191 protein-coding genes and 22 pseudogenes (1 of these 213 cut by a window edge) are annotated in these 230686 nt (G+C 70.1%); 114 read left to right on the top strand and 99 right to left on the bottom strand.

The window, feature by feature from the left end; translation table 11 throughout:
* Positions 1-27: 27 nt before the first annotated feature.
* The 4 genes from O1G22_RS41840 (at position 28) to O1G22_RS41825 (ending at position 4788) form a co-directional block, all read left to right on the top strand.
* Complete coding sequence (locus tag O1G22_RS41840) at positions 28-891, top strand: hypothetical protein (RefSeq protein ID WP_270086093.1); 864 nt, start codon at positions 28-30, stop codon at positions 889-891.
* A gap of 456 nt (positions 892-1347) precedes the next feature.
* Entirely contained in the window at positions 1348-2637 is a 1290-nt protein-coding gene (locus tag O1G22_RS41835) for an FAD-dependent monooxygenase (RefSeq protein WP_270086092.1), read from the top strand.
* Positions 2638-3422: 785 nt separating this feature from the next.
* Entirely contained in the window at positions 3423-4340 is a 918-nt protein-coding gene (locus tag O1G22_RS41830) for an NADP-dependent oxidoreductase (protein ID WP_270086091.1), read from the top strand.
* Between the two features lie 223 nt (positions 4341-4563).
* Positions 4564-4788, top strand: coding sequence for a hypothetical protein (locus tag O1G22_RS41825; RefSeq protein ID WP_270086090.1), 225 nt, complete (start codon positions 4564-4566; stop codon positions 4786-4788).
* 223 nt (positions 4789-5011) lie between these two features.
* On the opposite strand, the gene O1G22_RS41820 is transcribed toward O1G22_RS41825, so the two are convergent.
* From O1G22_RS41820 to O1G22_RS41810, 3 genes are all read right to left on the bottom strand, one after another.
* The gene (locus O1G22_RS41820; RefSeq protein ID WP_270086089.1) at positions 5012-5215 is read right to left on the bottom strand and encodes a hypothetical protein; all 204 of its coding nucleotides are present in this window, start codon (positions 5213-5215) and stop codon (positions 5012-5014) included.
* Between the two features lie 35 nt (positions 5216-5250).
* Positions 5251-6513 carry a MobF family relaxase gene (gene mobF, locus O1G22_RS41815; protein WP_270086088.1) on the bottom strand — a complete coding sequence of 421 codons (1263 nt, stop codon included), beginning with the start codon at positions 6511-6513 and terminating at the stop codon, positions 5251-5253.
* A gap of 515 nt (positions 6514-7028) precedes the next feature.
* Complete coding sequence (locus tag O1G22_RS41810; RefSeq protein ID WP_270086087.1) at positions 7029-7727, bottom strand: hypothetical protein; 699 nt, start codon at positions 7725-7727, stop codon at positions 7029-7031.
* A gap of 158 nt (positions 7728-7885) precedes the next feature.
* On the opposite strand from O1G22_RS41810, the pseudogene O1G22_RS41805 reads away from it, so the two are divergent.
* A pseudogene (locus O1G22_RS41805) lies at positions 7886-9167 on the top strand (IS701 family transposase).
* A gap of 64 nt (positions 9168-9231) precedes the next feature.
* On the opposite strand, the gene O1G22_RS41800 reads toward O1G22_RS41805, so the two are convergent.
* The 3 genes from O1G22_RS41800 to O1G22_RS41790 all read right to left on the bottom strand — a co-directional run bounded on the left by O1G22_RS41800 (position 9232) and on the right by O1G22_RS41790 (position 10805).
* Positions 9232-9405, bottom strand: a complete 174-nt coding sequence (locus O1G22_RS41800) for a hypothetical protein (RefSeq protein WP_270086717.1) — start codon at positions 9403-9405, stop codon at positions 9232-9234.
* Positions 9406-9497: 92 nt separating this feature from the next.
* A complete protein-coding gene (locus O1G22_RS41795) occupies positions 9498-10280 on the bottom strand; it encodes a cell envelope integrity TolA family protein (protein WP_270086086.1) in 783 nt (260 codons plus the stop codon).
* Between the two features lie 36 nt (positions 10281-10316).
* Positions 10317-10805: a hypothetical protein gene (locus tag O1G22_RS41790; RefSeq protein WP_270086085.1), complete on the bottom strand. Its 489-nt coding sequence runs from the start codon at positions 10803-10805 to the stop codon at positions 10317-10319.
* A 705-nt stretch (positions 10806-11510) separates the two neighbouring features.
* Here O1G22_RS41790 and O1G22_RS41785 point away from each other — a divergent pair.
* Positions 11511-11984 carry a hypothetical protein gene (locus O1G22_RS41785; protein ID WP_270086084.1) on the top strand — a complete coding sequence of 158 codons (474 nt, stop codon included), beginning with the start codon at positions 11511-11513 and terminating at the stop codon, positions 11982-11984.
* Positions 11985-12060: 76 nt separating this feature from the next.
* Complete coding sequence (locus O1G22_RS41780; protein ID WP_270086083.1) at positions 12061-12615, top strand: GNAT family N-acetyltransferase; 555 nt, start codon at positions 12061-12063, stop codon at positions 12613-12615.
* A gap of 77 nt (positions 12616-12692) precedes the next feature.
* Here O1G22_RS41780 and O1G22_RS41775 read toward each other — a convergent pair.
* Positions 12693-12779 (bottom strand): annotated as a pseudogene (locus O1G22_RS41775) (M24 family metallopeptidase); the annotation flags it as partial.
* A 204-nt stretch (positions 12780-12983) separates the two neighbouring features.
* On the opposite strand from O1G22_RS41775, the gene O1G22_RS41770 reads away from it, so the two are divergent.
* The 5 genes from O1G22_RS41770 to O1G22_RS41750 all read left to right on the top strand — a co-directional run bounded on the left by O1G22_RS41770 (position 12984) and on the right by O1G22_RS41750 (position 17985).
* Positions 12984-15146 (top strand): MMPL family transporter, encoded by a 2163-nt coding sequence (locus O1G22_RS41770; protein ID WP_270086082.1) that lies wholly within the window; start codon positions 12984-12986, stop codon positions 15144-15146.
* A 3-nt stretch (positions 15147-15149) separates the two neighbouring features.
* Complete coding sequence (locus tag O1G22_RS41765) at positions 15150-15827, top strand: response regulator transcription factor (RefSeq protein WP_270086081.1); 678 nt, start codon at positions 15150-15152, stop codon at positions 15825-15827.
* Positions 15824-17206 carry a sensor histidine kinase gene (locus O1G22_RS41760; protein WP_270086080.1) on the top strand — a complete coding sequence of 461 codons (1383 nt, stop codon included), beginning with the start codon at positions 15824-15826 and terminating at the stop codon, positions 17204-17206. Before O1G22_RS41765 ends, O1G22_RS41760 begins: the two co-directional genes overlap by 4 nt.
* Positions 17207-17299: 93 nt before the next feature.
* Positions 17300-17488 carry a hypothetical protein gene (locus O1G22_RS41755; RefSeq protein WP_270086079.1) on the top strand — a complete coding sequence of 63 codons (189 nt, stop codon included), beginning with the start codon at positions 17300-17302 and terminating at the stop codon, positions 17486-17488.
* An 86-nt stretch (positions 17489-17574) separates the two neighbouring features.
* Positions 17575-17985 (top strand): hypothetical protein, encoded by a 411-nt coding sequence (locus O1G22_RS41750; protein WP_270086078.1) that lies wholly within the window; start codon positions 17575-17577, stop codon positions 17983-17985.
* Positions 17986-18007: 22 nt separating this feature from the next.
* Here the strand turns inward: O1G22_RS41750 and O1G22_RS41745 are convergent.
* A pseudogene (locus O1G22_RS41745) lies at positions 18008-18391 on the bottom strand (hypothetical protein); the annotation flags it as partial.
* Between the two features lie 235 nt (positions 18392-18626).
* Here O1G22_RS41745 and O1G22_RS41740 point away from each other — a divergent pair.
* Both O1G22_RS41740 and O1G22_RS41735 read left to right on the top strand, forming a co-directional pair.
* Complete coding sequence (locus O1G22_RS41740) at positions 18627-19118, top strand: hypothetical protein (protein WP_270086716.1); 492 nt, start codon at positions 18627-18629, stop codon at positions 19116-19118.
* Positions 19115-19708, top strand: coding sequence for a hypothetical protein (locus O1G22_RS41735; RefSeq protein ID WP_270086077.1), 594 nt, complete (start codon positions 19115-19117; stop codon positions 19706-19708). Before O1G22_RS41740 ends, O1G22_RS41735 begins: the two co-directional genes overlap by 4 nt.
* A 290-nt stretch (positions 19709-19998) precedes the next feature.
* On the opposite strand, the gene O1G22_RS41730 is transcribed toward O1G22_RS41735, so the two are convergent.
* The 3 genes and pseudogenes from O1G22_RS41730 to tpg all read right to left on the bottom strand — a co-directional run.
* Positions 19999-20343 (bottom strand): hypothetical protein, encoded by a 345-nt coding sequence (locus O1G22_RS41730; protein ID WP_270086076.1) that lies wholly within the window; start codon positions 20341-20343, stop codon positions 19999-20001.
* Between the two features lie 201 nt (positions 20344-20544).
* A protein-coding gene (locus O1G22_RS41725; RefSeq protein ID WP_270079538.1) for an IS5 family transposase occupies positions 20545-21362 on the bottom strand; the annotation gives its coding sequence in 2 pieces (ribosomal slippage) (positions 20545-21011 and positions 21011-21362; 819 coding nt in all).
* 57 nt (positions 21363-21419) lie between these two features.
* Positions 21420-21810: pseudogene (gene tpg, locus O1G22_RS41720) on the bottom strand (telomere-protecting terminal protein Tpg); the annotation flags it as partial.
* A 406-nt stretch (positions 21811-22216) separates the two neighbouring features.
* Here tpg and O1G22_RS41715 point away from each other — a divergent pair.
* From O1G22_RS41715 to O1G22_RS41675, 9 genes and pseudogenes are all read left to right on the top strand, one after another.
* Positions 22217-23119, top strand: a complete 903-nt coding sequence (locus tag O1G22_RS41715) for a poly-gamma-glutamate hydrolase family protein (RefSeq protein WP_270086075.1) — start codon at positions 22217-22219, stop codon at positions 23117-23119.
* A gap of 600 nt (positions 23120-23719) precedes the next feature.
* A complete protein-coding gene (locus tag O1G22_RS41710) occupies positions 23720-24340 on the top strand; it encodes a hypothetical protein (protein ID WP_270086074.1) in 621 nt (206 codons plus the stop codon).
* A gap of 630 nt (positions 24341-24970) precedes the next feature.
* A complete protein-coding gene (locus tag O1G22_RS41705; protein ID WP_270086073.1) occupies positions 24971-25189 on the top strand; it encodes a hypothetical protein in 219 nt (72 codons plus the stop codon).
* A 231-nt stretch (positions 25190-25420) separates the two neighbouring features.
* Positions 25421-26057 (top strand): annotated as a pseudogene (locus O1G22_RS41700) (ISL3 family transposase); the annotation flags it as partial.
* Positions 26058-26195: 138 nt separating this feature from the next.
* Positions 26196-27038: a transposase gene (locus O1G22_RS41695; protein ID WP_333492493.1), complete on the top strand. Its 843-nt coding sequence runs from the start codon at positions 26196-26198 to the stop codon at positions 27036-27038.
* 51 nt (positions 27039-27089) lie between these two features.
* Positions 27090-27347, top strand: coding sequence for a DUF6221 family protein (locus O1G22_RS41690; protein WP_270086072.1), 258 nt, complete (start codon positions 27090-27092; stop codon positions 27345-27347).
* Between the two features lie 59 nt (positions 27348-27406).
* Positions 27407-28231 (top strand): annotated as a pseudogene (locus O1G22_RS41685) (ATP-binding protein); the annotation flags it as partial.
* A gap of 58 nt (positions 28232-28289) precedes the next feature.
* A pseudogene (locus tag O1G22_RS41680) lies at positions 28290-28518 on the top strand (transposase); the annotation flags it as partial.
* 54 nt (positions 28519-28572) lie between these two features.
* The gene (locus tag O1G22_RS41675; protein ID WP_270079545.1) at positions 28573-29448 is read left to right on the top strand and encodes an IS5 family transposase; all 876 of its coding nucleotides are present in this window, start codon (positions 28573-28575) and stop codon (positions 29446-29448) included.
* A gap of 21 nt (positions 29449-29469) precedes the next feature.
* Here O1G22_RS41675 and O1G22_RS41670 read toward each other — a convergent pair whose 3' ends face one another.
* The 3 genes from O1G22_RS41670 to O1G22_RS41660 all read right to left on the bottom strand — a co-directional run bounded on the left by O1G22_RS41670 (position 29470) and on the right by O1G22_RS41660 (position 32300).
* Positions 29470-29925, bottom strand: coding sequence for a VOC family protein (locus tag O1G22_RS41670; RefSeq protein ID WP_270079546.1), 456 nt, complete (start codon positions 29923-29925; stop codon positions 29470-29472).
* Between the two features lie 101 nt (positions 29926-30026).
* Positions 30027-30767 (bottom strand): class I SAM-dependent methyltransferase, encoded by a 741-nt coding sequence (locus tag O1G22_RS41665; RefSeq protein ID WP_270086071.1) that lies wholly within the window; start codon positions 30765-30767, stop codon positions 30027-30029.
* A 1209-nt stretch (positions 30768-31976) separates the two neighbouring features.
* Positions 31977-32300 (bottom strand): hypothetical protein, encoded by a 324-nt coding sequence (locus tag O1G22_RS41660; protein ID WP_270086070.1) that lies wholly within the window; start codon positions 32298-32300, stop codon positions 31977-31979.
* A gap of 401 nt (positions 32301-32701) precedes the next feature.
* Between O1G22_RS41660 and O1G22_RS41655 the strand changes: the two genes are divergently transcribed.
* Positions 32702-33172, top strand: coding sequence for a hypothetical protein (locus O1G22_RS41655; protein WP_270086069.1), 471 nt, complete (start codon positions 32702-32704; stop codon positions 33170-33172).
* Here O1G22_RS41655 and O1G22_RS41650 read toward each other — a convergent pair.
* Positions 33144-34085: an IS5 family transposase gene (locus tag O1G22_RS41650; RefSeq protein WP_270086068.1), complete on the bottom strand. Its 942-nt coding sequence runs from the start codon at positions 34083-34085 to the stop codon at positions 33144-33146. The two genes, O1G22_RS41655 and O1G22_RS41650, sit on opposite strands and share 29 nt — an antisense overlap.
* A gap of 301 nt (positions 34086-34386) precedes the next feature.
* Between O1G22_RS41650 and O1G22_RS41645 the strand changes: the two genes are divergently transcribed.
* The 3 genes from O1G22_RS41645 (at position 34387) to O1G22_RS41635 (ending at position 36554) form a co-directional block, all read left to right on the top strand.
* Complete coding sequence (locus O1G22_RS41645) at positions 34387-34815, top strand: protein kinase family protein (RefSeq protein ID WP_270086067.1); 429 nt, start codon at positions 34387-34389, stop codon at positions 34813-34815.
* Positions 34816-34881: 66 nt separating this feature from the next.
* On the top strand, positions 34882-36120 hold the full coding sequence (locus tag O1G22_RS41640; RefSeq protein WP_270079380.1) for an IS256 family transposase: 1239 nt from the start codon (positions 34882-34884) through the stop codon (positions 36118-36120).
* Positions 36121-36170: 50 nt separating this feature from the next.
* A complete protein-coding gene (locus O1G22_RS41635; protein ID WP_270086066.1) occupies positions 36171-36554 on the top strand; it encodes a hypothetical protein in 384 nt (127 codons plus the stop codon).
* 96 nt (positions 36555-36650) lie between these two features.
* On the opposite strand, the gene O1G22_RS41630 is transcribed toward O1G22_RS41635, so the two are convergent.
* From O1G22_RS41630 to O1G22_RS41615, 5 genes and pseudogenes are all read right to left on the bottom strand, one after another.
* Entirely contained in the window at positions 36651-37160 is a 510-nt protein-coding gene (locus O1G22_RS41630; RefSeq protein WP_270086065.1) for a hypothetical protein, read from the bottom strand.
* 418 nt (positions 37161-37578) lie between these two features.
* Positions 37579-39394: pseudogene (gene mobF, locus O1G22_RS41625) on the bottom strand (MobF family relaxase).
* Positions 39395-39485: 91 nt separating this feature from the next.
* A complete protein-coding gene (locus tag O1G22_RS45135; protein WP_487416695.1) occupies positions 39486-39743 on the bottom strand; it encodes a DUF6417 family protein in 258 nt (85 codons plus the stop codon).
* A gap of 239 nt (positions 39744-39982) precedes the next feature.
* The gene (locus O1G22_RS41620) at positions 39983-40936 is read right to left on the bottom strand and encodes an IS481 family transposase (RefSeq protein WP_270086064.1); all 954 of its coding nucleotides are present in this window, start codon (positions 40934-40936) and stop codon (positions 39983-39985) included.
* Positions 40937-41127: 191 nt separating this feature from the next.
* Positions 41128-41616 carry a MarR family winged helix-turn-helix transcriptional regulator gene (locus O1G22_RS41615; protein ID WP_270086063.1) on the bottom strand — a complete coding sequence of 163 codons (489 nt, stop codon included), beginning with the start codon at positions 41614-41616 and terminating at the stop codon, positions 41128-41130.
* Positions 41617-41703: 87 nt separating this feature from the next.
* Here O1G22_RS41615 and O1G22_RS41610 point away from each other — a divergent pair, with 87 nt between their 5' ends.
* Together O1G22_RS41610 and O1G22_RS41605 are read left to right on the top strand one after the other, a co-directional pair.
* Entirely contained in the window at positions 41704-42291 is a 588-nt protein-coding gene (locus O1G22_RS41610) for an NADPH-dependent FMN reductase (protein WP_270086062.1), read from the top strand.
* A gap of 22 nt (positions 42292-42313) precedes the next feature.
* Positions 42314-43276 (top strand): annotated as a pseudogene (locus tag O1G22_RS41605) (IS5 family transposase).
* Here O1G22_RS41605 and O1G22_RS41600 read toward each other — a convergent pair.
* The 3 genes from O1G22_RS41600 to O1G22_RS41590 form a co-directional block, all read right to left on the bottom strand.
* Positions 43245-44407, bottom strand: a protein-coding gene (locus O1G22_RS41600; RefSeq protein ID WP_270084189.1) for an IS3 family transposase whose coding sequence is annotated in 2 segments (ribosomal slippage) — positions 43245-44120 and positions 44123-44407 — 1161 coding nt in all. Because the reading frame shifts where the segments join, the coding sequence is not laid out codon by codon here. The pseudogene O1G22_RS41605 and the gene O1G22_RS41600 overlap by 32 nt on opposite strands.
* Positions 44408-44468: 61 nt before the next feature.
* Positions 44469-45026, bottom strand: coding sequence for a GNAT family N-acetyltransferase (locus O1G22_RS41595; protein WP_270086061.1), 558 nt, complete (start codon positions 45024-45026; stop codon positions 44469-44471).
* 433 nt (positions 45027-45459) lie between these two features.
* A complete protein-coding gene (locus O1G22_RS41590; protein ID WP_270086060.1) occupies positions 45460-46716 on the bottom strand; it encodes an alpha/beta hydrolase in 1257 nt (418 codons plus the stop codon).
* A 130-nt stretch (positions 46717-46846) separates the two neighbouring features.
* Between O1G22_RS41590 and O1G22_RS41585 the strand changes: the two genes are divergently transcribed.
* Positions 46847-47293 carry a MarR family winged helix-turn-helix transcriptional regulator gene (locus O1G22_RS41585; protein ID WP_270086059.1) on the top strand — a complete coding sequence of 149 codons (447 nt, stop codon included), beginning with the start codon at positions 46847-46849 and terminating at the stop codon, positions 47291-47293.
* A gap of 97 nt (positions 47294-47390) precedes the next feature.
* On the opposite strand, the pseudogene O1G22_RS41580 reads toward O1G22_RS41585, so the two are convergent.
* The 4 genes and pseudogenes from O1G22_RS41580 to O1G22_RS41565 form a co-directional block, all read right to left on the bottom strand.
* Positions 47391-48244 (bottom strand): annotated as a pseudogene (locus O1G22_RS41580) (IS5 family transposase).
* 148 nt (positions 48245-48392) lie between these two features.
* Positions 48393-49031, bottom strand: a complete 639-nt coding sequence (locus tag O1G22_RS41575; RefSeq protein ID WP_270086678.1) for an ankyrin repeat domain-containing protein — start codon at positions 49029-49031, stop codon at positions 48393-48395.
* Positions 49032-49260: 229 nt separating this feature from the next.
* Positions 49261-50103 (bottom strand): annotated as a pseudogene (locus O1G22_RS41570) (IS5 family transposase); the annotation flags it as partial.
* Positions 50104-50965: 862 nt separating this feature from the next.
* Positions 50966-51136, bottom strand: a complete 171-nt coding sequence (locus O1G22_RS41565) for a hypothetical protein (RefSeq protein ID WP_270086058.1) — start codon at positions 51134-51136, stop codon at positions 50966-50968.
* 611 nt (positions 51137-51747) lie between these two features.
* Here O1G22_RS41565 and O1G22_RS41560 point away from each other — a divergent pair.
* Both O1G22_RS41560 and O1G22_RS41555 read left to right on the top strand, forming a co-directional pair.
* On the top strand, positions 51748-52443 hold the full coding sequence (locus tag O1G22_RS41560; protein WP_270086057.1) for a hypothetical protein: 696 nt from the start codon (positions 51748-51750) through the stop codon (positions 52441-52443).
* A gap of 674 nt (positions 52444-53117) precedes the next feature.
* Entirely contained in the window at positions 53118-53927 is an 810-nt protein-coding gene (locus tag O1G22_RS41555) for a methyltransferase domain-containing protein (protein WP_270086056.1), read from the top strand.
* Between the two features lie 216 nt (positions 53928-54143).
* Here O1G22_RS41555 and O1G22_RS41550 read toward each other — a convergent pair.
* Positions 54144-54660, bottom strand: a pseudogene (locus O1G22_RS41550) (IS110 family transposase); the annotation flags it as partial.
* Between the two features lie 269 nt (positions 54661-54929).
* Between O1G22_RS41550 and O1G22_RS41545 the strand changes: the two are divergent.
* On the top strand, positions 54930-55250 hold the full coding sequence (locus O1G22_RS41545; RefSeq protein ID WP_270086055.1) for a DUF6191 domain-containing protein: 321 nt from the start codon (positions 54930-54932) through the stop codon (positions 55248-55250).
* Between the two features lie 85 nt (positions 55251-55335).
* Positions 55336-55659, top strand: a complete 324-nt coding sequence (locus O1G22_RS41540) for a DUF6233 domain-containing protein (RefSeq protein WP_270086677.1) — start codon at positions 55336-55338, stop codon at positions 55657-55659.
* On the opposite strand, the gene O1G22_RS41535 is transcribed toward O1G22_RS41540, so the two are convergent.
* Together O1G22_RS41535 and O1G22_RS41530 are read right to left on the bottom strand one after the other, a co-directional pair.
* Positions 55656-56617 (bottom strand): IS5 family transposase gene (locus O1G22_RS41535; protein WP_270086054.1). Its coding sequence is split into 2 segments (ribosomal slippage): positions 55656-56224 and positions 56224-56617, totalling 963 coding nucleotides; the frame shifts between segments, so codons are not numbered across the junction. The two genes, O1G22_RS41540 and O1G22_RS41535, sit on opposite strands and share 4 nt — an antisense overlap.
* 64 nt (positions 56618-56681) lie before the next feature.
* A pseudogene (locus O1G22_RS41530) lies at positions 56682-57086 on the bottom strand (helix-turn-helix domain-containing protein); the annotation flags it as partial.
* Between the two features lie 149 nt (positions 57087-57235).
* Between O1G22_RS41530 and O1G22_RS41525 the strand changes: the two are divergent.
* A pseudogene (locus tag O1G22_RS41525) lies at positions 57236-57762 on the top strand (transcriptional regulator); the annotation flags it as partial.
* A 327-nt stretch (positions 57763-58089) separates the two neighbouring features.
* On the opposite strand, the gene O1G22_RS41520 reads toward O1G22_RS41525, so the two are convergent.
* Positions 58090-58566, bottom strand: a complete 477-nt coding sequence (locus O1G22_RS41520; RefSeq protein ID WP_270086053.1) for a MarR family winged helix-turn-helix transcriptional regulator — start codon at positions 58564-58566, stop codon at positions 58090-58092.
* Between the two features lie 43 nt (positions 58567-58609).
* Here O1G22_RS41520 and O1G22_RS41515 point away from each other — a divergent pair, with 43 nt between their 5' ends.
* Together O1G22_RS41515 and O1G22_RS41510 are read left to right on the top strand one after the other, a co-directional pair.
* The gene (locus tag O1G22_RS41515) at positions 58610-59533 is read left to right on the top strand and encodes an alpha/beta hydrolase (protein WP_270086052.1); all 924 of its coding nucleotides are present in this window, start codon (positions 58610-58612) and stop codon (positions 59531-59533) included.
* An 825-nt stretch (positions 59534-60358) separates the two neighbouring features.
* Positions 60359-60883 (top strand): hypothetical protein, encoded by a 525-nt coding sequence (locus tag O1G22_RS41510; RefSeq protein WP_270086051.1) that lies wholly within the window; start codon positions 60359-60361, stop codon positions 60881-60883.
* A 75-nt stretch (positions 60884-60958) separates the two neighbouring features.
* Here the strand turns inward: O1G22_RS41510 and O1G22_RS41505 are convergent, their stop codons facing one another.
* Positions 60959-61483: a hypothetical protein gene (locus O1G22_RS41505; RefSeq protein WP_270086050.1), complete on the bottom strand. Its 525-nt coding sequence runs from the start codon at positions 61481-61483 to the stop codon at positions 60959-60961.
* Positions 61484-61584: 101 nt separating this feature from the next.
* On the opposite strand from O1G22_RS41505, the gene O1G22_RS41500 reads away from it, so the two are divergent.
* Complete coding sequence (locus O1G22_RS41500; RefSeq protein WP_270086049.1) at positions 61585-61797, top strand: hypothetical protein; 213 nt, start codon at positions 61585-61587, stop codon at positions 61795-61797.
* Between the two features lie 171 nt (positions 61798-61968).
* Here the strand turns inward: O1G22_RS41500 and O1G22_RS41495 are convergent, their stop codons facing one another.
* Positions 61969-62103: a hypothetical protein gene (locus O1G22_RS41495; protein ID WP_270086048.1), complete on the bottom strand. Its 135-nt coding sequence runs from the start codon at positions 62101-62103 to the stop codon at positions 61969-61971.
* Positions 62104-62271: 168 nt separating this feature from the next.
* Between O1G22_RS41495 and O1G22_RS41490 the strand changes: the two genes are divergently transcribed.
* Together O1G22_RS41490 and O1G22_RS41485 are read left to right on the top strand one after the other, a co-directional pair.
* Positions 62272-63006: a rhomboid family intramembrane serine protease gene (locus O1G22_RS41490; RefSeq protein ID WP_270086047.1), complete on the top strand. Its 735-nt coding sequence runs from the start codon at positions 62272-62274 to the stop codon at positions 63004-63006.
* Positions 63007-63051: 45 nt separating this feature from the next.
* A complete protein-coding gene (locus O1G22_RS41485; protein ID WP_270086046.1) occupies positions 63052-63927 on the top strand; it encodes an IS5 family transposase in 876 nt (291 codons plus the stop codon).
* Between the two features lie 20 nt (positions 63928-63947).
* On the opposite strand, the gene O1G22_RS41480 is transcribed toward O1G22_RS41485, so the two are convergent.
* Complete coding sequence (locus O1G22_RS41480) at positions 63948-64913, bottom strand: NAD(P)-dependent alcohol dehydrogenase (protein WP_270086045.1); 966 nt, start codon at positions 64911-64913, stop codon at positions 63948-63950.
* A gap of 101 nt (positions 64914-65014) precedes the next feature.
* On the opposite strand from O1G22_RS41480, the gene O1G22_RS41475 reads away from it, so the two are divergent.
* Positions 65015-65695 (top strand): TetR/AcrR family transcriptional regulator, encoded by a 681-nt coding sequence (locus O1G22_RS41475; protein WP_270086044.1) that lies wholly within the window; start codon positions 65015-65017, stop codon positions 65693-65695.
* A 591-nt stretch (positions 65696-66286) separates the two neighbouring features.
* Positions 66287-66796: a DinB family protein gene (locus O1G22_RS41470; protein ID WP_270086043.1), complete on the top strand. Its 510-nt coding sequence runs from the start codon at positions 66287-66289 to the stop codon at positions 66794-66796.
* A 48-nt stretch (positions 66797-66844) separates the two neighbouring features.
* Here the strand turns inward: O1G22_RS41470 and O1G22_RS41465 are convergent.
* Together O1G22_RS41465 and O1G22_RS41460 are read right to left on the bottom strand one after the other, a co-directional pair.
* Positions 66845-67946: pseudogene (locus O1G22_RS41465) on the bottom strand (IS630 family transposase); the annotation flags it as partial.
* Between the two features lie 82 nt (positions 67947-68028).
* A complete protein-coding gene (locus O1G22_RS41460) occupies positions 68029-68646 on the bottom strand; it encodes a TetR/AcrR family transcriptional regulator (RefSeq protein ID WP_270086042.1) in 618 nt (205 codons plus the stop codon).
* 66 nt (positions 68647-68712) lie between these two features.
* Here O1G22_RS41460 and O1G22_RS41455 point away from each other — a divergent pair, with 66 nt between their 5' ends.
* Positions 68713-69975, top strand: a complete 1263-nt coding sequence (locus O1G22_RS41455; protein ID WP_270086041.1) for a beta-ketoacyl-[acyl-carrier-protein] synthase family protein — start codon at positions 68713-68715, stop codon at positions 69973-69975.
* A pseudogene (locus O1G22_RS41450) lies at positions 69972-70168 on the top strand (helix-turn-helix domain-containing protein); the annotation flags it as partial. The gene O1G22_RS41455 and the pseudogene O1G22_RS41450, both read left to right, overlap by 4 nt.
* On the opposite strand, the gene O1G22_RS41445 reads toward O1G22_RS41450, so the two are convergent.
* From O1G22_RS41445 to O1G22_RS41435, 3 genes and pseudogenes are all read right to left on the bottom strand, one after another.
* Positions 70162-70665, bottom strand: a complete 504-nt coding sequence (locus O1G22_RS41445; protein ID WP_270086715.1) for a hypothetical protein — start codon at positions 70663-70665, stop codon at positions 70162-70164. The pseudogene O1G22_RS41450 and the gene O1G22_RS41445 overlap by 7 nt on opposite strands.
* A 21-nt stretch (positions 70666-70686) precedes the next feature.
* Complete coding sequence (locus O1G22_RS41440) at positions 70687-71274, bottom strand: hypothetical protein (RefSeq protein ID WP_270086040.1); 588 nt, start codon at positions 71272-71274, stop codon at positions 70687-70689.
* A 311-nt stretch (positions 71275-71585) separates the two neighbouring features.
* A pseudogene (locus tag O1G22_RS41435) lies at positions 71586-72371 on the bottom strand (ABC transporter permease).
* A 164-nt stretch (positions 72372-72535) separates the two neighbouring features.
* On the opposite strand from O1G22_RS41435, the gene O1G22_RS45050 reads away from it, so the two are divergent.
* On the top strand, positions 72536-73219 hold the full coding sequence (locus O1G22_RS45050; protein ID WP_428986459.1) for an FAD-dependent monooxygenase: 684 nt from the start codon (positions 72536-72538) through the stop codon (positions 73217-73219).
* Positions 73220-73266: 47 nt separating this feature from the next.
* On the opposite strand, the gene O1G22_RS41430 is transcribed toward O1G22_RS45050, so the two are convergent.
* Positions 73267-74103, bottom strand: a complete 837-nt coding sequence (locus tag O1G22_RS41430) for an alpha/beta fold hydrolase (protein WP_270086039.1) — start codon at positions 74101-74103, stop codon at positions 73267-73269.
* Positions 74104-74437: 334 nt separating this feature from the next.
* Here O1G22_RS41430 and O1G22_RS41425 point away from each other — a divergent pair, with 334 nt between their 5' ends.
* Positions 74438-75163 (top strand): alpha/beta fold hydrolase, encoded by a 726-nt coding sequence (locus tag O1G22_RS41425; protein WP_270086038.1) that lies wholly within the window; start codon positions 74438-74440, stop codon positions 75161-75163.
* Between the two features lie 56 nt (positions 75164-75219).
* Here the strand turns inward: O1G22_RS41425 and O1G22_RS41420 are convergent, their stop codons facing one another.
* Positions 75220-75432, bottom strand: a complete 213-nt coding sequence (locus O1G22_RS41420) for a carboxymuconolactone decarboxylase family protein (RefSeq protein WP_428986536.1) — start codon at positions 75430-75432, stop codon at positions 75220-75222.
* 55 nt (positions 75433-75487) lie between these two features.
* Here O1G22_RS41420 and O1G22_RS41415 point away from each other — a divergent pair, with 55 nt between their 5' ends.
* The 3 genes from O1G22_RS41415 to O1G22_RS41405 all read left to right on the top strand — a co-directional run bounded on the left by O1G22_RS41415 (position 75488) and on the right by O1G22_RS41405 (position 78265).
* Entirely contained in the window at positions 75488-76468 is a 981-nt protein-coding gene (locus O1G22_RS41415) for a pirin family protein (RefSeq protein ID WP_270086037.1), read from the top strand.
* A gap of 10 nt (positions 76469-76478) precedes the next feature.
* Entirely contained in the window at positions 76479-76820 is a 342-nt protein-coding gene (locus tag O1G22_RS41410; RefSeq protein ID WP_270086036.1) for a GNAT family N-acetyltransferase, read from the top strand.
* A 263-nt stretch (positions 76821-77083) separates the two neighbouring features.
* Positions 77084-78265 carry an MFS transporter gene (locus O1G22_RS41405; protein WP_428986535.1) on the top strand — a complete coding sequence of 394 codons (1182 nt, stop codon included), beginning with the start codon at positions 77084-77086 and terminating at the stop codon, positions 78263-78265.
* A 23-nt stretch (positions 78266-78288) separates the two neighbouring features.
* Here the strand turns inward: O1G22_RS41405 and O1G22_RS41400 are convergent, their stop codons facing one another.
* Positions 78289-79785 carry a LuxR family transcriptional regulator gene (locus O1G22_RS41400; RefSeq protein ID WP_270086034.1) on the bottom strand — a complete coding sequence of 499 codons (1497 nt, stop codon included), beginning with the start codon at positions 79783-79785 and terminating at the stop codon, positions 78289-78291.
* A gap of 21 nt (positions 79786-79806) precedes the next feature.
* Here O1G22_RS41400 and O1G22_RS41395 point away from each other — a divergent pair, with 21 nt between their 5' ends.
* From O1G22_RS41395 to O1G22_RS41360, 8 genes are all read left to right on the top strand, one after another.
* Entirely contained in the window at positions 79807-81081 is a 1275-nt protein-coding gene (locus tag O1G22_RS41395; protein WP_270086033.1) for a helix-turn-helix domain-containing protein, read from the top strand.
* Positions 81082-83829: a helix-turn-helix transcriptional regulator gene (locus tag O1G22_RS41390; RefSeq protein ID WP_270086032.1), complete on the top strand. Its 2748-nt coding sequence runs from the start codon at positions 81082-81084 to the stop codon at positions 83827-83829.
* Positions 83830-83958: 129 nt separating this feature from the next.
* Positions 83959-84687: an alpha/beta hydrolase gene (locus O1G22_RS41385; RefSeq protein WP_270086031.1), complete on the top strand. Its 729-nt coding sequence runs from the start codon at positions 83959-83961 to the stop codon at positions 84685-84687.
* A gap of 189 nt (positions 84688-84876) precedes the next feature.
* Entirely contained in the window at positions 84877-86073 is a 1197-nt protein-coding gene (locus O1G22_RS41380; protein WP_270086030.1) for a sugar ABC transporter substrate-binding protein, read from the top strand.
* Positions 86045-86974 carry a carbohydrate ABC transporter permease gene (locus tag O1G22_RS41375; protein ID WP_270086029.1) on the top strand — a complete coding sequence of 310 codons (930 nt, stop codon included), beginning with the start codon at positions 86045-86047 and terminating at the stop codon, positions 86972-86974. The genes O1G22_RS41380 and O1G22_RS41375 overlap by 29 nt, the downstream gene beginning before the upstream one ends.
* Positions 86971-87786, top strand: a complete 816-nt coding sequence (locus tag O1G22_RS41370) for a carbohydrate ABC transporter permease (RefSeq protein WP_270086028.1) — start codon at positions 86971-86973, stop codon at positions 87784-87786. Before O1G22_RS41375 ends, O1G22_RS41370 begins: the two co-directional genes overlap by 4 nt.
* 161 nt (positions 87787-87947) lie before the next feature.
* Positions 87948-88922, top strand: a complete 975-nt coding sequence (locus O1G22_RS41365; protein ID WP_270086027.1) for an AraC-like ligand-binding domain-containing protein — start codon at positions 87948-87950, stop codon at positions 88920-88922.
* A 672-nt stretch (positions 88923-89594) separates the two neighbouring features.
* On the top strand, positions 89595-89990 hold the full coding sequence (locus O1G22_RS41360) for an SsgA family sporulation/cell division regulator (RefSeq protein ID WP_270086026.1): 396 nt from the start codon (positions 89595-89597) through the stop codon (positions 89988-89990).
* Between the two features lie 266 nt (positions 89991-90256).
* Here the strand turns inward: O1G22_RS41360 and O1G22_RS41355 are convergent, their stop codons facing one another.
* On the bottom strand, positions 90257-91918 hold the full coding sequence (locus O1G22_RS41355; RefSeq protein ID WP_270086025.1) for an MFS transporter: 1662 nt from the start codon (positions 91916-91918) through the stop codon (positions 90257-90259).
* A gap of 202 nt (positions 91919-92120) precedes the next feature.
* On the opposite strand from O1G22_RS41355, the gene O1G22_RS41350 reads away from it, so the two are divergent.
* Genes O1G22_RS41350 through O1G22_RS41335 form a run of 4 tightly spaced genes read left to right on the top strand, consistent with a single transcriptional unit; the run spans position 92121 to position 98188 of the window.
* Positions 92121-93485, top strand: a complete 1365-nt coding sequence (locus O1G22_RS41350; protein WP_270086024.1) for a cytochrome ubiquinol oxidase subunit I — start codon at positions 92121-92123, stop codon at positions 93483-93485.
* Positions 93478-94755, top strand: coding sequence for a cytochrome d ubiquinol oxidase subunit II (locus O1G22_RS41345; protein WP_270086023.1), 1278 nt, complete (start codon positions 93478-93480; stop codon positions 94753-94755). The genes O1G22_RS41350 and O1G22_RS41345 overlap by 8 nt, the downstream gene beginning before the upstream one ends.
* Entirely contained in the window at positions 94752-96527 is a 1776-nt protein-coding gene (locus O1G22_RS41340; protein WP_270086022.1) for an ABC transporter ATP-binding protein/permease, read from the top strand. The genes O1G22_RS41345 and O1G22_RS41340 overlap by 4 nt, the downstream gene beginning before the upstream one ends.
* Positions 96524-98188: an ATP-binding cassette domain-containing protein gene (locus tag O1G22_RS41335; protein ID WP_270086021.1), complete on the top strand. Its 1665-nt coding sequence runs from the start codon at positions 96524-96526 to the stop codon at positions 98186-98188. Before O1G22_RS41340 ends, O1G22_RS41335 begins: the two co-directional genes overlap by 4 nt.
* A 112-nt stretch (positions 98189-98300) precedes the next feature.
* On the opposite strand, the gene O1G22_RS41330 is transcribed toward O1G22_RS41335, so the two are convergent.
* The gene (locus O1G22_RS41330; protein ID WP_270086020.1) at positions 98301-99236 is read right to left on the bottom strand and encodes a glyoxalase; all 936 of its coding nucleotides are present in this window, start codon (positions 99234-99236) and stop codon (positions 98301-98303) included.
* A 465-nt stretch (positions 99237-99701) separates the two neighbouring features.
* Between O1G22_RS41330 and O1G22_RS41325 the strand changes: the two genes are divergently transcribed.
* The 5 genes and pseudogenes from O1G22_RS41325 to O1G22_RS41305 all read left to right on the top strand — a co-directional run bounded on the left by O1G22_RS41325 (position 99702) and on the right by O1G22_RS41305 (position 104814).
* Positions 99702-99980: an aquaporin gene (locus tag O1G22_RS41325; RefSeq protein ID WP_270086019.1), complete on the top strand. Its 279-nt coding sequence runs from the start codon at positions 99702-99704 to the stop codon at positions 99978-99980.
* A 379-nt stretch (positions 99981-100359) separates the two neighbouring features.
* A pseudogene (locus O1G22_RS41320) lies at positions 100360-101100 on the top strand (xanthine dehydrogenase family protein molybdopterin-binding subunit); the annotation flags it as partial.
* A 28-nt stretch (positions 101101-101128) separates the two neighbouring features.
* The gene (locus O1G22_RS41315) at positions 101129-101734 is read left to right on the top strand and encodes an amidohydrolase family protein (protein WP_270086018.1); all 606 of its coding nucleotides are present in this window, start codon (positions 101129-101131) and stop codon (positions 101732-101734) included.
* Between the two features lie 77 nt (positions 101735-101811).
* On the top strand, positions 101812-102945 hold the full coding sequence (locus tag O1G22_RS41310; RefSeq protein WP_270086017.1) for an XdhC family protein: 1134 nt from the start codon (positions 101812-101814) through the stop codon (positions 102943-102945).
* A gap of 126 nt (positions 102946-103071) precedes the next feature.
* Entirely contained in the window at positions 103072-104814 is a 1743-nt protein-coding gene (locus O1G22_RS41305) for a pyruvate dehydrogenase (RefSeq protein WP_270086016.1), read from the top strand.
* 86 nt (positions 104815-104900) lie between these two features.
* Here the strand turns inward: O1G22_RS41305 and O1G22_RS41300 are convergent, their stop codons facing one another.
* From O1G22_RS41300 to O1G22_RS41285, 4 genes are all read right to left on the bottom strand, one after another.
* Entirely contained in the window at positions 104901-105638 is a 738-nt protein-coding gene (locus O1G22_RS41300; RefSeq protein WP_270086015.1) for a YoaK family protein, read from the bottom strand.
* On the bottom strand, positions 105619-106143 hold the full coding sequence (locus O1G22_RS41295; protein ID WP_270086014.1) for a DoxX family protein: 525 nt from the start codon (positions 106141-106143) through the stop codon (positions 105619-105621). Before O1G22_RS41295 ends, O1G22_RS41300 begins: the two co-directional genes overlap by 20 nt.
* Positions 106144-106199: 56 nt before the next feature.
* Positions 106200-106862, bottom strand: a complete 663-nt coding sequence (locus O1G22_RS41290; protein ID WP_270086013.1) for a hydrolase — start codon at positions 106860-106862, stop codon at positions 106200-106202.
* 150 nt (positions 106863-107012) lie between these two features.
* Positions 107013-108890: an amidohydrolase gene (locus tag O1G22_RS41285; protein WP_270086012.1), complete on the bottom strand. Its 1878-nt coding sequence runs from the start codon at positions 108888-108890 to the stop codon at positions 107013-107015.
* Between the two features lie 435 nt (positions 108891-109325).
* Here O1G22_RS41285 and O1G22_RS41280 point away from each other — a divergent pair, with 435 nt between their 5' ends.
* Positions 109326-110297: an alpha/beta hydrolase gene (locus O1G22_RS41280; protein WP_270086011.1), complete on the top strand. Its 972-nt coding sequence runs from the start codon at positions 109326-109328 to the stop codon at positions 110295-110297.
* A gap of 15 nt (positions 110298-110312) precedes the next feature.
* Here the strand turns inward: O1G22_RS41280 and O1G22_RS41275 are convergent, their stop codons facing one another.
* Entirely contained in the window at positions 110313-111545 is a 1233-nt protein-coding gene (locus O1G22_RS41275; RefSeq protein WP_270086010.1) for a low temperature requirement protein A, read from the bottom strand.
* Between the two features lie 50 nt (positions 111546-111595).
* Positions 111596-112639, bottom strand: coding sequence for an FAD-dependent oxidoreductase (locus O1G22_RS41270; RefSeq protein WP_270086009.1), 1044 nt, complete (start codon positions 112637-112639; stop codon positions 111596-111598).
* 238 nt (positions 112640-112877) lie between these two features.
* On the opposite strand from O1G22_RS41270, the gene O1G22_RS41265 reads away from it, so the two are divergent.
* From O1G22_RS41265 to O1G22_RS41250, 4 genes are all read left to right on the top strand, one after another.
* Positions 112878-113456: a Dps family protein gene (locus tag O1G22_RS41265; RefSeq protein WP_270086008.1), complete on the top strand. Its 579-nt coding sequence runs from the start codon at positions 112878-112880 to the stop codon at positions 113454-113456.
* 170 nt (positions 113457-113626) lie between these two features.
* Positions 113627-114496, top strand: a complete 870-nt coding sequence (locus O1G22_RS41260; protein ID WP_270086007.1) for a LysR family transcriptional regulator — start codon at positions 113627-113629, stop codon at positions 114494-114496.
* Between the two features lie 244 nt (positions 114497-114740).
* Positions 114741-115856: an LLM class flavin-dependent oxidoreductase gene (locus tag O1G22_RS41255; protein ID WP_270086006.1), complete on the top strand. Its 1116-nt coding sequence runs from the start codon at positions 114741-114743 to the stop codon at positions 115854-115856.
* Positions 115853-116467: an FMN reductase gene (locus O1G22_RS41250; protein ID WP_270086005.1), complete on the top strand. Its 615-nt coding sequence runs from the start codon at positions 115853-115855 to the stop codon at positions 116465-116467. The genes O1G22_RS41255 and O1G22_RS41250 overlap by 4 nt, the downstream gene beginning before the upstream one ends.
* A 439-nt stretch (positions 116468-116906) precedes the next feature.
* On the opposite strand, the gene O1G22_RS41245 is transcribed toward O1G22_RS41250, so the two are convergent.
* From O1G22_RS41245 to O1G22_RS41235, 4 genes and pseudogenes are all read right to left on the bottom strand, one after another.
* Positions 116907-117266, bottom strand: coding sequence for a hypothetical protein (locus tag O1G22_RS41245; protein WP_270086004.1), 360 nt, complete (start codon positions 117264-117266; stop codon positions 116907-116909).
* A 378-nt stretch (positions 117267-117644) separates the two neighbouring features.
* A complete protein-coding gene (locus O1G22_RS45045) occupies positions 117645-118325 on the bottom strand; it encodes a LysR substrate-binding domain-containing protein (protein ID WP_428986534.1) in 681 nt (226 codons plus the stop codon).
* 253 nt (positions 118326-118578) lie between these two features.
* Positions 118579-118728, bottom strand: a pseudogene (locus O1G22_RS45040) (helix-turn-helix domain-containing protein); the annotation flags it as partial.
* A 12-nt stretch (positions 118729-118740) separates the two neighbouring features.
* On the bottom strand, positions 118741-119673 hold the full coding sequence (locus tag O1G22_RS41235; RefSeq protein WP_270086676.1) for an LLM class flavin-dependent oxidoreductase: 933 nt from the start codon (positions 119671-119673) through the stop codon (positions 118741-118743).
* 109 nt (positions 119674-119782) lie between these two features.
* Between O1G22_RS41235 and O1G22_RS41230 the strand changes: the two genes are divergently transcribed.
* Positions 119783-120250 carry a MarR family winged helix-turn-helix transcriptional regulator gene (locus tag O1G22_RS41230; protein WP_270086002.1) on the top strand — a complete coding sequence of 156 codons (468 nt, stop codon included), beginning with the start codon at positions 119783-119785 and terminating at the stop codon, positions 120248-120250.
* Between the two features lie 388 nt (positions 120251-120638).
* Positions 120639-121206, top strand: a pseudogene (locus O1G22_RS41225) (transposase family protein); the annotation flags it as partial.
* A gap of 33 nt (positions 121207-121239) precedes the next feature.
* Here the strand turns inward: O1G22_RS41225 and O1G22_RS41220 are convergent.
* The 4 genes from O1G22_RS41220 to O1G22_RS41205 all read right to left on the bottom strand — a co-directional run bounded on the left by O1G22_RS41220 (position 121240) and on the right by O1G22_RS41205 (position 126003).
* Positions 121240-121821, bottom strand: coding sequence for an SMI1/KNR4 family protein (locus O1G22_RS41220; RefSeq protein WP_270086001.1), 582 nt, complete (start codon positions 121819-121821; stop codon positions 121240-121242).
* 408 nt (positions 121822-122229) lie between these two features.
* On the bottom strand, positions 122230-123465 hold the full coding sequence (locus O1G22_RS41215; protein ID WP_270086000.1) for a GNAT family N-acetyltransferase: 1236 nt from the start codon (positions 123463-123465) through the stop codon (positions 122230-122232).
* Between the two features lie 413 nt (positions 123466-123878).
* Complete coding sequence (locus tag O1G22_RS41210) at positions 123879-124166, bottom strand: hypothetical protein (protein WP_270085999.1); 288 nt, start codon at positions 124164-124166, stop codon at positions 123879-123881.
* Positions 124167-125259: 1093 nt separating this feature from the next.
* Positions 125260-126003: a class I SAM-dependent methyltransferase gene (locus O1G22_RS41205; protein WP_270085998.1), complete on the bottom strand. Its 744-nt coding sequence runs from the start codon at positions 126001-126003 to the stop codon at positions 125260-125262.
* Positions 126004-126276: 273 nt separating this feature from the next.
* Here O1G22_RS41205 and O1G22_RS41200 point away from each other — a divergent pair, with 273 nt between their 5' ends.
* Positions 126277-127263, top strand: a complete 987-nt coding sequence (locus O1G22_RS41200; protein ID WP_270085997.1) for an aldo/keto reductase — start codon at positions 126277-126279, stop codon at positions 127261-127263.
* A 653-nt stretch (positions 127264-127916) separates the two neighbouring features.
* Here the strand turns inward: O1G22_RS41200 and glpK are convergent.
* Together glpK and O1G22_RS41190 are read right to left on the bottom strand one after the other, a co-directional pair.
* A complete protein-coding gene (gene glpK, locus O1G22_RS41195) occupies positions 127917-129446 on the bottom strand; it encodes a glycerol kinase GlpK (protein ID WP_270085996.1) in 1530 nt (509 codons plus the stop codon).
* Positions 129447-129491: 45 nt separating this feature from the next.
* Positions 129492-130259: an IclR family transcriptional regulator gene (locus O1G22_RS41190; protein WP_270085995.1), complete on the bottom strand. Its 768-nt coding sequence runs from the start codon at positions 130257-130259 to the stop codon at positions 129492-129494.
* Positions 130260-130453: 194 nt separating this feature from the next.
* On the opposite strand from O1G22_RS41190, the gene O1G22_RS41185 reads away from it, so the two are divergent.
* Together O1G22_RS41185 and O1G22_RS41180 are read left to right on the top strand one after the other, a co-directional pair.
* On the top strand, positions 130454-130870 hold the full coding sequence (locus tag O1G22_RS41185; RefSeq protein WP_270085994.1) for an ATP-binding protein: 417 nt from the start codon (positions 130454-130456) through the stop codon (positions 130868-130870).
* 158 nt (positions 130871-131028) lie between these two features.
* A pseudogene (locus tag O1G22_RS41180) lies at positions 131029-132032 on the top strand (IS5 family transposase).
* A gap of 19 nt (positions 132033-132051) precedes the next feature.
* Here the strand turns inward: O1G22_RS41180 and O1G22_RS41175 are convergent.
* The 3 genes from O1G22_RS41175 to O1G22_RS41165 all read right to left on the bottom strand — a co-directional run bounded on the left by O1G22_RS41175 (position 132052) and on the right by O1G22_RS41165 (position 134716).
* Complete coding sequence (locus O1G22_RS41175) at positions 132052-133221, bottom strand: PP2C family protein-serine/threonine phosphatase (RefSeq protein WP_428986458.1); 1170 nt, start codon at positions 133219-133221, stop codon at positions 132052-132054.
* Between the two features lie 98 nt (positions 133222-133319).
* Positions 133320-134078: an IclR family transcriptional regulator gene (locus O1G22_RS41170; RefSeq protein ID WP_270085993.1), complete on the bottom strand. Its 759-nt coding sequence runs from the start codon at positions 134076-134078 to the stop codon at positions 133320-133322.
* 89 nt (positions 134079-134167) lie between these two features.
* A complete protein-coding gene (locus tag O1G22_RS41165) occupies positions 134168-134716 on the bottom strand; it encodes an RBBP9/YdeN family alpha/beta hydrolase (RefSeq protein WP_270085992.1) in 549 nt (182 codons plus the stop codon).
* 122 nt (positions 134717-134838) lie between these two features.
* On the opposite strand from O1G22_RS41165, the gene O1G22_RS41160 reads away from it, so the two are divergent.
* The gene (locus tag O1G22_RS41160; RefSeq protein WP_270085991.1) at positions 134839-135282 is read left to right on the top strand and encodes an Lrp/AsnC family transcriptional regulator; all 444 of its coding nucleotides are present in this window, start codon (positions 134839-134841) and stop codon (positions 135280-135282) included.
* Here the strand turns inward: O1G22_RS41160 and O1G22_RS41155 are convergent.
* A complete protein-coding gene (locus tag O1G22_RS41155; RefSeq protein WP_270085990.1) occupies positions 135255-135860 on the bottom strand; it encodes an alpha/beta fold hydrolase in 606 nt (201 codons plus the stop codon). The genes O1G22_RS41160 and O1G22_RS41155 overlap by 28 nt on opposite strands.
* A complete protein-coding gene (locus O1G22_RS41150; RefSeq protein ID WP_270085989.1) occupies positions 135812-136132 on the bottom strand; it encodes an alpha/beta fold hydrolase in 321 nt (106 codons plus the stop codon). The genes O1G22_RS41155 and O1G22_RS41150 overlap by 49 nt, the downstream gene beginning before the upstream one ends.
* A 124-nt stretch (positions 136133-136256) precedes the next feature.
* Here O1G22_RS41150 and O1G22_RS41145 point away from each other — a divergent pair, with 124 nt between their 5' ends.
* On the top strand, positions 136257-137057 hold the full coding sequence (locus tag O1G22_RS41145) for an MmyB family transcriptional regulator (protein ID WP_270085988.1): 801 nt from the start codon (positions 136257-136259) through the stop codon (positions 137055-137057).
* 74 nt (positions 137058-137131) lie between these two features.
* Here the strand turns inward: O1G22_RS41145 and O1G22_RS41140 are convergent, their stop codons facing one another.
* Both O1G22_RS41140 and O1G22_RS41135 read right to left on the bottom strand, forming a co-directional pair.
* Positions 137132-137677 carry a DUF6882 domain-containing protein gene (locus O1G22_RS41140; RefSeq protein ID WP_270085987.1) on the bottom strand — a complete coding sequence of 182 codons (546 nt, stop codon included), beginning with the start codon at positions 137675-137677 and terminating at the stop codon, positions 137132-137134.
* A 74-nt stretch (positions 137678-137751) separates the two neighbouring features.
* Positions 137752-137991 carry a hypothetical protein gene (locus O1G22_RS41135; RefSeq protein WP_270085986.1) on the bottom strand — a complete coding sequence of 80 codons (240 nt, stop codon included), beginning with the start codon at positions 137989-137991 and terminating at the stop codon, positions 137752-137754.
* Between the two features lie 127 nt (positions 137992-138118).
* On the opposite strand from O1G22_RS41135, the gene O1G22_RS41130 reads away from it, so the two are divergent.
* Both O1G22_RS41130 and O1G22_RS41125 read left to right on the top strand, forming a co-directional pair.
* The gene (locus O1G22_RS41130; protein ID WP_270085985.1) at positions 138119-138526 is read left to right on the top strand and encodes a hypothetical protein; all 408 of its coding nucleotides are present in this window, start codon (positions 138119-138121) and stop codon (positions 138524-138526) included.
* 397 nt (positions 138527-138923) lie between these two features.
* Complete coding sequence (locus O1G22_RS41125) at positions 138924-139313, top strand: hypothetical protein (RefSeq protein ID WP_270085984.1); 390 nt, start codon at positions 138924-138926, stop codon at positions 139311-139313.
* Between the two features lie 140 nt (positions 139314-139453).
* Here the strand turns inward: O1G22_RS41125 and O1G22_RS41120 are convergent, their stop codons facing one another.
* The 11 genes from O1G22_RS41120 to O1G22_RS41070 form a co-directional block, all read right to left on the bottom strand.
* Positions 139454-140911, bottom strand: coding sequence for a GntT/GntP/DsdX family permease (locus O1G22_RS41120; protein WP_270085983.1), 1458 nt, complete (start codon positions 140909-140911; stop codon positions 139454-139456).
* Complete coding sequence (locus O1G22_RS41115; protein ID WP_270085982.1) at positions 140908-141825, bottom strand: NAD(P)-dependent oxidoreductase; 918 nt, start codon at positions 141823-141825, stop codon at positions 140908-140910. The genes O1G22_RS41120 and O1G22_RS41115 overlap by 4 nt, the downstream gene beginning before the upstream one ends.
* 236 nt (positions 141826-142061) lie before the next feature.
* The gene (locus O1G22_RS41110) at positions 142062-142925 is read right to left on the bottom strand and encodes a class II fructose-bisphosphate aldolase (RefSeq protein ID WP_270085981.1); all 864 of its coding nucleotides are present in this window, start codon (positions 142923-142925) and stop codon (positions 142062-142064) included.
* Positions 142925-144373 (bottom strand): four-carbon acid sugar kinase family protein, encoded by a 1449-nt coding sequence (locus O1G22_RS41105; RefSeq protein ID WP_270085980.1) that lies wholly within the window; start codon positions 144371-144373, stop codon positions 142925-142927. Before O1G22_RS41105 ends, O1G22_RS41110 begins: the two co-directional genes overlap by 1 nt.
* Before the next feature lie 42 nt (positions 144374-144415).
* On the bottom strand, positions 144416-145114 hold the full coding sequence (locus tag O1G22_RS41100) for a FadR/GntR family transcriptional regulator (protein WP_270085979.1): 699 nt from the start codon (positions 145112-145114) through the stop codon (positions 144416-144418).
* Positions 145115-145241: 127 nt separating this feature from the next.
* The gene (locus O1G22_RS41095; RefSeq protein WP_270085978.1) at positions 145242-147116 is read right to left on the bottom strand and encodes a DUF2264 domain-containing protein; all 1875 of its coding nucleotides are present in this window, start codon (positions 147114-147116) and stop codon (positions 145242-145244) included.
* Positions 147113-148093: a hydroxyacid dehydrogenase gene (locus tag O1G22_RS41090; RefSeq protein WP_270086674.1), complete on the bottom strand. Its 981-nt coding sequence runs from the start codon at positions 148091-148093 to the stop codon at positions 147113-147115. Before O1G22_RS41090 ends, O1G22_RS41095 begins: the two co-directional genes overlap by 4 nt.
* Positions 148094-148116: 23 nt before the next feature.
* A complete protein-coding gene (locus O1G22_RS41085) occupies positions 148117-148980 on the bottom strand; it encodes a carbohydrate ABC transporter permease (protein WP_270085977.1) in 864 nt (287 codons plus the stop codon).
* Positions 148977-149960 (bottom strand): carbohydrate ABC transporter permease, encoded by a 984-nt coding sequence (locus tag O1G22_RS41080; RefSeq protein ID WP_270085976.1) that lies wholly within the window; start codon positions 149958-149960, stop codon positions 148977-148979. Before O1G22_RS41080 ends, O1G22_RS41085 begins: the two co-directional genes overlap by 4 nt.
* A 29-nt stretch (positions 149961-149989) precedes the next feature.
* The gene (locus tag O1G22_RS41075; RefSeq protein WP_270085975.1) at positions 149990-151342 is read right to left on the bottom strand and encodes an ABC transporter substrate-binding protein; all 1353 of its coding nucleotides are present in this window, start codon (positions 151340-151342) and stop codon (positions 149990-149992) included.
* Between the two features lie 112 nt (positions 151343-151454).
* Positions 151455-152594 carry a substrate-binding domain-containing protein gene (locus O1G22_RS41070; RefSeq protein WP_270085974.1) on the bottom strand — a complete coding sequence of 380 codons (1140 nt, stop codon included), beginning with the start codon at positions 152592-152594 and terminating at the stop codon, positions 151455-151457.
* Positions 152595-152748: 154 nt separating this feature from the next.
* On the opposite strand from O1G22_RS41070, the gene O1G22_RS41065 reads away from it, so the two are divergent.
* Entirely contained in the window at positions 152749-153759 is a 1011-nt protein-coding gene (locus O1G22_RS41065) for a LacI family DNA-binding transcriptional regulator (protein WP_270085973.1), read from the top strand.
* Between the two features lie 82 nt (positions 153760-153841).
* Here the strand turns inward: O1G22_RS41065 and O1G22_RS41060 are convergent, their stop codons facing one another.
* The 4 genes from O1G22_RS41060 to O1G22_RS41045 are packed head-to-tail and all read right to left on the bottom strand — an operon-like array spanning position 153842 to position 158096.
* Positions 153842-154690 (bottom strand): carbohydrate ABC transporter permease, encoded by an 849-nt coding sequence (locus O1G22_RS41060; RefSeq protein WP_270085972.1) that lies wholly within the window; start codon positions 154688-154690, stop codon positions 153842-153844.
* Positions 154680-155642, bottom strand: coding sequence for a carbohydrate ABC transporter permease (locus O1G22_RS41055; RefSeq protein WP_270085971.1), 963 nt, complete (start codon positions 155640-155642; stop codon positions 154680-154682). The genes O1G22_RS41060 and O1G22_RS41055 overlap by 11 nt, the downstream gene beginning before the upstream one ends.
* Positions 155639-157006: an ABC transporter substrate-binding protein gene (locus O1G22_RS41050; RefSeq protein ID WP_270085970.1), complete on the bottom strand. Its 1368-nt coding sequence runs from the start codon at positions 157004-157006 to the stop codon at positions 155639-155641. Before O1G22_RS41050 ends, O1G22_RS41055 begins: the two co-directional genes overlap by 4 nt.
* A 43-nt stretch (positions 157007-157049) precedes the next feature.
* Positions 157050-158096, bottom strand: coding sequence for a glycoside hydrolase family 172 protein (locus tag O1G22_RS41045; RefSeq protein WP_270085969.1), 1047 nt, complete (start codon positions 158094-158096; stop codon positions 157050-157052).
* Positions 158097-158381: 285 nt separating this feature from the next.
* Between O1G22_RS41045 and O1G22_RS41040 the strand changes: the two genes are divergently transcribed.
* The 3 genes from O1G22_RS41040 to O1G22_RS41030 all read left to right on the top strand — a co-directional run bounded on the left by O1G22_RS41040 (position 158382) and on the right by O1G22_RS41030 (position 164025).
* Positions 158382-159860 (top strand): FGGY-family carbohydrate kinase, encoded by a 1479-nt coding sequence (locus O1G22_RS41040; protein ID WP_270085968.1) that lies wholly within the window; start codon positions 158382-158384, stop codon positions 159858-159860.
* Positions 159861-160004: 144 nt separating this feature from the next.
* Entirely contained in the window at positions 160005-161639 is a 1635-nt protein-coding gene (locus O1G22_RS41035) for a fucose isomerase (protein ID WP_270085967.1), read from the top strand.
* A 772-nt stretch (positions 161640-162411) separates the two neighbouring features.
* Positions 162412-164025: a glycosyltransferase family 2 protein gene (locus tag O1G22_RS41030; protein WP_270085966.1), complete on the top strand. Its 1614-nt coding sequence runs from the start codon at positions 162412-162414 to the stop codon at positions 164023-164025.
* A 12-nt stretch (positions 164026-164037) separates the two neighbouring features.
* Here the strand turns inward: O1G22_RS41030 and O1G22_RS41025 are convergent, their stop codons facing one another.
* From O1G22_RS41025 to O1G22_RS41010, 4 genes are all read right to left on the bottom strand, one after another.
* Positions 164038-166263, bottom strand: coding sequence for a bifunctional glycosyltransferase/CDP-glycerol:glycerophosphate glycerophosphotransferase (locus tag O1G22_RS41025; RefSeq protein ID WP_270085965.1), 2226 nt, complete (start codon positions 166261-166263; stop codon positions 164038-164040).
* A gap of 555 nt (positions 166264-166818) precedes the next feature.
* Positions 166819-167316, bottom strand: a complete 498-nt coding sequence (locus O1G22_RS41020) for a transposase (RefSeq protein WP_270085964.1) — start codon at positions 167314-167316, stop codon at positions 166819-166821.
* Positions 167317-167533: 217 nt separating this feature from the next.
* On the bottom strand, positions 167534-170692 hold the full coding sequence (locus O1G22_RS41015; protein WP_270085963.1) for a DUF1349 domain-containing protein: 3159 nt from the start codon (positions 170690-170692) through the stop codon (positions 167534-167536).
* A gap of 223 nt (positions 170693-170915) precedes the next feature.
* Positions 170916-171680: a FadR/GntR family transcriptional regulator gene (locus tag O1G22_RS41010; protein WP_270085962.1), complete on the bottom strand. Its 765-nt coding sequence runs from the start codon at positions 171678-171680 to the stop codon at positions 170916-170918.
* Between the two features lie 127 nt (positions 171681-171807).
* On the opposite strand from O1G22_RS41010, the gene O1G22_RS41005 reads away from it, so the two are divergent.
* The 12 genes from O1G22_RS41005 to O1G22_RS40950 all read left to right on the top strand — a co-directional run bounded on the left by O1G22_RS41005 (position 171808) and on the right by O1G22_RS40950 (position 183072).
* Positions 171808-172923, top strand: a complete 1116-nt coding sequence (locus O1G22_RS41005) for an enolase C-terminal domain-like protein (protein ID WP_270085961.1) — start codon at positions 171808-171810, stop codon at positions 172921-172923.
* A 142-nt stretch (positions 172924-173065) separates the two neighbouring features.
* Positions 173066-174433, top strand: a complete 1368-nt coding sequence (locus O1G22_RS41000; RefSeq protein WP_270085960.1) for an ABC transporter substrate-binding protein — start codon at positions 173066-173068, stop codon at positions 174431-174433.
* A gap of 12 nt (positions 174434-174445) precedes the next feature.
* Positions 174446-175366 carry a carbohydrate ABC transporter permease gene (locus O1G22_RS40995; RefSeq protein ID WP_270085959.1) on the top strand — a complete coding sequence of 307 codons (921 nt, stop codon included), beginning with the start codon at positions 174446-174448 and terminating at the stop codon, positions 175364-175366.
* A 77-nt stretch (positions 175367-175443) separates the two neighbouring features.
* Positions 175444-176328, top strand: coding sequence for a carbohydrate ABC transporter permease (locus O1G22_RS40990; RefSeq protein WP_270086673.1), 885 nt, complete (start codon positions 175444-175446; stop codon positions 176326-176328).
* 7 nt (positions 176329-176335) lie between these two features.
* Complete coding sequence (locus O1G22_RS40985; RefSeq protein WP_270085958.1) at positions 176336-176680, top strand: L-rhamnose mutarotase; 345 nt, start codon at positions 176336-176338, stop codon at positions 176678-176680.
* A complete protein-coding gene (locus O1G22_RS40980) occupies positions 176677-177528 on the top strand; it encodes a fumarylacetoacetate hydrolase family protein (RefSeq protein ID WP_270085957.1) in 852 nt (283 codons plus the stop codon). Before O1G22_RS40985 ends, O1G22_RS40980 begins: the two co-directional genes overlap by 4 nt.
* A gap of 29 nt (positions 177529-177557) precedes the next feature.
* Complete coding sequence (locus O1G22_RS40975) at positions 177558-178316, top strand: SDR family NAD(P)-dependent oxidoreductase (protein WP_270085956.1); 759 nt, start codon at positions 177558-177560, stop codon at positions 178314-178316.
* Positions 178313-179320, top strand: coding sequence for an aldo/keto reductase (locus O1G22_RS40970; RefSeq protein ID WP_270085955.1), 1008 nt, complete (start codon positions 178313-178315; stop codon positions 179318-179320). The genes O1G22_RS40975 and O1G22_RS40970 overlap by 4 nt, the downstream gene beginning before the upstream one ends.
* Before the next feature lie 5 nt (positions 179321-179325).
* Positions 179326-180228, top strand: a complete 903-nt coding sequence (locus O1G22_RS40965; protein WP_270085954.1) for an amidohydrolase family protein — start codon at positions 179326-179328, stop codon at positions 180226-180228.
* On the top strand, positions 180219-180959 hold the full coding sequence (locus tag O1G22_RS40960) for a (Fe-S)-binding protein (protein WP_270085953.1): 741 nt from the start codon (positions 180219-180221) through the stop codon (positions 180957-180959). The genes O1G22_RS40965 and O1G22_RS40960 overlap by 10 nt, the downstream gene beginning before the upstream one ends.
* On the top strand, positions 180956-182440 hold the full coding sequence (locus tag O1G22_RS40955) for a LutB/LldF family L-lactate oxidation iron-sulfur protein (protein WP_270085952.1): 1485 nt from the start codon (positions 180956-180958) through the stop codon (positions 182438-182440). The genes O1G22_RS40960 and O1G22_RS40955 overlap by 4 nt, the downstream gene beginning before the upstream one ends.
* Positions 182437-183072, top strand: coding sequence for a LutC/YkgG family protein (locus tag O1G22_RS40950; protein WP_270085951.1), 636 nt, complete (start codon positions 182437-182439; stop codon positions 183070-183072). Before O1G22_RS40955 ends, O1G22_RS40950 begins: the two co-directional genes overlap by 4 nt.
* 352 nt (positions 183073-183424) lie before the next feature.
* Here O1G22_RS40950 and O1G22_RS40945 read toward each other — a convergent pair whose 3' ends face one another.
* A complete protein-coding gene (locus tag O1G22_RS40945; protein ID WP_428986457.1) occupies positions 183425-184120 on the bottom strand; it encodes a hypothetical protein in 696 nt (231 codons plus the stop codon).
* Between the two features lie 539 nt (positions 184121-184659).
* Between O1G22_RS40945 and O1G22_RS40940 the strand changes: the two genes are divergently transcribed.
* Positions 184660-185202 (top strand): hypothetical protein, encoded by a 543-nt coding sequence (locus tag O1G22_RS40940; RefSeq protein WP_270085950.1) that lies wholly within the window; start codon positions 184660-184662, stop codon positions 185200-185202.
* Between the two features lie 267 nt (positions 185203-185469).
* On the opposite strand, the gene O1G22_RS40935 is transcribed toward O1G22_RS40940, so the two are convergent.
* Positions 185470-187056, bottom strand: coding sequence for a Na+/H+ antiporter (locus O1G22_RS40935; RefSeq protein ID WP_270085949.1), 1587 nt, complete (start codon positions 187054-187056; stop codon positions 185470-185472).
* 141 nt (positions 187057-187197) lie between these two features.
* Positions 187198-187626, bottom strand: a complete 429-nt coding sequence (locus tag O1G22_RS40930) for a helix-turn-helix domain-containing protein (RefSeq protein WP_270085948.1) — start codon at positions 187624-187626, stop codon at positions 187198-187200.
* Positions 187627-187794: 168 nt separating this feature from the next.
* Here O1G22_RS40930 and O1G22_RS40925 point away from each other — a divergent pair, with 168 nt between their 5' ends.
* A complete protein-coding gene (locus tag O1G22_RS40925) occupies positions 187795-189330 on the top strand; it encodes a hypothetical protein (RefSeq protein WP_270085947.1) in 1536 nt (511 codons plus the stop codon).
* Between the two features lie 234 nt (positions 189331-189564).
* Here O1G22_RS40925 and O1G22_RS44610 read toward each other — a convergent pair whose 3' ends face one another.
* From O1G22_RS44610 to O1G22_RS40910, 3 genes are all read right to left on the bottom strand, one after another.
* Positions 189565-190164 carry a hypothetical protein gene (locus O1G22_RS44610; protein WP_333492463.1) on the bottom strand — a complete coding sequence of 200 codons (600 nt, stop codon included), beginning with the start codon at positions 190162-190164 and terminating at the stop codon, positions 189565-189567.
* A gap of 475 nt (positions 190165-190639) precedes the next feature.
* Complete coding sequence (locus O1G22_RS40915) at positions 190640-190891, bottom strand: DUF6009 family protein (RefSeq protein ID WP_270085946.1); 252 nt, start codon at positions 190889-190891, stop codon at positions 190640-190642.
* Entirely contained in the window at positions 190843-191415 is a 573-nt protein-coding gene (locus tag O1G22_RS40910) for a hypothetical protein (RefSeq protein ID WP_270085945.1), read from the bottom strand. The genes O1G22_RS40915 and O1G22_RS40910 overlap by 49 nt, the downstream gene beginning before the upstream one ends.
* Positions 191416-191657: 242 nt before the next feature.
* Here O1G22_RS40910 and O1G22_RS44605 point away from each other — a divergent pair, with 242 nt between their 5' ends.
* Positions 191658-192098: a hypothetical protein gene (locus O1G22_RS44605; protein WP_333492462.1), complete on the top strand. Its 441-nt coding sequence runs from the start codon at positions 191658-191660 to the stop codon at positions 192096-192098.
* A gap of 79 nt (positions 192099-192177) precedes the next feature.
* Positions 192178-192750, top strand: coding sequence for a transposase family protein (locus O1G22_RS40900; RefSeq protein ID WP_270085944.1), 573 nt, complete (start codon positions 192178-192180; stop codon positions 192748-192750).
* A 415-nt stretch (positions 192751-193165) separates the two neighbouring features.
* Here O1G22_RS40900 and O1G22_RS40895 read toward each other — a convergent pair whose 3' ends face one another.
* Entirely contained in the window at positions 193166-193675 is a 510-nt protein-coding gene (locus tag O1G22_RS40895) for a hypothetical protein (RefSeq protein ID WP_270085943.1), read from the bottom strand.
* Between the two features lie 361 nt (positions 193676-194036).
* On the opposite strand from O1G22_RS40895, the gene O1G22_RS40890 reads away from it, so the two are divergent.
* The 13 genes from O1G22_RS40890 (at position 194037) to O1G22_RS40830 (ending at position 223083) form a co-directional block, all read left to right on the top strand.
* Complete coding sequence (locus tag O1G22_RS40890; protein WP_270085942.1) at positions 194037-194186, top strand: hypothetical protein; 150 nt, start codon at positions 194037-194039, stop codon at positions 194184-194186.
* Positions 194187-194247: 61 nt separating this feature from the next.
* Complete coding sequence (locus O1G22_RS40885; RefSeq protein WP_270085941.1) at positions 194248-194505, top strand: acyl carrier protein; 258 nt, start codon at positions 194248-194250, stop codon at positions 194503-194505.
* 60 nt (positions 194506-194565) lie between these two features.
* Positions 194566-194766 (top strand): MbtH family protein, encoded by a 201-nt coding sequence (locus O1G22_RS40880; protein ID WP_225101370.1) that lies wholly within the window; start codon positions 194566-194568, stop codon positions 194764-194766.
* Positions 194763-206756 carry a non-ribosomal peptide synthetase gene (locus O1G22_RS40875; protein ID WP_270085940.1) on the top strand — a complete coding sequence of 3998 codons (11994 nt, stop codon included), beginning with the start codon at positions 194763-194765 and terminating at the stop codon, positions 206754-206756. The genes O1G22_RS40880 and O1G22_RS40875 overlap by 4 nt, the downstream gene beginning before the upstream one ends.
* Entirely contained in the window at positions 206750-208318 is a 1569-nt protein-coding gene (locus O1G22_RS40870; protein WP_270085939.1) for an amino acid adenylation domain-containing protein, read from the top strand. The genes O1G22_RS40875 and O1G22_RS40870 overlap by 7 nt, the downstream gene beginning before the upstream one ends.
* A gap of 6 nt (positions 208319-208324) precedes the next feature.
* The gene (locus O1G22_RS40865) at positions 208325-211570 is read left to right on the top strand and encodes a non-ribosomal peptide synthetase (RefSeq protein WP_270085938.1); all 3246 of its coding nucleotides are present in this window, start codon (positions 208325-208327) and stop codon (positions 211568-211570) included.
* A complete protein-coding gene (locus O1G22_RS40860) occupies positions 211567-216003 on the top strand; it encodes an amino acid adenylation domain-containing protein (RefSeq protein WP_270085937.1) in 4437 nt (1478 codons plus the stop codon). Before O1G22_RS40865 ends, O1G22_RS40860 begins: the two co-directional genes overlap by 4 nt.
* A 41-nt stretch (positions 216004-216044) precedes the next feature.
* Positions 216045-216974, top strand: coding sequence for a GHMP family kinase ATP-binding protein (locus O1G22_RS40855; RefSeq protein ID WP_270085936.1), 930 nt, complete (start codon positions 216045-216047; stop codon positions 216972-216974).
* Positions 216975-216985: 11 nt separating this feature from the next.
* A complete protein-coding gene (locus O1G22_RS40850; RefSeq protein WP_270085935.1) occupies positions 216986-218053 on the top strand; it encodes a cysteine synthase family protein in 1068 nt (355 codons plus the stop codon).
* Complete coding sequence (locus O1G22_RS40845; protein WP_270085934.1) at positions 218050-219282, top strand: ATP-grasp domain-containing protein; 1233 nt, start codon at positions 218050-218052, stop codon at positions 219280-219282. Before O1G22_RS40850 ends, O1G22_RS40845 begins: the two co-directional genes overlap by 4 nt.
* Positions 219279-220754: an argininosuccinate lyase gene (gene argH / locus O1G22_RS40840; protein ID WP_270085933.1), complete on the top strand. Its 1476-nt coding sequence runs from the start codon at positions 219279-219281 to the stop codon at positions 220752-220754. The genes O1G22_RS40845 and argH overlap by 4 nt, the downstream gene beginning before the upstream one ends.
* Positions 220751-221821 carry a low-specificity L-threonine aldolase gene (gene ltaE / locus O1G22_RS40835; protein ID WP_270085932.1) on the top strand — a complete coding sequence of 357 codons (1071 nt, stop codon included), beginning with the start codon at positions 220751-220753 and terminating at the stop codon, positions 221819-221821. The genes argH and ltaE overlap by 4 nt, the downstream gene beginning before the upstream one ends.
* Before the next feature lie 2 nt (positions 221822-221823).
* Positions 221824-223083 carry an MFS transporter gene (locus tag O1G22_RS40830; protein WP_270085931.1) on the top strand — a complete coding sequence of 420 codons (1260 nt, stop codon included), beginning with the start codon at positions 221824-221826 and terminating at the stop codon, positions 223081-223083.
* A gap of 5 nt (positions 223084-223088) precedes the next feature.
* Here the strand turns inward: O1G22_RS40830 and O1G22_RS40825 are convergent, their stop codons facing one another.
* The gene (locus O1G22_RS40825) at positions 223089-224162 is read right to left on the bottom strand and encodes a helix-turn-helix transcriptional regulator (RefSeq protein ID WP_270085930.1); all 1074 of its coding nucleotides are present in this window, start codon (positions 224160-224162) and stop codon (positions 223089-223091) included.
* Between the two features lie 463 nt (positions 224163-224625).
* Between O1G22_RS40825 and O1G22_RS40820 the strand changes: the two are divergent.
* Positions 224626-225690 (top strand): annotated as a pseudogene (locus O1G22_RS40820) (arabinofuranosidase catalytic domain-containing protein); the annotation flags it as partial.
* Positions 225691-225766: 76 nt separating this feature from the next.
* Here the strand turns inward: O1G22_RS40820 and O1G22_RS40815 are convergent.
* The 5 genes in view from O1G22_RS40815 to O1G22_RS40795 are tightly spaced (at most 23 nt apart) and all read right to left on the bottom strand, a layout consistent with a single transcriptional unit that may run on beyond the window.
* The gene (locus tag O1G22_RS40815) at positions 225767-226978 is read right to left on the bottom strand and encodes a cytochrome P450 (RefSeq protein ID WP_270085929.1); all 1212 of its coding nucleotides are present in this window, start codon (positions 226976-226978) and stop codon (positions 225767-225769) included.
* Positions 226979-227001: 23 nt separating this feature from the next.
* Complete coding sequence (locus O1G22_RS40810; protein ID WP_270085928.1) at positions 227002-228378, bottom strand: alkaline phosphatase family protein; 1377 nt, start codon at positions 228376-228378, stop codon at positions 227002-227004.
* A complete protein-coding gene (gene eboE, locus O1G22_RS40805; protein WP_270085927.1) occupies positions 228375-229565 on the bottom strand; it encodes a metabolite traffic protein EboE in 1191 nt (396 codons plus the stop codon). Before eboE ends, O1G22_RS40810 begins: the two co-directional genes overlap by 4 nt.
* A gap of 7 nt (positions 229566-229572) precedes the next feature.
* A complete protein-coding gene (locus tag O1G22_RS40800; protein WP_270086672.1) occupies positions 229573-230427 on the bottom strand; it encodes a TatD family hydrolase in 855 nt (284 codons plus the stop codon).
* Positions 230427-230686, bottom strand: partial view of an EboA domain-containing protein gene (locus tag O1G22_RS40795; protein ID WP_270085926.1) — the 3' portion only. 472 nt of this gene lie beyond the right edge of the window; 260 of the gene's 732 nt are visible here — the last part of the coding sequence; its start codon lies off the right edge, out of view; it ends in the stop codon at positions 230427-230429. Before O1G22_RS40795 ends, O1G22_RS40800 begins: the two co-directional genes overlap by 1 nt.

The raw sequence follows: 230686 nt of genomic DNA, 5'->3' as shown, positions 1-230686 counted from the left end.
GTCATACAGGCAGGACACAATCGGCGCATGTCTGAGACCTTGGTCGACCTGGGAACTGTCAATGTGCCGTCTGGTGTGCTGGTGCTTGGCATGGCCGGGGGGATCGACCAGTGGCGAGACCTGGGTCAGCCCCTGTCCGAGCGCGCAAGGACGGCCGCGACAAACGGAGGGGGCCACCTTCGTGAGTGGTTGTGCGAGGCGGTTGCGGTCCCGGCAGCGGCCGACCGGCCTTTGAGAGTGCGGGCGAGCACCTCACCGTCTCCGTTCGACGGGGAACCGACGATCGCGACCTTGGAGATCAGTCTCGGTCTTCTCTGGCCCGAGACCACGGACCGGTCGGTACCGGTGTGGCTCGGGGACCTGCCCGTCGACCGGTGCGGCATGGTTGTCGGCGACGCCGCAGTACTGGACGCGTGGACGGGAATGGACGACGAGCCGGCCGACGGGCTCGCCGATGTCTTCTACTGGGGCTTGTACGCGGCCGACGCGCATGCGCAGTTCGGTGGTGAGCGGATCGCGCAGTACTGCCTCGACGGGCCACACGGGTGGCTGGACCTCCCGGTGGCTGAGGCGGCCGCACGTGCGGCCGAACTCACAGCCTGGCGCGACCGCCTCCATGGCAAGGGCCTCATGGTCTCGGTCGACAAGCACACCGATTTCCACCGCTTCCGGCGAGCCGGGTGGCACCATCCCCTCCATGTTGGCGCGATCGACGTCAGCGGCTGCCAGGTGCTCGGCATCGAATGGGACCAGGGCGACCACTCGATCAGGCACCGCGGCGAGCGGGACGCTGGCCAGGTCTATCCGGTCACGCTCGAAGCCGACGAGGCGGGCGAGATGGTGATGCGATGGACCATCCCGCCCCACGACTTCAACGACGAAGACGAATGACGAGCCCAGCCCTGGGATCCGCCACCGTCGTGAGACGGATCAATCCCCGACACGTGTTGAGACAGGGTTGAAAGCCACAGGTCACAGCGGCGGCATGTGACACGAGCCGCGAGACCCTACAACCAGCTGTTGGAACTCAGATTCCGTGGCCGAATCTCACGAACGATGGCCAAGCGGCGGCCGCTCGTGTCCGTTCTCACTGGCCCTTTCAGAGTCTCATTGTGTTACGCGCAGATCTGGCGAGGTCTCAGGCGGCGGCCTAGCTGACAGGATGGTTCGCCTGATTTACACCAGTCTGGGTTGATGTGAGTCTCATCGGAGTTGGCGTTTCTCATCAATGCCTGCCGTGACCGATGAGTTTTGTGCGGATCCGTGGTCGATACGGCTGGATACACCGACAGCGGTGGGCCTGTGCTGGGGACGTTCCAGCGCGGGAGGAAGCGCACGGAGGCTGTGATGAGTGTCGACGACTCCGACCAGGGGCACGCGATCCGGACGGGCGGGCAGGGGACGCGGGTGAGCGGTCCCAGGGTGTTGGTGGCGGGGGCGAGCATCGCGGGACCCGCGCTGGCCCACTGGCTGCGCCGGCGGGGGGCCGAGGTGACCGTGGTGGAGCGGGCTCCCGAGCTGCGTCCCGGCGGGCAGGCGGTGGACGCGCGCGGGGTCGCCAGGGAGGTCATCGAGCGCATGGGGTTGGACCCGGCGGTGCGCGCGGCGTGCACCGACACCGCCGGCGCCCACACCGTGGACGCGGACGGGCAGGTGCTGGAGACCTTCCGTGCCGACGACGACGGTGGCGACGGGTTCATCGCGGACATCGAGATCCTGCGCGGGGACCTGTCCCAGGTGCTCTACGACGACACCCGGGACGGCGTCGAGTACGTCTTCGGCGACCGAATCTCCGAGCTCGCCCAGGACGCGGACGGGGTCGACGTGGTCTTCGCGGGCGGCAACCGGCGGCGCTTCGACTTGGTGGTCGGGGCCGACGGGCTGCACTCGGAGCTGCGAGCGATGGTCTTCGGGCCGCATGAGCGGTTCCTCCGCCACCTCGGGCTCGCGCTGGCCTTCTACAGTGTGCCCAACGAGTTCGGGCTGGACCGCTGGCTGCTGGAGTATCAGGATCAGGAGTCCGGGCGCTCCGCCCTCCTGCGGCCCATCCAGGACGCTACCCGGGCGATGGCCATGTTCTACTTCTCCTCGGCTGACTTCGACGTCGACCACCGTGACGTCGCGGCCCAGAAGGTCCTGCTGCGGGAGCGGATGGCGGGCCTGGGCTGGTTGACCCCGGACATCCTCGCGCACCTGGACGACACTCCGGACTTCTACCTCGACCAGGTCGCCCAGGTGGTGATGGACCGCTGGTCGAGTGGACGCGTGGGGTTGCTCGGGGACGCGGCGTTCAGCTCGTCGCCGATGTCCGGGCAGGGCACCGGGCTGGCACTGGTCGGTGCCTACCTGCTGGCCGGAGAGCTGGCCGCTGCCGGATGGGACCCCGACGCCGGATTCGCCCGCTACGAGGCACGGATGCGCTCGTTCGTCGAGGCCAACCAGGAGATCGGCCGGTTGAACGCCCGCAGCCGCGACCTCCCCGGGCCAGACGCCGAGCCACGCCCCGATTTCGCCAGCGAACGGTTCACGGAACTGGTCGGGCGCGCGATCAACGGCGTCGAGCTGCCCGACTACGCGGGGATGCCGGACTCCGCAGCCCCGGACGGATCGCCGATCACCTCGTCGGCCAAGCCGTAGGTGTCACATAACGTGTCGAGAGGGACCACGCTTCGGTAGGACACCGCCGGACGACCTCCGCTCATGCCGCATGGTGCGCGTTGGAGCGCCCGTTCGGCGGCCGTGCCACGTTCCGATGAGGCGGTGTTGGCTCGGAAAACTGACAAGATCAATGAGAATCCACCGCGTGGGGTCTCTGTGGTTCTGCCACTTGCCTGGTCGGCGCTCACCGGAGCTGACAGGACCAATGAGACATCAACCCCGTGACGTCCAAGCCCATTGACCCCAGCCGGATCGCTCGCCCGTCTTGTCTCAAGGCAGTTGTCAGTGCGCAGCTCGCCGACATGGCTCCCTGACACGATGGACGAGAACGGGCAGCTCGCAAGACTCCGCAGGTCGGAGTCTTGCCCATCCGTGGCCGCCCCGAGGATTCGGACACGGCCGTGAGACTGGACGGCTGGCCAAGCCGTGAGACTGCGCGACAACAAGCAGGTCACAGCGTCGCCGTTGGCCATGGGCGGCGAGACCCTACACATCAGCTGTTGGGTCTTACGGCTGATGTCGTAATCGCACGAGCCGTGTCGTACCGATGTCGTATACGACATCGCCGTGAGACTAGCGCATGGGTGGGTGTTGCTGCCCTGGGTGTGTGGTGCTCGTCGAGCTCCGGTTGGACTCGACGCGTTTCAGCGGTCCATCCGTCTGTGGTGACGGATCTTGTTGCCGTTCCTCTGTGGGCCAATCAGCCCAGTCCATGGCTTGAGCGGCGCACAGAGCCGGCGAGCACGAGATATACGGAGGTACCAGTGAAGGCAATCGTCGCGACGGATCCGGCCGCGGAAGCAGCCGGGATCACACTCGCGGAGCGGCCTGAGCCGACGCCGGCGATCAACGACGTCGTCGTTGAAGTCCATGCGTCGGGCTTCGTCCCCGCGGAGTGGGAGTGGCCCTCGACGTGGGTCGATCGCGCCGGTCGCGATCGAGCCCAGGCGATCATCGGCCACGAGTTCGCCGGAGTGGTCACCTCCCTCGGCTACGGCACGACGGGGCTCTCGCTGGGACAGCGGGTGTTCGGGATCACGGACTGGCACCGCGATGGAACCCTGGCCGAGTACGCGGCCGTGGAGGCACGCAATCTGGCGCCGCTGCCGGGGAACGTCGACTTCACGGTGGGTGCGAGCCTGCCGATCTCCGGCCTGACCGCGTGGCAAGGTCTGTTCCAGCACGGCCGTCTTCAGGCGGGACAGAGCGTCCTCGCACACGGCGCCGCCGGCGCAGTCGGGTCTGTGGTTACGCAGCTCGCCCGGGAGTTCGGCGCCTACGTCATCGGTACCGGGCGGGCGGCGGACCGCCAGGCGGCGCTCGACTTCGGCGCGAACGAGTTCCTCGACCTTGCCACCGAGGATCTCGACGACATCGGCGGGGTCGACGTGGTCTTCGATGTCATCGGCGCTGACATCCAAAGGCGCTCGGCGAGAATCATCCGGCCTGGCGGGACGCTGGTGTCGGTGGTCGGGCCTGTTGAGGCTCGCCCTGTCGACGGCTTGGCGGTCGACTTCGTCGTCGAGTCCGTTCCGAGTCAGCTGGTGGAGATCGTCGACCGGGTGCGGGACGGGCGCCTTCGCACGCACATCGCAACCGTCGCGACCCTCGACGACGCCGTCCCTGCGCTCAACCCGACCGAGCGGCGCAAGGGCAAGACCGTCATTCGCGTGCGCCCCTGAGCGCCCTGGATTGGGCCAACAGCGGTGGTGGGGTGGACGACCGCTGACCTGCCCGGTGTCGGACGAGGAAATGCCATGGACTTGAGACTGATCATGGTGACACGGCCGTGAGACAACCAAGAAAAGCCCAGGTCGCGGACGCGGCGAGACCCTACACCATCAGCCTACGGACGGCTCCGGCGTCCCGCATGCGTGCTCCCGGCGCACGCCGCACCCTGAAGAGGTGACCGAGACGCCACAGGTCGTTATCTACCCGCCCGCCGATGACGGCGGCAGACGGGTCCGCGTCGGCGGCCGGTTCGTGGGCATGGCGTACACGCTCCTCGACGTCGTCGAGTTCCTGCGCCGAGCCGGATCCGAAGCTGTCGAACCCGAGGACGTGGCAAGCGCGGCCTGCGTGGAGTGGCGAGGCACCGGGCCGGACGTGTGGGCGCCGCCCGGCACGTGACGCCCTCACGCACCACCACGAGCAGCCTGGCTCCTGACGAGCGCCGCTCTGCCGGCACCCCTGCGCGGCGGCCGCGCCGACGCGCGGCTCCGGCGGGCGCGCCCCGATCCCTCGCTGTGCCCGCGCCGCCTCTCCCGTCACTTCCTCATCCTCAACTCCAGCCAGGACATGGAGGGGAAACGCAGCGGGCGCGCATCGTGTGGATGCGCGGCATCGGATGCACTCAGTGGCCGGCCTCCCGGCCACGATGCGGGCCGGGCTGCTGCGGGCGGTGCGCCTGTTCGTCGTCGTCGCGCACCGGGTGCGGTCCCTCGGCATCATCTCGTTGCGCGTACTGGTCCACGGTGGCGTGGGCCCGGTCGGCCGCCGCGGTGAAGGCGTCCCTGAGGTGGAGCAGCCGCTTGGCCGTGAGATCGAGGGCTTCCACGTCCGTGCGGGACTCCCGCAGAGCCCGTAGCGCCGTCAGGTCGACCGCCTCCCGGGCCAGCGTCTGGCTCCTGGTCGCCGTGCCCGGGGGCGGCGGCCGGGGGCGCGAGCAGTTGCTCTGGCATCGCCGCCTGCTGGTGCGCGAAGACGTCGTCCGCCCGGCCCCGCAATCCGCCGGCGTAGGTGGTGGCGCGCAGCTTCTCCCGCACCACCGCGCCGGCGAGGACAGCCCGGTCGTGGCTCAGCGGGAGGCGGGGTATCTCCCACTCCCCCGCTGTCTGGTCCGGGGTCCGGGGCGCAGCCGGCGCGCTGGGATCGGCCGGGGGGATGCCGGTCCGGGTCGGGTGCGGGGGTTGGTGGGCGGCGCCGGGCAGGGAGGTCGGACAGCGCCCACCATGCGGTGTAGAGGCGGTAGCCGGCCTCCAGGCCGCGCACGGTCTTCGGCTCGCTGATGTCCAGGCAGTGGGTGGAGATGGCGGCGGCCACGATCTGGTCGTCCAGGCCGGGGTCGCGGCGTCGGCCGCGCAGCACAAGGGCGAGGTGGCGGCGGGCTTCGGCGAGCAGGTGCCGGCGGTGGAATCGGCCGCCGTCGTTCATCACGAACACCGTCGCGATGACGTCGACGGCCGCCAGGGCGTCGTCGACCACGGCGGCGACCCGGGATCGGATCGCCGCAGCCGCGGCACGGGCGTACTCGATGAGGCAGTTGATGACGTCGACGGCCACCCCGGAGGTGAGGATCGCGCTCGCCTTCCACTCCTTGCGCAGCTGGGCGAGGGGCTGGGCCTTCTGCTTCGGCGGGCGCGTCATCTTCGCGGCGATCTGGTTCAGCTTGGCGCGGGCCCGCTCGGAGACCACGGGCAGGAACTTCGGCTCGCCGTCGTCGTCGACGGCGGTGACGTACTCATGCTCCAGCTCTGCCAGGCAGGCGGCGATCTGGTCGCTGCGCCGGGAAGTCCAGCGGATCAGCTCGTGCGGCACCCCGGCAATCTCCATGACCGGTCGGCGCCCCGGGGTGACGGTGCGCGGCTCGGTCGCCAGCCCCAGCACCTCGCAGACCTCAGCGGCCACGATCTCGTTGTAGAGCGCGGAGGCGGCGACGGTGTTCTCGTGCAGCGCCGTGGTGTGGATCGAGCCCCACTTCCCGTCCAGGCACTGCCCCTTCACGGACACAAGCACATGGTCATGGAGCAAGGGCATCCCCGACCGTGCCTCGTAGTGGCGGAAGCGGGCGGCGACCAGACCGCCGGGCGGCCGCACCCGGTAGATGCCGTCCTTGCCGTACCGGATCACCGCCACCTCGTCCTCGATTTCCGGCCCTGGAAGGCCACTTGGCTCGAAGAACCAGCAAACCGCCACCCGCTACGACGTGGGCAAGACCGTGAAACGACCCGAGAGCATCACCGAACGAAACCGACTCAGACCATAAAGAACAAGCTCAGTGATCACCACCGGTGCTTCCCGGTGGTGAGGGGCTGAAGCCTCGACCGTCGACCGTTCGCCGCGGTGACTTCCCAGATCGCTTCGGGCAGCTCGAATCGTCCGACGGCGTCGGCGAGCCGGTCGTCGCGGGTGAAGACCACCACCTGGCGGGTGGCGGCGACCTCGTCGAGGAGGCGGGCCAGACCGTCCGCCCGTCCTCGGCGGCGTCAACGCCGAGGACGGGCGGACGGCCTTCGGCCAGCCTGGACACCGCTGCACCCGCGACGAAAGATTCGGGTTAATACTCCAGTCCATTTTCGTGATGTAGATCGTTTGTCGGTGGTGCAGCGCGACTCCGCCGCTGGCGGCGCGGATGGCACGCTGGAAGAAGGTCAGTCCCCCGGCGATTCCCCGTAAGGCGCCGTACCAGTGATCGGGTCCAGGGGTTCGAACGGCGGCGTCCGGGCCACGAGCACCACTCCAGAAGCCTGGGTCTGCGACCCGATCTGCCGGGGATCTAGGCTCGACTCTGCGGCGACCGTCGGTGCGTCGCAGTCGCCCCAAGTAGCCGCCCAACTGCTAGCTCGGTCGTCTTCGGGATCAAGATCTTCGGGCTTGCCGGGGATGCCGAAGGCGTCCAGGAGGTGCCGTTCGACGCCGAATGGCTCGCCAAGGGCCAGTTCGGGATATTCGGCGACCCACCGCCTGATGACGTCTCCGTCTTCGGCGATCAGCCAGGCTTCGCCGTCGTTCTGCTCGCTGTGGAAGTAGGCCTGGGCTCTTCCGTACTTCGAGCTGAGCTGCTGGCACAGGTTCGTGACGAGAGCGGTGCGCGTCAGGTAGGGCAGTCCGCACCACGCTCCGATGACCAACGTCCATCCGTCGATCGCCGGGGTGATCACGACTGTTGAGAACCGCTCATCGCCTGCATGTGCAACCTCGTCAATGAGGTCCACACCGTGCGCCCAGGTGGTCTTCCGCACGTTGGTGAAGCCAAGTTGTGCGACAAGTTCCGCTTGGTCGGCGCTGTGGACCGCGATCCATGAGAGCCAGCATGCGCGTATCGCCAACGGCGAATCGGAGGTCTGCACGACCGCCACCATAGTCGCGGGCGAATCGTGGCCCGGGACGGTGGACAGTGCGACGGCTGACCTGTGCGGCCAACGCGAGATCATCAAGGTTTGTGTGGACTCCTGAAGAGCGTGCGGTGGCCGCGGGCCATAGCGTAGACCCTGCCCGTTGGCGGGCGATGTTCGACCAGGTCATGGCTCGGATTGCGGGCCGCTTCCGAAGGGTTGAACCCCGGGCTGCGGCCCGCGCCTATCTCCTCGGACTGCTCTCCAGCGTCGAGCGCAAGAACTGCTGGCGCCTCGCCGAACACGTCGGCCACGCTCGCCCCGGACCGATGCAACGACTGCTGCGAAGCGCCCGCTGGGACAGCGACGCACTCCGCGACGACGTTCGCGCCTACGTCATGGAACACCTCGGCGCCGACGATGGCGTCTTGATTGTCGACGAGACGGGGTTCTTGAAGAAGGGCCGATCCTCTGCCGGGGTGCAGCGGCAGTACACCGGCACGGCGGGCAGGATAGAAAACAGCCAGGTCGGGGTCTTCCTCGCCTATGCCTCCAGGCGCGGGCGTGCCCTGATCGACCGTCGTCTCTACCTGCCTGAGCACACCTGGTGCGACGACCAAGAGCGCCGGGCCCGGGCCGGAGTCCCCGACGAGCTGGAGTTCGCGACGAAGCCCCGGCTGGCCAAGCGCATGATCGCCGCGGCACTGGACGCCGGGGTCGCCGCGTCCTGGGTCACCGGCGACGAAGCCTACGGCCAGGACCCGCACCTGCGCGCGGGCCTGAAGGCCCGCCGGATCGGGTACGTTCTCGCGGTTGCCTGCACCACGAGGATGCGGATCAACCACGGCCGCACCCCGGTCCCGGCGCAGGTCGTTGTGGACCGGTTGCCCGCCTCGGCCTGGCACCGGCAAAGCGCCGGAGCAGGCGCGAAGGGCCCGCGCTACTACGACTGGGCCTGGGTTTACATCGGTGACGACGATCACCGCCACCTGCTCGTCCGCCGCAATCCCAGCACCTGTAAGCTGGCCTTCTACCTGTGCTGGTCACCCGCACCGGTGGCCCTGTCCGAGCTGGTTCGTGTCGCCGGCGTCCGCTGGAGCATCGAGGAGTGCTTCCAGGCCGCCAAAGGCCAGACCGGCCTGGACCACTACCAGGTCAGGCAATGGAACTCCTGGCACCGGCACATCACCCTGGCCATGCTCGCTCTCGCGTTCCTGGCCGTCGTCGCAGCCAGCGCGGCTCCTGACTGCCCAGCCGAGGCCAACAACCATGCCCGCAGCGGCGATCCGATCGCACTGACTGTCCCGGAGATCCGCCACCTGCTCGGAACTCAAGCCCTCGACCGTGTCGCCAGCGAGGCTGCTGCACTGGTCAGCCTGGCGCAGACAGCATCAAGCAACCGCCCGCCGCAGCCACTACCGACGACGCCTCGCCACAACACCCTTCAGCACATAGATCACGAAGTCGCACTGGAGCACTAGGCCCGGGCGCCTGGGAGGGTTCCTCCCCCGCCGTGTCTTCACCCGACCGAGTGGCGCACCGTCAGGGGCTGTCGCCGCCCCAGTCCCAGCGGGCCGGATCGCCGGAGCGCGGGTCGTACCAGTTCGGGGTAGCGCCGGCCCGGTACCGGGCCCGGGTGTTCGTGGTCGGCGCCGTAGACCCGGCCCCGCAGCAACTCCTCATCCCTGTCCATGGCCTCCAGCCTCGCAGGCTCCACCGACAACGCGGGCTTGCCCAAGGGCATCATGGGGCAAGCCCGCGCCGTCGGCGGGAGGCTTGCCCGGGTCAGGTACGGAAGCGCGACAGCCAGCCGCCGTCCTTCTGCTTGGGCACCGCCTGGTCCGTGTGCTCTCGCTCGGCTTGTTGCTCCGCCTCGACAGCCCGCTCCTTGCACTGGTCGCACAGCGTGGGGTGCCACCGCCCCACCTGTTTCGGGTAGTTCTCCGCGGCTTTCCACCGTTCGTCGGTGAACTTCGTGCCGCAGTCGGCACACGCGGGACGGCGCGCTTCCCCCTCGGCCTTCTGCTGTTCGGCCGCGCGGCGCAGCTTCTCCTCGTGCTGCTGATGGCGGGCCTCCTGCTGGGCCTGCCGGCGCGCGTCGGCCGCTTCGCGGCGCGGGTTGCCGATGGCCTCCCGCAGGGGCTGCATGTGGTCGCGGCCGAAGCGGAGGAAGACCGGGCCGGTCGGGCCGTGCTCGCGCAGGTTGCGCAGCCCGCTCGCGATGACCGGGATCTTCCTGTCGTAGTGGTGGTGGTCGGCGAACCTCTCCCCCTGCCACAGGTGCCGGGTGAGGTCGATCAGGCGTGGGATCGTGCGGTTGGGGTTGCGCTCGCCGGTGTGGTTGAACACCAGCAGCACGGGAGGATGCGCCCTATCGCCGGACCAGGTGTCCGGAGCCGTCCAACGGGTGCGCCACATCGGGCGCTCCTGGCCGTCGGTGTCTTTCATCTTGCGCCGGAAGAAGCGGGCGTACTTCTCCAGCTTGTCGGCGATCTCCTCTGCGGTCTCGTGGCAGTTGTCGACTTCGATGAACAGCAGCGGCACGTTGTCCTGCGGGGCGGTGAGCACGATGTCGGCCTGGGCGCCGCCCTTGCCGGGCGCGTTTCAGGTGCCGGTGGCGGGTAGCGGGACCTCGGTCCAGTACGAGGCGATGGTGCCGATGCCGTCGGGGGTGTCGATGGCGGCCTGGGCGGCTGCGCGGGCCTCGGCCGGGTCCTCGGTCATCCGGGCGAGGTCGGGCTTGGGGCGCAGCATCGCGATGACGGTCTCGTTGACGGCCATGGGGTGTGAGGCGCCGCTGGAGCCCGCGCCGCGCGCGGTGGAGCCCATCTCCGTCACCGGGCGCCGCAGTTCCCAGGAGGCGGCTTGAAGGCCCTTGGTGGTCAGGTTCCGCAGGGTCTCCCCCGTGCCGGTGGAGCCGCCGTTCTCGGCGAGGCCGTGCCTGCGTATGTCGGAGAGCGCGCCGGTGTGGGAGGCGGTGCGGACCTGCTTCTGCTTCGACGGCGTCTCCTTGTCGGTGTGCCGGAAGCTCAGGTGCGGCGCGCCGATCCGCTGGATCTGGTCGGCCGTGGCCACCTTCAGCACCCCGAGCACGCGCAGCACATCGCCGCGGAAGCTGTTCGTCGACCCCGCCGGGTTCGTCTTCCGCTTGCCCGCCGTCAGCCCCGACCCTTCCTCGTTGCCCGCGCACGGCCACCGGCCGGGCGCCGCCGGCCCGGCCCGGCCGCAGAGGGCACCCGGCCCCCGGACCCGATGATCTCCTCCTCCACTGACATCACTAGCAAGTTAAAGAGGAGAGAAGAGGGTTGTGACGACGCCGCACACGGCCGTATCTGCGGTGTGACCTGGGGGTATTCCGTCCTGCCTGGTGTCGGGCACCAAAGGGGGTTCCCAAGGATCCTCCGAAGGGGCTGCCGCAGGAACGCACCGCGGCTTGCCCGGCGCTGGTCAGGCTCATGGTCGGGGCAGGCGCGCCGGGCGCCTGCCGGTGGCCGGTGCGTAGCATTCTCACCAGCCCCACTGACAACGCCCGTCCTCATTCTTCCCCTTACTCAACCCGCACCTCCTGGCGAAGGCCCAGGTCCGTGGACACACTCAGCGGTCGCGTCTGCGGGCCCGTCGATAGCAGGCCCCGATGCCGAGGAACGCGCCATGGGCTGCGCTCGATGGCTCCCTACTGATATGGACGCAGTTGTCGCGCGTGGAAGGTCGGCAGCCAGACGGGCAGACCCGTGCTCGTTCTGCCGCTGCAGCACCTCTCCCACGAGCATTGTCACACCGGGCCGATAACTTGCCGATATGGCTGACATCTACGAACTCTCCATCGCCCTGAATCTACGCGACGGGCTCTCTGACGAAGAGGTTGCAGCGCTACGCTGGCATCTCGGGCTGGGCCCTGAGCCGGAGAGTCTGCGCATCGTCTCCGCATTCCCGACAGTCGTCGAGGAAGAGACCGGCGAACCTGTCGTGGTGGACGAGCCCGTGCCTCTTCTCGCCCAGCAGGGCCAGGCATGGAAGGTGGACGGAGCGCTCGTCTCGGTACTGCTGAGCCCTCAAGACACCTGTTACGGGACATGGGCCCTGACCGTTCGGCAGGAGATCCACCCCGACGAATTCGACAGCACGGGCGAACTGCTCACCTGGCTGGCCTCGAAAGCAGATGACCGGCACCGCACGTCCACCGGCGAGATCCGCCTGGGCTGGACCAGATTCTGTGACTCGGACTGCTTCGAGCCCTTGGCAGTTCGAAATGGCGAGGTCACCTGGCCCTGAGACACTGCTCCATGGGTTTTGTCCGTGAGTTGTATGAGCGCGTATCGCCCGGCGGGTGTGCGATAGGTTGCCCGCCATGACCGAGCTTGGAGGCTGGACCGTCACCTGGCCGCCTGCCCCGATCAGGACCGAACGACTCGTGCTCCGCGAGTCCGAGGCCCGGGACCGTACGGCGTTCATCGAGCTGTTCGCCTCGCCAGAGGTGGGCAGCTACATCGGTGGCCCGCGACCGCGTGATGAGCTTCAGCGCGCAGTGCCTGAGGTGCCCGGGCGGCGCCCTGGCCTTTTCGTGATCGACCTCGACGGAGCGATGATCAGCATGATCACGCTCGATCGGCGCAACGCAGAGCGTCCGGGGCACGTCCGTCCCGATGCCGGAGAGGCCGAGCTCGGCTACATGTTCCTGCCACAGGCGTGGGGACGCGGGTACGCCGCCGAAGCGTGCGCAGCGGCACTCGACTGGTTCGCCGCCGTACTCCCCAGCGAACCGGTGGTGCTCTGCACCCAGACCGCCAACGACCGCGCGATGCGCCTCGCGGCGAAGCTGGGGTTCACCGAGGTGGAGCGGTTCGAGGAATACGGCGCCGAGCAGTGGTTCGGCGTGCGGTCCTCGCTCACCCCGTCCGGCTGAGCTCGTCGTCGATCAGCTCCCGCAACCGCGGCACATCCATCCGCTCCCTCGGCGCATATCTCATGACGCACCGCGGCTGCTCCGCAGTCGATGCTGACCAGGTCGCCGTCGCGCAGGCGGTGGTCGTCGGGGATGCCGTGCGCGACGGCGTCGTGCACAAAGGCGCCGAAGGCGGCGAGCAGGACATGTCGGCGTGACCGTGAGGCGCGCGCCGTCGGGCCGGGAACCGGACGTTCCTGACGCGGCACCGCACGAGCGTGTGCCGGTCCGTGCCGGGCGCTGAAAGCGTCCGGTAAGGAAGCTCTCCCTACCTTCCGTCAGTGAGGTGAGCAGCGGCTGCCGCCGCTGCCGGTCACTGGGAGGGAATCGTGGAGAAGCTGAGCGGATGGGTGATCCGCCATCGGCTGGTGGTGGGTCTCAGCTGGCTGGTGATCACGGTGGTGGGCATGCTGGTGGCGCCGTCGCTCTCGGGCCGGCTGCAACCGGGCACCCATGTCACCGGCCCCGGCTACACCGCCAACGTGCAGATCGCCCGGAGCTACGGAGGCGCGACCCAGGACCCCGCTGTCGTGGTCCTGGACCTCCCGACCGGACAGACCGTCAATTCGCCGCAGGCGCAGGCGAAACTGCGGGCGGTGGACAGGGGCATCGCCACGGCGGCGCCGAGCCTGCGCCTGGTCTCCTACGCCTCGACCGGCAGCCGGACGCTGGTCGGGAACGGTGGCACGAGCACGATCGTCCTGGCCTATCCGCCGAAGCCCGGTGACGACATGGCCACCGATCAGATCGACGCCCTCACCAGGGCTGTCACAGCCGCAGCGCCCGGTCTGACCGTGCACGGCACCAGTCTGCGGGCCCTGGAGGCCGGCAACACCACCGGCGGCGGCAACTCCAGCGTCACCGGTGAGCTGATCATCGGAGCGATCGGCGCGCTGGTGGTCCTGGCCTGGGTGTTCGGGTCGCTGTTGGCGCTGTTGCCGCTGGTCATGGCCCTGATCTCGGTGCTGACGATGCAACTGCTCGTCTACGGGCTGACGTTCCTGATGCCGTCGTCCTCGCCGATCCACCCGGCCGTGCAGTACATCGTGGCGCTGCTGGGCCTGGGCCTGTCGATCGACTACTCGCTGCTGGTGGTCACCCGCTGGCGCGAGGAGCGCGCGGCCGGCAAGAGCAACGACGAAGCGGTGCGCGCGGCCGTGCAGCGGGCCGGGCACAGCGTCTGGTTCAGCGGCATGGTGGCCTCGCTCGGCCTGTTCGCGCTGACCGTCATCCCCAACTCGATGGTCCGCGGCATCGGTGTGTCCGGGCTGTTCATCCCCTCCACCGCGACCCTGGTCGCGCTGACGCTGCTCCCCGCGGTGCTGTCCAAGATCGGTCCGCGGATGGACTGGCCGCGGCGGGCATCGCGACGGCAGGCGGACAGCCGGTTCTGGACCGGCTGGTCGAAGTTCGTGATCAAGCACCGCGTGGCTTCGGCGGTCGCGGGCCTGGGCATCCTGGCCGCGCTGACCGCCACCGCCGCGACCATCGATATCAGCACGCCGAGCAGCCACGCACTGGCCACCGCCGGCGCCTACACCGACGGCCTGCACACCCTGGAAACCGACGGATTCCCGTCCGGGACGTTGACCGCGGTGCCTGTGTACGTCCCGAAGGCCGTCGACGCGGGGAACACCGTGAACGCCCTGGACACCGTTTCCAGCCTGCGCGGCGCCGCAGCCCCGGCAGGACCGGCCTGGCACACCGGGGGCAGCGCGATGGTCATCGCGATCCCGTACCACGAGGTCGGCAGCGCCGACGGCGGCACCTCACTGGCCGACATCCGCCGCAGCGTCCCACCCGGTGTGCTGGCCGGTGGCGAGGGCGCACAGAAGATCGACGAGACCAGCGCCACCTACGGCTCGTTCCCGCTGCTGTTCGCTCTGGTCGCAGTGGTCACCTTCCTGCTGCTGACCCGCGGGATGCGGTCGGTCCTGCTACCTGCCAAGGCCGTGCTGCTCAACATGCTGTCCGTGGCGGCCTCCTACGGTCTGTTGGTGATCGTCTTCCAGCACGGCATCGGCATGAAGGAGCTGTGGGGCGCGTCCACCTACGGCGCGATCGACACCCTTGCCCCGGTGCTGATCTTCGGGTTTCTGTTCGGCGTGTCCATGGACTATGAGGTGTTCATCCTGGCCAGGGTCCGCGAGGGATACGACCGCACCGGATCCACGCGGGAGGGCATCATCGAGGGTGTGTCGCGCACCGGCCGCCTGGTGACGTCCGCCGCGTTGATCCTGTTCTTCGCGCTCGCCTCGCTGGCCACGGCGAACGACGTCACCGTGCGCGAGATCGCCATGGGCCTGGCGTTCGGGGTGGTGCTGGACGCTATGGTGGTCCGGATGCTGCTGCTGCCCGCACTGGTCTCGCTGTTCGGCGACTGGAACTGGTGGCTGCCGGACCGGGCCGCGCGACTGCTCCGGCTCCCGGTGGCGCGGTCAGCCGACGAGGCCCGTCCGGAGCTGGTTCCGCAGCGGATCGGGGAGGCATAGGCCGTGCGGGTGCTGGTGGTCGAGGACGAGCCGGACGTCGCCGAGGCCCTGGTCTGGGGTCTGCAGGCCGAGGGATACGTCGTCGACGCGACGGACAACGGCACGGATGGGCTGTGGATGGCGACGGAGAACGCCTACGACGTCATCGTGCTGGACGTCATGCTGCCCGGCCTGGACGGGTACCAGGTGGCCAAGCGCCTGCGCGAGCGCGAGCGCTGGACGCCAATCCTGATGCTCACCGCCATGGACGACGACCTCGACCACGCCGAGGGGCTGGACTCCGGTGCGGACGACTACCTCTCCAAGCCGTTCTCCTACCCGGTCCTCCTCGCACACCTGCGCTCCCTGACCCGACGCACCCTCGGTGCCAGGCCGGCGGTGCTCATCGCCGCCGGCCTGGCACTGGACCCCGCCGGGCGCACCGTCACCCGTGACGGCGCGCCCCTGGAGGTGACCGGCCGGGAGGCCGCCGTGCTGGAGTACCTGCTGCGACGCAAGGGCTCCGTCATCTCCAAGGCCGAACTGCTGGAACACTGCTGGGACGCCCACTCCACCGGCGACCCGGCGATCGTCGAGGTCCTCGTGCACCGGCTGCGGCGCAAGATCGAGAGGCCGGGCGGGCCGACCGTCATCGAGACCGTGCGCGGCCAGGGATACGTCATCAGAAGCGAGAAACCATGACCGGGCTTGCGCGCGCCTGGCGCCGTCTGGCACACGGCGCGCGCCCTCGCACCGTGCGGACCCGCGTCACGGTCATCGCCGGTCTCGCGCTCACCGCGGCCGTCATAATCGGGCTCCTCGTGATGTACCTGCTGCAGGTCGGCCAGGCCAAGCGCACCATCGCCGGGCAACTGCGCACCTACGCAGTCCAGATCGAGCAGTCGGCTACCGGCGGGGCGTTCCCGCAGCCACTGCCGCCGTCGGTGCTCGACGCGCAGGCCCAGTCCCAGGTCCTCGCGCCGGACGGGACCGTCATCGCCTCGACACGCAATCTGGCCGGCAGGCCGGCTGTGTTCGCGCTTGCGGCGGATGCCACGACCCCGGTTCGGCAGAAGGCCGCCGACGGCGTCCTTCCCGGCGAGCTCTCCGTCCTCGGCGAGCACACCAAGGTCGGCGGCCGACCGGTCACCGTCATCACCCTGACTGCCACCAACCAACGCGACCAGGTCGACGAGACCTTCGCCCGGCTGCTCGTCATCGGCGTGCCGGGCACGCTCCTGGTGGCGTGCGGCACCGTGTGGTGGGTGGTCGGCCGCGCGCTGCGGCCGGTGGAGCAGATCCGGCGCACCGCCACCGCCATCACCGCCGCCGAGTTGTCCCAGCGCGTCCCCGAGCCCGGCACCGACGACGAGATCGGCCACCTGGCCCGCACCATGAACGACATGCTCGCCCGGCTGGACGACTCCGCCGCACGGCAACGCCGCTTCGTCGCCGACGCCAGCCACGAACTCCGCAGCCCCCTGACGGCCATCCGCACCGGCCTTGAGGTCGGACTCGCACACCCCGACCGCGCACCCTGGCCCGACATCGCCTCACGGGCCGCCCGGCAGACCGAACGCCTCGAAGCGCTGATCTCCCAACTCCTCGCCCTGGCCAGGGCCGACGCCGGAAAGCTGGCCGCGCGCCGGCAAACCGTCGACCTGTCCGCGTTGCTCGCCGAGATCCGGGCGACAACCACGGCGCCGCACCTTCAGATCGAGCTCGCGGTCCCGGCGCACACCACGGTGACCGGCAACCCGGAGGACCTGTCTCGGCTGTTCCGCAACCTCATCGACAACGCCGCCCGATACGCGCGGATGAGAGTGTCCGTCACAGCCGTGGTCGAACCGGACAGCATCCGGATCGAGATCGGCGATGACGGACCGGGAATCCCGGCCGAGGAACGCGAGCGGGTCTTCGACCGCTTCGTCCGCCTCGACACCGACCGGGGACACGGCACCCGCTCCACCGGGCTCGGGCTGCCCATCGCCCGGGAGATCGCCACGGCGCACGGCGGCACGATCACCCTCACCGAGACCGGCAGCGGCGGAACGCACGCCGTGGTGGCCCTGCCGCGCTGAGCCCTGAACGCCGAGGACACCCTCAAGGCCGCCCACGGCGAGATCCTCGCCCAGCGCACCCGCATCGGCGAACTCCTCGGCCAGATCAGAGACTTGCAGGCCGAATGGACCGAGGAGACCATCCAGCGGATCACCACCGAGAACACCACCCTCAAGCAGTGGGTCCGCCAGCTCACCGCCGACAACCACACCCTCGACGAGCGGCTCAAGGCCGCCCGCTCCAACCTCCGCTTCCACGACCGTCGCGTCGCCGACCTCGAAGCCCAGATCGCGGGCACCTGACAACCCCGGGCATACCGCCCAGTCCGGCCCGGTGACCAGGGGAAACCCGTGGTCACCGGGCCGTTCCGTATGCCAGGCTCCGGCATATGGAGCCCCACAACGAGCAGGCCGCAGGCGAAGTCCTGCATCAACGCGGCTGGCGCAAGGCATTCACCGTCCAAGAGATGGTCGGCAAGTGGGCCTGGCTCGTGGGCAAAGTCGAGGACGGTTACAGCGACCTGGTGGACGAATACACCAACGACCTCTACAGCCGGAACTGGCTGCACGAGGCGTGGCCGATCCTCACTGAGCGCGTGATCGTCCTGTGGACCCCGCAGATCAAAGCCCTCGACGACCGTTTCCGGGCTGCCACCGTGTTCGACGACGGCATCTCCTTGTCACAGTTCCACCGGATCAGCGGATTCGACCCCATCGACATGTGGTGGTGGCGGCGCCACCCTCGTCTACTTGTCGGCGATCTCGGCCGCTCGCTCCGCTCGGCGGGCGCCACCAACTGATCCTCGCTGCCGTCGGCCGCAATCACCTGACCAGCGGCTCAGTCAAGAGGACGACTCGATCGGCCTCGATATCGAAGCCGAGCACCGGATGGCCATAATCGCACTCCGGCTCCATCAGCACCGGCTTGCCCAAGCGTCGGCCGATCTCCCGCAAGAAGTCGCAGAACACATCGAGTCGCTCCTGGCCCTGCAACTCCCGCAGGTCAACGTCGAAGTCGATTTCATCGTCGTCACGGAAACGGAAGATCGCCAGAACATCGACACTCGGCCAGACCTGCAGGTTTGGGCACTCAGCGTCCGCCGGGCGGGATAGCACGGTCTCCGCCCGAGGCACCGGCAGCACCGTCTCGCCTTCGGAGTACCGGCACTGCCAACCTCTGGCCTCGACAAGATCGAGGACCGCAGGACCAGCTCGACGCGCGCACTGCGGCGGAGGAGCATCGCCGGGAGGTGACCGGCGCGGACGGGACGATGCGCACCCGCGCCGAGCGCGGGCACCGGCGCCTGCTGGCCACCACGGTGGGTCGCGTCGAGGTGACCCGGATCGCCTACCGGGCGCCGAAAGCGGCGAACCTGCATGTCGCGGACGCCGAATTGTCGCTGCCCGCCCACTTGTACTCCCGGCCGCTGCAGCGCGCGCGGTGGCGCACGAGGTGGCCGCCGGGTCCTTGCGCGCCGCCGCCCAGGGCCTGGAGCGCGCCACCGGACAGCGGATCGGCACCCGGCAGTTGATGGAGATCTGCGTGCGGGCCGCCGCCGACATCGACGCGTTCTACGCTGCCGCGCGCGAGGCGGCCGGGCCCTGTGTCGGCGCCGGTGAGCTGCTGGTGCTCAGCTGCGACGCCACCGGCGTGAACATGATCCCGGCGAGGTTGCAGGAGGCTACCCGCGCCACGGCCGAAGCCCAGGTGTCCACCGGCCCCCTGCCGCCCTCGGCTCAGCTGGCGGACAGGGAACGCTCGGGGCGGCGGCGGATGGCGACCGTCACCGCCGTCTACGACGCCGCGCCGGTGGCACGCACTGCGGCCGATATCCTGCCGCGCACCGCCGCCGAGCGGGCCACACGCCGACGTCAGGCCCCGCGCGCAAGGCGGCGGGAGGTCCCTCGCTGGAGCACACCAACGCCGAGATGATCGCCGCAATGTTCGACCAGGCCCAGCAACGGGATCCCGACCAGCGCCGCCGCTGGATCGTGCTGGTCGACGGCAACAACCACCAGCTCGAACGCATCCAGCACGAAGCCGGCCGGCGGGGCGTGCACGTCGACATCGTCATCGACTTCGTTCATGTCCTCGAATACCTGTGGAAGGCGGCTGAGGACTTGCACCCCACCCAGCCTTCCCGCCAGACCCACGTCGCCGAGATGGCCCGCACCATCCTGGACGGCCACAGCAGCCGCGTCGTCGCCAACCTGCGCGCCCACGCCCGGACCCGAGGCATCGATGATGAGAGTGGAAACACGCAACTGCCGGGCCTGCGACGGGCCATCGCCTACCTGAGCGCCAAGCAGCCCTACCTCGGCTACGACCTCGCCCTCGCGTTGGGCCGGCCGATCGCCACCGGCGCCATCGAGGGCTGCTGCCGCTATCTGATCAAAGACCGGCTCGATATCACCGGCGCGCGATGGAGCCTGACGGGCGCCGAGGCCCTTGCTCCTCCGCGCCATCATCGACAACGGCGACTTCGATGCCTACTGGGCCTATCACGGCCAGCGTTCGCATGACCGGCAGCACACCACCCGCTACCAGCACGATTTCGCCGTCGCTGCCTGATCACGACATTGAAGGTCACTCAAGAAGCAACGCGCCCCGTGCCACCACACCCACAACAAACCCAAAACCAATCCCACACACCAACAAAACCCCAGACCAACACCCCGCACAACCAAACCGAACACCCCCACCACCACACCCCAAGAACAGCAAGACACCCCCCTCCCCCACCCCCAAATCCCAACCAGAAAAACAAAACACCAGACCACAACAACTCAACCACCACAGACCCAACACACCGTCACACCGGGTGGGCGCGGTAATCGAGCAGCACCAGCTCACCCGGACGGCGGGCAGCAGTGCGGACGGCGAAGGTCTCGCCGACCCCGGCCTCGCCCAGCACGCACCCGAAGCCCAGCACGCACACGAACCGGCCCTGAGCGCAGACATCGGCGAACGCATCGCCGACGGCGAACACGCCCGCGGTGAGCAGGGAACGTACGCCCGGGGTGCCGAGGAAGCGCAGGCCGGACAGGGGCAGCGTCTTGAACGACGGCGAACAGCTCCTGAGCGCCAGCCGCGCCCCGGACGGCCGTCTACGGGAACGGGAGCGCGGTGGCCGGCACCGCTTCACAGCCCAGTCCACGATGCGGTCGAACGACCCTGCCCGCCCTGAAGTGCCCAACGTCAGGGAGCCTCGGGTCGGCTGAGACGTCAGTACTCCTGTTCCAGTTGCTGGATGTCCGTGAACTCCACCAGCAGACCCCGGGCCCGAGTGCCCGCCCCGCGGAAGTACATGTAGGCCAACGCCTCGCCCAGGATCGCCTGCAGTTCGGCCTTAGAGGTCCTAACAAATGCGTTGGACGTGTCGGTAGGTGATGAGACATGTAGCGAGCCCGAGGAAGGCTTCATGGATGTCGTCCCGGCGCTCCCACCGGATGCGCAGGAGTCGGAAGCCGTGCAGCCAGGCGATCGTCCGCTCGACGACATACCGGAAGATGCCCAGGCCGGAGCCGTGTGGCTGGCCTCGCCTCGCGATCACGGGACGGATGCCGCGCTGCCACAGCAGGCGCCGGTACTTGTCGTGGTCGTAGCCGCGGTCGGCGAGCAGTGCGTCGGGTCGGCGGCGGGGCCGGCCGACAACCCCGGCGACAGGGGGGATCTTGTCGAGCAGGGGCAGAAGCTGGGTGACGTCGTTGCGGTTGCCGCCGGTCAGCGACACCGCGAGCGGGATGCCCTGGCCGTCGGTGACGACGTGGTGCTTGCTGCCCGGCCGTGCGCGGTCGACCGGGCTGGGACCGCTTTTGGGCCCCTGCGGGCCGCCCGCACATGGGAGGAGTCGATCACCGCCCGCGACCAGTCCAGCTTCTTCGCCGACCGCAGCTTCTTCAACAGCAGCACATGCAGCTGGTCCCACACCCCGGCCTCGTTCCACGCGGCCAGCCGCCGCCAGCAGGTCATGCCCGAACCGAAGCCCAGCTCCTGTGGCAGGTACTCCCACTGAATGCCGGTGTGCAGCACGAACAGGATCCCGCACAATGCCCGCCGGTCCGGCACCCTCGGCCGTCCCTCGACCAGCTTCGGCCCCGGCTTGGGCAGCAACGGCTCGACCAGGGCCCACAGTTCATCCGACACGATCCACGGCCGCGACTGACGATTCCCCACGAACAGACCAACGAGCGGATAGACCAACAGTCACATGATCAACCACTTCTGTTAGGACCTCTTAGTGGCGCCCGCCTCATGGGCCGAGAAGAGACGGGCCGCGTCATCGGGCGGCAGGGCCAGGTCGATGTCACGGACGCGGGGGTCGTCCGTTGTGCCTGCGGCTGCTTCGAAGCCGAAGCGGGCACGGGTCGAGGTGAAGATGCCACCGGCGCGTCGCCGCCTCGCGGCGGGCACGGGCGCGGACACCTGGCTGCCAGCGGTGGCGGACCTCCTTGTACAGGCGGTCCGCCAGAGCGCGTCTCGGCTTCTTCAGCTGACCTTTCACGTAGTGCTCCACCGTGCGCTGCGAGATGCCCGGCAGTTCCGCCACCTGCTTCGTGCTCTTCAACTGCCGTACCAGATAACGCATCGGGGCCTGCGCCGGCTTCGGTACCGGACGGGTGAAGTGGCGGGGGGTGCACCTCGTCCAGGCTGTCCCCTACGTCCGCCACCGCTCCCCCGGTCCTTTCTCCTGCTCCCTCACCGTTCATCCACTCGATCAAGAAACGGGGTGAGGAGGTACTTACGTCACGGGCGGTGGCGTGAAGGGCGCGTGCGCCGACCGGGCCGGTCGAGGGCCCGGTGAAGTCGCTCTGCCCTGGGAAGACGCGCCGTGGCCATGAAGCCGGCAGAAGACAGGAGCAGGAGTACCCGGCCGCGGTGCTGCATCCGTACGCTGTGAAGCCGCAGGCGGGGCGCCAGTGCCCCGGGCCTGGCTCTGCGCGTCGACCACTGCATGACGCCGCAGCCGGCCTTGTCATGCTCAGGGGGCTGCCGGAGGGGGCCGTTGGCCCGTGATGCAAGATCGTCTTGTGAACCACAACAGCAGCAGACGCACCGTTCTTGCTTCCGTCGCCGCCATCGCCGCCGGCCTGCCCACCCTCAATGCCGTAATGGGCAGCACGCCGGCCGCGGCAGCCGACCAGTACGGGTCGAACACCGAGCTGTACACCCACACGGCGGCCAAGGAGGGCACGGACTGGGTGCGCCGGTTCCGCATCGGTGCACCGGTGCAGGTCACGGACAATGCCCGCGGCACGAGCAGCCCCGTCAGCAGTACGGCGGTGATCGCACCGCACGGCGGCGGGATCGAGGCGGGTACGAGCGAGCTGTGCATGGCCATCGCCGGCTACACACCCTTCGAGGCCGACACCGATCCGGCGAGCGCGGCGGTGCCGGGAGAGCCGCAGCGGGACTACTGGATGTTCGAAGCCCTGGCCAACTCCGCCGCACAGCACGTCACCTCCACCCACTGCGACGACCCGGCCGCCCTCGCCGTGTGCACCGGCAACCTGTACGCCGTCTCCCTGCACGGCTTCGACGACACGGCCGTGAAGAAGATCGTCATCGGCGGCCGGGACGAACGCCTCAAGCGCAACCTGCTGGCGGCCTTCACGAAGTACGCTCTGACCTCCCCCGCGACCAACGCCGACTGGAACGTGACCGTGGCCTTCGCGGGCGCCACCGACCCCATCAACGGCGATGACCCGGCCAACATCGTCAACCGCACCCGCACCGGTGCCGGCGCCCAGATGGAACTGTCCACCGCGCTGCGCAAGGCGATGTTCGGTGACTTCTCCGGCGCGGCCAGGCGCAGGACGACAGCCGGCGTGCCGAGCCCGGACAGCCCCTACGCCGACCACTTCTGGAACGGCTTCGTGAACGCCGTCCGCGAGGCGATCAAGAACCACGAACTCGGCCTCGATTCCCTCTAGTTGTACGTCATCAGGTTCCGGCCCGGCCCGCCCCCGGCCCGCCAGCCGGCCAGCCGGCCAGCCGGCCAGGGGCGGATCCCCTGCACGGGCGGTCCGCCACCGCCTTGCGGGGATTTTTGAGGCCATGGCCACATGCTCCGCCGCGGTGGCCGTCCGCCCTGCGCACCGGCTCCACGTGCGAGTGGTCCTCGGCGTGCGTGCCCGGGCCAGGACCCGAATCACTGCACAGACTCACCGCCGCACCCCCCGGCGGGGACGGCTGACACACCGCCACCCCGCGGTCTCCTGCCGGCCCGCCTCCGGCACCTCCGGCACAGCCGATCCTTTAACACGGATCAGTTCATGGATTTCGCAGCGACACACGGTCGGCAAGGGGTGAAGGGGCGTCAGCAGATCATCCGGAAGGACCAACAGGCATTCAATAGGCCTTTTTTCTCGGCCACTTCATGTCCCGGTCGAAGGGGAGACGGGGCCCTATATACCCCGATCGGCTCCATGCCGCTCATCTTCCGATATGACTGATATGACAGCTGTGAGTAGGTTTGGTCGCAGTCGGCTGACGAGCCGACATCTCCGAGATATCCAGACAGGAGAAGCGACATGAAGCTCGCTCGTTCCACCATGGTGACCGCAGGTGTCTCGGCCGCCGCGGCGCTCGCCGTGACCGGCATCACCTACGCCTCGGCGGCCCCCGCCCAGGCACCCCAGGCGGTCCCGGCCGCTGCCGCCCCGGCCGCCGCCCCGGCAGCCCCCCTCAGCAACGACCCCGGACAGGGCAAGAACAACAACAACGGCAACAACAACGAAGGGCAGGGCAAGGGCAACGAAGGCAAGGGCAACGAAGGCCGGCGCGAGGAAGGCAGGCGCCACGAGGAGGGCCGGATCGAGGTCAACGAGCGGTCCTACTCCGCCCACCCCGGTGACTGCATCACCGTCGTCAGCGGCCTGGGCGCCAAGACCCTGAACATCCGCAACGAAAGCCACAAGCGGGTGGAGGTCTTCCGCGGCGCGGTCTGCGACAACGGCGCCCCCATCGCCACCGTCGGCCCCCACAGCTCCAGCTTCGGCGTCGACGACCTCCACACCAAGGCCGTCCACGTCAAGGAAGGCGTCGTCGCCAGCTTCCGCGTCGTCTGCGACGAACGCGGCGAGCGCGGCGAGCGTGGCGAGGGCGGCGAGCGCGGCGAGGGCGGCTGGGGCGGCGAGGGCGGCTGGGACTGACCCGAAACCCACAGCACCACACGGGGCCCCGGCCCGCCGGAATCGGGCCGGGGACACCCCAACCCCATTGTCTGACAACCCACGCGCCATGCACGCACCACCGGCCCGGACACCAGAGGTCACACCCCTGGCGCCCGGGCCGGCGTCCTTCCTCCCATTGGCCGACCCACCTGGGGATATCCGCCCCGAACGCCTCCCGCGGGCACATCTCCCCACACCCACACCACCCGCACCCCTCCCGGCGATTCCCCACCCCCGAACGGGTGAGACAAGACATCGGACACGCACCAGGAGACCGACCAGGATCCAGCGCACGTGCATCCACCCCGGTGAGCCCCCGACCGCCGACCGCCCCGGCCCTGCCGGCCACGTCCGCAAAGACGCCGGGTATCCGAGGGTGCCGCCCGATCCACAGCCGCACCGCAGACCTGAGCAGACAGCGACCGGGGCATGGGCAGCACACCTCCACGTCTCAGCCGTCGTGCCACGCGTTGAAAGACGGCGCCGGCAACTGCACCCGCGTGACGTACGGCCGAAGGCAGCCGGCTGTACCCGATCGGCCGGTAGCCCCGAGAGCAAGCCGGCTGGGTCCACAATCCAGAATCCGCCCGTGACAGAGGGCCCGATGACTTGATCACGCTGGAACGATCCGCCGAAGCAGAGCGCCCGAAGCTCGCGGGCCTGGCTGGCGACGACTACGACGCGCAGTGGATGCGCTGGCACAAGGCGGCCGAGGCCACGCAGGCAGCCGTCACCGCGCACGCCGAGGCGTCCGGGGAAAGCCGCTACGAGCTGGAGCAGGCCGTGAAGAAGGCAGCCCTGCATGCCACGGATGATCCCGCCGAGTAGCCGAACAACGGCTGAGTCGGCGCGCTCCCGACGGCCAGAGCGCCGACCGGTTCCTTCAGCACGGCCAGGTCCACAACGTCGCCTCAGGGTCAGCCGCAGCGATCAGGCTGTGGACGTTCACGTAATTCGGCTCTGTGGGAGATCTTGTGATGTACCCGGTCTGAACTGGGCATCTACCGAGTGCGCAGTTCAGGGGGTTTGGGGCAGTTGCTGCCGCATTTAGCCGGTGTGATGGTCGAGTCGATCGAGCGTGCGGCCGGAACGGTCACGTTCTGCGCGCATTCCATGGCGCCATCGGCACGGTGCCCAAGATGCGGGGTGGTGTCGTGGCGTGTGCACGGCCGATACGCGCGCCGGCTCGCTGACGCGCCCGTCGGCGGAGCCCCTGCGTTGATCGAACTCGTGGTGCGCCGGTTCAAGTGCCTCAATCCGCAGTGTCCGGCGGTGACGTTCGCTGAGCAGGTCGAGGGGCTGACCAGCCCGCATGCCCGGTACACGCCACTGCTGAGCACGTTGCTCACCTCGATCGCCGCATGTCTGGCGGGCCGACCGGGTGCGCGGCTCGCGGCCGCGCTGAGCATCCGCGTCGCCAAGGACAAACTCCTGGACCTCCTCCGACGGTTACCGGAGTTGCCACAGGCCAGCGTGCGCGTCCTCGGGGTCGACGACTTCGCGCTGCGCAAGGGTGACTCTTACGCCACGATCCTGGTGGACCTGGAAGAGCGGCGCCCGGTCGATGTGCTGCCGGGCCGGGACGCCGAGCCGCTGGCCACCTGGCTGCGCAATCACCCGCAGCGTCGAAGTGATCTGCCGGGACCGGGCCGGTGCCTACGCCGAAGGCGCCCGCAGAGGGGCTCCGCAGGCCCAGCAGATAGCGGACGCCTGGCACCTGCTGCGCAACCTCGCCGAGGCGGTGGAGAAGACGGTCGGGGCCCATCACCTGTGCATTCGCACGGTGTTCGCCACGGCCCCGGTCGTCACGGAGCCCGCCACCGCGTCCACGGGGATGGCGAAGCCGCCCGCGGAAGAGACGCCGTTCGTCCCGCCGGACGGCACCCGGGACGTCCTCGGGCGCCCGAGGCGGCTGGTGACCCGCACCACCGAGCGGTACACGGCGGTTCAGCAACTGCTGTCCGAGGGGCAATCTCTGGCAGCGATCGGCCGCCAGCTGCGGCTGGACCACTCGACCGTACGGCGCTTCGCCCGCGCCCAAAGTCTCGACGAACTGTTGGTCAGGGCAACCAACCGGACCTCGATCCTGGACGAACACAAGCCCTACCTGCACGAACGCTGGCGCGAGGGCTGCCACGATATCCCACAGCTGCACCACGAACTGCGCGCACGCGGCTTCACCGGCAGCATCCAGTGCCTCCGCCGCTACTTCCAGCCCTTCAAGAAGCCGCACAGCCCCAAGCCGAAGATCCCGCCCGCGCCTGCTCCCCAGCCGCGGCCCGCCCCGAAACCCCGGCGCGTCGTCCGCTGGATCATGACCAACCCCGGACGCCTCACCGAGACCGACGCCGCCGAGCTCAAGGAGATCCGGGCCGCGTGCCCGCACCTCGACGCCACCGCAAGCCACGTCCGCGACTTCGCAGCCATGATGCGCGACCTGCGCGGCAACGACCTGCCCGCATGGATGGACCGCGTCCTCGCCGACGACCTGCCCGCCCTGCACTCCCTGGTCAACGGCATGAAGCGAGATCTGGACGCCGTCACCTCCGGCCTGTCCACGCCATGGAGCCCAGGCCAGGTCGAAGGCCATGTGACCAGAGCCAAGCTCCTCAAACGCATGGGCTTCGGTCGCGCCAACCTCGACCTCCTCTGCAGACGCATCCTCCTCCGGACTTGAGGCGGGCAAGAACCTCCGTCAACGCCGCTGGAGATCACCGAGAATCCTCTCGTGGACGAGCTTCTGAGGTTTCTTCACGCCCGTTATGAGGCGGACAACCATGCCTATGCCGAGGTGGCCTACCGCTTCGGGGGTGACGCAGTCCTTGACAGTCACCTGCCGATGCTCGACTTGGTCGACATGCTGGCTCGGGAGTACGAGGCGATGGATCCCTCCGACACTCGCTTGGCTGGTCTTCGCTATGCCCTCCGCGTGCTCGCGCAGTCGTACGCCGAGCACCCCGATTACCGGGCAGAGTGGCGACCCTAGAACCTGTTCCAAAGAGGAAGCCATGGAGTGTCACAAGATCCCCGACAGGGCCGAATTACATGACGCTCAAACCGCTCAACCTGGGGAAAGAAAAACTTGATCGTCGACACCAACGGAACATCACCGAACAGGCCGCCGACGCCGCCATCGACACCGCCTGCCGTCTCCTGCGGCTGCCGACGATCCCGGCCGAGTTCCCCGACACCGCAACCTCGGCGGCCAACGACCAGATCACCTACCGCGGCTTCCTCGCCGAGCTGCTCATGGCCCAGTGCGACGACCGGGTCCGACGCCGCTCGCAACGGAGGATCAAGGCAGCCGGCTCCCCCCGGAAGAAAACGCTGCGATCCTTCGACTTCGACACCAATCCAAACATCGACCCGGCCGCCATCCACACCCTCGCCAGCCACGAGTGGATCAAGAAGAGCCAGCCCCCATGCCTGATCGGCGACTGCGGCACTGGCAAGTCCCACATCCTCATCGCCCTGGGCACCGAAGCCGCCATGAAGGGCTACCACGTCCGCTACACACTCGCCACGAAGCCGGTCAACGAACTGGTCGAGGCCGCAGACGAGAAGCACCTGAACAAGACCATCGCCCGCTACGAACGCGTCGACCTGCACTGCATCAACAAACTCAGCTACACGGAACTCGACCGCCACCGAGCCGAACCCCTCTTCCAGGACCTGACCGAACACGAGGAGAACAACAGCGTCGCCATCGCCTCCAACGAGTCCTTCGACGGCCGGACCAAGACCTTCACCCACCCCCACCTCTGCGCAGCCACCGCCGACCGCCTCACCTTCAACAGCACCATCATCGAAACCGGCACCGACTCCTACCAACTCGCCACCACACGAGCCCGAACCGAAGCCGAAGCCAGCCAGGGCCTGTCCGACAGATCTTGTGACCGAGCGTGGGAGGCGTGCCGTTGCCACAGTCATGGAACGGGGAAACCTCACCAATGAGGAGCCGGTCCCGCTGAAACCCCACCTACCGAACGCTGCAGCTGCGCGGCGGCCGGTGGGCCAGTCATCGCAAGATCATCAACGGGATCCTGTACCGGCAGCGCACGGGTGTGCCCTGGCGGGATCTGCCTGCGCGTTTCGGTCCGTGGAAGACCGTGTATGAGCGGCACCAGCGCCGGTCGGCGGATGGCACGCGGGACAGGACCTTCTAGGCCGTGTATCGAAAGTGGATCTTGGACCGTGAATGATCACGGTTCATGGGTCGGGGAGATCTCACGGACGAGCAGTGGGCGGTGCTGGAGCCGTTGTTGCCGAAGAGCAGGAAGGCGGGTCGGCCGCCCGTCTGGCCTCGGAGGCAGTTGATCGACGGCATACGGTTCCGGGTCCGAACCGGTGTTCCGTGGCGGGATGTCCCCGCCGTGTATGGACCGTGGGGCCGGGTCTATGACCTGTTCCGCCGATGGCAGCGGAACGGCACTTGGCAGCGGCTCCTCACCCGGCTCCAGTCCCTGGCCGACGCGAAGGGTGCGATCACATGGGACCTGAGCGTCGACTCCACGGTCTGCCGCGCCCATCAGCATGCGGCCGGGGCCCGCAAGCAGGGCGACCTGCAGAAGGAACCACCGGGCGGCATCTTCACCGAGCCCCGTGATCATGGGCTGGGAAGGTCGCGCGGCGGGTTCACCACCAAGCTCCACCTGGCAGTTGAGCAGGGTCAGAAGCCCATGTCGATCGTGGTGACGGCAGGGCAGCGTGGAGACTCGCCGCAGTTCGAACCCGTGCTGGAGAAGGTCCGTGTGCCCCGCATCGGGCCGGGCCGGCCACGCATCCGCCCCGATCGGGTGCGTGCTGACAAGGCGTATGCCTCCCGCAAAAACCGCGCCTACCTGCGCCGCCGCGGGATCCGCTGCACCATCCCGGACAAGGCCGACCAGGCGCGCAACCGCCAGAAGCGCGGCTCCCGCGGCGGCCGGCCACCGCTTTTCGACCCGGCCGACTACCGCGAGCGCCATGCGGTCGAGTGCGGGATCAACCGACTTAAAAGGCACAGGGCAGTGGCCACGAGGTACGACAAGCTCTCCGTCCGCTACGAGGCGACTGTGCTGGTCGCAGCCGTGAACGAGTGGCTGTGACCAGCACCGTCGCAACGGCCCTCAGACGACGTCGAATTCGTTGCCCTCAGGGTCCTGCATGGCGGCGGCGTAGAGCCCCATGTCCTGCTCATCCTTGATCCGCAGCACGGTGGCACCGGCTTTGACCAGCCGTTCCACCGTAGCCCTGACTCGCTGTGTGCGGACGTCCAGTGGGACGTCACGGCCCCCACCGACCTTCAGGTCGAAGTGCCACCGGTTCTTGGCGACCTTCGGCTCCGGAACCTGCTGGAACCACACCCTCGGTCCACGTCCCGCGGGATCGATGATCGACTCCGGAATATCCCCGGCACCGGCCGGCAACTCTGCCTCGGGCACCCCTACCGCCGCCCAGTAAGCACGCCACGTGGCGTGCCCGCCCGGCGGAGGCTCAGGCACGTAGCCCAGGGCCTCGGCCCAGAAAGTCACCATTCTCTGCGGATCGGAGCAGTCGATCGTCAGCTGCACTGTCATCTCCATGCTCGGAGCATCCCAGGCAGGACTGACAGACGATCCACTTTCGATACACGGCCTAGGGCCAACCGGGGAAGGGATACCTTCACGTCTCGGTGCGGCGGTGCTTACGGTTTGTGGGTTACCCAGATCATTTCTGCCGGCCAGCGGTATGCCCAGTCAGGCGGGTCGGTTTGGTTGTAGCCGTTGGCTGTTCCGGGTTCGGGCCGCGGCTCGATGAGGTCGTCGATGACGAGACCTGCGCCGCGCAGGACCTTGATCCAGTCGCCGTAGGTGAGCTGATAGCTGACCGCGCCCTGGTCTTCGGCGATGGTGTCCAGCCCGAAGTAGTCCTGGTGCAGCGTCGTGGTTACGCGGCCGGCGGCTTCGTCGTAGCAGGCTTCGAACCATGGGCTGGCGACGTTGAACACCAGGCGTCCACCGCGGCGCAGGATGCGTGCGGCCTGCGGGACGGCCAGGTGCGGCGGCGCCCAGCTAAGCCCGCCGTAGTCACAGAACACCAGGTCGAAGCTGTCGGCGGCGAACGGGAGGTGTTCGGCGGCGCCTTGCACCAGCGGGTAGCGGGCCGCTCCCATCGCGCGAGCTGCCGCGGCGAGCTGGGCTTCGGACAGATCGAGCCCGACCACGGTGGCGCCCTCAGCGGCGAGCGCCCTGGACCACTGGCCGGCACCGCAGCCGAGTTCGAGGACGCGCTTGCCGGTGACGTCGCCCAGGGCGTGCAGGTGCGCGTCGGGGATGGCGTACGTGCCCCACAGCCGGGGCGCTGCGCCGATCTGCGGGTCGTGCTCGTGCTGGTAGGCGCTGCTGATCTGGTTCCAGAACCGCCGGTTGGCAGAAATGCTGTCCACGCGCCGACTCAAGCACTGCCTGCCGGGGGCGGTCAACACGATTGTGCTGCGACCGGGAAGGTTCACCGGCGACGCCGATCGCCCCGCCCGTCCAGGCGACACAGCACTGCCGTCACTTCTCGTGAAATCCCCGACAGGCGGACGCTCAACTGCTGCTGAAACTCATCGACAAACGCCGTCGCTGAAAGCGAACGAAACCACCAGGAATGATCCCGGCAAATTCGAGGACTGCATCCGCTGCCGGAGGCGTCGTACCGTCGGCCAGCGGACCCCAGACGGCCCTGTGTGTCCGTCCTGCTACCGGCTGCCCGTCCCCGTCTGCTCCCTGTGCGGACGCGCGCGTCCCTGCTTCGATGCCAGCACCGCGACCCTCTCTGCGCGAACTGCTCCAGGGCGAAACATACCTGCCGCAACTGCGGGAAAGCCGTCAGAGCCCGGGTCCAGACGCCGGACGGCTACGTCTGCCAGAATTGCTTGGGCAAGGACCCGATCACCCATCGCCCCTGCTCTGGCTGCGAACAGATCGGACCCATAGGGCATCACGGCCTCTGCCCACGCTGCGCCTGCCAGCATCGCGTGAGAGAACTCGTGACGGGATCCGACGGTGCTGTCCGCCCCCGTCTGGAAGCCGTGGTCCACGGACGTGCCGCCGCCAGCGAGCCCTCTGCCGTGCTGAGGCGGCTGCGGCCCCGCACGAAAGCCGCCGCGGTGCCGGCCCAACTCGGCACGAAAGGCTGCCCGGTTGACAACGACAACACAGGACCAGTACCGCGCGGACAGAGCCGTACGCTATCTGCACGGCGTGCTCGTCACGGCTGGTGCCCTGCCACAGCGGGACGAACGCATGGTCGCCCTTGAGCGATCCCACGAAGGGATCGTCCAGAACATCGCGGACCCTCACCACCGAAAGCTGCTCCAGGAGTACGCCCGGTGGGATCGCATTGCACGGCTGCGGCGCCGTCTTCGGAGGCACCCGGCCACCCATTCACAGACCGACAGCGTGCGCATGCAGCTGAAAGAGGCCGTACGGCTCCTACAGTGGCTCCGCGAGCGGAGCACCACCCTGAGCCGGTCCAGCCAGCGTGACATCGACCTCTGGCCTTTCGGACGGCACATCCGTCACCCAGCACACACGACCGTCCATGAAGCGGGCCGTCGACCACCATCTGCCGGCGGTCTCAACATCCCGCCGCCGGTTGGCGCAGAGCGTCAGCACCTCTGGACAACGACAAGCGCATCGCCAACGCGAAGACACTGCTCAGCGACACGACGCTCGCCCTCGACCATCGCGTCGCCGGCCTTTTGACAGTGCTCATCGCCCAGCCGGTAGCCACCATCACGAAGATCCGAATCGATCAAGTCATCCGCAACCGGACAGGACTTCACCTGCTCCTGGGACGCGAGTCGCTCCACCTTCCCGAACGGCTCGGCGAGCTGGTCGAGCAGCTCGCCGCGTCCGGTCGGCCACACTCCAACGTCGGAGATGGAGGCTCCAGCCACTGACTGTTCCCCGGCCGGCATCCTGAGCAGCACCTCAGCGCCTCGCCCCTCAGCAACCGACTGCAGAAGGCGGGCATCCCTGGGCAGGCCACGCAGCACTCGGCCCTGCGCGGCCTCAGCCTAGCCCTGCCCGAGACTGCGATCAGCCGGCTACTCGGCATTAGCGTCGTCTCCGTCGACCGCTGGAAGGCTGGCGGCCCATGGGCGAGCTACGCGGCCATGGTGGCCCAACGCCTATAGCCCATCCTCGATCTCCACCTAACGTGTGGCCTTCCGCCGCCATAGCCACACTCGCCCAGCCCAGGCACGTCTCTCAGACGCCATCCGCTTTCCGAACGTGATCGTTTGGTTCGGGCTGGGTGGGCATGAACTCCGGTTTGTAGAGGGAGAGATGGGCGTGGTTCGTCTGTTCGTCTCGCTTGTGGAGGTGGCTGGTGCCGTCGGTGCTCGGTCTGCTGGAGACCCGGGAGAAGAAGGTCCGGGAAGAGGTGGCACGGCTGCGGGAGGAGGCCGAGCGGGTGGAAGCTGCCCTCGGTGAGGCGGAACGGGCACTTCAGCGGCCGGCGGATGCCCGTGTGACGGTGGCCGAGGTGCTGGCCGAGCCGCCCGTCGCGGTCGCGGAGCCGGTGGTGAGTGTGGTGGCGGGGTCGGTGGTGCCCAGACGGACCGAGGGCATGACAGCGACGGTCCTGCCTCCGGACTACCAGCGGATCATGTCCGTGCTGGAGTCGGATGCGGCCCGGGAGGGTATGCGGTGCCAGCAACCGGCCGTGGCCCTGGGCCTTCAGGCGGTTCCAGCGAAGGTCGAGGGGCCGCGGTCGAAGGCGAAGCGCCTGGTAGAACGGGGGTGGGCGCTCCAGGTGCGGCCGGGGGTGTTCACCCCGCTCGGGGCGTCGGACGGCTGAAGGCGCCTGGCCGGCGCCCGGCCAGGCGGCTGCTCATGAGCCTGGTCATGGACCACAGCACCATGGCCTCGTGCATGGCGGGCAGTGTCTCGTAGTCGCGCACCAGGCGGCGCGATCGCATCAGCCAGCTCAGCGTCCTTTCCACCACCGACCTGCGCGGCAGCACCACGAACCCGCTGGTGTCGTCGGTGCGTTTGACGATCTCAAGGGTGAGCTGGAGCTTGTCGGCCGACCAGCCGACGAGCCGACCCGCATAACCGCCGTCTGCCCAGACGAGGCGGACGGAGAAGTACATGGTGCGCAGCTTCTCCAGCAGGGGCAGTGCGGCGTCGCGGTCCTGCACGCTCGCCGCACTCACCGCGACGGCCAGGACCAGGCCCAGGCAGTCCACCACCAGGTGCCGTTTGCGGCCGCCCACCTTCTTCCCGCCGTCCCACCCGGACGTCGAGCGCGGAATGTTCGTCGCCGCCCGCAGTGACTGCGAGTCCACGATGGCAGCCGTCGGGTCCGGCGAGCGGCCCTCCTTCTGGCGGACCTTGTCGCGCAGCCGGTCGTGGAGCTCGGTGAGCAGGCCCGTAACCTGCCAGCGTCGGGCGAACGCGTGCACTCGCCGGTACGGCGGGAAGTCACAGGGCAGGTTGACCCACTTGACGCCGTTGTCGACGACATAGCGGACCGCATCCAGCATGACGCGGTGGCAATAGCCCTCCGGCCGGCCGCCCCGCCCCTGAAGCCACGCGGGGACCGGCAACAGCGGCCGGATGACCTGCCATTCGGCCTCCGTCAGGTCGGAGCCGTAACACGGGACGGGGTCCAGCCCGTCCGCCGCGTTGCCGAACCTGTGCGCGAGACAGTCACACGCCGGAGATGCCGCGTTGGACTCCACGGACGCAAGCGCAACAGACTGCGACACAGGGCCTCCTGGTGCTGCTCGGTTGGGATCGCAACCCCGAGCTAGCAGGAGGCCCTGCCGTTATGCCCCGACCACCGAGAGATCACCCGGACAGGAACCGTGTTCGACTGATCAAGCCTGCCCAGCGGTAAGCGGATGGCGTCTCAGGTCAAAGGGCTGGTGTGTTCGTCTGTCGCGGTGCTCGCGCTGGTCGTGGGCGGCAGTCTGCGGAGTAGATCATCTGGCGGAGTTGTCCTGGGGGCGGATCAAGCGTCGGGACAAGTCATGAGCGTCAGAGGTAGCGATCAGGCAAGGTGGAAGGATGCCTGAGTCGTCCTTGCCTGGAGGTTTCGTCAATGCGGTCGTTCGTGTCGGGGACACAGTACGCCGTCCAGCCTCGGCGAAGTTCGTGGGTGATCTGCTGAGGTTGCTTGAAGCCAGTGGATGGGGCGGTGCTCCGCGGTATCTCGGTGTGGACGAAGAGGGCCGTGAAGTCCTCAGTTACCTCGATGGCCACGTGGCATGGGAGCCGCGGCAACCTGCTGCTGTGTCATCGGACGAGAGTCTGGTGAGGGTCGCCCGGCTCGTGCGTGAGTTCCATGACCTGACGGCCGGCACCCCGCTGGCCGGTGATCAAGAGGTCGTGTGTCACAACGACCTGTCACCCAAGAACACGGTCTATCAGGTTGCGTCCTGGGAAGTGGTGTACGGGTTCGACCTGATCCGGGGGTTTGCTCCCGCGTCGGGGTGACGCCCGCATAGATGAACGGCCACCGGCTGATCTTCGAGATGTCGAGTCACGAAGGAGATCAGCACGATGACCGCACCCGACAGTCTGCCCCTGCACGCCCTCGCGGAGGACAACCTCGCAGCGGCGAGTCCCGATCTGCTGCGCGCGATGGTCAAGACGTTCGCGGACGCGCTCATGTCCGCCGAGGCCGATGCCCTCTGCAATGCTGAATACGGGCAGGTCAGCGACGAGCGAGTCAACCATCGCAACGGGTATCGCCTTCGCGAGTGGGACACCCGCGCGGGCACCGTCGAACTCGCCGTTCCCAAGCTGCGTCAGGGCAGTTACTTCCCGCACTGGCTGCTGGAGCGTCGCCGCCGGGCTGAGCAGGCCCTCATCAGCGTGGTCGCCACCGCCTATCTGCTCGGCGTCTCCACCCGCCGAGTGGAGAAGCTCGCCGAGAGCCTGGGCGTCACCCAGCTGTCGAAGTCCCAGGTCAGCGCCATGGCCAAGCATCTCGACGAACAGGTCGCCGCGTTCCGCAACCGGCCCCTGGACGCCGGCCCCTACGCGTTCGTCTGGGTGGACGCGCTCACGCAGAAGGTTCGCGAGGGCGGCCGCATCATCAACGTCCACGCGCTGATCGCGGTCGGCGTCAACGCCGATGGGCACCGTGAGATTCTCGGCCTGGACGTGGCCACTGCCGAGGACGGCGCCGGCTGGCTGGCCTTCCTGCGCTCCCTGATCGCCCGCGGCCTATCGGGCGTCCAACTGGTCATCTCAGACGCGCACATGGGCCTGGTCAACGCGATCGGGGCCACCCTGCCCGGCGCGAGCTGGCAGCGATGTCGTACTCACTACGCCCGCGCGTTGCTGAGCCAGGTGCCCAAGTCGGCCCAGCCGTGGGTGGCCACGCTGCTGCGGACCGTCTTCGAACAACCCGACATCGATGCAGTCCAGTCCCAGATGCGGCACGTCCTGGACGCATTGGAGGCCAAGTTCCCCAAGGCGGCAGCCCACTTGGACGCCGCTCAGGGCGATGTGCTGGCGTTCACCGCGTTCCCGCGCGAGATCTGGCGGCAGATCTGGTCGAACAATCCGCAGGAACGGCTCAACAAGGAGATCCGCCGCCGCACCGACGTGGTCGGCATCTTCCCCGACCGCACCGCCCTGATCCGCCTGGTCGGCGCGGTGCTGGCCGAGCAGAACGACGAGTGGACCGAAGCCCGCCGCTACATGGGACTCGACCTGCTGGCCAAGGCCCGCCTCCACCCGATCGAGTCAGAAACCGACGACACAGTCATCCCGACGGAACTCACCGCATAGCCTCAAAGAAGAGATCACCGAGTGGCCGTCGATACACCACTCCCGCGGACGTGACCGTCTATCAGCTGTGCAGTGGCGAGCTTCGGCCGGTGGCATTCATCGACTGGGACCTTGCGGCACCAGGCGCGCGGATCCACGACATCGCTCATGTCTGCTGGCAGTACCTAGATCTGGGCCCCGCGGTCACCGACATCGAGAAGGCAGCCCGACGCATGAGGCTGATCGTTGACAGCTACGAGTTGTCCGACCGGCAACGTCTCGTGGCCACGATCTTGTGGTGGCAGGACCGGTGCTGGCGGGGCATCGAGACCCAGGCCGATGCGGGTGACGTCGCCATGACCCGGCTCCGTGTCGCAGGGGCGGTGAGGCAAGTTCAGTCGGCCTATCAGTGGGTTTCCGATCACCAGGACGTATTGGAACGCTCAGTGCAGTAAGCGCGTGGGCAACGGCCGCAGTCGGTTCGCCGGTTCCGTCCGGTGGCGGTCGGATCGTAGGAGGCGGCCGAACCGCAGCGAGCAAGAACCGGGCGGTCAACTCCCCGCTTCTGCTGCCGGCCTCCTGCTCAGGAACTGCTTCGCCGCCTCGATTGCTTCCCCCTTGAGCTCCTCAACGCAGCCTCCCCAGCTCTCCTCCCATTCGTCCAGGTTGAGAGCGCACGAGACGAGAGACTGCAGCTCTTCGGGGTAGCCGAGGTCGTAGGCGATGTCTGCCCAGATGAGGTGGGTGCCAGTGGCGGGATCCAGGGTTCCGTCTGCTATCTGACAGGCGATCCATTGGGCCATCGCCCACTTTGCGGCCCGAGGGTCGGCGGGCGGGTGGAAGAGCAGTCCCAGCTCCTCCAGTACCTGGTCGAAGAGCGCTGGCGCTTCGCATTCCTCGCTCCGGAGAAGGCCGGCCAACATGGCGAGGGAGGGACTCTCGACCTCGGCAATGAGTGCGTCAAGCCCTACTTGGATGAGCCGGTCGGACCCGACGTGCCCACCAAATGCCCGCTCGCGCGCGATGTGGCCGAGCTGCCTGAGGGCGTCATCGCGGGTCATCAGACTCTTCTCGGTCGGCGTCTGGGAGAAGAAGGCTCGCACATCCGCCGACGCTGCTGCATCGCGTTTCTCTTCGCCCCAACCGTGCTGACAGACGATCTTCTCCGTGGACTCCCGCCCACGACCAGCACGAGTACCCCCGAGAACCAATCACACCAGCCTTTGACCCGGGACTTCAAGTTGGCGGCAACTCACTCCCAGCCGGTGGACTCCACTCGGTGGAGTGGATGCCGGGCATCGCCGGTACGTACCGCAGCATCGGGTGCCCGGCATCGGGTGCACGCAGTGGCCGGCCTCCCGGCCGCGGTGCGGTCCGGGCTCCTGCGGGCGGTGCGTCTACTGGTCGTCCTGGCGCGCCGGGTGCGTTGCGTCGGCATCGTCCTGTTCGGCGTAGCGGTCCTTGCGGGCGCGGGAGTCGTCAGTCGCCTTGGTGAACGCGTCCTGGAAGTGGCGCAGCCGCTCGGCCCTGAGACCGAGGGCTTCCACGTCCGTGCGTGACTCCCGCAAGGCCCGCAGCGCCGTCAGGTCGATCGCCCCCGGCGGCCGGCCCCGGCTCCTGGTCGCCATGCTCGGGGCCGACGGCCGGGGGCGCGAGCAGCTGCTCAGGAATCGCTGCCTGCTGGTGCGCGATGACGTCGTACGCCCGGCCCCGCGCAACGGTGACGGTGGTGCGCAGCTTCTCTCGGATCACCGCGCCGGCGAGGACGGCCCCGCTCGTACTGCAGCCAGACGCGGGGTATCTCCCGCTCCCCCGGCTCCAGGTCCGAGGGCCGGGGCGCGGCCGGTGTGCCCGGTTCGGCCGGGGGCTGCCGATCTGGGTCCGGGGCGGTGGTCGGCGGCAGGCGGCAGTCGGGTTCGAGGTCGGCCAGCTACCAGCGGGCGGTGTAGAGGCGTAGGCGGGCATCAGGCCGCGCAGCGTCTTCGGCTCGCTGATGTCCAGGCAGTACGTGGCGAGTGCGGCGTCCACGATTCTCTCGTCCAGGCCCGGCTCGCGGTGACGGCCGCGCAGGACGAGAGCGAGGTGGCGGCGGGCTTCGACGAGCAGGTGCCGGCGGTGGAACCGGCCGCCGCCGTTCGTCACGAACACCGTCGCGGTGACGTCGACGGCCGCCAGTGCGACGTCGACCACGGCGACGGCCCTGACCCGGATCGCCGCCGCTGCGGCGCGGACATATTCGATGAGGGAGTTGATGACGTCGGCGGCCACCCCGGAGGCGCGGATCGCGCTCTCCTTCCGCTCCTTGCGCAGCTTGGCGAGGGGCCGGGCCTTCTGCTTCGGCGGGCGCGTCATCTTCGCGGCAATCCGGTTCAGCTTGGCGCGGGCCCGCTCGGAGACCACGGGCAGGAACCGCGGCTCGCTGTCGCCCTCAACGGCGGTGACGTACTCGTGCTCCAGGTCCTGAAGGCAGGCGGCGATCTGCTCGCTACGCCGGGAGGTCCAGCGGATCAGCCCGCGCGGCACCCCGGCGACGTCCATGACCGGGCGGCGTCCGGCGGTGACGGTGCGCAGCGCGGAGGCCAGCCCCAGCGCCTCACACGCCTCAGCCGTCACGATCTCGTTGTAGAGCGTCGATGCGGCCACCGCGTTCTCGTACAGGACCTCGGAGTGCACCGAGCCCCACTTGCCGTCGGGGCGCTGGGCTTTGACGGACACAAGGAGATGGTCATGCAGGAGCGGCATCCGGGAGCGCGCCTCGTAGTGGCGGAACCGCGCGGCGACCAGACCGTGCACCGGGCGGACCTGGTAGACGCCCTGCGCCCCGACGCGGATGATCGCAGCCTCGTCCTCGATCCGGGCGAGCACGGCGGCAATCGCCCGCTCGTGCGCGGCCTCGATCACCGTCTCCTCGTCCCCGAGCGCCCACAGCAGGGTGAGGGTCGGCTGCGGGCGGAAGACCAGATCGAACCCGGTGACCTTCACCCGGCGGCCGAGCGCCCCGGCCCAGCGCGCGGCTGCGGGCTTCATCCCCAGTGAGTTGGTCGACCTCGATCCGGTCGGCGTGCGGGTGCCGGCCCTTGCCGAAAAGGTTGCGCAGCTGCGCCTCGGTGACGACGTCACCCGCCGCCAGGCCGAGGACCGTAAGGCCCCGGCCCATCCATCGCCCTGCCGGGACACCCGCCTCCTCCTGGCCCTGGGCGAGCGGCGTGCGGGCCAGGCGGCGGCCATCGCCGACGACGACATGGCGCAGGTAGTAGCGGTACACCTGACCAGCGATGATCTTCGCGATATCCATCATGGAGACCACGCCACACCGCCCCGACCTGCGGTAACAGGCCGATCGGCCACACGTCCCGCCAGGCAGGAGCAGCGGCCGAACTCTTTTCTCAGGTGCCCGTCAGGCGGGAAGCGGATCCGGCCAGCGAGCCAGTGTCATCGCTCTCCGGCGGCACCCAGCAGCACCCCGACAACCAGCCGAACAACACCAACGAGCACCGTAGAACACGCACCACCGACTCCATCTGCTCCCCCGTCAGACACAGCGACCAACGGCTGGCCCGACCGCCGAACGACGCCGTACGCACCCGCTCCACCAACCCATCCGCCGGCCGCACCCGCAGCCGCTCCACGGCACCCACATACACCCGCAGCGGCGTCCATCTCCGCAGGCCGCAGCTCCACCAGCCGCTCACCAGCCGCCGGCTCCGCACGCTGCCGAGCGGGAACGGGGCTGGCCTCGGCGTAGACGCCTCACGGGCCCAACCCGTCAAGAGGGACGCTGGGAGGCTTGTGCAGCTTTGCGGGTTGTTCGGACACGGAGGGACGGACTCAAGACCGCTGCCCGAGGCGCATCACCCCGGAGTAGGGCCGGGGAGATCAGGCTCTAGGTGTACTGACCCGTGAGGTTGGGGACGCGGCTGGCGGGTGGTTGCCCTTTCAGCGCGGTGTGGCCGCGGTGGTGATTGTAGGTGTGCAGCCAGCCGGGGAACGCCTCGCGTCGTTCGGTCCCCGAGTGGTAGGGGCGGGCGTAGGCCCACTCCTCGAGCAGGGTGCGGTTGAAGCGTTCCACCTTGCCGTTCGTCTGGGGCCGGTAGGGCCGGGTTCGCTTGTGGGCGATCCCGGCCGCTGCCAGCACGTCGCGCCAGTCCCGGGAGCGGTAGCACGCTCCGTTGTCGGTCAGGACCCGTTCGACGGTGACCCCGGCCTGGGCGAAGAACGTTTGGGCGCGGGTCCAGAACGCGGTGGCGGTCTCCTTCTTCTCGTCGGTGTGGATCTCGCTGTAGGCGAGGCGGGAGTGGTCGTCGACGGCGGTGTGGAGGTAGCTGTAGCCGCTTGCGGAACGGGTTTTGCGGCCGGCCTGCCGGCCCAGCACCTTGTGTCCGCCGCCGTCGGGGATGTTGCCGAGCTTCTTGATGTCCACGTGCACCAGTTCGCCGGGCCGTTGGCGCTCGTAGCGGCGTATGACACGGCCCGTTGCCCGGTCCAGATGCGTCAGGCGGGCCAGTCGGTAGCGGGTCAGCACGCGGTGCACCGTCGAGGGCACCAGTCGGAGCAGGTGCGCGATGCGGGCCGGCCCCCAGCGGCGCAGGAGGCGGACCTTGATGATGCGCCGTTCGGTACGGGTCGGGGTCTGGCGGGGGCTGGTGCGCGGGCGGCTGGAACGGTCGGCCATGCCTGCCTCGCCGAACGCCCGGTAGCGGTCGGCCCAGCGTTGGGCGGTGGTCGGGGAGACCTGGAAACGTTCGGCAGCCCGGCGCAGGGTCCAGCCGTCCTCGACGACGCAGCGGGCCGGACGCAGGCGACCGGTCTCGGTCAGGGGTGCATTACGGTGAGGCAAGAGGGCCTTCTCGGTGCTCGGTGCAGATGTCGCAATCCACACCGAACCCGGAAGGCCCTCACCCGTTCAAGATCCCTCAGCCGAGACCTGGCTCACCCGTCCACAACCTCCCCGGACAGAACACCTAGGGCCTATCTGACAATGCCAAGGGCCGTATCGGCGGCGTCTATGAGGGCGGTGTGGGACGCGGTCTAGGACGCGCCGTCGCTGGCAGCCTCGCTGCGGTGCGGCTCCAGGCGATCGACCGCTTGCTCGCTCCATGCCCGGATGACTGATGCCTGCTCGGGGGTCAGTGAGTCGAGGAAGTGGCGGCGGATGTTGCCGCCGTGCACGAGGATGGCATTCTGGGCGGCGCGGCGCCCCTCAGTGGTCAGCCCGACCCCCGCGCGGCGACCATCGGCCCCGTACTGGGTGCGCTTGACGAAGCCGCGTTTTTCCATGCGCGTCAGCTGATGTGAGACGCGGCTCTTGTCCCAGTCGAGCGACTCGGAGAGCTCGCCGACACGCATCTCGCGGCCGGCGGCCTGCCACAGCGTCACCAGCACGCTGAACTCGGCCTTCGAGATGTCGCAGTCATGCTGTAGACCACGCTCCAGCTCCCTGGTGAGCAGGCGCTGCGCGCGCATCCAGGTATCCCAGAACTCCCACTCCTCGGGTTCCAGCGATCGAGTCTCCGTCATGTCGCTGAGGATACCGCGACCAGCAGAGTTGTCACTTCAACTCCTCTCAATCTAGAGTTGACGCGACAACTCTCCCGGAAGGAAGCCATGCCACTCCGCATCGCAGTCATCCTCGGAAGCACACGCCCCGGACGCCGCGGCGACCAGATCGCCGCCTGGGCACTGGAGGTCGCCCGTGCCCACGGTGGAGCCGACTACGAACTCGTCGACCTCGCCGACCACGACCTCGGCAACCTCGACGAGCCCGGCAACCCGAACTTCCAGCAATATCAGCACGACCACACCCGCGCCTGGGGCGCACTCATCGACAGCTTCGACGGCTACGTCTTCCTCGTCCCCGAGTACAACCACTCCTACCCCGGAGCCCTGAAGAACGCCCTGGACTACGTCTACCGGGAGTGGAACGACAAAGCCGCCGGGATCATCAGCTACGGCGGCTGGGTCGCCGGGGCCCGGGCCGCCGAGGCGCTGCGGCTCGTCCTCGCCGAACTCCAGGTGGCCACGGTCCGCGCCCAGCCCACCATCTCGACACACCCCTCGTTCCACACCGGCACCTTCGTCCCCCAGGAGGGCCTCGACACCGCCGTAGGCGACATGCTCGACCAGGTGATCGCCTGGTCCGGCGCCCTGCGCAGGGTGCGCCAGGCCAAGACGCAGACGCCCACGGCTGCATGAGGCCCAGTTCGTGACCGATCACGTGACAGGACGCGGCGAGCTGACGGACGCAGCATGGGAGGCGCTGAAGCCCCTGCTGCCGGCTACCGATGGACCAGGCCGTCCGTCCGTGGCGCGACCACCGGCAGGCAATCAACGGCGTGTTATGGCGGTTGCGAACAGGTGCTCCCTGGCGTGACCTGCCGGAACGCTACGGGCCGTGGCAGACGGTTTATGAGCGGTTCGCCCATTGGGAGCGGGACGGGACCTGGGCCCGCCTCCTGAAGCAGATTCAGGCGCGGGACGACTCCGTCGGAGCGGTGGAATGGACGGTGTCGGTGGACTCCAGCATCAACCGCTCCCACCAGCACGCGGCCGGCGCCCGGAAAAGGGGGCGGGCGCGAAGGGCGGGCTGGAAGGTTCGGCACGCTCGGCGGCCGACCAGGCGCTGGGCCGCTCCCGCGGCGGGCTGACCACCAAAGTCCATCTCGCCTGCGACGGCCGGGGCCTGCCCCTGGCTGTCGTCCTCACCCCCGGAAACGTCAACGACTGCACCGTGTTCAAAGCGGTGCTGGAATCTGTGCGGGTGCCTCGGACAGGAGCCGGGCGGCCGCGGCAAAGACCCGACACGGTCATCGCGGACCAGGCGTACTCATCACGGGAGGTCCGACAGGACCTGCGGCGCCGGGGCATCCGCGCACTCATCCCGGAGCGGACCGGCCAAAGGGCCAATCGCCAGCACCGTGGCAGAGCCGGTTGCAGACCACCGGCCTTCGACCCCAAGCTCTACAAAGCCCTCAACGTGGTCGAGCGCTGCTTCAGCCGCCTCAAGCAATTCCGAGCCATCGCAACGCGCTTCGACAAGCTGGCAACCCGCTACCGGGCTGGACTCCACATCGCCTCACTCGTCCTTTGGCTCCGCCACCCCGCTCACGAACGATTGGGTCTGATGCAGGTTTGGGTGACAGGTTCGGTTACGCAGCCTGGAGGGCCGGTGTGGTCATGACGGTTTCGTATTCGACAGGTGTCAGCCAGCCGAGCGAGGCCTGTCGGCGGCGTCGGTGGTAGGTCCTCTCGATCCAGGTCACGATCGCGATCCGCAACTCCTCGCGGGTGGTCCAGCTCCGGCGGTCGAGGACGTTCTTCTGCAGCAGACTGAAGAAGGACTCCATGGCCGCGTTGTCGCCGGCCGCCCCGACTCTCCCTATCGATCCGACCATCCGGTGGCGATCGAGGGCCCGGACGAACTTCCGGGACCGGAACTGCGAGCCGCGATCGCTGTGCAGGATGCACCCGTCGACGTGTTCCCGTCGGGCCACGGCGTTGTCCAGGGCGGTCACGGCCAGGCGGGACTTCATCCGCGCGTCGATGGAGTAGCCCACGATCCTGTTGCTGAAGACATCCTTGATCGCGCAGAGGTACAACTTGCCTTCGGCGGTGGCGTGTTCGGTGATGTCGGCGAGCCACAGCCGGTTCGGGCCGGTCGCGGTGAAGCTGCGGCTCACGAGATCGTCGTGCACCGGCGGGCCGGCCTTCCTGCCCCGGCCACGCTTCTTGCCGAACACGCTCCACCAGTTGTTGTCCCGGCAGATCCGCCACGCGGTCCGGTCCGCCATCCGAGCCCCGGCACTACGCGCTTCATCGGCCAGGAAGCGGTAGCCGAATTCCGGGTCCTCGCGGTGAGCGTCGAACAGTGCGTTCGCGCGGTACGCCTCCTCCAGTACGGCGTCGGCCATCGGCTTGTCGAGCCAGCGGTAGTAGGGCTGTCTGGCGAGCTTCAGCACCCGGCACGTCACCGTGACGGGCACCCCGTCCACGGCCAGCTCTTTTACGAGCGGGTAGATCCTTTTCCCGGCAGATGCGCCTGCGAGAGATATGCCGCGGCCCGGCGCAGGACCTCGTTCTCCTGCTCCAGCAGCTTGATCCGCCGACGCGCTTCCCGCAGTTCCGCGCTCTCGTGGCTGGTCACCCCGGGCTTGGGCCCGTCATCGATGTCCGCCCGGCGCATCCACTTCCACAACGTCATCGGGTGGACCCCGAAATCGGTGGCCACCTGCTCGACCGTGACACCCGGGCCGCGGTTCCTCGCGACTCGCACGACGTCTTGGCGGAACTCTTCCGGATAGGGCTTGGGCACAGCGACATCCTTCCCACCCGCCCTGCAGGGCAAGCCAGTTCAGATGTCACCCGATCGTGCATCAGACCCACCCGGCGACCGCTGGTCGGGTGGGAACCCAGAAACGGAGGACGCCGGCGCGTTCGTCTTCCAGGACACCGCCGTTGGACTCGATGACACGGCGGGAGGCGATGTTGCCGGCATCGCAGGTCAGCAGCGCGGCCTCGACACCCAGCGAGGATGCGAACTGCAGGGCCGCGGCAAGCAACGCGGTGGCGTGGTCGCGACGTCGAGCACTGGGACGGATCACATAGCCAATATGGCCGCCTCGCTCGCGCAGTGCGGGGGTCAGCGAGTGCCGCACGGAGGCGAAGCCAAGGAACTCATCGCCCTCCGTCCACCAAAGGGTGCGACCCGTGACCGGGGCCTCGGAGTCAGTTTGCTGTGCGTGCGTCCGTAGGCGGGCGACATAGGCGGTGAAGACTGCCGGGTCCTGCCAGCTGTCGTCGGCGTACTGACGCAAGTCGTTGTCGAGCATGGCCTGCATGCCCGGACCACCTCGGCCTTCCGCACGGAACTCGGCCATCGCCGCCAGGAAGGAAGCCTGCAGTCTGGGCTGCGGACGCGTCAATCGGGGCATGTAGCGAGGTTATTGGGATGGAGAGCGACCTGCATGTGGTTAGTGTGCGCGGGGAGGTACAAGCTGGCACACCGGTCCGCTGTCCAGTACCAAGCCGGTGTCGGCCAGGTCAACGTGGCACGATGCCCGGGCTTAGAGGTTGCACATATAGGCAGGGAGGGGCGCTCTGGCAGGAAGGCAGGCAACAGGTCTCGCGATCACGGAGTTGTGACACTCCGTGACTGCCAGGGAGACCTGTAGCTATCCTGCCATTGCGGCTGACCGAACCGTTCTGGGAGCTATTCGCAGCCCTGCCGTTCGAAGGTCCGGCCTGTGATCCGGATCACCCTGTGCTGTTCGGCGATTCGTCGCTTCAGTTCAACGTAGAGAAGCGCGCGGCCGCTGATTGTCGGCCCCCTCTCCTGCCGATGAACGTTTCATCGATGTCCTGGCGTCATGCCTGGCTGGCGGCGGTGATCTGGGTGGGGGTGGTGCCGAGCCACCAGGTGGGGTTGGCGGTGCCGTCGGCGGTGCGGCCGTCGCTGTGGACGTAGTGGCGCACATCGCGGCCGGGCTCGGCGAACTCGCCGTTCAGGGCGCGTTCGACCCACTCGGCGCCGAAGCGGAAGACCTCGGCGGCGGTGCCGCCCAGCGGGTGGAACTCGTTCTCGTAGACGCGTATCTCCTTGGGTGCGCGCACGCGCTCGTAGTTGGCCAGGGCCTGCTCCAGCACGGTGAGTTCGTCGAACTCGCCGATGCCGTAGAGGACCGGGCAGGTGATCTTCTGGACCAGGTCGCCCAGCGGCATGCGGGCGACCAGCTCGGTGTCGAAGGCGTCCTCGTCGGTGTAGCCGGCCATGAACATGTAGTTGTTCTTGAAGGTGGGCTGGGCGCGCTCGAAGATGGTGGTGAAGTCGCCGGTGACGGCCTCGAAGGCGGCCAGCGCGGCCAGGCGCGGGTCGGTGGCGGCGGCGCGCGAGCCCCAGTAGCCGCTCATGGAGATGCCGAACATGGCGATCCGGGCCGCGTCGACCTCCGGGAGCGAGGCCAGGTGGTCGATGTAGCGGCTGATGGCGCGCTCGTAGTTGGTGAGGTCGACGGTCAGCCCGTTGGCCCGGCTCTCGCCCTGACCCGGGCCCTCGATGGACAGGGCCACGATGCCGCGCGAGGTGTAGTACCGCTCGGCCGCGTAGATGTAGTCCTCCTTGATCATGTCCATCCCGGGGCCGAGGATCACCGCGGGGGCGTTGCGGACCTCGCCGGCGGGCAGGTGGAGGAGGGCGAAGATCTGCTTGCCCTCGAAGTCGAGGACGACGCGGCGCACCCGGTTGTCGCGCAGTGCGCCCAGGCGCTCGACGCAGTGGTTGGCGTGCTCGCGGAAGGCGAGCTTGCGCGGGTCGGTGGCGTCGAAGATCGAGTACTGCGCGCGGCCCCACATCACCGAGGCGCGCACGTAGAGGTCGGCGGCGGTCTGGGCGAAGCCGCCGCGCTCGTGGTGGGCGGCGCGCTCCTCGGCCTGCCCGGCGATGGTGGCCCAGGCCTTGGGCAGCATCACGCCGCTCTGGACCAGGTCGAAGACCTTGTCGAAGTCGGTGTGGTCGTGGCCCAGCTGCTCCAGGGTGCCCTTGGCCTGGGGGTGCAGGGCGTCGAAGCCGCCCTGGGCGAGGGCGATGTCCAGGGCCCAGCTCTGGCCGGTCGAACGAACAGTCATGACAGGTGTCCTCAGGTGAAGGGGAGTGGTAGACGCCCCGCTCGGGCGACGCCTAAGTACTTATTCATTAAGTACTTAGGCTAGGATGGTTGTCAACCCGCCCACCGATCAGCGACACGGAGACCCACTGATGTCCGACACCACCCGCGATGCGGCCCTCGACCAACTCGCCCGCGCCGCCTACAGCCTCAGCGCCGCCGACTCCCGCCTGCGTGGACGCGCCACCCGCACCCCCGGCGCACTCTCCCTCACCCATGCCCGCGCCCTGCGAGTGCTGGCCGAGGTGGGCCCGCTGCCGATCGGCCGGCTCGCCGCCGCCACCGAAACCACCGGCGCCGCCACCACCCAACTGGTCAACGGCCTCGCCGCCGCCGGCTACGTCACCCGCGAACGCCCCGCCGACGACAAAAGATCGGTGCTGGTCGCTCTCACCGACGCAGGCCGAAGCCGCCACCACGAACGCCAGGCCGCCCTGACCCAGGCACTCGACGCCGCACTCGCAGACCACGACACCACTGCCCTGGGCACCGCGACCGACGTCCTACGGCAGCTCGCCGCCATCTACGACCAGCTCTGAAGCCCGCCCGGAGCCAGCCGTCGATCCGGACCAGGCACCGGCCGACAAGCCCGCTCCCGCCAGACGGGTTGCAGGCCGCGCACGCGCAGGCGTGCGGTCATGGTCGGCGGTTGGGGCGTCGTCCCATCGGTGGGTTGTCCCAGGCGCGTCGGATCAGGCAGCGGACGGTGATGACTGTGTCGGCGAGGTCGAAAAAGGCATCGATCACTGTGGTGCGGCGTTCGTAGCAGCGGCCGAGTCGCTGGAACGCATGCTGCCAGGCGTGGGCGCGTTGGACCTGCCACCGTCGGTTCGCTTCGATGGGCGCCTTCCCTCCCTTGTGCGCGATGCGGCCGTGCAGTCCGCGCTCGTCCAGCAGGGCGCGGGTCGGGGCGCAGTCGTAGCCGGCGTCCAGGTTCACGGTGATGTGCTCGGGCAGTGGCCCCAGGTCGGCCAGGCGATCCAGGGTCGGGGCGAGCAGCGGCGAGTCGTGTCGGTTCGCCCCGGCCAGGACCCGGCCCGGACCCGGCCCAGGGGGATTCCGTAACCGTCCGTCATACCTGAGCGTTTCAATCCTCGCTTGCCGCGGTCGGCCGGGGAGCGTCCGGCGACCTCGCCGCCGCCGGGGGCCTCGGTGATCGAGCCGTCGACGGCGATCTCGTCCAGGGCCAGGCCGACGATCCGGTCGTAGGACTCCAGCGCGATCTGCTTGAACCGGGCGAAGACTCCGACTCGGATCCACTCGTCGCGGCGATTTCGGATCGTGGTGGCCGAGCAGGTCGTGTCGGCGATCGCCTGGTAGGAGCAGCCGAATCGCAGCAGTTGCAGCAGCTTGTCGAAGACGATCCGGTCGCTGATGCGGCGGCGGTGGCAGCCCAGCGGATGGGCAGGATCGACCGTCGGGTGCTCGGGCAGCAGCGCCGCGACTTGGTCCCAGAGTGGGTCGGTCAGCCATGATGGCAGGACGGGCACAGGTCCCCCAGTGGTCACAGAGCGTCGTAACTTCATGATCACCGGACCTGTGCCCGCCTTGCTGCCGCGTCCCCTGCACCGTCCATCTGCGCGAGCTCTTATCCGAGACAGGACATGTACGTTCCTTCGGGCCACTCGCACGGGTGAATCAGACACGCGTATTGTCGATCTTGGAACATCCTTGAGGCGTCACCCGGTAGTGCTCTCCGCCGCCGTAGTCCATCCGCGAGCTGGCGTTCACATGCACGTAGTCGTGTTCGAGGTGATAGAAGAAGCCGCCCATCATGCCGATCACCTGAAAGAAGATCTTCACGGACGGCCCCTCCGTGAGGGGGGACAGCGGCGGCAGCAGGTGCTCGATCTCCTCGAAACAGCGGCCGGTCGTCTCCCGCAGCAGCGAGTGGAAGTGGTGCTCCAGTGCGTCCGAAGGAGCGGGAAGCTGCCGCACTACGGCTGGTTCCAGCAGCTCCACCAGATGCGTGTGCCCTCGCCTCCGCGCGACGTCGACGGCGCGCCGTCCGTCCCGCGTGCGCTGCGTCCGCCAGGCACCGTGCGCGATCAGCCTGGAGGCGACGGAGAAGTCCGCGCCGTGCCAGGCCGCCTGATGCAGCGCGGTGAAGCCGCTGCGGTTGCCGGGCCGGGGAAGGTTGACCCACCCCGGATTCTTGCCCAGCACCCGGAAGAGACCGTTCCAATCGGCGTCCCGGGCCATGTCCGCGAACTGGTCCCGCTCGTCCAGGTACCAGTCGTTGAATCGCTCGCGGTCGGTGATGCCGTCCCAATTCATGGTGATCACGTCTGCACGCTAACCCTCCCCCGCTTGGTCCTCCTCGGCGACCCCAGGGCTTCCGGAAGACCACACTGCGGCCGTTGGTGGCTGAGCAACTGGGGCTGCCCCGCCAGACGTCGTCAGCGATGGCGGCGGGATCGGGGCCGGAACACACGAGCCTCGTCACGATGCTCGGTCTCGATGAAAGAGCGTTTTGTCCCAGCGAGGTTGTTTGGTTCGAGGTTCGGGTGTCGCGCCGGTTCGGGGTGGATTCGCTGGTCAGTCGTCGGCTTATGAGGTCGGTCATCGTGACGTGGATTATGGCTTCGGAGCGGTGGGGGTGGGTCTCGTAGTCGCGTGCGAGACGGCGGTGGTGCATCAGCCGGCCGAAGGTGCGCTCGACAACCCGACGTCGGGGAATCACCTTGAACCCTTTGACGCCGGGGTCGCGTTGGACGACCTCGACCTCGACGTCGATGCTGAGGCGGGCGCCGTGTTCGATGGCTTTGGTGCGATAGCCGGTGTCGGCCCACGCTTCGGTCACGCGAGGGGTTGCGTCGGAAATCCGGGAGAGCAGGTGGATGCCGCCGGTGTTGTCGGAGACACTCGCCGCGGTTACCCGGACGGCCGGCAGCAGGCCGAGGGTGTCGACACCGATATGGCGCTTGCGGCCTGCGATTTTCTTGCCTGCGTCGATGCCCTGGCCGGCCGCGGGCACGTTGGCAGAGGTCTTGGTGCTCTGCGCGTCCAGCACGCAGGCGCTCGGCTCGGCATCCCGGCCTTCGGCTTCGCGCACCAGGCGCCGCAGCATGCCGTTGAGCTGGGCGAAGATCCCCTCTTTCTGCCAGGCGGCGAAGTAGCCGTAGACCGTCTCCCAGGGTGCGAAGTCGTGCGGCAGGTAGCGCCAGGGGATCGGCGTGAGGTCGACGTAGAGGATGGCGTCCATGATGCGGCGCAGGTCGTGCTCGGGCGGGCGTCCGATGTCCAGGCCGTTGCCTCTGCGCTCGGCCCGCCAGGCGGTGAGCGTGGGACCGGTCAACTCCCAGCGGGCGTCGGTGAGGTCACTGGGATACGGGCGGTGTCGCGTCATGTTTCGGTAGTACCGTCGGGCACGACGCACCCCCAGGGCGCAAACAGCGTCAACCGGCGCTTCGGGATCAGACAGGAGCGACTCGACTCAAACGGGCAGAGGTATGCAGTCACCTGTCACACAGCCCGCATTGACCACTCTTGCCTCAGAAGTCGCAGACCACTCGTCCCCCGAAGCGCCACCAAACAACCTCGCTAGACTCATGCCGTCGGCGAAGGCGACGGCGGTGTTCTGTTCGTCTGCATGCCGGTCGCGGCACTGGCTGCAGATGCGGCGGACGCGGGCGAGGACCGAGGCGGTGAAGACTGGCGTGACGTCCAGCTGCCCGCAGTGCGGGGGCGGCCTGGACGGTCGGGTCGAACGTCCCGCCTCGGCAACGTACTGCTCTCCCGCCCGCCGCAAACGGGCCTGGCACAAGCAGCGCACTGGGCAGGGCGGAGCGGCCACGTGTGGCGTAGGGGCCACGGTAAGTGCCGTCCGAGTCGATCGTGCCGGTACGCGCCAGGGCGGCACCCGCGGTCTGGTCCACCAAGATCGCGAGCCACCAGGCCTGCGCGTCGCGCACGATGCGAACCTCGGACCCGTCCGGCACGATACGAACATCGCCGGCCCAGCCCAGGAGCGCGACGACCCGCTCCGCGACATCCTGAGCCGACGTCACCACTGCTCCCCCACAGCCGCGGTCGAGGTTGTCGAACAGCTGCTCGCGGCGGCGGCCGCCATCACGGGTGCGCGGTCGCTGATGGCCAGGTGCGAGCAGCCGCGGTCAGCGGCGTCCTGGACATGATGCTCAACAACCGTCTACAGCGGCCCTCTGTACGGCGGGCCTTGCCTTTTCAGGCGCCGCCCAGGTCGCCGCCTGTCAGGTGCACCGTGTACTCGACCCCCACTGCTCGCTCTGGCGTGCCATGGCGGCGGCGTACTCGGTGCGGGCCTGGCGGCCCTGGCCGCTTGACGGGCGGACCATGACGTGGAACTGGCGGCGCCAGGTGGTAATGGCACCGCCCTGGCTGTTGTTCTCCTGCTTGTTCACCTAGGTGATAGCGCTCTCAAATTCAACTTGTACCCCCTGTGTTGAACGCAGCCGACAGGGGGGGGCCGGCAGTCAACTCCGCGCTCCCCCCCCGGTCGCATTGGCGGCATAAAGCACGCTCAGCACACCAACCGCACCCCGTTTTGATCGGATTCGACCACGGACCGATCGCGCGATCGCGATCCCGTCCAGTTCAACCTGCACCCCCCGGCCAGGACGCACATCACCGCACAGATTCGCCGGCCGCCGGCATCTGCACCCCGGGGAGGGCGGACTCACCACTCTGCGACCTCGTACCGGGCGGTACGACGAGCAGGTTTTGACGCTGCCGCTCCCCTAACACGGATCAGTCATCGCTTTCGTAGCGACACGCAGCAGGCAAGGAGTGAGGAGGTGTCAGCAGATCATCCGGGAGGGCTAATGGCCATTCAATACCCCTGGTCTTCGGGCCGCTTCACGTTCTGACAGGGCGGCAGGCGGGGCCGTATATACCCCGGTCGGCCCCCTGCCCCGAATCTCTCGATATGCACCGATATGACAGCCGTGAGTACGTTTGATCGCAGTCGGCTGACGAGCCGACATCTCCGAGATATCCAGACAGGAGAAGCGACATGAAGCTCGCTCGTTCCACCATGGTGACCGCAGGTGTCTCGGCCGCCGCGGCGCTCGCCGTGACCGGCATCACCTACGCCTCGGCGGCCCCCGCCCAGGCACCCCAGGCCGCCCCGGCCGCCGCCTCGGCAGCCCCCTCGACAGCCCCCTCGGCAGCGCCCTTCGGACAGAACAAGACCAACAACAACGAAGGACAGGGCAAGGGCAACGAAGGCCGGCGCGAGGAAGGCAGGCGCCACGAGGAGCGCAGAGAGGAGGGCCGGATCGAGGTCAACGAACGGTCCTACTCGGCCCACCCCGGCGACTGCATCACCGTCGTCAGCGGCCTCGGCGCCAAGACCCTCAACATCCGCAACGAAAGCCACAAGCGCGTGGAGGTCTTCCGCGGCGCCGTCTGCGACAACGGCGCCCCCATCGCCACCGTCGGCCCCCACAGCTCCTCCAACGGCGTCTGCCCGACGATCAAGGACAAGGACGAGGACGAGAACGAGAACTGTGAGAAGCGCGAGCACGACGAGAAGGGCGAGCACGACGAGAAGGGCGAGCACCACGAGAAGGGCGAGCACCACGAGAAGATGGAGGACGGCGTGAAGGTCAAGGACGGCGTCGTCGCCAGCTTCCGCGTGGTCTGCGACAACGACGAGCGCGGTGACCGCGGCGAGGGCGGCTGGGGCGGCGAGGGCGGCTGGGACTGACCCGAAGCCCACAGCACCACACGGGGCCCCGGCCCGCCGGAATCGGGCCGGGGACACCCCAACCCCATTGTCTGACAACCCACGCGCCATGCACGCACCACCGGCCCGGACACCAGGCGTCGCATCCTGGTGCCCGGGCTGGCGCCCCTTCTCCCGTCGGCCGATCCACCTGGGGATATCCGCCCCGAACGCCTGCCGCGGGTACATCCGACCGTGCCCTCGTCATCCGTTTCCCTCCCGGCGTTTCCACCGCCCCCGAACGGGTGAGAAAAGACGGAACCCGCTCGGCAGGAGGCCGGCCCGGGATCCAGGACACGGGCAGCCACCCCGGTGAGCCCGCCGACCGCCGACCGCCCCGGCCTGCCGGCCACGTCCGCAAACACGCCAGGTATCCCCGAGGGCGCCACCGGATCCACGGCCCCACCGCTGAGCTGACGGCGGCCGAGGCACGGCCAGGCACACCTCCACGTCTCAGCCGCCGTGCCACGCGCTGAGTGCTGTCAGCGGCAGGCAAGCCACGCACGTACAGCTGCCTTGCTCCATGAGCCGTGAGACACGGGCTCCAGGGGCACCTGCCGCACTCGGGTACCGCTGACAACCGAGGCCGCAGGCCGGGAGGGCCAGTTCTGTCTGGAAGGGCTCACCGGCTTGGTTGGCACGTCTAGCGTGCTCCCATGAACGATCAAGGTGTTGCTCACGGATTCACGTCGGTGGATACGCAGCCCCGGCCCGCCGCCTGGGTTCAGGTCCTGGACCGGTTGAATGCGGAGCCGTTCTACGCCGCTTACAAGCAGCGATTGCAAGAGTTCCTGCATGCCGAGCCTGGCGGACTGTTCCTTGAGGTCGGAGCGGGTACCGGGGATGCAGCCGTGGCCCTGCGCTCGCGCTGTGGGGCCGAGGTCGTGGCGGTCGACAGCTCCTTGACGATGATCACGCAGGCACGGGATCGAGGACTGCCACGTGCCGCTGTCGCAGACGGGCACCGGCTGCCGTTCGCGGCGGGTCGGTTCGACGGCGCCTGGGCTGACCGGGTCCTGCAGCATGTCGCCGAACCCGCCTGGGTGCTGGACGAATTGCTGCGGGTGGTCCGCCCCGGCGGCCGGGTCGCCTTGGCAGACCCGGACTATGACACCCAGGTACTCGACATTGACGACCAGGAGCTCGCCCGCCGGGTGCTGCGCTTCAGGACCGACGTGGGTCTGCGCAACGGCTCGCTGGCCCACCGGCACGCCGGACTGCTCGCGGCCCGCGGCATCCACGACATCACGGTGGAAGCCCGGACTCTGGTCGTGCGTGACCCGTCAACGGTCGACAACGTCATGGGCCTGCGCACCTGGGCGCACACTGCCGCAGCCCGGGGCCACCTCGACCCCATGGACGCGGACCGGTTCGTGGTCCAGTTCGACGACGCCGCGCGCGCAGGTCGCTTTACCTACGCCGTCACGTTCTTCCTCACCGCGGGTACTCTGCCCTTGTCAGACTGACGGCCAGCGGGTGAGAGCGGCATGCGCTCTGTGAAAATGGCTCTGGCCGCAGTTCGGTGATCCGGCTTGATCGTCAGGAGCTGAACGGCGGCACCGGCCATGGATGCCCATCTGGTGAGCTGTCTGGTGGCCGTCCGGCTATCACGTAGTCGTGATACTCGTCCTGGACCACACCGGCGTTCGAGATCGGCGACCTGCTGGTTGAGGGCCGTCACTTCCTTTGTGCGTGAGGTCCAGCATGCGTTCCAGGCCGGGGAAGATACCGGTGAGCTGGGCGTGGAGCCGGATGACGGTGCGGGTTCGGTCGGCGACCAGATCCATACGGCGGCCGGTGAGAATCTTGAGGTCGATGACGGTCTCGTCGTCGGTGCGTATGGGGTGCAGGTCCCGTCGGACGCGGACCTGGTCGGCGATGACCGCGGCGTCCTTGGCGTCGGTTTCGCCTTCACCGCGGTAACTCTCGGAGGCGCGGTGGATGGTTCGGCCGGAGATGTAGTGCACCGCCTGGTCGTGGGTGAGCAGGATCGCAATGGCCAGGGCGGCTCCGCCATCGGCCAGGTCGATGCCCAAGGTCACCTCGTCGCCCAGGGTCAGGACGTCGGCAAGAAGTTCGAGCAGTTCCGGCTCGTCGGCTGCCGACGCGTCGCGACAGTAGCCGACGACCGGCCTCGTCGACCGCGACGCAGTGGTGGTGGGTCTTTCCTGCGTCGATGCCGGCCCAGATCGCGGCCATGGTGCCTCCGTGCGGTGGGGTGTGTTGGTGCCTCCCGACGGACGACCTCGCTGTCGATTCCCTACGGAGCGATCATTCGCAATTCCTAATTGGCAGCCGAGTCGTCGTGGGGCGTCGGGCGGCCAATCGATGGAAGCCACAAGCGGCAGAAGATTGAAAGCCACACCCGACGCCCCTGGGTGGGCCAACCATACGAAGGGCTCGCCCGGTCCCGAAGACAACGTAGGGAAGTCTGAGCGCCGGGAGACTGTGGCCCGGATACTCAGGGCATGGAATTTGTCTTCTTCATGACCCTTCCCGGGCTCGTCATCGTGCTGACCTTGCTGGCCTTTGTTGACCAGCTGCTGTTGCGCGCGGGACGGGCCGGGATGCTGCCATGGCGGAACAGCGCACGTCAGGGCCAGATATCAGCGACCGGGTTCGAGCAGCTGCACGCGAGTCTCTCGCCGGGCAAGCAGAACGAGCTGAAGGAGCGGCAGTCGGCACTGGTCCTGCCGGACAACGAGGATGACGGCGCTCCGCCGAACAAGACAACGATCGATCTGAACGGAGGGACCGCGGTCGTCCGGATGCCTCGCTCCAGCCAGTAGCAGGCTCACTCAACCTCCGATGGCACAAACTCAAGGTTCGCTGTCACAGGACAGCGGGCAGGTGAACCAGCCGTCGCGTCTGGACATGCTGCGGTTCGCCCGCCGCGTCGTTGAGCAGCAGACCGCTCGGCAGCTGGCCCTGATCGACCAGTGGATCGCCGACGAAGAACGACGCGAGCGCGAGCGGCGGCAGGGCGAGGAACGCCAGCCGCCGGAACCGGAGTGGCTGATCCAGTACGGGCTTAACCGCAGCAACATCGACGCCGTACACGTAGGGGGCTGCTGGGCAGCCGCCAAGAGCGGACGGTGGCGCCCGGCGACCCGGCAGCAGGCACTCGACGCGCTGCGCGGTCAGGTGTCGGCATGCCCCCACTGCCGGCCGGACACCGCCCTCGGCATCCTGGACTAGGCCGTTTCTGATGGCTCTTGGACGATGTCGCGGAGCCAGATGACGATTGCTGCGACGGCCAGGGTGCCGTTGAAGATGTAGTCGCGCTTGTCGTACCGGCTGGCCACCGCCCGGTACTGCTTCCACTTGCTGACGCACCGTTCGACGGCACTGCGGCGGCGGTACTGGCCCTTGTCGAAGGCAGGTGGGCGCCCGCCTGCCTGGCCCTTGCGCTTGCGGCTGGCTCGCTGGTCATCGGGCTGGGAGATGGTCGCCTTGATGCCCCGTCGTCGCAGATAGCTGCGGTTGTCGCGGCTGGAGTACGCCTTGTCGCCGCGGACGCGATCGGGACGGCTGCGTGGCCGTCCCGGTCCGCGCCGTCGGATCCGTAAGCCCTCCAGGACAGGTACGAACATGGGGCTGTCGCCCCGTTGACCCGGCGTGGTCAGCCAGGTCAGCGGGCGGGCCCGATCATCTGACAGCAGGTGGATTCTGCTGGTCAGTCCGCCCCGTGAGCGTCCCAGTGCCTCCCGCCCATCGGCTTCCACACGCGCACCGCCCCCTTTTGCGGGTAGTCGCGTGGCGGCCGGCGCCGGGCCACGGCCGCATGCTGATGTGCCCGGCAGGAGGTGGAGTCGATGTTCACGGCCCATTCGCGCCTGCGTTGCGCGCTCTGCGCTTCTACCGCCTTGGCCAGTGCCCCGTCGGGATCGGCGGCGTCGACCTCGATCTGTAACTCGGCCAGGATCTGCCGCCATGTTCCATCCGCCGACCAGCGGCGATGCCGTTCATAGATGGTCTGCCAGGGGCCGTACCGCTCAGGCAGGTCCGGCCAGGGCACCCCCGTACGGGCCCGGAACAGCACTCCGTTGATCACTTTGCGGTGATCGGACCACTGCCCGCCAGGCTTGCCGTTCGCGGGCAGTAACGGCTCGATCTTCTGCCACTGCGCGTCCGTGAGCTCATGCCGCCGCACCATGACACGCACCTGCCCAGCCCAAGAGCTGATCCACCCAGCCCAGCAAGAGCCATCAGAAACGGCCTAGCTGCCACAGCTGCATCGGGGCGTCGCGCTGCCAGCGACGGTAGACACGACGATGGTTTTGCTCTTGGTGGTTGATCAGTCCGTGATGGGTCAGGATCCGGTGCACCGTGGACCGGCCGGGCACCGGCACCAGCCCGCGCCGGCCCAGCTCGTGGACGATCCGTCGGGCGCGCCAGCGGGGGTAGGAACGGCGCAGTTCGCAGACCAGGGCCTCGACCTCGGCGGACACCTGGTGCGGCGAGACGTGCGGTCGGCGCGACTTATCCACCAGAGCGTCCAGCCCGCCGGCGTGGTACCGCTCGACCCAGGTGTACACCGACTGCCTCGACGCACCGAACTGGCGGGCCACCTGCGCGATCGGCGCCCCGTCCAGCACCTGGAGCACAGCCCGGTACCGGTGCTCGGCTGTGCGTTCACCGGCTGCCCGCTCAGCGGCAGCCCAGCTTCGCCGCTCTTTTCGTGTGCCCCACCGGCTCGGAGCCTCCGCGAAGTAGGCGGACCCCAGCAAGACCAATCTCGTCGGGATTTCCTGCACCCCAACTATCACGTCCGATGAAGCCGCTGCCGATGCAGCTGTACCGGCTGCTGTACGCCGCGGGCGCCGCGACCGCCTCTCAGCTCGTCGAGCATGTCGACGAGACGCCCGCGCTGGTCAGCTGCCACTTGCGCAAGCCGGCCGAGCACGGCTTCGTGACGCAGGCGAGCGGCCGGGGCATCGACGGCCGCAATCGCTGGTGGCAGGTGGCATCCGAAGAGAGCTGGGCTTCCACGACTCGGACTTCGCGGACACGCCCGAGGGCACTGCCGCGGTGGGCGCCATGCCCCGCGGCATCCTCGACACCCCCTCGCCCAGTACCGCACGTATCTCGACCAGAAGTCCGCCTGGGGCAAGGCGTGGACCGCGGCCTTCAGCTCCGAGTGGCTGCTCGAACTCACACCGGCCGAACCGCCGAGATGAGCGACGAAATTGAGCAGCCGGCCCGACGCCGGCGGGAGCGCGGCAAGCCCGCCAAGGGGCCGAGGGCTCCGAGGACCGCGAGCGCGTGTCCGTGCACCTCTACGGTTTTCGCTGCCGCCCGTGCCATCTGCGAACTCGGTCTCACCGGAATCCTCAACGTCGGTATGGTGCTCCTGAACGCCGAACGCGGCTGGGGTCCTTCCGGCTACGCGGTGCGGCACGCCCAACTGCCCCGGCAGCGACCAAGCGTGACCACCTGAGCAACCCAACCGCAACCCAGGAACCAGCCCTCAACAAGGGCAGGTCGGCGTCTCCCGATGAGTGGCGATCACTCGCCGTCTACGACATCCGGCCCACGCAGACAGCCCGCGCACCCGACCCGTTGAGCCGTTCGTTGTGCCGGTGCAGGCCGGGTGCCGCCGCACGCCCGGGACCGGGGCGATGTCCGTCAGCCTGCGGGCGTGCCGATCTGGTTGCGTTCGAGCGCGGAGCGCAGCTTCGAGATGGCGCGGACGGCGGCCGTGGCCGAGGAATCGTTGAGCGTGTCTCCGATCAGCGCGGCGAGTCCATCGACGAATGTCTTCTCCGCCGCTTCGACGAGCTGCGAGCCGTCGTCGGTCAGGGCCAGCAGTGAGGACCGGCGATCGGATGGATTCGGCTGCCGGACGACCCATCCCTGTTTCTCCAGGCGGTCGACGCCCTTGCTGGTCGCCCCGACGCCGACGGCGAACTCGGCGGCGAGGTCCGCCACGCGAGCCCCGGGGCGGTCGCGCAGAAAGCGCAGGAACTCGAACTGCGAGGTGACGATCCCGTGCCGCTCACGGAGACGGTCATTGAGGGCGTTGTACAGGCGCGTCTCGCATCGGACCAGATCGGCGAAGAAGCCCGGTAGGTCGACCACGCCACCGCTTGATTTAGCTGCCACGGCATATAGTGTAATGGAATCTACTTACGGCAGGAGCACACCCTTGAGCAAGGAACAGCGCGCCCGGATCGACGCGATGATGCGACAGCCGCGGCCCGAGAGCCCCCCGTCGGTCGAAGCGCTCCGCACCGGATTCAAGGCGCTCATGGCCCAGATGATCGTGCCCGGCAACATCCGCACCACGCAGACGACGCTCGGCGGCCGACCCGCGCTGCGTGTCGAGCCGGACGACGGCCCTCGCGCCGGGACGATCCTGTACTTCCACGGCGGCGGCTTCGTTTTCGGCTCCCCCGAGACCGCCCTGTCGCTGACCGGACATCTCGTGGCCAAGACCGGCTTCACGGCGCACTCGCTGGACTACCGGCTTGCCCCCGAGCACCCGTACCCGGCCGCGATCGAAGACACCCTGAGCGCCTACCGCGCCCTCCTCGACAGCGGCATAGACCCGTCGACCATCGCGTTCGCCGGCGACTCCGCCGGCGGCGGCCTCACCGTCACCACCTGCCTCGCCGCCCGTGACGCGGGCCTCCCGCTGCCCGCCGCCTTGGTGGCGTTCTCCCCGGGCCTCGACGCCACACGCACGGGCGAGAGCATGGTCACCAAGGAAGGCATCGACCCGATCTTCACCCGAAAGGCCGTCGAGCACACCGGGGCCATGTACCTCGCCGGAGCCGACCCCCACCAGCCGCTGCTCAGCCCGGCCGTCCTCGCCGACCTGACCGGCTTCCCCCCAATACTGATCCAGGTGGGCACGAACGAGATCCTGCTGGACGACTCCACGCGCCTTGCCGCGCATGCGAGGGCAGTCGGAGTGGACGTCATTCTGGACATCACCGCCGACGTGCCGCACGTGTTCCAGTCGTTCGCAGGCGTTCTGGACGAGGCAGACGAGGCACTGGACCGCGCGGCTCTTTTCCTCACCCAGCGCCTTCGCGCGGGGCGCACGGCGCACACGTCAGCGGAGTAGGGTCGCCGCGGCCGCCACCTTGGCTGGGGCCTCGCCCTCGGGCCTTGCTTGCCGTTATCCGGCACCCGGGCGCTGCCCGGGCCGCGCAGCGCCGCGTCCTGGAGCTGCTTGGCGGCCCCGCCGGGCCACAGAGGGCCGCCGCTCCGCACGGTCGGACCAGGTCGGTCCGTGCCCGTGGCTCTCGTTGCTCTCATATAGCTACGGCAAACGGACATGTGGCGCTACGTAACTGCTCTGGTCGTCGTTTCCCCTCGCCCGGGCGTCCCGTTGGGCCCAACGACTGATCTCGGGCGGTGTGGAGGAGTACGGGTGCGGCACGACTGGGAGCGGGAGGACCTGATCGAGGTCTCGACGCTACTCGAAGACGACATGAAGCGGGTGCGGAACAAGTCCGGGGCGGCCCGGCTCGGGTTCGCGCTGTTGCACGCGGCCGCCGGGCAGCAGCCCGCGGCGGCGGAGGACCCGGGCGCGGTCGCGGCAGCGGGTGCTGCAGAACTTTCGGGGCCGGCCGGTGAATTCGGGCAGGGGCCGGATGCAGGACGGGCAGCAGCCAGGCCCGGCGACCGGGCCAGGCGCTGCAGCAGCTGCCGGACACGTTCGGTCTCGTCTTCGGTGCCGAAGTACCGGGTGTCGGCCTGGCCCGGCAGCCGGAACCGCGCGAGGGTGCCCGGGAGGGCGCCTCGCATCTGCTGCTGACCGTCGACGGCGAACGCGTGGGCGCCCAGCTGGAGACACCGACCCGGTGGAGGCGCCGTCCGCCGAGCTGGTCGTCCACCTCGCGCGTGGGTGCACTACCCAGATGCGGTCACTGCCCTGGAGGTGCCGGTGAACGAGGCCGTGTTGCACGAGGCGTTCGCCGTGCCATACGAGAACCTTGGATACGTTCTGCATGCGTGCGCGCTGATGCGTGTCATCGCTCCCGACGGCGTCCAGGCCGAAGCCGAGGTCCAGGCCGCGCTGCAGCACGCTCAAGCCGAACCGGTCGTCGTAGTCGGCACCGCCCCCGGTGCCCTTCCCGCCCTCCTCGCCTCGCTGTACGACCAGCTCGTCCCCACAGTGCCCCGTCCCCGCCAAGCGGCAAGGCCGCAGGACACGATCGAGGAAGCACTCGCAAGACGCCGCCGGGCGGCAGTCATCGTCCACAACGCCCACCTGCTGCGCACCGACGCCCTCTACTGCCTCTACCGGCTATGGAACGTGTTCCAGGAGCACGAGCCACGCCTCCCAGTCCGGCGCGGGCTGGAACAAAGCCTGGTCCGTCCAGGTGAGCGAGGAGCCGTGATTCTGGCGTCGAATGGCCTGGCACCTCTGGCGTGCGGCCGTACAGAGGCGCAGCCGACCACCGCGTGACGGCGGGGGCCACAGCATCGTTACCGCAGGCTGATCACCGTGAACGGATCCTGCCGCCTGGCACCATGACGCGGCTCAGCCCTCGAATAGAGGCTCATAGGGCTCGCCTTCCGGCGTGAAGATGAGGACGAAGTCCTTGCCTGTACCTAGCGCTACGTCCCGCAGGCGGGTCAAAGCGTCCCCTTCAGCAGGGAGGGCAAGGCCGAGGGTCGCGGCGGCATGGTCTCGTCGGGCGACGAGGTCTGGCATGTGCTCCATGTACTCGGCCGCGAGCTTGCGGCTTTCCTCCACGGTGAATGTTTGGCAGTCACGCCACCACGGGGCGACCAGCAAAAGCTGCAGGAGTTCGGGCAAGCCCACCGCGATCAGTGCCGCACGCCCTTCGGAGTCCGCGTACAGAACGGGCCGATCCTCGCCACCTTCACCACAGAAGAAGAAGGTGCCACCGGCTCCGTCACCGGCGAATCCCTCCAGCGCGGCGCCCGAGGCGAGATGGACTTCTTCGCCGTGGTTGCCTCGGTCCAGGTCGAAATCGCCCGGCCACGCCAGGAAACGGGCTGCCTCGTCCTGGTCACGCACGGCAGTGATCAACGACTTCATGCGCGAAACCCTACGGCCCATCGGTTGACAAGCTGTGAGGCTCGGAAATTCATCGTTGCAGGCGAGGGCGGCAATGCGGCGTCGGATGGCACCATCTCTGCGTGTTCGTTTCGCTGGTCTGCAAGATGACCCGGAAGCTGCTGTTCGTCCCGGCGGTGCTGCTGCGCCGCGACACCTCAAGGGACGCCGAGTTGCTCGTGCAACGGCACGAGAACGCGATGCTGCACCGGCAGTCGAAGGGGCCGGTCCGCCACGAGCCCACGGACCCGTTCCGGTTCGCGGCGTTGTCCGCGCTGATACCCCGGCGGCTTTGACACACAGTCCTCCCGGTCACCCCCGGCACGCCGCTGGCCTGGCACCACCGGCTCACCCAGGCCCCGCTCCGCCTCGCACGGCGCCGGGCCGATGTCCTCTTCGCCATGCTCCGCGACGGAACCCTTTACGAACCCCAGCCTGCCAAAGGGGTCTGACCTGCAGAAACAGCTCTACGAGGCGGGCCGTTTCCCGAGATGCGCCGCGACATCCGAACCGATACGCCAGTCGGCAAGACGCCGCGGGCTCACACCGTGAAGGTTGTCCCTGTCCGGATCGGCTCCGGCATCGACCAGCAGCGCCAGCACCGCGCCATCACCTCGATACGTGAATACCACCTGTCGACGCGACCCGGTCGGCATAGGCCGAGGCAGTGGAAGCCCAGCACCGACGTCGCCCGCAGCGACCGTCCCGACAGAACGTAGAGTGTGCTGTGTTGCGGTGCGGAGCAGATCCGCCGGGGGAGGAAGTGTGCCATGGGTGCGTCGTACAGAGACCAGGCCGACGCCTCGCCTGTCAGCGCGGAGCAGGTCATCGCGGAGGCGCGAAAGGCGTTCTTCGTGATGTTCGGGGGCCTCGCGCTCGTCTGGGTTCTGCAGCTCGTCAACTACGCCGACCACTACGCCCTTTCCAGGGACTATGGAGTCAGGTCCGGCGACGTCGGCACGCTGCCCGACATCCTCGTCGCGCCTTTGCTGCATTGGAGCTGGGCACACATCGAGAGCAACTCCGGGCCACTGTTCGTCTTCGGTTTCCTCGCCGCCTACCGAGGTGTGGCCCGCTTTCTCGGTCTGAGCCTGCTGGTCGGCGTGACCAGCGGGCTCGCGGTGTGGTTCTTCGAACGAGGCGACGTGGATACGGTCGGTGCCAGCGGCCTGATCTTCGGATACTTCAGCTACGTTGTCGTGCGTGGACTGTTCGACCGCCACCTGATCGACACGCTGATCGGTGTGGTCATGGCGGCCTCCTTCGCCTACCTGCTCACCGTGGCCGTCCCCGGGACGCCGGGAGTGAGCTGGCTGGGACACTTGGGAGGGCTCATCGGCGGCCTGGCGGGAGCCTGGGTCTTCCGGGACCGGCGCTCGCGGGCCGACACAGGCGCAGGCTCTCGCCAGGGGCCGGGGCCGACCACGCCCGGCAACGTCCAAGTACGCTCCGACCACCCGCGCGCGGACCTCCACAAGGAACTCGGCGACCTCGGTCTGCTCTAGGCCGTGTATCGAAAGTGGATCTCGGGCTGTGAATGATCACCGTTCATGGGGCGGGGAGATCTCACGGACGAGCAGTGGGCGGTGCTGGAGCCGTTGTTGCCGAAGGGTGCCAGGACGGGGCGGCCACCCGTCTGGCCTCGGCGGCAGCTGATCGACGGCATACGGTTTCGTGTCCGGACCGGAGTTCCCTGGCGGGACGTCGCCGTCGAATACGGGCCATGGAACCGGGTCTACGACCTGTTCCGCCGATGGCAGCGGAACGGCACCTGGCACCGGGTACTCACCCAGCTCCAGTCCCTGGCCGACGCGAAAGGCGCGATCTCGTGGGACCTGAGCGTCGACTCCACGGTATGCCGTGCCCATCAGCACGGGGCCGGGGCCCGCAAGCAGGGTGACTCACAGAAGGAACCACCAGGCGGCATCTTCACCGAGCCTGGTGATCACGGGCTGGGACGCTCGCGCGGCGGGTTCACCACCAAACTGCACCTGGCCGTCGAGCAGGGCCAAAAGCCCATGTCGATCGTGGTGACCGCTGGGCAGCGCGGGGACTCGCCGCAGTTCGAACCCGTCTTGGAGAAGATCCGCGTGCCCCGCATCGAGCCGGGGCGGCCACGTGTCCGTCCCCATCGGGTCCGCGCTGACAAGGCATACGCCTCCCGCAGAAACCGCGCCTACCTGCGCCGCCGCGGAATCCGCTGCACCATCCCCGACAAAGCCGACCAGGCACACAACCGCCTCAAGCGTGGATCGCATGGCGGACGGCCGCCGAAGTTCGACAAGGACGAGTACAAACAGCGGCACGCGGTCGAGTGCGGGATCAACCGCCTCAAGAGGCACCGCGCTGTCGCCACGCGATACGACAAGCTGGCGGTCCGCTACGAGGCGACCGTCCTCATCGCTGCCATCAACGAGTGGCTGTGATCAGCACCTCCACAGACGTCCTACGCGACCCTGACCACGTACTTGCCCTGGACGCCGCCCGCCTCCAGCGCCCGGTGTGCCGCTGCTGTCTCCTCCAGGGGGAAGACCGTGTCCACCGCAGGGCTCAGCTTGCCCTCGACCACATGCCGGGCCAGGTCGTCGAAGTCCGCCCGCGTGGGGTTGCCGCTGAAGAAGCGCACCCGGCCGTGTCCGTGGATCGTGCTGGCCGCGAGGTACCCGAGCGACGCAGCGGGCCGTTTCAGGTCGAAGGCGATGGTGACCATGCGCCCGCCGGGATTCAGTAGGCGCCGGAAGGCCCGCAGGTCGGTCCCCGCGGTGTCCAGGACCACGTCGAAGCGGCCCAGTTCCGCCGGCCGCACGGCCCGGTGGTCGACGGCCTTGTGCGCGCCGAGCCCGCGGACGAAGTCGAGGTTGGCTGCGCGGGCCAGGGCCGTGACCTCTGCGCCGTACGCCTGTCCGAGCTGGACGGCGGCGTTGCCGACACCGCCCGCCGCGCCCCGGACGAGGAGTCGTTCGCCGGGGCGCAGCCCGGCTTTGTCCCGCAGCGCGGTGATGGCCGTGGTGGCCACCGGCAGCGCGGCGGCGTCCACCAGGTCAAGGCCGTCGGGGAGCCGGCCGACCCGCTCGACGGGCACGGTCACGTACTCGGCGGCGCTGCCGAACCCGGAGGCGCGGCCCAAGACCCCCCATACGCGGTCGCCGGCCGCGAACCGTGTGACTCCGGCCCCCAGTGCGGCGACCTCGCCGGTGAAGTCCAAGCCGACGCGCTTGGGGAATTTCCGGCCGCTCAGGAGGCGGAGACGGCCGGCACGGGCTGCCAGTTCGCCGCCGTTGACGCTGAACGCACGCACCTTCACCAGGACCTCGCCGGGGGCCGGCTCGGGGCGTGGCACGCGACCCGTGTAGAGCACATCGGGGCCGCCGTAGCGGTCGTAGAGCACTGCCTTCATCATGCGGTCGTTCATCGTTCTGCCTTTGCCGCCGGGGGCCGTACAGGGATCTGACATCGACCGTAAACTCTTAAGTGGACGCAATCGTCCGTTTGGACCAGAAGCGAGAGACAGTGATGGCGGAATCCTCTCGGATCACAGCCCGGGACGGGGTGCGGGCGGACGCCCGGCGCAACCGGGAGCGCGTCCTCGTCGCCGCCCGTGCGGTCTTTGCGGAGCACGGGATCGACGCCCCGATGGCGACCGTGGCCCGACGGGCCGGGGTCGGCGTGGCGACGCTGTACCGGCATTTCCCGACCCGGGACGCCCTGGTGAGAGGCGCGTTCGCGCAGCAGATGGAGACCTGCGCGCGGGCGCTCACCGAGGCTCTGGCCGCCCCTGACCCGTGGCAAGGCTTCCAGCAGCTGGTCGAGACGGTCTGCGCTCTGCAACGGGAGGAACGCGGGTTCCCGGCCGCGTTCGTCGCGGCCTTCCCGGAAAGTACGTCGGAACACGCGCAGTCCCGGCAACGAGCCGAGCGGGACTTCACGACCCTGGTACGCAGGGCCCAGGCGTCGGGCGCGCTGCGGGCCGATTTTCACCCTTCCGACCTCGCCGTGGTCCTGTTGGCACACTGCGGTCTGGTGACCGCCCTACCGGATGATGGTGCAGCGTCCCGGCGCCTGGTGGCCTATCTGCTCCAGTCGTTCCGCACCGACCCGGCCAACAAGCCGCTGCCCCCGCCGACTGCGCTGACACTGCGCAGCCTCCCGATTGCAACTGACAGTCCCCAGGGGCAGCGGCCCCCCAGAGCCTGACATGAAACGGTACCTGCCGCAGGGCACGTCCAGTCCGACAACTCCACTTTCGCAACAGGCGCTAGGTGGCCCACGTGATCCTGGACAACACCTGGATCGAGTGCAACAGCGTCACCGGGGCCGCGAGAACGGCAATGACCTGTGTGGTTCAGCCAAAAACACAAAGCGTTCAACGGGAACTTGCAGTGCTCCTCGGCCCCGACGGCACCCCGCGGCCAGAAGCTGACCAGCGGGCGTAACCGGCGCGGCTGGTGTGCGTTGCGCCCTGCATGGACGAACCACTTTATCCCGCATTGGGTATGCCGGAGTTGTACGCTCCTGCCGCTCTTCACGCTGACGGAGGCGCACCACCTGCTCGACGCCCTCCAGCACATCGACACGCAGGACCACGACCGGGGCGCCCAGGCCCATCACTTCGCCGCCGGCCCGTTCGACTGAGCTAGTGCTCTGACCGGGAAGGTTTGCCGGGTTGGCGGGTGCCGGACGACGTGGCGCTGATCGGCTTCAAGGACAGGTGGACAGCGGGCGCGCCTGGTGGCAGACGCAGATGGCGAGCACTCTTGAACGCCTCGCCGCACTGTGCGCCGCCCGGTGAACGCCGAACTCGGCGTCCTCAAAGGCGCCCTGGACCGCCAGCGCGAGCACGTCCTCGGGATCCTCGAAGGGCTCTCGGAGGAGGATCTGCGGCAGCCGGTGCTGCCCAGCGGCTGGAGCTGCCTGGCGTTGCTGCGCCACCTCACCCTGGATGTCGAACGCTTCTGGTTCTGCGGGGTGATCGCGGGTGAGCCGGACGTGGCCGGACAGCTCACGGCAGGCGCGGAGGCGCACTGGTACGTACCCGAAGGGATGAGCGCCGAGAGGGTCTTCGCCGACTACCGGGCGGCCATCGCGCGCGCGGACGCCGTGCTCGCTGCCGCCGCGCCCGAACAGGAGCCCGCCGCATGGCCCGTGGAGATCTGGCCGACCTGGCGGCTGCCTGACGTGCGGCACATCCTGATTCACGTGCTCACCGAAGTCGCCTGCCACAGCGGCCACTTGGACGCCGTCCGCGAACTGATCGACGGCACCACCTGGCTAGGCGGTAACCCCTACGCCGGCTAGTACGGTGACCGGATGAGGTGCGCCGGGTTCTTCAGGCCACGGTGGCGAGGGAGCGTCCGCCCAGCGGATGCCTTTCTCGCTGCGGATGCGGGCGCGTTCCTTGCGTTCGGCGGCCAGGACGTCGCGGTGGCGGGCGTTGGCGTTGCGCGCCAGCGCAGGTAGGCATGCAGAGCGCGGGTCCGCACGGTGTGGTGGCGGTGGTTGGAGTTGGCGACGGTGAACTGCCGCACCGACCCGAAGTGCCCCTCGATCGGGTTGGCCCAGGACGGCAGGTCGGAGTGAAGCACGGCTCGACCCGGCTCTTCTTCGCCCAGCGCCTGATGGTGTCGCCCTTGTGGGCGGACAGGTTGTCCAGGATCACGTAGATCGGGGCGCCGTCCGGGCGGGCCGCGCGGATCGACGTCAGCTCGGCCGGGGTGTTCGCGGCGCCTTCTTCCTGCAGCTGACTCCCCACAGGGTGTCGTCAACGACCGAGTAGCAGCCGTGGAAGTAACGCACCCCGTGGGTGCGGTGACAGGTCGCGGGATGCCGCCGGGGCCGGCCCTGCTCGGCCCAGCACGACCCGGCGGTGGGCCGGATCCCGAGCGACCCGAACTCCTCGAACGCGAACACCCGGTCCGGGAAGTGCCCCAGCACCTCCTCGATCCGGTCCAGCTTGGCGTCGCGCTCCGGGTCGGGCGACTCCTTCCATGTCTTGGTCCGCTGGAAGGTGACCCCTGCGGCGGGCGAGCAGACACCGTAATGCCTCGCGTCCGATCCTGATCACGCGGCCATGCACTTTCCGCAGGGAGGCGGCGAGTTTGCGGATGGACCACGGGTGAAGGGCTGACCGAGTTTGGCCGGGCGGGTGGTGGCCGTCGCCACGACGAAATCCTCGTCGTCAGGGCTGAACAGGCGGGGACGGCCTCCCGCCCACCGAGGGTCCAGGCAGGCCAGGCCGATCTCGTTGAGCCCATGGAACATATCGCGGACGGTCCTCGTCGGCCTGCACCAGCTTCGCGATCACCGACACCGCGTTCCCGTCGGCCGAAGCGGGCAGCATCATCGCGCGCCGGTACCGTACCGAGCTGGTGCTGCCCCGGCGCACGATCTGCTGCAGCTTCTGCCCTTCCTGCTCGGTCAACCTGCGCACACGAACAGGTTCAGCCACCACACCCCAGCAGCCGGATCAGACCACACGCCATATCCAACCGCTCCGACCACCAACCCGGTGAACTCTCCTGGTCACAGCACTAGCCTGGCTCGGGTTCGTCGTGGATGGTCAATGCTCCGGCGAGGTCGAGGTCGGCGACAGTGCCGTGTGCCCCGGCGCGGACGAGCAGCACTGCGCCGAGCGCGGTGCTCCAGAAGGTCCTGGCCTCCACGTCGAGCGGTCGACGGGCCCTCCAGCCGCGACCGTCGATGAGCCGGCTCACGAAGCGCTCGGATTGCCGGAACAGCAACTGGAGGTGCCGGTCGACCACGGGGGCGAGTTCCGGCTTGGAGATCCCGGCGGCAAGTGCTCGCGCGACCGACGGGAGCGAGGGCATGGCCAGTACGGCGCGGGCGATGTTGCGCCGAAATGTCGCCGCATCTGGGGCTTGGCGACCGATGCGCTCAATCCGTCGGGCGTCGTGCAGCAAGCCGAGAAAGGCGGCGTGCACGAGCAGCGAGTCCTTGGAGCCGAAGTAGTAGGTGACCTGATTGGGGAAGACGCCTGCCGCGTTCGCGATCTCCGCGACGCTCACCTCAGCGCCAGGCCGCTCCTTGCACAGCCGTGCAGTTGCCTCAATCAGTCGGCGCCTCGTCGCGCGACCACGGTCACGCGACCGAGCCGACGTTGATCGAGCTTCGGTTCGCTTCTTCTCCACACTCAAATTGTATGTGATACAACAAGGATCGTTCGCTTGTATCGCATACAAGAAAGGTGGAAGGGCATGCACCGGACCGAAGTCGTCGTGACCGGACTCGGCGCGATCACGCCACTCGGTGGAGACGTGGTGTCTACGTGGGGCGCCCTGCTTGCCGGCGAGTCCGGCATCCGCGGCGGCGTCCTGCGCGGCCACGAGGACGTCGGCCTTCCCGACACCGTCGCGGGGACGATGGCGATCGACCCCGCCGAGTTGCTGCTGCCGGTGCAGGCCAGGCGGCTCGACCGCTCGCAGCAGGCGGCCTTCGCCGCGGCGGCCGAAGCCTGGGCCGATGCCGGTGCCCCGCAGGTGGACCCGGACCGGCTCGCATCAGCGATCGGCACGGGCATCGGGGGCGTACGGACGCTGTTGAAGGAAGACGACGTACTGGAGGCGGCCGGAACTCGGCGCGTCTCTCCACGCACGGTCCCGATGCTCATGCCCAATGCGGCGGCGGCGCTGATCAGTATCGAATACGGTGCACGGGCCGGGGTCTATACGCCCGTCTCGGCGTGCTCTTCCGGTGCCGAGGCGATCGCGCTGGGGGCCAGGCTCATCCGTGCCGGCGAGGCGGACGTGGTCATCGCGGGCGGGACCGAGGCCGCGATCACCCCGATCACCGTCGCCGGCTTCGCCCAGGCACAAGCACTGTCGCGGCATACCGATGAACCCGCGTCGGCGTCCCGGCCGTTCGCCGCGGACCGCAACGGATTCGTGCTCAGTGAAGGCGCCGCTGTCGTGGTGCTCGAAAGCGCCGAGCACGCCGGCGCCCGAGGCGCGCGCGTCCACGCGGTACTCGCGGGCGCCGGCATCGCCGCCGACGCTCACCACATCACGGCACCCGCTCCCGACGGCTCCGGTCAGATCTCGGCCATGCGGAAGGCCCTTGCGCAAGCCGGTTTGGCTCCCGAGCAGATCAGCCACATCAACGCCCACGCCACCGGAACTCCGGTCGGTGACGTCGCCGAGGCACACGCGATCGGGGAAGTATTCGGCCGCGCCACCGTGACAGCCCCCAAGGCGGCACTCGGGCATCTCTTCGGCGCGGCTGGTGCGATCGAAGCGCTCATCGCCGTCCTCAGTGTGGAGCACGGCGTCATCCCGCCGACCCGCAACCTCACCGCGGCCGGTGTCGATCCCGACATCGATCTCGATGTCGTCGCAGAGCGACGAAACGTCCCCCAGGATGTCGTGCTCAGCAACTCCTTCGGCTTCGGTGGGCAGAACGTCTCACTCATCGTCACCGCCGCACGGCACCACGCGTCCCGTACGGCCTCGACGACACCATGACCCACGCGAACGCCCGTTGCCCGCGGAGGGTCGCCGCCGATTGATCGAGCGTTGCAAGACCCGTCCGATCGCGCATGTCGCCGCAGAGATGGGGATTTCCCGAGCAACGGCGTCGAAGTGGGTGAACGGGCACCGGCGGCGGCACGGCGAACTCGGGTTGATCGACCGAAGCTCGACGCCACATCATCAGCCGACTGCGCCGCCAACGTGGTCACACGCATCGAGGAGATGCGGCGTGCCCACACGTGGTCGGCCACTCGCACCGCCCACGAGCTCGCCTCCGACGGGATGGTGATCTCGCGCCGCACGGTCACCCGCCACCTGGCCGCCCTCTGCTCCGGGCTCGCCTACACCGAGAGCTCCCTGACGAGAAGGCGGCCACTGCCCCTGCTGGGGACTGCCCGGGGTGTGCAGGGTGCCGTCGGGCCGGGTGAACTGCGACGTGTACCAGAGGGCGATCGTCTCCCGGGCGACTCTTGCCAAGGCTGGATCGACGTCGAGCCTTTCGGGCAGTGCGGCGGCCGGGTCGGTCTGGCCGGTGGCGGCACGGCAGGCGTCGATGAGACCGGTGAGGTCCGCTGGGTAGGCGGCCTTGAGGCGTTGCTGGTAGGCGTCGGAAAGCTGAGCGCCGAGTGGGCACTCGCCGGTGAGAAGTTCGGAGACGGCGCGGAAGTCGTCGGCGGTGGTCATGGGCCGCTGCCTTCTTCTTTGTCATCCTTCATCGAAGACAAGGTCTCCGGCGGGGTGTGTCATCCGGATGGTGTGACCGTTGGTGATCTTGACGATGTAGTCCACCCTGGTGGTGGAGTGGCCGGTGGACAGGATGAAGAAGCGGTCCTGCTTCTGGGCCAGGAAGGCGGGGAACCCGGCCAGCGAAGTGTCGCCGAGGCGCAGGTAGTCAACGAGGCGGCGGAAAAGCCTGGGCAGGATCACCACCTGGTCAGTGATCGACGTCATGCCAGTCACCTTCGCGCCCTTCGTGGTCACATCTTGCGGCCACAGACCCTTCTTTTCCTCCTGTGCCTTGTGGACCACGTCGGTCAGTTCTTTCCGTAGGTCGGGGAAGAGGTTGTGGTAGTAGGTCGGGTATGCCAGACCGGTAGCCAGCACGTGATGGTGGGCCGTTTTCCGCAGCAGCGCCACGTCGACGTTGATCCACGACCCGCTGGCCTTGGGGGCCTTGCCCTTGCCGACCAGGGCGATACAGCGGCCGTAGAGGTCGGCGCCCCTGGTGAGGATGAAGCCGGGGACCTGGTCGGGTGTCGCGGCGGTGACGGTCTCGTCCTGGTCGCGCTGCACGTTCTTGAACCCGAGCCACTTGAGCAGTTCTGTGGACGCTGCGTGCGCGAACTCCAGGGGCTGGTGAACCCGCGGCGCGGTGCCGTAGTGGGTCTCCAGGGCGTCGCATGGCGTTACACGAGGCTCATAACGGTGCAAAAGTACGCATAGCGTGCGACTGTGGCAATTTCTGACACTTCGCGAGTCAGGGAAATGGTGCAGTCAGCGGGACGTCGCGATGACGGCGCCCTCAGGAAGGTGAGGTGGGCCAGGAGGCTGCCGGCCAGCATGAATTCGCCGTCGGCCGGCCTTCGGCCCAGTCTGATCGGTGGTTACAGCTGCGCTTTGCCGGTGTCGGTAGTCAGTGGGCGTAGACAGTGGGTGTCGTCGAAGAGGGAGCCTTCGGCGAGGCGGGTGACAGTCAGGGCGGCGAGGGCGGCCGCTGCGAGGAGCATGTACATCACGACGATCTGGTGGCGGATCGCGGTGAGGGGGTCGACTCCGGCGAGGATGTGGCCGGTCATGGCGCCGGGCAGGCTGATGATCCCGACCGTATTGGTGGAGTCGATGACGGGGACGAGCGCGGGGTCCACGATGGTGCCCTGGTGCGGGGCGAAGGCGTCGGTAGCGGTGAGACCGAGGCTGAGGCGGGCCTCGATGGCGGGGCGTGCGGAACGGACCTCGTCGGTGAGGCGGGTCGGGGTGAGGCCGGTGGCCTGCATGGCGCCGGAGACGACCATGCCGCCTACGGGGATGACCACGCGGGCCTGGGTGGCGATCACGCCGAGGGCGAGCAGTGTGCCGAGGGTGGCGGCGGCGCCTCCGGCGATGGCTGTGGTGGCGGTGAGTAGGGCTCATTGCAGACCGGGGGCGCGGCGGGGCGACGCGGCCGCCGATGAGCACGATGAGTGCCACTCGGTGGCTCCCGCGAGTCCGGTGTGGCGGAAGACGAGCAGCAGGATGGCACCGACGGCGGCCAGTTGTACGCCGGCGCGTATGGCGGCGACCGTGATCTCGCGGGCCAGGCGAAGACGGCCGTGCCAGACCACGGCGATGGCGAGGAGGACCAGGGCTGCGGAGGCGGCGACTCCCGCCCAGGTGGCGACGGCAGGGTTCACGCGGGCTCCTTGAGGTGGTCGACGCGGAGACCCAGTTCCTCATGGTCCTGGCCGGCGACTGATCCGCCCGGTGGCTGCGACCGGATCCGCCCGGTCGTTGCCGCAGTGCCGGTCACTTGCTGTGGGCGCCCGGAGCGTGGTTCTTCCAGGGGGCTCCGGCGTCGATGGCGATGCGGGTGGTGCTCTTGTCGTGGTGGCCGAGCGCCTGGGCGATGACGGGCCGGGATCTGGAGAACGAGCCGGCGGATGGCGGAGGTGCGGCCTTTCTCGGCGGGGATGCCGAGTTCCCGCAGTGCGCTGCGCAGGGTGCCGGAGTTCGTGGGCCGGCTCGCGCGGCGGCCGGGGAAGCAGTACCGACAGGGCGTATCACGAGCACCACCGGACCGAAACCGCCCACGTGGTCAGCCGCCCCGGGCGGTGGCCCACACGATCGAGAACGGAGGGCAGGCATGAGCGCCGACGTCATCGTCTCGGGCGCGGGACCCGTCGGGCTGCTGACGGCCGCGCTGCTGGACTCGGCCGGGGTGAAGGTGGAGGTCATCGAGCGGCTCACCGAGCGCAGCAAGAACTCCCGTGCCGCCGTACTGCCTCTCCGCGGCCTGGAGGTCCTGACGACGGTGCGGGTCGAGGACGTGCTGAATCACCCACCAGCCGAACTTCCAAGGCCGGCACGTCCCGAGCCCATTCGCTCACCACCTCGTAAGTGTCGGGCCTCGGGACTTCCTCCTCCCCCTTCCCGTGCCGGTAGCCGCAGATGCCCGGCTCCTCTCGAAACGGCCGGCGCCTCTCGCAGCAGCAGTAGCCGACCGCACGAGCGCCGTCGGGATCCCCGTCCCCGGCGATCCTGACGGCAACGTTGATCCGCAGGCCCGCCGGGCGGGCCTGCGGCGGGAGGTCACTTACTCAGGAAGGTGAGGAGTGCTGCGTTGACCTCCTGCGCGTGGGTCCACAGCAGGCCGTGTGGCGCGCCTTCGATCTCGACATAGTCGGCGGACGGGAGCGACTTGTGGAAGGGGCGCGCGGTCCCCGCGACGGGCAGGATCCGGTCGCCCGTACCGTGCAGGATCAGGGCCGGCACGTCGATGGCCGGGATGTCGGCGCGGAAGTCGGTGTACCAGGTGGACGGCGCGGCGGCCGCCGCGAAGAAGCCGCCACCCGCCGCGACGTTCCAGCTGTTGCGCACGGCCTCCTCGCTGATCCTGGTGCCGAGGTTCTCGTCGAGGTTGTAGAAGTCCTTGTAGAAGTCGGTGTAGTACGCGTAGCGGTCCGCCTTGACGGCCGCGACGACGCCGTCGAAGAACTCCTTCGGTGCCACCCCGTCGGGGTTGTCGTCGGTCTTGAGCAGGCACGGCTCCAGGGAGGCCAGGAAGGCGACCTTGGCCACCCGGGCGGAGCCGTAGGTGGATACGTATCGGGCGACCTCTCCGGTGCCCATGGAGAAGCCGACCAGGACGGCGTCTCGCAGGTCGAGGGTCTCCAGCACGGTGTTCAGATCGGCCGCGAAAGTGTCGTAGTCGTACCCGGTCGTCGGCTGGCTGGACTGTCCGAAGCCGCGGCGGTCGTAGGTGATCACGCGGTAACCCGCGTCGAGCAGTACGGCGCTCTGCCGCTCCCAGGAATGGCCGTCGAGCGGGAAGCCGTGAATGAGGACGACCGGCTGCCCGGTGCCGTGGTCCTCGTAGTAGAGGTCGATGGTGGTGGAGTTCTCCTGGCCCACGGTGATGTACGGCAAAGTGTCGTTCCTTCTTCTGGAGTGACTGGTGCGTTCGCGGCATGCGCGGCGCGGGATGGCTTCACGCTAGGGCGGACGTCTCGCCGCCTGTTGTCCTTCAGCGCATCGCTGCTTGCCTGGAAGTGCCAGGAAGAGCAGGAAGGGGACGAGTGCCGGAGCACTGCCATGCAGGCCTTCGAAGGTGTCCCTCGCCCGCACTCCTCACCGGCACGGATGGACCACAGACGGTGCACCGACAGACAAGTCACCCTCGCCGGCGGCCCCTAGTGTGCTGTCCAAGCCTGCGGCCCGCACCAGCCGAGCACCACGACCGACATCCACAGGGAGTTGTGCCTTGTCCCCTTCCGACAGCCCGACCGTCGTCCTGGTCCACGGCGCCTTCGCCGACGCGTCCAGCTTCGCTCGTGTCATCCCCGAACTGATCGCCCGCTGCCTGGACGTGGTGGCCCCGGCTGTGCCCAACCGCAGTCTGCTCGGCGACTCCGCCTACATCGCCTCGATCGTCCGTGAGATACCCGGACCGGTCGTCCTGGTCGGGCACTCCTACGGCGGCGCCGTCATCACCGTCGCCGGTACGGAGGACAACGTCACAGCGCTGGTCTACCTGGCCGGCTACGCCCTGGAGGAGGGCGAGAGCCTGGGCGAGCTGCAGGGCGGCTTCCCGGATTCCGACCTGGCCACCGCGCTCGTCCACACGCCGTTCCCGATCGAGGGCTCCACCACTCCCGGCACCGACGTGTCGGTCGAGATCGACAAGTTCCCGTCCGTCTTCGCCGCCGATGTCGACCCCCACCTCGCGGCCGTGCTCGCCGTCTCCCAGCGTCCCCTGGCCGCACAGGCCTTCGCCGAGAAGGCTCCGAAGGCGGCCTGGAAGACCAAGCCTTCCTGGGGCCTGGTCGCCACGGCCGACCACACCATCAACCCCGAGGTGGAGCGTTACGGCTACCAGCGTGCCGGCATGACCACTGTCGAGGTCGATTCCTCGCACCTGGTGATGCTCGCCCACCCGGAGCGCGTCATCGAGTTGATCGAGGAGGCCGTCCGGGCCACCGCCCACTGAGCCGATTCCGATCTCGGGAACCGGCTGTCAGGGGACCTTACGGACGCGGTGCTTGCTCAGGGCGGAGATCCGGTTGCACGCGTTGATGGTGATCGCCACCCAGACTCGCGCCAGGCAGCCGGCACGCCCAGGCGCTGAGCGGTCTCGCGGGCGTGCAAAGCGGCCCTGGTGTGCGCGTTCAGGCAGTAGGCGCAGCCGTTGATCTGTGACACACGGAGGTTGATCAGCTCTACCAGGCCACGGTCTCCCCGCCTCGGCAGCGACCGCACGAACCAGGCATGATTGTTGAATATGAAATCATATTCGGATGCGAGAGGGCCCTCGATGAGCAACGTCGAAACGGATCCCGTCGCGCTGCGCTGCGGTGCCGCCGACCACCGTGAGCCCGCGCCGCAGGTCGACGTGCTGTCCGCGCGCGACGTCCCCTTGGGCGGCCCACGGGCCATGACGGTGCGGCGCACGCTGCCACAGCGGGCGCGGACGCTGATCGGTGCCTGGTGTTTCATCGACCACTACGGCCCCGACGACGTCGCCGACACCGGCGGCATGGACGTCGCTCCCCATCCGCACACTGGTCTGCAGACCGTGAGCTGGCTGTTCAGCGGGGAGATCGAGCACCGCGACAGCCTGGGCAGCCACGCGTTCGTACGGCCCGGTGAGCTGAACCTCATGACCAGCGGGTACGGTATCAGCCACTCGGAAGTCTCCACCGCCGCCACCACGATCCTGCACGGCGTCCAGCTGTGGGTGGCTCTGCCGGAACAACACCGGAACACCTGCCGGGACTTCCGGCACTACGCGCCGAAACCGGTCCGGGTGGGCGGGGCGGAAATCAGAGTCTTCCTGGGATCCCTCGCGGGTGACACCTCTCCGGTGCGGACGTTCACTCCCCTGCTCGGCGCCGAACTCGTCCTCGACCCGCGCTCGACGACCACACTCCCCGTAGCGGCCGCCTTCGAGTACGGCCTGCTCGTCGACCAAGGGGTTGTCCGCATGGCCGGAACACTCCTGCACCCGGCGGAACTGGGCTACCTCGGCACGGGAAACGACACCTTGACGCTGACGAACGAGTCGGACACCCCCGCTCGGGCGGTGCTGCTCGGCGGCACGCCGTTCGAGGAGCAGATCGTCATGTGGTGGAACTTCATCGGCCGTAGCCACGAGGACATCGTCGACGCCAGGAAAGCCTGGGAGAACGCGTCCGACCGCTTCGGCAGCGTCGAAGGTTACGACGGCCACCGCCTTCCCGCGCCCGCCCTTCCGAATGCCACCATCGCGCCACGCAAGAACCCGACGCGTCACTGAAAGGCCCCTGATGACACAGCCCGCCGCCGCTCCGACTGTCGAGCGAGTGAACACCAAGCACCGGTACGAAATCCTGGTCGACGGCAAGACCGCAGGCCTCACCGCGTATCGCGACCACGATGACCAGCGCGTTTTCTACCACACCGAAATCGACGACGCCTTCGCCGGTCAGGGCCTGGCTTCGATCCTCGTCCAGCAGGCCCTGACCGATGTACGTGCCGTGGGGAAACGCATCGTGCCGGTCTGCCCTTACGTGGCCAAGTTCCTGAAGAAGCACGCCGAGTTCGCCGACATAGCCGACCCCGTGACCCCAGAAGTCCTGCGATGGCTTGAGACCGAGCTGGAGCACTGACCCAGAGCACCGGCGGTACGGGCTCTGCAGGCTCATCTCTGATGGAGATGACTGACATTCCGAACCATCGCCTCAGACGGGGAAGCACCCAGAGCGGACCGACGCTTACGACTGCGTGACGGCATCGAAGAAGCTGCCGGCCACGCCATGGCACTACCGCCCGCGCCGGTCTCCCGGCTCGCCCCGCCAAGAAGGTGCACATGTCCGCATCATCCGAACTCAGGACCTCGCGTCGGCCCGCGACCGCAACGGCCCCGCACGGCGTGCCGGGGTGGCTGGTCGCACTCCTGGCCGTCGCCTCCGGCATGACGGTCGCCAACCTCTACTACGCCCAGCCCCTGTTGTCCTCCCTGAGCGGTGTCTTCCACACCAGCACGGCCACCGCCGGGGCACTGATCACGCTGACCCAGGTCGGCTACGTGATCGGCATGCTCTTCCTGGTCCCGCTCGGCGACCGGCTGGAGAAGCGCAACCTGGTCACCGTCCTGCTGGCGGTCACGGCCCTCGCCCTCGTGGCGGCGGGACTCGCCACCAGCTTCCCCATGCTGCTGATCGCCTCGCTGGTCAGCGGGGCCACCTCGGTCGTCGCCCAGATCCTCGTGCCGTTCGCCGCCGGCCTCGCTCCTGACCACGCCCGCGGCCGCATCGTCGGCCGGGTGATGAGCGGCCTGCTCACCGGCATCCTGCTCTCCCGCACGCTGAGCAGTCTGGTCTCGGACCTCGCCGGCTGGCGTGTCGTCTTCCTCGGCTCCGCCGCCCTGATGGCCCTGCTCGCCGTAGCCCTGCGCACGGCCCTGCCGCAGCACGCGCCGACCACGACCATGCCGTACCACCACGTACTGCGCTCCACCGTCCGGCTGGTGCGCACGCACCCGGCACTCCTGCGCCGTGGTCTCTACCAGGCGGCGATGTTCGGCGCCTTCAGTGCCTTCTGGACCACGGTCTCCTTCGTCCTGACCGGCCCCCGCTTCCACTACTCCCCCGTCGGGGTCGGCGTGTTCGCCCTCGTCGGCGCGGCCGGAGCGGCCATCGCCCCGTTCGCCGGGCACTGGGCCGACCGTGGGCTCGTGCGCCCCATGACCGGCATCGCCTTCGTGGTCGCCGCCCTGGCGTTCGCGCTCGCCGGGTTCGGCGGACACAGCGTCGTGCTGGTCGCCCTGGCCGCGATCCTCGTCGACATGGCCGTGCAGACCACCCTGATCCTCGGCCAGCACACCGTCTACCAGCTCGACCCCGCCGCCCGCGCCCGCCTCAACAGCGCCTTCATCGCCATGTTCTTCGTGGGCGGCGCGGTCGGATCGCAGCTCGGATCCGTCGTCTACCACGCCGGAGGCTGGACCGGCCTCACCGCACTCGGTGCTGCCCTCCCCCTCGTCGCCCTCCTCTACTGGACCACCGAACGCCGGAAGGGGACGGCAGCGAAGCCGAGCCCGGCAGGCCGGTAAGCCTGGGTCCGCGCAGGTCGGGCTCAGTTCGCGGTCAGCTTGTCCCTCAGCTGGCCGCGCGAGGTGATCCCGAGCTTCGGGAAGATGCGGTACAGGTGCGCGCCGATCGTTCGCGGTGACAGATACAGCTGCTGGCCTATCTCCTTGTTGGAGAGGCCTTCCGCTACGAGCTGGGCGATCTGCAGCTCCTGAGGTGTGAGCAGGTCCCAGTCGGTACGGCTGTGACGCTTGCCGCCCTCGCCCGCCGCACGGAGTTCCTGGCGTGCCCGTTCGCACCATGGCTCCACGCCAAGGGCCGCGAAGGACTCCCGGGCGATCCGGAGCGGAGCGCGGGCTTCCATCACGCGGCGACGCCGTCGGAGCCAGGCCCCGTGGGCGAGCATCAGCCGGGCGCGGGCAAAGGGCGTATGGGACATGTCCAGATCGAGCGCCGACCGGAAGTACTCTTCCGCATCCTCGTCGTCGGCGAGCAGCGCATGGGCGAATCCCAGGTTTATCCGGATCAGTTGGGCCTCGCTCGATCCGGCGGACGCGTCGAGCCGGTGCAACGCGGCTCTCGCCATGGCTCGTTGGTCATCGCCCGTCGCGGCCTCGGCCAACTCCGCGATGGCGATGGTCTGCAGGAACGGGTGGTAAGCCGGGTCGGCCGGGTCGAACACCCGCCAGACACAGTGGAACGCCTCTACGTGGTTGCCGGCGGCGAGGCCGATGAGGCCACGGGTGATCTGGATGAACGCGAGATTGGAGGGGTTGGCCACGGACAGCCCTTGCCGCTCCGCCTCGCCGATGACGGCGAGCGCCGTGTCGAGATCCCCGTGCAATGCGGCGAACTGCGCCTTCGCGATCCGCGCACCGGTCAGCCAGCGCGGCTGGGCGTTCTCCTCGGCCAGCCGCATCGCCTCGGCCACGGCCGGGAGTCCGCTCTCCCAGTCGACGGTGTGCACGGTGCTGAACGCGAGGGACACCAGAGTCTGAGCCAGCAGCCCCAGACGGCCCTGGCCACGCAGGCCGGCCGTGGCGTGCCGGAGAAACCCGGAGGCGTGGTCGTATGCGTTCGCCATCGTGGCCGCAGTGCCCAGGGTGGCGGCGGCCAGAGCGTCGTAGCCGCCCTGTCGTTCGAGGCGCTCCAGGCGTTCGAGGACCGTGGCCGCCCTTTCCACCGGGGTGGCTGCTGCCAGTGTGTACACCAGGTCCGGGTGGAGCTCCGAAACGGGTAGCCGCTCGGCCGCAGCCACCACGCGCTCCCGCAGTTCCCGCCCCGGATCCGACCACCAGCACCGTCGCGCGGCCATGCGCAACAGACGCAGGGCCAGTTCGGGATCGCCGGCTTCACAGGCCCGCTCCGCTGTGGTGATCAGCAGATGGAGCCGGGGCGTGCTCGTCGCGACATCCACTTCGAGCCCCTCGCGCAGCAGGAGCAGCCGTGCCCGCTCCAGCACGCCGAGTTCCAGCTGTTCGGCCTGCTGCTGGACGCTGTGCCAAGCCGACTGCCTGTGCGGTGGCGGGCCGGGTTCCGGCACGCGATCGACTGAGGGGCGCCCATGACACCTGTGATCGACACGGCCGGATTCCCGGACGGCGGGAACAGCGTCCGCCGCTGGAGCCGGGCTGTCTCCAAGGCCACGGTGCCGGTGACGGTCGCTTCGTACGGGGCGCCGACCATGGAAGGCCGGATGACGACCCACCCGCTGGGGCACTTGCTCTTCGTCACGACAGACGCGGATCCGCAGTGCTTCACTCGCAGCCGACGACGGATCGCCCGTGATGCCGGCCAGACCGAGGCCTTCGTGGTGATCGCCGTCGTGGGGGACTGCGGAGCTGTGCTGCAGCAAGGCGGGAGGACGGCCGAGCTCACCGCCGGAACGCTTGCCCTGTGGGACACGGAGCGCCCGCATGTGGTCGACTTCCCGCGCGGTGTGCACATAAAGGCCTGCCTCGTCCCCCGCCGCGCCATCGGCGTACGGGACGACGAGCTGGAACGGGTCACGGCCACCGTGATCGACGCGGATGGTCCGGTGGCTGCCCTGGTCGCTCCGCTTCTCGTGACCCTGGCCGAGACCGCCGTGGACTGCCCTGAGCATGTGGCCGACCGGCTGGCCCGCAACTTCACTGACCTGGTCACCACCCTCATCGCCGAGCGGGCCACCGGTGACGTGGCGGACACGGTCGGTTTCCGACATGCCCAGGCCTGGGAAGTCCGCGCCTACGTGGACCGGCACCTCGGGGATCCGGAGCTCGGACCGGAGACCATCGCGGCTGCGCACAGCATGTCCGTCCGGTCCCTCCACAAGCTCTTCGAGGGGGAGAGAACCACGGTCAGCCGCCTGATCCAGCGCCGTCGGCTGGAGGAGTGTGCCAGGGATCTCGCCAGGAGCGACAGCGGTGACAGGACGATCTCCGGCGTGGCCCGCCGTTGGGGCTTCAACAGTCCGGCCCACTTCAGCCGACTCTTCCACGCCGCGTACGGCATGCCTCCGAGCGGGTGGCGCGACACGCGCGGCGGCGCTGCGCCGTCCGACCCGTCAGCCGTGGTGGACGGGCCTCTCCCGGCTCCGGCGGAGAACGATCGCGTGACGCCGGGTGATCCCCGTCATGCTCCCCGTCGTCGTGAGAAGCGCAACCGAGGACCCTCAGTGGCGAAGCGCTCGAAGACAGTGGACTTGACCTGCGGCGAGGCGGCCACGCACGGTGGACTCGTGGGGAGCCGCGACCTGCGGGACTCCCCACACGGCCTCATGTGTTTCCACGCCGCCGGAGAACGTGGGCAAGGGCCGATCCCGGCTTCGGCGGGCGAGTGCGGACAGGAAGGGGCATAAGTGGCGGGGTCGAACGACTCACTGTCCCGCAGCGGTCTGCGCGGCCGAGAGGTCGAGCTCGAAGAACTTCAGACACTGATCGCCTCGGTGGCTCGCACCGGAAGCGGCGCCTTGGCCCTGCTCCAGGGGGAACCCGGCATCGGCAAGACCACGCTGCTCACCGAGGCCGTCTCCCGGGCCAGGGCGGCAGGATTCTCGGTCGGCCTCGGCAAGGCCGACGAGTTGCATCACATCGTGCCGCTGTCGTCGTTGGCGGCCAGCGTCCTGCATGGCGATCAGCCACTGTTGTCCGGCGACGCCTTCGCCGATCTCGCGCGGAATCAGGATCAGCGGATCTGGCTGGTGGAGCGCCTCGCGGAGGCGATCGAAGCCAGAGCCGGCCGTGTGCCGGTGCTGATCGCCCTGGACGACGTGCAGTGGGCCGACCCGCTGAGCCGGTTCGCCCTGAAGCAGCTTCCGGCACGCCTGCGCACCTCGCCGGTCCTGTGGATGCTGGCCGGGCGACCGGATCCCGCTGGGCCGGCGGAAGAGATCGTCACGGCCGCGGCCGGCGAACTCCCGACGGTCACTGTGCCCTTGGGGCCGCTGTCCGGCGCGGCCATCAGCCAACTGGCCGACGACGCCCTGGGGGCAGCCGTCGACGAGCGGGTACGGGACCTGCTCGACGGGGCCGGAGGGAACCCGTTTCTCGCGGTCGAGATGCTCACGGGACTGGGTACCGCCGAGGCCTCGGGTGATCTGGTGCCCTCCACACTCGTGGTGGGTGTGCGCGGCAGACTCAGATCCCTGGAGCCCAGCACCCTGCGCTTCCTTCAGATGGGAGCTGTGCTGGGGCGCAGGTTCGGCTTCCATGACGCAGCCGCGCTGTGCGGCCGACCGCCCGCCACGCTGATCCCCGCGCTTGAGGAGGCAATGCGCGCCGGGCTCCTGGACGACGACGGCGACGATCTGGTCTTCCGGCACGATCTGCTGCGCCAGGCCGTCTACGTCGACATCCCGCCGTCCGCCCGGAAGGCCCTGCACCGGGAGGCCGCCGGCCACCTCGTCTCCGCGGGCCGCCGGCCGATCGACGCGGTGCCGCACATCCTCAGGGGCGCCCTGCCCGGAGACGAGGAGTGCGTGGCGCTGCTGCGGCGAGCCGGCGAGGACGTGCTGCCGGTCACGCCCGGCCTCGCGGCCGACCTCATGACGCGCGCCCTGGAACTGGTGCCGTCCGCACGGCCGCTGACGTTCGACGTGGGTGAGCAGGCGATCCTCTTTCTGACCCGGGCCGGCAGGAGTCAAGAAGCTCTGTCGACAGGCGACCGGCTGCTGGCCTCCCGACCGCCACTGACCGTGTTCAGCCGGTTGCAGGCCGCTCTCGGCGGGGCGCTGTGGAACCTGGATCTCACCGAGGAACTGCGCCGCCGGACCGAATCGGCCCTCGGGCTCGGGGGTGCCGCCCCGGAGGTCACGGCAAGGCTGTCCGCCCTGCGGGCCCTGGCTCTGTCCCGGGGCCATGATCTTGTCACGGCGCGCGAGGCCGGTGAGACCGCGCTGCGTGCCGCCACCGCGACCGGTGACCGGGAGGCGCACGTCCTGGCTCTGTCCGGGCTCGGCGAGATCGCGCAGAACGCGGGTGACAACGCGGTCGCGCTGGAGCGCTTCGCCGCGCTCAGCGCCATCGATTCCGCTTTCCTTCCGGAAGAGATCGTCGCGCACTTGCACGTGGACGACTTCGCGTCCGGTGAACGACTGCTCCTACGGGCGGCGGACAATACCAGGTCGATGCGTCAGGCGATGATGCTGTGGGCACAGGGCCAGTACGATCTGGGGCTCGGCCGGCTCGATGACGCCGACGCCGACTTCGCGACCATGGAACGCCTGGAAGACGAAGTACAGGCATCCGTCCAGCAGGTGAACGGTCGCGTGATCCGCTCCCGGATCGCCCTGCTGCGCGGCGACCGGGAAGCGGCGCGGGAGCACCTGGTCGCAGCGCGGGAAAGACTGGTGGTCAAACCGAACCCGGGCAACACGGCCGCGGTGCGCTTCCTGGAGGCGGTCCACGCAGAGGCCGACGGGGACATCGGGCTTGCAGTCGACAAGATCCGACAGGTACAGCAGCAAGGTTTCTTCATGCGCTGGCGGCTGTTGCGCGACTGGGTCGACTTCGCGATACGCATGGCCCTGCGCGGCGCGGAGCACGAGCTCGCCGAGGACCTGGCAGCACAGGCCGAGGCCCACGCCGCGCGCAACCCTGCCGTGCCGACCGCCACGGGTATCGCGGCACAAGCCCTCGGGCTCGTGAAAAACGACCTCGCCATGCTCGAACACTCCGTGGAGCTCCTCAAGGCAAGCCCGCGCCCGCTGGTCCGGGCCGCCGCCTACGCCGATCTCGGACAGGCACTCCTGGCGGCGGGCCGCAGACCTCAGGCGGTGGCCGCCCTGGCTCAGGCCCATGGCACGTTCGCCGAGTCAGGCGCCCACGCCGCGGCGGCGCGCCTACAGCGCGATCTGGACGGTGCGGGGGCCGGCAACCGCAGGGCTGCGACCACACAGCGCCCCGTCCAGGGATGGGGGGCCCTCACAGCCTCGGAGAAGAAGGTCGCGCGCCTGATCGCCGAAGGCCACACCAACCGGTCGGCCGCCGACGCCCTGGTCGTCTCTCCGCACACGGTGAACACTCACCTGACCTCCGTCTTCCGCAAGCTGTCGGTGAACTCACGGGTTCAGCTCGCCAACCTGGTCATGGCCTTGCCCGACGACTGAGAGGACCTGTGGGTGATTGGTACGTTCGCGCGATGCCCCGTCGTGACTGAATCCACTTTGCTGGGAATCCGAACTCGATCGGAGGGCACCGCCATGCCATCTGTCCCCCCACCGCCCACCATCGTGCTCGTGCACGGGGCGTTCACCGATGCCTCATCCTGGGCGGCGGTCACCGGCCTCCTTCACACCGCCGGACTGACCGTGCGCGCCCCGGCGAACCCACTGCGCGGCCTGGCGCAGGACGCCGCCTACATCAGAAGCGTGGTGCGCGACATCGATGTCCCCGTCGTGCTGGTCGGCCACGACTACGGCGGCGCGGTCATCACCCACGCCGCCACCGACGCCGACAACGTCGTGTCGCTGTGCTACGTCGCCGGGTTCGGCCTCGACGCCGGCGAGTGCGTCCTGGACATCACGCACCGCTTCGCCCCCGCGCCGGGGGCCGACGCGACCATCACCGCCGCCCTCCCCACTCAGGTTCCCGGCGGCCCGGACCGCGAGCTCTACATTCGTAAGGAACGGTTCCCGCAGGTGTACGCCGCCGATCTGCCGCCACGTGTGAAGGATGCGATGTCCGTGGCGCAACGCCCGATCGCCCAGCGCGCGCTGACCTCCAGATCTGGCACGCCGGCATGGGCCTCCAAGCCGTCCTGGTACGCCATCGCGACCGCCGACCGGATGCTCAACCCCACCGCTCAGCGCTTCATGGCGCAGCGCATGGCTGCCACCGAATACGTGCTGGACGGCTCGCACGCAGTGGTGCTGTCCCAGCCCGCCGCCGTCGTGGCGATGATTCGGGAAGCCGCCGAGCGGGGCAATGGTCGCGGCGACGGTGACGTGCTTCGACAGGCCCTCTGAGCAGGTGAAACCGTGAAGCCCTATAACATGCGTTCGAACGGAAGGTGCCGGCATGGACCACCTTGACGGCACCTCTGGAGTTCGCCCACCCTCGCGATACCGACCCCGCCCACGGACGTCACGTCATTCGGTAAAGGCACCAGCATGATCTCACCGGCCAGACCGCCTGCGCGTCGGATCGCCGCCCTCTTGACCGGAACCATTGCCCTGGTACTCGCCGCCACCGGGTGCGGCGGCGGCTCCGCCCCAGACAAGGTCACCTCCATCACCGCGCTCGACTACTACACCGATGAACCCGAACACTCCCAATGGGGCGAGATACTCACCTCCTGCGGCAAGAGCGCCGGTGTGAGGGTCGAGCAGACGAGCGTGCCGGGGGCGTCGCTCATCCCCAAGGTCCTTCAGCAGGCGTCGTCGCGGACCCTTCCCGACCTGCTGATGCTGGACAACCCCGACCTCCAGCAGATCGCCCAGACCGGCGCGCTGACCCCGCTGGACCAGTACGGCATCGACTCCAGCGGCTTCGCCAAGGGCATCCTGTCGGCGGGCACCTACGACGGGAAGGTGTACGGACTGGCGCCCTACGTCAGTACGATCGCCCTCTTCTACAACAAGGACATGCTCGCCAAGGCCGGTGTCTCCGTGCCGAGGACATGGGACGAGCTGAAGACGGCGGCGGCCAGGCTGACCCGTCCCGGACGCTACGGCATGGCGGTCGACGCGAACGCCACCTTCGAGGGCACCTGGCAGTTCCTGCCCTTCCTGTGGTCCAACGGCGGCGACGAGAAGCGGCTGGACACCCCGCAGGCAGCGCGGGCACTCCAGCTGTGGGTCGACCTGGTGAAGAGCGGATCCATGTCGAAGTCGGTGCTGAACTGGACACAGGCCGACGTCCACGATCAATTCGTCGCCGGCAGGACAGCCATGATGATCAACGGCCCCTGGCGGATCCCCGCCCTGGACACGGACAAGAACCTGCACTGGGGAGTGGCCCCCATCCCCGTCCCCCGGACGGGGCAGACCCCTGTCACACCGCTCGGCGGTGAGGTGTGGACGGTCCCGCAGAACGCTTCCAAGGCCCGGCAGCAGAAGGCCGCCCAGGTCCTCGCCTGCCTGAACAACTCCTCGACCATGCTCGCCCTGGCCAAGCAGCACTTCACCGTGCCCTCCCGCACCACAGTGGCCGCCCGGTACGCCGAGCAGGTCCCGTCGATGGCCGCCTTCGCCAAGAGCGTGGAAGCGGCGCGGGCCCGTACCAGCGAACTCGGCGTCAAGTGGCCCAAGGCAGCGACCGGCATATACACCGCGATCCAGTCCGCGCTGACGGGCGAGCAGACACCGGAGGAAGCCCTCAGACATGCGCAGCAGATCGCGACGAGTAACTGACCCATGCTCCAGGGAGCGGCTGGCCCAGTGGATGTTCCTCGCGCCGGCCGGGGCATACCTGCTGCTGTTCTTCGGCTACCCGATCGTCAAGAACGTCGTGATGAGCTTCCAGCAGTACACGACCACGACGTTCTACACGGGTGACGCGCCGTTCGTGGGGCTGAAGAACTACGCGATGATCCTGACCTCTGACCTGTTCCCCAAGGCCCTGGTGACGACGCTCCTGTTCACCGCCGGCTCCCTGTGCGGGCAATTCGTCATGGGACTGGCCTTCGCCCTGTTCTTCCAGCGCCGCTTCCCACTCGGCGGAGTTCTGCGCTCACTCCTGCTGCTGCCGTGGCTGCTGCCGCTGGTCGTCTCCGGAGCGACATGGAGGTGGATGCTCGACCCCGACACAGGAGTCGTCAACGCAGCGCTGCGCCACCTCCACCTCTCGCCGTCCGGGGTCCCCTGGCTCACGGGCACCTCACAGGCGCTGGTGTCGGTGATCCTCATCAACATCTGGATCGGGATCCCCTTCAACACCGCGATCCTGTACGGCGGTCTCCAGGACATCCCCACGCACCTGTACGAGGCGGCGAAGCTGGACGGCGCCGGTCCCCTGGCGTCGTTCCGCCATGTCACCTGGCCACTGCTGCGGCCCGTGGTGAGCGTCGCGCTGGTGCTGGGCGTGGTCTACACGGTCAAGGTGCTGGACATCATCCTCGTGGTGACGGGCGGAGGACCGGCGAACGCCACGGAGACCCTCGCCACCCAGTCCTACGAACTGTCCTTCCAGCAGTTCGAGTTCGGGCGCGGTGCCGCGATGAGCAACGTACTCATCGTCATCTCGCTCGCCTTCGCCCTCGTCTACCTGCGCGCCGGCCGTCGCGCCCGGAACGTCGACGAGGCGATCTCGTGAAGCGCGCACCGGCCCGTGGCTGGCCGTCCACCATCGTCGGGATCGCCCTGCTCGCGTTGATGCTGTTTCCCGTCTACTGGATGGTGAACGCCTCCCTCCAGCCGGCGGGCAACACACTGCAGGGAGGCTGGTTCCCCTCCCATCCGGACCTCGGCGGATACGTCACCGCACTGCGCGATCAGGGACGCAACCTCGTCACCAGCCTCGTCGTGGCCCTCGGCAGCGTCGCCCTCAGCCTCGGGCTCGCCGCGCCCGCCGCCTACGCACTGGCCCAGTTCCGCATCCGCGGAACCAACCTCGTGCTCATCGGCATCCTGATCACGCAGATGGTGCCGGGAATCGTCGTGGCCAACGCGCTCTACAGCGCCTACAACGATCTGGGACTCCTGAACTCCTACCTCGGACTGATCCTCGCCGACTCCACCGCGGGAGTCCCCTTCGCGATCATCATTCTGCGTGCGTTCATGCGGAACATTCCCAGGGACATCATCGAGGCCGCGCACCTCGACGGCGCCGGCAGGCTGCGCGTCTTCCGCTCCGTGGTGCTCCCGGTGAGCAGGAACGCGTTGATCACCGCGGCCGTCTTCACCTTCCTCTTCACCTGGAGCGACTTCCTCTTCGCCCTCACCCTGACCACCACGCAGACCGTCCGGCCGATCACCCTGGGCATCTACCAGTACATCGGTGCCCACACGAACCAGTGGAACGCCGTCATGGCCACCACGGTCATGGCGTCCGTCCCCGCCGCCGTCCTGCTTGTCGTCGCTCAGCGCTACGTCGTCGCCGGTGCCACCGGCGGAGCCATCAAGTGAGGGGCATCTCGGTCCGGCACTCCTGATCTAGCGGATTCACGCGATGTGCCGGCCCAGGCCGGCTGGCACGGTGTTCTGGAAGGCATACCGCCTTTTCGGTGACCGGGCTGTCCGGTGACCGGATCCGAACCGCCTGTCGATCAGGATGTCAAGGGGGCCAGATGTCCGTCGTCCTTTCCACCGCGGAGCTGTCGGCAGCCGACCGGAGAGAGCGCTGGCATGAAGCGGTGTCCCAGGCGTTCGTACCGCTCGATGTCAATATCCTGGAGGAAGATCCGTCGCCGGGAAGAATCGTCACCCACCAATTGGGTGTCACACAGGTGTCGGATGTCCAGGCCGGGTCTCAAGAGGTGACACGTAGCAAACGCCTGATAGCCCGGGACGGGAAGGAATTCCTTATCCTCACGCTTCAGCGCAGAGGCAGCGCCGTCAAGGAGCAGGACGGGAGAGAGTGCCTGATAGAGCCGGGAGATTTCTCCATCTCTGATTCGTCTCGCGTGTTCAGAAAGAAAGTGGAGCGCGAGGCCTGCTTCATCTCCTTTCAGTTCCCTCGAAAGGAGCTTCGCGTGCGGGACGAGGACCTGCAGGCGTTGACTGCGACAGCGTTCTCGGGTCGTGGCGGAAGTGCCGCACTGGTGGCGACCTACTTCACGCGCTTGGCGCGCGAAACAGCGGGCTTCGACGACTTCGTCGGCCGTCAGTTCGTCGCCACCGGGCTCGACCTGCTGGCACTGTTCATCAATGAGCGGCGCGGCCGCTTCACGCCTCAGGCTCCCGAAACTGCCGCGGCCATGATGGTGCGAGTGAAGGACCACATCTTGCAAAACCTCTCCGACCCGGACCTGTCACCCACCACGATCGCCGCCGCCCACTTCATTTCGGTGCGCTACCTGCACAAGTTGTTCCAGCTGGAGGGAAGCACCGTCGGTGAGTGGATCCGGATGCAGCGACTGGAGCGGTGCCGTCGGGATCTTCTGCGGTCCCCAGCTCTGGGACTCGGGGTGGCGGCCGTCGCCCGGCGCTGGGGTTTCGTGAGCCCCAGCCATTTCAGCCGTGTTTTCCGTGCCGCTTATGGCATAGCGCCTCGCGACTGGCAGCTTCACGGCCTGTCCGGTGAACAGCACACGGCTGAGTGACGTTTTCTCGGCAGAACGATTCACGCGGTGCGGCTCCTGGAGAGCCGTGCCGGTACGAGTCGGGGTAGCGGCGGACCCGCGCTGGTCCAGGCCGCACGCGTTCTTCACTTCCACACCACCGATGCGCTGCCCGTCGACCGCAGACGGACGTAGTGGCGCCAAGCTCTGTCCCGGACGTTCAGCGTCGTGGACATGACCGTCCCTGCGAAGACGAGTGCGTGGTCGTCAAACTGATGAGCAGAGGTGTCGCCCGGCTGGAGCAGGACGGCCGAGAAGCACTCCTTGGGCCGGGGACATCTTCGTCTACGACATGGCGCACCCCGTCCGGTTGAGTCCTCCCCAGTCCCTCCGGAGGAAGTCCCTTGTCCTGCCGAGAGACGTTGTGGGCCTGGGCGAGTTCGGTGCGGCTCACATCACAGCCTCCCCACGGACCCAGGCCACGATCGCCACAGTGGCGCACCAATGGGGGTTTCACCAGTGCCGCGCATTTCAGCCGGGTGCTTTGGGCCGCCTACGGAATGAAACCTCTGCCCGGTTCTTTCTCGTGCCACGTTCCGTGCATTCCGAGACAAGATGCTCCGACCCCGGGATTTAGAATTATTCAAAGGAAATCCGCTTTTGCAGCCCTTGTTGGGGAATGAAATGATCCAGCCTCCAGCCTCATTCATGTACATGGTGACCGTGCTCGTCAGTGTCCATGACGAGCTGCCGGCCCCGCTGCCTGCGGAGCTGCACTACGACATGTCCGACCCCTACGCCGTCCGACTCTCCCTCGGCGCACCCGCGGCCAGACCCGTGCACTGGGTGTTCGCCCGCTCACTGTTCACGGAGGGCCTGCGCCGGCCTACCGGTACCGGGGACGTGCTGGTGATTCCCCGTCACCGTTGCCACCCGAACTCCGTGCGTGTCGTCCTGCGGTCCGCCGGCGGCGCAGCCCTGATCGACATCGCGGAGTCAGCGGTCACCGCGTTCGTGCAGCGGACGGTCTCGCTCGTGCCCCCGGGCACGGAGAGCCTTCACATCGACATCGACCGTGCCCTCGCCGAGCTCACCGGCAGGCGGGACTGAACCGGCCTGGGCCGAGGACGCCGGCGACGACGATGCCAAGGACGAGTGGACGTGGTCCGCATCCCGCCTCGCTCCCGGGATCGCCGCAGTGCCTGGCATCAACGCGTTCGCCTTGACCACAGAAGCACGGGTGCGCGCGACACCGGCGTGCTGCCCTCACTCCGCCCCACCAGTGTTGGGGGCCGTTCCCTTCACCCTGCGGCATCAGTTGACTTGGCGTCGTCCGGCGCGGTCGTACCCGTCCAGGCCCGGTCATCCAGCCGGCGTCACCCCGACGTGTCCATCGCATCGGCCGTCTCCTCCGTCTCCGGCACCACAGGACCCGCGGCGGCGTCGAATGCGTGGGTCACCTCCGGGGCGGTGTCCGTCACCAGCAGGCGGCGGGCCCGCTCCTCGTAACGGCGGTCGGTGGCCGTGAGCCGGCCGTGGTGCTGGGCGAGATGCTCCGACCACGAGGCGACCAGGTAGTTCTCGATGAACCGCTCCCGGTCGTTGCCGTCCTGGTAGAGCCCCCAGGTGAGGGCTCCCGTGCGCCGCCGTGAACGGGCCACGTGATCCATGCAGTCGGTGAAGGCGGCCCGGTTGGCGGGGGCGACCCGGTAGGTCACGGAGACCAGCACGGGGCCGTCGGCCGGGCCAGGCTCGAACACCAGCGGCGGAACGGGCCAGTGGTCGGACGGCGTCGGGTCGATGGCGTCCGCGTCATGCAGGGGCCAGCGGCGCACGCTCACCGCACCGGCCAGGAGCAGCCCGCCGCCGCCCAGCAGGGAGACGGTCAGCCCGAGTCCGTCGGCCAGAGCTCCCCAGACAGGTGCCGCCAGGGCCTGCCCGCCCTGGAAGACCAGGAGATAGACGGCGAGTCCACGGGCTCTGACCCAGCCGGGCAGCCTCGTCTGGAGGGCTGTGTTGAGGGTGGACAGCACGCCGATCCAGGCCAATCCAGCGGGCAGCAGCACGACCGCCGCGAGCCAGGGGATCCGAGTCGTCGCCAGTACGGCCAGTACTCCGGCGAAGACGACGGCGCCCGCGGCGAGCGTGCCGTTGGCGCCGAGCGCGCGGCGGACCAGGGGCAGCACGAAGGCCCCGCCGACGGCACCGACACCGACCGCGCCGAGCAGCAGCCCGTACCCTCCCGAACCCAGGCCCAGCGAACGGCTCGCGACCAGAGGAAGCAGCGACCACAGCGCGCCGCCGCCGGGTATGAACAGCACCGTACGCAACAGGACTCGACGGACTCCGGGCGCATACCACACATAGCGGCGGCCCGCGTGCAGGGCCGTCAGGAGCTTCTCGCTCTGGCCTGCGGGCGCCTGGGGCGACGGTCGCCTCCAGAGCGTGAGAACGCCGGCGATCCCGAGGTAGGACGCGGCGTTGAAGGCGAAGACCCAGCCCGCGCCCGCTGCCGCGACCACCGCTCCGCCGAGGGCGGGGCCGAGGGCGCGGGCCAGGTTCATGTTCACGGCACCGAGCGCGGCCGCCTGTCCCAACTGGCTGCGCTCCACGAGTTCCGGCTGGATCGCCTGCCAGGCGGGCCCCATCAGAGCGGTGCCGCATCCCAGCAGGAAGGTGAGGCCGAGCAGAAGCCCTGGGCTGAGGTCATCCGCGAACGCGAGCACCGTCAGCCCGGTGGAGACGCCGAGCATGGCGAACTGCGCGGCCAGCAGCACCCTGCGACGGTCGTACCGGTCGGCCAGGACGCCCGAGGGCAGGGCCAGCAGTACGACGGGGAGGCTGGAGGCGGTCTGAACGAGCGTCACGAGCGCGGCGTTGTGCCCGACCAGCAGCCACTGTGCGCCCACGGTCTGCATCCAGCTGCCGATGTTGGAGACGAGCTGCGCGATCCACAGCGCGCGGAAGACACGCGCCGCGAACGGGGCCCAGGCCGAATCGGGCCGTGGGCGGTCTTTCGGTGACGGTGCAGCGCTCATGCTGGTCCTTGCCGGAGCCGTGCGGGCATAAACGAGGGCAACCATAGGAGCGATCGGTGAAATCCGGTTGACCGAGAGCGCACCGCCTGTGGCCTCTGAGCGCGTTGCGCTGCGGGAACACGTGCCATGCGCCGAGAGACAAAGGACGCTCGCCAACCAGCCCTACGGTGCCCTCAGGACTCGTTCGACCAAGGGAATCACCATGGCATCGCCCGCAGTGGTGGAGATCTCACGATGGCAGTTCGCCATCACCGCCGTCTTTCACATGAGCTTTCCCGCACTGACCGTCGGGCTCTCCGTCTTCCTGGCCGTGATGTACACGGTCCACCTCAGGACCGGGAATCCGCTGTACCTCCAGATATTCCGTTTCTGGAAGAAGATATTCGCGGTCGGATTCGGTCTCGGCGTGGTCGCCGGCACCGTCATGACGTTCGAGTTCGGCCTCAACTGGGGAAGATACGCCCACGCGGTCGGCCCGATCCTCGGTGTCACGATCGGAATGGAGGTCATCACGGCCTTCTTCCTGGAGGCCGGGTTCATCGGCATCATGCTGTACGGCGACGGCCGGGTACGTCCCCGGACCATGGCGTTCGCCTGCTGGATGCTCGTCGTCGGCACCCTGCTGTCCACGACCTGGATCCTGTCCGCCAACAGCTGGATGCAGGACCCCGCCGGCTTCACCGAGGTCGACGGCCAGTTCCGGGCGAGCAACTGGTGGCACGTGCTGTTCAACCCGGCGTTCGCCTACCGGTATCCGCACATCCTGCTCGCGGTGCTGATCAGCGCCAGTTGGTTCATCGGCGGGATCGCCGCCTGGTACCTGGTCAAGCAGCGAGCGCTGCCCTTCGCACGCCGCACCCTGTCCGTCGCCCTGGGAGTACTGGCGATCCTGATGCCCGTACAGCTGTACGTGGGCGACGCCACCGCCGCGTTCATGGGTGTCCACCAGCCCGCGAAACTGGAGGCCTTCGAAGGCAACTGGAAGACCGACAACAACGGCTACAACCTGCTCGTCGTGCCCGACACGGACAAGGGCGAGAACAGGTTCCACGTCGAGATACCGCACCTGGGCGCCGTCATCGGCAAGGACCTCTCCGGAGAGGCACACGTTCCAGGACTGCTGCAAACACCCACGAACGACCGCCCCAACATGTGGTCCGCCTTCTACGGCTTCCGGGCGATGTACTTCACCGCCCTGGCGATGTTCGGTATGGCCTTCGCAGGAGTGGTCTTGCGGCTGCGCGGAAGGCTGTACACCGCCCGAAGGTTCCATCGGCTGATGGTCTGGATGGCTCCCGCCGGTGTCGTGGCCATCAGCGGTGGCTGGATCACCGCGGAGACCGGCCGGCAGCCCTGGGTCGTCTACGGCCTGATCCGCACCAGCGACGCCGTCTCCCACCTCTCCCTCGGCGCGGCGATCGCCGGCCTCACCGGCTTCGTCGCCGTCTACGCGCTGCTGCTCGGGCTGTGGATCCGCTACATCGTCCGCACGGTGCGGACCGGCCCCGAACACCTGACGGCCGACGCCGGCGCCGGCGTCCATCCCTCGGAGATCAGCCATGCTTGAGTACGCGTCATACGCCCTGGTCCTGCTCGCGCTCGGCGCCTACGTCCTGCTCGACGGCTACGACCTCGGTATCGGCATCCTGAGCCTGCTCGACCGCAGCGACCAGCGGCGCAAGGAGTACAGCGAGCTGATCGCGACCGCCTGGGACGCCAACGAGAGCTGGATCATCCTGGCGGGTGTCGTGCTGTGGGCGGGTCTGCCCGGTGTCTACGCCACCGTGCTGCCCGGCGTCTACCTGCCGCTCATCGTCATGCTGCTCGCCATCGTGCTGCGCGGCACGGCCATCGAGCTACAGAGCGCCGCCTCCGGTTACCGGCATGGCTGGGGCCTTGTCTTCGGGCTCGCATCACTGGTGGCCACGTTGTGCCAGGGCCTTGTGATCGGGGCCGTACTGTCCGGACTGCCTCACCGCGGCGGGGTGTTCACCGGGGGCACCTGGGATTGGCTGACGCCCTACAGCGTGCTGTGCGCCCTGGGCCTTGTGACGGTCTATCTGCTGGCGGGTGCCGCATGGCTGCAGGACAAGACCACAGGGACCGCCCACGCGCGGGCGGGCCGACTCGGCCGACCGCTGATCCTGGCGGTCGCGGTGGCCGGCCTCGTCCTGGGATCCGGGCTCCGGCTCGCCGATCCGCAGCACCTGCGCTTCGACCAGCCGCTCCGTGCAACCCTGTTCGGCCTCGCGGTGGCGGTGGCCGTGGTGTGCGCGGCGATCGCCTGGTACGGCTTCGGCCGCCGGCCCGACTGGCGTCCGTTCGCCGCCGTGGCCGGTACGGAGGCAGCGGGCCTGCTCGCGCTCGTCGCCGCCACCGCGCCCGTCGTCGTCCCACCCGACCTGACCGTGCGCGCGGCCGCCAGTCCGCACGGGTCGCAGCTGTTCCTGCTCATCGGGGTGGGCGGGTGCATGCCGGTCGTCCTGACCTACAACATCTACGCGTGGTGGGTCTTCCGCGGGAAGTTCGCCCAGCCACCGGCCACCCCCGTCGCGGCCGGCCCGTCCCGTCCCCCGGCTGCCACAGAGCGGCCCGCGGCTGTGGTCCCGGTCGCGGGCGACGGTCCGTGGGCGGTCGTTGTCGCCCGGCGCGTGCTCCTGACCCTTCTGGCCGTCACGGTGGCCGCCGTCTCGCAGGACGTCTTCGGTGGCGTGCGGGTGTGGATCGGCCCGGTCGGTGTCGTTGTGTTCGCGGTGACTGCGCTGGCCGTGTGGATACGGTCCGACCGCCACTCGGCGGCCGTCGGCGAGTTCGACCTCCAGGCAGCCGAACAGTGACAGTGACCGACATCGCCGACCACCTCGACCGGCTCGGCCGGGACGACGAAGGGCAGCAGCGGGCGGCCGGACTGCTCACTCGATGGGCGGCGGTCGGCGAACCCGCGTTCCGGCGTGCCGGTGCCCTGCGCGGGCTGGCGGCCGCGGGTCATGTGCTGTGGGCGGCGGGGCTGGGCCGGACGGCTCAGGCCGCGCTGCAGCCCCCGCACGGGGGTGTGGCCCTGGCTCAGGTGCTCTCCGGTGCGGCTCTGGTCGCCGTCGGGCTGCTGTTGCGCGCGGTTCTGCTCGCGGCGGCCGACCGGGTCGCCGAGGACGGGGCGGGCGCCGTTCAGGATCACCTGCGCGCTCGCCTTCTCCTGGCCGCACTCCCGTCCACGGGCACGCCCGCCGAGGAGGTGTCCGACGCCGCTCTCGGCGAGGCGCTGGACAGCGAGGTGGGCCGCCTGAGCCCATGGCTGACGACGTACGTCCCGGCCCGGCGGGCGATGCTGCTGGGCAGCGGCATCATCCTGACCGCTGTCCTGGCCGGCAACTGGGCCGTCGCACTGATCCTGGTGCTGGCGACCCCGCTGCTGCCGTTCAATCTCAAGGTGATCGGCATGGGCACCCGTGCCGCCGTGCACGCCCAGCTCACCGCGACCCGGAAGCTGAGCACCCATCTGCTGGACCAGCTGCGCGGACTGCCCACGCTCGTCGGCCTCGGGGCCGGTGCGGAAGCGGTACGCGCGACCGAGGCAGCCGACAGGGAACTGGCCAGGCGTACCAACGCCGTACTACGGGTCGCCTTCCTCTCGACCGCCTGGATCGAGCTCCTCATCACCGTGGCCATGGCTGTCGTCGCCACGTACTGCGGGCTCGCCCTGCTCGGCTACCTCGACCTGCCGGTGGTCCCCTCCACCATGAGCCTGGGCACCGCGCTGTTCGTCCTCGTCCTGACCCCGGCGTACTTCGCGCCCGCCCGGGAACTCGCCCGCGGCTACCACGCCCGCGCAGAGGCCTCCGCGGCGGCCGAGCTGATCGCGGGGATCATCGACCGGGCTCCGGTCGCACCGGTCGGCGGACGCGCGGCCCGCGTGCCCGCCGTGCGCCGTCCGAGTCTGCCGAGCCCGGCCGGTGTGCTCCTGGAGGAGGTGACGGTCCGGTACCCGGGTCGCGACGACGTCGCCCTGGACGACGTCACGCTGGCCCTGCGGCCGGGTTCCATCGTGGCCATCAGCGGGCCCAGCGGCGCAGGAAAGACCACCCTGCTCTCCGTGGCGGCAGGTCTGCGCGAACCGGACCGCGGGCGGTGCCTGCACACCGTCGGTTCCACGCCCCTGCCCGCCTCACCGACCATGACGGCATGGGCCGGACAGCCCTCCTACCTCCTCCCGGGCACACTGCGCGACAACCTGCTGCTGGCCCGGCGCGACGCCGACGACGAGCAACTGACCGCGGCGATCGCGGCACTGGGCTTCGAGGACCTGCTGGCCGCACTCCCCCAGGGACTGGCGACCCCCGTCGGCGAGCGCGGCTGGGGGCTGTCCTCCGGGCAGACGCAGCAACTGGTCCTGGTCCGGGCGCTGCTCCACGACACTCCCCTGCTGTGTCTGGACGAACCCAGCGCCCATCTGGACCCGGACGGCGAGGCGCGTGTCATCGGCGCCGTCCGGACGCTCGCGCGCACCCGCACCGTGCTGCTGACGACGCACAGCCCGGCACTCCTCGAAATCGCCGACGACATCGTGCAGTTGAGCCAGGGACGGGCGTCCCGGACCAGGGAGACACGGTGACTGCGTTCAGGCTGCTGTGGACGGCGGCGGACCACCGGGCACGCCGCGACCTGCTGTTCGCAGCGGTGCTCGCCGGGAGCGCCGAACTGTGTTCCGCCGGCCTGTTGGGGGTGTCGGGTTGGTTCCTGACCTCCTGCGCGGTGGTCACCGCACAGGCGAACACCACCTGGTCGTGGATGTATCCCTCGGGGACGGTCCGCGCTCTCGCCCTGGGCCGCACCGGTCTGCGCTACTCGGAGCGTCTGGTCAGCCATGGCGCTCTGCTCGGTGCGACCGTCTCGCTGCGTTCACGGCTGGTCCGCGCGGCGGCCACTGTGCCGGCACGCGAACTGCGCACCCACCGTGACGGCGTCCTGATGGGCCGGCTCACCAACGACGTCGGCGCGGTGGGCGGGATGGCCGGTCAGGTCGTCCCGCCGCTGGCCGGGATCGGCCTGACCGCCGCCGTCGTCGTCGCTCTGCTGATGACGGCCAGTTGGCCGTCGGGTGCGGCCGAACTGCTGCTGCTCGCGTTCTCCGCAGCCACGGCAGTGACCGGAGAGCGGCGGACCCGTGGCCATCAGCAAACGGCCGCAGAAGCGTGGGCCACTGCCCGCACCGCGCTGCTCAGCGCGCGCTCGGCTCTTCCGGAACTGCGCTGCCTGGAAGCGGTCGACCTGGTCCGCGATCAGGTCGCGCACGCTGTCCGCCGGGCCCGGCGGGCCGAGACCGCGGCCGAGTCGCTGATGCGCAGGTCCAAGCTGCTGCTGCGACTGCTGGCCGTGGCCGGCCAGACAGCGGTCCTGGTCCTGGCGCTGGCCGGTCCTGCCTTCACGCAGCCGGCTGCCGACGCCATCGGAGAGGTGCTGCTGGTCGCGGCCGCGTACGAGCTGATGGAGACGCTCCCTCACGTGCTCCGTGACCACGGCCTGGCCACCGACGCCGCTCTGCGGCTGACGGCCCTGGCGAAACGCGCCCTCCCGGACGAGCCGTCGAACGTGTCGCCGCGGAGGTCGCCGCTCGCGGGCGCGGCAGGGGCGGCCCTGGTGGCCCGCCACGTGCCCGTGGGTGTCGGCGACGACCGCAGCCGGTGGTCCGCGGTGATCGAGCCCGGCGGCGTCGTCCTGGTCACCGGACCCAACGGCAGCGGCAAAAGCACCCTGCTGGAGACTCTGGCGGGGCTCATCTCCCCCGCCGCTCCCCGGTCGGTGCTGCTCGACGGGGTCCCCGTCGAGTCCCTGTCCGCCCATGCGATCGCCGATTCGCTCACCCTCGTCGAGGCAGAGGACTGGATCGCCGACGCGACCATCGCCGACAACCTCCGGCAGGCCGCGCCGGACGCGGACGACGACACACTTCGGGCCGCGCTGGCGGCCGCGGCCCTGGAACAGTTGCCTCTCGACACCCCGACGGGCCCGCTGGGCCATGCGCTCTCGCAGGGCCAGCGACGCCGCCTGGTGATCGCGAGAGCGGTCCTGCGGACACCGACGGTCCTCCTGCTCGACGAACCGACGGCCGGCCTCGACGCGCCTACGGCGGTACGGATGCTGACGGGCGTGCGTCGCGCCCTGCCGGACAGCGCCCTGGTGATCGCCCTACCGGACCGGCACGACGACCTGGTCCCCTTCGCCGCCACCCACACCCTGCGGTTGAGCGCTGCGACCTTGAGCAGCCGTGGGTAGGCAGCGCTGGGCTGCCAGGAAAGCCGTCGCCCCGGGCGAGGACGGCCACGTCCATGCCCAGGGCGACGGCCCTTGCGTGCACGGCATGCGGTGCGGCGGTTGCTGTCGAGGATCAGCGGTCGTCGCCCTGGTGGAGTTCGGCCACGTAGCCGCCGGGGAACTGCACCATCGCGCTGGTGCGGCCCCGCGAGGTGTAGGGGCCCCAGAGCACCTTCGCGCCGGCGGCCTCGGCCTTGCGCAGGGTCGAGGTGAGGTCCTTGACCGCGTAGCCTGTGGTCTCCCGCCCGAACGGGTACGGCAGGTGCCCATCGGTCACGCTGACCACCGTGTTGCCGAAGGGGGAGCTGATGGTGATGCGGCGGTACGCCTCGCCGGGCATACCGATCCGCCCACCGTCGGCGGCCCCGTCGTCCGAGACGATCCGGCCACCGGTGAACCGCAGGTACGACCTGAGGAACGCGCTCGCCGAGTCTCCTGTCAGGTAGACGCGGTTGTCCGGCACGGTCTTCAGCGGCGCGTAGGACGGAGCCTTGATGTGCCAGTACAGCTGGGCGTTGACGCCGCCCGGGAACTGGACGACCGTGTCCCGTCCGATGGGGTCCTTGAAGGGCGCGACGACGACGTCCGCTCCGCTCGCCCGGGCCAGCCGCACGCCCTTGCCGAAGTCGCTCATGAGCCAGCCGGTGCGCTCGGCGCCGAACGGGTAGGGGACCGGCGTCCGGAAGTCGAAGACGGACAGGGTGCCGACAGGCGAGAGAACGAGTTCCGACGCGGTCTTGCTGGGCGTCGGTGTGACATCCGTGATCACCTTGGCTGTGTTTGTTCCGCCGAAGGTCGCCTCCCAGCTGGTGACGAACGCGTCCATCGCGCCGGGGGTGACATAGACGTGTGTGGTGTCGTACTGCGGACCGACCGCCGTGGTCGTCGCGTCCGGAAGCACGGCGGCGGCATTCCGGCTCTGGGCCGACGGCGGAGCCGCGAATCCCCCAACGGCCACGACCAGCAGTAACGTCGGCAGCAACCGCACCATCGCCTTGGGCTTCTTCATCTGCGCTTCCCTTTCATCGGGTTCATCGGGCATGAACCGAAGGGAAGGTAGGCGACGAGCGCGGCGTCGGGTGTTCCCGCAGCGCTCCGGGGCTTGACTGTCCGGGCACGCCCCATCGTTTCCGCGCCCGCAGGTCGTGCGGCCACTTCCGGGCAGCAGCAGGTGCGCTGGAGGACAACGGCCGGTCGAAGGTGCGCCCTACCGTGCTGATCCGTTCCGTGTCGCTCACAGGGAACGCTCGGGTGCGTCGTTTCTCCCGTACATCACCGCTCAGCTCGTCGTGTCCGTACTCGGGGTCCTCACCGCCCGCGCGCTGTGGGGACCGGCGGTCGGCAGGCCGCCGGTGGTGGACGCCGCGTTGCAGCCCGGCGTCGGCTGGTCCGCCGGCGGGCTGTACCCGGCCGAGGCCGCCGGCATGGGGGCATCATCTACCTCGTCGGGCTCTTCCTTCAGTCCCCGAACCTGGTGCCGCTGGTTCCCTGGCCGGCCGGCTTCCTGATCTGCGCGGCGATCGCCCTGCAGGGCGCCACCACCGGAGGATCGGAAAGCCCGGCACGCCAGTTCGGGCCGACTGTGGTCTCCGGACAGTTCGGTTTCCTGTGGGTCTACCCACAGGCCCCCGTGGTGGACTCCGCGATCGCGGCCGCCGTCCTGAACAGGGCGCACCGCCGTCACGCCGTCCTCACCCACCGGCTCTGCGGCACCCACGCCGACGGCTCCGCCGCTTTCCACGAGCAGGCGTGAGGCCTTCCCGAATTCAGCCTCAAGGGACGGACGGTGCACTGAGAGACATCCCTTGGTGCAGCGGACAGCAAGCACCGCTTTCAGACATCGCTACCTTACGGATAGGGCCGCGAAATGAACGACGAAGGGGAACATCGAGCGGAGGTTTTCGTGAAGGTCCGGACCAAACCCATTCTTGACATATGGAAGTGGCAAGCCGACGCCGCGTGCCGCGGCATGGACAGCTCCGTTTGGCGTATGGGGCGGTTATACGGAGGCGGAACGCCAGAGTCACCACGCGCCCGAACCGCCGAACTCAACGGAATCAAGCGGCACTGCGGCATAGATCTCGACAATGACTCCATGACTGGTTCCCGCAAGGACTCGCACGAGGTCTGTTATGACGCAATGGGCGAGGCGCGAGGATGAGCGGCTGCTCACCGGGAAAGGACGGTACGTCGCCGATATCGACGTACCAGGGTGTCTCGATGCCGCATTCGTGAGAAGCAAGGTCGCTCATGGCCTGCTGCGGGCCGTGAACTGTACGGCGTCCCGTGACGCGCCCGGTGTCGTGGGCGCCTGGTCGGCCGCGGATCTGCCGGGCCTCCCTGCGGTTCCGTACACCCTGCTGGCCAGGCTCTCCGCGGAGGAAGCCGTCGCGGGCCGGGAGTGGCCGGCGCTCGTGAAGGGCCGGGTGCGCTGTCCGGGAGAGGCGCTGGCGGTCGTCCTCGGGGAGGACCGGTACCGGACCGAGGACGGGGTCGCCGAGGTCACCGCGACCATCGATCCGCTGCCCGCGGTGGTGACTCCGTCCGCGGCGCTGGACGACTCGGTCCGGCTGTTCGACGGGCTGAGCAACATCGCGTTGCGGGGCGAGGCCGGAGAGCCCATCGATCCGTCGGTCTGGCAGGACGCCGCAGCCGTCGTCGAGGCCACGGACCGCCAGAACCTGTTGATGCCGAGCCCCATGGAATGCCGCACGATCCTCGCCGTACCCGACGGGGACCGGCTGACGGTGTGGTCGGGGCACCAGATGCCGCACCGGCTTCGCCGTGAACTGGCCGCGCTGCTCGGCTGGTCCACCGACCGGATCCGCGTCGTCGTCCCGGACACCGGAGGCGCCTTCGGGTCGAAGAGCGCGGTGTTCCCGGAGTTCGTGGTCGGACGACGTGGTCGCCGCCCGGCGGGAGCTGACCCGGCTCGCCGCCGCGGAAGGCATCGCAGGCGTCGCCGTCCCACCCGTGGTCGACAGCCGGTCCTACGACCGTGGCGTGCCACGGGAGGTCCTCGGCGTCGCCGCCGAACTGGGCCTGTCCGTCCTGGTCCACCCGATGCAACTGCCGCGCCCCGAACGGGACCACCACTACCTGGTCAACCTCATCGGCAATCCGGTGGAGACCACGACCGCCGTGGCCGCCGTCATCCTGGGCGGCGTCCTCGAAGAACTCCCGGACCTGCGGATCTGCTTCGGCCACGGCGGAGGCGGTGCACCCTCCCTGCTGGGACGGTGGGGCCACGGCTGGCGCTCCCGCGACGACGTTCACCGGGGAACCGCCCGTCCCCCCGCGGAGTCCTTCACCCTCCTCCACTTCGACACGATCACCCACGATCCGGAGGTCCTGAGGCTACTGCGCATCCACGCCTCGCCCGACCGGATCGTCTGCGGCAGTACTACCCCTTCGACATGGCGCAGCCCGACCCGGTCGGATTCCCGCTCGGCCATGGGATCGACGCCGCGACGCCGGAGGCGAACGGCCGCCGGTTCCTCGGGCTGAAACCCGCCGACGTGTCGCGCTGACCCGCTTGTTCGGCCGCCGGCCGGACCACACCCGACAGCAGATCGGAGACCCTCATGCGACACCTGGCGCCCCACCTGCTGGAGTGGCAGGCCGCCGGAGCCCCCTACGCCATCGCCGGCGTCGTCGCCGTCCGGGGCAACGCGCCGCTGAAACCCGGGGCGGCGCTGTGCGTCCGAGCCGACGGCACAGCCCTCGGCAGTGTGCCAGGAAGCTGCGTCGAAGGCGCCGTGTACGACCTGGCCCGTGAGGTGCTGGCCTCGAAACAGCCTCGGTTCGTGTCCTTCGGATACTCCGACGACGACGCGTTGACGGCTGGCCTGACGTGCGGAGGCGAGATCGACGTCTTCGTCCAGGGCGTGGACGAAGACCTGGCGCGGGTCCTCGCCGCCGCCCATCTGGCCGCGGCGGCGAGGCGTCCGGTCGTCGTGGCGCGGGTGATGTCGGGACTCGACGGACAGCCCGGCGGTGCCGTCGCCGTCTGGAAGGAGGGGCACCTGGGCAGCACCGGCAGCGCCGATCTGGACCTCGCCGTCCTCGCCGATGCCCGCCTGATGCTCAGCGAGGACGTCACCGCCGTACGGGCCTACGACATCGGCGCGCACGGCGAGCCCCAGGTTCTGTTCGAGGCCTGGTCCCCGCAGCCGCGGCTGCTGATATTTGGGGCCGACGCCCACGCCGCCGCCGTGAGCCAGATCGGCGCGTTCCTCGGGTACCACGTCACGGTGTGCGACGCCCGCGCCACCTTCACCACGCCCGAACGCTTCCCGCACGCCCACGAGGTCGTGGTCGACTGGCCCCACAGGTACCTGGCAGGTGTGGCGACCGATCGCAGGACCGTGGTGTGCGTGATGACGCACGACCCGAAGTTCGACATCCCGGTTCTCACCGAGGCGCTCGGCCGTCCGCTGGCCTATGTGGGTGCTCTCGGGTCCCGGCGCACCCAGGCACGAAGGATCCGCGATCTCGCGGAGGCCGGTGTGTCCCCCGAGGCCATGGCGCGGTTGCACGCGCCCGTCGGCCTCGACCTGGGCGCGTCGACGCCGCAGGAGACGGCCGTGGCCTTCGCGGCGGAACTCATCGCGGTGCGCAGTGGCCGTTCGCTCTCCTTGCTGGACGGGCCCATTCACCCGACAGCGGGTGCGGATCGCGTCGGCCACACCATGGCCAGGGATCGGTGCACTGCCTGAACGGACGGTGTGCACGGACGGACAAGTGCGGCCCTGCCGTCTCACTAACGTGATCCGGGTGTGAAGCGGGCCCGCTGAGCCCTGGCACGGCGGCGCCCGCGGCAAAGCCGGAATCCGAGGAGCGCCATGGCCAAGCAGACCATTGCCGAACAGTACGTCGACCTCATGGCCCGTGCCGGTGTGCGCCGCATGTACGGCGTGGTCGGGGACAGCCTGAACCCGGTCGTCGACGCGGTCAGACGGCACGACGGGGTGGAGTGGGTCCAGGTCCGCCACGAGGAGGTCGCCGCGTTCGCCGCCGGTGCGGAGGCCCAGCTCACCGGGCGGCTGGCCGCCTGCGCGGGCTCCTGCGGGCCGGGCAACCTGCATCTGATCAACGGCCTGTACGACGCCCACCGCTCGATGGCGCCCGTGCTCGCGCTGGCCGCCCACATACCCAGCGGTGAGATCGGCACCGGCTACTTCCAGGAGACCCACCCCGACCGGCTGTTCGCCGAGTGCAGCCACTACTCGGAGCTGATCTCCTCCCCGCGTCAGATGCCGCGCGTGGTGCAGACGGCGATCCAGCACGCCGTCGGCCGACGCGGCGTCTCGGTCGTGGCACTCTCCGGCGACACGGCTGCCGAGGACTCACCGGACTCGGCGCCCGAACTCGCCATGCCCCTGGACCTGCCCGCCATCCGCCCGAGCGACCACGAGATCGCCCGGCTCACGGAACTTGTGAACAGCGCCGAGCGCGTCATGGTGTTCTGCGGCCGGGGCGTCGCCGGCGCCCACACCGAGGTGATGTCCTTCGCCGAGAAGGTCAAGGCGCCGGTCGGACACGCGCTGCGCGGCAAGGAGCACATCCAGTACGACAACCCGTACGACGTCGGCATGTCCGGTCTGCTCGGCTACGGTGCCGCGTACGAGGCCATGCACGAGTGCGACCTGCTGCTGCTCCTCGGCACGGACTTCCCGTACACCGATTTTCTGCCCCGCCATGTACGGACCGTCCAGGTCGACGTACAGCCCGAGCGGCTGGGGCGGCGCACCCAGCTCGACTTCGCCGTCTGGGGAGACGTACGCGAGACCCTGCGGTGCCTGACCCCAGCGGTGCGGGAGAAGACCTCGCGCCGCTTCCTCGACCGCGTGCTGGAGCGGCACGCGCACGCCCTCGAAGGCGCCGTGAACGCCTACACCCGCAACGTCGGGAAGCACACCCCGATCCACCCCGAGTACGTGGCCGCGGTCCTCGATGAAGAGGCCGCCGACGACGCGGTGTTCACCGTGGACACGGGCATGTGCTGTGTGTGGGCGGCGCGTTATCTGACACCGAACGGCCGCCGCCGCATCCTCGGTTCGTTCGTGCACGGGTCGATGGCCAACGCGCTGCCCCAGGCCATCGGCGCCCAGTTCCTCGACCGCGGCCGGCAGGTCGTCTCCCTCTCCGGCGACGGCGGGTTCTCCATGCTGATGGGCGACTTCCTGACCCTCGTCCAGTACGGCCTGCCGGTGAAGGTGGTCGTCTTCAACAACTCCTCCCTGGGCATGGTCGACCTGGAGATGATGGTCGACGGCCTGCCGCCGCACGCCACGACCTACCCGCACACCGACTACGCCGCCATCGCCACGGCGGCCGGGGCGCGCGGTATCCGGGTGGAGAAGCCCGGCGAGGTGCGCGACGCCCTGCGCGAGGCCTTCACCCATGAGGGGCCCGCGCTGGTCGACGTCGTCACCGATCCCGCCGCGCTGGCCGTTCCCCCGAAGATCACCACCGAGCAGATCAGCGGCTTCGCGCTGTCGGCGAGCCGGACGGTCCTGACCGGAGGCGTCGGCCGCATGGTGCACCTGGCCCGGGCCAACGTGCGCAACATTCCGCGTCCCTGAGCGCGGATATGGCGGATGCGTCGGAGCCCCCTGGTCCAGGGGGCTCCGACGCATCAGGCGCCCTCGTGGGGCGGGCCGTCCCGGTCTCAGGACGGTGACCGGGTCCAGTCCGGGGCGGCGGCCGAGAGGCGGTGGGTGGTCGCGGAGGTTGCGGCGAGGAGCAGCAGGGCCAGGCTCAGGGTGAGCACGAGATGGCCGTGGAGAACCAGTTGGGCTCCGACGAAGGCGCCGAGGAGCATCGCCAGCACGGACAGGATCCGGCGGCCGGGCCGCGGCGCCGCGCCGCCGGCGGGGGTGGAGTCCGCGGCCAGCCCGGTCAGGGTCAGGGTGAGTACCGTCGTGGTGAGGTCCGGGACGCCGAGGCGCCGGGCGACCGCGTTCTGCAAGCCCATGCCGAGCCCGAGGAACACGATCAGGGTGTACTGGACACCGGTGGTGACCCGTCCGTCGGTGACCGCGGCGGCGGCCACGGTGACGGCGACCAGCACCGTCTGCAGGGCGGTGGCCGTCTTCAGCAGGTTTCCGCGGTGCGTCGCGAACCGGGTGCCGAGTCTGCCCCCGGCGAGCGCGCCGACGAGAAACGCCGCCAGCGCGACGACCGAGGCGAGCGCCGACAGGTTCGCGGCGCCCACCAGCGCGAATCCGAGAAACACCACATTGCCGGTCATGTTGGCGACGAAGACGTGCCCGAGCGCCAGATAGCTCACCGCGTCGACCAGACCGGTGACCACCGTCAGCGTCAGCATCAGGGGAGGCAACGGGCCGTGGCGGTCCCCTCTGGGCGGTACAAGTGTGCGTACCGCGTCATTCAGCAGCCTGCGCATACCGCTTCCTTTCCGTTGCGGCGGGCGGACGGTGCAGCACGACGCGGGTGAGCAGTCCGCTCACCGGGCCGACCACAATCGCGGGGAGTACCACCCACAGCGGCCAGGGCGTGACGCCCAGCGCCTGGTCGAGCGACCAGCGGCCGGGCCCGGTGAGCGCCAGCGCCGCGGAGACGGCGACGAGGACCAGCGGGTACTCGTAGCCGTCGTTCTGCACCCACAGGCCCTTGGGCCGTTTGACGGTGCCCGCGACCGTCATCACCCCCATGGCCGCCATCGCGGCCAGAGGCGTGAGCAGTCCGGCCGCCAGGAACAGGCCGGCACCGATCTGGCTGCCTCCCGCGACGATCGCCGTCAGCCGACCGCCGCGGAACCCGTCGTGGCGGAACTCCTCGGTCCCGCCCGCCAAGCCGTGGCCTCCTAGCCGGAAGCTCACCTTCTGAACTCCGTGACCGGCGATGAGGAGTCCCGTCACCAGCCGGAGGACCAGCAGTCCAGCGTTCATCTTCTCCTGCCTGTTCCTGACACTCTGCCCCTGACTGCTCTGCGAAGGTGCGGGGATCAGCCGGCGGCGTGGGCCCCGATGACGGCCTGCGCGTAGACCACGCCGAGGCCGTAGGCGCCGGCGTGCTCCTTCACCACGTCCATGACCGACATGTAGGTCTCACCGCGGGCCCAGTCACGCTGGAGCTCCAGCAGCACCTGCACCCAGGTCACCGGCACCGCGCCGCCCTGGACCATGCGCTGGATGGCGTGCTCGTGGGCCTGCGGGCTGACGCCGCCGGACGCGTCGGTGACCACGTAGACCTCGTAGCCCTGCGCGAGGGCGGAGAGCACGGGCAGGACGACACAGACCTCGGTCCACAGGCCGGCGATGACCAGCTTCTTACGGCCGGTGGCCTTGACCGCCTCGACGAAGTTGACGTCCTCCCAGGCGTTCATCGTGGTGCGGTCGATGATCTTCTGGTCCGGGAAGACCTCGGGCAGCTGCGGCATGATCGGGCCGGAGAAGGACTCGGCGGCCACGGTGCTCAGCACGACCGGCACGTCGAACGCCTTGGCGGCCTTCGCCAGGCCCACGGTCGAGTTGATGATCGCGGTGCGGTCACCGCTGCCGGTGCCGAAGAACATCTGCGGCTGGTGGTCGATGAACAGCACCGCGCAGTTGTCCGGGGTGAGCAGGTCGGGGCTGGGGGCCGCGGTGACCTCGGAGACGTTGACCATGACAGTGTCCTTTCCATGGGTGTGGTGATCGCGGACGGGCGTCCGCTGTCGAGCGCAACCGCGCGGTGGACGGCGCGAGTTGGGGTGGCGTCCCGGGAGGGGCGGCTCGTGACCGGGCCCCTCCCGGGAGATCAGAGGGAGAACTGCGGATCAGAGGGAGAAGCAGGGGTCGAAGAACGTGCTCGCGGACTCGGGGGTGAGGCCGCGGCGGGCACGCCACTGGCGGTGCTGCTCCGACTCGGCGACGGCCTGGCCGAGCAGCTCGGCCTGGCGGGCGCCCGACAGGCCCGTTCTGGGCGTGGCCTGGTAACCGCCGAAGTGCGCCACCGGGCTCCACTCGGGGCTGACCGGCGGCAGTTCTTCGTCCAAGCCCTCGTACTGGCCGGCGGCGTAGACGATCCGGCCGCCGACCACCGTCAACAGCGACTCGATGTGCGCGATCTCCGGCTCCGGCACAGTGAAGTAGTCCTCGGACAGGACCGCCAGGTCACCGAGGAAGCCCGGGCGCAGGACGCCCTTGAGGCCCTCCTCCCCGGTCAGCGCGGCACCTGCCTCGGTGAACATCGCCAGCGCGGTGCGGCGGTCGACCCGATTGTGCGGCGGGCGGACGACCAGGTCCCCCACGGTGCGGCCGGTGATCAGCCAGTGCAGGGCGACCCACGGGTTGTAGGTGGAGACCCGGGTTGCGTCGGTGCCTGCGCCGACGGTCAGGCCGCGCTCCAGCATGGCCCGGATCGGCGGGGCGTCCGCGGCGGCTCCGGGACCGTAGCGGCGTACGAAAGCCTCGCCCTGGAAGGACAGCCGGTTCTGCACGGACATGGCGCCACCGAGGGCGGCGATGCGGTCCAGGCTGTCCGAGGAGACGGTCTCCGCATGGTCGAACAGCCATCGGTTGCCGGCCGGGAAGAGGCCTTCCGCGGCGAGCTTCTCGAACACCGCCAGGTCCCGGCGGATGGTCTCGTCATAGGTGGCGTGCAGCCTAAAACCCCAGCCGTTCTCCATGAGCAGACGTACGGCCTTCTCGAATTCCGCTTCATAGTCGGCGAGGTGCGGCCGTGGCTCGGCGAAGTTCTCGAAATCCGCCGCCGCCCAGGTCAGATTCTCGCCCGCCCCGTTGAGACGCAGCCATTCGTCCCCGTCCTCGGGGCGGGCCATTTCGATCCAGCGGGTGAGATCGTCGATTTCCTGGCCGGCGGTCTGCGGGAAGAGGTGATAGGCGATGCGCAGCGACAGCTGTCCGGCCTTCGCCAGTTCGGTGACCGTGCTGTAGTTGTCGGGGAAATTCTGGAATCCTCCGGCCGCGTCGATCGCCGACGTGAGACCGAACCTGTTCAGTTCCCGCAGGAAGTGACGGGTGGAGGTCTTCCTGTCCTCTCCTTCCAGCACCGGGGCCTTGGCCAGGGTCGAGTAGAGGATGAGGGCGCTGGGGGCGGCCAGCAGCATGCCCGTGGGCTCGCCGTCCCGCCCCCGCACAATCTGGCCGCCCTTGGGATCGGGCGTGTCCCGGGTGAATCCGGCGGCCTTGAGCGCGGCCCGGTTGAGCACCGCCGAATGGTAGAGGTGCAGGACGAACACCGGGGTGTCCGGTGCGGCGGCGTTCAGTTCGGCGACGGTCGGCAGCCGCCGCTCGGCGAACTGCTCGGCCGACCATCCGCCCACCACCCGTACCCACTGGCCCTTGGGCGTACGGGCTGCCTGCTCACGCAGCATCGTCAGGCCCTGGCGCAGCGTGGGGACACCGTCCCAGCGCAGTTCCAGTACGTAGTTGAGCCCGCCTCGGATGACGTGCAGATGCGCGTCGTTGAGGCCCGGGACCATCCGGCGGCCGCAGGCGTCGACCACCCTCGTGTCCGGGCCGACATGGGGGGCGATGTCGTTGTCGTCGCCGACGACCGTGATGACACCGTCGCGGATGGCGATCGCCTCGGCCTGCGGGCGGACCGGGTCCGAGGTGTGGATCTTCGCGTTGCGGACGACCAGGTCCGCGGCGTTGTCGGTGGCGCGGGGAACCAGCCCACCGACCGGCATCGTGGACACCTTTCGACAACCTCCTGCGGGATGAACGACGTCGAATGCAGCGCATCGACTTCCATGTGCGTGGCAGTCGCAGGCGGGAATGAACCGGGGCATGCGCGATCACTTCGCCCGAGCTGAACCGATCCGCATTCCAGGGCGGGTTACCGTGCGATGCACAGGCTCGGACCCGACGCCCCTCGACTGCTGTCCGCCAGGCTATTTCGAGCCAAAGCATCCGTTTATCCCGGCAGTGCACTGGATGCGTTCCGACAGTGCACTGCCCGTTCGTGCGCTCCGAGGACAACTCCGGTGCACTCGTGGACAATCGCCGTCACCTGAGCGGCCTAGCGTGGCGAACGACGACTCGTCAGATCTCCGGGTCTGATGCGAAAGTCGTCTCACCGCGCCTGCGAGCCCGGCGCGCCACATGAATCTGGGGAGATATACATGTCCGACGCCGTAGAGCCGGTCCAGCCGGTCCTGGAGCCGGCCGCAGCCGCGTTCGCCGAGGCCACGGCCAACCCGCCCTACCTCTTCGACCTGCCCCCGGCGGAGGGCCGCAAGGCGGTCGACGAGGTGCAGTCCGGCGAGATCACCAAGCCGCAGATCGACGAGGAGTGGATCACGGTCTCCGGCGGTCCGACGGGCAGTGTCCGGGCCCGCATCGTCAAGCCGGCCGGCGCCGAGGGGACCCTGCCGGTGATCCTCTACATCCACGGCGCGGGCTGGGTGTTCGGCAACGCCCACACCCACGACCGCCTGGTGCGCGAACTCGCCGTCGGCGCGAACGCCGCCGTGGTGTTCCCCGAGTACGACCTGTCCCCCGAAGTCCGCTACCCGGTCGCCATCGAGCAGAACTACACGGTCGCGCGGTGGGTTGTCGAGCAGGGCGCTTCCAAGGGCCTCGACGGCTCCCGGCTGGCGGTGGCCGGCGACTCCGTCGGCGGCAACATGACCGCTGCGCTGACCCTGATGGCCAAGGAACGCGGCGGCCTCCCGCTCGTCCAGCAGGTGCTGTTCTACCCGGTGACCGACGCGAACTTCGACACCGGCTCCTACCACCAGTTCGCCACCGGCTACTTCCTGCGCCGCGACGGCATGCAGTGGTTCTGGGACCAGTACACGACCGACGAGGCCGATCGCGCCCAGATCACCGCCTCCCCCCTGCGCGCCACCACCGAGCAGCTCACCGGGCTGCCTCCGGCCCTGGTGATCACCGGTGAGGCCGACGTGCTCCGCGACGAGGGCGAGGCCTACGCCAACAAGCTGCGCGAGGCCGGCGTCCCGGTCACCGCGGTGCGCTTCCAGGGCATCATCCACGACTTCGTGATGCTCAACGCCCTGCGCGAGACCCACGCCGCCGAGGCGGCCATCACGCTGGCCACCGGCACCCTGCGCAGCGCGCTGCACGCCGGCTGACAGCGCGGTCCGCGCTCACACCGAGGGGCGCGACGCGGGGCCGCGCGGACGGACTCCCTTTCCGGCGTCCGTCCGCGCGGCCCTTTCGTCATGCGTCAGGGCCGGGCGCCCAGCCCCGGTCACCGGCGCGGCACCGTGACCACCGCGACCAGGCTCGTCAGCACCACACCGGCGACGAGCGCGGGTGCCGGCGACCAGGCGGCCGCCAGGACACCGGCCGCGGCGAGGGGAAACAGAATGCGCTCGGCCACGCTCCGTTGGTGTGGCCGCAGGTGCACCATCCAGACCGTGATCAGGAAAACGGCCGCCGGAACGGTGACCGCGGCGCCGGCGGAAGCCGGTGAGGTCCCGGTACGACGCGTGACGTGATCGGCGTACGCGGCCAGACCGGCGCCCTCGGCGGTCGCCCGATGCGAAGATCAGGTAGCGGCCGTAGGCCCAGGGGAATCTCCTGCGATGGGATCGGTGCGTCGTGGCGAGCAGCGTGTGTGCGGGTCGGGCGAAGTACAGCCACCACATGGCGTAGGCCATGAGCAGGCCGCCGGCCGCCAGCACATACAGCGAACCGGTGTCGTGACGCCGGTCGAAGGCGCTGCGGACGGCGACGGTGGCAGCCGCGACGGACTCGCCGAGGACGATGAGGGTGAACAGTTCGTAGCGCTCGGCGATGTGGTGCGGATGCCAAGGCGTCATCCCGGCGGACTGCGCGCACACGGGAACGGCCACCTCGGCCAGGATCATCACCACGATGCCGGGCAGCCGCGCCGGCACAGGGACGAGGAGCAACCCCACCCAGCCGAGCTGGCAGACCGATACCCCGACGGCGAAGCGCAGCGTGGTGCTCCGCCGGGCGGGATCGGACAGCGCGGCACGCAACCACAGCGCGGCCAGCGCCGTCCGCAGCACGACGTACCCGAGCGTGATGACGTACAGATCACCGTCCTCGAACGCGCGGCGCACGCCGGCGGCGAGGACGAGCGATCCAGTGATCTGCACCAGCACCGTCAGCCGGTACGGGACATCGTCCGGGTCGTAGGCGGAGGCGAACCAGGTGAAGTTCATCCAGGCCCACCAGATGGTGAAGAAGACCAGCGCGAAGCGCAGCCCACCGCCTGTGTAGTCCCCTTCCGTCAGAGCCTCGCGCAGGCTCGTGGAGGCCTGCGCCACCGCGACCACGAAGCACAGGTCGAAGAGCAGCTCCAGCGAGGTGGCGGACCGGTGCGGCTCGCCGGGGTTGCGGCCCATCATGGTGCGCCGCAGCTTGGCGCCCGGGTCCGCCCGCAGGGTCGGGGTGCGGTTCAGCGGAGGGCTCCCAGGGCCGCCTCGATCGTCCGGTGGAAGGCGGGACAGGTGTAGATCATGTGCTGAAGCCGGGCGACGGGTACCTCCGCATGGACGGCCACGTTCAGCCCGTACAACACCTCCCCGCCCGCCGGCCCCGCCGAGGTCGCCCCGACCAGCACGCCCCGGTCGGCGTCCGCGACCAGCTTGATGAACCCCTCGTTGCCCGGCCCGTGGATCCAGCCGCGTGTGGAGGAAGCGACGGTCACCACGCTGGTGCGCACGCACAGTCCCTGCGCTCGCGCCTGTCGCTCGGTCAGTCCCACGGCCCCGATCTCCGGATCGGTGAACGTGACGCGGGGCAGCGCCCGGTAGTCGGCGTCGGGACCGGGCTGCCCGAGGATGTCCCGGACGGCGATCTCCAGCAGCCGTTCGGCACTCAGCAGCCGGTCCTGCCCCTCGATCACCGTGACCGCGCACGTGAAGCGGGCGAAGACCTGGGCGAGTTCGACGCCTATGGCACCCCCGCCGAGTACGACCATGGATGCGGGCAGTTCCTTGGCCGCCATGGCGTCCCGGTTGGTCCAGTACGGCGTTCCCGCCAGACCCGGCGCCGATGGGATCCGGGGCCGGGTACCGGTGACGAGCACGACGCCGCGCCGGGCCTCGAACGTGCGGTCGCCGACCATCACCCGGCGCGGTCCCGCGAGGCGGCCGGTCCCTCGTACGAGCCGACCGCCCTTGGCCTCGAAGCGGTCCGCGGCCACCTTGTCGTTCCAGTTGTCGGTGGCTGCGTCGCGGATGCGCCCGGTGACCCTGGCCCGGTCCGGAGTCACAGCCGCCACACCGGCGAAGGCGGAAACCCGGCCTGCCTCGGCGAGCAGGTTCCCGGCCCGGATCATCATCTTGCCGGACACGCATGCCCAGCACGGACACTCGCCTCCGACGAGTTCCGCCTCCCCCCACCACGCCAGTCCCGCTTCGGCCGGCGTGCCGGCGACGTACTCGCCGCCAGGCCCCAGCCCGACGACCACCACGTCCGCCTGCTCGTTCGTACTCATGCCTCTCCTCGTTCCACCAGCACTCCGGGCATGGGCTGTCCCGCCGACGCTAGAGCTGCCGAAGAACCGCCCGAGTCCGCCGGCGCTCGGAGGCTTGTCCGAGAGTGAACGCCCGGCACGAGCACCGGGCCCAGTGCGCTGGCGGGCACCACCACATGCACTGCGGGTCAAGCCATGCCTCGGCCAGGCACCTAGCGTCACCGGAGTACGAACAACACGGCACCGCAGGAGGCGGACCATGACCACCAACCCCCCATCCGCCCACGGCAGCCAGCCCTGGCTGCACCAGAAGGGCGAGGTGATCCAGGAGTTCGGGACCGTCAAGCAGTTCCCGGTCGCCCTGTCCTACGAGGCGCGGATGTACTCCTGCCAGCGCCTGAACAAGGTCCTCGCGAACACGCAGATCCTCTACGGCCTCTACAAGAAGCACCACTGGCTGATGCGCGGCGCCACCTTCTACCAGTTGCACCTGGTCCTGGACAAGCACGCCGGCGAACAGCTGGAGATCATCGACACCATCGCCGAACGCGTCCAGTCGCTGGGCGGCGTGGCGGTGGGAGATCCGCGGCACGTCGCCGAGATCACGTCGATCCCGCGGCCCCCGGACGGGGTGGAGGAGGTGCCGGCCATGCTGTCCCGGCTGCTGGAGGCCCACGAGACCATACTCATCGACGCCCACGACGCCACCGCACGGACCGCCGAGTGCGGTGACGACGGCACCATCGACCTGCTGGTCTCCCAAGTGATCCGGACCGGGGAACGGCAGGCGTGGTTCCTGGCCGAGCATCTGGTCGACACACCGCTGGTGCGTGCCTGAACAACACCTCCGACCGCTGCCCTCCCTGGGTGAGCAGGTGCCTGGAGCGGCATGAGCCGACAGTACCGGCGGGGCACGCCGCCGTCCGCATACGATGCAGCGAAGATCGAAGACCGTCGCCTTCGCGCCAGACGGAGTCGGACGACGCGCTGCTTGCCCGGGAGCGGATGATGGATCTGCGGCAGATGGAGGTCGTCGTCGCGGTGGCCGACGCAGGCGGTTTCACGGCGGCGGCCCGGCGGCTGCACGTGGTCCAGTCCGCCGTGTCCAGCACGGTCCGCGCCCTCGAACGCGAACTGGGCACCCCCTTGTTCGACCGCACCACACACCGCGTCGCCCTCACCCCGGCCGGCGAGGCGTTCGTCCCCGCCGCACGCGCGACGCTCCGGGCCGCCGCGCTGGCACGGGAGGCCGTCGATGCCGTACGGGGACAGCTGCGCGGGCGGGTGACGGTCGGCACGATGCAGGGGGTGTGGGCCGGACTCCACCACGCCCTGGCCGCGCTGCGGGCGGAGCATCCGGGCGTGGTCGTGCACCTGCGGCAGGCAGCCGTCGCAGACATCCGGCAGGCACTGCGGGAGGGCACGGTGGACCTGGCCGTGGTGGCGCTGGACCGCCAGCAGCAGCGCGGGCTCGCGACCCGGCTGCTGTCCCGCGAGGACATGGTGCTGCTGGCGGCGCCCCGGCGGGTGCTCGCCGGGGCCACACCGAACGGCGAGGTCCGACTCGCCGACATCGCCCAGTTGCCCCTGGTGGACTTCACACCCGGCTGGGCCATCCGCTACGCGGTCGACCGGGCCTTCCGGGCCGCGGGCGTCGACCGCAGCACGACGTTCGAGGTGAACGACATCGGCGCGGCGGCCGAACTGGTCCGGGGCGACCTGGGTGTCTGCATCATGCCCAAGTCGATCGCGGACCGCTTCCCCGATCTGCCCCAGTACCGGTTCGACCGGCACGCGCCGAACTGGAAGATCATGGTGGTACGGCCGCCCGGCGAGGCACCCCCGGCGGTCGCCGCGCTGCTGCGGCACATCACCTGACGGCGACGGGAACGCCTCTCGGTCTCCCCCGCTGTCCCGCCGTCACTGCGAGCATCATGCCGGACGGCATGCCTGCTCCTGCCCGCGAACGCACGGCCCGGGACCCAGCACCTCCGGTCCGATGACCAGGGCACCCCGAAAAGAACGCTGTGGGACCACGTCCCGTGCACGCGCGGTCATCCCGGCCACGCGGTGGGCTCCTACCGTTCGAGAATCACTCAATCACCTGATAACTGGAGGAATCTTGCAGTTCGGGATATTCAGCGTCGGCGATGTCACACCGGACCCCACCACGGTACGGACCCCGACCGAGGCGGAGCGCATCAAGGCCATGGTCGCCATCGCGCTGAAGGCCGAGGAGGTCGGCCTGGACGTCTTCGCGACCGGCGAGCACCACAACCCGCCGTTCGTGCCGTCCTCGCCGACCACGATGCTCGGCTACATCGCGGCGAAGACGGACAAGCTGGTCCTCTCCACCGCCACCACCCTGATCACCACCAACGACCCGGTGAAGATCGCGGAGGACTTCGCGATGCTCCAGCACCTGGCCGACGGCCGGGTGGACCTGATGATGGGCCGCGGCAACACCGGGCCGGTCTATCCCTGGTTCGGGCAGGACATCCGGAAGGGCATCGACCTCGCCATCGAGAACTACGCCCTGCTGCGCCGGCTGTGGCGCGAGGACGTCGTGGACTGGGAGGGGAAGTTCCGCACCCCGCTGCAGGGCTTCACCGCCACGCCACGGCCGCTGGACGGCGTACCGCCGTTCGTCTGGCACGGCTCGATCCGCTCACCGGAGATCGCCGAGCTGGCCGCCTTCTACGGCGACGGCTTCTTCCACAACAACATCTTCTGGCCCGCCGACCACACCAAGCGCATGGTCGAGCTGTACCGGACCCGGTACGCCCACTACGGCCACGGCACGCCCGAGCAGGCGATCGTCGGGCTGGGCGGCCAGGTGTTCATGCGGAGGAACTCGCAGGACGCGGTGCGCGAGTTCCGGCCGTACTTCGACAATGCGCCGGTCTACGGGCACGGGCCGTCCCTGGAGGACTTCACCGACCAGACCCCGCTGACGGTCGGGTCCCCGCAGCAGGTGATCGAGAAGACGCTCACCTTCCGCGAGTACGCCGGCGACTATCAGCGCCAGCTGTTCCTCATGGACCACGCGGGGGTGCCGCTGAAGACCGTGCTGGAGCAGCTCGACCTGCTCGGCGAGGAGGTCGTACCCGTGCTGCGCAAGGAGTTCGCCGTCGGCCGGCCGACGGATGTGCCCGAGGCGCCGACCCACCAGTCCCTGCTCGCAGCGACTGCGGAAGCCACTCCGGAAGCCTCTTCGGAAGGGATGACCGCCGCATGAAGCTCGTCGCCGTATCCGCGGGTCTGAGCACCCCCTCGTCCACACGCCTGCTGGCGGACCGTCTCACCGACACCGTCCGCGACGAGCTCGCCGATCAAGGCCACAAGGCGGACGTGGATGTCATCGAGTTGCGTGCCCTTGCTGTGGCCATCGCCAACAACCTCGTCACCGGTTTTCCTCCGCCGCAGCTGGCCGCCGCGATCGAAGCGGTGACGAGCGCCGACGGCCTGGTCACCGTGACACCGGTGTTCAGCGCCTCGTACAGCGGACTGTTCAAGTCATTCTTCGATCTGATCGATCCGGGCGCCCTCACGGGCAAGACAGTCCTCATCGGAGCGACGGGAGGCACTCCCCGCCACTCTCTCGTCCTGGAACACGCGCTGCGCCCGCTCTTCACCTACCTGCGGACCGTGGTCCTCCCGACCGGCGTGTACGCGGCATCGGAGGACTGGGGTTCAGGCAGCGACGCGCACACGGAGGGCCTGCCCGCGCGCATACGCCGGGCAGGCCGGGAGATGGCCTCGATCCTGGTCGCCAGAGCAACCGATCCCCTGCCCGAGGACGACCTCGCCCTGTCCAAGAAGAAGCTCTCCGATCTGCGCTTCGACTGAGCGCGCGCTATGGCATCCCTGTCGGTCAATGGCGCACGAGGGTCAACGTCCTCCCAGGCTTCGCGGGCTACGGCATCCGGCCGATCAGCACTGGGCGTCCCGGCAGCTCACCTGCGGCCTGCGCTCAGCCGCTCTCCTCGTCGACCTTCGCGGCGACGTCCTGGTATAGAGGCCACGCCAGTTGCGCCGCCCCACAGGGTCGGGAGCTGCACCCCCGGTGCGGCGCCTTCTTCGTGCGCGCGATCAAGCCGGTAGCACGAGTCAAAACCGGGTTGTTCTGGAGGAGTAGAACCAACGATGGGCGTGGCCAGGGCCCGCCGCCGACCGCGAGAGCGACAGCCGGTAGCGCCAGCAGCACGACCATAAGCGGCACCAGCGACCTGTGGCGGCGAACGTTGATGATGTGACACGGAAGTTTGACTGGCGGGTACGGCTGTAGTCAGTGGCCGCCTCTCGGGGGCTCGCAGCCGGTGCCGTCGGGGTAGCCGCCGAAGGCATCCGCCTTGGTGGAGTCACTGCTCATCGTGCCCTCCACACACCAGGGAGAGGCGCCGATGTCGATGAGGAAGCCGACCCCGGTGGGGCCGTCCTGGTACACCTGCACCTTCCCGGCGGAATAGCCGAGGCCGGTGAGCGCGCTGCGGACGCCGGCCGGAGCGAAGTCGCCGCGCCGGCGCAGCGGTTCGAGTGCGCTCTTGACGCGTCCGACGGCCGTGAGTCCGTCGCAGCGGCTCCGGCCGTGAAGCGGGAAGGGAACTCTGAAGCCGTGGTTTTCGGCATAGTGATCGGTGGGCGGCACGGTTGAGCTGGGGGTAGTGGCGGCCGTGGGCGCCTTCGGCTTGCCGCTCTCGCCGGGGCAGGGGAAGTCTGCTGGTGTACTCGGCGTCGATATACCGGTGGGCGTTGAATGCGAACGCCGGTACCCCTCGGCGGCATCCCCTGCCCGCTGCGTTCCGCACCCCGCCGCCAGCAGGACCATCACCGCCAACGGCAGCATCCCGAGCCGGGCCCTCGTCTTCCTTGACGTCGTCATCCCCCGATCCTCCCCCGCAGCTCGGTGGGCGTCATGAGTTCTTTTACTCATCCGGCCACAACATCCCGGTCAGCCTTCGCCGGCAAACAACCAAGCTTCGGCTTCACAGGTAGGCCGTCGCCGAAGGCCCGCGCCTCACAGCTCTCAGCCTCCCAGCGTGTTCCGTCTACCTGGGGACACGGGCTGTGGCCTCACAGATGTCTCACACCCTGTCGGGAAGTCTCGATCCGTGCGGTCAGGGCTCGATGAACGGCAGTGCGACGGCGTGCAGTTTGGTCTGGAGGTTGATGTCGCTGGTGGCGACGCACCACCCGGAGCCGGGTGCCGGGACTGCAGGAGCAGGGTCCAGGCGATGAACCGGTCGCCCGGGACGTCCAGGTCGGGCCAGTCGGGCAGCGCGTCGGACTCGGGCTCGATGTACTCGAAGTACGCAGCTGCGAGCGTCCTCACCTGCCTGTCCAGGAGGTGTCGATGTCCCGCACGACGTCGCGGATCAGGGCGAGAAACAGGGCGACGAACGGAGCGGGCGTGGTGTCGGCGAGGGTGATCGCGTGGAACGAGCGGTGCAGGGGCGGTCTGGAAGCGGATCCTGGGGGTGAAGCCCGACTGTGCGCAGGCGTGGTCGAACTGTTCGCGCGCGGCGTGGCCGGCCAGGATCGTGACCCAGGCGTCGTCGGCGAGGTCCGCGAGGCACAGCGGATGATCGGCGGGGCGGGTGGCGAGGGGGTGGTCGTCGGGCATGACGACCACCATGGGGTCGTGCAGCAGCGGATGCAGTACGACGCCGGACGGTGCGGGTGCGGGCGTGGGGAAGAAGGCGGTCACGGCGAGGTCGATGCGCCCGGCGGCGACCTCCTCCAAGCTGTTTTCGGAGGGGACACCACGGAGATGTCCGCGTCGGGGTGGCGGTGGCGCAGGCCGTGAGCGCTGGAGGAATCAGGTGGATGGCGGCCGCCTGGAAGGCTCCGATGCGTAGGCGCAGCGAAAGGTGGTGGCGAAGTGCCGGCAGGGCGGTGGCCGCTGCCTCGACCTGTTCGTCGACGATCCTTCCTGGACCGGCCAGCAAGCGTCCGGCGGCGGTCAGCTGCGCGCCGCGCGGTCCGCGGGTGACCAGGGCCGTTTCGCACGCCCGCTCGGCTCGGGCGAGCTGCTGGGTGACGGCCGCCGGTGTCAGACCGAGCGCGTGCGCGGCGCCGGTGAGGGAGCCGTGCCGGTGGATGAGTGCCAGCAGGCGCCGTCATCAGCATTCTCCGGTTGCACTGCGGACGGGCGTGATGATCTTGTCGGCGAGCCATCGCGCGGCCTGTGAGGGATAGGGGCTCCGCAGGCTGAGCACGATGTGCGTCACGCCTGCCGCGATGAGCTCCGTGATGGCCTTGCGGTCGGTGGCAGGGTCGTCGTAGGACACGATGTACTGCACAGAGCGGGTGATCGTCCGCGGATCACGGCCGATGACGGCGCAATGGTCGTCCAGAACGGCACTGCGCTCGGTGATGTAGTCCAGCGTGTTGTGCGGCGGTCCGGGGATGTTCCAGATGTCGGCGTGCTCGGCGACCAGGCGGAGCGTCCTGTTTCCCCAGCCGCCGATCAGCAGGGGCGGCCCTGGCCGCTGAACAGGTTTCGGCTCGTTGCGGTTGCCGGTCAGAGTGTAGTAACGGCCGTGGAAGTCGAAGACGTCCCGCGTCCACATGCCGCGGAGGATGGTGATGGTCTCCTCCAGGCGGGCGATGCCTTCGGCGGGCGGGACGAGCGTGAGGCCGTAGGCTGCGTACTCCGCGACGGCCGGGTTCTCGCCGGGTACGCCGCCCGCGTCGGGTGGCTGCACGGTGCCGCCCACGCCGAGGCCCATGATCAGACGGCCCCCGGAGATCACGTCGACTGTTGTGGCGATTTTGCCGAGGACGGCGGGCGGCCGGATCCGATTGCTCGTCACGAGCAGGCCGAGGCGCAGCCGCTGGGTCCTGGCGGCCAGGGCGCTCAGCAGTGTCCACCCTTCGAGGATCTGCCCGTCCTTCGGGCCGGCGATCGGCATGAGGTGGTCCCACAGCCAGGCGTCCGCGATTTCGGGCAGGTCGTCGGCTTCCTGCCACACGCGGAGGATGTCCTCGTAGGGAACCCGCATCGGAGTGGTCTTGATTCCGAATGTCACGGTGGGGAGGTGCTGGTCGGACATGGTTGCCATGCGCCCTTCGAGTCGATGCGCCGCCGTTGACGGCGACGCCATCATCACCGTAGTAGATCGTCAGTTCAGCTGACTATCAGTTTATGAATACACTGCGGTCATGACGCGCGACGCACCGCCCGAAGTCCTCTCCTCCCGCCTCGGGTATCTGCTCAAGCACGTGTACCTGCGGTTGACCGAGGAGTCGGCGAGGGCCTTGGCGCCGCACGGAATCGACGGCCGTGAACTGGCAATTCTGGCCGTCCTCAACGCACATGACGGGCTGTCTCAACTGGAAGCGGCGGGCAAGCTGGGCATCGACCGCACGACGATGGTGGCCCTCGTCGACGCTTTGGAGGGCAAGGAACTGGTCGAGCGGCGCCGCAGTCCCCAGGACCGGCGCAAGAACATCGTGCAGCTGACGCCGGCCGGAGCGGAGCGCCTTCGCGACGCCGAATTCGCCCGCCAGGAGATGGAACGCCGGTTCCTCGCCCCGCTCTCCAGCCCGGACGCCACGCTCCTGATCCGCGCCCTGCAGTCCCTCGTCGGTGCCCCGACGGGCGCTGGCCAGGCGTCTGACTCGGCATGACAGACCGTGACGTTGGCCCAGATCCGTAGACCTCCGTAATCGGTGAGACGGGTCTCCAACCCTCTGGGGTCAGGCTGCGTGGGCCTTGGGGCGTGCGACGAGTTGACCCCGCACGATCTCATCGATCAGCGAGGAGCCGTTGGGGGTGATGCCGTCGTCGTTCACTACGCTGAGCACCGGCGTGCCTTCCCGACCCGCGCGGCAACGCGGGCCTACTCGATACCAGTCGATCGATCATTCGGGAAGGTACGCCTCCCCGAGCCGATCCACAGGATCTGAGCATTTGCTCCGATTCATCTGTCGAAGGTGTCTGCCTACTCGGTCTTTCGGGGCCACTTGCTCTTGTGACGCAGCTCGTGCCTCAGAGCGTATGCCTCAAACATGCACGGGACGCGGTTTCGGAGTGTCAGAAGCCACGGCCTGGCGGTATGTGGCCGAGACCATCGAGATTCTGGCCGCGTCGGCAACGGGCCTGCGCGAAGCCCTCCTGGGCCTGGGCGAGGGAGACTTCGTCATCGTCGGCGGAACACCGCTCCCCACCGACCGAATCGCGGCCGACGAGCCGTACTGCTTCCAGGCGCACAAGAAGCACGGCATGAACGTGCAGGTGATCGTCGCCCGGACGATACACCCCTGTGGTTCTCCCGCGCCACGCCGGGACGGACCCGCAACCTGACCGCTGCCTGCGCCCACGGGATCGTCCAGGCATGCCTCACGCGAGAAGTCCCCGTCCTCGCGGACCGCGCCCACCAGGGAGCCGGCGCCATCGTCCGCACCTCTACTACGGCCACCGCGAACTCCCCCAGCACTACCAGCGGTACAACGACGCCCACACCCGCCTGCGAGCGCCCGGCGAACGCGCCTTCGCCCAGCTCAAGTCCTGGCGACTCCTACGCCAGGACCGCTGCTCAACCAACCGCACAAGCCGCATCGTCGGCGCCGCTCACACCCTCCTCACACGACTACACCACCGCCTGCCCGCCGACCGTTCACCACGGTTCAAAGCTCGGCTCGACCGGACCAATCTCGCCGCGCTCCGCGAGTTCGTCCAGGTCTTCCGGCTCAAGGAACTCCAAGGCATCTGGGTCGATCCCATGGTGCGGGTCCACGTCGCGCAGGCGCTTGACGAAGGCGAGCACGAAGTCGGTGAACGATCCGTCGAAGACCTCGGGATCCGCCCCGTTGATGTTCGTGACGATCTTCCAGAGGTCCGGGTCCGAGTGGCATGGCCAGAAGAAGTGCTCGTCACCGGAGTAGCCGTATCCCCAGGAGATGAGGCCGCCCGGGGCAGGGTGGAACCGGAATGGGTACTCGTCCGAGTCACGTCGCCACGACTGGCCGAACGATTCGTGGATCTTTTGCATCCGATCCAGCAGCGGGCTGGACCCTCGGGGGTGGAAGACCACCAGCTCCCCGCAGATCGCGCCCGTGCCATAGGCATCAAGGAACGCCTTGAAGTCGCCCGGCAGCGCCGAGCCGACATAGTCCTCGACCTCGGCCCAGTCGTCGGGGGATGGGACGCGGACCGGTGGCGGGCCGAAGTGTTGCACCAGGTCATCCAGACCCGCCATACGCCCCACCTGCTTCATCGTCGGTTGTCGGCGGCAAACCTATTCAGACGCGGTTGCGGGGATCAAGAGGGAGCGGGATCGGCAGCCACCCCCGCCGAGTCATCTCACGACGTTGATCGCTCGCGACTACGACCAACGAAGCTCACAAGCAGCGCACTTCAGAGAAGCAGGCATGCTTGTGCTTGCAGGGGGTGCCGTAAGAGCGCCCCGCCAGTGCCGAGGGAGATCTTGCGGGGCTCCAAGTGCTTGTCGGGGCGCCCCGGTGTCCGGCGCCGTTTTTTCCCCGGTTGATCAGCTCCTGCATGTCACCTGACGCCAGACGCTCAGCGAGACCCTCCATCTGAAGCCCAACGCGCCCGCCCGTCAAGGAAAACGGCGCCTGACGAGACTTGTACAGGGCAGGAGCGGTCAGAACCAGTGCAGGCAGTGCGGAGCGCGCTCGGCACGGAAGAGGGCGTCAGCGAGGGTGACCGCGCCGGGGTGGTGGGCTCGGATGTGTCCGGCGCGTACGAGCGTGCTCGGGGCGGTGCCGCCGAGGTAGACCGAGCCCAGGTCGCTCACGTCCAGGGACAGGTCGGGCTCCCGGTCCGTCGGGACGCAGTCGGCCTTGCCGTCCCGGACGGTCAGCAGGTAGCGGCCGTGCTCGCCGAGGAACGGATCGTCGACGTCGAGGACAAGCTCGCCGTCCGTGAACCAACCGCGCGCGGTCAGTGCACGCGGTACGTCCAGGAGCCGTACCCAGAGCCAGTCGGTGTGGCCGCTCACCTCGCCGGCGCGGAAGTCCGCAAACTGCCAGCGCAGCGGGTGCTCGGGCGGGAAGTGCTTGAACACGACCTGACTGACCAGGTCATGTCCGAGCACGAACCGGGCCAGGGCGGTGAAAACGGCGTCGTCGGCGGCGATGATCTCGTCGACCGTCAAGGTGTCGGACTCGCCGAGCGCATAGCTGGCGTACCCGTCCGGGACTCCGTCGGTGTCACGGTGGACGGCGACGTAGCGCGGCGCCCGTGAGATCGGGGGCTGCCCCGCGCCCAAGGCCCACCAGCGGTGCGGGCGGGACAGCGCGCCGGGCTGTGCGCGGCGGTAACGGTCGTAGACCTCTTCCAGGGTCTCTCCGCACTCGGCACGCCGCAGCACCTCGACCGTGCCGGTGTCCGAGCCGGTCGCCGGGGCGTCGGCCGCTGCGCGCGCCCGGGGGAGGGCGAGGGCGGCCTGGTGGCGCCGCACCGTCAGCCGCTGCGTGTAGGTCGCCGGGCCGTAACCGAACCTGCGGTAGATCAGGGCCTCGGAGGCCAGCAGTACGGAGAGGAACTCCCCTCGGGTCCGCAGCTCGGTGAGCTGATGCCGCATCATCGCCCTGAGCAGCCCCTGGCGTCGGTGCGAGGGAAGGACGCCGACTGCGGTCACCCCGCCGGCCGGGACGAGGATCTCGCCGGGCAGAGTGAGCTCGAAGGAGTACGCACCGGCGGTGCCGACGGGCCGCCCGTCCGCCGTCGTGGCGAGCAGACCGCGGTCCATTTCGAACGCCGACCACCAGACCCCGCCGCCACCCTCGGCCGGGGTTTCCGGGAAGCGTCCGAACGCGGCATGGAGTGTGCCGACGAAGACATCGAGGTCCTGGTCGGTCGTGGGACGGATCTCCATTGCTGCCGCTGCCTCCCCGGGATACCGGCACCACGACTCGTGGTGTCCTCACCACAATGCAGCGTTGCCCTATGGCCCGGTCAAGCGAATTACGGCGCGGGGCCGCGGCCAGTCACCGCGCAGCCGGTCCCAGCCCGGCCCTGGGAAGCGGTGATTCCGGGCGCCGCCCGCACGGGGTCCCTGAAGACTGGCGCATCGGCCTTGTCGGCCGCCGGACGTTCGCCTTCCCGACGGTCAGGGCGGTCCCAGTTCCTCCAGCAGAGCGTCCGATCCCGCCTTCCGTCGCCCGACCCGAAGAACAGGACACAGGGAGGCAATTGCGCGGGAGGGTGAAGCCGGGCTCGGCCAAACGTCCGCCGTTTTTACGCACGTTGATCCAGCTGACGGCATCGAGTGCCCCCTGTCGGCGTTCCTTACGGCATGCCGGCGGCGTTGGCCGCATCGGCCGAGGCTGTTTCGTTCGCCGCGATGCCGACGAAACGACGTATGGCTTCAACGGGCATGTCGAGCCCCTCGGAGGCGGAGCGCTCGTCGCCGAACACCTGCACTGCCTCAGCAACGGCAACAGCCAGTTCGGCTTCCGCCTTACGGACCTTGACCTCAGCCTTGTCAACGGTGTCGACCACCGCCAGCTGGCGACGCTGCTTCTCCTGGAGTCGCTGCTTACGGGACGGCGTCTTGTCAGAGTTCTGCACAGTCACAACCAAGATCATAAACGGACCTGTACACCCACGGGAAATCGGTAACTCCACCTCCCTTTCGCCCGGTTCATCATCCGGAGTACGGCTGGCGTCGCCGGTGGACACGCTGTCTTCCCACGCGGGCGACGCACAGGGCGTGGAAGGACAGCAGGCAGATGGCCCGCCGAGGTAGCGATGCCGCGAGGCTGCTTGTTCGGGGCGGCGGATGACCCCCTCGGGCGTTCGGCCCGCGCCCGGCGCAACGGCAGGGCACCGGGGGCGTCAGGCCTCACGAAGGTGCCGTTCGCGCGGCTACTCGACCGGGTCCGGCTCGTCAGCCGAAGTGTCGTCCGGCTGAAGCGGGATGGTCTTGCGGCTGAGCCGGCGCATCACCTTGTTCTGCCGACGCATGCCGCCGACAGCCGAGGCTCCCAGGCTCGCTCGCTGACCAGCGCGCTGATCACCGCCGCCAGGACCAGCGGCTCGCGCCCGGCTCGACGTACCGTACGCGCGGTCCCCGGCTACTGCCGCTTCGTCTTCTGGGCACTGCCGCTCTTCCGGATCCGCTCCCTCGCGGCCCGCAGCGTGACCCGGGCCAGGTCGGCCCCGGACATCTCGCCGCCGCTCCTGTCTGCCCTCAAGCGGTGTGCCTGAGGGCAGGTGCCGGGTGTCCGACAGGCGCCGTCCCTGGTCGACCAGGTAGTGGCTGAACAAGGGCCTCGCCGACGTGTCGTCGTGCCGGTCGATGTGGTCCAACACGACCCGATGGTCCTTCATCGGCCTCACTCGCCGGTCGACAACGTGCGTGCGGTCAGGTCCCGAGGGCCAATTCCGGTTCCTGCTCGTGGCGGGGGCACCGCCGCGCAGTGCGTCGTACGCCCATCCTGGGTGGCTGCGGCGCCACCGAACCCTGCCTGGGCAACTCGGAGTTGGGAATGGTGTCCGGGACGACGCAGCGGGGCCGGCGCCGACGCCCACCTGATCGCCTCAGCGGATGGGCCGGGACACCGTCGGCGGCATCGCCCTCGCTCCGGTCCGCTCCAGCGCGCTGTGCGCCGTACCGAGGTCATCCGCAGGGCGGATGCGTACTCGGCGAGGTCCGGCCAGTGACCGGTCAGGCACGGCAGCGCAGCATTTCCAGTGGCGGGTTCGCGAGGAGGTCGGCCCAGAAGTCTTCGCCGAACTCATGGAAGCCGGCTTCGGACACCTCCAGGGCAACCCACTGCACCTCACTGAAGCCGGCCGCCCGCAGACAGTCCTCGTAGACGTCGCGGCGCGGAACCGCGCTGACAATGCTGATCGGCTGCGGGTCGAGGAGAGCCGTGACCCGCACCCGCGGACCCGTCTCGATCTCCTCGCCTGTCGGCTCGCAGCGGAACCCGTACTTGTCCAGGGACACACAGTCGAACCCGTAGTCGGGCTTCTGGGCGAACACGAAGAACTCTCCGCCCGGCACCAGGCTCCGGTGGATGTTGCGGCACATCCGCTCCATGGCCGCGATGTCCTCGGCGTAGTTGAGGCACTGCACTGCCACCGCGATGTCGTAGCGCCGGTCGAGAGGCCGCAGTTCGGCCACGTCACCGACCTCGTAGCGCACACCCAGCGGGTCACGCTGCTCGGCGTCCCGCGCGGCGGCGATCATCTCGACGGAGATGTCGACACCGAGGACGTCTGTGGCTCCGCGCCGCTTGAACTCCCTGCTGTAGAAACCGGTGCCGCACGCCAGGTCGAGAACCGACTTGCCGCTCACGTCCCCGACCATGCCCAGGAAGCTCGGCACCTCCCCGTAACGTATCAGCGGCAGAGACTTGAACCCCTCGAACGCCTCACCGATCTCGTCGTACTGCTGCACGCTCACGTGCCGCTCCCCTCCTGCGCTCCATCGTGTACGTGGCCACGCCGGCCCTCCGGAATCGGAGGTACGCCGGGTGACCGTCGCGGCAGAAAGTCTCCCCTCGCCCTCTCTTGCCGTCGTACTGGCAGATGACACAAAGAAGTTGGCCGGGTGACCCACCATCAGCCAACAGCATGCCGCCGCCCCCAGCACGCCCTCCTCGTCGTTTGACATGGAGCGCGCTCGAACTTCTAGCGTCTTGGGCAGATGGTTCCGACGAGCCCAGGAGGCAGCAGTATGCGCACCATCCCCACTCGACACCTCGGCGAACTGGCAGTCTCCGCACAGGGCCTGGGGTGCATGGGAATGAGTCACGGCTACGGCGCCACGGACGACGCGCAGTCGATGGCGACGCTGCGCCACGCCCTCGACCTCGGGGTGAGCCTCCTGGACACCTCCGACTTCTACGGCTCGGGGCACAACGAGGAGTTGATCGGACGGGCCATCGCCGGGCGCCGGGACGAGGTGGTGCTGGCCACGAAGTTCGGCTTCGCTAACCGCCTGGGCGAGCCCATCCTGATCCGCGGCGACGCCGCCTACGTGCGTCAGGCGTGCGAGGCATCGCTGCGCCGTCTCGGAGTCGACCACATCGACCTCTACTACCAGCACCGGGTCGATCCGCAGGTGCCGATCGAGGAAACCGTCGGCGCCATGGCCGAGTTGGTCCAGGCGGGCTTGGTCCGCCATATCGGGCTGTCCGAGGCCGGCGCGGGAACCATCCGGCGGGCCCACGCGGTGCATCCGATCGCCGCGCTGCAGAGCGAGTGGTCGCTGTGGACCCGTGACCTGGAGGCGGAGATCGTCCCGGTCTGCCGCGAACTCGGCATCGGCATCGTCCCGTTCTCCCCACTCGGGCGCGGCTTCCTGACCGGCCACTATCGCTCGGTCGAGGGGATGGCGGAGAGCGACGTGCGGCGGAGCCAGCCGCGTTTCGCCGACGGCAACCTCGAACGCAACCTGGCGATCGTGGCGAAGCTGAACGAGCTGGCCGAAGCCAAGGGCGTCACCGCCGGCCAGCTCGCCCTGGCCTGGGTTCAGCGCCGAGGCGACGATGTCGTGCCGATCCCCGGCACCCGGCGACAGCAATACCTGAAGGAGAACATCGCGGCCCTGACGGTCGAGTTGTCCGCCGAGGACCTCGCCGCCATCGAAGCGGCCGCCCCGGCCGAGCAGATCGCGGGTACCCGCTACGACGCGACGAGCCTCACCTTCGTCAACCGCTGAGTCCACCACGGCACATCCCCCTCCCCCACCGCCGTGACGGCTGTAGGTGAAGAGCGGGCGTCTCGGGACAGCCGGCGTGGCACACGTGGCTGCCGGCTTGATCGAATCAGGCGGCAGGCTCTGTCTCGATCAGCACCCGCGCCGAAAGGGGCCCTGACGTGTCCATTCCCTGGGACGCCATAGTGACCACCGGGATCGACGCCGCTCCAACCGTCGCGGGCATTCTGGTGGGTGGGGTCGTCGGCCGCCGTAACCAGAATCATGGCGGACACCGGGGCAAGGCCGGCTACGACAAGCCCCGCGCCGCAGTCCGGGCAGGGGGTGGACCGCAGCCCGCTGGGCCGGCTCCGCGCCGCCCTGGACGCCCCCGTCACCGCCCGTGCTCAACCCCCGCCGCCCGGGCATCGACTTCCCGATCTGGTCCGCCGTCCATCGTCGGCAGAGCCGTAACCCTCACCACCGGCTGCGTCACCTCAGCCATCGCTTGCAGGGCCGGTTGTCCCTGTCGATCAAGAAACGCGCTGTCTGTATCGGGTCAAGCGGGGGCTGGCCCATCTGGTGACGTTGTCAGTAGCGGGCACTCTCCGCTCCTGTCGGTACGGCGGTGAGGAAGTTCATGAATGCCGGGCGCGCCGGCTGGTCGGTGGACGGCGTCACGGTGGGTTCGGGTCGGCGGAGCGGGGAGGTCTGGCCCAGCCCAGGGATCGTTCGACGGCTCGCTGCCAGTTGTCGTACTCCGCCTCCCGCAGCGCGGGATCCATGGCGGGCAGCCACTGCCCGGCCCGGTGCCAGTTGCGGCGCAGTACCTCCAGGTCCGGCCAGTAGCCGGCGGCGAGCCCGGCCGCGTAGGCGGCGCCGAGGGAGACCGTCTCGGCGACCATGGGCCGCACCACGGGCACGTCGAGCACGTCGGCCACGAACTGCATGAGCAGGTTGTCCGCGGTCATGCCCCCGTCCACCTTGAGCTGCTGGAGAGGGACCGGGAAATCGGCGTTCATGGCGTCGACGACCTCTCGTGTCTGCCATCCGGTGGCCTCCAGGACCGCACGCGCCAGGTGCCCTTTGGTGATGTACGAGGTGAGGCCGACGATGACCCCGCGCGCGTCGCTGCGCCAGCGCGGTGCGAACAGACCTGAGAAGGCGGGGACGATGTAACAGCCGCCGTTGTCCTCGACCGTCCGCGCGAGGGTCTCGATCTCCGGGGCGCTGCTGATCAGGCCCAGGCGGTCCCGGAACCACTGGACGAGTGCACCGGTGACGGCGATCGAGCCTTCCAGGGCGTAGGCCGGCGGCCGGTCCCCGATCTTGTAGGCGACGGTGGTGAGGAGGCCGTGCCGGGACCGCACGATGTCGCTGCCGGTGTTGAGCAGCAGAAAGCTGCCCGTCCCGTAGGTGCACTTCGCCTCGCCGGGAGAGAAGCAGGTCTGGCCGAAGAGCGCGGCCTGCTGGTCGCCGAGCGCGGCCGTGATGGGGACACCCGGCAGCAGCGAGCCGGCGTCGCCGTATGTCTCGGCGGACGGCCGGATCTCGGGCAGCATCGAGCGGGGCACTCCGAAGAAGGCCAGCAGCTCGTCGTCCCAGGTGAGGGTGCGGATGTTCATCATCATCGTGCGGCTGGCATTGGTGGGGTCGGTGATGTGCAGGCCGCCTTCGGGGCCTCCGGTGAGGTTCCAGATCAGCCAGCTCTCCATGGTTCCGAAGAGCACCTCGCCGTCGTCGGCGCGTTGCTGAAGCCCCTTGACGTGGTCGAACAGCCAGCGGATCCGCAGCGCCGAGAAATAGGTCGAGGGGGGCAGACAGCACCGTTCGAGGAAGAACTCCTCGCCGGGGTGCTGTCCGAGTTCCTCGACGAGCGGCGCGGTGCGGGTGTCCTGCCAGACGATCGCCCGGCCGACGGGGGCGCCGGTCCGCCGGTCCCACAGCACGGTTGTCTCCCGCTGGTTGGCCAGCCCCATGGCGATGACCTGTCCCGTGTCGACACCGGCGACGGACAGGGCCTCGGGTACGACGCGCCGCAGGTTCTGCCAGATCTCGACGGCGTCGTGCTCGACCCAGCCGGGCTCGGGGAAGTGCTGCTGATGCTCCTTCTGCGCCACCGAGACCAGACGCCCACGGCGATCGAACAGAATGCACCGGGTCGAGTTGGTGCCCTGATCGATGGACATTACATACCGTTCAGCCATGATCGGGTCTGCCTTCCGAGGGGTCGGGTGGGCGGCCGGCTCGGCCTACCAGCGGGTGGCTCCCAGGTCCCTGGAGATCGCCCGCGCGGCCTCGCGGATCAGGGTGATCAGACTCGGGCGGGGCCGGCCCTGGCTGTCACAGATCCGCTCGACCGCTCCGGACAGCCCGATCGCGCCGACGACGAGGCCGCCGTGCCCTCGGATGGGCGCGGCGAGCCCGGCCTCCCCCATGCTCATTTCCTGGATCTCGGCGGCCCAGCCGAGTTCCCGGACCTCGGCGAGCGCCCGGGTGAGCTGCTCGCGATCGACGAGGGTGTGCCGGGTGTACGCCTCCAGCCCGGGCTCTCTGGTGGGCTCGATCGTCGCGGTCCCATAGGCGAGCAGCACCTTGCCCAGCGACGAGGCGTGCAGGGGCAGCAGCGCGCCCACGTCCAGGGTCTGGAAGGTGTCGTCCGGCCGGAACACATGGTGGACGACGAGCACGCTGCCCTCCAGGGGTGTGCCCAGGCGGACCGCCTCTCCGCTGCGGGCGGCGAGGGCATCGGCCCAGTTGAGGGAGCGCGAGCGCAGCTCGTTGACGTCCAGGTAGCTGGTGCCGAGGTGCAGGAGGGCGGCTCCGAGCTGGTATTTCCCGGTCGCCGCGTCCTGCTCCACGAAGTCCACATGCTGGAGCGTGCGCAAGATGCCGTGGGCGGTGCCCTTGGCCAGTCCCAGTGAGGCGGCGACCTCGCCGAGCCCGAGGCGGCGGGGCCCACCGGCGAGCAGACGCAGAATCGCCGCCGCCCGTTCGATGGACTGGACTGGCCCGGCCATGAAGCGAGCCTATTACCGCCAGGGACGCTTCGCCGTACGGGAGGGCGGCCTCTGCGGAGCGGGCGGGAGGTCCCCGTTCGGTAATGCCGACCACCATTCATTGACCTGCCCGGTTTGTCTCCCTAGCTTGCTACGCAGCCGGTAAGCGCGGAGACATGGCGCCGGACCGGCCGCACACATCACTGGGAGAGACCATGGCGGCACAGCTCACCACGCTGCTCAGGGCGGCATACGAACACGTGTGTCCGGTGCCGCCTGCCGCCGGCGCCGTCTCGGCCGTACGCCGAAGTGTGGCGGCGGTCCTCGCCGACTGGAGCGTGGCTCCGGGAGTCGCCGAGGACGTGCTCCTCGTGGTGTCCGAGCTGGTCACCAACGCGATCGTGCACGCCCGCCCGCCGGCCGTACTGCGGCTGTCCTGGGCGCCCGGTGACGGTGTCCGCATCGAGGTCACCGACGCGGGACCCGCGCTCTCGCTGCGCCGCTGCGGTGCCGGGACGGATCCGGACGAGCATGGCCGGGGCGAGACGATCGTCCATGCCCTGGCGACTCGTCATGGCATACGCGTCCACGCCGGCGGGGTCACCCGCTGGGCCCATCTCGCGGCGGGCTAGGGCTTGGCCGGCGGATCTTGCCGGAGTCGCGTGTTGATGAGGCCCCCTTGCCTTGAGCCGGCCTGATCCGCCGGACGGGCCCTAGGGCCTGTGTGGTGTCGTGATCAATCTTGCCGATCCGGGTCCCTCAGGACGGGGGATCCGGTAGGAAGACCATCGTGACACGCAGGCAACTCACCGACGAACAGTGGAAGTTGATCGAGCCGTTCCTGCCGATAGGCGAGTACGGACCGTACCCCACACGACTGCGGGATCAGTTCGAGGGGGTGATCTGGCGGTTCCGCACCAGCAGCCAGTGGCGGGAGATGCCCGGCGAGTTCGGACCGTGGCCGACGGTCTACGGCCGCTTCCGGGTGTGGAGGGACGCCGGAGTCTTCACCGCACTGCTCGAAGGCTTGATCACTGAGGCCGCCCGCCAGGGACAGACGGACTTATCCCTGGTCAGCGTGGACTCCACCACGGCCCGCGCTCACCACGACGCGGCCGGGATGCGCATCGGCAAGGAGGTCCTGGACGCCCTTGAGGAAGCCGCCGTCGAACAGGAACGGGCCCGGCAAAAAGGGGCGGCCCGCCAGAACAGAGCGGACAGCACGGCAGTGACGACCCCGAGCGCGAAGAGCGGCGGCACATCAGGCGACGGCGCAAGCTCCGCTTGAGCCAGGCCCTGCTCGGCAGATCCCGCGGTGGACTGACGAGCAAGATTCACCTGGCCGCAGACCGCAAGTGTCGTCCGCTGTCCCTCGTCCTGACCGCAGGACAGGCCGCCGACAGCCCGCAATTCGTCCCCGTGCTGCAGAAGGTGCGCATCCGTCTTCCCGTCGGGCGGCCCCGGACCCGGCCCGACGCTGTCGCCGCGGACAAGGCCTACTCCTCCCGTGCCAACCGCTCCTACCTGCGGAGTCGCAACATCAAGGCAGTCATCCCGGAGAAGACGGACCAGGCCGCCAACCGGAAGAAGAAGGGCAGACGGGGCGGTCGCCCCACACGCCACGACGCCGAGCTCTACAAGGAGCGCAACACCGTCGAGCGCCTGATCAACAAGCTAAAGGCCTGGCGGGGCATCGCGACTCGACACGACAAAACACCCGAGAGCTACCTCGCCGGCCTCCACCTCCGTGCCTCGATGATCTGGATCAACGACCTCCTGAAGGCAACCGGTTGATCACAACATCACACAGGCCCTAGAGCGCGACCTCGGTCCGGTGCGGCACGGGAACCTGCCCGCCCGCGGACCGCTTGCGGAGCAGGAGCAGGGCGGCGTCGTCGTGCAGCCGGCCTCCCACATGTGCCAGCAGCTCGTCGTGGACCGCGCCGAGCGTGTGCGCCGGCTCGTCGGACACATGGCGGGCCACGCCCGCGGCCAGCGGATAGAACTCGCGGGCGTGATCGCGGGCTTCGGTGACCCCGTCGGTGTAGAGCAGCAGCTGGTCTCCCACGGCGAAGGGCAGATGCTGGAGGCGGGGGGCCTGTCCTGCAAGGGCACGCAGCCCGAGAGGCGGGGTCGGCTGGGCCGGTTCCACCGCCGTGACGTCTCCGGAAGCGGAGATCAGCAGCGGAGGCGCGTGTCCGCAGTTCACCACCTCCAAGTGCCCTGACCCCGGGCATCCGGCGATCACCGCGGTGACGAAGTCGTCCGGGCCGAGATTGCGGGCCAGACTCCGCTCGATCCTGCCGACGACGGCGAGCAGGTCGGGCTCGTCATAGGCGGCCTCTCGGAACACGCCGAGCACGAGTGCGGCGGTCCCCACGGCGGGCAGCCCCTTGCCCCGCACATCTCCGACGATCAGCCTGACGCCGTGCGGGGTGGGCACCAAGGCATAGAGGTCCCCGCCGATCCGGGCCTCGGCCGCCGCGGCGCTGTAGCGGACGGCCACCTGGAACGGGCCGACGGTCTCCGGAACGGGCTGGAGCAGCGCGTGCTGGGCGGCCTCGGCGACCGAGCGTACGGCCGCGAGCACCCGTTCACGACGGCCGCGCAGCGCGCCGGCCAGGCCGCTGGCCGCGGTGACGGCCAGCAGGGCGGACAGTACGGCCGCCAGCTCACCGGCCGGAATCCCCTGCCGGTGCCCCAGCAGGGCGCCCAGCGTCGCGGCGACGAGTCCGACGCCCAGCACGCCTCGCGGGCCGTTGGTGGCCGCGGCCAGCGCGGGTCCGGCCGCCAGCAGCGGCAGCCAGATCCCTCCGGCGACGTCGACGAACACGACGGCGAGGAGCAGGAGGGGCAGCACACACATTCCGGGGGCCAGGTGCCCGCCCGTACACCGGCGGGCCCAGCCCCAGGCCCCGGCCGTACGGCTCCTGAACAGCCGCATCGGCATGTGGTCGCCGCCATGGTGTCGCGCCTGGGTCATGTGTCGTCCGCTGTCCTCGCCTGGATGGGGTGCGCACCCGGAATGTCCGTTTCATTAAGCAAACGGGCTGGGCGCGGGCAGCCACAAGGAGCGGATTTTCAGATAGTGAGCGAGAGGCTTCTGGTCACCCGGCTCGCGATCGGTAGCAGGCGTGCCCGGATCTCCTGCAACCGGGCCTGCCGTTCCACCGGCAGGGAGACACCGAGGGAGCCGAGTGTGTCGCCGCTGTACACGGGCACGGCGACGCAGACCGTGCCGAGCGCGTACTCCTCCAGGTCCGTGACCGCCGGTGCCAAGGGGGACGACTCGATCCTGCGCAGCAGGTCCGGAACGCTGGTGATCGTCCGGGGAGTGAGGTCGGCGAGGTGGTGCCTGGACAGATAGTCCCGGCGAGCGTCCTCGTCCAGCTCACGGAGGACGGACTTGCCGAGGGCGGTGGCATGGCCGGCGTCCTCGAACCCCACCCACAGATCCACCCGCGGTGTGCGGGGGCTGTCGACGATCTCGGCGACCCGGATCTCGCCGTCCTCGTAGAACGTGAGGTAGGTGGCGGTGGACAGCTCGTCCCGCAGGGCGGCGAGCGCCGGGCGGACGCGGCTGAGCAGTGTCTGTGTGCGGCCCGCCGAGTGCAGGGACTTCAGTTTGTCGCCGAGGACGAAACCGCCGTCGGGGAGTTTGCGCACGTATCCGTCGTGCACCAGGGTGCGCAGCAGGTGATAGGCGGTGGCCAGGGGCAGCTCGGTCTCGCGTGCCAGCTGTTTCGCCGGCGCGCCGTTCTCGTGCGCGCTCACCGCCTCCAGCAACCGGAAGGCCCGCTGCACGGACGTGATGAGCGTGGGGCCGTCCTGAACGCCCATAGGACCAGACTGCGCTGGGCACGTGACACGGGCAAGGCAGGGACCAGCGGGCGACGGATCCCGTCGGGTCCGTCGCACACGGTGATTGATCACTGCCGGCTCAGCGAGTCCAGGAGTTCACGGCCGTGTGGCCACGTGCCCAGGCCACTGGCGGAGTTGATGTGTCCGCACGCGCCCGCCAGGTGCCATCGTGCCTCCCACCGCGCCGCGAAACCGGCTGCTGCCTCGGGGGTGCAGTACGGGTCGTCGGCGCTGCCCACCACCAGGGCCGGGCACGGCAGGGGTCGTGCGGACACCTCGGTGAACGTCGCGGCCGCCCGGCGTGGGAACGCGGGCCCGTGCGGGTCGGGCGGCGCGACCAGGAACGCGCCGCCTGTCGGGCTTGAGGGGTTCTTGTGCAGCCAGGTGGACGCCGCCCAGCAACCCAGGCTGTGTGCCACCAGCACAACGCTGCTGTCCTGCCGGAAAGCGTGGTCGTACGCCTCCTGGACAGCGTCGACCCAGTCATCCAGATCGGGGGCGGACCAGGAGGAAGGAGAGATCCTCACCGCTGAGGTGCCCCAGTGCCGCTCCCACAGGGTCTGCCAGTGCTGCCCGTCCGAGCCGTCGATGCCCGGGACGATGACGTACGCGGCCACTGCCCACCACCATTCCATTCGCCGCCCCTACGATCACGGGGGCACCTGACGCAGATTCTGAGGGATGCATCGGGGCGGTGGCGGTGATGCAAGTGATCTCAAAGAGAACGGTACGGACGACGATGGAATCACTCGACCGGATAGACCGGGACATCCTCACCCTGCTCCAGGCCGAGGGCCGGCTGACCGGTGCGGAGGTGGGGCGCCGTGTCGGACTCTCCCAGCCCGCGGCCGCCGCCCGCATCCAGCGGCTGGAGAAGAACGGCGTCATCACCGGCTACCGAGCCGTGGTCGACCCCGCTGCCCTCGGACTGAACATTCACGCGGTCATCCGGCTGCGCACCACCCACGCCCAGCTCGCGCGTGCCCTGGACTTCGCCTCCCGGACCGCCGAGATCACCTCCACCCTCAGAGTCACCGGCGAAGACTGCCTCATCTTCGACGTCTACTGCCCGCAGGCAGGACGCCTCGAAGAAGTCGTCGACGCACTTGCCCGTTACGGCCCTGTCACCACGTCCCTCGTGCTCCGCGCCTACCCTCAGAAGCCGCTGACCGACGCCGAGTGACCGTCGGCGCGAGACGCCCTCATGGGCAGGGTGTTCGCGAAAGCGAGTATCTCCTTGTTGTAGCGGTCCGGGTCGCTCATGCAGAGGCCATGTCCCGCGCCGTCGATCACTACGAGCCGTGAGTCGGGAAGCAGGCCATGGGTCCTGTACCCGGTGTACTCGATCGGTGCCGAGCGGTCGGCGTCTCCCTGGATGACCAGGGCGGGGACGGTGATCGCGGTGAGTTCCTCGCGCAGGTCCGCTTCGATGCATGTCTCGTTCGTCGACAGCAGAACCTGCAGCGGCGTGTCGAAGAACTGGCGGCGGGTCCAGTCGCTCAGCCCGGCCGACACCGGGTGGCCGGGGCCGAACCACTCGGCGCCCGAGGTGCCTTCGACGAACGCGCCGATGTCGCGGCACATGACCGCACGGGCCGCCTCCGCGGTCGCCGCCTGGACGGGGCCCTCCGGGTTCTCGTCCGTGCGCAGCAGGAACGGTGTGGTGGGCGCGCTCAGGACGACCCCCTTGACGCGCTCGTCTCCCCGACGTGTCAGAGAGCGGACCACCTCGGCCGCGCCCATGGAGTGTCCGACCAGCACCGCGTCGCGCAGCTCCAGGTGGGCGAGCAGTCCGCCAGGTCGTCGGCGAGGCGGTCGAGGTCGTAGCCCCGTCCGGGCACGTCGGACCGCCCGTGGCCGCGCCGGTCGAAGACGACGCAGCGCATGCCGGCGGCGAGAGCGGCGGGGATCTGGTAGTGCCACATCCCGCTGTTGAGTGCCCAGGCATGGGCGAAGACGACGGTGCGGCCCCCGGCCTCGCCCGCCTCCGCGTAGAAGAGCCGGGTCCCGTCGGTGGTGTCGAAGTAGGGCATCGGTGAGGTCCTCTCACGGTCACAGGTCGGTGGAACCCGGCCATCGTGCGACCGGCGGGGACGGCGATGCGAATACCTGGCAGGTACTCGTTTCCCGCCCCTGCGCGGGCTATCGTCGCGGTTCGTGACAGCCGTGACCGTCGGGGATCTGATCCGTCGCCGGCGGGGCCTGGCCCGGCGCAGCCAGATGGATCTGGCGCACGGGATCGGGATCTCGCCCCGCCATCTGAGCTTCGTCGAGCTGGGCAAGTCGAGGCCCAGTCCCGGCGTGCTCGTGGCGATCGCCCGGCATCTCGACCTTCCGCTGCGCGAGCGGAACGACTGGCTGCTGGCCGCCGGTTACGCGCCCCGTTACCCGGAGACGGCGCTGGCCGATTCCGGACTGTCCGGGGTTCGGGCGTCGTTGCAGAGGCTCCTGGACGCGCACGATCCGTTTCCCGGTGCCGTGATCGACCGTCAGTGGAATGTGCGGCTCACCAACGAGGCCGGGCGCCGGCTGGTCTCCGGCATCCCGGAAGAAGTCCGCGGCGTGCCGACCAACATCTTCCGTACCGCACTGCACCCCGATGGTCTCGCCCGCCGTACCCGCAACTTCCCGGAGTGGTCCGCCCATCTGCTGCGCCGGCTGGACCGGGCCGTCGTCCGGACCCAGGACCCGGCCCTCGTCGCGCTCGCCGACGAGATCACCACCTGGCCGGCCATCCCCGACCGTCGCACCTGGAGCCGGTTGTCCTCCGACGGCGCGGACGACCCGGTGCTGTCCTGGCGGGTGGAAGTCGGTGGTGAGGAGCTGTCGATGTTCACCATGATGAGCGCTTTCGGGACCCCCGCGGACGTGACCCTGTCCGAGTTGTGCGTCGAGCTCTTCTTTCCCGCCGACCGGGCGACCGAGACGGCCCTACGCCACCATGCCGAGTTCAGCTGACATCTGTACCTCTGCCGACGCCGCCTGCGCACAGCGGACGCCGCTCGCGCCGCCACGCGCCCGGCCCTGTGCGTTCAGCCGTCGATGTCGATGTCGAAGGTCGACGTGCTGCCGTCGGCGGCGGTCAGAGTGACCGGCCCGAACGTGATGATCACGGAGGCGTTTCCGCCCGGCCCCCGGTAGAACCCTGTCGCCCTGGTGGCCCTCACCGCGATCGCGACCAGTGTCGACACCGCCTGCTCGTCGGCGTCGAACTTGGCACGGGTGAAGGCATGATGGCCGTGGGCTTCGCCCCAGTCGCGAAGACTGCGCGCGTCGCGGCTCATCTCGGGCAGGATGCTGGGATTCGCCCAGGCCCACATCCACGAGCCCGCCCGGGGGCTGTAACTGCCGAGAATCTGGGCGGGCGCCGTCGCACTCCTGTCAGGAAATGTCCAGGTGATGAGCCCGGTCGTCTGATCCAGATCCCAGCGATCGGCGGTCCCCAGGCCCCACGTCATGTGGGCCTGGGCCAGTTGCCTGATCATCTCCTCACCTTGCAGGACCAGGATGCCCAGCCCGCCGTCCTGCGCGGAATCCTCTGCCTCGCCGGCCGAATCGGCCCCTTCGAACTGCTCCATGTCACAGGAGTCTCGCAGAGGCCCCGCACACGCTCTCCAGCGGGCTGTGCAAGGCTCCCGGCAGCGCGGCTGAACTACCAGCCCATGTCCCGGGCGACCTCCTGCTGAGCCGCGGCGATCTCCTCGGCGGTCGACGCGGTCACATCGGTGTCCGCAGCCCACTCCAGGCGCGACAGCAGGTCGGCCAGGGCCTGCTTCTGGGCCGGGTGGGAGATCGGGACCGTATCGAGATCCGTGCTCATCAGCCAGTCGAACAACACGATGGCATCCGCACGCCACAGGCGCACCGTCACGGTCGGGACATCGTCTTCCATGGGCCAATAGTGTCTTGCTGTCAAAAAATGATGAATCGCCGGGCAACGGTGCTCCCTCGACCGTCCTCTGAGTGGTTGGAATCGGTGAGGTGATACGGAAGCTGCGGGTCGAGGAGGACAGAGACGGATGATGGGCGCTCTCAACCGAAAGGCCGCGCGTGCGGCAGTCGTCGCGGCGATCGGCATTTCTGCGCTCGGGCTGAGCGCGGTGACGGCCTCCGCAAAGGTCAGTTATGACTTCAAGGCGAGTCCGCACACCGTGACAGCCGGTGCGCGCGTCCACCTGAAGGGCTACGCCATGAAGGACGACGACCTCTTTCAGAGGTTCTGTGTGCAGGAGCGACAGGGCACCTCCTGGCGCACGGTGAAGTGCGCTCACGGTGCGGTCTTCGACGGCGGTTCGGTCGACACGTGGGTGCGGACGCAGCACCGTGGCACACTGCGGTTCCGCGGCGCGCTCTACGAGACGGACTGGAACTCGAAGAAGCTCCACCTGCAGATGGTCACGCCGACCGAGACCGTCACGGTTCGCTGATCGATCGCGGAGGTACGCCGTTGCTGACCACATGCCGCTCCAGAGGAGTCGGCATGTGGCGGACCGGCCGCTCGGGAGCCGGCCTACTGGATGCTCCAGCGGTGCGGATGAGCGGGATCTGCGGGGCAGGCGAAGATGTTGAGTTCACCCCAGCGGCCCACGGTGACCTGGGTCGGCCGGGCCGACTGACATGCGGGCAGGTTCGTTTCCTCCAGCGGCTTCCAGCTGCCGCTGCCGCCGTCCCCTCCGTGCTGTCGATGGTCAGCAGCAGGTGCAGGGGTGCCGCGCAGGTCGGGCAGTTCATCGGGGACGGGTCCCTTGCGTGCCAGGAGGCGAAACCGCCCACACGCCAGCCCGGTGGGATCGACAGGTCGTACTGACAGGCCACCAGCGTCGCGTGGTCGTCCGCCGATTGCTCGCCATCCTCCTCCTGCTCCTCTTCCCAGGCGTCGATCCGGGCACACAGATCCTCAGGGAGGAGGCCCGCGAAGGGGTAGGTGGCCACCTGCTCCGCATGCAGCACGCACGGTTCGGGCACATAGCCCTCGTAGCCGACGACCTGTGGCAGCGGATCGGTCGCGGCAGCCTCGTGAATGCGATGCTTCTGGTCCAGTCTCTCCCGCAGCCGACGTTCCTCGTCGGTGGGGCCGGGGCTCGATTCGCGGTGCCATGCGGAAGCCAGGATCTGCCGCCGCCGGTGTCCCGCGCCCTCCTGTCCCGCCTCACCGAGGGCGCCGCGACGATGGCGACCACGCTGACGGCGATGTCGGAGTGGGGCCGTGCGTAGGAGGGCGGGTCGCCTCGCGGAGTGAAGCGGGAGAGGCTGTCGCGGGCGTGGGCTAGAGCTTCGGATCACGATCGGAGCCGGCTGATGCAGAACGGCGGCGGTGCCTGCCCAGGCCTGGGCAGGCACCGCCGTGCGCCGGGTCAGACCAGGGGCCACAGCACGGTGGTCAAGGCGAAGCCCGCACATCCCATGACTGTCGTCAGTACGGTCCAGGTGCGCAGCCCCGTCGCCACATCGAGGCCGGCGAGCTTGGTGAACATCCAGTACCCGGCGTCGTTGATGTGGGACAGCGCCAGGGCGCCCGCGCCCATCGCCAGGGCCACCAGGGACAGTTGCGCCGTGGACAGGTCGGCTCGGTGCAGCAGCGGGGTGAGGATGCCGGCGGTGGTGACGAGGGCGACGGTCGCCGACCCCTGGGCGGCCCGCAGGGCGAGGGACGTGAGGAAGGCCAGCAGCAGCACCGGCAGGCCGGTCCTCTCCAGGACGTCGGCGATCGCACCGCCGATGCCACTGGCGACCAGGACCTTGCCGAAGACACCGCCCGCGCCCGCGACCAGGATCACCATCGCGACGGGCGGCAGTGCGGAGCCCATGACCTCGGAGATGCGTGCGCGGTTCCAGCCGCGGCGGGCGCCCAGGAAGTAGCCGCACAGGGTGACATCGATGAGCAGTGCCACCATCGGGGCGCCGAGGACAGTGAGTACGGCGCGGAGAGTGTTGCCCGCGGGGAGGGTGTTCTCGCCGATGGTGCCGAGGAGGATCAGCAGGATCGGAGTGACGATCAGCGTCAGGACCATGCCGAAGGACGGCGGCCGGACATCGGTGCCCTGGATGGCGGGCCTGGTCAGCACGGCGGCGCCCCGGCCGCCTTCGCCCGGCGTCGGGCTGTTCGGCGTGCCGTCGGGTGCCTGCGCCGCGCTGGACGTGCCCCCATCGGTGTCCGGAGCGCCGTACACCTCGGCGTACACCGCCGGATCCATCGGGTGTGCGCGGCGGGTGAGACGACGGGAGACGAGGTAGCCGAACAGGACCACGACGGCCGTGAGGGGGATGCCCATCAGCAGCATCAGGCCCTGGCTGGCGCCGATCGCCTCGGCGACCGCGACGGCTCCCGGGTGCGGCGGCAGAAAGGCGTGGACGGTGAGCATCGCGGCGCCCATCGGCAGCGCGTACACCAGCAGTGGCTTGCGGGAGGCGCGGGCCACGCCGTACGCGATCGGCATCAGGATGATCAGGCCCACCTCGAAGAAGACGGGGATGCCCAGGACGAACCCGGCGACGGCCAGCGCCAGCGGGGTCCGGCGGGAGCCGAACCTCTCGATGAGGGAGTACGCGAACGCGTGGGCGCCGCCGGAGAGTTCGATGATCCGGCCGATCATCGCGCCCAGTGCGATGATCGTGGCGATGTGGCCCAGGGTGGCGCCCATGCCCTCTTCGATGGTCTTCACCAGGTCGGCGGCGGGCACACCCGCGGCCAGCGCGACGCCGATGCTGACGACGACGAGGGCGACGAAGGGCTGGACCTTGGCTCTCAGGATGAGCAGGAGCAGGGTCGCGACACCGGCGGCCGCGATGACCAGCAGGGTGGTGTGGCTCATCGTCCCACTCCTTCCGGGGACTTGGGAGACAGGACGGTGACGACGGAGGAGTCGTCGCGGGCGCCGAGCCCGGCGCGCTCGCCGAGCAGGTAGAGCTGTTCGGCCGCGGCGGCCAGGGGCACGGGGACGTGGGCGTCCTTGGCGATGCCGGTGACGATGCCCATGTCCTTGACGAAGATGTCGAGCCGTGACTTGACCTCGGGCTCGGGGCCGTCGTCGTAGGTCTGGACCATGCGGGGCCCGCGGTCGGCGAACATGAAGGAGCCGGCGGCGCCGTGCTTGAGGCTGTCCACGACCGCGCCCGGGTCGAGCCCGAGGCCACGGGCGAGCGCGATCGCCTCGGCCGCGGCCGCGATGTGCACGCCTGCCAGCAGCTGGTTGACGGCCTTCATCGCCTGTCCGTCGCCGGGGCGCGGGCCGACGACCGTGAGTGTCGAGGCGAGCAGGTCGAGGACCGGGCGGGCCGCCTTCAGCGCCACCTCCTCGGCGCCGACGACGATCAGCAGATCACCGTTGCCGGCCCGCACCGGGCCACCGCTGACCGGCGCGTCCACGGTCAGCACCCCACGTACGGCGAGCCGAGCGGCGGTGCTGCGTGCCGCCTCGGGCCCGACCGTGCTGGTGAGGATCACCGCCGTACCGGGGCGGAGGGCTTCGGCGGCGCCGTTCTCGCCGAACAGCGCGCCCTCGACCTGGGCCTGGTCGCGTACGGCGAGTACGACGACGTCGGCGTCACGGACGGCCTCGGCCGGGGACGCGGCATCGCGGGCGCCCATGGTGGTCAGGCCGGCCCGGCGGTCGGCGGCGATGTCGTAGACGGAGACGGGCAGTTCGCCGGCCAGACGGCGCGCCATGGGAAGTCCCATGGCACCCAGGCCTATGACGGCCGTGCGGGGACGGGGGTGCGGAGACATCTTCGTCCTCCTGGGGAGAAGTGAGGAGAGAGGGGAAGGGCGGCCCACTGCCGGGAAGAGGTGCCGGCAGCGGAGCAGGGGATATGGGGGACGCGGCTCGTGCGTGGGGATGGCGCAGGAGCCCGCGGCGTCAGTGGCGGCTCGCCGGAGGGGAGCGGTGCGGCGGGCCGCCGTACGACGATCTCGGGCGGTACGGCGGCGCTGTGCGGTCCGTCGTCGGCGGGGCCGGGCCGAGGTCAGGCGTTTGCGGTCTCGGCGCCGGGGGTGAGGCGGCCGATGACCTCCAGAGCGGCGTCCCGGACCGCGTCGCGGCCCGACGCCCACAGGGAGACCGCGTCGGAACCGGGCAGGGCGGCCGGGAGGGTGCTGCGGACCGCCTCCAGGTAGGCGCGGCGCAGTTCGGCGTTGACGTTGACCTTGGCGACACCACGCGTGAGAGCGCCGTGCAGTTCCTCGACGGGCAGTCCGCTGGCGCCGTGCAGGACGAGCGGGACCGGTACGGCCTGGTGGATCGCGGCCAGCCGCGCCAGGTCGAGGCGGACCGGGCTCTTGGTGAAGCCGTGGACGTTGCCGACGGCGACGGCGAGTGCGTCCACGCCCGTGGCCGCCACGAACTCGGCCGCCTGGTCCGGATCCGTCATCGCCGTGGCCTGGGCGACGGCGTCGGTGGAGACGTCCTCGTCGCCGGGCAGGGCGCCGAGCTCGGCCTCCACCCAGGCCCCGTGGTCGCGGGCCCGCCGCACCGCCTCCTTCGTCAGAGCGATGTTCTCGGTGAACGGCAGGTGGGAACCGTCCACCATGACGGAGGTGTAGCCGGCCTCCAGGCAGGCCGTGATCTCGTCCAGGTCCCTGCTGTGGTCGAGGTGCACACCGAGGCGAGCGGTGGAGTGTGCGGCGGCGTCCAGAGCCAGTCGCATCAGGGCCTCGCGCCCGGCGTGCTTGAAGGGGCTGGAGCCCGCCTGGATCAGGACGGGTCGTCCGCAGGCCTCGGCGGCGGCCGTGACGCCCTGGACGGTCTCCAGGTTGTAGGCGACGAACCCGGGCACCGCGTGACCGGCGGCCGCGGCATCCTTCAGGACGTCGGTTCCGTGCAGCAGCATCAGGGGCTCCGGAGCAGGTCGAGGGCGTCGGCGAGGGCGTCGGCGTCGCCGACGTTCCCGGCGAAGACGATGTAGGGGATACCGGCGGCGGGGCCGTCCACGGGCTCCCAGAGCGAGACGATCCCGGGCAGCAGCGTGCCCCGGGCCCAGGCACGGCCGATCCGCAGGCCGTGCGTGGCGGTGTCGCTGGAGGTGATGCCGCCCTTGGCGACGACGAAGGCGGGTCGCCGGGTGGCGTTGACCCGGCGCACGGCCTCCACGAGCGCGGCGGAGACCCGGCGGGAGATCGCCAGGCTGTCGTCGGCGTCGGCCCCCGTCACGAGCGTGCGCGAGGTGCGGATCACGGCGTCCGTGGCGTCCAGTGCGCCGGCGGCCGCGGCCGCGATCTCGGCGATGTGGGCGTCACGCCGTGCCTCGTCGAGCAGGAGCGCCACGTCGAGTTCGTACTCGGCGATCCCGCCACGCTCCCGCAGCCGGCCCAACTGCCGTGTCGTCAGGGAGACATGGGATCCTACGGCGATCAGGCCGTGCGGTGCGTCCCCGCGCAGCCGGCGCAGTTCCGCCGGGGTGAGCGGGGCCCGGCCGGCCTGTCCGGCGCGGGCCCGGACGAAGGACGGCCCGACCCGGTACAGCAGCCGCGTGCCGTTCTCCTCCGCCTCCGCGAGGGCGAGGGCCAGCACTCGCAGATCGTCGTCGCACACGGCGTCGACCACGGCCGTACGGCCGCCGTGCAGCGCGGACAGCAGCCGCGCCACGTGTGCCGGGCCACCGCCCCTGAGGTCGTCGAGCGTGATGCGCAGCACCTCGTCGGCCCTGACCCGCCCGGCCGTCTTCTCCTCGACCCACTCCGGCAGCGAGGAGCTGCGGTAGCCGAAGGTGGCGTCACGGGCGAACTCGCTCTCGCCGACCGGCAGCAGTCCGTCGGCCGTACGCATCCAGTGGCGGGAGCCGACGGTCAGCCGGCCCGCCTCGATGTAGGCGGGGACCAGCACCACACCGTCCGGAGCGCCGGCGCCCAGCTCGGTCAGCTCCTCGGCGAGGACATCTGTCTCCAGCGGGAAGTGCCCGCGCAGGGTCGAGTCGCCGCGGCTGGCCAGGACATAACCGGCGCCCTCAGCCGTCGCCGCCGTGTGCAGGGCCCGGACCACCTCACGGTTGCGGGCGGCGGCGTCCTCGGGCGACAGGCTGCGGGTGTTGGTGAGGACGAAGAAGGCGGTGCTGTCCTGGCGCAGTGCCCAGCGCAGGTCCTCCACCGTCCAGGAGGTCAGGACCGGGACGTCGGCGACCGTCTGGGTGCCGGTCGGATCGTCGTCGAGGACGACGAGACGGGGGCCGCCGGAGATACGGGCGGCCACCTCGGCGGCGCTTGCCTCGCGGACCGGGGGCAGCCCTTCCAGCACCACGGCCTCGGGAACGGGCCCCGGCTGGGCAGGGAGGGGTAGGGACATGGCGAATTCCTGGTGTCTGTCGGGGAGTTGAGCGGAGGTTCGTCAGTCGCGGCCGCGCTTGATCACGTGGGTGCGCAGATCGTCGGCGGTCTGGTTCATGTGGCCGTCCATCGCGGCTCGGGCCGCATCGGGGTTGCCGGTCTCCAGCGCGGCGAGCACCGCCTCGTGGTGGGCGATGGCGTTCGTGCGGATCTCGGGGACGGCCGAGGTCTCCCGGCGCCCCTCGACGAGCAGCGGGCCGAACGGCTCGAAGAGCAGCGGGACGAACAGGTTGCCCGTCGCCCTCATCACCGTGTCGTGGAAGTCGATGTCGGCCTGCACGAACTGCTCGGTGTCGCCCGCCTCGGCGGCCTCACGCATGAGCGCGAGGTGCTGACGCAGCACGTCCAGGTCCTCTTCGGTACGGCGGGAGGCGGCCAGCTCGCACGCGCCGTTCTCGATGAGCCGGCGCGCCTCGATCAACCGTTCCGACAGGGCGCCGCTCGCGGTGCGCGAGGCCGCCCGCACCACCGGTTCCAGGGCGGTCCACCGGTCCGGCGGGTTGACATAGGTGCCGCGGCCGCGCACCACCCTCACCACGTTCTGCGCCCGCAGCTGCTTCACCGCCTCGCGGACGGTCAGGCGGCTGACCCCGCTCTGCTCCGAGAGCTCTCCCTCGGGCGGGAGGACGGCATCCGGCGGATACTGCCCGTCGATGATCGCGGTGAGCAGCTGCTCGGCAAGGTCGTCCGAGAGCGACATGGCGGAACCTCTTCGTTCGATCACTACATCTGACGTCAGACATCTGATGTCTATGTGCCGGTAACAGTGACACCCGGCGAAGGGCGCGTCAATACCCCGGGTCGGGACCAGTCGGCTCCGTGATCGTCTACGCCGTCCTCACCCGAAGCGGCTCGAAGGTCACGCCGGTCCGCGGCCCGTCCGCCCAGTGGACGCGCAGTTCCCCGTCCACCCAGGTCACCTCGGTCACGGCGGCGGCGAGCGGCGGTGCATCGGCATCGGCGCCCAGGCGGGCCAGCGCGACGAGCACCGCGGTCCCGTGGACCCGCGCCGAGAGCCGGGGCATCCGTACCCACGGCTCGTAGGCCGTGCCCTCGGGCGCCCGCACCTGGTCCGCCTCGCCCCAGCCGTGCAGTCCCGCCAGCTCGGAGCGGAGCGTCTGCGTGGCCCACCCGGTGAGGGTGACCCGCGCCCCGTGCGGTGCCCCGACCACCCGGTGGATCCGCAGCTCGTGGCGCCCGCGCGCCACCGTCACGCTCTCGACGCGCAGCCCCGGCACCATCGGCGGCCCGGAAACGAACACCGGCCGGTGCCAGGACGCCGCCCAGCCCCATCCGTCGCCCTGTCCCCCGCCCAGCGGATGGATGCGCCGCCGCACGCTTGCGATGCCGCCGACCTCCACGGACAGATGGTTGTCCGCGACGTTGGCCCGCGATGTGGGGCCGGTGTGCGTGGAGTACGCCTGGCGGCCGTACAGCGGGTCGTCCTGCGCCGCCGACTCGCCCTCGTGCGGCCGGACATGGTCACTGCCGTGGTTGTGCAGGCGCACGATCCCGTCGGCCCCGGTCGACTGCACGAGCAGCCCGGGGGCAGGCAGCGCGAGGACCCGGTCGGGGCCCTCGCTCGGCGCCGGCTCCTCGGTCGCCGTCCACAGCGGGGCGTTCTCGGGCGCGAGCAGCGCCACGAAGGCCTTCGACGCCCAGTACGGGGACGCGGGGCCGGAGTAGGACTGGAGCGTGGCGGTGTGCGGGCCGTGCCACCCCAGGCTGAGGAGGCCGTCGTCCGTCACCGCGCCCCGGTCGAGGAAGTAGCGGAGATTTGCGCTGATCAGGCGGCGTGACGTGCCCGGGGACAAGGGTGTGTGCCCCGTGACGGCCCCCATGCCGACCGCCGCCGACGCCGCGAACCGGTAGGTCAGCGAACGCCCGAAGTGGATCGGCGCCCCGTCGGCGCCGAAGAGGAGCGAGAAGCCCTCCAGATGCTCGCGCAGCCGCGGCCCGAACCGGTCCGACAGCGCCGTGTCGCCCGACAGATGGGCGTGGAGCAGCGGATACAGGTGCAGCGCCCACCCGTTGTAGTGGTCGAAGGCCCGCCCGTCGCCGTCCGCGTACCAGCCGTCGCCCCGGTACCAGGTCTCCATCAGGTCGAGCGCCCGCTCCATGGCCCGCTCCGTCGCCGTGTCGCCGCGGCCGGCCGACTCCAGGAAGGACGCCACCATGAACGGGAAGAGGTACCAGTTGTTCGGCGCGGGGGTGTGCGTGAGGGCGCCGCGCAGCCAGGTCTCGGCCCGGTCCTGTACGTCGCCGTCGAGCCGGTCCCACAGCCACGGCCGGGTCAGGGTCAGGCCGAGCGCCACCGACGCCGACTCGACCATCGGCTGGCCCTGCACATGGTGGTCGAGGATCAGCGGCCAGGACTCGGCGTCGTCCCGGCCGGGTGTGCGGGTGCCCGCCGCGAGGCCGCTCGCGTAGCGCTCCAGCCAGCCGTGCGGGTCCTTGCCGCCGGCGCCGGCGACACGGAAGCCGGCCGCCAGGAACGTGCGGGCGTAGCCCTCCAGTCCGTCCGAGCGGACGCCGGACCCGGAGGGGCGGCCCGGCAGATCGAGCAGGGCGCCGCCGGGGGTCGCCCAGCGCCAGGCGGCGCCGAGCAGCCCGTCGGCGACGGCCTCCCAGTGGGCGCGGGTGTAGCCGGTGTGCGGGCTCGACTCCCGGTTCTCAGCGGGAAGTTCGAAGGGAATGCTCATGCCAGGAACGCCAGCCTCTCGCGTCGTACGGAATGGGCGAAACCGTCGCCCTCGGCCCACCGGGCCACCTCGCCGACGGCCGTGTCGGCGAGCCGCTCCCACTCGTTGCCCTGGGAACCGGCGAGGTGCGGGGTGATCAGAGCGTTCGGGCAGTCCCACAACGGGTGGTCGGCTGGCAGGACTTCAGGGTCCGTCACGTCGAGCACCGCCCGGATGCGGCCCGCGCGCACCACGTCGGTGAGCGCGTCCTGGTCGACGACCGCGCCGCGCGAGGTGTTGATCAGCACGGCTCCCGGCCGCATGGCGTCCAGCAGTTCCCGGCTGACGAGGCCGTGGGTGGCGGGCAGCAGCGGCGTGTGGATGCTCAACAGGTCGCTGCGGCCGAAGAGTTCGGGCAGGTCCACCCACTCCACGCCCAGCTCCGCGGCCTCGGCCTCGGTGACGTACGGGTCGTGCAGCAGCACCTCGTGGTCGAAGGGGCGCAGCAGCTCGATGACCCGGCGGCCGATCAGGGAGGCGGACAGGATGCCCACTGTGCGGCGGTAGTTGCCCACCTCGTGCGGGGTCAGCAGCCAGTCGGCGCGTTCACGGGTCCGCCGGAAGTCGCGGGCCCGCTCCAGCACGTGCTTTCCGTGCAGCAGGATCATGGCGAGCGTGTACTCGGCGACCGGCAGCGCGTTGGCCGCGGCCGCCGACGACACTTCCACGCCCCGCTCCCAGCAGGCGTCGGTGATGTGCCCGCGCACCGAACCGGCCGCGTGCACCACGGCCCTCAGCCGGGGCGCCGCCGCGAGGACGTCCGCGTCGAGCCGCGGGCACCCCCAGCCGGTGACGAGCAGCTCGACATCGGCGAGTACGGCCTTCGCGCGTACGGTCGTCAGGTCGTCCAGGACCGGCAGCGGCGCCAGGTCGCACACGTTCGCGAGCGCGGCCAGCGACCGCGGCGTGAAGACGGCGGTCGCCGCCGCGGGCGACATGGCCAGCGCCGCGCTGAGCTTGGTCACCTGACCGCCCCCGCCGTCAGGCCGGAGCGCCAGAACCGCTGGAGGAGGGCGAACGCGAGGATGAGCGGGAGGACCGCGAGGAGCGAGCCCATGATCACCACCGGGTAGTACTCGGGCGAGACGGTCGCCTGGCTGTTCCACTGGTACAGACCCAGGCTCACGGGATACAGGTCCTGGTTGGACAGCATCACCATCGGCAGGAAGAAGTTGTTCCAGATCGCCGTCAGCTGGAAGAGGAAGACCGTGACCAGGCCTGGGCCCAGCATGCGCAGCGACACACGTGCGTAGGTCGTCAGCTCGCCGGCGCCGTCGACACGCGCTGCCTCCAGGACCTCGTCGGGCACATAGCCCTGGGCGAAGATGCGGCCCAGGTACACGCCGAACGGGTTGAACAGGACGGGGACGAACACCGACCAGAAAGTGTTCACGACACCGGTCTCGGAGGCGATGAGGTACAGCGGCAGCGCGAGCACCGTCTGCGGCACCATGACGGCCGCCAGCACGAGGCCGAACAGCTTCTCCTTGTGCCGGAAGCGGTACTTGTCGAAGGCGTACCCGCAGGCGACGCTGATCAGCGCGCCGAGCGCCGCGCCCAGGACGGCGTAGAGCAGGCTGTTGGCGTACCAGCGCCCGTACAGTCCGCCGTCCATGGTGAACAGGTTCTTGATGTTCTGAACGAGGGAGAAGTCCCTGAAGGACAGGATGCTGCTGCTGAACAGGGCGTCGCGGGACTTCGACGCGGCGAGCAGCAGCCACACCACCGGCAGCAGGGTGTACAGGACGGAGATCGCGACGACGACGTTGACGGTCGCCCGGCCCAGCAGGCGCGGGCGCAGCAGGGTGGAGTCCGTGGCGCTCATCGGGCGTTCTCCTCGGCCTGGTCGACGCGGTTGGTCCAGCGGGTGACGCCGTAGGAGAGGGCGATGGTGATGACCAGAAGGATCACCGACGCGGCGGCCGCGAGTGAGTAGTTGTTGCGGCTGAAGGCGGCGTCGTAGATGTACATGCTCGGCGAGAACCTGGTGTTGATCATCTGTGAGGACTGGTGGAGCAGCATCGGCTCGGTGAACAGCTGCAGGGCCCAGATCAGCGTGAACATGGCGACCATGACGATCGAGGAGCGCACGAGCGGCGCCTTGACCTGGAGGGCGGTGCGCACCGGTCCCGCGCCGTCGATCACGGACGCCTCCAGCACCTCACGGGGTACCGCCTGGAGGGCCGCGTAGAAGACGACCATGTTGTAGCCGAGGTTGCTCCACAGGGCGATGTTCACGATCGACGGCAGCGTGGTGTGCAGGCCGAGGAAGTCGACCGTGACGTCGGCCTTGGCGAGCGCCTCGATGACCGGGCTGATGCCGGGCGTGTACAGGTACAGCCAGATCAGGGCGGCGATGATGCCGGGCACCGCGTGCGGCAGGAACAGGCCCAACTGGGCCCAGGCGCGCAGCCGGACGACACCGGAGTCGAGCAGCAGGGCGAGCGCCAGGGAGCCGATCACCATCAGCGGGATGTAGATCACGCAGTACAGCCCGACCGTGCCGAGTCCGGACAGGAACGTCGGGTCGGTGAGCACGGCGGTGTACGAGCGCAGGCCCACGAACACGGTGCGCGCCGGCCCGAAGCCGAGGCCGGGATGGTCGTCGCTGAAGAAGCTCAGCCACACCGCCGTACCGACCGGGATCAGGAAGACGAGGGTGAGAAGGATGAAGAACGGCGCCATCAGGACGCCGGCGGCACCGCCCAGGCGGCGCTTCGCCGCGCGCTGTGCCTTGCGCCGGGCGGCGTCCGCCGCCCGGGACGGGGCGGCCTGCGCCGTCGGGACGGGGGCTGTCGCGGTCATGGGGTCACCTGCCTCTCGGGTGGGGGCGGTCACGTCGAGTGCTGGGTGGTGGCGAGGCCCAGCGCCTTGAGGTCGGGCATCGTGCCGTCCTGAGCGGCGCGCATGGCGGACAGGACGGTGCCGGAGCCGGCTCCCGCGCGGGCGAACGCGTCCTGCATGACGGAGCCGGTGGCGGTCATGCGCGGTCCCCACACCCAGCCGTCGCGGATCTTGTGGGCCTCTTCCTCGAACAGCCGGTAGATGTCCTGACCGCCGTAGTACGCGCGGTCGAACGCGGCGCGCCCCACGGGGACGAGTCCGGTCGCGGCCGGGTACTGGCTGCTCGCGCCGCTGGACAGCCGGGCCTTGAGGGCGTCGGGGTGCGCGACCTGCCACTCGATGAACTCCATGGCGGCCTCGGGATGCTTGCTGTCCTTCGTGACGGCGAACGTCGACCCGCCGTGCGTGCCGAGCGCCGGCTTGCCGGGGGTCCACTGCGGGAGCGGGGCGATGCGCCACTCGTCCTTCTGCTCCGGGTGCGATTTCATCTGCGCGCCGGCGTCCCAGGCGCCGCTGAGCCGGGTCAGGACCAGGCCGCCCGCGATCTGCGCGTCGTAGAGGCGGGAGCTGACCGAGTTGCAGAAGACGAGGTTCTCGTCGATGAGCCGCTGCCAGTACGCGGCCACTTTCCGGGTCGGGGCGTCCGCCATGGACACGTTCCAGGCGCCCTTGGAGATGTCGAACCACTGCGCCCCGGCCTGCCAGCACCAGGCGGCCATCTGTGACATGCCGTCGGTGGGGAAGGTGGCGATCCTGCGTCCCCCGCCCGTGCGGCGCACCCGGCGGGCCAGCTCGGCGTACTCGTCCCAGGTGGTGGGGACCTCGAAGCCGAACCTGTCGAACAGGTCCTTGCGGTAGTGCAGCACCATGGGCTCGATGTCGAGCGGCACGCTGTACGTGCGCGTGCCGAACGTCGTCTGGCTCAGCGACTGGGGCAGCAGCTTCGCCCGCAGGCCGTCGCTGATCATCGGCGTGATGTCGCGGGCGACGCCGTCGATCGCGAAGCCCGGCAGCTGGGGGTACTCGATGGTGGCGACGTCGGGGGCGTTGCCGGCCCGCGCCGCGTTGCTGAGCTTCAGATACCCGCCCTGCGTGCCGGAGGGTATCTGCTCGAAGTCGACCTGGATGTGGTCATGCGTCTTATTGAACGCGTCCACCACCTGCTGGCTGCCGCGCAGGGCGGACCAGAACGTGATGGTGGTCGTGCCTTTGGTGCCGGACTTGCTGCTGCTCCCGGATCGGACGGACGCACTGTCGTTCCCGCTGCATGCGCTCAGGGCGCCGGACAGCGGCAGCGCGGTGATCGCGGCGAGCACGGATCGACGGCTCTGTCGACCAGGCATGGGTGCCTCCCGCGGCTCCTGCGGCTCTCATGGGTGCGAGTCACGGGAATACTGATCGACTGAATGAACCTGGTCAATAGATCGTTCAGAAGAAAACAAAACGGTCAAACGCTCATAACGATACGGAAGTTGAGTCCGAGACCGGCAGCGTGTCCGCCGCCTGTGTCGAACCGCGGATCTTCAGCACCGGCAGCAGCTCCAACCGCCGCACGGGTGCCGTGGCCCCGCCGGGATCCCGCGGGTCGAGCCGGCGCAGCAGCAGTTCCGCGGCCGCACGGCCGACGTCCGCCTTCGGCGGGGACACGGCGGTCAGCGGCGTGCTGCCGAGTGCCGCGACGACGTCGTCGTACGCGATCACGGAGCAGTCCTCCGGAACCCGCACGCCGTTGTCGCGCAGCGACTGCACCAGCATCAGGGCGTCCACGTCGCCGTGCAGCACGGCGGCCGTGGCGCCCAGCCCGGCCATCAGCGAGGGCAGCTCGACCGGCGTCTGCGCAGTCGCCGCCCGGTCGGGCACCGCGCCGGGCGAACTGAGCGCCACGGCCCATTTGTCGACGTCCGGGTGGTCCGCCGCGATCTCGGTGAACGCGGCACGGACGGCACGCGCCGTCGGGCTGTCGTCGCGTGCGGCGAGGACGATGCGCCGGTGACCCAGTGCCGTGAGGTGCTCGACGGCAAGATGGACGCCGTACCAGTGGTCCGTACAGACGGTGTCCATGGCGTGCAGCGCGCTGCCGCGCCGCGGCCTGCGCTCCATCACCACCGCGGGCACGTCCAGGCGCGACAGCCAGACGTAGTCCGCCTCCTCCGTGGTGCGGCTGCGCCAGCGCGGAGCGATCAGCAGGCCGCGCGCGCCATCCGCCAACGCCCGCTCCACAAGCGGCTGTTCGGCACCCGGGACGGCCGGCGCGATGTGCAGTACGACACGGATCCCGGCCTCTTCGAACACGCTCCGGGCGCCGTGCAGCGCCTCGTACAGGTACGCGTGGCGCTCGGGCACCACGACCGCGACCGGACCGCCGTCTGCCGAGGGCGGCGCGGGTACGGCGGCTCGCTCGGCCTCGGGCAGCACCGGGCGGGCCACACCGTGGCCGCGGCGCAGCTTGCCCTCGCGGGCCAGTTCCTCCACATCGCGCCGGACGGTCACCACCGACACCGCCAGCTCCGCGGCGAGATCGCTGACCCGGATCGCGCCACGGGACTGCACCGCGGCAATGATCCGCTGCCGCCTGAGATCGACCGGCTCGCGCATGCTGATGGTCCCCTCGCACCCTGTTGTTCGTTTGAGCGCTTTGCCGAGCGCTTCGTCGGCAGCATAGCCAGCAGATGCCGGGCGGAGTCAGTGCAGATGGCTGGTGAAATCCTTTTCAGGTGCAGGGTACGCTGGTCCCACACACGCTGAAAGGATGCGCACGCTGGTGGTGACGATCCATGACGTGGCGCGAGCCGCCGGGGTTTCCCCGGCGACGGTCTCGCGTGTCTTCAACGGCGGCAAGGTGACGCCGGAGCGCGCCCGGTCCGTCCAGCAGGCCGCCGAGGCCCTCGGCTTCGCTCCCAACCGGGTCGCCCGGTCGCTGCGCAAACAGCGCTCCAGCGTGATCGCGCTGATCATCCCGGACATCGAGAACCCGTTCTTCACCTCGCTCGCCCGCGGGGTGGAGGACGCCGCGCAGCGCACCAGTCTCTCGGTGGTCCTGTGCAACTCCGACGAGGACACCGACAAGGAGCGCCGCTACCTGGAGGTCGCCCTCGGCGAGCAGATGGCCGGCGTGATCGTGGCGGCGGCCTCACAGGACGAGACGAACCTGAAGCCGCTGCTCGCCCGGGGCGTGCCCGTGGTCGCCGTGGACCGCCGGCCGCACGAGGCTGAGGTGGACGCGGTGCAGGTGGACAACCAGCACGGCGGCGAGGCGGCCACCCGTCACCTGTTGGCGGCGGGCTACCGCCGGATCGCCTGCATCACCGGCCCGCAAGGCGCGTCCACCTCCGAGGAACGCCTGGCCGGGTACCGCGCGGCGCTGCGTTCCGCACCCGCTGCCGCTCCGGCCGGCGACGCCTACGTACGGCACGCCGACTTCCGGGTCGAGGGCGGCCGGGCCGCGATGCGTGAACTGCTGGCGCTGCCCGAGCCGCCGGACGCCGTGTTCGTCGCCAACAACCTGATGACGATCGGCGTCCTGGAGGCGCTCCGCGAGGTCGGGCGCACCCCGCCGGCCATCGGTGTGCTGTCCTTCGGAGACGTGCCGTGGGCGTCGCTGGTACGCCCCTCCCTGACCACCGTGGAACTGCCCTCGTACGAGTTGGGCCGTTCGGCGGCCGACCTGCTGCTGCAGCGCATCGAGGGCAAGCCGTCGCCGCTGCAGACGGTGGTACTGCGCACCAAGCTACAGGTGCGGGAGAGCACCGCCGGGCCGTGAGCCGGACGGCCACGCACAGCGCGCGAGGGGGTGCGGTGCCGGTCACGTGGCCGGCACCGCGCCCCCTTTCGCAGGCCCGGGACTACTTCAGCCCGGACGTCTTGATCGACTCCACGATCTGCCGCTGGAACACGAAGAACAGCGCCAGCATGGGCAGTGCCGCGACCGTGGCCGCCGCCAGGATGTAGTTCCAGTTGGAGGTGTACTGGTTCTGGAAGGAGGCGATGCCGAGCTGAACCACCGTCAGCGACTGGTCGTTGGTGGCGACCAGCGGCCAGACGAAGGCGTTCCAGTTGGCGAGGAAGAAGAAGATCGCCAGGGCCGAGAGGATGGGCCGGGACATCGGCAGGACGATGTTCCAGTACACCCGCCAGTGGCCGCAGCCGTCGACGATCGCCGCCTCCTCCAGTTCCCTGGGCAGCCCCAGGTAGAACTGGCGCAGCAGGAAGACGCCGAAGGCGTTGAAGACGGCCGGGATGATCAGGCCGGCGTAGCTGTTCAGCAGGCCCAGCTCGCGAGCGACCAGGAACAGCGGGATCAGCACGACCGGGGCCGTGACCAGCAGGGTGGCGAAGATCGCGCCGAAGAGCTTCTCGCGGCCTGGGAAGCGCAGCCGGGCGAGCGCGTAGGCAGCCATGGAGTGGAAGAACAGCGCCACCACGGTGATCACCGCGGAGACGAAGAAGCTGTTCCAGAGGTAGCGGCCGAAGGGCACCTCGGTGAAGACGTAGACGAAGTTGTCGAAGGTGAAGTCCTTCGGGATCAGGTTGCCGTCGGTGACGGTGACCCGGGTCTTGAAGGACGACGTGACCATCCACAGCACCGGGAAGATGCTGATCAGCGACAGGACGACGGCCAGGGCCGTGAGTCCCGTGCGTGGGGAGCGAAGCCGGCGCCCGCCCGCCCGGCTCGTCAGGGCGTCACTCGCCATCGTCGAACCTCCCGCCTCTCGTGAACTTGAAGATCACGGCGGAGATCACGACCATGATCAGCACCAGGAACGAGCCCATGGCCGACGCGTAGCCGAACTCGCCGAATCCGAAGGCCTGCTGGTAGATGTAGAAGATCGCCAGCGACGTGCCGTTGGCGGGGCCGCCGTTGGTCAGGACGAAGATCAGGTCGAGTCCGCCGGTGATGGCGGCGACCGTCGACATCAGCAGGACGAAGAAGCTGGTCGGGCGCAGCAGCGGCCAGGTGATGGTGCGGAAGGTGGTCCACGGGCCCGCGCCGTCCAGCTTCGCGGCCTCGTAGAACTCCTTGGGGATCTCCTGGAGCCCCGCCAGGAAGATGATCATGTAGTAGCCCATCATCACCCACACCATGACGGCGATGACGCAGCCGAGGGCCAGGGAGGGGCTGCCGAGCCAGGACTCGCCGTCGAAGCCGGCCGCGCGCATGGCCCGGTTGACCACGCCCGTCTGCTCGTCGAGCAGGAACTTCCACAGCACGCCGACCACCACGAGGCTGATCACATACGGCAGGAAGAGCGCGGTGCGGTAGACGCCGACGCCGGGCAGCTTCTGCTTCACCAGCAGGCCGAGGCCGAGGCTCACGCAGAACAGGACGGGCACGAGGATCACCACGTACTCGCCGGTGATCCTCATCGAGTCCCAGAACAGCGGGTCGTGCATCATCCGCCGGTAGTTGCCGAGCCCGATCCACTGGTACGAGCCGAAGCCGCTGACCTGGAAGAAGCTCAGGGCGATGGAGAGCACCATCGGGATCGCGACGAAGACGAGGAGCCCGAGGACGTCGGGGGCGAGGAACAGGCCCGCGGCCAGCCATTCGCGGTGCTTGCGGCTGAGTCTCGGTGTGTCCGCGGAGGCGGGTGACTGTGCCGGGGCGGCGGTCCGCCGGCGCTGTTGTGCGGCGACGCTGCTCATATCAGGCTCGCCCCCTTGTAGCTCTTGGTGTATGCGGCTATGGACTGGGCGGCTCTGGCCGCCTCGCCGGCCACCCCGCGGCCGGCGAGCATGGTGCCCTGGATGGCGTCGGAGATCGCCTTGTAGACGACCGGGGGATAGCGCGGCTCGGCGCGTCCGCCGGGGAAGATCTCGTCCTTGAACTTCTTCATGACCTCGGAGTCGTAGCCGCCCTTGGCGGCGCCCCGCTCCAGGGCGCTGGCGCGGGGCGCCACGTCGGACTTGGCGCCGACGCACCAGTCGACCATCCGGTTGATCGAGTCGTCCTTCATGGAACCGAGCGCCCAGGCGCAGAACTCGGCCGCGGCCTCGGGATTGCGGCCCTGGGCGTTGGCGCAGAAGGACCAACCGCCGAGCGTGGTGACGTACTTGCCGCCCGGCGGGACCGGCAGCTTGAAGACGCCGTAGCGGTACTTGGGCGCGAATGCCTTGAAGCTGGCGACGTTCCAGATGCCCTGCTGCCACATGGCGACGTTGCCGCCCTTGAAGCCGCCGATCACGTCGTCGGCGGCGGGTACGGTGCGCGGGGCGATGCCGTGGCGCACGGCGTCCTGCCACAGCGCGAGGGCCTGGCGGGTGGCCTGGGAGTCGAAGACGACCTTGCCCTGGTGGTCCATGACGTCGCCGCCGCCCTGCCACATCCACGGGTACCAGGTGAAGTTCTGGTAGTAGCCGGGCTGGGTCTCGAAGACGAGGCCCGCCCGGGTCTTCGTACGCAGCTTGTCGCCGATGTCGAGCATCTGCTCCCAGGTGGTGGGGATGTCGGCCTCGGACAGGCCGGCCTTCTCCCACACGTCCTGCGCGTAGAACATGGCCAGCGGCTCGATCTCCATGGGGAGGGCGTAGACCTTGCCGTCGACCTTGCGGCTGTCGAGTGCGGAGCCGTAGTCGTCGATGGCGGCCTGGTCCATGTGCGGAGTGAGGTCGGCGAGGACGCCGCCGTTGTAGTAGCGCAGGAAGTCACCGGGCGAGAGCAGGAAGATGTCCGGGCCCTCGCCGGTGGCGAAGGCGGACGGGAGCTTGAAGCCGTTGAGGTAGGTGGGCTGGGGCAGATAGACGAGGTCGATCTGCTGCTTGTGGGTGCGGTTCCAGGTGGCGACCATGTCCACGAACCACTTGGACTGGGCGTTGATCGCGGGGTCGGGTGAGCGCTGGGGGCCGTAGAAGTTCCAGAACTGGAGGTTGCCCCCCTTCGCCTGTGCCGTGCCGCAACCGGTGAGCAGGGGCGTGGCGGCGAGGGCCGCGCCGGCGCCGGCCGCCGCGGTGAGAAGGCGCCGGCGTGACGTCGTGGCCGGGAACCCGGCTTCGGTGCCGTGTTGGAGCATGCGTGCGCTCCTGTCGGAGTGGGATGGGGAGAGTGAGGGAGGCTCAGTCGACTTCGAGGGTCAGCAGGTCCGGCGGGGCGGGGCGGGAGGCGGAGCTGGGGGCGTCCAGGTAGAACAGCGAGGTGCTGGCGATGTCGTCGCTGGTGTGCCGGTAGCGGTGCGGCAGACCGTTGCCCTGGCCGGGGCCGATGCCGAGGCTCTGCACGGTGACGCGCAGGTCCTGGGAGAAGCGGACGGGGTCGAGGACGTGCCAGCGGTACATCCCGAACCGCTGCTGGCTGCGGTAAATCCCGTCGGGGCGCAGGATCTGGTTCAGGCCCAGGTAGGGGGTGGTGTAGGCGGTGTACCCCTGCCCGGGAACGTCGAAGTTCCAGGCGCCGCCGAAGTAGTCCTCGGTGCCAGTGCCGCAGATCGTCGGGAACGCGTCGTCGCCGTCCAGGTAGAACTTCAGCTCGCCCTCCCCCCACCAGCCCGGGCTGTTGACGGCCCAGGCGAGGTAGGTGCCCACATAGCTGCCGGCGCCGGTGACCCCGTCGAGCAGCGTGTGCACCTCGCCGTACGGCACCGGGTGGCTGCGCCGCCACTGGGCATGGAAGTAGGAGGCGTCGTCGTCGACCACGTCCAGCTCGTAGTCGACCTGGTAGTACAGGGTGACCTTCTCGGCGGTCAGGTTCTCCAAGGTGATGCGGGCGCGGCGGCGGAACGGCATGGGCCAGTACGCGTTGAAGCCGCCGTTGGGGTTGGCGGCGACCGGCACGGACGAGACCTGGCTGAAGGTGTTCCAGCCGTTGCAGAAGAAGTCGCCGAGCGGGACCTCGACGGCCGGCGTCTGTTCGCCCTCCCAGTACATCCGCAGCAGGGTGCCGCGCCAGGCCGTGTGCGGGTCGGTGGTGCACCACAGGTGGCGGACGGTGCCTGACCCCTCGATGTCGGCGAGCACCGCGGTCTCCCCCGCGGCGATGTCGATGCTCGGGGAGATCTTCCAGCCCGGCCCCAGCCTGCTCGCGGCGACCGCTCCGGTGCCCTCGGTGGCCTGGCCACCGCCTCCCTTGGCGCCGGTGAAGTTCTCGGCGCTGATGGAACGGCTCACGGCACGCGTCCTGCGGGAGATGCCGTCGAGTCCAAAAGTCGTCATCGTGTCTGTGCCCTCAGAAGTGGGTGCGGGGCGCGCCCGACGCGGGCCGCACATCCCCGTGAAATCCATTTCAGCGAAACGTAGGGCGGGCCCCAGAGGGTGTCAAGAGGTGAGACGGGAGCGGGGCCCCTGACCCCGCGATATCCAACTTGCACCCTTTGGGCGAGCCTTTCCTGGCCATGAGACACGACCTCACACAGACTCTTGACGCTGAAATCGATTTCTGCCAGCGTGCTCGTCATGCCTCGCAACGCAGTCATCGGTGTGGACATCGGCACATCGAGCAGCAAAGGGGTTCTCGTCGGTCTCGACGGCACCCTGATCCGCTCGGCCGTGCGGGAGCACACCCCCAGCAGGCCGGGCCCCGGCCGCTTCGAAATGGACGCCTCCGTGTGGTGGCACGAGTTCACCGCACTCACCCGTGAGCTGACCGGCCCCGACGACACGACCGTACTCGCCGTCGGGGTCAGCGGCATGGGCCCCTGCGTACTGCTCACCGACGAGCACGACACGCCGCTGCGCCCCGCGATCCTCTACGGCGTCGACACTCGCTCGGTCGGCCAGATCCGCCGCATCGAGGAACGGCTCGGCGCCGACGAGATCATCCGCAGGGGCGGCTCCGCGCTCACCACACAGGCCGCCGGGCCGAAGATCGCCTGGGTCGCCGAGGAGGAGCCGGAGCTGTACGCCCGCGCCCGCCGCCTCTACATGCCCAGTTCCTGGCTGGTCCGCAGACTCACCGGCGCCTATGTGCTGGACCACCACTCGGCCAGTCAGTGCACTCCGCTGTACGACACCCTCGCGGGCCAGTGGTACGGCCCCTGGGCGGCCGAGGTCGCGCCCGGCATCGAGCTGCCACCGCTGCGCTGGCCCGGCGAGGCGGCCGGCACCGTCACCGCCGAGGCCGCCGCCGCAACGGGTCTCACGGCCGGGATCCCCGTCGCCACCGGCACCGTCGACGCCTGGGCCGAGGCCCTCAGCGTGGGCGCGCAGCACACCGGTGACCTGATGCTCATGTACGGCACGACCATGTTCCTGATCCACACCGTGCCCGAGCCGCTCACCAGCCCGTCCCTGTGGGGCACGGTCGGCGCCCTGCCCGGCACCCGCAACCTGGCCGGCGGCATGGCCACCTCGGGGGCGGTCACCAACTGGCTGCGCGACCTGTTCGCCGGTGGGGACCACGCCGAACTGACCCGTCTGGCCGCCGAGTCGGGGCCCGGCGCGGGAGGGCTGCTGATGCTGCCGTACTTCTCCGGCGAACGCACTCCGATCATGGACCCGGACGCCCGTGGGGTGATCGCCGGACTCACGCTGTCCCACACCCGTGGCGACCTCTACCGGGCCGCGCTGGAGGCCACCGGGTTCGGGGTCCGCCACAACATCGAGGTCATCGAGGAGGCGGGCGGCGACATCCGCCGCGTGGTCGCCGTCGGCGGCGGCACCCAGGGCGACCTGTGGACACAGATCGTCTCCGACATCACCGGCCTCCCCCAGGAGCTGCGCACCATCACCATCGGCGCCGGCTACGGCGGCGCACTGCTTGCGGCGCAACTCGTCGGGGACGCCGACATCGACGCCTGGAACCCGGTGCGCGAGACGGTGACGCCGCGTGCGGACCACCGACGGCGGTACGACGAGCTGTACGGCCTGTACCGACGGCTGTACCGGGAGACTTCGGCGACCGTGCACGCCCTCGCCCCGCTGCAGGAGCGCTGAGCCCTTCCGAGGACAGGCCAAGGGGCTCCACCCCTTGAACCCCGCCAGGCGGCTGCGCCCCCTGGACCCCCGAACTATGCCCACCCACCACCCGAAACCGTCGGCTGGAGGTGGCCGTCATACGCACACCCCAACGGAGATCGCATGACCGCGTACACCCTGCCCGTGCCGAGCCGGCCGGCTGCCGCCGAGCCGCGCACCGTCTACACCGTGGCCAGCGGCGACCTGCGCCCCGCCGCCAATGTCACGTGCTGGCCCACCCAGGAGAAGCTGGAGAACGACCTCGCCGCGGCGCTGACGGACCTGGGCCGGCAGGTCCGCCGGGGCCATGCCTTCGACGCGGCCAAGGGGCACGGCTTCATCGACAGCCAGCGCGCCGGCATCGAGGTGTTCAAGAGCCTGCCCAAAGAGGCGCCTCTGATCGTCGTCGAAGGCGTCTGGCAGTACAGCCACCATGTCCTGGCCGGACTGCGCGACCACCGGGGCCCCATCCTGATCGTCGCCAACTGGAGCGGCGAATTCCCCGGCCTGGTCGGCCTGTTGAACCTGGCCGGCAGCCTCACCAAGGCCGGGCGTGACTACTCCGTGCTGTGGAGCGCCGACTTCACCGACGACTGGGCCCGCGACGGCCTGCGCACCTGGCTGGAGACCGGCGTCCTCACCCACGACACCAGCCACGTGCGCCCCCTGCCCCCGCTGCCCGAGAACCCCGAGACCGAGCTGGGCGTGGCGCTGGCCCGGCAGCTGCGCGAGGAGAAGGCGATCATCGGCGTCTTCGACGAGGGCTGCATGGGCATGTACAACGCCATCATCGACGACGAATTCCTCAACCCGCTGGGCGTCTACAAGGAACGCCTGTCGCAGAGCGCCCTGGTCGCCGAGATGAACAGGGTCCCGGACGAGGAGGCGCAGGCGGTCCGGGCCTGGCTCGACCACGCCGGCATGACCTTCCACACCGGTGAAGACGACGCCACCGAACTCACCGACGCCCAGCTGCTCAGCCAGTTCAAGATGTACATAGCCGCACTGCGCATCGCCGACGACTTCGGGCTCGACGCGGTCGGAATCCAGTACCAGCAGGGCCTGAAGGACACCGTCCCGGCGAGCGACCTCGCCGAGGGGCTGCTCAACAACGTGCAGCGTCCACCGGTGTTCAGCCGCGACGGCGCCCGCGAACTGTACGCCGGCGCGCCGCTGCCGCACTTCAACGAGGTGGACGAGGGCGTCGCCGTGGACTCCCTGGTCACCAACCGGATCTGGACCGCGATGGGCCTCGACCCGGCGACCACCCTGCACGACATCCGCTGGGGCGAGGAGTACGACGGCCGGTTCGTCTGGGTCTTCGAGATCTCCGGCTCGGTGCCCGCCTCCCACAACGGCGGCTACCACAAGTCGTACAGCATGCGGCAGCCCCCGATGTACTTCCCGCTCGGCGGCGGCACGCTCAGCGGAGTGTCCAAGCCGGGCGAGATCGTCTGGTCGCGGGTGTTCCTGATGGACGGCCGGCTGCATGTCGACCTCGGCCGCGCCAGCGCGATCGAGCTGCCCGAGGAGGAGACCCGGCGCCGCCTTGAGGCCACCACCCCGCAGTGGCCGATCATGCACGCGGTGCTGCACGGTGTCGGCCGCGACCAGTTCATGGCCCGCCACCGGGCCAACCACCTCAACGTGGCCTACGCCCCCGACGCGGCGACCGCCGACAGGGCGCTGTGTGCCAAGGCCGCCCTCTTCGCCGAGCTGGGCGTCGAGGTGCACCTGTGCGGAGACGTGGCGCTGTAGCCACACCGTCCCGATGCGGCCCACGTGTCAGTCCGCGCGGGGCGGGAGCGGGGACAGGCTGTGGGCTGCCAGGACGCGGTCGGCGAAGTCGGGCCCTGGAGGCGCACCCCGTGGGCGGCGAGGAGGGTGAAAGGTCGGCGAGCGCGCGGTTCGGTGCGGCGCGACTGGTGGCCCGCAGCGAGGTCGAGGATGCCCACGACCGGTCCGCGGCCGGCGACGCGGGTCGTGGTCAGGCGCAGACGCATACTGGGTGAATTCCACCACCCGCCGTCCACAGTCCCCTCCCTCGGCACTGGCGGCCGAGGCGGTACGCCAGGTCGGTGCCGCCGACCTGGCCAGTGCGCGCAGCACCAGGGTGTCGTAGGCGGTAGGCAGCTGCGGAATGTCGGCAGAGGCAGCCACCGGTTCCAAGAGGTGCTTCATGGCCGCGGCCAGCGGGGTGTCACCGGTGAACGGGGGCGGCGGGTGAGCAGTTCGTACAGCAGGCAGCCGGTCGAGACAGGTCGGTGCGGAAGTCCACCTGCTCGCCCCGGGCCTGTTCCGGCGAGAGGTACTCGGCTGTGTCCACCACCATCGAGGTGCGGGAGAGAGGAGTACCCGCCCGATTGGGATCTCTGTGATCCGAGGCAGACCCTGTTGCGGTGCCTCTGCCGAAAGTCGCTGGGTACGCCGATTCCTACGTAATGTAGGAGTTCATCGGGTGCCGCCCACCAGGTCCTCCGCTCCTCAACGGCGCGGGGTGCCTGTCACGACCGCGCGAACGGGAGCAGAGTTGTCCAGCGAGAACGACGGGGCGGTTTCGGTGGTGGTCATCGCCTACAACGACGCGGAGCACGTCGCGGAAGCGGTGGCCTCGGCTCTCGCACAGGGCGATGTGGTCGGCGAGGTCGTCGTCGTGGACGACGCTTCCACCGACGAGACAGCTCACGTACTGGGACAGCTCGCAGCCGCCGAGCCGCGCGTGCGCGTCGTGCGCCGTGCGGTCAACAGCGGCGGCTGCGGCACCCCGCGCAACGACGGTATCGACGCAGCCCGCCACCCGTGGCTCGTCTTCCTCGACAGCGACGATGTGCTTCCGCCGAAGGCTGTGGACACGCTCCTCGCCGTCGCGCTCCGGCATGGCGCCGATGTGACGGCAGGCCTGTGCGTTCGGCGCGAGCTGCCCGGCGGACGTGAGATCCCCTGGCAGGAACAGTTGTTCACGACGGAGTCGGTGCACGACGGGGTGGCCGGGCGCCCGCAGACGCTGTGGGACACGCTCTCGGTGAACAAGATCTACCGCCGTGACTTCCTGCTGTCCCGGCGGATCCGATTCCCCGACGGCGCGGCGCACTACGAGGACTTCGTGTTCACCGCGCGGGTCTACGCGGCCGGGCCGCGCTTCGCCGTCACTCCCGAAACCGTCTACATCTGGCATGTGCGCTATGGCACCGGCCGGGCGTCGATCTCGCTGCGCCGGGACCGGATCCAGAACTGGCAGGACCGGGTCACCGCCCATCAGCAGGTGATGGAGATCATGCGGGACAGCGGCGACCAGGATCTGCTGATCGCCGCGCAGACCAAGTTCCTGGAGTTCGATCTCGCCGTTTACCTGAGCGAACTGCCGCAGCGTACGCCGGAGTACCAGGACGTCTGGTGGCGGATCACCCGCGAGCACGTGGGCGCCTTCGAGGCGGAGGCCGTGCGCCGGGCCACTCTCGCTGCCCGTTGGCGCACTGAGGTGCTGCTCGGACGCGAGCGACATGCCGTGGACATCCGGCGGCTCGCCGAGTTGGCGGCCGACCCGCCGCGGCTGACGCCGCCGTACGCCGGAGACGCGCGGCGACCGCTGTGGGACATGGCGGATTCCACGCCCGAGGGAACAGGCGAGATCGTGCTCGACGGTCTTGCCGACGCCCCTGTCGCACTGCTGCCCTTCTACGTCCTCGGGAACGTAGGTGCGGGCCGCCGACTCGTGCTCGAACTACGACTGGCCGACCTCTACGGCAGGACCGCGCACGCCGGCCCGGAGCGGGCGACCGTCGAGTTGCGGCACCGGGTGACGGGCGCGGCACACCGGTACGAGGCCGAGTGGGAAGCCGAGCCGGACGGACACGGCTGGCGTGCCGTCATCACCGCGGACGTGGCGCCGCTCTGTGAAGGCGGCACGATCACCACCTGGGATGCCTGGGTGACCCTGACCTTCCGGGACGGCGAGTCGGCCACGAGGCCACTTCGTGCGGGATCCGGCCTCAGGCGGCTGGTGCGGATGGGCCGTCGGGGACGGGTGCTGTTGCTCCAGCCGTACGCCACCAACAGCGGCTGCCTCGCCGTGCGTGTCGCGGATGGCCTTTCCGGGGTGCGCCGCGTCGTCGCGGGACGGGTCGCCCGCCGCGTGCGGAGTTGACCGGCGACGAGGTCAACCGCCCGCCTGCGATGGCCGGTTCTTGTCGGCCGGCTCTCCCAGGAAGACGCTGCGCACCACGCGTTCGGCCGCGTGCCCGTCGTCGTAGGGGCAGAAGCGTGCCCGAAATCCGGAGCGCCGCTTGTCCATGTGCGGCCCCGTGTACTCGCCGCTGAGGAAGACCTCGGCGAGTTGCTCCTGCGTGGTGGCGACCGCTCCGGGCGCCTCGGCGAGGAGGTCGAAGTAGACGCCTCGTGCGCGGCGGTACGCCTCCCAGTCGGGCGCGTAGATCACGATCGGCCGGTCCAGGGCGGCGTAGTCGAACATCACTGAGGAGTAGTCGGTGACCAGCACGTCGGCAGCGATGCACAGGTCTTCGACCGACGGGTGGGACGAGACGTCCACGACGCCCCGCGACGGGACGGCCTGTGGGGTGTCGAAGTAGTGCGCACGCACCAGCAGGACATGGTCGTCACCGAGCTGCTCGGCAAACCGCCGCACGTCGAGCAGGGGTGCCGCCTGGTCCTGGTGGTCGCGGTGGGTGGGCGCATAGAGGACGGCGGTCTGCCCAGGGGTGATGCCCAGTTCGTCCCGCACCCGGTTCGCCCGGTCGAGCGAGGCGTTGACCAGCCGGTCGACGCGAGGATAGCCCGTCTGGAGCACCTCGTAGCTGCCCGGGTAGACCCTGGTGAACACCTCGGTGGTGTGCGGGTTCGGCGAGACCAGGAAGTCCCATCGCCCGCACTGCTCCACCAGCCGGTCGAAGTTCATGCCGCGTGCGGCTGCGGGGTGGTCCCGCAGGTCGGTTCCCATCTTCTTCAGGGGGGTGCCGTGCTGTGTCTGCACCAGCACCGCACCGCGCCGCTTGGGCAGCTCATAAGGGAAGTTGACGTTGTTGACCAGATACTTGGCCCGCGCCATGGTGCGCAGGCATCGAGCCGATCCGTCCACCACGTACTCGACCCCCGGCGGGATGGATCCCGTCCGGTCCTTGGCGACCACCCACACCCCGCGGATGCCGGGCGCGAGCTCGCGGGCCTTCTCGAAGACGGCCGCGGGGTTGCAGGCGTAACCGCGGCTCCAGTAGGCGGCGTAGACGGCAAGGCTGTCGTCGACGGGAAGCAGCAGACAAGCGCGGTGGTACGCCCGCCGCAGCGCCGTCGCCGCGAGCCGGGGTGCCCGCCGCGCCGCGCCGCGCGCCCGGCCGAGGCCGGTACGAAGTGACAGACGAAGCCTGTTCACCGGTTCCAGGGCCACGTACGCGGAGTAGGCGCCCCGCTCCACCAGCCGGTACTGCAGGCCGCGCAGCCCGGACGGGTGGGAGTAGCCGCGTGGCCGGAATCTACGGAAGTGCTCCGACGCCTGCCGGAAGAAGTCGCGCCGCATGTTCTCCGGCACAAGTCCGGGTGTGGCGAGCACAGTTGTCGCATGTCGTACGGTCCGGTCGAACACCGCCCTGCGGAAGGGCTCGGCGGTCTCGGCCTCGCGGTCGATGAAGGCGAAGATCCGCTCGTACTGGCCGAAGAGATCGAAGTGCTTCGGGCTGGAGGTGTTGGTGATCGCTCCCGCACGCCCGCGCCGGTAGTGGTAGCAGACACGGTCGAGCATGCTGAGCCGGCGCGCTGCGAGCAGGACGGGGTAGGTGACGGAGATGTCCTCGTAGTACCCGTGCCCGAACTCCACGTCCAGGCCCAGCAGGAAGTCGCGGCGCAGTACCCTGCCCCACGCGGTCATGATGAGGTTCAGGGTGCCCGGGCGCTCCGCGAGCGTGAACGTCTCGGGGGCGTCCCGGAACAGATGCGCACGGACATTGCGCTCCATGCCTCCCTCCGGGTCGAGGAGGGTGTGGTCGACGAGAAGCACGTCAGGCTCGGTCCGCTTCAGCCGCTCTGCGACCGCGGCGAGTGCCCCGTCGGCCAGCCGGTCGTCACTGTCGACGAACCACACGTAGTCGCCGCGGGCCCGAGCCAGTCCCTCGCCGCGGGCTCGGCCGAGGCCGACGTTCTGCGGCAGGTGGACCACGCGCAGCCGCTGGTCCTGGGCCGCGTACTCGTCGAGAAGGGCGCCGCTGGCGTCAGGGGAACAGTCGTCCACGGCCACGACCTCAATGCCCTGAAAGGACTGCGACGCCCCGAGGACCGAGTCGAGGCACTCCGGCAGATACTCCTGCACCTGGTAGACGGGCAGGACAATACTGATGAGTACCTCTTCGGGCGGTTGCATGGCCGGGGTGTCAGTCATTACCACATGGTCTCCAGTCACATGTCGGTGTGTGGGCGTTCCACGCCCGGCACCGATCCGATGACAGCGTTCCGCCGTACGCCTGAGGTCATCTCGCGCCACTTCTTGCCATGAAGGAACCAACCATCCTGGCCGGCGGCCCACCAAGGCGCCCCTTCACAGGGGGAACGCGGCTGCTCGTCAAGCACACAGTAGTCCTACATCATGTAGGACTACCAGTGCAGTCGTTCGTTCGGGCTCTACGACTCACCCGCCGTCCGCACTGTCGCCCGCACGGGGCGAGGCGCCACTGTGGCGGATCCAATCCGGCCACTGCCACCGGCTGGCCCGTCTGCAGCCGACTCGGCTGGGTGCCTGAGGCCCGGAAGGGGTCGTTGTCCTCCAGCCCTTGGTGGGGTGACGGCAGGACCGTGATCGGCTGCCGGTCATTCCTTCGCGGCGCGGGGCTGCATGGAGCGGTGCGACGTGCGGCAGGCGGGGTCGATCAAAACCGCGACCGCGCCGTGCAGGCGGTCAGACTATTGCCCGACCGCGCTCCTGCCGCGTCCGAGGTGCTCACGCTGTCCGGTGGGCCGGGGCGCGGATCTGTCCGTCGCGCAGCCCGTAGTAGACCAGCATGAGCGGCTTGCGTGCCGCAGCGATCTTGGCGATGTTCCGGCCTCGATCCGGGCCCGGTCCTCGGAGATCTTGGGGATGGACCGTGCACTGGATCGCCTCCACCATGGCCCAGCACACCAGCTTGCTGCCCTGTTTGGTGACGTGACCGCGGCGGACGGCGGTGTCGGACTCGTAGTACCACGGGGTCAGCCCTGCACACGAGCACAGCCGGTCGGCGGAGGCGAACCGGTGCGCGTCGCCGATCTCAGCCACAAGCGCCGCCGCCAGGGTGGTGCCGATGCCGGGCAGCTGCTGGATGGCCGGGTAGCCGGTGTGGTCGCGAAGCCGTTCCGCGATGCGGCCGTTGAACAGGGCTTCCTCGGCGTCGAGTCCGTCGATCAGCTTCGGTGACGACGCGACGCGCGGGGCATACGGGCCGGCCGGCGCGGTCTGCATGAGGCGAGCGGCATCTGCGGAGTCTTTCCAGCCACGTGCCTGCGCCGGCGATGCGGCCGTCAACGGTCTGCGCGCTCCAGGGATGGGTGGGGCGCCACCGTTGCCGCGGGCGTGGAGGTTGCGCTGCCGCGCGGAGTTCGGCGCGGACATGACGGATCTCCGGGTGGTGGTGCGGAAACCGCACCACCACCCGGAGACCGTGACCCGAACTGCTCCGTCAGCTCACGGAGAACTGGCTGAACTTCGCGGTGCCGGGTGCTCCGCCGTGAGCCGTGAAGAACATGCCCGCGTCCTCGGTGCTGTTGGCACCGGTCAGCGTCGCGGTGCCCACCGTGGTCCATGTGGTGCCGTTGGCGGAGTAGGAGCCGGTGACCGAGTCGCCGTTCCTGACCAGGCGGAGCCAGACCGGGGCGATGGCGGCACTGCCGGTCTTGGTGGTGTTGGAGTCGAGGTAGCCGTCACCGTCGGAGTCCGACGACAACGTGACGCCATTGCCCGGCGTGGCGACGAGGACCAGGTATCCGGTGGAGGAGCCGGCGCCCGTGATGTCGTTGCGCAGCATCAGGCCGGCCTTGCCCCAGGCATTGGTGTTGTCCTGGCTGTCGACATGGACGGTGACGGTCGACGACGTTCCCGCCGCGCCGGACTGGTAGGCCGCGGAGTAGTCGTCGTCGTGTTGCGAGCTCGTGGCCCATGTGTCGATGCCCGCATTGGTCAGGGAGGTCACTCCCTGGCTCTGGCCCACTGCGGCCGGGATGGAGCCGTAGGCCTTGAAGGGCGAGGTGACGATCCGCAGGTTGCTGAAGGTCGCGCTGCCGACGGTGGTGCTGTGGGCGCTGTGGATGACACCGGCGTCCTGGGTGGCGGCCATGGACGGCAGGGTGACCGCCGCGCCGATCTGCGTGAAGCCGGCTCCGTCGGTGGAATAGAAGGCGGACACCTGGGTGGCCGTGCGGGTGAGCCGCACCCACACCGGCGCCTTGACCGTCGAGGACGTGCACGACATCTGGTCCAGGTAGCCGTCCGCGGTGGAGTCCCACTGGAAGCACACGCCGTGGCCCGGGGTCGCCGCGGCGACCGCGTATCCCGGGGAAGAGCCGTTGCCGGTGAGACTGTTGCGCAGGACGACGCCCGCCTTGGCCCAGCCGTTGGTGTTGTCGACGTTGTCGACCCGCGCGGTCACCGAGGTGCCGGCGACAGCGGAGTTCGCCAGGTAGGCGGTGCCGTAGGCGTCGTCGTGCTGTCCGCCGGCACCCCAGATGTCGGCTCCCGCGTCGGTGACGGTGAAGCTACCGCCGCTCTGACCGGTCAGGGCGGGAGTGGAGGAGTAGCTGCTGTAGGGGGCCGTGACGGGGTCCATGGTCAGGGGCCGGTACTGGGGCTGGATGCCCGCGTTGTCCATGACCGTGCGGGCGCCCGAGGGCCAGTTGCCGTCGGAGACGACCACCGTGCCGCTCACCACATCACCGCGGCCACCGTTGAAGATGTCGGTCGAGGGCGTGGTCGTCCAGTTGTCCTGGAGGGTGAGGGCACCGGTGTTGTTGGTGGAGGTGCCGTTCTGATGGGACCACCGGCCCACGTTACGGAAGACGTTGTTGGTGTCCGTGAAGTTCCTGGATCCCTCGTCGTGGTAGAAACCGTAATAGTTGTTGTTGGTGTGGCAGTAGTTGCGTTCGAAGGTGCTGCCGGGCGACGCCGACAGGGTGTACAGACAGCCGCCGTCGTTCATCTGCTGCATGACGTCGTGGATGGAGTTGTCGGTGATGTGGTTGTTCGCGGCGGTGGTGGGCGTCGAGTAGATGGGCTGGTAGTTGTACAGACCGCGGTTCACGTAGTCCTGGCTGCCGCCCGGGTCGTTGGTGCCCCAGCCGTAACCGATGGTCAGCCCCGAGTAGGGCAGGTTGTACACCTCGTTGTGCGACACCGTGGCGCCGTTGACGTAGGTGGCCAGGATGGCCGACATGTCCCGGTAGTCGAGCGCCACGTCGTGGATGACGTTGTTGCTCAGTGTGATGTTCTTGTTGGTCATCCGGCTGTCACTGGGGTGATGCGCGTCCGCCTGGAGCCCGCCGACGACGATGCCTCCGCCGGCGTCCTGGGTGAAGACGTTGCCGGTGGCGGTGACGGTGTCGGCACCGAGGCCGACCCCGGTGGCGTGCGCGTTGGCGTCCTGGCCGATGCCGAGGCCCACCTGCCCGAGCTGGGTGAACCGGTTGCCGGTGAAGGTGATGTGGTCGGCGGCCGAGACCTGGACGGCGGCCGGCATCTGGTCCCAGTGCGGACGCGTCGCCTCGAACAGCGGGCAGCCGCCCTGGCAGGAGGTCAGCGCGTCGGAGGGACGGTCCCAGGTACCGGTGAGGTACGCGCCGGTCTGCTGGCTGGCGTAGCCGTGAGTGCTGGGGCCCAGCCAGCTGGTGCCCGAGAACTGCAGACCCGAGAACGTGATGTGGGTGGCGGGAGAGGCATAGCTTCCCCCGACGTCGACGAGCGACTGCAGCTTCGGCACCTCGACGTCCGCGGTGCTCATGTTCTGCCCGGCGAGTGGCTTGTAGTACAGGGTGCCGGTGCCGGTGTCGAGGTACCACTCCCCGGCCGTGTCGAGGAACTCGTAGGCGTTCTCGATGTAGAGCGGCCCCGACCGGAAGGGTTTGGTCAGGGTGTCGTAGCCGAAGGTGTTGTCGTCCCAGGCCGGCTGATCCATGGTGATGGTGCCGTTGCTGATGCCGGACACCGGGGAGTAGCGGTCGGTGAAGGATCCGATGCCGTGGATCTCGGTGCGGCTCGGGGCGGCCAGGCTGTTGAGGTAGTTCAGCGCGGTGTTGGTGAAGGTGTAGCCGCTGGTGGTCGCGGTCAGGTCGGCGCGGTTGACCGAGGAGCGGGCCCTGGTCGCCAGGACGCCGTCGACGTACAGCTGCCGGGTGTCGAACCCGGTCCCGACGTTGGCCTGCCAGATGTTCTTCGCCGGGTCGTGCAGCGTCCAGCCCGTGGCCCGCTGCGCGCCGGTGATGACCGGGCGGGCGCCCGGCGCGGCCTGCCAGATCACCGAGTGACCGCCGGTGCCGGAGTCCGCCGCGGTGAAGGTGAGGGGGTCCGTCAGCCGGTACGTGCCGTCGGCGACCTCCACGACGATGTCGCCCGTCATGGAGTTGTTCATGGCCCGGACGTTGGTCTTGGCCTGGGTGAGGGAGCACGGCTGGCTGGTCGAGCAGACGGTACCGGTGCCGCTGGGGGACACATAGAGCGTCGCGGACGTGGCGGCGGACGCGGGCACGGCCTGCGCGACGACAGCCCCGGCAGAGGCGGTGAGGAGCGCGAGTGCGGCCAGACATGGTCTGAGCCGGTCACGCAGTGCGGGGCGCGAGCGGGTTGGGCGCATCTGAGACCTTCCGATGGTGCGAGAGGGCACGCGCGGGGCGTCCTCCCACTCGTGGGGATACAGCCCTGCGGTGATTGCGGAGGTGATACGGCGACGTAACGTTAGTCGTCATACGTATGCTGTCAATATGTGCCGCAGAAACAGATCTGCACCACAAAAGAAACCCGCCCCCGGCCTGACGGCTCGGGGACGGGTTCCGGCGCACGCAAGGGCCGGGATGCGGTCAACCGGTGAGACCGGGGTGCGGGGTACGGCGGCGGCTCCAGGCCGCTTCGATATGTGCCGTCATGGCCTGCGCTGCGCCCTGGGGGTCGCGGGCCAGAAGCCGCTCGGCGATCCGGCAATGCTCGGCGTTCGCCTGCTCGCACGCGTGGCCGTCGGGAGTGCCGTTGTAGAGGAACGTACTGCGGGCCTGGGTGTGGACGGTCCGGATGATGGAACGACCCAGCCTGTTCCGGGACGCCTGCATGATCCGGTCGTGGAAGAGCACATCGGTCTCGATGAACCGGGCAGGAGTGGCGATCTCCTCCTCAAGGCGGCCGAGCAGCCGCTCGACCTCCCGGAGATCGTCATCGGTGGCGAGCTCGGCGGCCTGGGCCGCCATCTGTGCCTCAAGAGCCGAACGCACGCCGACAAGCTGGTCCAGCACGACAAGTTCGTCGTCGTGCTGGACGGTGGCCGCCAGCACGACAGGATCCAGGAGATTCCACTCCTCGGACTGGGTGACCGTGGTGCCTGAACCCTGCCGGGCCCGAACCAGCCCCTTGGCCTCCAGCGACTTGACCGCCTCACGGATCGTGATGCGGCTGACGCCGAACGTCTCGCACAGTTCGGGTTCGACCGGCAAGGTGGAGCCCGACGGGATGGCACCCGAGACGATGCTGTCGGTGAGGGACTCCACCACCGCATGGGCCAGCCGCGCCGGTCGCCTGGGCCAGGGTTTCAGGGCCGACGGATCCTCGACGCCGCTTCGACCGCTCTTCGCCATATGGCCCCCTCACCGGTGTGGAACGTCGCCGAGTCTACTGCGCCGAACACCTTGACAGCATTCGTATGACGACTTACGTTACACGAAAATTTCGCAGCAATAGCTGCCACTGCAAGGGGTAACGACCGTGCGCATTGCCGACGTGGAGAGCTATCCGATCCGGGTTCCGGGCGCCAGTCCGCCGTTCGTCTGGCGTGACGGATTGCTGGGCAGCCCGCCAGACGGCGAGGCCGCGGTGCTGCGCATCTGCACCGACGAAGGGGTCGAGGGCATCGCGATGGCCCCCCGCCGGGGCAGCGCCGTCATCCTGGCGGACGTGCTGGACCGCTTCCTGCGCAAGGAGCTCGTGGGCCAGGACCCGCTGCAGCGGGAGTGGCTGTGGCACCGCATGTGGGAGCTGGACCGCACCGAGGAGCTGCCCCTCTACCTGCTCGGCCTCGTCGACACCGCGCTGTGGGACCTGGCCGGCAGGCTCGCGGACCGGCCCACCTGGCAGATGCTGGGCGGTTTCCGCACCTCGATCCCCGCCTACGCCTCGACTGTCACCTACTCCTCGGTGGAGGAGTACCTGGACATCGCCGACCAGGCCCTGGAGCTCGGATACCCGGCCATCAAGCTCCACGCCTGGGGCGACGCACGCCGCGACGCCCGGCTGTCGGTGGCCCTGCGGGAACACGTGGGGGACGCGATCCCCCTGATGTTCGACGGGTCCGCCGGATTCGACCTCCCCGACGCGATCTACCTCGGACACGCCTTGTCCGACGCGGATTACCTCTGGTACGAGGAGCCGATCCGGGAGTTCAGCATCACCGCGTACAAGCGCCTCTCCGACGCGGTGGCGGTGCCCCTGCTGGTGGCCGAGACCTCCGACGGGGCCCACATGAACTCGGCCGACTTCATCCAGGCCGGCGCCGCCACCTTCGGCGTCCGCGCCTCCACTCAACTGCGCGGCGGCTTCACCGGCGCCATGCGCACCGCCCACCTCGCCGACGCCTACCGGCTGCGCGCCGAGGTGCACGGGCCGGAGATCCCCAACCGACACCTGTGCATGGCCATCTCGAACACCACCTACTACGAGTCCCTGGTCATGGGCAATCCCATCAGCCGCGAGAGCGGCATCGACGCCCAAGGACTCGTCCACGCCCCCACCGGGCCCGGCGTGGCGCTGCCCGCCGGCCTGGACTACCCTCCCGCCCTTCAACGGTTTGTCGACAAGGAGACTTTGACGCCACCGAAGGCCTGATCCGTCCAGTCCCTCCCACTCTCACGATCGCCCCTTGCCCGACCCTCCACGCCTTCGGTATCTGATCCCTCCGCACCTCCCCGCTCCGGTGCTTGCGCCGACATCCCGCGGATCTCCGCAGAACGCAGACATGAGGTCAGTCATGAACAGCGACGTTCCCGTCACCTCCCGCCGCCAGGTCAGACGCGTTGCCGGCACGGCCCTGGGCGCCGTCTCCCTTCTCGCGCTCGCCGCCTGCGGCAGCGCGGATCCCGCAGCCGCCGGGGCGCCCTCCTCCCCCGCGACCTTCAAGCCTGTGAAGCAGGAGGAAGGCAGCCAGATCACGGTCTGGGCGGACGCCGCCCGGGTCCCCGGCGTGCAGGCCTATCAAAAGGCTCACCCGGACGTGAAGATCAAGATCGTCACGTACAGCGGGGACGCCAACGGCGCCAATGACCTGCAGACAAAGGTCCAACTGTTCGACCGGGCCGGCAGCGGCTGGCCGGACGTCGCCTTCAGCGCCAACGTCAACGACGGCAGTTGGACCGCTCAGGGCAAAACCCCCTTTGCCGCCCCGGTCGACAAGGGCCTGATCCCCCAGTCCACCCTGAGCGGCTTCGCGAACGGCGCGCTGAACCCCTGCAAGTTCAACGGCACCACCTACTGCCTGCGCAACGACCTGGCCCAGAACGTGCTCTGGTACAACAAGAAGCTCCTGGACAAGTTCGGCTACTCCGTCCCGACCACCTGGGAGGAGTACGAGGCGCTCGGTAACCGGGTCGCCAAGGAGCACCCCGGATACCTGGTCGGCACCGCCGGGGACGCTTGGTCGCCCGAGGTGTACTTCTGGGCGAGCCAGTGCCCGGCCAGTGCCACGACCGGCGCCAAGAAGGTCACCGTGAACCTGCAGGACGCCAAGTGCACCCGGATGGCCAAGCTGCTCGACAGCCTGATCGCCAAGGGCTCGGTGTCCAAGGACACCGTCTTCAGCGCCGGCTTCATCAAGAACCAGGCGAGCAAGGTCCTCATGCTCCCCGGCCCTTCCTGGTACGGCCAGGTGCTCTTCAACTCCACCTTCAAGATCCCCAAGGGGCAGATCGCCGCCGCCTCGCCGCTGAAGTTCGAGGGCGATGCCAAGAACTACACCGGCAACGTCGGCGGCGGGCTGTGGTTCGTCTCCTCCCACAGCAAGAACCTCAAGGCGGCCTCCGACCTGGTCACCTGGATGACGACCTCCAACGCCTACCAGGCCACCGCGGGCACTTACCCCGCGTACAAGCAGGCGGCCGTCGCCTGGCTCGCCGGCCAGAAGGAGACCGGCTACTTCGCCGAGGACGTCGCCCCGGTCTTCCAACAGGCGGCAGAACTGATCTGGCCCGGCTGGTCCGCCACCCAGTACAGCCAGGAAGCGATCTACTCCTCCACCGTGGTCCCGGCCCTGAACTCGGGCAAGCCCCTTATCGACACCCTGGGCACCTGGCAGACGGCCATCACCGACAAGGCCAAATCCCTCGGATACACCGTCAACTAGCGAAGCGGACCGATGACCACCCACCTCGCAACGGAGCAGAACGGCCGCCGCGGCGGCCGCTCGGCCCGCAACCCGGTCGGACGCGCCGGTTACGTCTTCGTCTCCGGCTATGTCCTGTTCCTTCTCGCCTTCGGCGTCCTGCCCACCTGTTACGCGGTGTGGCTGGCGCTGTCCAACTCCCGCAACCAGCTCGTCGGGATCGGCAACTTCACCCGGACGTTCACCGACTACCGCTTCGGACCGGCCTTCCTCCACATCGGCCTGTACCTGGTGATCTGGCTGGCCAGCCTGATGATCCTGGTGGTGCTGCTCTCCCTGATGCTGCACGGCCGCATGCGCAGGGCCTCCACCACCCTGAGGTTCCTGTTCTACCTGCCGGGCGCCCTCGCCGGGGTGGCGAGCGTGCTGCTCTTCCTGATCCTCCTCGACCCGGCCGCCAGTCCCGTCGGCTGGCTGCTCAAGGGCTTCGGCTGGAACACCCTCGCCCAGGTCAACGCCCCCGGCCACCTGCCGGTTCTCTTCACCGTCATCGCCTTCTGGACCGGGGCCGGCGGCTGGATCGTGGTCATGTACGGCGCGCTCAACAGCATCCCGGACGAAATCCTGGAGGCCGCCCGCATCGACGGCGCCAGCACGCTCCAGATCGCCCTGCGCATCCAGATCCCCATGATCACCAAGTGGATCGCGTACATGCTGATCCTGGCCTTCGCGGCCGGCACCCAGCTCTTCGTCGAGCCACAACTGGTCTCCCTCGCCAGCTGGGGCATGATCCCCGACAGCTGGTCACCGAACCAGCTGTCCTATCAGTACGCCTTCCAGGCGGGCGACTTCAACGGCGCGGCGGCGCTCTCCGTCGACCTCCTCATCCTGGGCCTGGCCTGCGCGGCGCTCGTCGTCTTCCGTACCGGCCTGTTCGACAGGGACGAACGATGACCACGGCTCCCACGACCACAGCCCGCCGAACCCCGCCGCCCCGTACCGCCGGCGCCCGCACCAGCCCGAGGAAGCCCATGCACCGGACGCGCCGCCCACGCTCACTGGCCGCCCGGCTGGCCTGGCTCATCGTCATGGCACTGGCTGTGCTGTTCTTCTGTGTGCCGGTGGTGTGGCTCCTGCTGGCCACGACCAAGACCGACGGCCAGATCGTGCGGGACGACCCGTTCTCCTTCGGCTCCCCCCGCGCGATCGCCGACGCCTGGCACCATCTCTACGCCTTCCAGGACGGCGCCATCCTCACCTGGCTGAAGAACTCGGCGCTCTACACGTTCGGCGCACTGGCCATCACGCTGGTGACATCGATCCCCGCCGGGTACGCGCTGGCTCTCACCCAGTTCATCGGGCGCCGGATGCTGTTGACCATCACCATGCTCGTGATGCTCATGCCGACGGCCGCGATGGTGCTTCCCCTGTACCTGGGGATGAACGCCGTGCACCTGGACGGCACGATCTGGTCGGTGATCCTGCCCTTCTCCTTCTTCCCGTTCGGGGTCTACCTCACCTACATCTACTTCTCCTCCAACGTCCCCGCCGACCTGCTGTCCGCCGCGCGGATCGACGGCTGCTCGGAGTGGCAGGTCTTCCGTCTCGTCGCGATGCCGTTGGCCAAGCCGGTGATCGCCCTGGTCGGGTTCTTCAACTTCGTCGGCAACTGGAACAACTTCTTCCTGCCGTTCGTGATGCTCCCCGACAGCTCGCAGTATCCGGCGCAGGTGGGGCTGAACAACCTGCTCGCCGCCTCGCCGCTGTTCAACACCTCCAGCGGCACCGGCAACCAGATCATGCGGCCCGAACTGGCCCTGGCCACCCTGGTCACCATCGTCCCCGTGCTGATCGTCTTCCTCTTCTCCCAGCGCGCCCTCGTGGCCGGCATGCTCGCCGGCGCGACCAAGGAGTGAGGCACAGATGAAACGGATTGCCCAGACGATCCGCCTGCGGCCCGAACACCGTGAGCTGTATCTGCGGCTGCACTCCGCGGTCTGGCCGGGCGTCGAGGCCGCGCTGCGGGCCGCGAACATCCGCAACTACAGCATCTTCCTGCGCGAGGACACGCTGTTCGCCTACTTCGAGTACCACGGCGACGACTTCGAGGCCGACATGGCCGCGATCGGCACCGACGCGACCACCCAGGCCTGGTGGAAGCTCACCGACCCCTGCCAGGAGGCCTGGGCCGATACCGGCACCGGGGGCCGCTGGTCCGACCTGACCGAGATCTGGCATCTGCACCCATCGCAAGGAGACGCCCGGTGAAACTTCTACGAGTCGGCGCGCCCGGCGAGGAGCGTCCCGCAGTCCGCACCGAGGACGGGCGGCTGCTCGACCTGTCCCCCGTGACCTCCGACATCGACGGCGCCTTCCTCGCCTCGGACGGTGTCGACCGGGCCCGGGCGGAGGTCGCGGCGGGAAGTCTGCCCGAGCTGGACCCGGACGGTCTGCGGATCGGTGCCCCTCTCGCCCGCCCTGGCAAGATCGTCTGCGTCGGCCTGAACTACCGCGACCACGCCGCCGAGACCGGCGCGGCGATCCCCCCGCGGCCCGTGGTGTTCATGAAGGACCCCGGCACGGTGATCGGCCCGTACGACGAAGTGCTGATCCCCCGCGGCTCCGTGAAGACCGACTGGGAGGTCGAACTGGCGGTCGTCATCGGACGACGGGCCCGCTACCTCGACGGCCCGGAAGCCGCGCGGGCCGTGATCGCGGGGTACGCGATCAGCCATGACGTCTCGGAGCGGGAGTTCCAGCTGGAGTACTCGTCGCAGTGGGACCTGGGCAAGTCCTGCGAGACCTTCAACCCGCTCGGACCGTGGCTGGTGACCGCCGACGAGGTGGGCGATCCGCAGGACCTCGGCCTGCACCTGAGCGTCAACGGCGTGAAGCGGCAGGAGGGCCACACCAGCGACATGATCTTCCCGGTCGGCCACATCGTGTCGTACCTGAGCCAGTACATGGTCCTGGAGCCGGGTGACGTGATCAACACCGGTACTCCGGCGGGCGTGGCCCTCGGCCTCCCGGGCACCCCCTATCTCCGCCCCGGCGACAGCGTCGAGCTCTCCGTCGACGGCCTCGGCGCCCAGCGGCAGACCTTCGGCCAAGCGTGAAAGGCACCCCTTTGAGCAGCTTGAGGAGCTTGAGCGGCCTGTCAGGGCTGAAGGCCGTCGTCACCGGCGGCGCGTCCGGCATCGGGCTGGCCACGTCCCGGATGCTGGCCGAGCACGGCGCCACGGTGGCCGTCCTCGACCTCGACCCCTCCGGCGCCCCCGAGCCGCTGATCGCCATCAGGGCCGACCTCGGCGACGACGCCTCGGTGCGCCCCGCCGTGGCGGAGGCCGCCGAGCGGCTCGGTGGCCTGGACATCCTGGTCAACAACGCGGGCATCGGCGCCATCGGCAGCGTCGAGAACAACCCCGACGAGGAGTGGCACCGCGTCCTCGACGTCAACGTCCTCGGGACGGTACGCACCACCCGGGCCGCCCTCCCGTATCTGCGGCGCTCGTCGCACGCGGCGGTCGTCAACACGTGCTCCATCGCAGCCACCGCGGGCCTCCCCCAGCGCGCCCTGTACTCCGCCAGCAAGGGCGCGGTGCTGTCGCTGACCCTGGCGATGGCCGCCGACCACGTCCGTGAGGGCATCCGCGTCAACTGCGTCAACCCCGGCACCGCCGACACACCCTGGGTGACCCGGCTCCTGGACGCCGCCGACGACCCGGAGGCGGAACGCGCAGCCCTCGACGCACGCCAGCCCCTGGGCCGCCTGGTCACCGCGGACGAGGTGGCAGCGGCCGTGGTCTACCTGGCGAGCCCCGCCGCGGCCTCCGTCACCGGCATCGCCCTCGCCGTCGACGGTGGCGTGCAGGGACTCCGGCTGCGCCCGGCGGCCGGCTCATGAGAACGACCACGCTGGGCACCACCGACGTCAGGGTCACCGAGCTGTCGTTCGGGGCCGCCGGCATCGGCAACCTCTTCCGCCCGGTCACCGACGAGGCCGCGTTCGCTGCGGTCGAGGCGGCCTGGGACGCGGGCGTCCGCACCTTCGACACCGCCCCGCACTACGGGCTCGGGTTGTCCGAGCGCCGCCTGGGTGCCGCGCTGCGCGGCCGGCACCGCGACACGTACACCGTCTCCACCAAGGTCGGGCGGCTGCTCGAACCCCACCCGGAGGGTGGCCGTGGCGACGATCTCGCCCACGGTTTCGCCGTGCCCGACACTCACCGCCGCGTCTGGGACTTCAGCTCCGACGGCGTCCTGCGCTCCCTGGAAGCGAGCCTGGATCGCCTCGGCCTGGACCGTGTGGACATCGCCCTGCTGCACGACCCCGACGACCACGCCGAGCAGGCCCTCACCGAGGCCTACCCGGCGTTGGAACGGCTGCGCGCCGAAGGCGTCGTCAAGGCGATCGGCATCGGAGTGAACCAGTGCGCGCTCCCCGCCCGCTTCCTGCGGGAGACCGACATCGACGTGGTGCTGCTCGCCGGCCGCTACACCCTGCTGGAGCAGGAGGGGCTCGCGGAGGTACTGCCGGAGGCCGCCGCCCGTGGCAGGAGTGTAATCGTCGGCGGGGTGTTCAACTCGGGTCTGCTCACCGACCCCAAACCCGGGGCCATGTACGACTACACGCCCACCCCGCCCCATGTACTGGACCGGGCGCTGTGCCTGAAAGCGGTCGCCGACCGCCACGGCGTGCCGCTGCGTGCAGCAGCTCTGCGCTTCCCGCTCGGCCATCCGGCGGTCGCGAGCGTGCTGTCCGGCGCGCGTTCCGCCAAGGAGGTCCGGGACACGGTGGACCAGATGCGGCGAACGGTACCGGCCGCGCTCTGGGAGGAACTACGTGCCGAGGAGCTGCTGCCCCCGCACGTCCCCGTTCCCGCCGCCGCACCTCAGTCGTGGGGGTGACCGCCATGGAGACGAGCACCGCTGAGGGCGTCATCGACGCACACCACCACGTATGGGACCTCTCTGTCCGCGACCAGGACTGGATCACCGGACAGGAACTCGGCCTGCTGCGCCGCGACTTCCCGCTCGCCGATCTGGAGTCCGAGGCCCGGGCCGCCGGCGTCACGGCGACCGTCCTGGTCCAGACGATCGACGTGCCGGAGGAGACACCCGAGTTCCTGGCGTTGGCCCAGGCCAGCGACCTGGTGGCCGGCGTCGTGGGCTGGACCGACCTGACCTCGCCGGATGTCGCCCGCGCGCTCGCGGCGCTGCGGGAGGGGCCGGGCGGTGAGTACCTGGTGGGCATCCGCCACCAGGTACAAGGCGAATCCGATCCTCGCTGGCTGATGCGGCCGGACGTGCTGCGTGGGCTCGCCGCGGTGGCCGAGGCGGGGCTCGTGTACGACCTGGTCGTCAGGCCCCACCAGCTCGCGGCCGCGTATGAGAGCGCCCGCCTGCTTCCCGGCCTCACGTTCGTACTCGATCACGCGGGCAAGCCCCCCATCGCCTCGGGCGAGCTGCGGCCGTGGGCGGGCGCGGTGCGCCTGCTGGCCGCACTGCCCAACAGCGTCTGCAAGCTCTCCGGCATGGTGACCGAGGCCGACTGGGACCGGTGGAGCGTCGAGGACCTCCGGCCGTACACGGACACGGTGCTGGACGCCTTCGGCCCGCGGCGGCTGAAGTTCGGCTCCGACTGGCCCGTCTGTCGACTGGCCGCCACCTACGCCGAAGTAGTCGCCACAGCAAAGGAGTTGACGGCCGAACTCCACCTCACCGAACGCCGTGAGGTCTTCACCGGAACCGCACTGCGGACCTACGGCCTGACCGTCATTGGCTCCCCGGCCACTCAGGAAGCACCATGCGCATAGCTCTCTTCATCACCTGCTTCAACGACATGATGTTCCCCCGCACCGGCCGCGCGGTGACCGAACTGCTGGAACGGCTCGGCCACACCGTGGAGTTCCCGCAGGGCCAGACCTGCTGCGGCCAGATGCACTTCAACACCGGCTACCGCCCCGAGACTCTGCCCATGGTGCGCCGTTTCTCGAAGGTCTTCGCGGGTTACGACGCCGTGGTCACTCCTTCCGGCTCCTGCGCGGGCATGGTCCGCGACCAACACCGTGTGGTCGCAGCCCAGTTGGGGGACGCCGCGCTCACCGAGGCGGTCGAGCGGGTGGTGCCGACGGTGTACGAGCTGTCGGAACTCCTCGTCGACGTCCTCGGGGTCACCGACGTCGGCGCCCACTTCCCGCACCGTGTCACCTACCACCCGACCTGCCACTCGCTGCGCATGCTGCGCGTCGGCGACCGGCCGCTCACGCTGCTGCGCGCGGTGAAGGGCATCGACCTCGTCGAACTGCCCGCCGCCGAGTCCTGCTGCGGCTTCGGCGGCACCTTCGCGCTGAAGAACGCGGACGTGTCCAACGCCATGCTGGCCGACAAGATGCGCCATGTCCTGGACACCGGCGCCGAATACCTGTGCGCGGGCGACAACTCCTGCCTGACACACATCGGCGGCGGCCTGTCCCGGCTGCGGACCGGCGTCGGCACGATGCACCTGGCCGAGATCCTGGCCTCCACCGAAGGGAGCGTACGGTGAGCGGCGCCGACAATGTCGTATGGCTGGGCACCCCGCCCTTCCCCGAGGCAGCGCGCGCCGCGCTCGCCGACACCCGGCTGCGCGCGAACCTGCGCCGGGCCACCGGCACCATCCGGGACAGGCGGCTGGCGGTCACCGCCGAGCTCGACGACTGGGAGGACCTGCGGGAGACGGCGGCTGCCCTCAAGCGCCGTACCCTGCGCCACCTCGACCGGCATCTCCTGCGGCTGGAGGAGACGGTGACCGCCGCCGGCGGCACGGTCCACTGGGCGGCGGACGCGGCCGAGGCGAACGCCATCGTCACGCGGCTGGTGCGGGCGACCGGCGAGAACGAGATCGTCAAGGTCAAGTCGATGGCGACCCAGGAGATCGGCCTCAACGAGGCGCTCGCCGAGGCCGGCATCCGCGCGTATGAGACCGATCTCGCCGAACTGATCGTGCAGTTGGGCGGCGACCGGCCCTCGCACATCCTCGTACCGGCCATCCACCGGGGCCGCTCCGAGATCCGCGAGATCTTCCGGCGGCAGATGGGCAAGTGGGGCCGGCCCGCTGCCGAGGGACTCACCGACGACCCGCGGGACCTGGCCGAAGCGGCCCGGCTCCATCTGCGGGAGAAATTCCTGCGCGCCAAGGTGGCCGTCTCCGGAGCCAACTTCGCCGCTGCCGACACCGGAACGGTGGTGGTCGTGGAGTCCGAGGGCAACGGGCGGATGTGCCTGACCCTGCCGGAGACCCTGATCACCGTCATGGGCATCGAGAAGGTCCTCCCCTCCTTCGCCGACCTGGACGTCTTCCTACGGCTGCTGCCCCGCTCGTCCACGGGCGAGCGGATGAACCCGTACACCTCGTTGTGGACGGGCGTCATGGAGGGAGACGGGCCGCAGGACTTCCATCTGGTGCTCCTCGACAACGGCCGCACCGCGACCCTGGCCGACGAGGTGGGCCGGCAGGCGCTGTCCTGCATCCGCTGCTCGGCCTGCCTGAACGTCTGCCCGGTGTACGAGCGCACCGGCGGCCACGCCTACGGGTCGGTCTACCCCGGCCCCATCGGCGCTGTACTCACCCCGCAGCTCGTCGGCGTGGAGAACGCGGCCTCGCTGCCCTTCGCCTCCACCCTGTGCGGGGCCTGCTACGACGCCTGCCCGGTCAAGATCGACATTCCGGAGGTGCTCGTCCATCTGCGGTCGAAGGCCGTGGAGGCCAAGCGCCGGGACCGGATACTGCCCACCCCCGAGGCGCTCGCCATGAAGGCCGCAGGCGCGGTGCTGTCCTCCCCTAGGCGGCTGGCCGCACTCCAGCGCCTCGCCGCCCTCGGCGCCCGGCTGGTGGCCCGCGACGGCCGGATCGGAGTCCTGCCCGGCCCGTTCGCCCGGTGGTCAGGCACCCGTGACACCCCCGCGCCGGCCCGCGAGTCCCTGCGCGCCTGGTGGCGGCGCACGAGAGAAGAAGGCCGTACGACGAGGAACGGGAAGAGCCGATGAGTGGCCGCGACACCGTACTGGGCGCGATCCGGAGCGCACTGGCAGACGTACCAGGCGCCGAAGCTTCCGACGGCGACCCCATCCCGCGCGATCCGCGCTCCCACCAGGCGGGACCGGACGTCGTCGAGCTGTTCGTCGAACGCGCCGCCGACTACCGCGCCACTGTCGTCCGTGTTCCACCGTCCGACGCCGTCGCCGCCGTGGGCCGCGCGCTGGCCCGCACCGGAGCGAAATCCCTCGTGGTGCCCCCGGGTTTCCCCGAAGACCTGGTAGCCGAGGGCGCCTGGTCCCGGCTGGAGGACACTCCACCACTGACAGTCCGGCAACTCGACGCAGCGGACGCCGTACTCACCACCGTCGCCGCGGCGATCGCCCTCACCGGCACGGTCGTCCTCGACAGCGGGCCCGGACAGGGACGCCGCGCACTGACCCTGCTGCCGGACCAGCATGTCTGCGTGGTCAGGGCCAGCCAGATCGCCGCTGATGTGCCCGAGGCGCTGCGCCTGCTCCACCCACGTCGGCCGCTGACCCTGATCTCCGGTCCCTCAGCCACCAGCGACATCGAACTGGACCGGGTGGAGGGCGTGCACGGACCGCGAACGCTCGACCTCGTCGTGATCGCGGACGACTAGGTCTCGGATACAGGGCCGTCCCTGGACGGCGTGTCCCAGCACCGGATGCACCCGCGGCCGACGGCCGGCCCCTGGCGCGAGCACTGCGGCGAACTCCGCGATCCACGGCACGTTGATCTGGCTGAAGGTCGATCGCCTGCCCGGTACACCGACGAGCTGGGCATGGCGCAGCACTGGTGACAGGCCCACATGCCGGTCCCGCCGCCCGGGCGAGGGGGCCATACGAGAGAGGGTCGAGTTGCGGATTAGTCCGTTCAGGCAAGGTGACGATCCGACATCCAAAAATGAACGTTTCCGCAGGTCACAGACCTGCAGAAGTGCGCGGGTGGGACTCGAACCCACGGCCGACGGATTATGAGTGCGTTGCCAAACCGAGGCGTCGCGTGCCGGGCAATGCCGCACCGTGTCGGCAAGTGCCGAACTGTTGCAAGCCATGAGGGAGTGGAATGAGAGTGCATAGGAGATTTGTCGTCACCTGAACGTGTGGCGGTGGGTGGTTGACGTCCTTGATGATCGTGCCGGAGCAGACCATCGGGCCCCGGGGCGAGTCGAAGAAGACCTTGCCGACGGGGGCGGAGTACTCGTGGTACGGGGTCTTCTCGGCCAGAGCCTGCACGGGCTGTGGGGCCGGATCGCTCATTCCCTGGCCGGCGTAGGCGTCCTTGGTGGAGACCGTCTTGTTGGCCTCCTGCGCCGACTGCATCCGCTCCGGCTTCCACAGCCCCTTGATCACCGGATTGACGAAGTCCTTGGCGTCCCTGAGCCACTTGGACTTGTCCCAGTTCTTCCAGCTGCCGTTCTCCCACTGGGAGACGTTGATCCCGTGCTCCTTGAGCTTGTTCGCGAGGCCGGCCGGAACCTGGACCTTGCCGTCGGCGCTGCCGGCCGACTGGGAAGCGGCGGCACCGGAGGCGCCGTTCGCGGTCTGCGCACCGGAGCCGCCACAGGCGGTCGTGGTGAGCGCCAGGGCCGCGACGAGCCCGGTGGCGGCGAGAACGGTTCGCTGCTGTCCGCGCCGACGCGCAACGAGCACAGATATGGAACGCATGGTGCGATAGCCCCCGTTGGAATGTGTGTCTGCTCGGCCGTGTCGACGCAGGTCGCTACTGATTGCGGTCACGCGCGTTGCGTGCACGACCGGAATGACCCACTTCTTCGGGGTCCTCTTCCGCGCACCACCCCACTATGCCCGTGGAGTCGAGGGCGAACGGAGGGGAGACGGTGAAAGTTCCGCGGCAGGCGTCCTCGGCATCGCCCTGCAGCCAGCTGACCCTGGACACCAGGAGATTCAGCGCGCACGGAGGCCGGAGTCAGGCGTCGACGAGTTGAGCCGTAGCGCCATCCGGTCCAGTCACGCGGCGGCTGCGTGAGACCGGTGATCCACGGTTCAGTGGCCTGCGGTCTGCGTTCTACGGCCGCGGTCGACCGAGGACCACCACGACCCCAGCACGTCGCAGGCTCGGCAGTTGCCATGCGCCCAGGCCCTGGTCTGTGGACACGGACGGTTCGCCGACGAGTTCTTCGACACCGGGCGCAGCCGCACCGCACCCTGGGCGCCGACCCGAGACAGCGGTCCTGCTCGCCGCGATGGCCGATCCCGACGGGGAGTTCGGTGCGGTCGTCATCGGCTCCGGCGAGCGGGCCTTCTACGGCAACCAGTTCGCCATCATGGCCCCGTTCTTCGACCACTACGGCATCGAAGTGTGGGTACCGGAGCCGGGCGGGGCGGTGGATCCGCAGATCGGCGGGCAGGAGAAGCTGATGATCCTGCTCGGCATCCTGTCCGAGCGGGAGATCGCCCGTGCCCGGATCCGCACCCGCACCCGCACCGCGATGACCGTGCAGACCCGTGACCAGGGCCGCTACCCCGGCAGCCGGCCTCCCTACGGCTACCGCCTCGTCGACGCCGGCCCGCACCCCAACCGGGCCCTGGCCCGTCGTGGGGTCCGCCCGCAGCGTCTGGACACCGACCCCGAGTGCGGGCCGGTCGTGTCCTGGATCTTCGGCCGGCACCTGGCCGGGCACAGCATCGCCCGTATCACCCACGCCCTCAACGACTCCTGCATCCCCTGCCCGTCCGCCGCCGAGCGGTCCGCAACCCACGCCGGGAAGGCCTGCATCGGGTGCTGAACACGGTGCGGGCCTTCCTCGCCGATCCGCCGACACACTCTCGGCCACCGCGACGTCGTGCGCTGCAACATCTCCCGCCGGGAGGCCGGATCCAAACGCACCCACCTCCTGGCGGAGTTGCTGTGCTGCGGCGTCTGCGGTCGGCGCATGGAATCCCGGTGGACCCCCACCACCGTCCCGGTCACCGGTGCCGCCACGGCCGCATCGGAGCCAACCGGCCCGACCCCGGCCGCGCTGCCCACGCCTGGCGGGCTTCGGTGCAGCTCGTCAGTCGCGGGGGCGGAGGCTGGTTTCTTCGAGGTCGAGTTCGTGCTGGATCCGGCGCCGGGTGGCGTTGCTGATCTTGTTCGCTTCGTAGAGGCGCTGGAGCTCGGCCGCCTCGATGGCGATGAGTGTCAGGCGTATCTCGCGGTAGGCGTCGGCGGGACGGGCGTCCGGGTCGCTGTAGTGGGCGTCTTCGACCTGGTGGATGCGCGCTTCCAGATGACGACGGGCTTGTTTCAAGGCGGCCTCGGCGGCGCTACCCAGATCGGCGAGCTGATCCAGATCGCCCAGCAGTTTGAGCTCGTCGAGAGCGGCGTGGGCGATGTGCCGACGGGTCCGGGCCTCCTCGCGGGCGGTGTGCTCCGGTTCCAGAGCGATGCCGGAGCGGCGGACGACGGTGGTCAGGGTGAAGCCCTGGAATATGAGAGTGAGTGCGATGGTCCCGGTGGTGAGCGTGAGAATGAGCGCCCGGTGCGGCAGCGGCGCCCCTGTGTGGGTGACCAGGGGGATGGAGAGCGCGGCTGCCAGCGGCATGACGCCTCGGGTGCCCGCCCAGGACAGGACGGCCGGGACGCGCCAGGACAGGCGGTTGTCGCCCTCCCTGTGCCGGTGGTGGATCAGGGCGGACAGCGGGAAGATCCACAGCAGGCGGATCGCCAGCAGGGTGAAGGCGATCACCGGCACCCACAGCGGCCAGCCGTGCTCGTCGCGCGCGAGATGTCGGACGGCCGAGGGAAGTTCGAGGCCGATCAGGGCGAAGACGACGCTCTCCAGCAGGAAGGTCACGGTCTCGTAGACGGCGTGGACCTGGAGGCGGACGGGGGCGTTGCCGAGCTTGTGGCCGGTGCTGCCGAGGACGACCCCGGAGACGATGACAGCGGTCACGCCGGAGGTGTGCGACTGCTCCGCGACGACGTACGAGGCGTAGGGAGTGACCAACGCGACGACGGTCTCCAGCATGGGGTCGTCGGTCCGTCTGCGGATCAGGGTCACCACCGCGGCGACCGCCGCCCCGATCAGGGCTCCTCCGCCCGCGAGGATCAGGAATTGCAGGACGGTCCCGGGCACACTGATGGCGCTGCCGGACACCGCGGTGGCCACGGCGACCTTGTACAGGACCAGTGAGGTGGCATCGTTGAACAGGCTTTCCGCCTGCACCATGGCCTGCACACGCGGTGGAAGAGACAGGCGCCGGCCGAGCGCGGTCACGGCCACGGGGTCGGTGCTGGCCAGGACGGAGCCGAGGATGAACGCGGTCGCGGCCGTGAGCGGGGTGATCGCGCGGGCCACGTACCCGACGGCGATGGCCGAGGCGAGGACCAGGCCGAAGACCAGGCCGGTCACGGGCCGCCACACGGTGCGCAGGTCGCGGACGGAGATCTCCCCGGCCGAGGCGTAGAGCAGCGGTGGCAGCACCAGCACGCTGATCACGTGAGGCGGCAGGCGTACCTCGGGAACCCAGGGCATGAGCCCCACGACCAGACCCACGACCACGAGGAGCGAGGGGGCGGGCAGGCTCCAACGCCGGGCACCGGTCGCCACGGCTGTGGCCACGACCACCAACAGCAGGACGACGATCAGGCCGGTCATGGAGCGTCCTCGGTGGGTTACGGCTTGTTACCCCCCTGCGACCAGGTGCTTTACCAACGTAACCGACGTATGGCGGTGACGCAGCCGACGGGGAGCAGCGACCGCCCGGTGTCCCGGCCCCTTGTCCGAGTCTCGGAGGCGTTACCGGCAGCCCCGGCCGGCGATCCGGTGCATGGTCAGCGCGGCGCCGAAGAGTTGGAGGCCGCGGGCGGTGTGCGGGTAGAGTTTGACCCTCAGGTCCCGTTCGAGCAGCCGGATCTGCTGCCTGAACGACGGATGGGCGATGTGCGGCCGCTCGGCGGCCCGCCCGAAGTGCAGTTTCTCGGCGATGGCGACGAATCCGGAAAGTGCCGCAGCTCCAGTTCCGTGCCAGTCACCCGGTGCCGCCCGGGACTCTCCTCCTGCCCTGCGACGAGACCAGCGTCGGCATCGGCGGCTGTCACCAGGCCGAACTCCCGCTCGTTCAAGGTTCGGCAATGCCTGTGCGGCGGTTGAACATCCCGTGGGCTCGGCACGTACCGCGAGTGGATCCGTCTTGCCGGGTGATCGGGTTGGTCGTCCCTCCGTCACGCCGAGAAGGGGCCCGCGCTGTCATGACCGTCGTTGCGCCCGCGCCGCCATGGGTCACTCCCTGCGGAGGGACGCACAGTGAGGAGCAGTTCAGTGGCCCGCAACAACTTGACACAGTCGTCGCGTACGTCGCGGCGGGAGCACGCCCGACGCTGGAAGCGGTCGAAGGTGTCACTCGCGTTGATCGGCGGGCCGGTGATTCTCGCCGTCGTCGCGGGTTCGGTGTTCGCGGCGGAAGGCCGTGATCAGCACCGCCCGCTACAGAAGCAGGAGGCCGCCGCGCAGCCCGCGGCGGCCCGCAAACCTGATCCGAACTGCACACTGCTGGTGCCGGACAACCCGCTCACCGCCAGTGGCCTGGCCACGCCGTACAGGCTCGTCGCGACCGATTCGGCACAGGGACCCTGCCACGAGGCCAACCCCGATCAGTCGGCGTTCGTGGAAGCCGCGATCGTCACCCCGAGCGGCAAGCTGACCGTCTACAACCCATTGGTGATCGACAAGGGCACGAGACCGGCCGCGCGTACCGCACGGCCCTCGGTGCCGCGCGGCTCGACCGTGGGCATCTGGTTCGGTTTCAACAGCTCAAATCTGACCTTGCGGACAAGCGGTCGTTCGGACAGTCTCGCCCAGGGCAAGTGCGTCAACGGCCTGCCGGGATCGGTCTTCGGCCAGTTCGCGTACTGCAATGCGCCGGCCTTCTTCCGGGCCGCCAACGCCCAGATCGCCAAGAGGCACCTCAGGGTACCGGCGCTCGGCACCGCCAAGGACGGCTTGCCCTGCCCGACCACTCGGGACTTCTCCGTCGTGGACCAGGACGGAAGCGACAACGTGGTGACCCACTACCTCACCGACGCGCACGGCCGTATCGCCCAGAACAACGCCGCCGGCAGGGCGGCACTCAAGAAGGCCGCTCGTCTGACCAACCGCGGCGACCGGCACCACTGGCACAACGGCAGGTCCAAGTCGGCGACCACCAGCGCCCCCAGGGATCTGGCCAACGGCAGCGACAACCTGTTGCTGACCCAGTTCATGGACCCCGCTCTTGGCTGCAAGCCGTTCACCGCGCCCGACCAGTCCGGCGACGGCCGGGCCACGTCCGCCCTCGCGCTGGACGAACTGTCCGCCGCGGCAGACCAGAAGGCGCCGATCGCGCTGGTCCCGCGGAACGACCCGATGACGCTTGTCGACGGCCGTAGCAGTGTCGCGAAGACCGACGCGTACCGCACCGGAGTCGACATGCCCGCAGTCGGTGCCGGCGCCGACGGTGACGGAGCGGCCTTCTGTGCCACCCTCTTCCGCGATCCGGCCGGCGTCCAGCGCGTCTTCAAGGACAAGGCGCTGTTCGAGAAGGCGCCCTCGCCGGACCCGGCCATGGCGCCGAACCTCTTCGGTTTCCTCGCCGCGCGGGCCAACCAGACGTTCACCAACCTGGGCTGCGATCGGCTTCTCGGCGCCGCCGACCCCGTCGTCCTCACCACGAACGCGGACGGTCTGGTCACCGACGCGGTGCTGACGACGCTCGGCCGGACGCCTTCCTCGGCCGCTCCCACGACCGGCACGTCCCCATCGGTATCGCCGAGCACCCCGTCGGCCGGCACAAGCGCCGGTCCGACCGCCGCCGCCACCTCGCGGAGCAGCGCCTCCGCCTCCTGGTCCCCGAAAGCACAGCAGTCCCACGGAGGCCACCGCTCCGGCTCCTGACAGCGACGCCCGCCGGTCGGGGGCTGCTGCCTGCACGTCGGGGGCAGGTGGGTGGCCAGGACGCCTCCGGCACGGCCGTGGCCATGGTGCACCGCTTGCGCAGCGGGCATCCGGTGCGCAGGTCATGGAGAGAGCGGCCTTGCGTCACTGGCGCTGCCCGCTGAAATGACAGAGGACGGCTGCTCACGTCGCGGGCGGCGAATCCGGCCTTGAAGATGGAGGGACGAATTTCATTCATCCCTTGGCCGGCAGCATGCCCGTAAGACGACTCACCGGCCCTGTAAAGGGCCAGCGCCGGATCGTGCTGCGAGGCACTCTCGGAAGCCTTCTCCTTGCCAGTGCACTTGCCGGCTGCGGCAGCGGAACTGGCCAGCACGCCGGTTCCTCACCCCAGCCCAGTGCTTCCAGTATGCCGAATGCCTCATCCTTCTCCGGAACACCACCGTCGGCGATGGCCTCAAAGGCGTCCGCAGCGGTCAGCTCGGCCCGGGCTTCCGCATCTGCGGCAGCGTCGTCGGCCTCGGCCCGCGCCTCCGAATTCGAAGCATCGGTGGACGCCGAGACCCAGCGAAGGAGCGCGGCAGCGCAAATGGGAAAGGCGTCAAGGATCGAGGCAACGCACTCTCCGAGGTCGCCATGACAGGTATGCCGAGAGCGCAGACCGGCGGAGTACTCGCTGTCCTGGTCACGATCACCAACAAAACCCGCAGCGAAGCCTCCTACGCCGTGCAGATCAACTTCGCGAACTCGGCCGGCGACGTCGTCGAGACGCGGTACGTCGGCGCGGAACATCTCCAGCCTGGAAAGAAGGAACAGCCGATTGCCTTCAGCCACGAACCGCCGGAGCCGAAACTGACGGCTGTCCTGGCCAAGGCACAGCGTTACTGAGGCCGCCCCCTGGGCTGCCGGTCCCAGCGCTGCGAAGGTGAAGCCGGGGCCGGTAGTGGCCGGCGATCGCCGGCGGGCGATGGAGGAGGGTGTGCCGGGATGCGACGCGGAAGGCGGGCCGCCGGGCTGGTGGAGATCGGGATGTGTTGCGGCACCGACATACAGTCGCCCTCACCTGCCGATGGCTCGCAGGGGTCCTGGCCTGCGTTTTCGGTAGGGCCGGGGTCATCGCATCCAAGTGCGCACGCGGAAGCGACCGAGGAGGGCCAGGCGGATGTGGCACAGGCGGCATGCTGCGATCGGCCCGGTGCAGCGGGAGCGTTATGCCCAGTTCCCGTGTGGCGGTGGCGGGCGGGAAGCCTTCGGAGCGTTCGGTCTTGCAGCCCCTGACATGGGCTGCGTGGGCCCGGGGGCGGTGGCTTCAGCGGGGGTTCCGTTGGCGTAGAAGGCCATTGGGCCGGCTGTCTCGGTCGTGAGGCGGGAGCAAGAAGACGCGGCGACGGATGGTGCCGGAAGCGCGGGAGAGTGCCGGGCCCAGGAGGGAGTACCGACGATGCGGCCGTCGCGGTGGTGGGCAAGGCGGCTCTCGCGGGTGGGCAGCCGGCCCAGGCCAGGATCTGCCTGTCAGCCCGTCATGGCGGACTTCTGGCCGGTCGAGGTGACGGCGTACCACTGCCTGCCCTTGCCCTGGCCGTTCATCTGCCCGGCCTTGGTGTCGCCCATGTACCGGTAGAGCGGCCAGCCGCCGAGGGTGACCTGTTTCATGCCGTTGCGGTGAACCGTGCCGAGAAGGCTTTTCTCCACGCCCATGGTCCGTACGGAGTCCTGCACCAGGACGGGCATCCACGTCTTCGTACACTCACCGGCGCACGTCCACTTGGAGGGGTGCGCCTGGTCCTTGTCGGAGCGGTAGAGCGTGAGCCCCTTGTCGTCGGTGACCACAGTGCCCATCCCCTTCACCGCCTTGGCCATCAGCATGGTGGTCGTGGCCATGTGCCCGCTGCCGGAGTTGCCGCTGTCCGCAGGTGCGGAGGTGGTCGGTGCGGAGGTCGCGGGATCCGACGCAGCCGTGGCGACGGGGGCGGCGTTGCCGGGGTTCGTGCTGGAGGCGTTGTTGTTCGACGAGCTGCAGGCCGCCAGCAGGAACGCGGACACGAGCCCTGCGACCGAGGCGAGGACGATGCGTTGCGGGATCACGAGGTTGCCCTTCGTCAGGAGTCGCCGTCTGCTTCCTCCCTCAGTACGACGGACGACTCCCGCCCTCTCAGCCACCGATGCCACATGGCGAAGTCTTGACCATCGGCCGGACTCGGGGCATCGAACCGCCGCCGATACAGCATCCCGGGTTGCCATCGTGTTCCCCGGTTGCGTCCGTGCGGCCATCCCTCACGCGGGGCAGACTGCCCGTCGGGCACGGCGAGCTGCGCCAGGTGGTCGTGGTGGCGGACGACCATCGGGCCTTCCGGCTCGCCCGCCATCCACGCCCGCAACAGCTCGGCGATTTCTGCCTCGTCGTGCGCCGTGCGCGGCCGGTCGCCGTGACCGGCTGCATCTATGACCGCGCCGTGGAAGCCGCAGCCGGTCACGAGGAGGCGGGCGCTGCCGACCATCGCCGCATGCTCCTGGGCGGGGAACTGTACCTCGCTCTCCCCGAGTTCGACCTGCCCGTCGATGTCCTCGGTCGCCTGCACTTCAATCGTGATCCGTTGCCGGCCCGAGGCAACACCGAAGTCGAGTCCGAGGCTGTCGTCTCCAGGCGGCCCCGGAAAGGCTTCCTGCAATCGCCGGACACCCCACTGGTCTCGTCACGCGACGCCGGAAGCGGCAACTACATGAGCTTCCCGTACGTACGGAAGTGGCTCCTACGAGGGCAGGCGTGATGCGTGCTCGGATCTTGGACAGGGGGGTCGGGTGAACGTCGAAGGGCGCGACCGTCCATGATCACGTGATTCCACTCGCATGATCGTGAAGGCCGCGCCCGCATGTCATCCTGCCCGACCCTGCCCACGCCGCGCCAAACTCGCCGATCAACACGGCCTCATTCTTGAGGAGTTGTGCACGTCCGAGCAGCTGCCGTCGTTACTGGAAGCTGTCCGGGCCGTGCCCGACCCACGCACATCGCACCTGGTCACGAACGCCTGGCCGATGCTGCTGGGCCTGGTCGCCTGCGCCATGCTGTGCGGGGTGCGCTCGGTGCGCGGCGTCATCCGCTGGGCGAGCGGGCAGGGCGCGGGCATCCTGCCCGCGCTCGAAGTCCGCGACAGCGCCCCGGGCAGGCTCCCGGTGGCCACCGCCCTCACCCGCGCGCTCGCCCGGATGGACGCCGATGCGCTCGATGCCGCCGTCGGCGTCTTCGTCCAGGCCCACGCCACCGACCCGCCGGCCGGCATCGCCGGCGATCCGCCGGTGCTGCAGCCGGCCGCGGACGGCAAGACCTGCGTGGCGCCCGCGACAGCGCCTGCAGCTGCACCTGCTCGGCGTCTACCAGGTCGACCCCGGCGTTCTGCTCGCGCAGCGGGAGATGCGCCATAAACCGCACGAGACCCTCCGCTTCACCGCCGCTCTGGACCTGATTGCCGACATCACCGGGGCGATCGTCACCGCGGATGCCCTGCACACCGTCGCCGACCACGCCCGCTACCTGCACTCGCGCGGCGCCTTCGGGCTCTTCCCCGTCGAGGAGAACCGTGCCGCCCTGTTCGCCCAGCGGCTGGCCGTAGCTCTTCACGGGGTAAGCACCCGAAGAACGCCAGGCGTTCGTGGCTTCTATCGGAAATCCGGCAGGAGAGCTGAGCAACCCTTACCAACTGGAGGTCATTCGCCGGGGCGAACGACCCCTGTGAACACGTTCGGGAAGAGCCCTCGATCGAGGGCGTCGAACTCCCTCCAGGAATGCGCACGCACCCGTGTCTGCCCCCGGCACGCCCGGCTCGGGTGCCGTATGTCGTCACACGGAAGTCCGGGCCGTGTCGAACGACAGGCACAGCAGGAGCGCCGCTGCGGGACCGTGGGTGAGGGACAGGCGGTAGCTGCGGGGCACGTAGAGGACCTCGATCGTGTGCAGCCACAGGGTGGTGTCGGGCGCCGGGGACGGCTGTGGTGGGTGGAGGCGGGCGAGGAGGCTGCCGTGCAGGACGATCAGCAGGAGGCTGCCGGGGGCGTCGAAGGCCCAGGACGTCGGGGCTTCGGTGGCCGCCGCGGGCAGGCCCAAGTAGGCCGCGTTCACCGGGGTTTTCAGCGCCGTCGCGAACACCGAGCGCATGTGCTCCGCCTCGGGCCCGGCCGGGACGAACCGGCCGAGGGACGCCGCGGCGCGGGCCGGGCCGCGCAGGGCCCTGAGGAGGGGCGGGGGCGGGGGCGGGGGCCACACCAGGGCGGGACATCGGTCGCGATGGACGGACAGCGACAGCAGCACGTGGTGGGCGAAGGGGCACAGCGAGGGACATTCCCGGCACACCGGCTGTAATCCGTCTACGTCACTGCCCATAGGACTCCTTCATGGATGCGGTGTCATGCGGTGTCATGCGACCGCACGGCCGGGGCTCGGGTTCCCGGCGGACGGGGAAACATTCCTCGGCGCAGCAGGCTACGTCTGCGGGGCACGCCACCTCGAAGTCTTTTCCCGTTCGTCGGAGGTATTCGGCACCAGCCCACCGCCCACGACGTGACGAATGTCCGGTGTTGGCATGGTGCGTACCCACCTCGTTTTCCTGCCTGGCAGTTTGGTGAACCACTGCGACGGTCGGCGCGAAAGGGCTTACACGCGACAGTGTTGGTGCACCCGAAAAGAACCCACCCCCCTCGGAGTTGAGCCCCCCATGTATGCGCGTATCCATCTGTGCTCGCTTCTCCTCGCCGCCGTGGCGTTCGCCGCCCCGGTCCTCCACCTCACCGGCGGCGAAGGCCCTCGGGTCGCGGCGGCGGCCCGGCTCGCCGTTCCCGCGCACGACAGCGGCTGGGGTGGCTGATTTCCCCCGCAGAACTCTCTCTCGATCGGCCGGAAAACACCAGCGGAAGTGGAGCTGAATCATGAGTACGGCACTCGGAGCGAACAGGCGTGAGATCGCTCAGCAGATAGCCGGAATCTTTCGGGAAGTGCTGGGCGCGGACCGCGATCCGGACACAGGAAGCGAGTTTCTGGCCATTGGCGGTGATTCCCTCACCGCGGCACGCGCGGTGTCCCTGATCAGCGCGCGGTTCGAGGTGCGGGTCACGGTCCGCGACCTCTTCCGGGCCAAGAGCGCCGACGCGCTGGCGGCGGTGGTGCACCACCGCCGCGCCGGCTGACCGAAGCATCCCCAGCACCCCACCCGGCCGGTATCCACCGAACGACCGAAAGGCGGCGACATGGCAGCGCAGATCTACCGAGTGGTCCTGAACGACGAGGAGCAGTACTCCATCTGGCCGGCCGACCGGGATCTCCCGGGCGGCTGGTACGAGGAGGGCACCTCGGGCACGAAGGAGGAGTGCCTCGCGCACATCGAGCGGGTGTGGACGGACATGCGGCCGCTGAGCCTGCGCCGGATACGGGAGACCACGCAGGCATGACGACCTCCAGCGAACTGACCGACGCCAAACGGGAACTGCTCGCCCGCCGGTTGCGCGGCCGGGCCGTTCCCGCGCCCGCGGGCGGGCCGGGCGGGTCCGGCATCCCCCGCCGTACGGCGGGCACGCCGGCCCCGCTCGCGCCCGTCCAGCACAACCTCTGGGTCGCCGACCGGCTGCTCTCCGACAACTCGGTCTTCAGCGTCCACCGCGTGCTGCGGCTGACCGGCCCGCTGGACCGGACGGCCGTACGCCACGCCCTGGACCGTCTGGTCGAGCGGCACGAGGCGCTGCGCACGACCTTCCAGGACACCCGGCCGCCGGCCCAGACTCCGCAGCCGCCCGCACCGGCCCCGCTACGGATCGTCGACCTCGGGCATCTGCCGCCCGCCGCCCGCCGCAACGCGGCCGTCCGGCTCGCCGAGGAAGAGCTCGCCCAGCCCTTCGACCTGGCCCGGGGGCCGGTGTTCCGGGCCCTGCTCGCCGTCCTGGACGACACCACCCACCTGCTGGTGCTGAACCTGCACCACTGCGTCGCCGACGAGTGGTCCTGCGGTGTGCTCGCCCGCGAGTTCGGCGCGCTGTACGCCGCCTGCCGGGAGGGCCGCACGACCGAGCTGCCCGCCCTGCCGGTGACGTACGCCGACTACTCCGCCTGGCAGTCCGAGCGGCTCTCCGGCGAGCTGCTCGACGGTCAACTCGCCTACTGGCGTACGGCATTGGCGGACACTCCGCCGGTCCTGGAGCTGCCCGCCGACCGGGTGCGCCCGCCCGTCCCCTCCTTCCGGGGGCACAGCGCCCGCAGACAGCTGTCACCCGAGACCAGCTCGGCCCTGCGCGCGTACGCCGCCGGCCACCACGTCACCCTCTTCACCGCGCTGCTCTCCCTGTACGGCGCCTTCCTGCACCGGTGGAGCGGCGGCCAGGAACGGTTCGCCGTGGCCACCCCGGTCTCGGGACGGGTCTCGGCCGACACCGAACCGCTGATCGGGATGCTCGCCAACACCCTGCCCATCCCCCTCGACCACAGCGGGGCGCCGGACTTCGCGACCCTCCTGAAGCGGGCCAACACCGCCGTCCTGGGCGCCCTGGAGCACCAGGACGTCACCTTCGAGCAGCTCGTGACGGACTCCGGGCTGCCCCGGGACGGCTCGCGCAACCCGCTGGCACAGGTGATGTTCCAGTGCATCGAGGCCCGCGAGCACGTCTGGGAGCTGCCGGACGTCACCGTGGAGCGCGAGCGGCTGCGCGGTGGCTCCGCCAAGGTCGATCTGACCCTGGCCGCGGTCAATCTGGGCGAGACCGTGCAGCTCGACCTCATCGGCGAGAGGACCCTGTTCGAGCCCGGCACTGTGGAGCGCATGCTCGACTGCCTGGTGGAGGTGGTCACCCAGGCCGTGGCCGCCCCGGGCACCCCCGTCCTGGCCGTACGGCTGCTCACCGCCGAGCAGGAACGCGCCGCCCACGACTGGAACCGCACGGAGACCGCACGACCGCACGGCCGCACGCTGGTGGACCTGTTCGCCGACACCGTCGCCGCCCACCCCGACGCGACCGCCGTCATCAGCGGCACGACCGCGCTCAGCTACCGCGAGCTGAAGGCCGCCGCCGACCGCGTCGCCGGCCGGCTGCGGCAGGCCGGCGCCCGCCCCGGCGATCTGGTGGGCCTCCATCTGAGCCGCGGCGCGCATCTGCTTCCCGCCCTCCTCGGCGTGCTGTCGGCCGGCTGCGCCTATCTGCCGCTGCCCACGGACCATCCGCGCGAGCGACTGACCGCCATGCTCCACGACGCCGGAGCCGCCCTCGTCCTCACCGAGCCGGGTCACCCCGACCTCGCCCCCGGCCTGCCCACGGTGGACGTGCGAGCCGACGGCGAGCCGACGGGCGCCGGCCGGCCGCTCGGCACACCGCGGCCCTGCCCCGCCGACCTCGCCTACGTCCTGTACACCTCCGGCTCCACCGGCCGCCCCAAGGGCGTCGAGGTCGAGCACGGCGGACTGCTCAACCTGCTGCTCGACCAGCGCGACCGGCTCGGTGCCGGGCCCGGGGACGTGTGGCTCGGGCTGACCGCACTGTCCTTCGACATCGCCGCGGTCGAGCTGTATCTCCCGCTGGTCACCGGCGGACGGCTGGTGCTCGCCCCGGACGGCACCGGGCGGGACGGGGCGGCCGCGGCCGGGCTGGTCCGCGCGCACGGGGTGACCCATGCGCAGGCCACCCCGTCCGGCTGGCGTGTGCTGCTGGCCGCCGGGGCCGCGCTGCCGCAGCTCGCGGTGGCGCTGACGGCCGGCGAGCCGCTGCCGCCGGCGCTGGCCCGGGAGATCCGCGGCAAGGCCCACCGGCTGCTGAACGGATACGGGCCGACCGAGACGACGGTGTTCGCCACCATCGACGAACTCACCGGCGACGACGACGAGATCACCATCGGGCGGCCCCTGGACAACTACACCGCCCACATCCTCGACACCGGCCTGCGCCCGGTCCCGGTCGGGGTGCCCGGAGAGCTGTACATCGGCGGCGCCGGAGTCGGCCGCGGCTATCTGCGCCGACCCGCGCTGACGGCCGAGCGGTTCGTGCCCGACCCGTTCGGGCCGCCCGGCGCCCGGCTGTACCGCACCGGCGACCTCGCCGCCCGCCGGGCGGACGGCCGGATCCGCTTCCTCGGCCGCAACGACCACCAGGTCAAGATCCGCGGCCATCGCATCGAACTCGGCGAGATCGAGGCCCGGTTGGCCGAGCACCCCGGTGTCGCACAGGCCGTGGTCGCACCGCAGGAGACCCCGTCCGGGACCCGGCTGGTCGGCTACGTCGTCGGTACGGCGGCCGAGGACGAGCTGCGCCGGCATCTGACCGCCGTACTGCCCGCCGCCATGGTGCCCGCCGTCTTCGTCCGGTTGGAGAGCATGCCGCTGTCGGCGAACGGCAAGGCGGACCGTGCCCGGCTGCCCGCCCCCGATCCCGGCGCCGCCGCCCCGGTCGCGCCCGCGCCGCTCGCCGACGGAGCCCAGCGCGCCCTGGCCGCCGTGTGGACCGAGCTGCTCGGCGTCCCGGTGACCGGCCCGCAGGACAACTTCTTCGCGCTCGGCGGTGACTCGGTCAGCGCGGTGTTCCTGGCGTCGAAGGCCCGCGAGGCCGGCTACGCGCTCACCACCCGGCAGGTCTTCGACCACCAGACCCTGGCCGAACTCGCCGCCGTCGCCGAACCGTTGGAGCCCGCACCGGGCGCCGTACGGCCCACCCCACGGGACTTCCCGCTCGCCGGCCTGGACCAGGAGGCACTGGACCGGATCCTGGCGGACGCGCCGCCCGGCGGGATCCAGGACATCTACCCGCTCACCCCGCTTCAGGCCGGGATGCTGTTCCAGAGCGTCCACGACCCCGACGGCAGCGCCTACTTCAACCAGTACCGCGTCGACATCGACGGCGACCTCGACACCGACGTCCTGCGGTCCGCGTGGCAGCACGTCGTCGACCGGCACGACGCGCTGCGCTGCTCCTTCCGCTGGGAGGGCGTCCCGCGTCCGCTCCAGGTCGTCCACCGCACGGCGCCCGTCGACTTCCAGGTCCTGGACTGGACCGGCATTCCCGCGAGCGAGCTGCCCGGCCGCCTCGACGCGCTGCTGGCCGGGGAACGCCGACGCGGCTTCGACCTGTTCCGTACCCCGCCGCACCGCTTCCAGCTGATCCGCACCGGCCCCGCCGCCCACCACCTCATCTGGCACAGCCACCACATGCTCGCCGACGGCTGGAGCGTAGGCCCGCTGCTGAACGAGGTCTTCACCACCGCCACCGCGCTGCGCCGCGACGGCCGCCCGCCGCGGGACCTGCCCGAGCCGGTCCCGCACCGCACCTATGTGGAGTGGCTGCAGCGCCAGAATCCAGGCGCGGCCGAGCGCTACTGGCGCGACCAGCTGGCGGGGGTGAGCGAACCCACCCCGGTTCCGGTCGTGCGCCGTCCCGCCGAGGGCACCGCAGGCGGTGAGGCCCGCAGCGTCGAACTCGTCCTGGACAGCGCCGTGGTGGAGCGGCTGAACCGGCTCGCCCGGGAGCGGCGCTGCACTCTCGGCACCCTGGTGCAGGGCGCGTGGGCGCTGCTGCTCGGCCGCTGGAGCCGCCGAGACGATGTGGTGTTCGGGCTGACGGTCTCCGGCCGGTCCGCCGACCTGCCGGGGATCGAGCGGACCGTCGGCCTGCTGATCAACACCCTGCCCGTACGCGTCCGCTGGGACGAGGACGAGACGCTCGGCGACTGGCTGGGCCGGCTCGCCGGGCAGCTCGCCGCGCTCCGGGACGTCGAGCACTGTTCCCTCTCCGACATCCACTCCTGGTCACAAGTCCCCCGTGATCAGCGGCTGTTCGACAGCGTCCTGGTCTTCCAGAACCTCGCGCTCGCCGAGCGCGCCGACCTCGGCGGGCTCGCCGTCCGCATGGGGCCCGTACGGCAGAGCAGCGGCTTGCCGCTGATGCTCAGCGCCCGGTTCGCCGCGAGTGGCGCCGTACTGGAACTCGTCCATGAGGACGACCAGGTCGACACCGCGGACGCCGAACGGCTGCTGGCTTCGCTCGGGCATCTGCTCACCGCGTTCGCCGACCGGCCCGCGGCCCGGCTGCGCGAGCTGGCCGCGCTGCCCGAGGACGCCCACGATCTGATCGTCCGGCGGTGGAACGCCACCGAGCGGGAGTTCCCGCACGCCAGCACGGTGCCCGCGATGATCGCCGGGCAGGCCGCCCGCACCCCGGACGCGGTCGCCGTCGTCTCCGGCGGAAAGCGGCTGTCGTACGCCGAACTCGACGCGCGTGCCAGGGCATTGGCCCACCGGCTGCGGCAAGAAGGGGTGCGCCCCGGGGACCGGGTCGCGCTGCGGGCCGACCGGTCCGCCGATCTGCTCGTCGCCGTGCTCGCCGTGTGGCGGGCCGGGGCCGCCTATGTGCCGCTGGACCCCGAGTACCCGGACGAGCGGGCCGCCTACGTCCTGTCCGACTCCGGTGCCAACGTCCTGCTCGCCTCCTCCGCCCCGCCCGCCGCGCTCGCCGCCGCCTGCCGCACGGTCCTGCGCATCGAGGAGGCGGCCGGGGAAGCGCCCGCCTGCGATCCGGTCACTCCGCTGCCCGCCGATCTCGCCTACATCCTGTACACCTCCGGCTCCACCGGCCGGCCCAAAGGTGTCGAGGTCGCGCACGGCTCGCTGGCGCGGCTCGTCGCGGCCATGTCCGACGTCCTCCGCGCCGCCCCGGACGACGTGTGGCTCGGGCTGACCGCGCTGTCCTTCGACATCTCCACGGTCGAGCTGTTCGTGCCGCTGACCACCGGCGGCCGGGTCGTCGTCGTACCGGAGGAGGACCGCTGGGACGGCGGTGCCCAGCGGGCGCTGATCCGGGCGCACGGGGTGTCGCATGTGCAGGCCACCCCGTCCGGCTGGCGGCTGCTGCTGGCCGCCGGGTTCGGCGAGGACGACGGCGTGCGCTGCGCCCTGACCGGCGGCGAGGCGCTGCCCGAACAGCTGGCCGCCGAACTCACCGCGCAGCTCCCCCGGCTGGTCAACGTGTACGGTCCGACCGAGGCGACCGTGTGGGCCACCTTCGACGAACTCACCGGCCACGACGGCGAGATCACCATCGGCCGGCCCCTGCCCAACTACACCGCGCACGTGCTGGACGACGGCATGCGCCCGCTGCCCATCGGCGCGCTGGGCGAGCTGTACCTGGGCGGCGCCGGGGTGGCCCGGGGCTACCACGACCGGCCGGGGCTGACGGCCGAGCGGTTCGTGCCCGACCCGTTCGGGCCGCCCGGCGCCCGGCTGTACCGCACCGGCGACCTCGCCGCCCGCCGGGCGGACGGCCGGATCCGCTTCCTCGGCCGCAACGACCACCAGGTCAAGATCCGCGGCCATCGCATCGAACTCGGCGAGATCGAGGAGGCGCTGGCCCGGCACCCGCACGTGGCCACGGCCGCCGTGGCGGTCCACCGGGACGACAGCGGCGAGCCGTTCCTCACCGGGTACGTCTGCGGTGCCGGCCCGGACCCGGCGGACCTGCGTGACTTCCTGCGCGGCGAACTGCCCCGCGCCATGGTCCCGGCCCGGTTCGTCGTGCTGGAGCGCATGCCGCTCAGCCCTGCCGGGAAGATCGACCGCGGGGCGCTGCCGGACCCCGGCGCCGCCGCCCCCGAGACGGACCGGCACATCGCACCCCGCACCCCCGCCGAGCGGGCCCTCGCCGAGATCTGGCAGGAGGTGCTCGGGGTCGCCGAGGTCGGCGTGAGCGACGACTTCTTCGCACTCGGCGGCAATTCCGTCAAGGCGGTGCTGATCACCGCCCGCGCCCGGGAGCGGGGCCTCGCCCTGACCACCAGGCGGCTCTTCGCCCACCCGACCGTCGAGGCGCTGGCCGCCACGCCCAGCGAGGTCACCGCCCCGGAATCCGGCACCGAGCCGTTCGCCCTCGCCGGCCTCACCGCGGCCGAGCTGGACATGCTCCTCGGCACCGTCGGGCGCGCGGACACCGAGGACGTGCTGCCGCTCTCCCCGCTCCAGACCGGCCTGCTCCTGCACACCCTGGCGGAGACCGCCGACTATGTGCGCACCTTCGCGGTGGACCTCGACGGCGCCTTCGACCAGGACGCCTTCGAGGAGGCGTGGCGGTATCTCGTCGACCGGTACGCGATCCTGCGCTCCACCTTCCGCTGGGCGGACGTACCCCACCCGGTGCAGGTCGTACGGCGCCACGCGGCACCGGAGTTCACCCGCGTCGACCTGACCGGGCTGCCCGGCGAGGAGCGCGCGGCGCGGCTCACGGAGCTGACCGAGGACGAGCGGCGTACCGTCTTCGACCTGGCCGAGGCGCCGCCCGCGCGGTTCCTGCTGGTGCGGCTCGCCGAGGACCGGCACCGGTTCGTGTGGACCACGCACCACATCGTGTTCGACGGGTGGAGCCTGCACGCCCTGTTCGCGGAGGCCTTCGCCGCCTACCGGCACCGCGCGGACACCGGGCGGCTCCCGGACGCGCCCCCGCCGCCCCCGTACCGGGACTATCTGCGCTGGCTTCAGCGACAGGGCGCGGACGGCGGTATCGCGCGCGCCCTGGAGCGGTGGCGGACCGAGCTGGCCGGCTTCACCCGGCCCACCCCGCTGCCCGGCAGCCGGCCCACCGGCCGGCCCGCCGCCGTGCACACCGAACGGCAGGTGCTGCCCGCGGGCCTCCTCACCGCCCTGGACCGTACCGCCCGCCGGCACCGCGTCACCGTCGGCACGCTCGTGCATACCGCGTGGGCGCTGCTGCTCGCCCGCACCAGCGGCGAGCGGGACGTGCTGTTCGGCACCACCCTCTCCGGCCGGTTCGGGGACGTCCCCGGCATCGAGTCGATGGTGGGGCTGCTGATGAACACGCTGCCGCTGCGCCTCGACGTCGGCCCGGAAACCCCGCCCGCCGCCCTGCTGCGCTCGGTGCACCAACGGCTGGCCGGCCTGGCCGGACGCGAGCACGTGTTTCTGGGCGAGGTGCAGCGCGCGGCCGAAGTGCCGGGCGGGAAACGGCTGTTCGACTCGCTCGTCGTCTTCACCGACGTCGGTACCGGCAGCCTCCCCAAGGGCGTGCGGCCGGTCCCGGAGAGCGAGGTCCGCGACACCGGCTACCCGCTGGTCCTGGAGGCCGTGCGCACCGACCGGCTCGTCCTGGAGCTCGGCTGCGACCGCTCCCGCTACGACGAGCCGACCGCACGCCGGCTGCTCGCCCAGACGGTACGGCTGCTGACCGCGCTCACCGAGGACCACGACCGGGCGGCCGGGCTGCCCATGCTGTCGGCGCAGGAGTACGGCCTGGTCGTCCGTGACTGGAATGCCACCGGGGCCGGCTTCCCCGCCGAGCGCACCCTGCACTCCCTGATCGAGGAGCAGGCCGCGCGCACCCCGGACGCCCTCGCCGTCCGCTGCGGCGCGGAGGGCCTGACCTACGCCGAGCTGAACAGCCGGGCCAACCGGGTCGCGCACCGGCTGCGCCGCATGGGCGTCGGCGCCGGGTCGCTGGTGGCCCTGTGCACCGAGCGCTCCCTGGAGCACGTGACCGGGGTCGTCGCCATTCTCAAGGCGGGCGCCGCCTTCGTGCCGGTCGACCCGGAGCATCCGGCCCGGCGGCAGGCGTACATCCTCGCCGACGCCCGCGCCCAGGCCGTGCTCACCCAGCGGCGCCGGCCGGCCTCGCCGCCGGACGGCGCGGAGACGGCCGTACCGGTCCTCGCGCTGGACGACCCGGCCGTATGGCAGGACGAGCCGGACCACGATCCGGCGCCGGTGGCACTGCCCGCCGATCTGTGTTCGCTGTACTACACCTCCGGCTCCACCGGCCGTCCCAAGGGCGTGGCCTCCACGCATGAGGGCTGGGTCAACCGGATGTGGTGGATGCAGCGGCGGCACGGGCTGCGGCCCGGTGACGCGGTGCTGCACAAGACGACGCTCACCTTCGACGACGCTGCCGTGGAGATCCTGTGGCCGCTGATCACCGGTGGCCAGGTGGTGCTGCTGGCGCCGGGTGCGCACCGCGACGCCCATGAGATCGCCGACGTGGTGATCCGCCACGGGGTGGTGCACGTGCAGTTCGTGCCCAGCGTCCTGGAGGTGTTCCTGGACGTGCTCACCCCGGAGCGGGCGGCGGCCATGACCCGGCTGCGTTCGGTCCTGACCAGCGGTGAGGCGCTGCGGCCCGTCCTGGTCCGCAGGTTCCGGGAGCTGTTCGGGGACCGGGTGAGCCTGGACAACACCTGGGGCGCCACAGAGGTGTCCATCGACTCCACCTTCCATGTGTGTACGCAGGCGGATGCCGCCGCCGAGGACGGGGCCGTCAGTCTGGGCCGCCCGTTCGACAACAACACCGTGTACGTCCTCGACGCGGACATGTCGCCGGTGCCCGTCGGGATCAGCGGGGAGCTGTTCATCGGTGGTCTCGGCCTGGCTCGCGGCTACCACGGCCGGCCCGGACTGACCGCCGAGCGGTTCGTGCCCGACCCGTTCGGGCCGCCCGGTGCCCGGCTGTACCGGACCGGGGATCTGGGCCGGTGGCGGGCGGACGGCACGCTGGAGTTCGGCGGGCGCACCGACCACCAGGTGAAGATCGGCGGCGTCCGCGTCGAACTCGGTGAGATCGAGGACGCGTTGCGCCGCGCCCCGGGTGTGAAGGACGCCGTGGTCGACGTCCGGGTACTGGACGGCGTGAAGATCCTCGTCGGCTACACCACGGGCGGCACCGCCCCCGAGCAGCTGCGGGCCGCGCTGCGGGCCGAGTTGCCCGACGCCATGGTGCCGAACGCCTTCGTCACCCTGGACGCCGTACCGCTGAACGCCAACGGCAAGGTGGACCGCGCCGCCCTGCCGGACCCCGAGCCGGACGCGGGGGCGGCGGCACAGTCGTACGTCGCCCCGCGCACCGCGACCGAGGAGACGCTGGCCGGTATCTGGGCGCGGGTGCTGCGGGTGCGGCGGGTGGGCGTGCACGACGACTTCCGGGTCGTGGGCGGTGATTCGATCCTGCTGATCCACACCGTCGCCCGGGCCCGGGAGGCGGGGCTGCCCGTCACCCCGCGCATGGTGTTCGAGCATCCCACGATCGCGGGTCTGGCCGCGGCGGTCGACGCGGCGGCCGCCCGGGGCCGCGCGGTGGTGGTCCACGCCGAGCAGGGCCGGGTCACCGGCGAGGTGCCGCTGGGGCCCATCCAGGCGCAGTACGCCGAGCTGGGGCCCCGCGACCGCTTCAACCAGTCGCTGCTGCTCGCCGTCGACGCGACGGTGGCGGCCGGCCCGCTGCGGGCGGCGCTGTCGGCGCTGGCCGGCCACCACGACGCCCTCCGGCTGCGCTGGACGCGGGAGGCGGACGGGTGGCGGCAGTACCTGGCCGAGGCGGAGGACGCCGACCTGCTCACCGTCGTCGACGCGCCGGAGGAGGAGGCGACCGCGGTGGAGGCGGCGCACGCCGGGCTCGACCTGGCCCATGGGCCGCTGCTGCGGGCCGTGCTGCTGCGGCCGGCCCGGCGCCTGCTGCTGGTCGTGCACCATGTCGCCGTCGACACCGTCTCCTGGAACATCCTGGTGGAGGACCTCAACACCCTGGTCGCCGGCGGCGCGCTGCCCGCCAAGACCACCTCCGTGCAGTACTGGGCGCGGCGGCTCGCGGAGCACGCGGCGAGCACGGAGTTCCGCCCGGAGGCGGAGTACTGGGCGCTGCCCCGGCCCGCCGCAGCGCCGCTGCCGCTGGACCGGGCCGACGGCGAGAACACCGAGGGCCGCTCCCGGACCGTGCGGGTCGTCCTCCCGGCCGCCGCCACCGAGGCGCTGCTGCGTCAGGCGCCCGCCGCCCACGGGGCGGAACCGGACCATCTGATGCTGGCGGCACTCGCCAGCACCCTCACCGAGTGGACCGGGGGCGACACCGCCGCGTTCGACGTCGAACGGCACGGCCGCGAGGCCCTGTTCGACGAGGTCGACCTCTCCCGCACGGTGGGCTGGTTCACCGGCGTACGGCCCGTCGTGGTCACCCTGCCCGACCCGGACGACACGGCCGCCTGCGTCGCGGCCGTCCGCGAACACCTGCGGGCCGCGCCCGCCGGGAGCGTCGGTGACGGACTCGCCCGGCACCTGCGCCCCGGCACCCGGGACGCCCTCGCCGGCCGGCCGCGGCCGCAGGTCTGCTTCAACTACCACGGCCGCCGCGACGGCACCGGCACCGTGGCGGGCGCGTTCCGGCCGCTGCCGCAGGCAATGGGCGAACCGGTCGACCCCGAGCAGCGGCGCTCGCACCTCGTCGAGATCGACTCGGCGGTCCTCGAAGGGCAGCTGCACCTGGTGTGGCGCTACGCCGCCGACCACTTCGACGCCGCCACCGTCGAGGACCTGGCCGAGCGGTATCTGCGCCGGCTGACCGCCCTGGTGGAGCACAGCGCCACGCCGGGCGCGGTACGGCGGCCCGCCGAGCCGTTCGTGGAGCGGCTGTTCGCCGGGACACCGGCCCCGCTGCTGCCGATGCTGCGGCACCGGGTGCCCGGCGTGGGCATCGCGGTCATCGCCGACGGCGAGCTGCGCGGTGCCTGGGGCTTCGGCACCCTCGGGACCGAGAACCCCACCCCGGTGGACGCGCGGACCCTGTTCCAGGTCGGCTCCATCAGCAAGCACGTCACCGCACTGGCCGTCCTGCGCCTGGTCCAGGAGGGCCGCCTGGACCTCGACACGGACGTCAACCGGCTGCTCACCTCCTGGCGGTTGCCCGGCGAGGGCGGCGTGACCCTGCGCCACCTGCTCAGCCACACCTCCGGGCTGGGTGAGCAGGCCTACCACGGCTACCGCGGCGGCGAGCGGATGCCGACGCTGCGCGAGGTTCTCGACGGCCGCCCGCCTGCTGTGACGCCTGCCGTACGTCCGGAACGCCCGCCGGGCTCCGGGTACCAGTACTCCAGCAGCAACTACGCCGTCGTACACCAGGTGCTGGAGGACGTCACCGGGCAGCCGTTCGGGCCGCTGCTGCGCTCCCTGGTGCTGGAGCCGCTCGGCATGTCGGACAGCGACTTCGCGCCGGACGCGCCGTACCGCTACGACGGCCCGGTGGCCCTCAACCACCGCCTCGACGGCACCGCCTACCCCGAAGGCTGGCATCTGTACCCGGAGTCCGCCGCGGGCGGCCTGTGGTCCACGCCCGCGGACGTGGCCCGGGTCGCGATCGAGATCCAGCGGGCGGTGGCCGGGGGGCCCGCGGCCTTCCTCACCGCCGAGTCGGCGGCCGAGATGCTGCGGCCGGTGCCGGGCACCCCGGGAGGCCTCGGCACGATCGGCAAACCGTACGGCGAGCGGCGCTGGTTCGGCCACACCGGCGGTGTGCCCGGATTCCGCTCGCTCACCTGGGCGGACCCGGACCGCGGCCTCGGCCTGGTGGTCACGTCCAACTCCGATGCCGGAGAGGACTTCCTGCGAGAACTGCTGCACGAACTGGGCGTCGGACTGGAGGACGCGCGATGGTGACCTTGGACGAGGCGTTCCGCCGCTGGGCGGAGCGCACTCCGGACGCGGTGGCGCTGGAGAGCGCGGACACCGTGCTCACGTACCGGGAACTGGACGCGCGGGCGGGGCGGTTGGCCCGTCGGTTGCACCGGCACGGGGTACGGCCCGGCGAACTGGTCGGCGTCGCCGCCCGCCCCTCGCCGCGGTTCGTGGTGACGATGCTCGCGGTGATCAGGGCCGGGGCCGCCTATGTGCCGCTGGACCTGTCGTATCCGGCGGACCGGCTCGCGCACATGCGGCGCGACAGCGGCATCCGGCTGCTGATCGCCGACTCGGCCGAGGAACTGGAGGAGCTGGAGGAACTGAAGGACGGGCTCGCCGGTTGCGAGGTGCTCACACCGGACCTTCTTCCCGATGAACCCGAAGACGTACTGACGAGTGCGCCGGCCGCGCCGGCCGGCCTGGCGTACGCCATCTACACCTCGGGCTCGACCGGGCTGCCCAAGGCGGTGCTGGTCGAACACCGCAATGTGCTGGCCTTCGCTCTCGGGCAGGACTTCGTCGGTCTCGGGCCGGGCCGGGCGATGCTGCGGACCAGTTCCTTCTCGTTCGACGCGTCCGTGCTGGAGACGTGGGGTGTGCTGCTGCGCGGCGCCCGACTGGTGTTCCCGCCCGAGGACATGCTCGGCTCGGAGGAACTGGCTGAGGTGCTCACCGCGCACCGGGTGACCGACCTGTGGCTGTCGGTCGGCCTGTTCCACCAGCTCGTGGACGAGGACCCGGCCGCCCTGGCCGGGCTGCGCACCGTCGTCACCGGCGGCGACGTCGTCTCGCCGCAGCGGGTGCGCCGCGCCCTGGCCGCCAACCCTGGGCTGACCGTGTCGCACGTCTACGGGCCGACCGAGACCACCGTGATCTGCTGCCGGCACTTCGTGTCCGACCCGGAGAGCGTGGAGAGTCCGCTGCCGCTGGGCAAGCCCATCCCCGGCGTCCGCTTCCATATCGTCGGCGAGCAGGGCGAGATCCTGCCACCCGGGGAGACGGGCGAGCTGTGGATCGCCGGGGAGACGGTGGCCCGCGGCTACCACGACCGGCCCGAACTGACCGCCGAACTCTTCGTCACCGAGCCCGGCACCGAGGACGGGCGGGCCTACCGCAGCGGGGACCTGGCCCGGATGCGCCCCGACGGGGTGGTCGAGTTCCTCGGCCGGGCCGACCGGCAGGTGAAGGTGCGCGGCTTCCGCGTCGAACCCGGTGAGATCGAGTCGGCCCTGCTCGACGTGCCCGGGGTGCGCGCCTGCCTGGTCGTCGCCCGCCCCGCGCCCCCAGGCGACAAGCGCATCGTCGCCTACGTCGTCCCCCGGCCCGGCGCGCGTGTCCCGGCGGCCGAGGCGCACCGGCTGCTCGCGGGCCGGCTGCCCCGGCACATGCTGCCCGCCGAGTACATGGCGATCGAGGCGCTGCCCCTGGACGCCAACGGCAAACCGGACCGGCACCGGCTGCCCGACCCCGTGTGGGGCAGCGGCACGCACACCCTCCTCGCCGCCCCCGCGCCCCCGGCCGTTCCGTTCGAGAGGATCTGACCGAGCATGTCCACCTCCCCCGACCCCACCGGGGTCCAGGTTCCGCTGAGCCGCGACCAGGAACGCACCTGGTTCGTGGACCAGATCAGCAGCCACCCCTCGGACTATCTGATCCCGCTCAGGCTGCGGCTGACCGGCCCGCTCGACGTGGCCGCGCTGCGCCGGGCGCTGACCGGGCTGGTGGCCCGCCACGAGGTGCTGCGCACCTGCGTCGTCGCCCGGGGTGAGACGCCCGCCGGGCTGGTCCGGCCGCCGGAGGACTTCGTCCTGCGCGAGGCCGACGCGGCCGGCACCGCCGTCCTCGACGCCCTGCTGGCGCAGGAGGCGACCGCGCCGATCGACCTCGCCACCGAACTGCCCCTGCGTGCCCTGCTGGTACGCAGCGCACCCGAGGACCACACTCTGGCTCTGACGGTTCATCATGTCGCTGCCGACGACTGGTCCCTGGCCGTGCTCTACGACGAACTCGCCGTGGACTACGCGGCGTTCGCGGCAGGAAAGCCGTCCCCGCTCGAAGCGCCCGTTGAGCAGTACCGTACGGTGGCCGCCGCGCTGGACGCCCGCGCCGACGCCGAGGCCGTACCGGCGGGCCTGGAGCACTGGCGGAAGGTCTTCGACGACTTCACCCCGTTCGAGATTCCGGGCGACCGGCCCCGCCCGCCCGTGCGCGCCGGGCGCGGCGCCGGACGTACCGCCTTCGTGCTGCCGCCCGCCGTGGCCGGCCGGCTCGGCGCGCTCGGCCGGTCCCACGGCGCGACCCCGCCGATGCTGCTCACTGCGGCCTGCCAGGCCGTCCTGTACCGCTACACCGGCCGGACCGACGTCACCACGGGCACCACCTACGCCCGCCGCGACGACCCCGCCACCGAGCGGCTGATCGGCGTCCTGATCAACATGCTGCCCCTGCGCGGCGACCTCGCTCCCGGGCTGACATTCCGTCAACTCCTTGAGCAGATCCGCGATGTGGCGCTGGACGCCTACGACCACGCGGAGGTCCCTTTCGACCGGCTGGTCGGCGAGCTCGCCCCCGAACGCGACCCGTCGCGCACGCCCCTCTTCCAGATCCTGGTCAACTTCCGCAGCGGCCGCCGCCGCGCTCCCGAGCTGCCCGGTCTTGAGGTGACCGAGCTGCCGATGCCGTACGAGGGCGCCAAGTACGACCTGTGCGTCAGCTTCGAGCAGGTGCCGGACGGGCTGTGGTGCGGGATCAACTGGGACACCGACCTCTACGACGAGAGCACGGTCGACCGGCTGGCCGACTGGCTGGAGCGGCTGCTGCGGCACGTCGCCGAGGATCCCGACCGCCGGATCGACGACATTGCGCTGCTCACCGAGGACGAGCGGAACGGTCTGCGCGCCCTGTCGCCGCGCCCGGCCGCCGACGTCCCCAACGCCTGTCTGCACGAGCTCGTCGCCGCGCAGGCCGCCCGCACCCCGCACGCCGTGGCCCTGGTCGACGACGCCGGTACGACCGTCACGTACGCCCGGCTGGAAGCGGCCGCGAACGCGGTGGCCCGGCGGCTGGCCGGGCACGGTGTCGGCCAGGACGTGCCGGTGGGCCTGCTGGTCGACCGGTCGGTCCGGATGGTCGTCGGCCTGCTGGGCATCCTCAAGGCGGGCGGCGCCTACCTGCCGATCGAGACCGGCACCCCCGCCGCCCGCATCGCCACCCTGCTCGCCGACTCCCGGGCGCCGGTGTGCCTGGTCGAGACCGATCTGGTACACACCTTCGCCGGGACCGGCGTCATCCCGCTGACGGTGGATCAGGACGCCACGGCCGAGCCGCTTGCGGTGCCGGCGCACCCCGACCAGCTGTGCGCGGTGTACTACACCTCCGGCTCCACCGGCCGTCCCAAGGGCGTGGCCTGCACCCATCGCGGCTGGGTGAACCGCATGGAATGGATGCAGCGCCGGCACGGCCTCAAGGCCGGTGAAACCGTGCTGCACAAGACGACCCTGCCGTTCGACGACGCGGCGGTGGAGATCCTGTGGCCGCTGATGACCGGCGGCACCGTCGCCCTGCTGCCGCCCGGCCTGCACCGCGACCCGCGCGCCATCGCCGACGCCGCTGTCCGCCACCGCGCGGTGCACGTGCAGTTCGTGCCCAGCGTCCTCGACCTCTTCCTGGAGGAGCTGACCGCCGAGGACGTCGCCGCCCTGCGCGGACACCTGCGCAGTGTGCTGTCCAGTGGCGAGGCGCTGCGTCCGGCCCTGGTGCGCCGCTTCCGCGAGGCGTTCGGCGACGCGGTGAGCCTGGACAACACCTGGGGCGCCACGGAGGTGTCCATCGACTCCACCTACCGCGTCTGCGGTCCGGAGGACGCCGAGGGCACCGGCGCGGTCAGCCTCGGCCGGCCCATGGACAACAACGAGGTCCTCGTCCTCGACCACCGGCTGCAGCCACTGCCGCCCGGTGTCCCCGGCGAACTGTGCATCGCCGGTACCGGTCTGGCCCGCGGCTACCTCGGTGACCCCGCCAAGACCGCCGCCGCCTTCATCCCCCACCCCTACCGGGCCGGCGAACGCCTCTACCGCACCGGCGACCGCGGGCGGATGCGCGCCGACGGCACCTTCGCGTATCTGGAGCGGCTGGACCGCCAGGTCAAGGTGCGCGGGGTGCGGGTCGAACTCGGCGAGGTGGAGGCCGCGTTGCGGGAGCATCCGGCGGTCGCCGACGCGGCGGTGGTGGCCCGCCGTGCCCCCTCCGGCGACCTGCGGCTGGCCGCGTACGTCGCCTTCGGGGGCGTCGCGGTCACGGTACGGCAGCTGCGCGAGCACCTGCTGGCCCGGCTGCCCGGATACGCCGTACCGTCGACCGTCACCGTCCTGCCCGCCCTGCCCCGCTCGGCCAGCGGCAAGCTCAGCCCGGCCGCGCTGCCCGAACCGGACCCGGCCGACTGGGACGACACGGACCACGTCGAGCCCCGCGACGAGACCGAACGCGTCATCGCCGGCATCTGGGCCGAGGCTCTCGGCGTGCCCCGGGTGGGTGTCCTGGACGACTTCTTCGCGCTCGGCGGTCACTCGCTGCTCGCCACCCGTGCCGTCAACCGGATGCGCCGCGCGTTCGACACCCACCTCCCGCTCAGCGTGATCTTCGAGTGCCCGACCGTCGCCGCCACGGCGGAGCGGGTGCACGAGCTGATCCTCGCCGAGATCGAGGCCATGCCCGAGGAGGAGGCCCACCGCCTGCTCGCCGGGCCGGCCACCGCCCCCAGCACCACGCACCCCGAGCGAGGTATCACGCGATGAAGGCACCCCTCCCCCTGCTGCACGAGGCTTTCCTGACCCATGCGGCCCGCACTCCCGACGCGCCGGCCCTCGTCCACGCCGACGGCACCGTCACCTATGCCGAACTGGAGCGTCGCTCGGCCGAGTTGGCGCACCGGCTGCTGGGTGCCGGGATCGGCCGGGACCACCTGGTCGGCGTCTGTGTCCGCCGTGGTCCGGCGCTCGCGGTCGCCCTGCTCGCGGTGATGCGGGCGGGCGGCGCCTGGGTGCCGCTCGACCCCGCCTACCCCCAGGACCGGCTGGAGTACATGCTGCGCGACTCCGGCGCCGGGCTGGTGATCGCCGACGGCGCGTCTGCCGGACGGCTGCCGTCCGGAACCCGCCTGCTCGACCCCGAGGCACCGGCCGAGGGCACCCCCTGCGGGGAACTCCCGCGCCGGGGCCGCACCGATCTCGCCTACGTCATCTACACCTCCGGCTCCACCGGCCGTCCCAAGGGTGTGCTCGTCGAACACGGCACCGTCGCCGCCACGGTGGCCGGCATGCGCGACGAGTGGGGGGTCACCGCGGCCGACCGGGTCCTGCAGTTCGCGCCGTCCAGCTTCGACGCCTCCGTGTGCGAGACCGGCATCGCGCTGACGGCGGGCGCCGCCCTCGTCCTCGCCGGCCCGGACAGTGTCGTACCCGGACCCGGCCTGGTGCGGCTGATGGCCGGCCGCGAGGTCAGCGTCGCCGTGCTGCCGCCCTCCGTGGCCGCCGCCCTGCCGGACGCCGAACTGCCCGCGCTGCGCACCCTGGTGTGCGCGGGAGAGGCGCTGCCCGCCGAGGTGGCCGCCCGCTGGGGCCGCGGCCGGCGGATGATCAACGCCTACGGGCCGACCGAGACCTCCATCTGCGCCACCTCCGGTGACGTCCTCGGCACCGGCACGCCCGACATCGGACTGCCGATCCCCGGGGTGCGCCTGGCCCTGCTGGACGCCGACGGGCTGCCGGTACCGGACGGCGAGGTCGGGGAGCTCGTCGTCGCCGGGGCCGGGGTGACCCGCGGCTACCACGGCCGGCCCGGCCTGACCGCCGAGCGGTTCGTCCCCGCCGAGGGCGGCGGGCGCGCCTACCGCACCGGCGACCTCGCCCGCCTGCTTCCCGACGGCCGCTACGCGTACGCCGGCCGCGCCGACCACCAGATCAAGGTCCGCGGCTTCCGTATCGAGCCCGGCGAGATCGCCGAGGCCCTGCGCGCCCATCCGGCGGTGACGGACGCGGTGGTCGTCCTGCGCGACGGGATCCTCGTCGGCTACGCCGCCGCCCCCGCCGGCACCGCCGTACCGGAGCTGCGCGACTGGTGTGCGCGGACGCTGCCCGCGCACATGGTGCCGTCCGCCGTCGTCGTCCTGCCGGCGCTGCCCCTCACCCCGAGCGGCAAGGTGGACCGCGAGGCGCTGCCCCGGCCCGACCGGGCCAGTGCGGGCCTGGACGCGGACCGTGCCGAGGCCGGGACGCCCACCGAGCGGGCGCTGGTCGGCTTCATGTCCGATCTGCTCGGCGGCGCCGCCGTCGGAGCCCGGGACGACTTCTTCCGGCTGGGCGGCCACTCCTTGCTGGTGGGCCGGCTCGCCGCCCGGATCCGCGACGAGCTCGGCGTCGAGATGCCGCTGCCGGAGATCTACCGCAGCCCGACGGCCGAGGCGATCGGGGCGCTCGTGGACGGCACCGTCGTACCGGCCGACGACTCGGCCCCCGCGCCGCCCCCGCTGCGGCCCGCCGACCGCACCCGGCCGCTGCCCCTGTCCTACCCCCAGGAACGCATCTGGTACCTGGAACAGCTCTCACCGCAGAACCCCGCCTACCGCGTCCAGGCCGCCCTGCACCTGACCGGAGAACTGGACCTGGCCGCCCTGCGCGCGGCCCTGGGCGAACTGCTGCGCCGCCACGAGATCTTCCGCACCGCCTTCCGCGAGATCGACGGTGTGCCCGCGCAGGTTCCCGTGGCCATGGACGACATCGAGTTCGACGTGCCGCTGGTCGACCTGTCGGGTCTGCCGGCAAGCGAACGCGAGGCTGCCTGGCGGGAGTTGACCGATCGGGAGAAGGCCCGGCCGTTCTCCCTGGACACCCCGCCGCTGGTGCGCTGGGTGGTGGCGCGCACGGCTCCCGACGCACACCGGCTGCTGCACGTGGAGCACCATCTGGTGCACGACGGCTGGTCGTTCGCCGTGTTCGTCGACGAACTGACCACGCTGTACGAGGCGTTCGCCGACGCCCGTGAACTGCCGGACGAGCCGCGGTTCCAGTTCGCCGATCTCGCCGCCTGGCAGCGCGACTGGCTCGACGGGCCCGTGCTGCGGCGCTGCCTCGACCACTGGACCGACGCCCTGGCCGGCGCGCCCACCGCGCTGGAGCTGCCCACCGACCGGCCCCGGCCGCCGGAGTTCACCTTCCGCGGCGACGTCGTACGGCTCGTCCTCACCCCCGAGGAGTACGCCGCCCTGCGTTCCCGGGCCCGGGAGCACGGTGTCACCCTGTACTCCGTCATGCTGACCGGGTTCACCGCCCTGCTGTCCCGGTACACCGGCCAGGACGACTTCGTGGTGGGTGTGGGCACCGCCAACCGGCGGCTGGCGGCGGCCGAGCGGCTGATCGGGATGATGGTGAACACCGTCCCGCTGCGCGCCCGCCTCGACGGCGACCCGACCTTCCGGCAGCTGCTCGACCGGGTGCACCGGACCGCGGTGACCGCCTACGCCTGGCAGGACGTGCCGCTCCAGCGGCTGGTCAAAGCGCTCGCGCCGGTCCGCGACCTGTCCCGCAACCCGCTGTTCTCCGCGATGTTCAGCTTCCACGACTCCGCAGTGCCCGACCTGGACTTCGGCGGGCTGCGCGGCGAGGTGGTCGTGGAGCACAACGGCTCCGCCAAGGCCGACCTCAACGTGGTGGTCATCCCGCGCGCCGAGCAGCGGGTGGGCCTCGCGCCGAGCGCCGAGGACGAGTCGATCACCATCCTGTGGGAGTACGCCACCGACCTGTTCGACGCGGCCACGATGCGGCGGATGACCAAGGCCTACCGTGACCTGCTGCGCGCGGCCCTGCGCGACCCCGACGTCCCGGTGTCACGGCTGCCGCTGACCGGCGCGGAGCCCGTCGAGCCCGTCACGGCCGGGATGCTGGGCCCCACTGTCCTGGATCTGGTGGAGCGGCACATCGCCGCACGCCCGGACGCGGTGGCCGTCCGGACACCCACCGGATCCGTCGGCTACGGCGAACTAGGCGCCCGCGCCTACCGGTTGACGTCGGTACTGGCCGCCAAGGGCGCCGGTCCCGGGCGGCCGGTGGCGCTGCGCCTGGCCCCGGGGGCCGACCTGGTGGCGGCGGTGCTCGCGGCGGCGCGGGCCGGGGTGCCGTGCCGGGTACTGGGATCCGAGGGTGAGGCGGGGCCGGACGAGATCGTGCTGACCGGTTCCGCACTGGGCGAGCGGGGCGCGGTCCGGGCGGACCGCGGCGGCCGCGGCGACGTCGTGGCCCTGACCGACGGCGGTGAGGTGACCTGCGCGGCCCTCTCCTGCGCACTCGGCGCGCTCGACTCGCTCGGGATGCGGGCGGACCGTGTGCTGCAGGCCGCCTCCCCGTCCGGACCGCTGTTCCCGGTCGAGCTGTGGACCACTCTGGCGCGCGGCGGCACCCTCGTACTGCCGGACCGGCCCACGGACACGCCCGCCGCGCTGGCCGCCCTGCTCGCCGGGCTCGACGAGCCGCTGTCCGCGCTGCTGCTGCCCGACGGCATGGCCAACGCCCTGCTGGCCCACCACCGTCCCGCGCTCGCCCACGGCACCGAGGCGCTGCTCGTCCTCGGGCCGGACGCGGACCCGGTGGCGCTGCGGGAGGCGGCAGGCGCGGTACGGACGGCCGTCGGGTTCGGCACGCCCGGTCTGCCCCTGGCGCTGTGCCGCGTGTACCGGGCCCCGGCCGAGGAGGATGCCGAGGTGCTGGTGGCGGTCGGTGTGCCGGCTCCCGGCGTCGTCGCCGCCGTCGTGGACGGGCACGGCCAGGTGCTGCCACCCGGCATCCCCGGCGAGCTGCGCCTCGCGCACGCCGAGTCGGGACCGCCCCGGCCCACCGGATTCCGGGCCCGGCGCACTGCGGGCGGGGCGTACGAGGTGCTCGGGCCGGCCGGTGCCTGGCCGACCGTGGCCGGCTTCCGGGTCGCGCCGTACGAGACCCGCGCCCGGCTGACCGCCCACGGCCGGATCGCCGAGGCGGCCGTGCTGCCCGCCGGCGGCGAACTGCACGCCTACCTCGTGCCGTCCGCCGGAGCCGGGACGCCGGACACGGAGGAACTCGTGGAGTTCCTCGCCGAGCGGCTGCCCGACTACCAGATCCCGGCCCGGTTCATCACGCTGTCCGCGCTTCCCTTCGACCCGGCCGGGCACCCCGCCCCGCGCCTGCTCACCACCTCGTGACGGCCCCACCGGCTCCGCGCCGCATCACCCCTGAGGAAGCCATGCCACTCAACACGTCCACAGCCCTCGCCGGGACGGCGGTCCACGTCCGGGGCACCTACCGCAGCATCGCCCACCACGGAGAGATCCTCCAGGGCGTGTTCGAGGCCGGCGGGCGGCTGCGCCGCGGACTGATCACCCTGCCCTGCCCGCTGTACAGCTCGCAGGCCCTCTTCGAACCGTCGACGACGACCGACGGGGTCACGGTGCGGGAGCCGTGGCGCACCAAGGCCGGCCGTGCCGCCGAGCTGGCGCTGCGCACCCTGGGCGGCCCGTGGACCGGCGGGCTGCTGCGGGTGACCAGCGACATCCCGCTCGGCCGTGGCTTCGGTTCGTCCACGGCCGATGTCCTGGCCGCGATCGGCGCCGTGTTCCGGGCCGCCGGCCGGGACCCCGGTCCCGCCCAGAGCGCCGCCCTCGCGGTGGCCGCCGAGACCGCCTCCGACGCACTGATGTACCCGCACCGGGCGGTGCTCTTCGCCCACCGGCAGGGCGAGAGCCTGGAGGATCTGGGCGGCGGGCTGATGCCGCTGGCCGTGCTCGGCTTCGGCACCAGCCGGGACGGCGCGGGGGTCGACACCCTGGAGCTGCCGCCCGCCCGCTACACCGTGTGGGAGATCGAGGCGTTCCGCCCGCTGCTCGGCATGGCCCGCCGTGCGGTGCGCACCGGTGACGTGGCTCTGCTGGGACGGGTCGCCACCGCCAGTGCCCGGCTCAACCAGCGGCACCTGCCCGTGCCGGGCCTGGACGAACTCCTGCGTGTCGCCGGGGAGGTGGGCGCGGCGGGCCTCCAGGTCGCCCACAGCGGCGATGTCGCCGGACTGCTCTTCGACCCGCGCCGGCCGGACGCCGAAGCGCGGACCGACAAGGCCCGCACCCGGCTCGCCGCCCTCGGCATCGAGGACACCTGGCACTTCACCATCGACGGATGAGGAGGGAGACCATGCCTTCGCTGTCTTTGCCCACGCCCAGCGCCTCCATCGTGGAGGCCACCGAACTGCCGCGGCTCGTGCGCCTCGGCCCCAACCTGTGCGGGGCCGCCTTCACGCTGATGAAGCTGCTGCCGGCCCGGTTCATGCTCGACCGCGCCGAGCAGCGCGGCGAACTGGGCCCGGGCACCACCGTCCTGGAGACCTCGTCCGGCACCTTCGCGCTGGGTCTGGCGATGGTGTGCCGGCTGCGCGGCTACCCACTGGTGATCGTCGGGGACCCGGCCATCGACCCGGTGCTGCGCCGCCGGCTGCAGGAGCTGGGCACCCAGGTCGAGATCTGTCACGAGCCCAGCCCCGAGGGCGGTTTCCAGCAGGCCCGCCTCGACCGGCTGGAGCAACTGCGCGCCCAGTACCCGCGCCACTATGTGCCGGGGCAGTACCACAACCCCGACAATCCCAACGCCTACGCGGTGGTCGCGGAGCAGATCGCCGAGGCCGTCGGCCCGGTGGACTGCCTCGTCGGTCCGGTCGGCTCCGGCGGCTCGACCGGCGGTACGGCGTCGTTCCTGCGGCTGCTCGCGCCGGGTCTGCGCCTCATCGGCGTGGACACCTCGCCCAGCACGATCTTCGGCCAGCCCGACGGGCCGCGCGCGGTGCGCGGCCTCGGCAACAGCCTCGTCCCGCCCAACGTCCGCCACACCGCCTACGACGAGGTGCACTGGGCGGGCGCCGCCGAGGTGTTCCGCGCCACCCGTGACCTGCACGCGCGGCACGCCCTGTACATGGGGCCGACCAGCGGCGCCGCCTTCCTGGTCGCCCGCTGGTACGCCGAACGCCACCCCGACGAGCAAGTGGTGGCGCTACTGCCCGACGAGGGCCACCGCTACCAGGACTCGGTGTACCAGGACGACTGGCTGCGCGAGCAGGGGGTCCTCGACCAGGAGGTCTGCACCGAGCCGCGCACGGTCGGCTGCCCCGACGACGCCCTCGGCGGCTGGGCGCGCATGGCGTGGGGCCGCCGCAGCCTCGACGACGTCCTCCGGCCCGCCGCGCCCGCTACCCCGAGGGAGACCCCATGACGCCGCCCACCCTGGTGCTGGTGGAGAGCAACACCACCGGCACGGGCCGGCTGTTCGCCCGCCGGGCCCGTGAACTGGGCGCGCTGCCCGTCCTGTTGGCCGAGGACCCGGACCGCTACGCCTACGCGCGCGAGGACGACATCCCGGTGGTGCGGACGGACACCGGCAGCCTGAACGCCGTCCTCGCCGCGGTGCGCGCGGTGCCCGGCGCGGTCCCGGCCGGCCTGACCACCAGCTCCGACTACTTCGTGCCCGTCGCCGCCGCCGCGGCGCACGCCCTGAGCCTGCCCGGTCCCGACCCGCAGGCCGTGCGACGGGTCCGGCACAAGGGCAGCCAGCGCGCAGATCTCGTCGCGGGCGGCGTGCCGGTGGCCGCCCACGCCCTGGTGTCCGGTCCGGAGGAGGCCCTGTCCGCGGTGGACCGGATCGGTCTGCCGGTGGTGCTCAAGCCCACGGACGGCTCGGGCAGCATGGGCGTACGGCTGTGCACGACCCGGCAGGAGGCGGCCGAGCACGCGGCACGGCTGCAGGCACGCACCCACAACGAGCGCGGCATGCCGGTGGCCCGCGACTTCCTCGTCGAACAGTACGTGGCCGGGCCGGAGTTCTCGGTGGAGGTGTTCGGGCAGCGGGCGGTGGCCGTGGTCGCCAAGCACCTGGGCGCGGCCCCGCACTTCGTGGAGACCGGGCACGACGTCCCCGCGCCCGTCCCGGCGGCCCAGGCCGACGCGCTCACCGCCACCGCCGTGCAAGCCGTGAAGGCGCTCGGTCTCGGCTTCGGCGCCGCCCATGTGGAGCTGCGGCTGGGCCCGGACGGGCCCGTGCTGATCGAGGTCAACGCCCGGCTGGCGGGCGGCATGATCCCCGAACTGATCCGAGCGGCCACCGGAGTCGATCTCGTACGGGCGCAGGTGACGGCGGCGCTCGGCCGCCCGGTCGACCTGGAACCCCGTAGCTCCCACCATTCCTCGCTGCGCTTCCTGGTCGTCGACGCCCCGTCGGAACTCGGCGTCCTCCCGGACACCGGGGGCCTGCCCCACGTCACCGGCACCACGCTCACCGGCCGCCTCGGGGTCCGGCTCGTCCCGCACCACGACTACCGCGACCGTGTCGCGCACGTCACGGCCACCGCCCCGACCGCCGAGGACGCGACCCGCGCCGCCGAGACCGCCCTGGCCCGGCTGCGCACCGCGCTGCGGCCCCACCCCGACGAGGAGACCACCGTATGACCGCCACCGGCCGGCTGACCACGTCGGTCGCCCCCGCCGCCGCAGAGATCCTCTTCGAACGGCACCTGCGCGCTCCCGAAGACCCGGTGGCCGCCGAACTGCGGCCCACCAGCCAGGTCGACCGCGCGCACGTCGTGATGCTCACCGAACAGGGCATCGTGGGCCGCGAGACGGCCGCCCGGCTGCTCGCCGGCATCGAGGAGCTGCGCGCCACCGGTTTCGCGCCGCTGCGCCGCCGCCCGGCTCCGCGCGGCCGCTATCTCGCCTACGAGGGCTACCTGGTCGAGCAGTTGGGCGCCGGGACCGGCGGAGTGCTGCACAGCGGACGCTCCCGCAACGACCTCAACGCGACCGTCCTGCGCCTGCAACTGCGCGGCCCCTACGACCGGTTGCTCACCGAGTGCGATGCCCTCGGCAGCGCTCTGACCGCCCAGGCCCGCCGATGGCACACCACCGTGATGCCCGCCTACACCCACCACCAGCCGGCCGTGCCCATCACCTACGGCCACTACCTCGCCGGAGTCGCCGCCGCGCTCGTCCGCGACCTCGACCAACTGGAGCACGCCGGACGGGAGCTGGACGAGAACCCGCTCGGCGCGGGCGCGGTCGGCGGCACCTCGCTGCCGATCGATCCGTACCGGACCACCGAATTCCTCGGTTTCACGGCCCCGTTGCCCAACTCCCTGCATGCGGTCGCCTCCCGCGACCTGGTGCTGCGGCTGCTCGCCGGCTGCACCGTGCTGGGCGTCCTGCTCACCCGGGTCGCCCACGACCTGCAGTCGTGGACCAGCGCCGAGAACGGCCTGCTGCACCTGCCCGACGATCTCGTCGGAAGCAGCTCGATGATGCCGCAGAAACGCAACCCGTTCCTGCTGGAGAACATCCAGGGGAAGGCCGTCGCCGCGCTCGGCGCGCTGACCGCCGCCACGGCGGCCATGTCCACCGCCCGCTTCACCAACGCCATCGCGGTCGGCACCGAGGCCACCGGGCACATCTGGCCGGCCCTGGAGGCCACCACCGACGCCGTGGTCCTGCTCCGGCTCATCGTCGAGGGCGCCGAGCCCCGCGCCGAGCGCATGCTGCGGCGGGCGACCGACGGCCAGACCAGCGCCACCGCGCTCGCCGAACGCCTGGTCGTCGCGGGCGTACCGTTCCGCACCGCCCATCATGACGTCGGTGACATCAGCCGCGAGGCCGCGGAGACCGGCCGCCCCTTCGAGGAGGTCGCCGCCGAGCGGCTGACCGGTCACCCGGCCAGGCTCCTCGCCGGCCTCGACCCCGCCTCCGTCGCGGCGTCCGCCACGGCCGGCGGCGGCCCCGGCCCGGCCGCCGTGCTCGCCGCCGCCGACGACGCCACGGCCCGCCTCGCGGCCCTGCGCACCGTGGCCGGCGCGCGCCGCGACCGCTGGTCGGCCGCCGACAAGACCCTGACCACCGCTGTCACTACCCTGATCTCCGGGAGCGCCGCATGAACCACGTCGTCGAACTGCGCAGCGACACCTTCACGTTGCCCACGCCCCGTATGCTCCGGGCCGCCGCCGAGGCCCGTCTGGGCGACGACGTCTACGGCGAGGATCCGACCGTCACCGAACTCGAAGAGCTGTCGGCCAAGCTGCTCGGCAAGGAGGCGGCCTGCCTGATGCCCAGCGGCACCATGGCCAACCTCGCGGCCCTGCTGACCCACAGTCCGCGCGGCGGCAAGGCCATCGTCGGCGCCGAGTCCGACATCTACGTCTACGAGGCGGGCGGCGCCGCGGTGCTCGGCGGTGTCGTGTACGAACCGATCCCGACCGCGGCCGACGGCACCCTGCCGCTGGACGCCGTCGTCGAGGCCTGTGAAGTCGACGCCGACGACCCGCAGTTCGCGCTGCCGTCGGTCCTGAGCATCGAGACGCCGCAGAACCGCAGGGGCGGCATCCCGCTCCCGCCCGCCTACCTGGCCGAGGCCGCGGCGGTGGCCCGCGCCCAGGGGATCGCCCTGCACCTGGACGGCGCCCGCATCTTCAACGCGGCCCTCGCTCTGGGTGTGCCGGCCGCCGACCTCGCCGCGCATGCCGACACCGTCCAGTTCTGCCTGTCCAAGGGGCTGTCCGCGCCGATCGGGTCGATGCTGGCGGGCGACGCCCGGTCCATCGCCACGGCCCGCCGCATCCGCAAGATGCTCGGCGGCGGCATGCGGCAGGCCGGCATGATCGCCGCCTGCGGGATCATCGCGCTGAACGAGATGGTCGACCGTCTCGCCGACGACCACGCGCACGCCGCCCGGCTCGCGGCGGGGCTGGCCGAACTCCCGGGTCTGCGGCTCGATCCGGAGCCGCCGCGCACCAACATGGTCTTCTTCTCGGTCGACCGGGACGCCACCGCCCACACCACCGCCTCGCTCATCGACGCCGCCCACGCGCGGGGTGTGCGCATGGCCGAACTGGGCCGGGACCGCATCCGCGCGGTCACCCACTCCGGTGTCACGGCCGGTGACGTCGACCGCGCCGTCACGGTCCTCGCCGAGGTGCTGTCCAGCGCCCCCGCGGCCGGGCGGTGAGCGTGGCCCGGTCCGTCACCGCACCGCGTCCGGCGTCCCTGCTCGCCCACCGGGGTTTCCGGCTGTTCTGGGCGGCGGACACGGTCAGCCAGTTCGGCACCTATGTCGGCAACACCGTCCTTCCGCTGGTGGCCGCGACGACACTGGCGGCGACACCGCTGGAGATGGGGGTGCTGGGCGCCGCGGAGACGGCCGGGTATCTGCTCATCGGTCTCCCGGCCGGTGTCTGGGTCGCCCGCACCCGGCAGCGCCTGCTGATGCGCCGGACCGCCGTGGCCCGGGCACTGCTGCTGGCCACGGTCCCGGCGGCCTGGTGGCTCGGCGTGCTGACCACGGTCCACCTCATCGTCGTGGCCCTGCTGGCGGGCGTCTGCGCGGTCCTGTTCGACATCGCCCACCAGTCCCATCTGCCCGCCCTCGTCGCCCGCGGCCGACTCCTCGAAGGCAACGCCCGACTCCAGTCCAGCCAGTCGCTGGCGCAGATCACCGGCCCGGGCATCGGCGGCACCCTGACTCAGCTCACCGGGGCCGCGGCCCCCGTCCTCGGCACGGCGGGCGGCTATGTTCTCGCCGCCGCCCTGCTGCGCCGGGTGCGTGAGCCCGACCCGCTCCCGCCGGAGGAGGCCTCGCGGGGCTCCGTGGCCGGCCAGGTACGCGAGGGCCTCGGCTACGTGGCCCGCACCGCGGCCCTGCGGGCCATCACCTGCTGCACGGCCACCGCCAACCTCTTCAGCGGGGTCCTCAGCGCGGTCAACGTCCTCTTCCTGACCCGCACCCTGGGCCTGTCCGACGCGGCCGTGGGTCTGCTGCTGAGCGTGCTCGGCCTGGGCGGTGTCCTCGCCGCCGCCACGGCCGGCCGGCTGATCCGCGCCGTGGGACAGGCGCGGGCCGTATGGCTGGTCCCGCTCACGACCTTCCCCGCGCTGCTCCTGGTCCCGCTCGCGGGGCCGGGCGCCCGCCTGACCCCGGCCGTGCTCGGCCTGTTCGTGACCGGCTACGGCACCGTCGTCTACAACATCGCCCAGGTCAGCTACCGGCAGGCCGTCTGCCCCGAGCACATGCTCGCCCGGGTCAACGCCACCGTCCGTTTCGTGGCCTTCGGCGCCCTCACCCTCGGCACGCTGACGGGCGGGGTGCTGGGTGAACTCCTCGGCAGCCGGGGCACGTTGTGGATCGCGGCGACGGGCAGCTGCCTGGCCGTGTTGTGGGTGCTGTGCTCACCCCTGCGGAATCTGCGGGACTTCGAACGCGCCGAGGCGTGAGGGGCTCATCCCCCGGGCAGGCGCAGCACCATGTCGTGCGCGCAGGGCCCCTGCGGCTCGGGCAGCCCGGCCGCGTCGTCCAGGCCCCAGCATGCGAGCGAGCGGCCGACGAGGATACCGGCCTGGAATCGGCTCTCGGCTCCGAGCAGCCGCATGATGTCGGCGATGTGCCGCCGGGTGGTGCGCAGGGACATGCCGACCCTGCGCGCGATCGTCTCGTCCTTGAGGCCGGCGGCCAGCAGCCGCACGATCGTCTGGTCGACCTCCTTGGCGACCTCCCCCAGGTGCTCCGGGGCCGCGGGATGGAACGGCGTGGCATGCGCCCAGACGTGTTCGAAGACGTGGTGGAGAAAGGCGACGACGGAGGCCTCGCGGATGGCGACGGCGCCGTTGCCGTCGTCGCACAGCGGGATGAAGGCGAGCCGGTGACCATCAAAGATGATCATCCGACCCACGAGGTCGTGGACGGTACGGTATTCCGCGCCGAGCTCGGCGGCCCGGGCGACGTACACCTGGCTGGGGCCGTTGAAGCGGGAGGTGTGGTGGTACACCGTGCGCATCCGTACGCCTCTGGACAGCAGGGCGTGGTCGCGGGCCATCGCCTCCTCCAGCGCCTCCGGCTGGCGGTTCCCGCCGGGCTGCATGGTGACCATCTCCTCGCGGCACTCGGCGGCGGCACGGTTCAGCGCCGCCCGTACCTCTTCGAGGCTGGGGATGACCTCCAGGGTGCAGCTCTCATCGCCGCGGGCGCGTAAGAACCGGTTCCGCAGCAGGTCGAAGTCGTGCAGCAAGCGGTCGAGTTGAGCCTGTTCACGCCGGATGGTCTCGTGCAGGGGCCGGGTGCGCAGGACCGCGGCCGCGTCCGGATCGACCGCCCAGGCCACCGCCTCGTCCTCCGGGTCGACGCGCACCACCCGCAGCCGCACCAGCCGTTTGAAGGCGGTCGCCGCCTGCTCCCGGCTGATCCCGAGGTCTCGGGCGGCTCTGCCGAGATCGGCACGTCTGTTGTCCAGAATCCACCCATAGAGCTCGATCGCGTACTCGTCGAGAAAGGGCTCGTCGAATGTGTCCGCACTCATGGTGCTCCGTAAGTTGCTCGACGGCCCGCAGGGCCGGGTGTGCCTGATGGTGCTTTCGTCCCCCCGAGTTGTCAGGTCAAACTACACAATCTCCAAGGCTCCCTCCAGTGCCCTGTCTGTCGTTTTCTTGACAGGAGAGTAAATTCCGCCTTTACGGATAATTCGGCCGCAAAGTTCCTGAATGTGTGTCAACAGCGACTGGAGCATGGCCTGTTCGGGCAAGGCGTGCCAGCACCGTTCGATCGAAACCTGCACCAGGAAATGTGGCGTAATTCTGCGATGAATTTTTCGCCGACGGCCTGCCGGATTCGACCGCGACTCGGCGGATCGCGTCACAGGCATTGACGATTGGGGCGGGATTTCTATCATCCGGAGGGTCCGAAGTGCCGAGCACTGTTCGGCATGCCGGACATGTGATGACGGAAAAGGTGAGGAACCCCCCACCCACCGAAGGAGCTCACTCATGCCCATCCGCTCACTGATACGGCCCTGGCAGCGCGCACTGCTCGCGACCGGAGCGGCCGCCGCGCTCAGCGTCGGCGTGCTGACCGGCGCGGCACCCGCCGCCCCGGCGGCCACCTCGCTGCCGTGCGACCTCTACGCCGCCGGCGGCACACCCTGCGTGGCGGCACACAGCACCACGCGCGCGCTGTACTCCTCCTACAAAGGCCCGCTGTACCAGGTCCGCCGGACCTCCGACAACGCCACCCGCGACATCGGCGTCCTGAGCACCGGCGGATACGCCAACGCCGCCGCCCAGGACTCCTTCTGTGCCGGTACGACCTGCCTCATCACCGTCATCTACGACCAGTCCGGCCACGGCAACCGCCTCACCCAGGCACCCCCCGGCGGCTTCTCCGGCCCGGCGGCCGGCGGCTACGACAACCTCGCCAACGCCACCGCCGCACCGATCACCATCGGCGGCCACAAGGCCTACGGCGTCTACGTCGCCCCGGGCACCGGGTACCGCGACAACAGCACCAACGGCGTCGCGAAGGGCGACCAGCCCGAGGGCATGTACGCCGTGCTCGACGGCACGCACTACAACGGCGGCTGCTGCTTCGACTACGGCAACGCCGAGACCAACAGCCGGGACAACGGCAACGGCACCATGGAGGCCATCTACTTCGGCAACATCAAGGTCTGGGGCTACGGATCGGGCAACGGCCCCTGGATCATGGCCGACCTCGAAAACGGCCTGTTCTCCGGCGTGAACCAGCACTACAACGCGGGCGACCCCTCCATAAGCCATCGCTATCTGACCGCCGTCGTCAAGGGCGAGCCCAACCACTGGGCCATCCGCGGCGGCAACGCCCAGTCCGGCGGCCTGTCGACCTTCTACAGCGGCACCCGTCCCAACGTCTCGGGCTACAACCCGATGAAGAAGGAGGGCGCCATCATCCTCGGCATCGGCGGCGACAACAGCCACGGCTCCGCCGGCACCTTCTACGAAGGCGTCATGACCTCCGGCTACCCGTCGGACTCCACCGAGAGCGCGGTCCAGGCGAGCATCACGGCCGCCGGCTACGGGAAGTAGACCCGGGCTCCTCGAAGACACCGAGCGGGCCCGTGCCACCGTGGTGCGGGCCCGTTCGTCCTGAGTGTCACCAGGTGACGGGCAGTTCCCGTACCCCGTGGACCGCGCGCCCCTCGAAGGCGAGCTCCTCCGGGGCAGGGTCGGCGAGGCGTAGGTCCGGCAGCCGGTCGAAGAGCATCGGCAGCGCGATCTGCAGTTCGGCCCGGGCGAGGGACTGGCCGAGGCAGTGGTGCAGGCCGTGGCCGAAGGCCAGGTGCTGCCGGGCGTCCCGGGTGAGGTCGAGGGCGTCCGGGCCGGCGAAGAGCGCGGGGTCACGATTGGCGGCCTGCAGGGCGATCACCACGCCCTCGCCGGCGCGGATGGTGACACCGCCGATCTCGACGTCCTCCGTGGCGATGCGACGCAGCCCGATGTGGACGACGGTCAGGTAGCGCAGGAGTTCCTCCACCGCGCCCGGCACCAGAGCCTCGTCGGCGCGCAGCGCGGCCAGCTGCCCGGGATGCCGCAGCAGTGCGACGACGCCGAGAGAGAGCATGCTCGCCGTCGTCTCGTGCCCGGCGATGAGCAGTTGGACGAGCAGCCCGGCCGCCTCCGCCGGGGTGGCCTCGCCGGTGGCGACGCGTTCCGTGGCGAGCCTGCTCATCAGGTCGTCGCCGGGTTCCCGCGACTTGGCGGCGAGCAGTTCCTGGAGGTAGCCGAACAGCGCCGCCCAGCCGGCCCGCATCGCCTCCGGGCCGGCGGAGACGGTGGCGAAGGCGGACGCCTGGTGGTGGATGAAGTCCCGGTCGGCGTAGGGCACACCGAGCAGCTCGCAGATGACGAGGAGCGGCAGCGGGAGCGTGAAGTGCTCGACCAGGTCCGCGGGTTGCCCCTGCTTCACGAGGCTGTCGAGGAGGTCGCCGGTGATCTGCCGGATGGCCGGCCGCAGTTGCTCGGCCCGGCGGAAGGTGAACTCGGGGATGAGCATGCGGCGCAGCCGGGTGTGGTCGGGCGGGTCCATGGCGAAGAGCTGGCCCGGCGTGCGCGGCGGCGGCGTCGGCTGGAGTCCGGGGAATCCGGGGCGGATGTTCTCCGAGCTGAACCGCGGATCGCTGAGCACGGCGCGGGCGTCCGCGTGCCGGGTGACCAGCCAGGGGTGCAGGTCGCCCCACAGGGTGATCCTGTCCAGGGGCCGTTCGGTGATCCAGCGCCCGTACTCGGCGGCGGGATCGAGGAGGGGACGCGCGCCGGGCAGGGGCGGCGGAGTGGTCGTCGGGTGCACGTGGGGGGCTCCAGCCATGAGGGGTCCGGTTGTTCAGGGGTTCACGGTGCCGTGACGCCGGCCAGCGTCAGCAGGAGGTCCTTGACCTCGGTCGCGTCGATCGCCTCGCGCGCGGGTCCTGGCCGCGAGCAGAGCAGGACGGGGCTGTCCTGCGGGTCGTCGGGCAGCCGGCCGTGGCTGCCGCGCACGCCGGAGGGGTCCAGGGGGACGGTCCGGATGCGGTAGCGCATGCCGAGTTTCTTGCGGGCGACCTGCCCGGCGGCGCGCGCCTTGACACCGCGCACGGCGGGGTCGTAGAGGAGTTCGGCGGGGTCGTAGCCGGGCTTGCGGTGGATCTCGACCTGGCGGGCGAAGTCGGGGGCGCGGTCGTCGTCCAGCCAGTAGTAGTACGTGAACCAGGCGTCGCGCTCGGCGACGGCGACCAGCTCTCCCGAGCGTTCGTGCGCGAGCCCGTGGCGCGCCTTGCCGTGCTCGTCCAGCACCTCGTCCACACCGTCGAGGCCCGCCACGATCTCCGCGGTCTTCGCGACATCGGCGGGGTCACGGACGTACACATGGGCGATCTGGTGATCGGCGACCGCGAAGGCGCGGGAGGTCCACGGGTCGAGGTACTCCATGCCGTCCTGGGTGTGGACTTCGAGGAGACCTGCGCGGCGCAGGGCGCGGTTGATGTCGACGGGCCGGGAGGCAGGCGCGATGCCGTACTCGCTGAGGATCACGACGGTGGCGTCCTCGCGGCGGAAGTGTTCCAGCAGGGGGCGCAGTGCGTCGTCGAGCCGTCGTGCCTCGCGGGCGGACTGGGGTGAGTCGGGGCCGGAGCGCTGGGGTTCGTAGTCCAGGTGCGGTACATAGACCAGGGTCAGGTCGGGGCGGTGCTCGTCGAAGATCTGGCGGGCTGCGGCCAGGATCCACTGGCTGGACGGCAGGCCCGCGTTGGGTCCCCAGTAGGTGAACAGGGGGAACGGGCCGAGCCTGCTGGTGAGTTCGTCGTGCAGGGCGGGCGGCCAGGTGTAGCAGTCGGGTTCCTTGCGGCCGTCGGAGTAGTAGACGGGGCGCGGGGTGACGGTGAGGTCGACGTCGGCGCCCATGGCGTACCACCAGCAGATGTTGGCGACCTTGTAGCCGGGTTCGGCGCGGCGCGCGGTGTGCCACAGCTTCTCGCCGCCGACCAGGGCGTTGTGCTGGCGCCACAGCATCACTTCGCCCAGGTCGCGGAAGTACCAGCCGTTGCCGACGACACCGTGTTCGGAAGGCGGTGTGCCGGTCAGCAGGGTGGACTGCACGGAGCAGGTCACTGCGGGCAGCACGGTGTCCAGGCGGGCCTGGAAGCCCTGCTGTGCGAGGGCCGAGACGGCGGGCATGTGGCGCATCAGGCGTGGGGTGAGGCCGACGATGTCGAGGACGACGAGTCTCGTCATGAAACGGGTTCCGTTCGCGTGCGGGGACTGGGACGCAGGCCGAGGTCCGCGAACCGGCCGCGGGTCCAGGCGAGTTCGGCGGCGATGCCGGCGACGAGGCTCTCGCGGTCGTGGGGCCGTAGGTGTTCCGGCAGGACCGACCAGGTGTAGGTCTCGACCTCGACGTGGTCGCAGACGGCCTGCGGGCCGCCGAGCAACTCGACCAGGACAGCGGTCAGTTCGCTCGCCGTGGTGCGCAGGGGCGGTTCGGGCTCGGCGTGCAGCGGGGCATGGAAGTGCACCCGCCAGGCAGAGCCGGGGTCCAGGTCTCCGGCCAGGGCGTCCGGGAGGTCGTCGACGCCGGTGACGACGCCGTGCGGGGCCGTGCGTGTCTGGTGCAGGAAGCGGGGTTCGGCGAACCGGGCGAGGGCTCGGCGCGCCGCGGGGTCGGCCGGGTCGTCGGCCTGGAGGGCGCTGGACGCCTGCACCTTGACGACGGGGAGAGCCGCGTCGGCGAGGCGGCGCAGCGCTGTCGCCGGGTCCTCGAACTGTACGGCGAGGTGGCAGGTGTCGAGGCAGATACCGAGCCGCTCGGGGTCCAGTCCCCCGAGTTCGCGGGCCGCCTGCACGGTGTTCTCCACCACGCAGCCGGGCTCGGGCTCGAAGCCGACCCGGATCGTACGGCCCGTCTCCCGCTCCACGCCGGCCAGTTCGGCGGCGAGCAGGTCCAGGGCCCGGCGGGCACGGTCGCGTGCCGACCCCGGCCAGGGGGTGCGCCAGGCGAGGGGCAGTGTGGACACGCTGCCGCGGCGCGCGTCGTCGGGCAGCAGCCCGGCCAGCACCCGGGCGCAGTCGACGGTGTAGTGCAGGCGGGCCGGGTCGGTCCAGTCGGGCAGGTAGACGTCCTTCTTGACCACCTCGCGGTGGAATCCCTCGTAGGGGAAGGCGTTGAGGGTGACGGTCTCCAGGCCGCGCGCGGTCAGTTCGGTGCGCAGGCGGAGCACGGCGTCGGGCCGGGCGGACAGTTCGGTGACCACATCGCGGGCCAGCCACAGGCCGATGCCGAGCAGGCCGGCGCCGAGGGTCTCCCGTACGGGCTCGGCGTAGGCGGCCAGCTGGTCGATCACTCCCTGGAGGTTCTCGGCCTGGTGGACGTTACTGCAGTAGGCGAGGTGGACGGTCGTGCCGTCGGGGTGCCGGAAACGCACGGTGGGGTCACTCTCCGCCGCGCTTGATCGAGTTGCCCTCGAACAGGGCCGTGCCGTCCGGCCCGGCGTCGTCGAGGTCCAGTCGGCCGCTCTGCTCGTAGAACTCCACCGGATTGCGCCACATGACCTGGTCGACGGTGTCGTCGTCGAAGCCGGCCGCGAGCATCGCGTCGGCGGTCCTGCGGGTCTTGAGGGGGTCGCTGCGGCCCCAGTCGGCAGCCGAGTTGACGAGCATCCGCTCGGTCCCGTGCTCCTGGAGGATCCGCACCATGCGGTCCTCGCTCATCTTGGTGTGCGGGTAGATGGAGAAGCCCATCCAGCAGCCGCTGTCGGCGACCATGGTGACGGTGAGCTCATTGAGGTGGTCGACGAGGACACGCTCGGGCGGTATCCCCGATTCGCGGACCACGTCGAGGGTGCGCCGGGTGCCGACGGCCTTGTCCCGGTGCGGAGTGTGGACCAGCACCGGCAGGTCGTGCTCGACGGCGAGTTCGAGCTGGCGGGCCAGCGCCTTGTCCTCCTCGGGCGTCATGGAGTCGTAGCCGATCTCCCCGACGGCCACCACGCGGTCCTTGGCCAGGTAGCGGGGCAGTACGTCCAGCACTCCGGCGCAGCGTGGGTCGTTGGCCTCTTTCGGGTTGAGGGCGATGGTGCAGTGGTGGCGGATGCCGAACTGCGCCGCGCGGTACGGCTCCCAGCCGAGCAGCGCGTCGAAGTAGTCGGTGAAGCTGTCGACGGACGTGCGCGGCTGGCCGAGCCAGAAGGACGGCTCCACGACGGCGCGGACACCGGCGGCGTACATCGCCTCGTAGTCGTCGGTGGTGCGTGAGGTCATGTGGATGTGGGGGTCGAAGATGCGCATCATGCGGCTCCTGCGGGCGTGGCGGCGGTGTAGGCGAGGAGGGCGCGCGCGGTCGCGGCGCGGCGCTCGGGCACGGGTGAGTGGAGGCCGGCGGGCAGGCCGGAGGCCTCCAGCGTGCCGGGGTGGTCGCGCACGACCGGCCAGACGTCGGCGGGGACGTCACGGCCGGCGGCAACCCGTTCGTGGGCGAAGTCGGCCAGCATGCGGGCGAGTTCGCGGTCGGCACGCTCCGTCAGGCCTGCTGTCCGGTCGAGGGGGA

Origin of the sequence: Streptomyces camelliae, from assembly GCF_027625935.1 — a bacterium.
Classification (GTDB): Bacteria; Actinomycetota; Actinomycetes; order Streptomycetales; family Streptomycetaceae; genus Streptomyces; species Streptomyces camelliae.
Note: the sequence above shows the minus strand (reverse complement) of the source record. Positions and strands in the feature narration are given on the sequence as shown.

Excerpts from the sequence above, each read along its gene's own strand:
- O1G22_RS41840 (WP_270086093.1), top strand. The coding sequence starts at position 28 with ATGTCTGAGACCTTGGTCGACCTGGGAACTGTCAATGTGCCGTCTGGT.
- O1G22_RS41835 (WP_270086092.1), top strand. The coding sequence starts at position 1,348 with ATGAGTGTCGACGACTCCGACCAGGGGCACGCGATCCGGACGGGCGGG.
- O1G22_RS41800 (WP_270086717.1), bottom strand. The coding sequence starts at position 9,405 with ATGGACAGGGATGAGGAGTTGCTGCGGGGCCGGGTCTACGGCGCCGAC.
- O1G22_RS41785 (WP_270086084.1), top strand. The coding sequence starts at position 11,511 with ATGGCTGACATCTACGAACTCTCCATCGCCCTGAATCTACGCGACGGG.
- O1G22_RS41780 (WP_270086083.1), top strand. The coding sequence starts at position 12,061 with ATGACCGAGCTTGGAGGCTGGACCGTCACCTGGCCGCCTGCCCCGATC.
- O1G22_RS41760 (WP_270086080.1), top strand. The coding sequence starts at position 15,824 with ATGACCGGGCTTGCGCGCGCCTGGCGCCGTCTGGCACACGGCGCGCGC.
- O1G22_RS41750 (WP_270086078.1), top strand. The coding sequence starts at position 17,575 with ATGGAGCCCCACAACGAGCAGGCCGCAGGCGAAGTCCTGCATCAACGC.
- O1G22_RS41735 (WP_270086077.1), top strand. The coding sequence starts at position 19,115 with ATGATCGCCGCAATGTTCGACCAGGCCCAGCAACGGGATCCCGACCAG.
- O1G22_RS41710 (WP_270086074.1), top strand. The coding sequence starts at position 23,720 with ATGAAGCTCGCTCGTTCCACCATGGTGACCGCAGGTGTCTCGGCCGCC.
- O1G22_RS41695 (WP_333492493.1), top strand. The coding sequence starts at position 26,196 with ATGGCGAAGCCGCCCGCGGAAGAGACGCCGTTCGTCCCGCCGGACGGC.
- O1G22_RS41675 (WP_270079545.1), top strand. The coding sequence starts at position 28,573 with ATGGGTCGGGGAGATCTCACGGACGAGCAGTGGGCGGTGCTGGAGCCG.
- O1G22_RS41670 (WP_270079546.1), bottom strand. The coding sequence starts at position 29,925 with ATGGAGATGACAGTGCAGCTGACGATCGACTGCTCCGATCCGCAGAGA.
- O1G22_RS41645 (WP_270086067.1), top strand. The coding sequence starts at position 34,387 with ATGCCTGAGTCGTCCTTGCCTGGAGGTTTCGTCAATGCGGTCGTTCGT.
- O1G22_RS41640 (WP_270079380.1), top strand. The coding sequence starts at position 34,882 with ATGACCGCACCCGACAGTCTGCCCCTGCACGCCCTCGCGGAGGACAAC.
- O1G22_RS41630 (WP_270086065.1), bottom strand. The coding sequence starts at position 37,160 with ATGACCCGCGATGACGCCCTCAGGCAGCTCGGCCACATCGCGCGCGAG.
- O1G22_RS41615 (WP_270086063.1), bottom strand. The coding sequence starts at position 41,616 with ATGACGGAGACTCGATCGCTGGAACCCGAGGAGTGGGAGTTCTGGGAT.
- O1G22_RS41610 (WP_270086062.1), top strand. The coding sequence starts at position 41,704 with ATGCCACTCCGCATCGCAGTCATCCTCGGAAGCACACGCCCCGGACGC.
- O1G22_RS41595 (WP_270086061.1), bottom strand. The coding sequence starts at position 45,026 with ATGCCCCGATTGACGCGTCCGCAGCCCAGACTGCAGGCTTCCTTCCTG.
- O1G22_RS41590 (WP_270086060.1), bottom strand. The coding sequence starts at position 46,716 with ATGACTGTTCGTTCGACCGGCCAGAGCTGGGCCCTGGACATCGCCCTC.
- O1G22_RS41585 (WP_270086059.1), top strand. The coding sequence starts at position 46,847 with ATGTCCGACACCACCCGCGATGCGGCCCTCGACCAACTCGCCCGCGCC.
- O1G22_RS41575 (WP_270086678.1), bottom strand. The coding sequence starts at position 49,031 with ATGAATTGGGACGGCATCACCGACCGCGAGCGATTCAACGACTGGTAC.
- O1G22_RS41560 (WP_270086057.1), top strand. The coding sequence starts at position 51,748 with ATGAAGCTCGCTCGTTCCACCATGGTGACCGCAGGTGTCTCGGCCGCC.
- O1G22_RS41555 (WP_270086056.1), top strand. The coding sequence starts at position 53,118 with ATGAACGATCAAGGTGTTGCTCACGGATTCACGTCGGTGGATACGCAG.
- O1G22_RS41545 (WP_270086055.1), top strand. The coding sequence starts at position 54,930 with ATGGAATTTGTCTTCTTCATGACCCTTCCCGGGCTCGTCATCGTGCTG.
- O1G22_RS41540 (WP_270086677.1), top strand. The coding sequence starts at position 55,336 with ATGCTGCGGTTCGCCCGCCGCGTCGTTGAGCAGCAGACCGCTCGGCAG.
- O1G22_RS41505 (WP_270086050.1), bottom strand. The coding sequence starts at position 61,483 with ATGAAGTCGTTGATCACTGCCGTGCGTGACCAGGACGAGGCAGCCCGT.
- O1G22_RS41490 (WP_270086047.1), top strand. The coding sequence starts at position 62,272 with ATGGGTGCGTCGTACAGAGACCAGGCCGACGCCTCGCCTGTCAGCGCG.
- O1G22_RS41485 (WP_270086046.1), top strand. The coding sequence starts at position 63,052 with ATGGGGCGGGGAGATCTCACGGACGAGCAGTGGGCGGTGCTGGAGCCG.
- O1G22_RS41480 (WP_270086045.1), bottom strand. The coding sequence starts at position 64,913 with ATGAACGACCGCATGATGAAGGCAGTGCTCTACGACCGCTACGGCGGC.
- O1G22_RS41475 (WP_270086044.1), top strand. The coding sequence starts at position 65,015 with ATGGCGGAATCCTCTCGGATCACAGCCCGGGACGGGGTGCGGGCGGAC.
- O1G22_RS41455 (WP_270086041.1), top strand. The coding sequence starts at position 68,713 with ATGCACCGGACCGAAGTCGTCGTGACCGGACTCGGCGCGATCACGCCA.
- O1G22_RS41445 (WP_270086715.1), bottom strand. The coding sequence starts at position 70,665 with ATGACCACCGCCGACGACTTCCGCGCCGTCTCCGAACTTCTCACCGGC.
- O1G22_RS45050 (WP_428986459.1), top strand. The coding sequence starts at position 72,536 with ATGGCGATGCGGGTGGTGCTCTTGTCGTGGTGGCCGAGCGCCTGGGCG.
- O1G22_RS41415 (WP_270086037.1), top strand. The coding sequence starts at position 75,488 with ATGAGCAACGTCGAAACGGATCCCGTCGCGCTGCGCTGCGGTGCCGCC.
- O1G22_RS41410 (WP_270086036.1), top strand. The coding sequence starts at position 76,479 with ATGACACAGCCCGCCGCCGCTCCGACTGTCGAGCGAGTGAACACCAAG.
- O1G22_RS41395 (WP_270086033.1), top strand. The coding sequence starts at position 79,807 with ATGACACCTGTGATCGACACGGCCGGATTCCCGGACGGCGGGAACAGC.
- O1G22_RS41375 (WP_270086029.1), top strand. The coding sequence starts at position 86,045 with ATGCGCAGCAGATCGCGACGAGTAACTGACCCATGCTCCAGGGAGCGG.
- O1G22_RS41365 (WP_270086027.1), top strand. The coding sequence starts at position 87,948 with ATGTCCGTCGTCCTTTCCACCGCGGAGCTGTCGGCAGCCGACCGGAGA.
- O1G22_RS41360 (WP_270086026.1), top strand. The coding sequence starts at position 89,595 with ATGGTGACCGTGCTCGTCAGTGTCCATGACGAGCTGCCGGCCCCGCTG.
- O1G22_RS41355 (WP_270086025.1), bottom strand. The coding sequence starts at position 91,918 with ATGAGCGCTGCACCGTCACCGAAAGACCGCCCACGGCCCGATTCGGCC.
- O1G22_RS41350 (WP_270086024.1), top strand. The coding sequence starts at position 92,121 with ATGGCATCGCCCGCAGTGGTGGAGATCTCACGATGGCAGTTCGCCATC.
- O1G22_RS41345 (WP_270086023.1), top strand. The coding sequence starts at position 93,478 with ATGCTTGAGTACGCGTCATACGCCCTGGTCCTGCTCGCGCTCGGCGCC.
- O1G22_RS41330 (WP_270086020.1), bottom strand. The coding sequence starts at position 99,236 with ATGAAGAAGCCCAAGGCGATGGTGCGGTTGCTGCCGACGTTACTGCTG.
- O1G22_RS41310 (WP_270086017.1), top strand. The coding sequence starts at position 101,812 with ATGCGACACCTGGCGCCCCACCTGCTGGAGTGGCAGGCCGCCGGAGCC.
- O1G22_RS41305 (WP_270086016.1), top strand. The coding sequence starts at position 103,072 with ATGGCCAAGCAGACCATTGCCGAACAGTACGTCGACCTCATGGCCCGT.
- O1G22_RS41300 (WP_270086015.1), bottom strand. The coding sequence starts at position 105,638 with ATGCGCAGGCTGCTGAATGACGCGGTACGCACACTTGTACCGCCCAGA.
- O1G22_RS41295 (WP_270086014.1), bottom strand. The coding sequence starts at position 106,143 with ATGAACGCTGGACTGCTGGTCCTCCGGCTGGTGACGGGACTCCTCATC.
- O1G22_RS41290 (WP_270086013.1), bottom strand. The coding sequence starts at position 106,862 with ATGGTCAACGTCTCCGAGGTCACCGCGGCCCCCAGCCCCGACCTGCTC.
- O1G22_RS41285 (WP_270086012.1), bottom strand. The coding sequence starts at position 108,890 with ATGCCGGTCGGTGGGCTGGTTCCCCGCGCCACCGACAACGCCGCGGAC.
- O1G22_RS41280 (WP_270086011.1), top strand. The coding sequence starts at position 109,326 with ATGTCCGACGCCGTAGAGCCGGTCCAGCCGGTCCTGGAGCCGGCCGCA.
- O1G22_RS41275 (WP_270086010.1), bottom strand. The coding sequence starts at position 111,545 with ATGATGGGCCGCAACCCCGGCGAGCCGCACCGGTCCGCCACCTCGCTG.
- O1G22_RS41270 (WP_270086009.1), bottom strand. The coding sequence starts at position 112,639 with ATGAGTACGAACGAGCAGGCGGACGTGGTGGTCGTCGGGCTGGGGCCT.
- O1G22_RS41265 (WP_270086008.1), top strand. The coding sequence starts at position 112,878 with ATGACCACCAACCCCCCATCCGCCCACGGCAGCCAGCCCTGGCTGCAC.
- O1G22_RS41260 (WP_270086007.1), top strand. The coding sequence starts at position 113,627 with ATGGATCTGCGGCAGATGGAGGTCGTCGTCGCGGTGGCCGACGCAGGC.
- O1G22_RS41250 (WP_270086005.1), top strand. The coding sequence starts at position 115,853 with ATGAAGCTCGTCGCCGTATCCGCGGGTCTGAGCACCCCCTCGTCCACA.
- O1G22_RS41235 (WP_270086676.1), bottom strand. The coding sequence starts at position 119,673 with ATGTCCGACCAGCACCTCCCCACCGTGACATTCGGAATCAAGACCACT.
- O1G22_RS41230 (WP_270086002.1), top strand. The coding sequence starts at position 119,783 with ATGACGCGCGACGCACCGCCCGAAGTCCTCTCCTCCCGCCTCGGGTAT.
- O1G22_RS41220 (WP_270086001.1), bottom strand. The coding sequence starts at position 121,821 with ATGGCGGGTCTGGATGACCTGGTGCAACACTTCGGCCCGCCACCGGTC.
- O1G22_RS41215 (WP_270086000.1), bottom strand. The coding sequence starts at position 123,465 with ATGGAGATCCGTCCCACGACCGACCAGGACCTCGATGTCTTCGTCGGC.
- O1G22_RS41200 (WP_270085997.1), top strand. The coding sequence starts at position 126,277 with ATGCGCACCATCCCCACTCGACACCTCGGCGAACTGGCAGTCTCCGCA.
- glpK (WP_270085996.1), bottom strand. The coding sequence starts at position 129,446 with ATGGCTGAACGGTATGTAATGTCCATCGATCAGGGCACCAACTCGACC.
- O1G22_RS41190 (WP_270085995.1), bottom strand. The coding sequence starts at position 130,259 with ATGGCCGGGCCAGTCCAGTCCATCGAACGGGCGGCGGCGATTCTGCGT.
- O1G22_RS41185 (WP_270085994.1), top strand. The coding sequence starts at position 130,454 with ATGGCGGCACAGCTCACCACGCTGCTCAGGGCGGCATACGAACACGTG.
- O1G22_RS41175 (WP_428986458.1), bottom strand. The coding sequence starts at position 133,221 with ATGACCCAGGCGCGACACCATGGCGGCGACCACATGCCGATGCGGCTG.
- O1G22_RS41170 (WP_270085993.1), bottom strand. The coding sequence starts at position 134,078 with ATGGGCGTTCAGGACGGCCCCACGCTCATCACGTCCGTGCAGCGGGCC.
- O1G22_RS41160 (WP_270085991.1), top strand. The coding sequence starts at position 134,839 with ATGGAATCACTCGACCGGATAGACCGGGACATCCTCACCCTGCTCCAG.
- O1G22_RS41150 (WP_270085989.1), bottom strand. The coding sequence starts at position 136,132 with ATGCCCTACTTCGACACCACCGACGGGACCCGGCTCTTCTACGCGGAG.
- O1G22_RS41140 (WP_270085987.1), bottom strand. The coding sequence starts at position 137,677 with ATGGAGCAGTTCGAAGGGGCCGATTCGGCCGGCGAGGCAGAGGATTCC.
- O1G22_RS41135 (WP_270085986.1), bottom strand. The coding sequence starts at position 137,991 with ATGGAAGACGATGTCCCGACCGTGACGGTGCGCCTGTGGCGTGCGGAT.
- O1G22_RS41130 (WP_270085985.1), top strand. The coding sequence starts at position 138,119 with ATGATGGGCGCTCTCAACCGAAAGGCCGCGCGTGCGGCAGTCGTCGCG.
- O1G22_RS41120 (WP_270085983.1), bottom strand. The coding sequence starts at position 140,911 with ATGAGCCACACCACCCTGCTGGTCATCGCGGCCGCCGGTGTCGCGACC.
- O1G22_RS41115 (WP_270085982.1), bottom strand. The coding sequence starts at position 141,825 with ATGTCTCCGCACCCCCGTCCCCGCACGGCCGTCATAGGCCTGGGTGCC.
- O1G22_RS41110 (WP_270085981.1), bottom strand. The coding sequence starts at position 142,925 with ATGCTGCTGCACGGAACCGACGTCCTGAAGGATGCCGCGGCCGCCGGT.
- O1G22_RS41105 (WP_270085980.1), bottom strand. The coding sequence starts at position 144,373 with ATGTCCCTACCCCTCCCTGCCCAGCCGGGGCCCGTTCCCGAGGCCGTG.
- O1G22_RS41100 (WP_270085979.1), bottom strand. The coding sequence starts at position 145,114 with ATGTCGCTCTCGGACGACCTTGCCGAGCAGCTGCTCACCGCGATCATC.
- O1G22_RS41095 (WP_270085978.1), bottom strand. The coding sequence starts at position 147,116 with ATGAGCATTCCCTTCGAACTTCCCGCTGAGAACCGGGAGTCGAGCCCG.
- O1G22_RS41090 (WP_270086674.1), bottom strand. The coding sequence starts at position 148,093 with ATGTCGCCCGCGGCGGCGACCGCCGTCTTCACGCCGCGGTCGCTGGCC.
- O1G22_RS41085 (WP_270085977.1), bottom strand. The coding sequence starts at position 148,980 with ATGAGCGCCACGGACTCCACCCTGCTGCGCCCGCGCCTGCTGGGCCGG.
- O1G22_RS41080 (WP_270085976.1), bottom strand. The coding sequence starts at position 149,960 with ATGACCGCGACAGCCCCCGTCCCGACGGCGCAGGCCGCCCCGTCCCGG.
- O1G22_RS41075 (WP_270085975.1), bottom strand. The coding sequence starts at position 151,342 with ATGCCTGGTCGACAGAGCCGTCGATCCGTGCTCGCCGCGATCACCGCG.
- O1G22_RS41070 (WP_270085974.1), bottom strand. The coding sequence starts at position 152,594 with ATGCGCGAGCCGGTCGATCTCAGGCGGCAGCGGATCATTGCCGCGGTG.
- O1G22_RS41065 (WP_270085973.1), top strand. The coding sequence starts at position 152,749 with ATGCGCACGCTGGTGGTGACGATCCATGACGTGGCGCGAGCCGCCGGG.
- O1G22_RS41060 (WP_270085972.1), bottom strand. The coding sequence starts at position 154,690 with ATGGCGAGTGACGCCCTGACGAGCCGGGCGGGCGGGCGCCGGCTTCGC.
- O1G22_RS41055 (WP_270085971.1), bottom strand. The coding sequence starts at position 155,642 with ATGAGCAGCGTCGCCGCACAACAGCGCCGGCGGACCGCCGCCCCGGCA.
- O1G22_RS41050 (WP_270085970.1), bottom strand. The coding sequence starts at position 157,006 with ATGCTCCAACACGGCACCGAAGCCGGGTTCCCGGCCACGACGTCACGC.
- O1G22_RS41040 (WP_270085968.1), top strand. The coding sequence starts at position 158,382 with ATGCCTCGCAACGCAGTCATCGGTGTGGACATCGGCACATCGAGCAGC.
- O1G22_RS41035 (WP_270085967.1), top strand. The coding sequence starts at position 160,005 with ATGACCGCGTACACCCTGCCCGTGCCGAGCCGGCCGGCTGCCGCCGAG.
- O1G22_RS41025 (WP_270085965.1), bottom strand. The coding sequence starts at position 166,263 with ATGACTGACACCCCGGCCATGCAACCGCCCGAAGAGGTACTCATCAGT.
- O1G22_RS41020 (WP_270085964.1), bottom strand. The coding sequence starts at position 167,316 with ATGCAGACCGCGCCGGCCGGCCCGTATGCCCCGCGCGTCGCGTCGTCA.
- O1G22_RS41015 (WP_270085963.1), bottom strand. The coding sequence starts at position 170,692 with ATGCGCCCAACCCGCTCGCGCCCCGCACTGCGTGACCGGCTCAGACCA.
- O1G22_RS41010 (WP_270085962.1), bottom strand. The coding sequence starts at position 171,680 with ATGGCGAAGAGCGGTCGAAGCGGCGTCGAGGATCCGTCGGCCCTGAAA.
- O1G22_RS41000 (WP_270085960.1), top strand. The coding sequence starts at position 173,066 with ATGAACAGCGACGTTCCCGTCACCTCCCGCCGCCAGGTCAGACGCGTT.
- O1G22_RS40995 (WP_270085959.1), top strand. The coding sequence starts at position 174,446 with ATGACCACCCACCTCGCAACGGAGCAGAACGGCCGCCGCGGCGGCCGC.
- O1G22_RS40990 (WP_270086673.1), top strand. The coding sequence starts at position 175,444 with ATGCACCGGACGCGCCGCCCACGCTCACTGGCCGCCCGGCTGGCCTGG.
- O1G22_RS40985 (WP_270085958.1), top strand. The coding sequence starts at position 176,336 with ATGAAACGGATTGCCCAGACGATCCGCCTGCGGCCCGAACACCGTGAG.
- O1G22_RS40970 (WP_270085955.1), top strand. The coding sequence starts at position 178,313 with ATGAGAACGACCACGCTGGGCACCACCGACGTCAGGGTCACCGAGCTG.
- O1G22_RS40965 (WP_270085954.1), top strand. The coding sequence starts at position 179,326 with ATGGAGACGAGCACCGCTGAGGGCGTCATCGACGCACACCACCACGTA.
- O1G22_RS40960 (WP_270085953.1), top strand. The coding sequence starts at position 180,219 with ATGCGCATAGCTCTCTTCATCACCTGCTTCAACGACATGATGTTCCCC.
- O1G22_RS40950 (WP_270085951.1), top strand. The coding sequence starts at position 182,437 with ATGAGTGGCCGCGACACCGTACTGGGCGCGATCCGGAGCGCACTGGCA.
- O1G22_RS40945 (WP_428986457.1), bottom strand. The coding sequence starts at position 184,120 with ATGCGTTCCATATCTGTGCTCGTTGCGCGTCGGCGCGGACAGCAGCGA.
- O1G22_RS40940 (WP_270085950.1), top strand. The coding sequence starts at position 184,660 with ATGGCCGATCCCGACGGGGAGTTCGGTGCGGTCGTCATCGGCTCCGGC.
- O1G22_RS40935 (WP_270085949.1), bottom strand. The coding sequence starts at position 187,056 with ATGACCGGCCTGATCGTCGTCCTGCTGTTGGTGGTCGTGGCCACAGCC.
- O1G22_RS40900 (WP_270085944.1), top strand. The coding sequence starts at position 192,178 with ATGATCGTGAAGGCCGCGCCCGCATGTCATCCTGCCCGACCCTGCCCA.
- O1G22_RS40890 (WP_270085942.1), top strand. The coding sequence starts at position 194,037 with ATGTATGCGCGTATCCATCTGTGCTCGCTTCTCCTCGCCGCCGTGGCG.
- O1G22_RS40885 (WP_270085941.1), top strand. The coding sequence starts at position 194,248 with ATGAGTACGGCACTCGGAGCGAACAGGCGTGAGATCGCTCAGCAGATA.
- O1G22_RS40880 (WP_225101370.1), top strand. The coding sequence starts at position 194,566 with ATGGCAGCGCAGATCTACCGAGTGGTCCTGAACGACGAGGAGCAGTAC.
- O1G22_RS40875 (WP_270085940.1), top strand. The coding sequence starts at position 194,763 with ATGACGACCTCCAGCGAACTGACCGACGCCAAACGGGAACTGCTCGCC.
- O1G22_RS40870 (WP_270085939.1), top strand. The coding sequence starts at position 206,750 with ATGGTGACCTTGGACGAGGCGTTCCGCCGCTGGGCGGAGCGCACTCCG.
- O1G22_RS40865 (WP_270085938.1), top strand. The coding sequence starts at position 208,325 with ATGTCCACCTCCCCCGACCCCACCGGGGTCCAGGTTCCGCTGAGCCGC.
- O1G22_RS40860 (WP_270085937.1), top strand. The coding sequence starts at position 211,567 with ATGAAGGCACCCCTCCCCCTGCTGCACGAGGCTTTCCTGACCCATGCG.
- O1G22_RS40855 (WP_270085936.1), top strand. The coding sequence starts at position 216,045 with ATGCCACTCAACACGTCCACAGCCCTCGCCGGGACGGCGGTCCACGTC.
- O1G22_RS40850 (WP_270085935.1), top strand. The coding sequence starts at position 216,986 with ATGCCTTCGCTGTCTTTGCCCACGCCCAGCGCCTCCATCGTGGAGGCC.
- O1G22_RS40845 (WP_270085934.1), top strand. The coding sequence starts at position 218,050 with ATGACGCCGCCCACCCTGGTGCTGGTGGAGAGCAACACCACCGGCACG.
- argH (WP_270085933.1), top strand. The coding sequence starts at position 219,279 with ATGACCGCCACCGGCCGGCTGACCACGTCGGTCGCCCCCGCCGCCGCA.
- ltaE (WP_270085932.1), top strand. The coding sequence starts at position 220,751 with ATGAACCACGTCGTCGAACTGCGCAGCGACACCTTCACGTTGCCCACG.
- O1G22_RS40825 (WP_270085930.1), bottom strand. The coding sequence starts at position 224,162 with ATGAGTGCGGACACATTCGACGAGCCCTTTCTCGACGAGTACGCGATC.
- O1G22_RS40815 (WP_270085929.1), bottom strand. The coding sequence starts at position 226,978 with ATGGCTGGAGCCCCCCACGTGCACCCGACGACCACTCCGCCGCCCCTG.
- O1G22_RS40810 (WP_270085928.1), bottom strand. The coding sequence starts at position 228,378 with ATGACGAGACTCGTCGTCCTCGACATCGTCGGCCTCACCCCACGCCTG.
- O1G22_RS40800 (WP_270086672.1), bottom strand. The coding sequence starts at position 230,427 with ATGCGCATCTTCGACCCCCACATCCACATGACCTCACGCACCACCGAC.